The 207,154-nt window shown below is 62.0% G+C and carries 159 protein-coding genes, 6 tRNA genes, 1 rRNA gene and 2 pseudogenes; 51 read left to right on the plus strand and 117 right to left on the minus strand.

Annotated elements, in window-relative coordinates; translation table 11 throughout:
* Nucleotides 1-350 precede the first annotated feature (350 nt).
* The 3 genes and pseudogenes from DSM100688_RS05405 to DSM100688_RS05415 all read right to left on the minus strand — a co-directional run.
* Nucleotides 351-1,844 (minus strand): annotated as a pseudogene (locus tag DSM100688_RS05405) (Y-family DNA polymerase); the annotation flags it as partial.
* Nucleotides 1,845-2,225: 381 nt separating this feature from the next.
* Nucleotides 2,226-3,377 carry a lactaldehyde reductase gene (fucO, locus tag DSM100688_RS05410; protein ID WP_152358134.1) on the minus strand — a complete coding sequence of 384 codons (1,152 nt, stop codon included), beginning with the start codon at nucleotides 3,375-3,377 and terminating at the stop codon, nucleotides 2,226-2,228.
* An 802-nt stretch (nucleotides 3,378-4,179) separates the two neighbouring features.
* Complete coding sequence (locus DSM100688_RS05415; protein WP_275575912.1) at nucleotides 4,180-4,971, minus strand: sulfite exporter TauE/SafE family protein; 792 nt, start codon at nucleotides 4,969-4,971, stop codon at nucleotides 4,180-4,182.
* Nucleotides 4,972-5,128: 157 nt separating this feature from the next.
* Here DSM100688_RS05415 and DSM100688_RS05420 point away from each other — a divergent pair, with 157 nt between their 5' ends.
* Entirely contained in the window at nucleotides 5,129-5,899 is a 771-nt protein-coding gene (locus tag DSM100688_RS05420) for a type III pantothenate kinase (protein WP_152358135.1), read from the plus strand.
* A gap of 181 nt (nucleotides 5,900-6,080) precedes the next feature.
* Here DSM100688_RS05420 and DSM100688_RS05425 read toward each other — a convergent pair whose 3' ends face one another.
* Nucleotides 6,081-7,499: an ABC transporter substrate-binding protein gene (locus DSM100688_RS05425; protein ID WP_163146885.1), complete on the minus strand. Its 1,419-nt coding sequence runs from the start codon at nucleotides 7,497-7,499 to the stop codon at nucleotides 6,081-6,083.
* 140 nt (nucleotides 7,500-7,639) lie between these two features.
* Entirely contained in the window at nucleotides 7,640-9,724 is a 2,085-nt protein-coding gene (locus tag DSM100688_RS05430) for a beta-galactosidase (RefSeq protein ID WP_152358136.1), read from the minus strand.
* Nucleotides 9,725-9,950: 226 nt separating this feature from the next.
* Here DSM100688_RS05430 and DSM100688_RS05435 point away from each other — a divergent pair, with 226 nt between their 5' ends.
* The gene (locus tag DSM100688_RS05435) at nucleotides 9,951-10,940 is read left to right on the plus strand and encodes a LacI family DNA-binding transcriptional regulator (RefSeq protein ID WP_163146886.1); all 990 of its coding nucleotides are present in this window, start codon (nucleotides 9,951-9,953) and stop codon (nucleotides 10,938-10,940) included.
* On the opposite strand, the gene DSM100688_RS05440 is transcribed toward DSM100688_RS05435, so the two are convergent.
* The 4 genes from DSM100688_RS05440 to DSM100688_RS05455 all read right to left on the minus strand — a co-directional run bounded on the left by DSM100688_RS05440 (nucleotide 10,937) and on the right by DSM100688_RS05455 (nucleotide 14,751).
* Nucleotides 10,937-11,671, minus strand: coding sequence for a pseudouridine synthase (locus tag DSM100688_RS05440; RefSeq protein WP_152358138.1), 735 nt, complete (start codon nucleotides 11,669-11,671; stop codon nucleotides 10,937-10,939). The genes DSM100688_RS05435 and DSM100688_RS05440 overlap by 4 nt on opposite strands.
* 405 nt (nucleotides 11,672-12,076) lie before the next feature.
* Nucleotides 12,077-13,969 carry a glutamine--fructose-6-phosphate transaminase (isomerizing) gene (gene glmS, locus DSM100688_RS05445; RefSeq protein WP_152358139.1) on the minus strand — a complete coding sequence of 631 codons (1,893 nt, stop codon included), beginning with the start codon at nucleotides 13,967-13,969 and terminating at the stop codon, nucleotides 12,077-12,079.
* Nucleotides 13,970-14,072: 103 nt separating this feature from the next.
* On the minus strand, nucleotides 14,073-14,477 hold the full coding sequence (locus tag DSM100688_RS05450; RefSeq protein ID WP_152358140.1) for an HI0074 family nucleotidyltransferase substrate-binding subunit: 405 nt from the start codon (nucleotides 14,475-14,477) through the stop codon (nucleotides 14,073-14,075).
* Nucleotides 14,464-14,751: a nucleotidyltransferase family protein gene (locus DSM100688_RS05455; protein ID WP_152358271.1), complete on the minus strand. Its 288-nt coding sequence runs from the start codon at nucleotides 14,749-14,751 to the stop codon at nucleotides 14,464-14,466. Before DSM100688_RS05455 ends, DSM100688_RS05450 begins: the two co-directional genes overlap by 14 nt.
* Nucleotides 14,752-14,836: 85 nt before the next feature.
* Between DSM100688_RS05455 and DSM100688_RS05460 the strand changes: the two genes are divergently transcribed.
* A complete protein-coding gene (locus DSM100688_RS05460) occupies nucleotides 14,837-16,678 on the plus strand; it encodes an ATP-binding cassette domain-containing protein (RefSeq protein ID WP_240811840.1) in 1,842 nt (613 codons plus the stop codon).
* 233 nt (nucleotides 16,679-16,911) lie between these two features.
* On the opposite strand, the gene DSM100688_RS05465 is transcribed toward DSM100688_RS05460, so the two are convergent.
* From DSM100688_RS05465 to DSM100688_RS12215, 10 genes are all read right to left on the minus strand, one after another.
* Complete coding sequence (locus DSM100688_RS05465) at nucleotides 16,912-17,745, minus strand: amino acid ABC transporter ATP-binding protein (protein WP_152358141.1); 834 nt, start codon at nucleotides 17,743-17,745, stop codon at nucleotides 16,912-16,914.
* Between the two features lie 16 nt (nucleotides 17,746-17,761).
* The gene (locus DSM100688_RS05470; protein WP_152358142.1) at nucleotides 17,762-18,745 is read right to left on the minus strand and encodes an amino acid ABC transporter permease; all 984 of its coding nucleotides are present in this window, start codon (nucleotides 18,743-18,745) and stop codon (nucleotides 17,762-17,764) included.
* Nucleotides 18,746-18,829: 84 nt separating this feature from the next.
* On the minus strand, nucleotides 18,830-19,759 hold the full coding sequence (locus tag DSM100688_RS05475) for an ABC transporter substrate-binding protein (RefSeq protein ID WP_152358273.1): 930 nt from the start codon (nucleotides 19,757-19,759) through the stop codon (nucleotides 18,830-18,832).
* A gap of 130 nt (nucleotides 19,760-19,889) precedes the next feature.
* Nucleotides 19,890-20,855, minus strand: coding sequence for an ABC transporter substrate-binding protein (locus DSM100688_RS05480; protein ID WP_152358143.1), 966 nt, complete (start codon nucleotides 20,853-20,855; stop codon nucleotides 19,890-19,892).
* A 523-nt stretch (nucleotides 20,856-21,378) separates the two neighbouring features.
* Nucleotides 21,379-21,858: an SsrA-binding protein SmpB gene (smpB, locus tag DSM100688_RS05485; protein ID WP_152358144.1), complete on the minus strand. Its 480-nt coding sequence runs from the start codon at nucleotides 21,856-21,858 to the stop codon at nucleotides 21,379-21,381.
* 126 nt (nucleotides 21,859-21,984) lie between these two features.
* Nucleotides 21,985-23,448, minus strand: coding sequence for a CHAP domain-containing protein (locus DSM100688_RS05490; protein ID WP_420837482.1), 1,464 nt, complete (start codon nucleotides 23,446-23,448; stop codon nucleotides 21,985-21,987).
* Nucleotides 23,449-23,501: 53 nt separating this feature from the next.
* The gene (gene ftsX, locus DSM100688_RS05495) at nucleotides 23,502-24,425 is read right to left on the minus strand and encodes a permease-like cell division protein FtsX (protein WP_152358145.1); all 924 of its coding nucleotides are present in this window, start codon (nucleotides 24,423-24,425) and stop codon (nucleotides 23,502-23,504) included.
* Nucleotides 24,422-25,864, minus strand: a complete 1,443-nt coding sequence (gene ftsE, locus DSM100688_RS05500) for a cell division ATP-binding protein FtsE (protein ID WP_152358146.1) — start codon at nucleotides 25,862-25,864, stop codon at nucleotides 24,422-24,424. Before ftsE ends, ftsX begins: the two co-directional genes overlap by 4 nt.
* Nucleotides 25,865-25,942: 78 nt before the next feature.
* Nucleotides 25,943-27,070, minus strand: a complete 1,128-nt coding sequence (gene prfB, locus DSM100688_RS05505; protein WP_152358147.1) for a peptide chain release factor 2 — start codon at nucleotides 27,068-27,070, stop codon at nucleotides 25,943-25,945.
* A 111-nt stretch (nucleotides 27,071-27,181) separates the two neighbouring features.
* A complete protein-coding gene (locus tag DSM100688_RS12215; protein ID WP_276607807.1) occupies nucleotides 27,182-27,313 on the minus strand; it encodes a hypothetical protein in 132 nt (43 codons plus the stop codon).
* Nucleotides 27,314-27,852: 539 nt separating this feature from the next.
* Between DSM100688_RS12215 and dapD the strand changes: the two genes are divergently transcribed.
* Nucleotides 27,853-28,872 (plus strand): 2,3,4,5-tetrahydropyridine-2,6-dicarboxylate N-succinyltransferase, encoded by a 1,020-nt coding sequence (gene dapD / locus DSM100688_RS05510; RefSeq protein ID WP_152358148.1) that lies wholly within the window; start codon nucleotides 27,853-27,855, stop codon nucleotides 28,870-28,872.
* Between the two features lie 240 nt (nucleotides 28,873-29,112).
* On the opposite strand, the gene DSM100688_RS05515 is transcribed toward dapD, so the two are convergent.
* The 3 genes from DSM100688_RS05515 to DSM100688_RS05525 form a co-directional block, all read right to left on the minus strand.
* Nucleotides 29,113-30,405 carry a citrate synthase gene (locus tag DSM100688_RS05515; protein WP_152358149.1) on the minus strand — a complete coding sequence of 431 codons (1,293 nt, stop codon included), beginning with the start codon at nucleotides 30,403-30,405 and terminating at the stop codon, nucleotides 29,113-29,115.
* A gap of 495 nt (nucleotides 30,406-30,900) precedes the next feature.
* Entirely contained in the window at nucleotides 30,901-31,683 is a 783-nt protein-coding gene (gene map, locus DSM100688_RS05520; RefSeq protein WP_152358150.1) for a type I methionyl aminopeptidase, read from the minus strand.
* A 45-nt stretch (nucleotides 31,684-31,728) separates the two neighbouring features.
* Entirely contained in the window at nucleotides 31,729-32,628 is a 900-nt protein-coding gene (locus tag DSM100688_RS05525; RefSeq protein WP_420837483.1) for an HdeD family acid-resistance protein, read from the minus strand.
* Between the two features lie 206 nt (nucleotides 32,629-32,834).
* Between DSM100688_RS05525 and DSM100688_RS05530 the strand changes: the two genes are divergently transcribed.
* Nucleotides 32,835-34,916, plus strand: a complete 2,082-nt coding sequence (locus DSM100688_RS05530) for a M13 family metallopeptidase (protein WP_152358151.1) — start codon at nucleotides 32,835-32,837, stop codon at nucleotides 34,914-34,916.
* Nucleotides 34,917-35,167: 251 nt separating this feature from the next.
* Here the strand turns inward: DSM100688_RS05530 and DSM100688_RS05535 are convergent, their stop codons facing one another.
* The 9 genes from DSM100688_RS05535 to DSM100688_RS05575 form a co-directional block, all read right to left on the minus strand.
* Complete coding sequence (locus DSM100688_RS05535) at nucleotides 35,168-35,860, minus strand: single-stranded DNA-binding protein (RefSeq protein WP_152358152.1); 693 nt, start codon at nucleotides 35,858-35,860, stop codon at nucleotides 35,168-35,170.
* Nucleotides 35,861-36,560: 700 nt separating this feature from the next.
* Nucleotides 36,561-38,363 (minus strand): proline--tRNA ligase, encoded by a 1,803-nt coding sequence (locus DSM100688_RS05540; RefSeq protein ID WP_163146887.1) that lies wholly within the window; start codon nucleotides 38,361-38,363, stop codon nucleotides 36,561-36,563.
* 278 nt (nucleotides 38,364-38,641) lie between these two features.
* Nucleotides 38,642-39,106 (minus strand): hypothetical protein, encoded by a 465-nt coding sequence (locus DSM100688_RS05545; protein ID WP_152358154.1) that lies wholly within the window; start codon nucleotides 39,104-39,106, stop codon nucleotides 38,642-38,644.
* Between the two features lie 729 nt (nucleotides 39,107-39,835).
* The gene (locus tag DSM100688_RS05550) at nucleotides 39,836-41,263 is read right to left on the minus strand and encodes a PIF1 family DEAD/DEAH box helicase (protein ID WP_152358155.1); all 1,428 of its coding nucleotides are present in this window, start codon (nucleotides 41,261-41,263) and stop codon (nucleotides 39,836-39,838) included.
* 24 nt (nucleotides 41,264-41,287) lie between these two features.
* Nucleotides 41,288-42,148: a Cof-type HAD-IIB family hydrolase gene (locus tag DSM100688_RS05555; RefSeq protein WP_152358156.1), complete on the minus strand. Its 861-nt coding sequence runs from the start codon at nucleotides 42,146-42,148 to the stop codon at nucleotides 41,288-41,290.
* Nucleotides 42,149-42,214: 66 nt separating this feature from the next.
* A complete protein-coding gene (gene orn / locus DSM100688_RS05560; protein ID WP_152358157.1) occupies nucleotides 42,215-42,865 on the minus strand; it encodes an oligoribonuclease in 651 nt (216 codons plus the stop codon).
* 171 nt (nucleotides 42,866-43,036) lie between these two features.
* Nucleotides 43,037-44,581 carry an IMP dehydrogenase gene (guaB, locus tag DSM100688_RS05565; protein ID WP_152358158.1) on the minus strand — a complete coding sequence of 515 codons (1,545 nt, stop codon included), beginning with the start codon at nucleotides 44,579-44,581 and terminating at the stop codon, nucleotides 43,037-43,039.
* A 63-nt stretch (nucleotides 44,582-44,644) separates the two neighbouring features.
* Nucleotides 44,645-45,793, minus strand: a complete 1,149-nt coding sequence (locus tag DSM100688_RS05570; protein ID WP_152358159.1) for an MraY family glycosyltransferase — start codon at nucleotides 45,791-45,793, stop codon at nucleotides 44,645-44,647.
* Nucleotides 45,790-46,449 carry an L-threonylcarbamoyladenylate synthase gene (locus DSM100688_RS05575; RefSeq protein ID WP_163146889.1) on the minus strand — a complete coding sequence of 220 codons (660 nt, stop codon included), beginning with the start codon at nucleotides 46,447-46,449 and terminating at the stop codon, nucleotides 45,790-45,792. Before DSM100688_RS05575 ends, DSM100688_RS05570 begins: the two co-directional genes overlap by 4 nt.
* 184 nt (nucleotides 46,450-46,633) lie before the next feature.
* Between DSM100688_RS05575 and DSM100688_RS05580 the strand changes: the two genes are divergently transcribed.
* Nucleotides 46,634-47,287: a sugar O-acetyltransferase gene (locus tag DSM100688_RS05580; protein ID WP_239519380.1), complete on the plus strand. Its 654-nt coding sequence runs from the start codon at nucleotides 46,634-46,636 to the stop codon at nucleotides 47,285-47,287.
* Nucleotides 47,288-47,291: 4 nt separating this feature from the next.
* Here DSM100688_RS05580 and prmC read toward each other — a convergent pair whose 3' ends face one another.
* The 13 genes from prmC to DSM100688_RS05645 all read right to left on the minus strand — a co-directional run bounded on the left by prmC (nucleotide 47,292) and on the right by DSM100688_RS05645 (nucleotide 59,825).
* The gene (gene prmC, locus DSM100688_RS05585) at nucleotides 47,292-48,182 is read right to left on the minus strand and encodes a peptide chain release factor N(5)-glutamine methyltransferase (RefSeq protein ID WP_152358161.1); all 891 of its coding nucleotides are present in this window, start codon (nucleotides 48,180-48,182) and stop codon (nucleotides 47,292-47,294) included.
* A 6-nt stretch (nucleotides 48,183-48,188) separates the two neighbouring features.
* Nucleotides 48,189-49,277, minus strand: a complete 1,089-nt coding sequence (gene prfA, locus DSM100688_RS05590) for a peptide chain release factor 1 (protein WP_152358162.1) — start codon at nucleotides 49,275-49,277, stop codon at nucleotides 48,189-48,191.
* 127 nt (nucleotides 49,278-49,404) lie between these two features.
* Nucleotides 49,405-49,617: a 50S ribosomal protein L31 gene (gene rpmE / locus DSM100688_RS05595; RefSeq protein WP_152358163.1), complete on the minus strand. Its 213-nt coding sequence runs from the start codon at nucleotides 49,615-49,617 to the stop codon at nucleotides 49,405-49,407.
* Between the two features lie 127 nt (nucleotides 49,618-49,744).
* Nucleotides 49,745-49,818, minus strand: a tRNA-Ile gene (locus tag DSM100688_RS05600).
* Nucleotides 49,819-49,972: 154 nt separating this feature from the next.
* Nucleotides 49,973-50,569: a hypothetical protein gene (locus DSM100688_RS05605; protein WP_239519381.1), complete on the minus strand. Its 597-nt coding sequence runs from the start codon at nucleotides 50,567-50,569 to the stop codon at nucleotides 49,973-49,975.
* Nucleotides 50,570-50,730: 161 nt separating this feature from the next.
* Nucleotides 50,731-51,630: an HhH-GPD family protein gene (locus tag DSM100688_RS05610; protein WP_152358165.1), complete on the minus strand. Its 900-nt coding sequence runs from the start codon at nucleotides 51,628-51,630 to the stop codon at nucleotides 50,731-50,733.
* A gap of 33 nt (nucleotides 51,631-51,663) precedes the next feature.
* Nucleotides 51,664-52,314, minus strand: a complete 651-nt coding sequence (locus tag DSM100688_RS05615; protein ID WP_152358166.1) for a tRNA (cytidine(34)-2'-O)-methyltransferase — start codon at nucleotides 52,312-52,314, stop codon at nucleotides 51,664-51,666.
* A 476-nt stretch (nucleotides 52,315-52,790) separates the two neighbouring features.
* Nucleotides 52,791-54,155: a PFL family protein gene (locus tag DSM100688_RS05620; RefSeq protein ID WP_152358167.1), complete on the minus strand. Its 1,365-nt coding sequence runs from the start codon at nucleotides 54,153-54,155 to the stop codon at nucleotides 52,791-52,793.
* A gap of 31 nt (nucleotides 54,156-54,186) precedes the next feature.
* Complete coding sequence (locus DSM100688_RS05625; RefSeq protein WP_152358168.1) at nucleotides 54,187-54,459, minus strand: ACT domain-containing protein; 273 nt, start codon at nucleotides 54,457-54,459, stop codon at nucleotides 54,187-54,189.
* 135 nt (nucleotides 54,460-54,594) lie between these two features.
* Complete coding sequence (locus DSM100688_RS05630) at nucleotides 54,595-56,112, minus strand: DHA2 family efflux MFS transporter permease subunit (RefSeq protein WP_152358169.1); 1,518 nt, start codon at nucleotides 56,110-56,112, stop codon at nucleotides 54,595-54,597.
* A 361-nt stretch (nucleotides 56,113-56,473) separates the two neighbouring features.
* Nucleotides 56,474-57,724, minus strand: a complete 1,251-nt coding sequence (gene galK, locus DSM100688_RS05635) for a galactokinase (RefSeq protein ID WP_152358170.1) — start codon at nucleotides 57,722-57,724, stop codon at nucleotides 56,474-56,476.
* Nucleotides 57,725-57,765: 41 nt separating this feature from the next.
* A complete protein-coding gene (gene galT / locus DSM100688_RS05640) occupies nucleotides 57,766-59,016 on the minus strand; it encodes a galactose-1-phosphate uridylyltransferase (protein ID WP_152358171.1) in 1,251 nt (416 codons plus the stop codon).
* 5 nt (nucleotides 59,017-59,021) lie between these two features.
* Nucleotides 59,022-59,825 carry a DeoR/GlpR family DNA-binding transcription regulator gene (locus DSM100688_RS05645; RefSeq protein WP_152358172.1) on the minus strand — a complete coding sequence of 268 codons (804 nt, stop codon included), beginning with the start codon at nucleotides 59,823-59,825 and terminating at the stop codon, nucleotides 59,022-59,024.
* Between the two features lie 228 nt (nucleotides 59,826-60,053).
* Between DSM100688_RS05645 and DSM100688_RS05650 the strand changes: the two genes are divergently transcribed.
* Nucleotides 60,054-61,202, plus strand: a complete 1,149-nt coding sequence (locus DSM100688_RS05650) for a quinone-dependent dihydroorotate dehydrogenase (protein ID WP_152358173.1) — start codon at nucleotides 60,054-60,056, stop codon at nucleotides 61,200-61,202.
* 245 nt (nucleotides 61,203-61,447) lie between these two features.
* On the opposite strand, the gene DSM100688_RS05655 is transcribed toward DSM100688_RS05650, so the two are convergent.
* The 11 genes from DSM100688_RS05655 to DSM100688_RS05705 form a co-directional block, all read right to left on the minus strand.
* Nucleotides 61,448-62,578, minus strand: coding sequence for an NADH:flavin oxidoreductase/NADH oxidase (locus DSM100688_RS05655; RefSeq protein ID WP_152358174.1), 1,131 nt, complete (start codon nucleotides 62,576-62,578; stop codon nucleotides 61,448-61,450).
* Between the two features lie 114 nt (nucleotides 62,579-62,692).
* Nucleotides 62,693-65,071 carry a transglycosylase domain-containing protein gene (locus DSM100688_RS05660; RefSeq protein ID WP_152358175.1) on the minus strand — a complete coding sequence of 793 codons (2,379 nt, stop codon included), beginning with the start codon at nucleotides 65,069-65,071 and terminating at the stop codon, nucleotides 62,693-62,695.
* Between the two features lie 484 nt (nucleotides 65,072-65,555).
* Nucleotides 65,556-66,275: a Crp/Fnr family transcriptional regulator gene (locus tag DSM100688_RS05665; protein WP_152358176.1), complete on the minus strand. Its 720-nt coding sequence runs from the start codon at nucleotides 66,273-66,275 to the stop codon at nucleotides 65,556-65,558.
* A gap of 368 nt (nucleotides 66,276-66,643) precedes the next feature.
* The gene (locus tag DSM100688_RS05670) at nucleotides 66,644-67,885 is read right to left on the minus strand and encodes a lipoate--protein ligase family protein (RefSeq protein ID WP_239519382.1); all 1,242 of its coding nucleotides are present in this window, start codon (nucleotides 67,883-67,885) and stop codon (nucleotides 66,644-66,646) included.
* A gap of 239 nt (nucleotides 67,886-68,124) precedes the next feature.
* The gene (locus DSM100688_RS05675; protein ID WP_152358177.1) at nucleotides 68,125-69,156 is read right to left on the minus strand and encodes a 3-isopropylmalate dehydrogenase; all 1,032 of its coding nucleotides are present in this window, start codon (nucleotides 69,154-69,156) and stop codon (nucleotides 68,125-68,127) included.
* Nucleotides 69,157-69,553: 397 nt separating this feature from the next.
* Nucleotides 69,554-72,181: a S9 family peptidase gene (locus DSM100688_RS05680; RefSeq protein WP_152358178.1), complete on the minus strand. Its 2,628-nt coding sequence runs from the start codon at nucleotides 72,179-72,181 to the stop codon at nucleotides 69,554-69,556.
* Between the two features lie 165 nt (nucleotides 72,182-72,346).
* Nucleotides 72,347-73,519, minus strand: coding sequence for an App1 family protein (locus tag DSM100688_RS05685; RefSeq protein WP_152358278.1), 1,173 nt, complete (start codon nucleotides 73,517-73,519; stop codon nucleotides 72,347-72,349).
* Between the two features lie 182 nt (nucleotides 73,520-73,701).
* A complete protein-coding gene (gcvH, locus tag DSM100688_RS05690) occupies nucleotides 73,702-74,109 on the minus strand; it encodes a glycine cleavage system protein GcvH (RefSeq protein WP_163146890.1) in 408 nt (135 codons plus the stop codon).
* Between the two features lie 94 nt (nucleotides 74,110-74,203).
* Nucleotides 74,204-75,307, minus strand: a complete 1,104-nt coding sequence (gene nudC / locus DSM100688_RS05695) for an NAD(+) diphosphatase (RefSeq protein ID WP_152358180.1) — start codon at nucleotides 75,305-75,307, stop codon at nucleotides 74,204-74,206.
* Between the two features lie 172 nt (nucleotides 75,308-75,479).
* Entirely contained in the window at nucleotides 75,480-76,334 is an 855-nt protein-coding gene (locus DSM100688_RS05700) for an alpha/beta fold hydrolase (protein WP_152358181.1), read from the minus strand.
* A gap of 360 nt (nucleotides 76,335-76,694) precedes the next feature.
* Nucleotides 76,695-77,318 carry an NUDIX hydrolase family protein gene (locus DSM100688_RS05705; RefSeq protein WP_152358182.1) on the minus strand — a complete coding sequence of 208 codons (624 nt, stop codon included), beginning with the start codon at nucleotides 77,316-77,318 and terminating at the stop codon, nucleotides 76,695-76,697.
* Nucleotides 77,319-77,666: 348 nt separating this feature from the next.
* Here DSM100688_RS05705 and trxA point away from each other — a divergent pair, with 348 nt between their 5' ends.
* From trxA to DSM100688_RS05740, 7 genes are all read left to right on the plus strand, one after another.
* Nucleotides 77,667-78,053, plus strand: a complete 387-nt coding sequence (gene trxA / locus DSM100688_RS05710; RefSeq protein ID WP_152358183.1) for a thioredoxin — start codon at nucleotides 77,667-77,669, stop codon at nucleotides 78,051-78,053.
* Nucleotides 78,054-78,216: 163 nt separating this feature from the next.
* Complete coding sequence (locus DSM100688_RS05715) at nucleotides 78,217-79,224, plus strand: aggregation-promoting factor C-terminal-like domain-containing protein (protein ID WP_152358184.1); 1,008 nt, start codon at nucleotides 78,217-78,219, stop codon at nucleotides 79,222-79,224.
* Between the two features lie 167 nt (nucleotides 79,225-79,391).
* On the plus strand, nucleotides 79,392-79,805 hold the full coding sequence (locus tag DSM100688_RS05720; RefSeq protein WP_152358185.1) for a hypothetical protein: 414 nt from the start codon (nucleotides 79,392-79,394) through the stop codon (nucleotides 79,803-79,805).
* Nucleotides 79,795-80,019, plus strand: coding sequence for a helix-turn-helix transcriptional regulator (locus tag DSM100688_RS05725; protein WP_152358186.1), 225 nt, complete (start codon nucleotides 79,795-79,797; stop codon nucleotides 80,017-80,019). The genes DSM100688_RS05720 and DSM100688_RS05725 overlap by 11 nt, the downstream gene beginning before the upstream one ends.
* Before the next feature lie 310 nt (nucleotides 80,020-80,329).
* Nucleotides 80,330-80,851, plus strand: a complete 522-nt coding sequence (locus tag DSM100688_RS05730) for a hypothetical protein (RefSeq protein WP_152358187.1) — start codon at nucleotides 80,330-80,332, stop codon at nucleotides 80,849-80,851.
* Between the two features lie 263 nt (nucleotides 80,852-81,114).
* On the plus strand, nucleotides 81,115-81,549 hold the full coding sequence (locus DSM100688_RS05735; protein ID WP_152358188.1) for a hypothetical protein: 435 nt from the start codon (nucleotides 81,115-81,117) through the stop codon (nucleotides 81,547-81,549).
* Between the two features lie 480 nt (nucleotides 81,550-82,029).
* Nucleotides 82,030-83,343 (plus strand): hypothetical protein, encoded by a 1,314-nt coding sequence (locus DSM100688_RS05740; RefSeq protein WP_152358189.1) that lies wholly within the window; start codon nucleotides 82,030-82,032, stop codon nucleotides 83,341-83,343.
* Between the two features lie 113 nt (nucleotides 83,344-83,456).
* Here the strand turns inward: DSM100688_RS05740 and DSM100688_RS05745 are convergent, their stop codons facing one another.
* On the minus strand, nucleotides 83,457-87,116 hold the full coding sequence (locus DSM100688_RS05745; RefSeq protein ID WP_239519384.1) for a carbohydrate binding domain-containing protein: 3,660 nt from the start codon (nucleotides 87,114-87,116) through the stop codon (nucleotides 83,457-83,459).
* Between the two features lie 620 nt (nucleotides 87,117-87,736).
* Between DSM100688_RS05745 and DSM100688_RS05750 the strand changes: the two genes are divergently transcribed.
* Nucleotides 87,737-89,050, plus strand: coding sequence for an ATP-binding protein (locus DSM100688_RS05750; protein ID WP_152358191.1), 1,314 nt, complete (start codon nucleotides 87,737-87,739; stop codon nucleotides 89,048-89,050).
* Nucleotides 89,051-89,109: 59 nt separating this feature from the next.
* Here the strand turns inward: DSM100688_RS05750 and DSM100688_RS05755 are convergent, their stop codons facing one another.
* The 7 genes from DSM100688_RS05755 to DSM100688_RS05785 all read right to left on the minus strand — a co-directional run bounded on the left by DSM100688_RS05755 (nucleotide 89,110) and on the right by DSM100688_RS05785 (nucleotide 95,956).
* Nucleotides 89,110-89,796: an ATP-binding protein gene (locus DSM100688_RS05755; protein WP_240811841.1), complete on the minus strand. Its 687-nt coding sequence runs from the start codon at nucleotides 89,794-89,796 to the stop codon at nucleotides 89,110-89,112.
* A gap of 255 nt (nucleotides 89,797-90,051) precedes the next feature.
* Complete coding sequence (locus tag DSM100688_RS05760) at nucleotides 90,052-91,314, minus strand: Fic family protein (RefSeq protein WP_152358192.1); 1,263 nt, start codon at nucleotides 91,312-91,314, stop codon at nucleotides 90,052-90,054.
* 173 nt (nucleotides 91,315-91,487) lie between these two features.
* Nucleotides 91,488-92,918 carry an ATP-binding protein gene (locus DSM100688_RS05765; RefSeq protein WP_152358193.1) on the minus strand — a complete coding sequence of 477 codons (1,431 nt, stop codon included), beginning with the start codon at nucleotides 92,916-92,918 and terminating at the stop codon, nucleotides 91,488-91,490.
* Between the two features lie 118 nt (nucleotides 92,919-93,036).
* Nucleotides 93,037-93,522, minus strand: coding sequence for a DUF433 domain-containing protein (locus DSM100688_RS05770; RefSeq protein ID WP_205730649.1), 486 nt, complete (start codon nucleotides 93,520-93,522; stop codon nucleotides 93,037-93,039).
* Complete coding sequence (locus DSM100688_RS12345; protein ID WP_152358195.1) at nucleotides 93,468-93,656, minus strand: MerR family transcriptional regulator; 189 nt, start codon at nucleotides 93,654-93,656, stop codon at nucleotides 93,468-93,470. The genes DSM100688_RS05770 and DSM100688_RS12345 overlap by 55 nt, the downstream gene beginning before the upstream one ends.
* 570 nt (nucleotides 93,657-94,226) lie before the next feature.
* On the minus strand, nucleotides 94,227-94,790 hold the full coding sequence (locus tag DSM100688_RS05780; protein ID WP_152358196.1) for a DUF4411 family protein: 564 nt from the start codon (nucleotides 94,788-94,790) through the stop codon (nucleotides 94,227-94,229).
* Entirely contained in the window at nucleotides 94,787-95,956 is a 1,170-nt protein-coding gene (locus tag DSM100688_RS05785) for an ImmA/IrrE family metallo-endopeptidase (protein ID WP_152358197.1), read from the minus strand. The genes DSM100688_RS05780 and DSM100688_RS05785 overlap by 4 nt, the downstream gene beginning before the upstream one ends.
* Before the next feature lie 747 nt (nucleotides 95,957-96,703).
* On the opposite strand from DSM100688_RS05785, the gene DSM100688_RS05790 reads away from it, so the two are divergent.
* The 5 genes from DSM100688_RS05790 to DSM100688_RS05810 all read left to right on the plus strand — a co-directional run bounded on the left by DSM100688_RS05790 (nucleotide 96,704) and on the right by DSM100688_RS05810 (nucleotide 102,794).
* Nucleotides 96,704-98,137: an AAA family ATPase gene (locus tag DSM100688_RS05790; protein WP_163146892.1), complete on the plus strand. Its 1,434-nt coding sequence runs from the start codon at nucleotides 96,704-96,706 to the stop codon at nucleotides 98,135-98,137.
* Between the two features lie 3 nt (nucleotides 98,138-98,140).
* On the plus strand, nucleotides 98,141-98,806 hold the full coding sequence (locus DSM100688_RS05795) for a hypothetical protein (RefSeq protein ID WP_152358199.1): 666 nt from the start codon (nucleotides 98,141-98,143) through the stop codon (nucleotides 98,804-98,806).
* Nucleotides 98,807-99,060: 254 nt separating this feature from the next.
* On the plus strand, nucleotides 99,061-99,480 hold the full coding sequence (locus DSM100688_RS12350) for a transposase (RefSeq protein ID WP_420837484.1): 420 nt from the start codon (nucleotides 99,061-99,063) through the stop codon (nucleotides 99,478-99,480).
* A complete protein-coding gene (locus tag DSM100688_RS12355) occupies nucleotides 99,378-100,940 on the plus strand; it encodes a glycosyltransferase (protein ID WP_420837485.1) in 1,563 nt (520 codons plus the stop codon). Before DSM100688_RS12350 ends, DSM100688_RS12355 begins: the two co-directional genes overlap by 103 nt.
* 150 nt (nucleotides 100,941-101,090) lie before the next feature.
* Entirely contained in the window at nucleotides 101,091-102,794 is a 1,704-nt protein-coding gene (locus tag DSM100688_RS05810; RefSeq protein ID WP_152358200.1) for a hypothetical protein, read from the plus strand.
* Nucleotides 102,795-103,102: 308 nt separating this feature from the next.
* Here DSM100688_RS05810 and DSM100688_RS05815 read toward each other — a convergent pair whose 3' ends face one another.
* The 16 genes from DSM100688_RS05815 to rfbB all read right to left on the minus strand — a co-directional run bounded on the left by DSM100688_RS05815 (nucleotide 103,103) and on the right by rfbB (nucleotide 123,820).
* On the minus strand, nucleotides 103,103-104,140 hold the full coding sequence (locus tag DSM100688_RS05815; protein ID WP_152358201.1) for a nitroreductase family protein: 1,038 nt from the start codon (nucleotides 104,138-104,140) through the stop codon (nucleotides 103,103-103,105).
* Nucleotides 104,141-104,249: 109 nt separating this feature from the next.
* Nucleotides 104,250-105,491: a Coenzyme F420 hydrogenase/dehydrogenase, beta subunit C-terminal domain gene (locus tag DSM100688_RS05820; protein ID WP_163146893.1), complete on the minus strand. Its 1,242-nt coding sequence runs from the start codon at nucleotides 105,489-105,491 to the stop codon at nucleotides 104,250-104,252.
* Between the two features lie 184 nt (nucleotides 105,492-105,675).
* A complete protein-coding gene (locus DSM100688_RS05825; RefSeq protein WP_152358203.1) occupies nucleotides 105,676-107,199 on the minus strand; it encodes a lipopolysaccharide biosynthesis protein in 1,524 nt (507 codons plus the stop codon).
* A gap of 75 nt (nucleotides 107,200-107,274) precedes the next feature.
* Nucleotides 107,275-108,336, minus strand: coding sequence for a polysaccharide pyruvyl transferase family protein (locus DSM100688_RS05830; protein ID WP_152358204.1), 1,062 nt, complete (start codon nucleotides 108,334-108,336; stop codon nucleotides 107,275-107,277).
* A gap of 13 nt (nucleotides 108,337-108,349) precedes the next feature.
* Entirely contained in the window at nucleotides 108,350-109,615 is a 1,266-nt protein-coding gene (locus DSM100688_RS05835; protein ID WP_152358205.1) for a hypothetical protein, read from the minus strand.
* 18 nt (nucleotides 109,616-109,633) lie between these two features.
* On the minus strand, nucleotides 109,634-110,914 hold the full coding sequence (locus tag DSM100688_RS05840; RefSeq protein WP_152358206.1) for a glycosyltransferase family protein: 1,281 nt from the start codon (nucleotides 110,912-110,914) through the stop codon (nucleotides 109,634-109,636).
* A 48-nt stretch (nucleotides 110,915-110,962) separates the two neighbouring features.
* The gene (locus DSM100688_RS05845; RefSeq protein ID WP_152358207.1) at nucleotides 110,963-111,868 is read right to left on the minus strand and encodes a glycosyltransferase; all 906 of its coding nucleotides are present in this window, start codon (nucleotides 111,866-111,868) and stop codon (nucleotides 110,963-110,965) included.
* 15 nt (nucleotides 111,869-111,883) lie between these two features.
* Complete coding sequence (locus DSM100688_RS05850) at nucleotides 111,884-112,897, minus strand: nitroreductase family protein (protein ID WP_152358208.1); 1,014 nt, start codon at nucleotides 112,895-112,897, stop codon at nucleotides 111,884-111,886.
* 22 nt (nucleotides 112,898-112,919) lie between these two features.
* Entirely contained in the window at nucleotides 112,920-114,008 is a 1,089-nt protein-coding gene (locus tag DSM100688_RS05855; RefSeq protein ID WP_152358209.1) for a polysaccharide pyruvyl transferase family protein, read from the minus strand.
* A 13-nt stretch (nucleotides 114,009-114,021) separates the two neighbouring features.
* Complete coding sequence (locus DSM100688_RS05860) at nucleotides 114,022-115,299, minus strand: glycosyltransferase (RefSeq protein WP_152358210.1); 1,278 nt, start codon at nucleotides 115,297-115,299, stop codon at nucleotides 114,022-114,024.
* 3 nt (nucleotides 115,300-115,302) lie between these two features.
* Nucleotides 115,303-116,484 carry a beta 1-4 rhamnosyltransferase Cps2T gene (gene cps2T / locus DSM100688_RS05865; RefSeq protein ID WP_152358211.1) on the minus strand — a complete coding sequence of 394 codons (1,182 nt, stop codon included), beginning with the start codon at nucleotides 116,482-116,484 and terminating at the stop codon, nucleotides 115,303-115,305.
* Nucleotides 116,481-117,890 (minus strand): tyrosine-protein kinase domain-containing protein, encoded by a 1,410-nt coding sequence (locus DSM100688_RS05870; protein ID WP_240811842.1) that lies wholly within the window; start codon nucleotides 117,888-117,890, stop codon nucleotides 116,481-116,483. Before DSM100688_RS05870 ends, cps2T begins: the two co-directional genes overlap by 4 nt.
* Before the next feature lie 128 nt (nucleotides 117,891-118,018).
* A complete protein-coding gene (locus DSM100688_RS05875; protein WP_239519386.1) occupies nucleotides 118,019-120,109 on the minus strand; it encodes a DUF4012 domain-containing protein in 2,091 nt (696 codons plus the stop codon).
* Between the two features lie 168 nt (nucleotides 120,110-120,277).
* Nucleotides 120,278-121,180: a glucose-1-phosphate thymidylyltransferase RfbA gene (rfbA, locus tag DSM100688_RS05880; RefSeq protein ID WP_152358212.1), complete on the minus strand. Its 903-nt coding sequence runs from the start codon at nucleotides 121,178-121,180 to the stop codon at nucleotides 120,278-120,280.
* Between the two features lie 9 nt (nucleotides 121,181-121,189).
* Complete coding sequence (locus tag DSM100688_RS05885; protein ID WP_152358213.1) at nucleotides 121,190-122,638, minus strand: sugar nucleotide-binding protein; 1,449 nt, start codon at nucleotides 122,636-122,638, stop codon at nucleotides 121,190-121,192.
* 159 nt (nucleotides 122,639-122,797) lie between these two features.
* Entirely contained in the window at nucleotides 122,798-123,820 is a 1,023-nt protein-coding gene (gene rfbB / locus DSM100688_RS05890) for a dTDP-glucose 4,6-dehydratase (RefSeq protein ID WP_152358214.1), read from the minus strand.
* 548 nt (nucleotides 123,821-124,368) lie between these two features.
* Between rfbB and DSM100688_RS05895 the strand changes: the two genes are divergently transcribed.
* The 4 genes from DSM100688_RS05895 to pgl all read left to right on the plus strand — a co-directional run bounded on the left by DSM100688_RS05895 (nucleotide 124,369) and on the right by pgl (nucleotide 129,070).
* Nucleotides 124,369-125,526 carry a DMT family transporter gene (locus DSM100688_RS05895; protein ID WP_239519387.1) on the plus strand — a complete coding sequence of 386 codons (1,158 nt, stop codon included), beginning with the start codon at nucleotides 124,369-124,371 and terminating at the stop codon, nucleotides 125,524-125,526.
* Between the two features lie 147 nt (nucleotides 125,527-125,673).
* Nucleotides 125,674-127,221 carry a glucose-6-phosphate dehydrogenase gene (gene zwf, locus DSM100688_RS05900; RefSeq protein WP_152358215.1) on the plus strand — a complete coding sequence of 516 codons (1,548 nt, stop codon included), beginning with the start codon at nucleotides 125,674-125,676 and terminating at the stop codon, nucleotides 127,219-127,221.
* The gene (locus DSM100688_RS05905) at nucleotides 127,218-128,204 is read left to right on the plus strand and encodes a glucose-6-phosphate dehydrogenase assembly protein OpcA (protein ID WP_152358216.1); all 987 of its coding nucleotides are present in this window, start codon (nucleotides 127,218-127,220) and stop codon (nucleotides 128,202-128,204) included. The genes zwf and DSM100688_RS05905 overlap by 4 nt, the downstream gene beginning before the upstream one ends.
* A gap of 74 nt (nucleotides 128,205-128,278) precedes the next feature.
* Nucleotides 128,279-129,070, plus strand: a complete 792-nt coding sequence (gene pgl / locus DSM100688_RS05910; protein ID WP_152358217.1) for a 6-phosphogluconolactonase — start codon at nucleotides 128,279-128,281, stop codon at nucleotides 129,068-129,070.
* A 267-nt stretch (nucleotides 129,071-129,337) separates the two neighbouring features.
* On the opposite strand, the gene gndA is transcribed toward pgl, so the two are convergent.
* Complete coding sequence (gene gndA, locus DSM100688_RS05915; RefSeq protein WP_152358218.1) at nucleotides 129,338-130,786, minus strand: NADP-dependent phosphogluconate dehydrogenase; 1,449 nt, start codon at nucleotides 130,784-130,786, stop codon at nucleotides 129,338-129,340.
* Between the two features lie 305 nt (nucleotides 130,787-131,091).
* Here gndA and DSM100688_RS05920 point away from each other — a divergent pair, with 305 nt between their 5' ends.
* Nucleotides 131,092-132,156 carry a bile acid:sodium symporter family protein gene (locus DSM100688_RS05920; RefSeq protein ID WP_152358219.1) on the plus strand — a complete coding sequence of 355 codons (1,065 nt, stop codon included), beginning with the start codon at nucleotides 131,092-131,094 and terminating at the stop codon, nucleotides 132,154-132,156.
* Between the two features lie 247 nt (nucleotides 132,157-132,403).
* Here the strand turns inward: DSM100688_RS05920 and DSM100688_RS05925 are convergent, their stop codons facing one another.
* Complete coding sequence (locus DSM100688_RS05925) at nucleotides 132,404-133,570, minus strand: pyridoxal phosphate-dependent aminotransferase (protein WP_163146895.1); 1,167 nt, start codon at nucleotides 133,568-133,570, stop codon at nucleotides 132,404-132,406.
* Nucleotides 133,571-133,737: 167 nt separating this feature from the next.
* Nucleotides 133,738-134,124, minus strand: a pseudogene (locus tag DSM100688_RS12360) (very short patch repair endonuclease); the annotation flags it as partial.
* Between the two features lie 191 nt (nucleotides 134,125-134,315).
* On the opposite strand from DSM100688_RS12360, the gene DSM100688_RS05935 reads away from it, so the two are divergent.
* Nucleotides 134,316-135,368, plus strand: coding sequence for a Gfo/Idh/MocA family protein (locus DSM100688_RS05935; protein WP_152358222.1), 1,053 nt, complete (start codon nucleotides 134,316-134,318; stop codon nucleotides 135,366-135,368).
* A 299-nt stretch (nucleotides 135,369-135,667) separates the two neighbouring features.
* On the opposite strand, the gene DSM100688_RS05940 is transcribed toward DSM100688_RS05935, so the two are convergent.
* The 8 genes from DSM100688_RS05940 to DSM100688_RS05975 all read right to left on the minus strand — a co-directional run bounded on the left by DSM100688_RS05940 (nucleotide 135,668) and on the right by DSM100688_RS05975 (nucleotide 141,159).
* A tRNA-Phe gene (locus tag DSM100688_RS05940) sits at nucleotides 135,668-135,743 on the minus strand.
* Nucleotides 135,744-135,792: 49 nt separating this feature from the next.
* Nucleotides 135,793-135,866 (minus strand) — tRNA-Asp (locus DSM100688_RS05945).
* 103 nt (nucleotides 135,867-135,969) lie between these two features.
* A complete protein-coding gene (locus DSM100688_RS12065) occupies nucleotides 135,970-136,878 on the minus strand; it encodes a DUF4190 domain-containing protein (protein WP_239519388.1) in 909 nt (302 codons plus the stop codon).
* 471 nt (nucleotides 136,879-137,349) lie between these two features.
* Nucleotides 137,350-137,424: transfer RNA gene (locus DSM100688_RS05955), tRNA-Glu, on the minus strand.
* A 518-nt stretch (nucleotides 137,425-137,942) separates the two neighbouring features.
* Complete coding sequence (gene trmB, locus DSM100688_RS05960; RefSeq protein ID WP_152358223.1) at nucleotides 137,943-138,803, minus strand: tRNA (guanosine(46)-N7)-methyltransferase TrmB; 861 nt, start codon at nucleotides 138,801-138,803, stop codon at nucleotides 137,943-137,945.
* A 70-nt stretch (nucleotides 138,804-138,873) separates the two neighbouring features.
* Nucleotides 138,874-139,389 (minus strand): low molecular weight protein-tyrosine-phosphatase, encoded by a 516-nt coding sequence (locus tag DSM100688_RS05965; RefSeq protein ID WP_152358224.1) that lies wholly within the window; start codon nucleotides 139,387-139,389, stop codon nucleotides 138,874-138,876.
* A gap of 186 nt (nucleotides 139,390-139,575) precedes the next feature.
* On the minus strand, nucleotides 139,576-140,229 hold the full coding sequence (locus DSM100688_RS05970) for a dihydrofolate reductase (RefSeq protein WP_152358225.1): 654 nt from the start codon (nucleotides 140,227-140,229) through the stop codon (nucleotides 139,576-139,578).
* A gap of 126 nt (nucleotides 140,230-140,355) precedes the next feature.
* A complete protein-coding gene (locus DSM100688_RS05975) occupies nucleotides 140,356-141,159 on the minus strand; it encodes a thymidylate synthase (RefSeq protein WP_204316699.1) in 804 nt (267 codons plus the stop codon).
* Between the two features lie 368 nt (nucleotides 141,160-141,527).
* Here DSM100688_RS05975 and DSM100688_RS05980 point away from each other — a divergent pair, with 368 nt between their 5' ends.
* A complete protein-coding gene (locus tag DSM100688_RS05980; protein ID WP_152358284.1) occupies nucleotides 141,528-141,941 on the plus strand; it encodes an OsmC family protein in 414 nt (137 codons plus the stop codon).
* 164 nt (nucleotides 141,942-142,105) lie between these two features.
* Here DSM100688_RS05980 and DSM100688_RS05985 read toward each other — a convergent pair whose 3' ends face one another.
* The 4 genes from DSM100688_RS05985 to DSM100688_RS06000 all read right to left on the minus strand — a co-directional run bounded on the left by DSM100688_RS05985 (nucleotide 142,106) and on the right by DSM100688_RS06000 (nucleotide 147,076).
* Nucleotides 142,106-143,143 (minus strand): universal stress protein, encoded by a 1,038-nt coding sequence (locus DSM100688_RS05985; protein ID WP_152358227.1) that lies wholly within the window; start codon nucleotides 143,141-143,143, stop codon nucleotides 142,106-142,108.
* A 312-nt stretch (nucleotides 143,144-143,455) separates the two neighbouring features.
* Nucleotides 143,456-144,268 carry a C40 family peptidase gene (locus DSM100688_RS05990; protein WP_152358228.1) on the minus strand — a complete coding sequence of 271 codons (813 nt, stop codon included), beginning with the start codon at nucleotides 144,266-144,268 and terminating at the stop codon, nucleotides 143,456-143,458.
* Nucleotides 144,269-144,969: 701 nt separating this feature from the next.
* Complete coding sequence (locus DSM100688_RS05995) at nucleotides 144,970-145,809, minus strand: NlpC/P60 family protein (RefSeq protein WP_152358229.1); 840 nt, start codon at nucleotides 145,807-145,809, stop codon at nucleotides 144,970-144,972.
* Nucleotides 145,810-146,101: 292 nt separating this feature from the next.
* Nucleotides 146,102-147,076, minus strand: a complete 975-nt coding sequence (locus tag DSM100688_RS06000) for a CHAP domain-containing protein (protein WP_152358230.1) — start codon at nucleotides 147,074-147,076, stop codon at nucleotides 146,102-146,104.
* A 256-nt stretch (nucleotides 147,077-147,332) separates the two neighbouring features.
* Here DSM100688_RS06000 and serC point away from each other — a divergent pair, with 256 nt between their 5' ends.
* On the plus strand, nucleotides 147,333-148,481 hold the full coding sequence (gene serC, locus DSM100688_RS06005; RefSeq protein WP_152358231.1) for a phosphoserine transaminase: 1,149 nt from the start codon (nucleotides 147,333-147,335) through the stop codon (nucleotides 148,479-148,481).
* 106 nt (nucleotides 148,482-148,587) lie between these two features.
* Nucleotides 148,588-148,842: a hypothetical protein gene (locus DSM100688_RS06010; RefSeq protein WP_152358232.1), complete on the plus strand. Its 255-nt coding sequence runs from the start codon at nucleotides 148,588-148,590 to the stop codon at nucleotides 148,840-148,842.
* 60 nt (nucleotides 148,843-148,902) lie between these two features.
* Here the strand turns inward: DSM100688_RS06010 and DSM100688_RS06015 are convergent, their stop codons facing one another.
* Nucleotides 148,903-150,273 (minus strand): sensor histidine kinase, encoded by a 1,371-nt coding sequence (locus DSM100688_RS06015; protein WP_239519389.1) that lies wholly within the window; start codon nucleotides 150,271-150,273, stop codon nucleotides 148,903-148,905.
* A gap of 183 nt (nucleotides 150,274-150,456) precedes the next feature.
* Between DSM100688_RS06015 and phoU the strand changes: the two genes are divergently transcribed.
* Nucleotides 150,457-151,137, plus strand: coding sequence for a phosphate signaling complex protein PhoU (gene phoU / locus DSM100688_RS06020; RefSeq protein WP_152358233.1), 681 nt, complete (start codon nucleotides 150,457-150,459; stop codon nucleotides 151,135-151,137).
* Nucleotides 151,138-151,487: 350 nt separating this feature from the next.
* Here phoU and DSM100688_RS06025 read toward each other — a convergent pair whose 3' ends face one another.
* The 3 genes from DSM100688_RS06025 to lysS all read right to left on the minus strand — a co-directional run bounded on the left by DSM100688_RS06025 (nucleotide 151,488) and on the right by lysS (nucleotide 155,109).
* Complete coding sequence (locus tag DSM100688_RS06025) at nucleotides 151,488-152,228, minus strand: phosphoglyceromutase (RefSeq protein ID WP_152358234.1); 741 nt, start codon at nucleotides 152,226-152,228, stop codon at nucleotides 151,488-151,490.
* 111 nt (nucleotides 152,229-152,339) lie between these two features.
* Nucleotides 152,340-153,365 carry a 1,4-dihydroxy-2-naphthoate octaprenyltransferase gene (gene menA / locus DSM100688_RS06030; RefSeq protein ID WP_152358235.1) on the minus strand — a complete coding sequence of 342 codons (1,026 nt, stop codon included), beginning with the start codon at nucleotides 153,363-153,365 and terminating at the stop codon, nucleotides 152,340-152,342.
* A 64-nt stretch (nucleotides 153,366-153,429) separates the two neighbouring features.
* Nucleotides 153,430-155,109: a lysine--tRNA ligase gene (gene lysS / locus DSM100688_RS06035; RefSeq protein ID WP_152358236.1), complete on the minus strand. Its 1,680-nt coding sequence runs from the start codon at nucleotides 155,107-155,109 to the stop codon at nucleotides 153,430-153,432.
* A 104-nt stretch (nucleotides 155,110-155,213) separates the two neighbouring features.
* Here lysS and DSM100688_RS06040 point away from each other — a divergent pair.
* The 4 genes from DSM100688_RS06040 to DSM100688_RS06055 all read left to right on the plus strand — a co-directional run bounded on the left by DSM100688_RS06040 (nucleotide 155,214) and on the right by DSM100688_RS06055 (nucleotide 159,636).
* Nucleotides 155,214-155,287 (plus strand) — tRNA-Pro (locus tag DSM100688_RS06040).
* Nucleotides 155,288-155,373: 86 nt separating this feature from the next.
* Nucleotides 155,374-156,561 carry an MFS transporter gene (locus DSM100688_RS06045; RefSeq protein ID WP_152358237.1) on the plus strand — a complete coding sequence of 396 codons (1,188 nt, stop codon included), beginning with the start codon at nucleotides 155,374-155,376 and terminating at the stop codon, nucleotides 156,559-156,561.
* Between the two features lie 180 nt (nucleotides 156,562-156,741).
* Nucleotides 156,742-158,979 carry a DUF4037 domain-containing protein gene (locus DSM100688_RS06050; protein WP_152358238.1) on the plus strand — a complete coding sequence of 746 codons (2,238 nt, stop codon included), beginning with the start codon at nucleotides 156,742-156,744 and terminating at the stop codon, nucleotides 158,977-158,979.
* A 24-nt stretch (nucleotides 158,980-159,003) separates the two neighbouring features.
* Nucleotides 159,004-159,636: a DUF4125 family protein gene (locus DSM100688_RS06055; RefSeq protein WP_152358286.1), complete on the plus strand. Its 633-nt coding sequence runs from the start codon at nucleotides 159,004-159,006 to the stop codon at nucleotides 159,634-159,636.
* Between the two features lie 340 nt (nucleotides 159,637-159,976).
* Here the strand turns inward: DSM100688_RS06055 and DSM100688_RS06060 are convergent, their stop codons facing one another.
* Together DSM100688_RS06060 and DSM100688_RS06065 are read right to left on the minus strand one after the other, a co-directional pair.
* Complete coding sequence (locus DSM100688_RS06060) at nucleotides 159,977-161,107, minus strand: hypothetical protein (protein WP_152358239.1); 1,131 nt, start codon at nucleotides 161,105-161,107, stop codon at nucleotides 159,977-159,979.
* A 143-nt stretch (nucleotides 161,108-161,250) separates the two neighbouring features.
* Nucleotides 161,251-163,143 carry a PspC domain-containing protein gene (locus DSM100688_RS06065; RefSeq protein ID WP_163146894.1) on the minus strand — a complete coding sequence of 631 codons (1,893 nt, stop codon included), beginning with the start codon at nucleotides 163,141-163,143 and terminating at the stop codon, nucleotides 161,251-161,253.
* A gap of 113 nt (nucleotides 163,144-163,256) precedes the next feature.
* On the opposite strand from DSM100688_RS06065, the gene DSM100688_RS12070 reads away from it, so the two are divergent.
* Nucleotides 163,257-164,915, plus strand: coding sequence for an ATP-binding protein (locus tag DSM100688_RS12070; protein WP_152358241.1), 1,659 nt, complete (start codon nucleotides 163,257-163,259; stop codon nucleotides 164,913-164,915).
* Nucleotides 164,912-165,619, plus strand: coding sequence for a LuxR C-terminal-related transcriptional regulator (locus tag DSM100688_RS06075; protein WP_152358242.1), 708 nt, complete (start codon nucleotides 164,912-164,914; stop codon nucleotides 165,617-165,619). The genes DSM100688_RS12070 and DSM100688_RS06075 overlap by 4 nt, the downstream gene beginning before the upstream one ends.
* 231 nt (nucleotides 165,620-165,850) lie before the next feature.
* On the opposite strand, the gene DSM100688_RS06080 is transcribed toward DSM100688_RS06075, so the two are convergent.
* The 4 genes from DSM100688_RS06080 to serS form a co-directional block, all read right to left on the minus strand.
* The gene (locus tag DSM100688_RS06080; RefSeq protein ID WP_152358243.1) at nucleotides 165,851-166,078 is read right to left on the minus strand and encodes a hypothetical protein; all 228 of its coding nucleotides are present in this window, start codon (nucleotides 166,076-166,078) and stop codon (nucleotides 165,851-165,853) included.
* A gap of 198 nt (nucleotides 166,079-166,276) precedes the next feature.
* A complete protein-coding gene (locus tag DSM100688_RS06085; protein WP_204316692.1) occupies nucleotides 166,277-166,894 on the minus strand; it encodes an HAD family hydrolase in 618 nt (205 codons plus the stop codon).
* Between the two features lie 360 nt (nucleotides 166,895-167,254).
* Nucleotides 167,255-167,339, minus strand: a tRNA-Ser gene (locus tag DSM100688_RS06090).
* 98 nt (nucleotides 167,340-167,437) lie between these two features.
* On the minus strand, nucleotides 167,438-168,724 hold the full coding sequence (gene serS, locus DSM100688_RS06095; RefSeq protein ID WP_152358244.1) for a serine--tRNA ligase: 1,287 nt from the start codon (nucleotides 168,722-168,724) through the stop codon (nucleotides 167,438-167,440).
* Nucleotides 168,725-168,898: 174 nt separating this feature from the next.
* Here serS and DSM100688_RS06100 point away from each other — a divergent pair, with 174 nt between their 5' ends.
* Nucleotides 168,899-170,047 (plus strand): diacylglycerol/lipid kinase family protein, encoded by a 1,149-nt coding sequence (locus tag DSM100688_RS06100; RefSeq protein WP_152358245.1) that lies wholly within the window; start codon nucleotides 168,899-168,901, stop codon nucleotides 170,045-170,047.
* 7 nt (nucleotides 170,048-170,054) lie between these two features.
* On the opposite strand, the gene DSM100688_RS06105 is transcribed toward DSM100688_RS06100, so the two are convergent.
* Together DSM100688_RS06105 and DSM100688_RS06110 are read right to left on the minus strand one after the other, a co-directional pair.
* Nucleotides 170,055-170,930, minus strand: a complete 876-nt coding sequence (locus tag DSM100688_RS06105; RefSeq protein ID WP_152358246.1) for a PRD domain-containing protein — start codon at nucleotides 170,928-170,930, stop codon at nucleotides 170,055-170,057.
* 32 nt (nucleotides 170,931-170,962) lie between these two features.
* A complete protein-coding gene (locus DSM100688_RS06110) occupies nucleotides 170,963-173,056 on the minus strand; it encodes a glucose PTS transporter subunit IIA (protein WP_152358247.1) in 2,094 nt (697 codons plus the stop codon).
* 349 nt (nucleotides 173,057-173,405) lie between these two features.
* On the opposite strand from DSM100688_RS06110, the gene pgm reads away from it, so the two are divergent.
* The 3 genes from pgm to rpiA all read left to right on the plus strand — a co-directional run bounded on the left by pgm (nucleotide 173,406) and on the right by rpiA (nucleotide 177,535).
* Nucleotides 173,406-175,082, plus strand: coding sequence for a phosphoglucomutase (alpha-D-glucose-1,6-bisphosphate-dependent) (pgm, locus tag DSM100688_RS06115; protein ID WP_152358248.1), 1,677 nt, complete (start codon nucleotides 173,406-173,408; stop codon nucleotides 175,080-175,082).
* Between the two features lie 423 nt (nucleotides 175,083-175,505).
* On the plus strand, nucleotides 175,506-176,648 hold the full coding sequence (locus DSM100688_RS06120; protein WP_152358249.1) for a ribonuclease H family protein: 1,143 nt from the start codon (nucleotides 175,506-175,508) through the stop codon (nucleotides 176,646-176,648).
* A gap of 188 nt (nucleotides 176,649-176,836) precedes the next feature.
* A complete protein-coding gene (gene rpiA / locus DSM100688_RS06125) occupies nucleotides 176,837-177,535 on the plus strand; it encodes a ribose-5-phosphate isomerase RpiA (protein ID WP_152358250.1) in 699 nt (232 codons plus the stop codon).
* A 411-nt stretch (nucleotides 177,536-177,946) separates the two neighbouring features.
* On the opposite strand, the gene DSM100688_RS06130 is transcribed toward rpiA, so the two are convergent.
* Entirely contained in the window at nucleotides 177,947-178,036 is a 90-nt protein-coding gene (locus tag DSM100688_RS06130) for a 30S ribosomal protein bS22 (RefSeq protein ID WP_004268639.1), read from the minus strand.
* A gap of 134 nt (nucleotides 178,037-178,170) precedes the next feature.
* A complete protein-coding gene (locus DSM100688_RS06135) occupies nucleotides 178,171-178,821 on the minus strand; it encodes a hypothetical protein (protein ID WP_152358251.1) in 651 nt (216 codons plus the stop codon).
* Nucleotides 178,822-179,157: 336 nt separating this feature from the next.
* Here DSM100688_RS06135 and radA point away from each other — a divergent pair, with 336 nt between their 5' ends.
* The 7 genes from radA to DSM100688_RS06170 all read left to right on the plus strand — a co-directional run bounded on the left by radA (nucleotide 179,158) and on the right by DSM100688_RS06170 (nucleotide 187,262).
* Nucleotides 179,158-180,654: a DNA repair protein RadA gene (gene radA / locus DSM100688_RS06140; RefSeq protein WP_152358252.1), complete on the plus strand. Its 1,497-nt coding sequence runs from the start codon at nucleotides 179,158-179,160 to the stop codon at nucleotides 180,652-180,654.
* Between the two features lie 203 nt (nucleotides 180,655-180,857).
* Nucleotides 180,858-182,375 carry an adenosylhomocysteinase gene (locus tag DSM100688_RS06145; RefSeq protein WP_152358253.1) on the plus strand — a complete coding sequence of 506 codons (1,518 nt, stop codon included), beginning with the start codon at nucleotides 180,858-180,860 and terminating at the stop codon, nucleotides 182,373-182,375.
* Nucleotides 182,376-182,462: 87 nt separating this feature from the next.
* Entirely contained in the window at nucleotides 182,463-183,854 is a 1,392-nt protein-coding gene (locus DSM100688_RS06150) for an amidohydrolase family protein (protein WP_152358254.1), read from the plus strand.
* Between the two features lie 71 nt (nucleotides 183,855-183,925).
* Entirely contained in the window at nucleotides 183,926-184,429 is a 504-nt protein-coding gene (locus tag DSM100688_RS06155; protein ID WP_152358255.1) for a cupin domain-containing protein, read from the plus strand.
* A gap of 162 nt (nucleotides 184,430-184,591) precedes the next feature.
* The gene (locus tag DSM100688_RS06160; RefSeq protein WP_152358256.1) at nucleotides 184,592-185,467 is read left to right on the plus strand and encodes an ABC transporter substrate-binding protein; all 876 of its coding nucleotides are present in this window, start codon (nucleotides 184,592-184,594) and stop codon (nucleotides 185,465-185,467) included.
* Between the two features lie 105 nt (nucleotides 185,468-185,572).
* On the plus strand, nucleotides 185,573-186,433 hold the full coding sequence (locus DSM100688_RS06165; protein WP_152358257.1) for an amino acid ABC transporter permease: 861 nt from the start codon (nucleotides 185,573-185,575) through the stop codon (nucleotides 186,431-186,433).
* 37 nt (nucleotides 186,434-186,470) lie between these two features.
* A complete protein-coding gene (locus tag DSM100688_RS06170; protein WP_420837486.1) occupies nucleotides 186,471-187,262 on the plus strand; it encodes an amino acid ABC transporter ATP-binding protein in 792 nt (263 codons plus the stop codon).
* Nucleotides 187,263-187,591: 329 nt separating this feature from the next.
* Here the strand turns inward: DSM100688_RS06170 and ribF are convergent, their stop codons facing one another.
* The 5 genes from ribF to nusA form a co-directional block, all read right to left on the minus strand.
* Nucleotides 187,592-188,818: a bifunctional riboflavin kinase/FMN adenylyltransferase gene (ribF, locus tag DSM100688_RS06175; protein ID WP_152358258.1), complete on the minus strand. Its 1,227-nt coding sequence runs from the start codon at nucleotides 188,816-188,818 to the stop codon at nucleotides 187,592-187,594.
* Between the two features lie 155 nt (nucleotides 188,819-188,973).
* The gene (locus tag DSM100688_RS06180; protein ID WP_152358259.1) at nucleotides 188,974-190,161 is read right to left on the minus strand and encodes a tRNA pseudouridine synthase B; all 1,188 of its coding nucleotides are present in this window, start codon (nucleotides 190,159-190,161) and stop codon (nucleotides 188,974-188,976) included.
* Nucleotides 190,162-190,209: 48 nt separating this feature from the next.
* The gene (gene rbfA, locus DSM100688_RS06185; RefSeq protein ID WP_152358260.1) at nucleotides 190,210-190,788 is read right to left on the minus strand and encodes a 30S ribosome-binding factor RbfA; all 579 of its coding nucleotides are present in this window, start codon (nucleotides 190,786-190,788) and stop codon (nucleotides 190,210-190,212) included.
* A gap of 369 nt (nucleotides 190,789-191,157) precedes the next feature.
* On the minus strand, nucleotides 191,158-194,082 hold the full coding sequence (gene infB, locus DSM100688_RS06190) for a translation initiation factor IF-2 (RefSeq protein WP_152358261.1): 2,925 nt from the start codon (nucleotides 194,080-194,082) through the stop codon (nucleotides 191,158-191,160).
* Between the two features lie 273 nt (nucleotides 194,083-194,355).
* Nucleotides 194,356-195,387: a transcription termination factor NusA gene (gene nusA / locus DSM100688_RS06195; RefSeq protein ID WP_152358262.1), complete on the minus strand. Its 1,032-nt coding sequence runs from the start codon at nucleotides 195,385-195,387 to the stop codon at nucleotides 194,356-194,358.
* A 129-nt stretch (nucleotides 195,388-195,516) separates the two neighbouring features.
* Between nusA and DSM100688_RS06200 the strand changes: the two genes are divergently transcribed.
* Complete coding sequence (locus DSM100688_RS06200) at nucleotides 195,517-196,605, plus strand: hypothetical protein (RefSeq protein ID WP_152358263.1); 1,089 nt, start codon at nucleotides 195,517-195,519, stop codon at nucleotides 196,603-196,605.
* 272 nt (nucleotides 196,606-196,877) lie between these two features.
* On the opposite strand, the gene DSM100688_RS06205 is transcribed toward DSM100688_RS06200, so the two are convergent.
* Nucleotides 196,878-197,879 carry an AEC family transporter gene (locus DSM100688_RS06205; protein WP_152358264.1) on the minus strand — a complete coding sequence of 334 codons (1,002 nt, stop codon included), beginning with the start codon at nucleotides 197,877-197,879 and terminating at the stop codon, nucleotides 196,878-196,880.
* Between the two features lie 207 nt (nucleotides 197,880-198,086).
* Between DSM100688_RS06205 and DSM100688_RS06210 the strand changes: the two genes are divergently transcribed.
* A complete protein-coding gene (locus DSM100688_RS06210) occupies nucleotides 198,087-199,349 on the plus strand; it encodes a LacI family DNA-binding transcriptional regulator (protein ID WP_163146969.1) in 1,263 nt (420 codons plus the stop codon).
* A gap of 210 nt (nucleotides 199,350-199,559) precedes the next feature.
* Here DSM100688_RS06210 and DSM100688_RS06215 read toward each other — a convergent pair whose 3' ends face one another.
* The gene (locus DSM100688_RS06215) at nucleotides 199,560-201,794 is read right to left on the minus strand and encodes a DUF4012 domain-containing protein (protein ID WP_152358266.1); all 2,235 of its coding nucleotides are present in this window, start codon (nucleotides 201,792-201,794) and stop codon (nucleotides 199,560-199,562) included.
* Between the two features lie 448 nt (nucleotides 201,795-202,242).
* Between DSM100688_RS06215 and DSM100688_RS06220 the strand changes: the two genes are divergently transcribed.
* Both DSM100688_RS06220 and DSM100688_RS06225 read left to right on the plus strand, forming a co-directional pair.
* Nucleotides 202,243-203,652, plus strand: a complete 1,410-nt coding sequence (locus tag DSM100688_RS06220) for an FtsX-like permease family protein (protein ID WP_152358267.1) — start codon at nucleotides 202,243-202,245, stop codon at nucleotides 203,650-203,652.
* Nucleotides 203,653-203,654: 2 nt separating this feature from the next.
* Nucleotides 203,655-204,872, plus strand: a complete 1,218-nt coding sequence (locus DSM100688_RS06225; RefSeq protein WP_163146968.1) for an ATP-binding cassette domain-containing protein — start codon at nucleotides 203,655-203,657, stop codon at nucleotides 204,870-204,872.
* A 239-nt stretch (nucleotides 204,873-205,111) separates the two neighbouring features.
* Here DSM100688_RS06225 and DSM100688_RS06230 read toward each other — a convergent pair whose 3' ends face one another.
* On the minus strand, nucleotides 205,112-206,812 hold the full coding sequence (locus DSM100688_RS06230; protein WP_152358268.1) for an FIVAR domain-containing protein: 1,701 nt from the start codon (nucleotides 206,810-206,812) through the stop codon (nucleotides 205,112-205,114).
* Nucleotides 206,813-207,035: 223 nt separating this feature from the next.
* Nucleotides 207,036-207,152, minus strand: a 5S ribosomal RNA gene (gene rrf / locus DSM100688_RS06235).
* Between the last annotated feature and the right edge of the window lie 2 nt (nucleotides 207,153-207,154).

Here is a 207,154-nt window from a genome sequence, read left to right on the forward strand (position 1 = left end):
CCTCCCGCGTTGCCATTCCGATCGCCGCTGCCACCCGTATCAATATGATCACGGGTTGCGTCAGGACGCTTCTTCTTGCGCTCGTCATCATCGTCACATCGATCGGTACCGGCCGCATGGCCGCCGATCTGATTGTTGCGATCGCGGCCAGTGGCGTCCGGTTCGAGGTTCATGGCCTTGAGCACCGCGTTCTTGCCGAACCGCTGTTTGACGGCAAGCAGCGCCTGCTGCACGTCGTGTTCGCGTCGCTGGTCGACCCGCCGCTCGGAACGACGACGATCCTCGGCCGCCACGTCGGTGAACAGATCAAGCTGTTCGGCGTGCCCAACCGGAGTGATCGGCATCGTCGCTCCTCCGCATTCCCGCCGACGTCCACCGGCACCTCGCGCTGACGATGTCTCCGCACCGGTCGCACGGGCACCGTCACGACGCAGCCCCGCCATCGCAGTACCGTTCACAGCATCGTTCGAAGCATCGCCATCACACGCAACGGCAGCGACATCAACGCCGTCGCCCGCACCATCCGTCGCCCTGTCCGCACTACTCGCATCAGCCGCATCCTCCGCATACGGACGCAACCGACCGACCACCACGTTGATGCGTCGCACCATAAGATCACGATCGACGATCCGATCATACAGATTCATCATCGCCGCCGTGATCACCCGCGTCGACGACGTATACTCCCCCAGGTCGATCGATCCGTTGGCCGGCCTCGGCACCTTCTTGCCGTACCGGTTCGTGGACACCGGCGCCGACCCTTCGAATCCCTCACGCCCCTCGTAGCCGATGTACAGCCCGATCTGCCTAGTCACCAGCCCTTTCTCCACCAACTCCAGCGATATCGCGTCGGCCATCTCGCGCGTGACCAGCCGCGCGGACGCGAACGGATACGGCCGGTGCAGCACCTGCCCGGAACTCAGCGAATTCTCCGCCGGACGATACGCCTTGATATCGGCGACCTCGCACGGTTCCCACCCCCACGCGTGGTCGATGAGCAGCTCGGCGTTCACCCCGAACATGCGATACAGCAGATCCTCGTTGTAATAGTCGCTCGCCCGCCCCGTCGAACAGCGCGCAATGTCGCCCATCGTCAGCAGTCCCGCCGATTCGAGCCGCCGCGCATACCCCCGCCCCACGCGCCAGAAATCAGTAAGCGGGCGATGCTCCCACAGCAACCGACGATAGCTCGCTTCGTCCAGTTCGGCCACGCGCACCCCGTCACGATCGGCGGGCATATGTTTGGCGACGATGTCCATCGCGACCTTGGCGAGATACATGTTCGTGCCGATGCCGGCCGTCGCGGTGATGCCGGTCACGTCGACGATGTCCTGCACGATGCGACGCGCCAGTTCGTGCGGCGTCATGCGGTACATGCCGAGGTAGTGCGTGACGTCGATGAACACCTCGTCGATCGAGTAGACGTGGATGTCGTTGGCCGATGCGTATCGCAGATAGATCGTGTAGATCGACGCGCTGGTCTGCAGATAGTACGACATGCGCGGTTTTGCCGCGATATAGCCGGCCTTGAGCCGCGGATTCGCCGCCAGTTCGCGAGCGTCGCACGATTCGCCGACGAACCGGCGGCCGGGTGCGCGCAACCGGCGCTCCTCATTGACCCGGTTCATCGTTTCGATGACCTCGAACAGCCGTGCGCGACCGGGCAGTCCGTATGCCTTCAGCGACGGCGAGACGGCCAGACAGATCGTCTTCTCGGTGCGGCTTACGTCGGCCACCACCAGATTGGTCTGCAACGGATCCAGGCCGAGCGCGGCGCACTCGGCCGACGCATAGAACGATTTCAGGTCTATGGCGAGGTAGGTGCGCTTCGGTCGGTCAGTCATACCTCATATTATCGAACATATGTTCGACATTGTGGCGATGCTCGTGTCGCGTCGTACGTCCGTCCCCATCATTCCCGTCCGTCCTGCGTACGCAAGGTACGTCGCGTGCGCAGGACGCGCCACGCGCCTGCCGTATGCATAACGCGCACAACGGACGCACGGATAAAAAAACGGATAAAAAACGGACATACAGCCGATTCCGATACGGAAATCGGCTGTATGTCCGTTACGGGGAGGGGACGCAGCCGCACGACGACACAACAGCGCCGTGCAGCGGAGCATCAACGCGACATCATGTCACGCAAAGCCGCCGCATGTCACGCGATATCGCAGCACGTCACACGCGACGCCGACTCACGCGGCAGCGTCACCTGACGTTCATCACATCAGCGACTTGTAGATCGCGAGGATGTCCTCCTCGGTGGCCTTGCGCGGGTTGCCCGGCGTGCACACGTCGTTGAACGCGTCGTGCGCGAGCGGTGCCAGATCGGTCTCGGTCGCGCCGACCTCGCTGATCGTGGTCGGGTTCTTGAGGTCGACGGTCAGCTTGTGGACGGCCTGCACGGCCTCCTCGCGCACCTTCTCGAGATCACCCGTGTAGGCGTCCTCAACGCCGAACGCATCGGCGATGTCACGGTACTTCTCGCCGGTGTAGTCCTTGTTGTACTCCATGACCGGGGCCAGCAGGATGCCGTTCGCCACGCCGTGCGCGACGCCGAGGCGGCCGCCCAGTGGGTGGGCCATGCCGTGCACGAGGCCGAGGCCGACGTTCGAGTAGGCCATGCCGGTGATGTAGGACGCGTACGCCATCTGCTCGCCGGCCGGGATGTCGCCGTCGGCGGACTTGGCGAGGTTCTTGGCGATCATGCGAATGGTCTGCATCGACAGGCAGTCCGACAGGCTCCACGCGCCCGGCGTGATGTAGCCCTCGATCGCGTGGGTCAAGGCGTCGAGGCCGGTGGCGACCTTGAGGCCGCGCGGCATGGAGTCCGTGAGGTCAGGGTCGACGAACGCGACGATCGGGATGTCATGCGGGTCGACGGCGACGAACTTGCGCTTGTTCGCGGTGTCGGTGATGACGTAGTTGATGGTCGTCTCGGACGCGGTACCGGCGGTGGTCGGCACGCCGAAGATCGGCACGGACGGGTTCTTCGTGTCGGCGACGCCCTCGAGCGAGAGCACGTCGGCGAACTCAGGGTTGGCGGTGATGATGCCGATGCCCTTGCAGGTGTCCTGCGGCGAGCCGCCGCCCAGACCGATCAGGAAGTCCGCACCGGATTCGGCGAATTTGGCGACGCCGTCCTGGATGCATTCGACCGGCGGGTTCGGCTTGACGTTGGAGAACACCTCATACGGCATGCCGGCCTCATCGAGCACCTTGGTGACCTTCTCGGCGGTGCCGGTCTCCAGCAGCACCGGATCGGTGACGATGAACGCCTTGGTGAAGCCGTGCGACTTCGCGACGGCCGGGATCTCCTTGATCGCGCCGCGGCCGAAATATGCGGTCTGGTTGAAGATCATGCGATAGACCATACTGGTTCTCCTTCGAAACAGCGGTGCGCCGCCGCGCATCCATTGCGCCGTGCCGCACCCTTGTCGGTTACAACGCCTCCCATCCTACTCTCATCGATGTGATTTCGCTGGAAGCCTCCCGGCAACACGCCGGGCGCGCCGGCAGCCGAGCGATTGGACGACACGCGTAATGACGCATGCAATAACTCACAACACAATGCCATTTCAACGGACATACAGCCGATACAGGTGGCCGGATCGGCTGTATGTCCGTCGAGGGCGCAACCGTACTACACGTCCGTCAGGTGCGGAACCGGAAAAACAATACAGCCGTTCCACCACACTCAACACCCCCTCCAACCCATCCACTTCAATACGCTCCCCTTCAACGGACATACAGCCGATCCGGGCAGGCGAACCGGCTGGATGTCCGTCGAAGAGGCCAGCCCAATACGCCGAACATCACGGAACGGGCCACGGCCATCCCACCTCGCGCTCGCGCACAGCCCATCCCCACCCGCCAAGCGCAGGAAATTCGGGAAAACAACCCACTCGCCCCGAAAAAGCCTCACTAAGTCACCGTCAACGCAACTATTTCGGGAAATCAACCCCGATCTCCCGAATTTCCTCCGCTCAGCCATCCTCAACGCAGGAAATTCGGGACGAAGCGGCCGTCCCCCCCCCGAAATTCCCGCGCACAACAGGGAACGGAAGACCATAGGCGATACGGCTTGCCACGGAACACAACCACCCGCCTCCCCTCAACGGACAACCAGCCGATTCCACCACCCGAACCGGCTGGATGTCCGTTGAGGGCATGAAATCACGCCCCGGCACGCGCGGATCGCGTGGCCTTGACCGCAGTCCACGTGCTGCGCACCGCAAGGAACGTGAGCCACGCGGCGAAGAGCAGCGACCCGGCGCGCGGGGTGAGCCATCCAGCCAGCATCGTGCCAAGCGGCGCGGTCACCACAGCGCTGCAGCCGATGATCAACCCGCTGCGCAGATGCACGATCCGCCGCCGCCAATTCGCCACCGTCCCGGAAATCGCGCCCGGGAACATCACCAGCAGCGACGTGCCGCGCGCCATCAGATCGCTTGCACCGAACAGAAACGACAGTGCCGGCATCATGATCGCCCCGCCGCCGATGCCGAGCACGCCGGCGAGCGCCCCCGTCACCACGCCGAGCAGCACCAGAAACGCACCGGACCACACGTGCAGCACGAGATGCCCATCGCGCGCCGGCACGAACACGACCTGCTGCACGATCACGAACACGAGAAACGCCACCCAGATCCACCGCAACACAACCTCCGGCAGCCGGCTGAGCAGCAGCGATCCCAACTGACTGCCGGCGATCACGCCGACCGCCAGCAGCAGCGCGGCCACCCAGTTCACGTTGCCGCCCGTCGCGTACGAGGTCACGCCGGCGATCGATGTGGGCACGATCGCCGCCAACGACGTCGCCGCCGCATGCCGCTGACTCAGGCCCAGCCATACCAGCGCGGGCACGATGATCGTGCCGCCGCCGATGCCGAACAAGCCGGACAGCAGTCCGCACGCCAGCCCCGTGGCCACCAGCACGAGCATGCTGCGCCGATCCAACCGCTCCAACTGCGACGTCTGCGCCGGTCGTTCCCGACGCTCCGTCCCACCTGTCGAACGCCCCACCGTATCTTCCTCACCGATTCCGTCATCATGCACATGCGCCACCCTACCGCACCGACTACACTGAGGAGCCATCGCATTCCAATCGGCAGAAGGGGATCCCATGCTCGTCGCGGTCGACATCGGCAACACCAACATCGTGCTCGGTTTTCTGGAGGGCGGCGAGATCGTCGGCACATACCGCATCACCACGAAGGCGAACCACACGTCCGACGAGTACGGGCTGATGATCACGCAGTTCCTGTCGCTCAGCGGCTACACGTCCGACGACGTGGACGACGTGATCATCTGTTCGGTGGTGCCGAAGGTGATGCATTCGTTCCGCGCGAGCATGATCAAGTTCCTCGGCGTCGATCCGATGGTGGTGGGACCGGGCGTGAAGACCGGCATCAACATCCGCATCGACGATCCGAAGTCGCTCGGCGCGGACATGCTGGCGGATTCGGTCGGCGCGTACGTGACGTACGGCGGGCCGGTGCTGGTGGTCGATTTCGGCACGGCGACGACGTTCGATTATGTGGACGCGAAGGGGACGATCACGGCCGGCATCATCACGACGGGCATCCGCACGGCCGCGGCGGCGCTGTGGGGTGAGACCGCGCAGCTGCCGGAGGTGGAGATCACGCGACCGAAGTCGATTCTCGCGACGAACACGCGTACGGCAATGCAGGCCGGCCTGTACTACAACTTCCTCGGCGGCACGGAGCGTACGATCCGGCAGTTCCATGACGAGATCGGCGAGGATTTCCAGGTCGTGGCGACGGGCGGGCTCGGCCGCGTGCTCGAGAACGACACGGCATTGATCGACGTGTACGATCCGGACCTGATCTTCAAAGGCATGGCCGCGATCTACGCGCGTAATACCGCGCACTAAGCGCAGCCAGAGCTTCCCTCTTCCCTAACGGACATACAGCCGATTCCGCCACGGTTTTCGGCTGTATGTCCGTTAGGGGAAGGGGAGGAAAGACAGGGAGGCACGCATCACGTCAGGTGAAGGGATGCGGCAAAGAAGCCACAGCAAAGAGGACTCGTCGTCAACGGCGCACCCACACCCGTCACTTGATCGTGAAGCCCTGATTGAAGCCGTACTCCTTGAGGTCCTTCTGCCACGCGATGATGCCGTCGGTCAGCGTGATGCGCTTGCCGGGATGCTCGGGCAGCGTGTATTCCTTGCCGTTCGGCTTGGTCTCCCCCGCCTCGATGCGATTCTTGATGTCCTCATACTCGCGTTTGGCCGTCGCCCACGTGTAGGCCGTGCCGACCGTCGCGGTGAAGTCGTTGCGCGCGTACACCTCGAACGGCAGGTACTGGTAACCGGTCGACACATGCCCGGCCGCCTCGGACAGCACCTCGTTGTAGCGCTGCCCGTCGAAGTAGTCGACGTCGATGCCGCGCGAGTCGCGCACCGTGGTCTTGTTGCGGAACTCCTCGCTGTTCAGCGTGGCCTTGTCGGCCGGGAACGCGCCGCCGTCGATGCGTTCGGCGATGCCGGCGGCGTTGTGGCACGCGTATTCGACGAAACGGAACGCCGCGTCGGGTTTGCGTGACGATTGGAGTACGGTGAGCGACGATCCGCCGTTCTCCGCGTTCGTTTCCTTGCCGTCGACGGTCGGCATCTGCGCGACGCGCCACAGTCCGGCGCCGCCCGGCACGTCGGCGAGCAGCAGCGACGGCATCCATGCGCCGGCGAACACGGAGGCGATGGTGCCCGCGCCCAGCTGCCGCTCCCAGTTGTCCGACCAGGTCACGGCCTTGGTGTTCACGAGTCCTTCGTTGATCATCCGCTGCCAGAACTCGGTGAACGTCGTGGTGCCCTCGTCGCCGGTCAGGTTCACGGTGACGGTCTTGCCGTCCGCGCTGGTGCGGAACGGGCGGCCGCCGGCGAGCCAGATCATCGCGTCGTAGAAGCTCGCATCGCCCGCGTCGGCGGCGATGTACACGCCGATCGCCTTGAGTTTCTTCGCGGCCTGGTAGTAGTCGTCCCAAGTACGGATCTTCGTGGCGTCCACGCCGGCCTGGTCGAACACGTCCTTGTTGTAAAAGAACGCCATCGGGCCAGAGTCCATCGGCAGTCCGTACGTACGCCCGCCGAGCTGCACGGACGACCATGTGCCGGGCGTGTAGAAGTCGTCGTAGCCGGCGACGCGGTCGGTGATGTCGAGCAACTGGCCGCTGACCGCATACTGCGGCAGGGCGAAGTATTCGAGTTGCGCGACGTCGGGCAGTCCGTAGCCGTCTTGGATGGCGCTGTTGAGATTCTCGTAGCCGCTCGTGTCCTTGACGACGACGCGGATGTCGGGATTGGCCTGTTCGAAGGACCGTGCGACGGCCTTCATGCTGGGTTCCCATGACCAGACGACGATCTTGGTGCGGGTGTCCGTTTCACCGCACGCGGCGATGGCCAGCAAGCAGACGATGGACAGGAACGCGGCCATGATGCGTTTGGCGTGGTCGATCGTCTGTCGTGCGCTCATGCCTGCCGCTCCCCTGTTCCGTTCGATGCCGATGACTGATGTCCGTATCGAGTCTACACACCGAGGCATAAGAAGCATAAGAAAGCGGCTCCTCTCACGTTGGGATCGCAAGAGGAGCCGCTGATCAGCAGTGTACGGAACTACCGCTTGACGATGGCGACGCCGTTCGGGTCGATCGTCACGGTGCCGTCGCCGTTGCCGCGCGCGAGCGACGCGACGACGACCTCGCCATCGGCCGGCACGCTCACCGCATGGTGCGTGCGGTTGAACAGGAAGTGGAACGTGACGTCGCCGGCCTCGTTCGTGCGCTCGACGCACAGCACGTCGCCCGCACCCTCTTCACCGGAGGACGGCACGTCGACACCCATCGCCTCGAGCAGTTCGGGCAGGCTCTTCGCCAGTCCCTCGCGGCCGAGACGGCAGCCAACGTATGCGGCCTTGCCGTCGCCGTACTCGTTGACGGTGATCGCCGGCACGCCGTTCATGCCGACCCACGGCTCGGACTTGTAGGTCTCGAGCACGCGGGCGGAGTCGGCGGTGGAGGTGATCACGTCGGCGAAGTCGTGCGCGACCGCACCGTTGGTCAGCTCGAGGTGATCGAGCGCACCTTCGAAGTCGGTGCCCATCGGCGCGAACTCTTCGATGCGCACGCCGACCACGTCGCGGATCGAACCGGGGTAGCCGCCGAGCCAGATGTGGTCCTTCTCGTCGGAGATGCCGGTGTAGTAGGTCACGAACAGCTTGCCGCCCTTGGCGACGTAGTCGCGCACACGGCGCGAGTTGGCCTCGTCGAGCAGGTACACGCTCGGCAGCACGGCGGCCTCGTAGGTGTCCCAGTCGGAGCGGATCGGCACCACGTCGGCGGTGACGCCGTTATCGGCAAGCGCGCGGAACCATGCGAGCGGCTCGGTCCAGTGGCGCACCTGCTGGGTCGGGGTGGCGGTGTGCTCGGTGGCCCATTCGGACTCGTAGTCGAACACGACGGCCACGCGCGACTTGGCGAGCGTGGTGTCGAGCACGCCGGCGTCGGCGAGTCGCTGCAGGTCCTCGCCGAGTTCGCACACGTCGCGGAAGTCCTGGCTGTCCTCGCCCGCGTGCGGCACCATCGCGGTGTGGAACTTCTCGGCGCCGGCCTTGGACTGCCGCCACTGGAAGTAGCAGATCGCGTTCGCGCCCATCGACAGGTGCACGAGGGCGTCGCGCACGAGCTGGCCGGGCTCCTTGCGGTAGTTGATCGGACGCCAGTTGACGGCGCCGGTGGAGTTCTCCATGAGGAACCACGGGTTCTTGCGGGCGATGCCGTCGGTGAGGGAGGCCGAGTAGGCCATCTCGTCGAGGTGGGATTCGCCGGGCGTGAAATAGTGGTCGTTGGAGACGAAGTCGACCTCCGCACCCCAGTCGTCGTAGTCGAGGCCGGTGCCGCCGGCGGAAACCATGAAGTTGGTGGTGAGCGGCCGACCCGGGGTGAGTTCCTCGAGCAGGTCGCGCTCGGCGATGTAGAACGCCTTGAGTGCGTCGGAGCTGAAGCGCTTCCAGTCGAGCAGCTTGCCCGGGTTCATGAAGTTGCCGTCGCCGATGAAACGCGGCGGGACGATCTCGGAGAAGTCGTTCATGTGCTGCGCCCAGAAGGCGGTGCCCCACGCGTCGTTGACGGCGTCGATGGTGCCGTAGCGGGCCTTGCACCAGTCCTGGAAGGCGCGCTCGGCGTCTTCGGAGTAGTCGAAGCGGTTGTGGCAACCGTATTCGTTGCTCACGTGCCATGCGACGACGTACGGGTTGTCCTTGTAGTGTTCGGCCATCGCACGGCACAGCTTGAGCGCGTACTCGCGGAAGACCGGGCTGGTCGGGCGCCAGTGCTGGCGGGCGCCCGGCTGGCATACGTCGCCACGGTAGTCCTGCCACAGCACCTCGGGGTGGGCCTGGGTGAGCCACATCGGCGGCGAGGCGGTGGCGGAGGCGAGGTCGACGGCGATGCCGGCCTTGCCGAGCTTGTCGATGATGCGGTCAAGCCAGTCGAAGTCGAACACGCCTTCGCGCGGTTCGATCTTCGCCCAGCTGAAGATACCGACGGAGACGAGGTTCACGCCGGCCTTGGTCATGAGGCGGATGTCGTCGTCCCAGACCTCCTCCGGCCACTGATCGGGGTTGTAGTCACCGCCATACCAGATGCGGGCCGTCTGGCCCTCAAGCGGTTGCGGCCAGCGAAACGCTCTGCGTTGCGTCATTGCCGTCCTTTCGTCATTGTTCGGAACACGAATGTTTGCGTTATCATTCCTCTCGCAGTGCCATCATAGCGCATCAACAGGCACACGCCACGCCGTACGAATCAAATCATCATAAAAATTCCCGTCAATCCGACGCAACGTAGAATCACCGCACAGCATCCCGTATAATGGCAACGAAAACATAGCCGTTCGGAAGTGAATCATGAACCGCCCATCCACGATATCCATGCAAGACGTCGCCAAGGAAGCCGGCGTCTCCCCCCAGACCGTCTCCCGCGTGGCCAACGGCAGCGCCGCCGTCAAGGCCGAGACCCGCGAACGGGTCGAAGCCGCCATGCACAAGCTCGGCTACCGGCCGAACTACGCCGCCCGCGCACTCAAGCACGGCCGGTTCAAGGACATCGGCGTGGTCATGTTCAACATGAGCGCGTACGGCAACGTGCGCATCCTCAACGCGATCTCCGCCGCCGCCAACGAACACGGCTACGCGATCACCATGCTCACCATCGGGCAGGGCCGCGAGCGCACGCTGCGCGCGGCGGTCGAACGCATGAAGCAACTGCCGGTCGACGGCGTGATCGTCGTCATGGAGGAGCAGACGGCCGACTTCCTCAGCTTCGAGCCGCCCGCCGAACTGCCCGTGGTCATCATCTCGGAGCGACCGACCGACCACTGCCCCACCGTGGACGCCGACCAGTACGGTTGCTCCGAAGACGCGGTCCGGTATTTGCTGGGGTGTGGGCATCGCACGGTGTATCACATCGCCGGGCCGGCGACGTCGGTCGCGGCCGAGAACCGTGCGGACGGCTGGCGGCAGGCGTTGGAACGGCGCGGACTGCCGGTACCGCCGGTGTACATCGGCGACTGGGAGGCCGACAGCGGCTACCAGGCGGGGCTTGCGCTGGCGCATGAACCGGACTGCACGGCGGTGTACGCGGCGAACGACCAGATGGCGTACGGCGCGATGCTCGGACTGCGAGCGGCCGGCAAGCGCGTGCCCGAGGACGTGAGCGTGATCGGCGTGGACGATTCGCTGGTCGGCACGGTGCCGCGGCTGGAACTGACGACGATGCGACTGGACTTCGACGGAATCGGCCGCGAGGCGTTCGCGATGGTGACCCGTCAGTGCGAGGGCGAGACGGTGCCGACCGGCGTCAAGCACGTCATCCCCGCCACCCTTGTCGAACGCGCCTCCGTGCGCGATCTCAACGCCTAGCCCAGCGGGATGCGGGAGACGAAGACGCGCGGCTCGTGGGTGACGGGGTCGATGAACGACAGCCGACGCGCGACGAGTTCGAGCGGCTGGCTGAAGTCGTCGTAGGCGCGTTCGACGATGCGCGGATAGAAGTCGTCGCCGACGATCGGCAGACCAAGCGAGTTCATATGGACGCGCAGCTGATGCGTTTTGCCGGTGCGCGGATGCAGCGTATAGGCACGGACACTTCGATTGCCGACGACTTCCCCGGCACCCAGTTCGATCACCGTCTCGGCGTTCACTTCACCCGGTTCCTCGTACGCCTGCAGTATCCCGCGCCGCTTGACGATGCGAGAGCGCCGCAGCAGCGGGAACACGCGCGGCGGCTCGAGCGACGCGACCGTCCCGTACCGCGGTCGACGAACCGGCGAGGCCGCCGCCAGACATTCGTACGCCTTGGTCGTGCGCCGTTCCTGGAACAACATCTGATACGCCCCGCGCAACGCCGGGTCACGTACAAACACGACCACGCCGGCCGTCAGCCGGTCCAAACGATGCGCCGGCACGATCTCCGGCTCGCCATACCGCTCGCGCAGCCGGATCAACGCCGTTTCGCGGTACCACATGCCGCGCGGCGTGGTCGCCAGAAAATGCGGCTTGTCAATGACGATGATCCCCGCATCCTCGTACAGCACGTCGAAGTCAAACGGAATCCGCGGCTCGTTCGTCACGAATCTGTGCCGTTGCGTCATTTCATCTGCGCTTTCTACAGTTCCAGCGGAGTCCGGGAGCGGTCGGGGCATGCATTGTCCGACACGCTCCGGGCTGAGCCGTTAAGAGAACAGTCCAGTGGACTGTTCTTAGGCGAAGTGAGCAGCTTGCTGCGAAGAATGCGCGAAGCGCATTGCCGAGTCATACGGTCGGTCAACGCATGCCCCGACCGCTCCCTCAGTAATACGTAACGTTACGTTTTGTCAGACTCCCCGTACAGACAGATCAAACGTAACGTTCTGAAAAACGAGGTGGCGGCCGGCATGCATGTTGATCGACCGTATGACTCGGCCGAGCGGCCCGGAGCGTGTCGAGCAACATGCATGCCGGCCGCCACCGGTCCACGTCGGAACTACCTCGTCGCCGATGCCGTCATGACGTTTTCGCTACTCCACCGTGACGGACTTGGCGAGGTTGCGCGGCTTATCGACGTCGTAGCCCTTGAGCTTGGCCATGTCCATCGCGAACAGCTGCAGCGGCACCACGTCGACGAGCGGGCTCATCAGCGTCGGACACTGCGGCCGCCAGAACACGACGTCCGCATACCGTTCCACGTCCGGGTCGCCCTCTTCGGCCACGGCGATGATGAATGCGCCACGCGCGCGCACCTCCTCGATACCGGAGATCACCTTGGCGTGCAGCACGTTGCGGCCGCGCTCGGGCGGCACGATGAACACGATCGGCTCGCCTTCGTCCACAAGTGCGATCGGGCCGTGCTTCAATTCGCCGGCCGCGAACCCTTCGGTGAACGTGTACGCGATCTCCTTGAGCTTGAGCGCGCCCTCCATCGCCACCGGGTAGCCGACGTGGCGACCGAGGAACAGGAACGACTTCGCGTTCACCATCTGTTCGGCGGCCTTCTGCACGGCCTTGGCCTGCGTGTCGAGGATCCACTGGATCTTGCGCGGCATGGCCTTGAGCGCATCGAGCGTGGCATGGATCTCGTCGCGGAACATCGCGCCCTTGACCTGTGCGAGGTACAGGCCGAGCACGTAGGCGGCGGTGATCTGCGCGACGAACGCCTTGGTGGAGGCGACGGCGACCTCGGGGCCGGCGTGCGTGTAGAGCACGGCGTCGGATTCGCGTGGGATGGACGCGCCCTGCGTGTTGCAGATCGCGAGCACCTTGGAACCTTGTTCACGGGCGTGGCGCAGGGCCATGAGCGTGTCCATCGTCTCGCCGGACTGCGAGATCGCGACGACGAGCGTACGTGGCGTGAGGATCGGGTCGCGGTAGCGGAACTCGTGCGCGAGCTCGACCTCGACCGGGATACGCACCCAGTGTTCGATCGCGTACTTGGCGACCATGCCGGCGTAGGCGGCGGTGCCGCACGCGATGACGATGATCTTGTCGATCGCCTTGAAGTCATGCTCCTCGATGCGCACCTCGTCGAGGTTCAGATCGCCGTGCTTGTCGAGACGGCCGAGCAGCGTGCGCTGGACGGCGGCCGGATCCTCGTGGATCTCCTTGTCCATGAACGAGTCCCAGCCGCCCTTTTCGGCCGCGGACGCGTCCCAGTCGACGGTGTACGTCTTCGGATCGTCGATCACGTTGCCGAAGAAGTCGGTGACGATCACCGTGTCGGCGGAGACGCATACGGCCTGGTCCTGGTCGACTTCGAGCGCACGCTTGGTGTACGCGACGAACGCGGCCACGTCGGAGCCGAGGAAGTTTTCGCCGTCGCCGAGGCCGACGACGAGCGGCGAGTCATGGCGTGCGCCGACGATGATGTCCGGCTGGCGGCAGTCGGTCGCGAGGATCGTGAACGCGCCTTCGAGCATGCGGGCAAGGCGGCGCACGGCCTTGAACAGATCCGGTTTGCCTTCCTCCGCGATGATCGCGTCGACGATCTTGCCGAGCAGCTTCGCGGCGACCTCGGTGTCGGTGCTCGAGGAGAACCGGTAGCCTTCGGCCTGCAGGTCGAGCCGCAGCTGGGAGGCGTTTTCGATGATGCCGTTGTGGATGATCGCGACCTTGCCGTCCGCGCTGACGTGCGGGTGCGCGTTCATGTCGGACGGCTCGCCGTTGGTGGCCCAGCGCGTATGCCCGATGCCGACCGTGGCGAGCGGCATGGGCTTGCGTTCGATGTCTTCGACGAGGTTGGCGAGGCGGCCGGCCTTCTTGCGCACGGCGACCTGTTCCATGCCGGGGGCGGACAGGGCCACGCCGGCCGAATCATATCCGCGGTATTCGAGGCGCTTCAGACCCTGCAAGCACACTTCCAAGGGCTTGCCGCACGCGGTTTCAACGTTTCCTGCATATCCAACGATTCCACACATAGCCCACTACCCTACCGGACGCATGTTGCAACGCGAAACCGCAACCCGCTGTTTTCACGCGCTCAGCGCATCGGCCGGCCGTGCACTCGATTCACCCGCGGCGTCATTCGGTCAGCATGGCGGTACCGTACCGATCGATCAGTCCCTGGTTCACCCGTTCAAACTCGGGAATGTAGTCGGCAATGATCGCGTCCACCAAGCGCAGCGCCTTATCCGCATCGTAGATATGCGCCGAATCGTTGCGGTCGCGCAGCATGCGCAGCCATGTCGATTCATCCACGAAATCGTAGTACTGGAACGCTGTTTTCAGTACGTCACGGGGCGAACCGGAAGTCGACACCGGATCGCCTTCGTATGCAAGTAATGCCTTGAACAGCTTCCATCCGAGTTCGAACTGCAACTCGAACTTGTCGATCACGCCGCTTTGCACGAACTCATTGCTGAGATCCTGGTCGGGAGCCTGACGCAACGAACGCAGGGCGGAGGCGTAGTTCTCATACTTTTTCATACAACGTCCTTCCGGTCGTCGCGATCTCGTCGCGCAGTTCGTCGGTGATCGGCTCGTCCAGATTGATCACGTCGATCTTGAGCAGCGACCACAGGTCGTCCTGTAGCCGCCGGTACAGACGGTCGAAATCGGGGCATCCGGAGATCGCGATGTCGATGTCGCTTTTCGGCCGCGCGGTGCCCTTGGCCCGCGAACCGAACAGTATGACCTTCGTGGCTCCTGCTGCGACGGAGAACTCGACGATCTGTCGATACACGTCCTCGATCGGAACCATGGTCATCTCCTTGCCGTTGCCGTCGGCTCCATTGTAAAACATCGGAAACAACGGAATCCCCCCCCCGCGGCGTACCATGAGGCACGTGAGTGTTGTAGGTATGCGACATGTGTTGGGGAACGTGGGCGCACAGCTGCGCGATGCCGCGCGGACGGCGTGGTCGGCGACGGTGGATGCGTTGCGGGTGCGGCCGGCGATGACAGTCGCGATGTGGGCGTCGAACCTGCTGGTGATGGCGATGCCGTCGCTGCAGGTATGGCTGATCCGCTGGGTGACGGGACCGGCCGGACTGGCCGGATCGCCGTCGGACGTGCGCATCGGTGCAGTGATCCTGCTGCTGACGTTAGGGGCGGTGGTGATCGCCGTCTCGTACGAAGTCACGTCGCGTATCCGCGAACTGCTCGTGATCCCGCTGGGCGCGGAATACCGCACGCGACTGACCCGCGCACTGGCCGACATCACGCCGGCGCAGACGCTCGACCGCGGGCTGAACGACCGTATCCGTGCCGCACGTGACGCGATCCCGTACAACATCGCCGACCACGCGTCCAATGCGACCGTCGTCGTGGGCGCCGTGTTTTCCATGATCATGCTCGCCGTGTCCCTGTGGACCACCAGCCCGGTCGCCGCCGTGCTGCTCGGCGCGGCGATCATCCCCGAACTCGTCGCGCAGGCCGCCAACGCGCAGCTCGGCAGCGACCTGTGGCCCTTGCAGGGCAAGTATTCGCGCCGCGCCGCCTATCTCGAGCAGGTGCAGGACTATCCGCCGGCCAGCACCGAACTGGCCGCCACGCGCGGCTCGTTCTCCATTCCCGAACAGGCGCACGACAGTTACACGGCCATGAGCGGCCTGTGGCGGCGCATCTCCCTACAGGCGTTACGCGGAGCGGGACTGAGCGCCCTCGCGTTCGCCGTGCTCGCGGGCGGCGCGTTCGCGACGATCATCGTCCACGACCACGCCGCGCTCACCACGGTCGCGGCCGCCGTGGTCGGCGTGATCACCGCGCTGTCGGTCACGCGCAGCACCGGCGACGCGTTCGGCGAGCTCATGAGCTCCACGCCGATGGTCCTCGCCTACCGGCAGCTCATGGACACGTTGCGGGCGAACCCGACGATCCCCGAAACGCATGGGCCGGTCGGCGTACGGGTGGAACATGTCACGTATCGGTATCCGGCCGCGGATGATACGGAAGACGGCGACAGCGACACGACGCTGTGCGGTATGACGGACACGTCCGCCAGCCCCGCGTTGGACGATGTCTCGCTCGACATCGCACCGGGATCGATCGTCGCGTTCGTCGGCGAGAACGGCTCCGGCAAAACGACTCTGGCGAAGATCATCGCCGGCATCCTCGAACCGGAATCCGGCACGGTCACGCTGCCCCGACCCGACGATGCGCCGGTTACGACCGCATTGGGGCGACTCGGCGCGACCAGCATGACGTTCCAGGACTTCACCCGACTCGAAGTCACCGTACGCGAGTTCATCGACCCGACCGGACGGAAAACGGACCGGCAACTCTGGGACGGACTCGCCCGCGCCCACGCCGACACCTATATCACTGGCCAGCCGAACGGGTTGGATACCCAGCTCGGCGCGCAATGGGGCGGCATCGGTCTGTCCGGCGGCCAATGGCAGCGCCTCGCACTGGCCCGCACGTTCCTGTCCGACCAACCGCTGTGGATACTGGACGAACCGACCGCAGCCGTGGACGCGACCGCCGAAGCCGCGATCTACCACGATCTGACCGAGCATCGACCTGCCGGCACCACGGTGATCGTCATCACTCATCGGCCGCACGTGCTCACCCATGTAGACCGCATCATCGTCCTCAATCACGGCAAGATCGCCGAAACCGGCACCTACGACCGACTCATCGCCAGTCACGGCATCTTCAGCCAACTAGCACACGACAGTATGGAGTAACCGCCCCATCCGTACGTTGTTGCAGCATCGGCAGCACAACCGTACATTCACGTATCCTATCCGTACGGTTTTGCCGCAGTCATCAGCAAAAACGTACACTACGACGACGTATCCGTACGTTTGTGCAGCGGCTACGGCAGAAACGTACAAAACAGGCCGCCCAGTGTACGGTTGTGCAGATGACTGCGGCAAAACCGTACACCGGGCGGCCGGCGAGGATGATCAGCGACTTTCTACAGCACGTGCTGCAGAAAGTCCTTGAACCGCGGTTCACTCGGGTGGTCGATGATGTCGGGGCCGCCATGCTCGACGACCACGCCACCGTCCATGAAGACGACCTGATCGGCGACCTCGCGGGCGAAACCGATCTCGTGCGTGACGACGATCATCGTCATGCCCTCCTTGGCGAGCGAGAGCATCACGTTGAGCACCTCGCCCACCAGCTCCGGGTCGAGCGCCGAGGTCGGCTCGTCGAACAGCATGATCTCGGGCTTCATGGCGAGCGCGCGGGCGATCGCGACGCGCTGCTGCTGACCGCCGGACAGTTCGGACGGATAGTAGTCGAGCCGCTCTCCCAATCCGACGCGCTGCAGCTCGGCGACGGCGAGTTCGCGCGCTTCGGCCTTGTTCATGTGCTTGACGTGCACGGGCGCTTCCATCACGTTTTCGATGGCGGTCATGTGCGGGAACAGATTGAACCGCTGGAACACCATGCCGAGTTTGGAACGCTGCGCGGCGATGGCCTTGTCGTCCAGGGTCTGCCAGATCTCGCGGCCGTCGGCATCGGTGCGACCGGTGCGCTTGTAGCCGATCAATTCACCGTCAACCTCGATCTCGCCGCCGGTGAGCGTTTCGAGCTGGTTGATGAGGCGCAGGAACGTGGATTTGCCCGAGCCGGAGGGGCCCAGGATCACGGTGACGGTGCCGGGCATGACGGTCAGGTCGACGCCCTTGAGCACGTGCAGCGAGCCAAACGCCTTGTGCACCTGCGTGGCCTTGACGGCCGGGATCGCACCGGAAGGCACCGGCTCCGAAGCCGAGGTCGAGAACGTGGTCATATCAGTCATCAGTACTCTCCTCGGCTCACGCGGTCATGCCGGTGAATCCGGCCTCGTTGATCTTGTTGATGTCGTCCTTCGGCTCGCCCTCGGTCTTGCCGGGCAGCGGCGGCTGCTTGCCGCGCGTGCCCATCGCGCGCGCGTCGAAGCCCTTGCCGAAGTGCTTTTCGATGCGCGACTGGACGACCATGAGGATCGACGTGATGAGCAGGTACCAGAAGCAGGCCACGAGCAGCAGCGGGATCGGCTTGTAGATGCGGTTGGCGATCGCGCCGGTGGCGAACTGCAGTTCGAGCGTGAACGGCACGGCAGTGACGAGCGACGTGGTCTTGAGCATGCCGATCGTCTCGTTGCCGGTGGGCGGGATGATGATGCGCATGGCCTGCGGCAGGATGATGCGTCGCATGATGAGCGAACGCTTCATACCGAGCGCCTGCGCGGCCTCGGTTTGCCCCGGGTCGACCGCCTCGAGGCCGGCGCGCACGATTTCGGACAGGTACGCGGCCTCGTTGAGCGCCAGGCCGATCCATGCGGCGTTGAACGCGGTGATCACGTCCTGCGAGTTGACGCTCCAGAACGAGATGTCGGTGAACGGGACGCCAAGGCTGATACGCGGGATGAGTACGGCGAACAGGCCCCAGAACACGAGCTGCGTGTACACAGGGGTGCCGCGGAAGAACCAGATGAAGAACCAGCTGACGCCGCGCAGCACCGGGTTGATGGACTTGCGCATGATCGCGAGGATGATCGACAGGACGATCGCGACGACCATCGAGATGACGGTCAGTTCGAGCGTGTACCGGATGCCTTCGAGCACGTTCTCGTTGAACAGGTACTTCCAGACGGTCGGCCAGTCGAGTCGCGGATTGGTGATCATGCCCTGGATGAGCATCGCCGCGAGCAGCGCGACGATCACGGCGGCCACGATCGGACCGGGACGGCGCACGGGCAGCGCGTCGATGCGGTTCGGGATGTTCAGTCCTTCGCCGTCAGCTTGTTTCTTCGCCATAGATTGTCAGTCCTTATGCCATGTCCCGGCTTCCGTTGATCAACTGATCAACCGATCAACGGAAGTCGGGACGAACGAACGGAATCACGCCAGATCGGTGGGGTTGATCTCGGCCTTGTCGAGCGCGCCGGATTCGACGCCCCAGTGCTTGAGGATCTTGCCGTACGTGCCGTCGTCCATGAGCTGCTGCATGGCGGCCTGCACGAACTTGTCCATCGCCTCGTCGCCCTTCTTGATCGCGACGCCCTGCTTGGCGGTGCCTTCGACCTCGCCGAGCATCTCCAGCTCGCCGCCGGTCTGGCTGATCGCGTAACCGCCGACCGGCGAATCCGCGTAGAACACGTCGGCCTTGCCGGTCACCACGCTGGTGGCCGCATCGGTCTGCAGCTTGGTGGAGAGCACCTCGACCGCGTCCTTGCCGTCGGCCTTGCACTGTTCGGCGGCTTTGTTGGCCTCCTCTTCCTGCACGGTGCCGGTCTGCACCGCGATCTTCAGGCCGCACAGCTGCGTGGTGTCGACCTTGTTCGGGTTGCCCTTCTTGACGATCCAGCTGAAGCCGGACTTGTAGTAGCTGACGAAGTCGACGGCCTCGAGGCGTTCGGTCGTGATCGTCATCGCGGTGATGCCGAGATCGTACTTGGAGCCGACGGACGGGACGATCGAGTCGAACGTGGACGAGACAATGTCGGTCTTCACGCCGGCGAGCTTGCCGATCGCGGTGGCAATGTCGACGTCGTAGCCGACCGGGGTCTTGCCGTCTTCGGCGAGGAATTCGGCCGGCGCGTACGACAGTTCCATGCCGACGGTGAGCTTGCCGGCGTCCTTGACGGAGCTCGGCAGCAGCGCGGCGATGTCGTCGTCGGTCTTGACGCCGCTCAGATCGTAGCCTTCGGTGGCGTTGGCCGCATTGCCGTCCGCGTCGGTGGCGGTGTCGGTGGTGCCGCAGGCCGCCGTGGCGAACAGCATCGCGGCGCTCAGTGCGAGCGCGGCGGCGGTTTTGAGGTTCTTGAACATCATGGTTCCTCTCTTGTTCTCTCGGTGCTCGATGTGTTTACCGAGTATACAGAGAGGACAGGTTTTTCCGGTTACGTAGTTCCCGACGTGCGGCTCCCCTCGTCGAGGGGAGCCGCCGTTCCGCGCATCGTCACACGGTTGGGTTGATCTCGGCCTTGTCGATCGCGCCGGATTTGACGCCCCACGTGTCGAGGATCTTGCCGTACGTGCCGTCGTCCATCAGCTTCTGTATCGCCTTCTGTACGGCTTCGGCGGTCGCCGAATCGCCCTTCTTGATGGCCACGGCCTCCGGGGTCACGCCGGTGTCGTCACCGAGCGTCTCCAGCGTGTCGCCGGTCTGCGAGATCGCGTATCCGGCGACCGGCGAGTCGGCGTAGAAGATCGACGCCTTGCCGGACGCCACGGCGGTGGTCACGTCGGTCTGCAGCTTGGACGACTGGATGTCGATCGCGTCCTTGCCGTCGGCCTTGCACTGCTCGTTGGCTTTGTTGACTTCCTCTTCCTGCGTGGTGCCGGTCTGCACCGCGACCTTCACGCCGCACAGGTTCGAGGTGTCGACCTTGTCGGGATTGCCTTTGCGCACGACCCATGTGGAACCGGCTTTGAAGTAAGTGACGAAGTCGACGGCCTCCATGCGTTCCGGCGTGACGGTGAACGACGAGATGCCGATGTCGTATTTGCTGCCGACCGACGGAATGATCGAGTCGAACGTGGACGAGACAGTCTCCTCTTTGAGGCCGAACACGGCGGCCAATGCCTTGGACAGGTCGACGTCGAAGCCGACGGCGGTCTTGCCGTCCTCGGCGAGGAATTCGGCCGGTGCGTACGAGGTGTCGGTGCCGACGGTGAGCGTGCCGTCGCCGGCCACGGAGTCGGGTAGGAGCGCGGCGATCGCGTCGTCCTTCGTGATGGTGCTCGTATCGAAGCCCTGCGTGCTGGACGATCCGGAGTCCTTGGCGTCGCTGCCGGACGCGCTATTGCTCCCGGAATCGGTGGTGCCGCAGGCCGCGGCGGCGAGAATCATGGCCGCGCTCAGCGTGACGGCCGCGATGGTACGGATAGTACGGATCGAACGTATTCCCTTGCTGTAAGACATTGGATTTCCTCTCTCAGACATGTCGACCGGCGGGTATGTTTCCGGCTAATTCGAGAGCGTACGGTTCCGATGCTACGGTATCGTAAATCGAACACGGATTGTCCACTGTATGGACAATACGATCGCCCGGCATCCATCATCGGTATCAGGCCGCCGTCATCCGCCGGACACGACGATCGCTGCCGCCCGTCAACAGGCCATAACCCAACAACATCCCATGTCTCTTGTTGAGTTACGGCCGTTTCGCACCCTCACCGCGACCGTAACTCAACATCGTCACGCCTCTACCATTGAGTTACGGCCGTTTCGCACCCTCACCGCGACCGTAACTCAACAAAAACGTGGCCCTCGTGTTGAGTTACGGTCGTTTTCGGATCTGTAGACGACCGTAACTCAACATCATCACGACGCTACCGTTGAGTTACGGCCGTTGAGAATACGCAAAACGGCCGTAACTCAACAAGAGACACGAGATCCTGTTGAGTTACGGCCGTCATGACGGTGCGCAACGAACCGCGAGCGATCACCGCGCACGCATGTTCTTGTAGCGCATGACGCGCAACGCCTCACGCTTATCCTGCTCCTCGCGCAGGGCCTGACGCTTGTCGTACTCCTTCTTGCCTCGAGCCAGCGCGATCTCCGCCTTGACGCGCCCGTCCTTGAAGTACAGGCTGATCGGGATGATCGTGTAGCCCTTCGCCTCGGATTGACGGCTCAGCTTCACGATCTCGCGCTCGTGCAACAGCAGTTTGCGCTTGCGCTTGGGCGCGTGGTTGTTCCACGTGCCGTTGAGGTATTCGGGAATGTTCGCCCCTTCGAGCCACATCTCGCCGCGACGGTCGATGGAGACGAACGCCTCAGCCAGCGACGCGCGTCCCTCGCGCAGCGACTTCACCTCGGTGCCGGTGAGCACGAGTCCCGCTTCGTAGTGATCCTCGATGGCGTAGTCGTGCCGGGCCTTCTTGTTCTGCACGATGAGCTTCGTGCCGGTTTCCTTGGGCATGATCCCCTCCTTTCGTCATGCAACGCAACAGCTCAGGATATCACACGGCCCGCTCCCCCATCACGGGAAGCGGGCCGGCGAAAAACGTCGCAGTCGGTGCGCGACCAGTGCACTGCCGACACGCGGTCAGTGCACGAACCAGTACTGGCCGAGGTTCGTCAGTGTGCGGTACGACACCACGTACAGACCCTGCACGTTCATTTCGGAGATCTGGAAGGTGCCGTCGCTGTACACGGCCTCGACGACCGCGACATGGCCGTACGTGCCGTCGGCGCCGTCCTGACCGGGGTAGAACGAGAGCGCCGCGCCCACCTGCGGGTTGTGGTCGACGCGCAGTCCGTACGACGGCGCGGTCTGGTACCACTGGCCGCCGTTGCCGAGGAACGACGGCGTGCCGATGCCCATCTGCTTGCGGCGGTTGTAGGCCCACCACGTGCACTGACCGCCGGCGTAGGCGTTGCCGGAGTCGCCGTTGCTAGTGCCCTGACCGGACGATGACGAGCTGCTACTCGAGCTGCCGGAGTTACCGGAGTTGCTGGCGCTGCCGCCGTTCGTCGAGCCGCCAGTGTTCGTGGACGGTGTCGACGGCGTGGTCGGCGTCGTATTGGCGGCGTTGTTGTTCGTCGAACCGCCCGTGTTACCGCCGGTACTGCCCGAATCGGTGGTGCCCTGCGGGCCGACGGTCGGCTTCTGCGCGGCGGCGGCCTGTTCGGCGGCGTACTGACTGTTGAGCGAGTCGACTTCGGAGGCGATGAGCACGGTCTGTGCGGCCTGCTTCGCGGCGTCGCTCTTGAGTTGGCTCTGTGCGCTTTCGAGTTCGGCGCGCTTGGATTCGCCTTCCTTACGCAGGGATTCGAGCGAGTCGCGCTTGGCCTTCGCGTCGGCGGCCGCATCCTGCGCCGCGGCGAGCGCATCGTCGGCCTTGGCCTTGAGCTGTGTGATCTGTTCCTCAATGGCGGCGAGTCGCTCGCCGCGGTTCATCGACGTGTTGAGCGACACGGCAGCGTCGGAGGCGGCGTTCGATTCGGTGCGTGACAGCGCGTCGCGCGTCTGCATGGAGTTCACGAACTGCTTGGTGCTGGTTGATCCGGTGACCACGCTCATCACGTCGGACGCGTTGGAGCCGTGCATCGAATCGCGCGCCATCTGGGCGACGGCGGCGTGCGCGTCGTCGTAGTCCTTGCCGGTCTTCTTGATCTCGGCCTCGAGCGTCTCCTTGTCCTTCTGCGCGGCGGCGAGGCGCGCGGCCAGCGCGTCGGCCTCGTCCTGCGCCTGCGCGGCGGCGTCGTTCGCGGACGTCACGGCCTTCTGCGCGGCCGGGATCGTCGTGTTCGTCAGCGTGTCGAGTTCGACGATCTTGTCGGCCAGATCGGCGCTGACGCCGGCCAGCTTATCGCGCAGCTCCTGTTCGCGCGCGGCGCTGGACTGCTGCCGGGCCTGCGCGTCGAGCAGATCGCTGTACGTGTCCGCATACGCCTGCGGCACGGGCATCGCGACCATCGCGGCCGTGGAGGCGAACCCCATTGTTGCGCACAACGCTGCGGCCGACGCCATCGCGGCCGTGGACCTACCGACTCGTGTGAGCTTCATCAACGCGTCCTTTCGTCAAACAGGCACCACCATAACATACGGATCTGGGAGCATTACGCCTTGAGATAACGCCGCAGCGAGATCGTCGACGCGACGACCGACAGCAGCACCGCGCCGGCCACGAGGAACGGCGAGATCATGAGCACGGTCATCTGGTCGACATACGGAATCCACGTCACCGACTGCGCGAGCCAACCGGAGATGAACGTGCGCACGATCACCGACAGCATCACGCACGAGAGCACCGAGCCGACGAGCGACGCGACCACGCCCTCGAGGATGAACGGCAGGCGGATCGTCCAGTTCGACGCGCCGACCAGCCGCATGATCTCGGTCTCCTTGCTGCGCGACGCGGCGGACATGCGGATCGTCGTGGCGGTGAGCATGATCGCGACGAGCACCATCACCGCGGCGAGCACGGCGGTGATGACCGTGGCGCGGTTGAGCACGGCGAACACCGGTTCGAAGATCTGCCGCTGGTCGGACACCTCCTCGACGCCGTCCTGCCCGGACAGCACCTCGGCGACCACCTGGTATTTCTCGGGGTTCTTGAGCTTGAGCCACAGCGACGCCTGCATGTCGTCAGCGGTGAGCGTGCGGCCCTGGTATTCGCCGTTCGGATACTGCTTGAGGAACGTGTCCTTGTAGAAGTCCTCTTTCGACATGTACGTGATCTTCGAGACGACGTCGGGCAGCTCGTCGCGGATCTTCTGCTGCAGCGCGTCGATTTCGGACGCGCTCGGCGACTTGCCGCTCGCGCAGTTGGCGGACTGGCTGGTGCCGTCCGGGCACAGCCATACGACGACCTCGACCTGGTCGTACCAGCCGCCCTTCGCCTTGGTGATCTGCGCCTGCGTGAGCACGGATGCGCCGATGAACAGGAACGAGATGAACGTGACGAGCATCACGGACAGCAGCATCGGCACGTTGCGTTTGAGACTCGTCCAGGTTTCGGAGAGGATGAACCGTGCTCTCATCGGGTTTCCTCCTTGGGTTCGTCAGTGTCGTCTCGTTGCGATTGCGGCTGTGCGGGCGGGGCCGGGGGTGCTGGAGGCGCGAGGAGCGGTTGGGACGCCGGCTGATCGGCGGATGCGGACGAAGGCGCGGAGGCGGCGGACGATGCTGCATCATCGACGGATGCGTCAGTCGTTGCGTCAGTCGGCTCACCGGCGGACGCGGACGGCGTCTCGCTGGCATCGCCCGCAGTATCGTCGGCACCATCGGACGACACGGACACGACGGACGCATCATCATCGGCCGTGGTATAGGTCGCTGTCGTCGCAACGTCTGCAACCTGTTCCACGGACTGTTTCACATCGTCCTGTCCATGCGGTTCCGTCGATCCCGTACCGTTCGCGTCAGCCGACGTCGCAACCGAATCATCGGCACCATCCGAATCCTTCGCATCATCGGCGGCGTCGGCGTCGGACTTCCCGGCCGCATACTCGTCCAAACGCAGTCCCCTGCCCCACGTCAGCGTCGTCTCGACAGGCGCGAACGCCTCGCCGTACCGGCCGGTGCGGCCCGAATGCACGGAGTTCGCCAGCCGCGCGATGCCTTCATTGGTCTCGTCGCCGTTGATCACCTCGGAGACGTGCTCGACGATGCGTTCGGCCTGCTCGACGCGCGTGCCGGTCGGCTGCGGCGCAGCGAACTGCGGCTGCTCAGACGGCACGCCGAGCGCCTGCTTGGACCGGGACTCGACCTCCGCGTCGGGGAAGTACAGCGCGGAATCGTAGGAGCCCTGCCGTTCGTCGCGTACGATTTTGCCGGCGTGCAGTTCGACGACGCGCTTGCGCATCGAATTGACGATCTCCTCGTTGTGCGTGGCCATGACGATCGTGGTGCCGGTGCGGTTGATCGCGTCGAGCACCTCCATGATGCCGAGCGACGTGGTCGGGTCGAGGTTGCCGGTGGGCTCGTCGGCAAGCAGGATCTGCGGATGGTTGACGTACGCGCGGGCGATGGTGACGCGCTGCTGCTCGCCGCCGGACAGCTCGTGCGGATAGCTGTTCTCCTTGCCGGTGAGTCCCACGGTTTCGAGGACCTTCGGCACGAGCGACTTGATCGTGGATCGGCGTGTGCCGATCACCTCGAGCGCGAACGCGACGTTCTGCCAGACGGTCTTGTTGTTGAGCAGCTTGTAGTCCTGGAAGATGAAGCCGATCGAACGGCGGTACTGCGGCACCTGACGGTTGCTCAGACGGCGCAGGTCGTTGCCGGCGACGTGGATCTCGCCGTCGGTGGCCTCCTCCTCGCGCAGCAGCAGGCTGAGCAGCGTGGTCTTGCCGGAGCCGGACGCGCCGACGAGGAAGACGAAGTCACCTCGGTCGATGTGCAGATTGACGTCGTCCAGCGCGGGTCTCGTGCCGCGCGGGTAGATCTTGCTCACATGATCCAACGAGATGAGTGCCATATCGCCTTCCTTGATCCGTCTGATCCGTGGCGGCTCCCCTGCGCTTGTTCGGAGCGGAGAGGAGCCGTATACGAAGGATTACTCCGCTTCCTGTTCCGCCGCGCGGCGCTGCTCGTGACGCCAGCGGATGCCAGCCTCGATGAACGCATCGATGTCGCCGTCAAACACGGCCTGCGTCTGGCTGGTCTCGTAGCCGGTGCGCAGATCCTTGACCATCTGGTACGGATGCAGCACATAGGAACGCATCTGATCGCCCCAGCTGGCCTTGATGTCGCCGGCGATCTCCTTCTTCTTCTTGGCCTCCTCCTCGTGGCGCAGCACGAGCAGTCGGGACTGGAGCACGGCCATGGCGGCGGCACGGTTCTGGATCTGCGAGCGCTCGTCCTGCATGGTCACGACGATGCCGGTCGGCAAGTGGGTGATGCGCACCGCGGAGTACGTGGTGTTCACGCCCTGGCCACCGGGGCCGGAGGAGCAGTACGTATCGATGCGGATGTCGGTGTCCGGGATGTCGATGTGGTCGGTCGCCTCAACGAGCGGCACGACCTCGACCGCGGCGAAGCTGGTCTGGCGGCGGCCCTGGTTGTCGAACGGGGAGATGCGCACGAGACGGTGCGTGCCGCCTTCGACCGACAGGCGGCCGAACGCGTACGGGGCGTCCACCTGGAAGGTCGCGGACTTGATGCCGGCCTCTTCGGCATACGACGTGTCCATCACCTTGGCCTTGTAGCCGTTGCGCTCAGCCCAGCGCAGGTACATACGCAGCAGCATCTGCGCGAAGTCGGCCGCATCCACGCCGCCCGCGCCGGAGCGGATCGTGACGACAGCGGAACGTTCGTCGTATTCGCCGTCGAGCAGCGTCTGGATCTCCATGTCGTCGAGGTCCTGCTGGATCTTGCCGATCTCGGACTGCGCCTCGGCGAGCGAGTCGGCGTCCTCCATCTCACGGCCGAGCTCGACGAGCGTCTCCACGTCGTCGATGCGCTGGTTCGCGGAAGTGAGACGGCGCAGCTGGGCCTGCGCGGCCGACAGCTTGCTCGTGATCTTCTGCGCGTTCTCCGGATCGTCCCACAGGCCGGGTTCGGCCGCCTGCTGTTCGAGATCCTTGATGTCGGCCTTGAGCCGGTCCATGTCCAGCGCCTTGGCGATGGATTCGTATTTGGCGCGCGCGTCGCCGATCGCCTGATTATAGTCAAATTCTGCCATCGTATACCACCATATGTGTCGTTGCTGATGTATCCGGTCGTGTTGTCCTGGGTGCGCACAATATATGCATGAAACGCATATCCCTCATTGGGCATGCGCGGGCAAGGTGCGTCAAAGACCGGCGTAGATCGCCGGGATGACAAGGCTGAGCAGCATGGCGGCAGCGACGACGATGCACACCGCGCGCACGATGTTGCGGCGGCGACGTTCGCGCTGCTCTCGTTCGGCCTTGTACTCGTTCACAGTGCGCCATTGTAACGACTCGCCCGGATTTTACGCTCCGCGCGTCATGCCGTCGGTCACGCGATGGCATCGTAACCATGCGATCCGTCGTGAGACCTCGTCGTCGGTCACGCGATGGAATTGTACCCATTCAATCCGTCCTGTGGCTTCATTGCCGGTCACACGACGGCAGCCCGGTACCGTACTCACTATTACCGGCACCTACGGGTTCATCGCCAGTCACACGACGGCATCCCACACGATTTAATCCCATCGCGAGACCTTGGCTTGGTCACGGGATGGAAGATACGCGTGATTTTCCATCCCATGACCTGTCCATCCTGCACGAGACGGAATTGAATCGAATCAATCCATCCCGTGACCGCGAAACGAGCGCACGCGATGGAAGAGACTCGATTCAATACCATCGCATGCCAGGACGTCTCCTCACGGGATGGAAAACCGCGCGGATTTTCCATCCCGTGAGGAGCGGCGGCGCATGGGCGACTCCCCAACCTATGCTGGAGTCATTGATCACATGACTCGATAAGGAGCAATCAATGGCAAACGAACGCACCGCGTGGGGCTGGGGTCTGGCCTCGATCGACGCATCCGGCGCCACGCTGGACGTCTGGTATCCGCAGCTGACGCTGGGCGAGGCGCCCGCCGAAGCCGACCGGCCGAACCACGGGTTCGGCGCACTGGTCCACGACACGGCCGACGCGCGCGGCGTGCGTCGCGTCCCCGTGTTCACCATCTCCGATCTCGACGCCCCGATCGCCGACGCGGCCGACGCCTACCTGCGCCTGCACCTGCTCTCACAGCGTCTCGCCAAGCCGAACACGCTGAATCTGGACGGCATCTTCGCCAAACTCACCAACGTCGTGTGGACGAACTACGGCCCGTTCGCCGTCGCGGACTTCGCCCTGCGCAAGATCGACCTCGAATCCGCCGCCATCACCGCGGCCGACGCGTTCGCCGCGCAGGTCGGCCTGCCCACCGCCTCCCCCGCCGCGATGGTCACCGTCCTGTCCGTCGACAAGTTCCCGCGCATGATCGACTACGTCACTCCCACCGGCGTGCGCATCGGCGACGCCGACCGCGTCCGCCTCGGCGCTCACCTCGCCGAAGGCACCACCGTCATGCACGCCGGCTTCGTGAACTTCAACGCCGGCACGCTCGGCGTCTCCATGGTCGAGGGCCGCATCTCGCAGGGTGTCGTCGTCGGCGACGGCTCCGACATCGGCGGCGGTGCGTCCATCATGGGCACCCTGTCGGGCGGTGGCAAGCTGCGCAACTCGATCGGCGAGCACTCCCTGCTCGGCGCGAACGCGGGCATCGGCATCTCACTCGGCGACAACTGCGTCGTCGAAGCCGGCCTGTACATCACCGCCGGCACCAAGATCACCGTCTACGACAAGGCCAAGGTCGCCGCCGGCGAACCGCTCGACGTCGTCAAGGGCGCGGATCTGTCGGGCAAGAACAACATCCTGTTCATCCGCAACTCGGTCTCCGGCCGTATCGAGGCACGCTACCGCAAGACCGGCATCGAGCTCAACGACAAGCTGCACAAGAACTGAGCATGCGATAACGGAGCGTTATCTGCGTTGCTCCTCAGTCGACGTACTGTCGTACGTCTTCCTTCGGTGCGCCTTGATACCGCACACGTTATCGCACGTTCAGCGGCGCGACTGCGACAGCACGACCTGAAACCAGTCATTCCCTCAACGGACATACAGCCGATTCCATCGTTGCAATCGGCTGTATGTCCGTTGAGAAGGAGGGCGGGCGTTCGTCGGGAGAACCGTACTGTCCGTCGCTCAGCGCTCGTCGAGCGGCACGTAGTCGCGCAGCGTCTCGCCGGTGTACACCTGCCGCGGCCGGCCGATCTTCGTGTTCGGATCGGCGAGCATCTCACGGTACTGCGCGATCCAGCCGGGGATGCGGCCGAGCGCGAACAGCGTCGTGAACATCGCCGGGTCGAACCCGATCGCACGGTAGATCAGACCCGTGTAGAAATCGACGTTCGGGTACAGGTGACGCGACACGAAATAGTCGTCGGTCAACGCGATGTCCTCCAGCTCGGTGGCGACGTCGAACAGCGCGCGCTCGTCGGCCGGCAGTTTCGACGTGTCCTCGCGTTCCATGATCTTCTCGAGATACGTCTTGGCGATCGCCGCGCGCGGATCGTACGACTTGTACACGCGATGACCGAGTCCGGAGATGCGGTGCCCCTCGGTCTTCGCCTCCTCGACGAACTCGCGCACGGTCTTGCCGGAGTCGCGGATCGCCTTGAGCTGGCGCAGCACGGCCTCGTTCGCGCCACCATGTAGCGGGCCGGACAGCGCGTTGACGCCGGCCGCGACCGCCGAGTACAGGTTCGCATGAGCACTACCGGCGATGCGGACGACGGACGTGGAGCAGTTCTGCTCATGATCGGCGTGGATGATAAGCAGACGGCCGAGCGCGTGCACGTACAGCGGGTCGGATTCGAACGGCTCGTACGGCACGGCGAAGCACATGCGCAGGAAGTCGTCGACGTAGCCGCGCGCGTAGTCGGGGTACAGCATCGGCTCGTCGCGGCGGCGACGGAAGATGTACGACACGATGGTGCGCACCTTCGCCATGATGATGATCGCGGCCTCGTCGAGTTGGTCTGAGTCGTTGATGTCGGTGGTGTCCGGGTAGAACGTGGCGAGCGCGTTGATCGCGGACGCGAGGACGCTCATCGGGTGCGCGGTGCGCGGGAACGAACCCATGAACGTGCGGAAGTCCTCGCCGACCATCGTGCGGTGGTTGATCGCGGAGACGAACTGGTCATACTGCTCACGGCTGGGCAGTTCGCCGTGGCGCAGCAGCCACGCGACCTCGAGGAAGTCGGACTGGTCGCACAGCTGCTCGATCGGATAGCCGCGGTAGCGCAGGATCGAATGCTGACCGTCGATATACGTGATCTTCGATTCGCACTGCGCGGTGGTGAGAAAGCCCGGATCGAGCGTGACCCAGCCGTCGTTGCGCAGCTTCGACACGACGATGCCGTCCGGGCCGGCGCTGGCTTTGACGACCGGCAGGGTGTACTTGCTGTCATCGACGTTCAGCTGAGCTGTTGCCATACGGATGCTCCCCTCGGATTGCGGGCCGGCCATGGGCGTCGCCTTGCGTAGGATGCGGACGCGTCCGGCCCAAAAGTATGGCTCACTATATGGCATGTGTGTTTCGGCGCAAGTCCGCGTCTCAAAAACGCGGTTCGACGCACGATGACGGTCGACGATTCGTTGCTGCCTCCCGTTCCTTCCTTCTCGGAAGCGCAACAGACGCACGGCGGATTCTTTCTTTCCTCAACGGACATACAGCCGATTTGAGTGCCCGAATCGGCCGTATGTCCGTTGAGAAAGAAGCGATCCGCTATACACGACAGCACGAGCGCAGCAACCTGGGCACCTCTACACAGACGTACAGTCCTCCCCTCAACGGACATACGGCCGATTCGGGTGGCGAAATCGGCCGTATGTCCGTTGAGGAGGATGCGGGATCGTCACGAACGCGGGACCGCACAACGCAACAAGGCTCCCTCATCGGGAGCCTTTCGAGCAGCGATCATAACGACGTCACAGATTCGTGCGATCGGTGAAGATGATCGGGCCGTCGTCGGTGATCGCGATGGTGTGCTCGCTGTGCGCGCCGCGCGAGCCGTCCTCCGAGCGCAGCGTCCAGCCGTCCTTCGGATCCTGATAGATCTCGTCCGTGGTCTTGAGGAACCACGGTTCGATCGCAATGACCAGACCCGGGCGCAGACGGTAGCCGTGGTGCGCCTTGCCGTCGTTCGGCACGTGCGGATCGCCGTGCATGATGTGGCCGACGCCGTGGCCGCCGAACTCGAGATTGATCGGATAGCCGTAGGTGCGCGCGATGTCGCCGATCGTGTTGGAGATGTCGCCAAGACGGTTGCCCGGGCGGGCCACGTCAATGGCGGCGGCGAGCGCCTCCTCGGTGCACTTGATGAGACGCAGGTCCTCGGGGTCCTTGTCCTTGCCGACCACGAAGCTGACGGCGGAGTCGGCCACCCAGCCGTCCACGCTGATCGCGAGGTCAAGGCTGACCAGATCGCCGTCCTTGAGGCTGTAATCGTACGGGATGCCGTGCAGCACGGCGTCGTTCACGGACGTGCAGATGTAGTGGGCGAACGGGCCGGTGCCGAAGTCGGGCGCATAGTCGACGTAGCAGGATTCGGCGCCCTTGCGGTCGACGATCTTCTGATGCACGAACTCGTCGATCTCGAGCAGGTTGGTGCCGACCTTGGTGGTTTCCTGGAGCTCCTTGAGGATGCCGCCGACGAAACGGCCGGCGGGCTTCATCTCTTCGATTTCCTTGGGTGTTTTCAGTTCGATCATGCCGCCCAGCCTACTCAGACCGTACTACTTGCGGTTTCACCCGCGTTACTTGCGCGACTTGCCGAACGTGAACGCGCGCACGATGGCGGAGACACCCATCACGATCAACGCGCAACCGCCAAAGATGATGAGGAACATCATCGAACTGACCGGCGAGACGATCACGACCAGCCCCGCGATGATCGAGATGATCGCGTAGCACACGGCCCATCCGGACTTCGGCAGACGCCACGACTCGACGAGCGCCATCACGCCCTCCATGATCCAGCCGAAGCCAACGATCAGCGTCACGAAGATCGCGAGCGACGTGCCGGACAGCGCCGCGTTCTTGAGCATGATCACGCCGCCGAACGCGAGCAGACCGCCGACGAGGATGTCGAGCGCGCGCCAGCCGCCCGGCAGCCCGATGGTCACGAGGGCGCTGACGATGCGGATCACACCGGAGACGACGAAGTAGATGCCGAACGCCACAGCGAACACGGTGAGCGTCTTGCCCGGCCAGATGAGCAGGGCGAGGCCGAGGATCACGGCCACCGTGCCGACGATGCCGTACAGGCCGCGGATCGCGTTCTTGGCCTGCTGCGGCAGCGTCTCCTCGAACAGCTGGAACAGGTTGACCGGTTGCCAGCCGTTCTGGTTGCCATACTGGTTACCTTGGCCGTTCTGGTCATATGGATTCGGCTGATAGGCGAACGGCTGACCGTACGGCTGTTGCGTACCGTACGGATTGCCGTACTGCGTGTTCTGCTGATACTGGCCGTAGCCGTTGGGGTTGCCGTTCTGTCCGTTCTGGTTCGGCGCGCCGCCGTACGGATAGTACTGACCGTTGGGCTGGCCCTGCGGCGCGTAGGCGCCGTACTCCGGCTGCCCGTTCGGGTTGTTGCCGGACCGTGGATTGCCTGATTGCGGATTCTGATTCTGCCCGTTCATGTTCGGATCGCTCATCGTGACTCCCTGTCGTATGCGGTGCCAACGGCACCTGCCGCGGACGCGTGACCGCCGCGGCAGGTGCCGTATGATCGATACCTTCATCCTAGACATGATGTCTAATTCTTTCCATCAGCATAATGAGACAAACTGTCCGTTTACCGATTTTCTGTATCGGTATCCAACGGTCGCGTTCGTCATTGCACGCGAATAGGCTGGGCCGTATGAGTACAGTTCTGACCTCCGGCCTCGATCCGGCCGCGTTCTCCTCCGTTATCAAACCATCCGACGACTTCTTCCGCTACGTGAACGGCCCGTGGATCGACACGTACCGTCTGCCCGACGACAAGGCCCGGTACGGCGCCTTCGAAAAGCTCGCCGAGGATTCCGAAAACCAGATCCACGAAATCCTCGAAGACGACGCCTGCCCGGCCGTCAAGTCGCGTGCGCTCTATCGCTCCTTCCTCGACACCGACGCGATCGAGCAGGCCGGCATCACGCCGCTCAAGCCGGTGCTTGCCGCGATCGACGACGCCGCCGACAAGACCGCACTGACCCGCGTGCTCGGACAGTACGACCCGTCCGACGCGACCACGACGCCCTTCGGCTTCGGCATTTATGGAGATCCGGCCGATCCGGACACGAACGTCGTGCACATCGAGCAGTCCGGTCTCGGCCTGCCGGACGAAGCGTACTACCGCGAGGACCGCTATGAGCCGATCCGCACGGCCTACGTCGACATGGTCGCCAAGCAGCTACGCAACGCCGGGTACGGCGACGTCGAGACGACCGACGTGCAGGCGAAGCGCTTCCTCGACGTCGAGACGCGCATCGCCGCGCACCACTGGGACAACGTGACCACGCGCGATCCGCAGAAGACCAACAACCCCACCGACTTCGCCACGCTGAGCGGCGAGCTGGCACACTTCGACCTCCCCGCATGGGCCGGCGCCTGGCAGCAGGCGTATGACGCGACCGCCGCCGCGGCCGCGCAGCCGGTGGACCTGCACGCCGCGCTGAGCCACGTCATCGTGCATGAACCGAGCTTCCTGACCGGCTTCGACCAGTTCTGGGACACCGCCGAGCTTGACGATCTCAAGCTGTGGGCGCGCGTGCACGCGATCATCGGCACCGCAGCGTATCTCAGCCGCGACTTCGACGAGACGAACTTCGACTTCTACGGCAAGGTGCTGTCGGGCGCGAAGGTGCAGCGCGACCGCTGGAAGCGCGCTGTGTCGCTGGTCAACGGCATCTGCGGCGAGGACGTCGGCCGCGAATACGTCCGCCGCCACTTCCCCGAAAGCTCCAAGCAACGCATGGAGCAGCTCGTCGCGAACCTGATCGACGCCTACCGCGTGTCGATCAGCGGCAGCACCTGGCTCGGTGAGGCCACGAAGACCAAGGCCCTCGAGAAGCTGTCGAAGTTCACGCCAATGATCGGCTACACCGAGCACTGGCGCGACTACGGCGCGCTTGACGTGCGCGAGGATGCTACGCTCGTCGAGAACATGGCCGCGGCCAGCCTGTACGAGAACGGCTACCAGCTCGCCAAGGCCGGCAAGCCGGTCGACAAGGGCGAGTGGGAGATGAACCCGCAGACCGTGAACGCCTACTACGATCCAAGCAAGAACGTGATCGTGTTCCCGGCCGCGATCCTGCAGCCGCCGTTCTTCAACCCCGAGGCCGACGACGCGGCCAACTACGGCGGCATCGGCGCGGTGATCGGCCACGAGATCGGCCACGGCTTCGACGACCAGGGATCGCAGTTCGACGGTGACGGCAAGCTCAACAACTGGTGGACCACCGAGGATCGCGCGAACTTCGAACAGCGCACCACGGCGCTCATCGAGCAGTACAACGCGTTCGTGCCGACGCAGCTGGCCGAGAAGTATGCCGACGACCCAAGCAAGGCCCCGCACGTCAACGGCGCACTGACCATCGGCGAGAACATCGGCGATCTGGGCGGCGTGAACATCGCGCTCAAAGCGTACGCGTTCGCGTTGGACGAGGCCGCCGGCCGTCCGAAGGACGGCTCACCGGAGGCGATCAAGGCCGCGCTGGACACCGCGCCGGTCATGGACGGCTTCACCGGCCTGCAGCGCTTCTTCCTGAGCTACGCCTCGATCTGGCGCGGCAAGAACCGCGACGAACTGGCCGAGCAGTTCCTGCAGATCGACCCGCACTCCCCCGCCGAATGCCGCACCAACGGCATCGTGCGCAACGTGGACCTGTTCTACACGGCCTTCGGCGTGCACGATGGCGACGGCATGTGGCTCGCCCCGGAGCAGCGCGTCTCCATCTGGTGACGTCACTCGGGGATCCGCTCGGGGGTCTACTCCGAGTGACTACCCCGAGTAGATCCCCGGGTAACTCGGGTAGCACCCAAGCGGCATGGTGTCCGGCGACGAAGCCGGGCACCATCTGCCCGAAGCCTCATATCCTCCTTTCTCCTCAGCCCACCTCTCAGTGGACATGCAGCCGATAGGCACCCTCATATCGGCTGCATGTCCGCTGATGTATGTTCACCGAGAGGTGAGCACTATCGCATGATGTCTGGTTAGAACTCGGGAGCGGAAAATTCTTCTTGGGAGGGTTGTGTGGCGACTGGCGGTGGCGTATCCGTGGGCGGCGAAGCGACGGATACGGCGGCCAGCGGCGGCTGATCGGCACTTCCTGGAACGTCGTTTGCCACGCCTTGCTGTGCGTTGGCGAACGGATCGTTGCCCGGACCAGCCGCGGCGACCTGATCCACTGGCGAGCCAGCAGACGGCACACCAGCTTCACCGGCACCAACACCCGCATTGGCACCAGCCATGCCACCGCCGGCCGACAAGGCATCGGCGGCGCCCCCGTCGGCATTCGCATCCGCCGTCGCACCGGCGCTGCGTGACGGTTGCGCAAGATGCGTGGTGCCGTAATTGAGATCATGTCCCACGTTGCTGGCCTCCAGCACGATCCGTGTCCGTTTCTCACCGGTCTCGGTCGCCCATTCCTCGGTGGCCAGTACGCCGGTAGCGATCACCGGTTGCCCCAATCGCACCGAAGACAGCACGTTGCCAGCCAGCGCACGGTAGGTCTTCACGGTGATCCATGTGGTCGGCGTGGTCTTCCACTGCCGGTTCGCGTCGTAATAACCGCGCGTGCACGCGAGCCTGAACGTACAGATCGTGGGCGGACTGCTGTGCCCGAATCCCTGTGGCGCACTGCCCACGCGGCCGGTGATGGTGACGAGTCCCTGTTGCAAAGCCATGGCGAATCCTTCCGTCGCATCGTCGTCGAGGTGGTCCGCACGGATCGCACTGCTGGGACCCTGTCGAAGCGCCTTGAGGAGAGGTGAGAGAAGGGAAGAAAGGCTCTTCGTCCCGTCAAACCAGCAGTGCGACCCGCGCGGTAGATTCCACTATGCCCCAGTCCGCCCATCCTCCGGCAGGTAAACGACCAATGTGGACGCAAACGGAACCTCCCGGCGTGTTGTGGATAACTCACCGTGGATAACTCGCCGACTTATCCACGGCAAACGTTCCACCCCGGTCACCACCCGCCGCCCATCCACAACCTCATCCACAACCCCACTCAATGACGCCGCCACAAAACCGCATCGGTGCACCATCACCACCACATGTCTGGTCATCGCCAATCCTCCGACGGACATACAGCCGATCACGCCTCGAAAATCGGCTGCATGTCCGTCGATTACATGCATCTTCATTGAGAAAACACACCAACCGAATATCGCACAACAGCAGCCCGTCCATACACGACGAGGGCCTCTCCAAACCGGAGAGGCCCTCGTCATCACTCGTCATTCCGCAACGAACATCACCGCACGCTCGGCGACATTAGACATTACGCCGATGCCGCGGAACCACATATCGTACGCAAGTCGCGTCGCGCACTACACGTACTGCCCTCGCGCCGCGAGCTACGAACGCAACGCACGACACCACGCGTCACAGACGGTCGACGATCGCGGCGACCGCGTCGGCGACCGGCACGGCGACCGAGTTCTCGCCGTTGCGGTCACGCACCTCGATCGTGCCGTTGTTGACCGTGTCGCGGCCGACGACGGCGATCAGCGGCACGCCGATCAGCTCGGCGTCCTTGAACTTGACGCCCGGGGAGACCTTCTTGCGGTCATCGTAGATGACCTCCACGCCACGCGCCTCGAGATCGGCGACGAGCTGCTCGGCGGCGTCGAACGCGGCCGCGTCCTTGCCGGTGGCCACGACGTGCACCTGCGCCGGCGCGATCACGGACGGCCAGGCAAGACCCTTCTCGTCGTGATGCGTCTCGGCGACGCACGCGAGCACACGGGACACGCCGATGCCATAGCAGCCCATCCACACCGGAACCGTCTTGCCGTTCTGGTCAAGCACCTTGAGATCCAGCGCCTTGGAGTACTTGAGACCGAGCTGGAACACCTGGCCGATCTCCACGCCGCGCTCGAAGCTCAACGGGCCGGAACCGTCCGGGCTCATGTCGCCGTGGCGCACCTCGACGGCCTCCACCACGCCGTCGGCCTTGAAATCGCGGCCGTAGACGAGGTTGTAGTAGTCGACCTCATGCTCGTCGGCACCGGTGAACCACGCGGAACCCTTGACGACGTGCGCGTCCACAAGGTAGCGCAGCGGATCCTTGACGCCGGCGGCCTCGGCCTGCGGGCCGAGCACCATCGGGCCGATGTAGCCCGGCACCAGCTCCGGATGTGCCTTGAGATCCTCTTCGGTGGCCTCTTCAAGCTCGGCGGGCGCGAACTGCGCCTCGAGACGCTTCATGTCGACCGTGCGGTCGCCCGGCACGCCGACGACGATGATCTCGCGCCACGGCTCGTCGTGCTCCGCGTCCTCCGGGTGCTTGACCGCGATGACCACGTTCTTGAGGATGTCGGAGGCCTCCCACGAGCGGCCGTCCGCACGCGGATGGTCGGCGTTGGCGCGTTCGATCATCTTGTCGATGGTCTTCGCGTCCGGCGTGGCCTCCTTCGTGGCGGCCGGGGTCTCGGACGCGTCGATCTCCGGCAGTTCGGGCGTGTGCAGCGCCTCGACGTTCCACGCCTTGCCGCTCGGGGCGAGCGCGAACGTATCCTCGCCGATCGGCATCGGCGCGAGGAACTCCTCGGACGCGGAGCCGCCCATCGGGCCGGACATCGCGAACACCGGCACGTACTTCAGGCCGATGCGCTGGAACACGCGCTCGTACGCGCCGCGTTCGTCCATGTACGCCTTGCGCATGCCCTCCTCGTCCATGTTGAACGAGTAGGCGTCCTTCATCACGAATTCGCGGCCACGGATCAGGCCGGCGCGCGGACGGAACTCGTCACGGTACTTGGTCTGGATCTGGTACAGCACGACCGGCAGATCCTTGTACGACGAATACATGTCCTTGACGAGCAGCGTGAACATCTCCTCGTGCGTCGGCGCGAGCAGGTAGTCGGCCTGATGACGATCCTTGAGACGGAAGATGTTGTCGCCGTACTCTTCCCAGCGGTGGGTGGCCTCGTACGGTTCGCGCGGCAGCAGCGCCGGGAAGTGCACCTCCTGCGCGCCGATGCCGTCCATCTCCTCGCGGATGATCGTCTCGATCTTGTTCAGAACACGTAGGCCGAGCGGCAGCCACGTCCAGATGCCGGGCGCGGCTTTGCGGATGTAGCCGGCTCGCTGCAGCAGTTTCGCGGAATCGACGTCCGCGTCGGCGGGGTCCTCGCGCAGGGTGCGCAGGAACAGGGTAGACATACGAAGTGCTTTGGAACTCATGGGTTCCAAACTACTCAATCAAGGGGACGTTGCCGGCCGAGGCCGTATCGTCGCCTTCTTCTTCCCAACGGACATACAGCCGATCGACCGGGCGGAATCGACTGTATGTCCGTTGAGGTTAGGTTGTTAGGCGGATGGGTTGTTAGACGGATGATTCAGCCGACGCAATCAAGTCACCGCACTTCTCTAACGGGCATACAGCCAATTCGGCACCGCGTTTCGGCTGTATGTCCGTTGAGGGTGAGGGGCGACGATCGGTTGAGGTCGGACCGATCGACTTACTTGAGGCTGGCGGTGACGGCGTCGACGGCGGCCTGCAGGGTCTTGGTGTGCTCCTGATACCACGTGGTGTTCCGCTTGATGCCGTCGATTGCGGACTGATATTCGGAATCCGCGTCGACGTTGCAGGAGGCGAGCGCCGGGGTCTCGACGGAGAGCTCCTTATTGAGCGCGTCGAGGGTCTTGGCGTCGTTCACGTCGTCCTTGGTGTAGGCGGAGGCCGTGGCGGCGTCGCCGTTGACGAGTCCGTTGTATTCGTTCTGGGCGACGCGCAGGTCGTCGGAGACCGTCGCGCACTCGGCCTTCAGCGTCGCGACGTCGGGACCGCCGAACATGGTCACGCCGATCACGACGGCGGCCACGATCAGGACGACCGCGACGACCGCCGCGATGATGATCGTCGTACGCTTCTTCTTCGCACCGTCGCCGGCCACGGCAAGCTCCTTCTTGTCTTCAGTTGCCAATGTTCTGCTCCTTTCTGGCAAACATCGGCATACTGTAGCAGCACGGCCTACGCTAGTGGCGTCATCGTCATCGTGCGTCTCACCGTCACCTCATGTTTTTGAAACGATGACGTCGCGTATCGTGGCGCATCCTCGACTCGTCGTTCATCGGACCGGACACGCAACGTGCGAAACGGCAGCTCCCGTCCTTGGGCATATCGTTTGTGCCGCATGCCGGCGCAGGAAATTCGGGAAAACGAGCCTGCCGTCCCGAATTTCTTGCGCTCAGTCAACGTCAGTGCAAGATATTCGGGAAAACAGGCCTTATGTCCCGAATTTCCTACGTTGAGTCATCGTCAGTGCGGGAAATTCGGGACGAAGCCGAACATTCCCCGAATTTCCTGCGCCAGTACACAGTGCATCTCGTCGATACGCGACAGATACACCTACCGCGACAGATCACAGCCAGCGCGACGAATCGCAACAGATCACAACCGACATACCGAAACACGACTGCGGCAACAAATCGCAACGGATCGCTGTCACAACAGACCACGACCGGCATGACAAATCACAACTGCCACAATAGACCGACCGGCACAACAGGCCGCGACTGCGGCAACAAATCGCACTTGCCGTAACAGCCCACAAGCCGCAACGGACCACGACCGGCACAAGGAAACGGGTCGCAAACGCTGCCAGCGGCGTCGCAAACGAAGCCATAATACGACCGGGATCAACACCGATCCGCTAGAACAGCTCACCTTGCCCGAACTCGTCATCGGCGCCACCGACACCATCACCCACATCCCGCCGCGCCGCCGGATCGAACGCCGCCGCACCCCGCTCGGCCAGCACCGCGGCCGCACCCTCCGAACCGCGCCGCAACGCACCGTCCAGCCGCACCGCATCGGGCGACACGAGGAACATCCGCTCGTTCACGCCCTCCAGATACAGCCCATCCATCGACTCCACGCGCGACAGCGCCACATAGCCCATGCCCGGCGCGAATGTCCGCCGCAGATCCATCACCGCCCGGTCCAGCGTCATGCCCTGCGACTTGTGGATCGTGATCGCCCACGCGCAGCGCAGCGGCACCTGGTTGACCGACGCGAGCACGGTCTCGCCGTCCATCATCTCCCACGCGGCCGGCTTCATCGTTACCACGTTGCCGTTTTCGAACTCGACGATCGGCCATCCGTCTTTCGCCTCGGACGCGAATCCGCGCACCGTGCCGATCGACCCGTTGACGTACTGCCGGTCGGCGTCGTTGCGCAGCGCCATCACCGCCGCGCCGGCCTTCAGCACCAGCTTCTCCGGCGCGAGCATGTTCTTCTTCAGCCGGTCCACGAGGTTCGCCGGCCCGGCCGCCTGAGCAACGAACGTGTGCTCCTCGGCACCGATCTGCGCGAGCCGCAGGTCGTTGAGTCCATCGGCCTGACGGTTGACCGGGAACAGGTGCACCGCCACTTCCCCGTCGCCCGGCGCCACACCGAGCCGTGTGACGAGCGCGTCGCGGTCGTCCTGGTCGACGCAGCCATCGCGGATGTCGGTGAGCACGCCGAGCAGCCGCCCGTCGTCCTGACGATGCTGTTCGGTCAGGTAGCACACGACCGGGTCGAGCTCACGCCACACCAGCGATTCGGTGACGAACCCTTCCGGGTTCAGTCCGGCCTTCGCGTATCGTTCGCGCGCGGCGACGAACTCGGGCGTGGGCGTGATCAGATCGTTGTTGCGCCCGCCCACGCTCACCGGCGGCAGCTGGAAGAAGTCGCCGGACAGCACGACCTGGATGCCGCCGAACGGGCGCGGATCGCGGCGGATCGCACGGCACACCTGATCGACCATGTCGAACAGCCACGCGTGCATCATGGAGACTTCATCGATGACGAGGACGTCGGTGGCCTCGATCTTGCGCCGGCGCCGCGTCTTGATGGTCTTGAGCAGGTTCGCGGTGAGCGAGGTCGCCACGCCGACGCCGCTCCACGAGTGGATGGTCTGCCCGTTGATGTGCGTGGACGCGATGCCGGTGGACGCGGTGACGGCCACGGACGCACCGGCCTTGCGCGCGGCGGCGATGAACTCGTTGAGCACGTACGTCTTGCCCGCGCCCGGCGCGCCGGTGAGGAATACGTTTGCACCGGCCTGCAGGATCGCCAGCGCCTCGCTTTGCTGCATATCGGCTCGACTCCGCTCAGCCGTTCAGCCGATCAACCGATCGAGCACCTGCAGTACGCCATGCTCGACGTTCGTGGGCGCAATGTAGTGCGCGGCAGCCTTGAGATCGGGATGCGCGTTGCCCATCGCGAACGAGTACTCGCCGGCCGACAGCATTTCGAGATCGTTGAGATAGTCGCCGAACACCGCGGTCTGCGCGGGCGTGGCGTCGAGGTGCCGCTGCAGCGCCTCGACGCCACGCCGCTTGTCGGTCTCGTGGTTCATGATGTCGACCCAGTGCGCGCCGGAGACGACCACCTGCCAGTCGCGCGCGATACCGCCGAGCAGATCGGCGGCCATCGACTCGGCGTCGCCGAAGTCGAAGATCGCGAGCTTGAGCATCGTCTCGTCGCCGCGCTCGACGCTCGGCAGCACGGCGTGCAGGTCGGGCACGATCTCAAGCGCGTGATAGTACTTGCGGCATTCGTCGACGAACGCCGGATCGGTGCGCTGCACGTACGCCGTGTTCAGTCCGCACAGCACGAGGCCGACGTCGTGCGTGCCGTTCGCGACGGCTGCGTCGACCATGTCGATGACGGTGCGTGAGACGGCGACGTCCACACCGTGGACTTCGATGACCTCGCCGTCCGCGACGACGACATTGCCGTTCTCCGCGATGTACGACAGTTCGCGCGGCGTACGACCGGCGAACATGGACCGCAGCGTGGCGTACTGGCGGCCTGACGCGGGCACGAATTCGACGCCGCGCGACTGCAGGCGCTCGAGTTCCGGCCAGAAGTCGGATGGGATCTCGCTGTGCTCGTCGAGCAGCGTGCCGTCCATGTCGGCGACGACGAGTCTGATGTCTGCAGGACCGGCGATCTCGGTCCAGTCGGCTGCGGTCATGCGGCGGTTCCTTTCGGTATCGGTGTCGCGTGCGGCTTCCTCTTCGAGAGGAGTCACAGCATGCGATTACTTGTTGAGGATGCTGGTAGCGACAACGTCGGCGGCGATGCGCTTGGCGGTCGCCTCGTCCGGGCCGGGGGCGGGCGCCATGAACGCCTCGCGGTAGTAGCGCAGCTCATCGAGCGATTCGATGATGTCGGCGAGCGCGCGGTGGCCGCCGTTCTTCGGCGGGCGGTTCTCGTACACGGCCGGGTACCAGCGGCGGGCAAGCTCCTTGAGGGTGCTCACGTCGACGCTGCGGTAGTGCAGGTGGCTCATGAGGTTCGGCATGTAGTGGTCGAGGAACTTCTTATCGGAGCCGATGGTGTTGCCGGCGAGCAGCGGGCGCACGCCGTCCGGGGTGAAGCGCAGCACGTATTCGGTGACCTTCTGCTCGGCCTCCTCGAGGCTCAGGCCGTGCTCCCACTCGTTGATGAGGCCGGAACGGGTGTGCATGGTGCGCACGAAGTCGTTCATGTGCGCGACGGCCTTGTCGGACGGCTTGATGACGTAGTCCACGCCTTCGTCGAGCACGTTGAGGTCGAAGTCGGTCGGCACGACGGACACTTCGACCAGCTCGTCGCCGCCGAAGATGTCGAGTCCGGTCATCTCGCAATCGATCCAGATCAGTCGCGAATCCTTCGCACTGTATGTTTCCGCATCATGGCTGTCCACCATCGTATGCCGCCTTTCGTGAGCTTTTCGTTAGCCGTACGTCTCGTCCTGTATCGAACAGTACAGGCTACCGCGTCGCCGCTACAAAAACGGCTCCCCTGCCGTGGAACGGGCAGGAGAGCCGTCATCGATCAATCGAACGGCCAATCAGCCGAGACGATCGAGATCGATCGATCAGTTGTGGAAGCCGGAGTAGTTCGGGGCCTCCGCGGTCATCACGATGTCGTGCGGGTGCGATTCGCGCAGGCCGGCGTCGGTGATGCGGATGAAGCGGCCCTTCTCGCTCATCTCCTTGATGTTGTGCGCGCCGATGTAGAACATCGACTGGTGCAGGCCGCCGATCATCTGGTAGAGGACGGCGTTGAGCGGTCCGCGGTACGGCACTTCGCCCTCGACGCCTTCCGGCACGACCTTGTCGTTGGAGGTGACGTCGGCCTGGAAGTAGCGGTCCTTGGAGTAGGACTTCTTGCCACGCGGGGCCATCGCGCCCAGCGAGCCCATGCCGCGGTACAGCTTGTACTGCTTGCCGTGCAGGAGCACCTTCTCGCCCGGGGCCTCCTCGCAGCCGGCGAGCGCGCCGCCGAGCATGACCGAGGACGCGCCGGCCACGAGGGCCTTGGCGATGTCGCCGGAGTAGTGGATGCCACCGTCGGCGATGCACGGCACGCCGGCGGCCTTGCAGGCCTGGGCGGCTTCGTACACGGCGGTGAGCTGCGGGACGCCGACGCCGGCGACCACGCGGGTGGTGCAGATGGAGCCGGGGCCGACGCCCACCTTGACGGCGTCGACGCCCGCATCGATCATGGCCTGGGCGCCGGAGCGGGTGGCGATGTTGCCGCCGATGACCTGCACGTCGCGGAAGGCCGGATCGGACTTGATGCGGCGGATCATGTCGAGCGCGAGGCGGGCCTCGCCGTTCGCGGTGTCGACGACGAGCACGTCCACGCCGGCCTCCATGAGGGCGGAGGCGCGCTGCCACGCGTCGCCGAGGAAGCCGACGCCGGCGGCCACGCGCAGACGGCCCTGGGCGTCCTTGGTGGCGTCCGGGTACTGCTCGGTCTTGACGAAGTCCTTGACGGTGATCAGACCGGTCAGGTGGCCTTCGTTGTCGACGAGCGGCAGCTTCTCGACCTTGTGCTGGGCGAGCAGGCGGTGGGCGTCGTCCTTGGAGATGTCGGACGGGCCGGTGATGAGGTTCTCCTTGGTCATCACGTCGCGCACCTTGAGGTGGTCGTAGTCCTCGGAGGCGATGAAGCGCATGTCGCGGTTGGTGATGATGCCGACGAGCTTGTTGTCCTTGTCGACGACCGGCAGGCCGGAGATGTGGAACTTGCCGCACAGCTTGTCGAGGTCGGCGAGGGTGACGTCCGGGTTGACGGTCAGCGGGTCGGTGATCATGCCGGACTCGGAACGCTTGACGACGTCGACCTGCGCGGCCTGGTCGTCGATGGACAGGTTACGGTGGAGCACGCCGATACCGCCGTTGCGGGCCATGGCGATGGCCATCTCGGATTCGGTGACGGTGTCCATGGCGGCGGAGATCGCCGGGACCTTCATGGTGATCTCACGGGTGAGGTGGGTGGTGGTGTCCACTTCGGACGGGATCACGTCCGTCTCGTTCGGCAGCAGCAGGACGTCGTCATAGGCGAGGCCCAGCTGGGCGAAGATCGGAGGAAGCGGGGCGTAGTTGTTCTCATTCGTGTTAGGAATTAAAGCCATAGATTCACTATATGAGCGTGTGTTGACGAGTGACACGCGCCCGTGGTAAGGCCCGGCGCCTTCCTACTTCCGCTCCCCGCTCGCGTGACGTGCATGCTCAAGTTCGGCGTTCTCCTCACGGATCTCCGGAATGCGATGCTTGAGATACGGGTACAGCGTGACGATGGCGAGGATGACGGACGCGACGGCCATGCCGATCGCCACGTAGCCCGCGCGGAAGAACAGGATGAGAATCGAGCCGAACGAGATCAGCGCCGCCCAGCCCCACAGCGTGAGCACCGCGCCCTGCACGGAGTGGCCGATCCTGAGCATCCGGTGATGCAGGTGCATGCGGTCGGGGTGCATCGGCGACTGGCCTTTCGCGAGTCGCCGCACGATCGCCATGCACATGTCGAGCACCGGCAGGAACAGCACGAGGATCGGCAGCAGGATCGGCATGAACACGGGCACGTACACGCTGGCGTGGATCGACGCGGGGTCGAGTCGGCCGGTCATGATGATGGACGCGCACGTGATGAGATAGCCGAGCAGCATGGATCCGGAGTCGCCCATGAACAGTTTCGCCGGATGCCAGTTGTGCAGGATGAAGCCGATGCAGATGCCGACCATCGCCACGTCGATCAGCGTCGCCATGGACGCGTACGACGGCGAGTTGCGCGCGAGAATATACGAGTAGATCGCGAACGCGATGCCGCCGATCGCGACGATGCCGGACGCGAGGCCGTCCAATCCGTCCACGAAGTTGACCGCGTTGATCGACGCGACGATGAGGAACGCGGTGATCGTGATCGAAATGCTCGGGCTTGCGGTCACGAGCGAGCCGAGCGGCAGCGAGATGATCTGCAGGCCGCCCCACGCCACGAACACGGCGGTCAGCAGCTGGCCGGACATCTTGAGCATCCAGTCGAGGTCCCACAGGTCGTCGGCCATGCCGATCAGGCAGATCGAGATCGCGCCGAGCATCACCACCCACGCCTGATGGCTGGAGCGGAACAGCCCGTCGAGGAACGGCATGCGGCTGGCGAACAGCATCGCGCCGAGGAAGCCGAGCAGCATGCCGAGGCCGCCCATGCGCGGCGTGGGGATGGTGTGCACGTCGCGTGCGCGCACCTTGCCGACCGCGCCGATCTGAATGGCGAGATGACGGATGAGCGGCGTGAGCAGCCAGGTCAGGCCGCCGGCCACCGCCGCGATGAAGAAGTAGACCCTCATGCGCCGAGTCCCCCGCCGTTGAGGTGGATGGCGCGGCGGATGACGGTCTGCGGGATGGTGCCTTCGCGCAGGATGTCGATGCCGTCGCGCGACAGCGGGTTCGCGGCGACCACGGTGCTGGAGACGTGGCCGGGCGTGGGACCGCCGTCAAGGTACAGGTCGACGGCGTCGCCCAGCGCGTCGCGGGCCTCCTCGACGGTCTGTGCGCTTTCCTCGCCGGAACGGTTCGCACTTGACGCGGCGAGCGGGCCGACGGCGTTCAGGATGCGCAGCGCGACGGCGGAGTTCGGGATGCGCACGCCCTGCGTGCGGGCGCCCTGCGGTGTCGGCTTGACGGTTTTGAGATCGCAGTCCTCACGGGCGACGACGATCGGCGAGAACGCGCCGGGCATGAACTGCGCGGCGAGCCGGTTGAGCGGGGCCGGCAGGTCGAGCCCGAGCTGGTCGAGCTGGTCGATGTTGGCGAGCAGCACCTGCAGGGCCTTGAACCGCGGGCGGCGCTTGACGTCGTAGATACGGGCGATGGCGGCCTCATTGCGCGGGTCGCAGGCCACGCCGTACACCGTGTCCGTGGGGATGACGACCAGTCCGCCGTTGCGGATGACTGTCGCCGCCTCGGCGAGGGACTCGTCAGTTACCGTGCATGTCTTGCTCATGCCCACCATTGCACCATTGCGTCGCGACTTGCCCGTGCGGGCCGGCGACACGCCGGCGACCTGATCACGACACGCACGATGCGTTTTTCGTTTCGGCCCGATTCCGACGTTTCCCGGAATGCATCGTGCGTGTCGTGATCACTCGTCCGGCGTGTCGCCCACGCAAATCACCAAGATGGACTACATGACTACACCACCTGTGGAGCTGCGCGTCCCGCGCGCCTCCGAACGCGAGGAGATGCTCGCCGGAAAACTCTATAATCCCGCCGATCCTGAACTGTGCCGTCTGCGCGAGAAGGCCGGCGACCTGTGCACGAAGTTCAACGGCCTCGCGCGCGGCGATTACGCCACCCGCGCTGCGGTGCTCGACGAACTGATTCCGAACCACGGCGAGAACTTCGACGTGATGGGGCCGATCTTCTTCGATTACGGCTGCCATACGACGGTCGGCGACCGCGTGTTCATGAACTTCAACTTCAGCTGTCTCGACTGCGCGCCGGTGACGATCGGCGACGACGTGCTGTTCGGACCGAACGTGTCGCTGCTGCCGCCGATGCATCCGATGCGGTGGCAGGACCGCAACGTGCGCCGTGCGGCGGACGGATCGTTCTACGACTACGAGTACGGCAAGCCGATCGTGATCGGATCAAACTGCTGGTTCGGCGGCAACGTGACGGTGGTCGGCGACGTGACGATCGGCGACGGCTGCGTGATCGGCGCGGGCGCGGTCGTGACGCATGACATCCCGGCCAATTCGGTGGCCGTGGGCGTGCCGGCGCGTGTGATCCGCACGATCACCGACGCCGACGCCTCCGTCTATCAGGAGTACGCGCAGTAGCGGCTCACGCCCGCACCGCGAACAGATACCGCGGCCGGCCGGTCCAGTCGTCGCCGGTGTGCGCGTCGGCGAAACCGTTCGCCCGTGCAAAGGCGACGAGCCGGTCGCCCTGCGAGATGTCGTGCTCCATGACGAGCGCACCGCCCGACCGCAGCAGCGACGCGGCGCGCAGGATGATCCGTTCCGGGATCGCCGCGCCGTCTGCCGATCCCCCGTACAGCGCCATGTCGGGGTCGTGGTCGCGGACCTCGGGCTGTTCCGGAACCTGCGCGAGCGGCACGTACGGCGGGTTCGTGATCACCATGTCGATGGTGCCGTCGAGTTGCGGCAACGTGAGCGGACTGGTCGCGTCGCCGCGTTCGAGATGATAGTTGTATCCGGCCGACGGATCGCGGCGTGCGACCGTTTCGCGGTTGCGTTCGGTCCATGCGTACGCGTCCGGCGACAGTTCGACCGCCCACACTTCGGCGCCGCGCACTTCGGTGACGACGGACAGTCCGATCGCACCGGAACCGGCGCACAGATCGACGACGCGCGGCGTGTACAGCCGGTTGCGCGTGATCCAGTCGAGTCCGGCCTGCACGACGGTTTCGGTCTCCGGTCGCGGGATGAACACGCCGGGACCGACGCTTAGATCGAGATAACGGAACGGCGCATGGCCGACGATGTACTGCAGCGGCTCGCGCGCCGCCCGCCGGTCGATCATCGTGCGGAACCGCTGTTCCGCCGTCTCGTCGAGCGTCCACTCGTCGCCCATCAGCATGGCCTTGTCGACGTCGCGCAACTCGCGCCCGGCCGCCTCGGCGAACAACAGCTTCGCATCATGCTCGGGGGTGTCCGCCCCCGCTTCGCGCAGCGTCGCCGCCGCGTTCCGAATCACATCAGCTACGTTCACCGGCGGCTACTTCTGGTTCGCGAGACGCGCGGCCTCGTCGGCCTGGATGTCGGAGTCGATCACGGCCTGCAGGTCGCCGTTGAGCACCGCGTCGAGGTTGTACGCCTTGTAGTTCGTGCGGTGGTCGACGATGCGGTTCTCCGGGAAGTTGTACGTGCGGATGCGTTCGGAGCGGTCGAGCGAACGCACCTGCGAGTGACGCATGTCGGCGGCCTCGGCGGCCTCCTGCTCGTGCTTCATGGCAAGCAGTCGCGACTTGAGCACGCGCAGCGCGGCCGCACGGTTCTGGATCTGCGACTTCTCGTCCTGCATGCTCACGACGATGCCGGTGGGGATGTGGGTCATGCGCACCGCGGAGTACGTGGTGTTGACCGACTGTCCGCCGGGGCCGGAGCTCATGAAGATGTCGATCTTGAGGTCCTTCGGATCGATTTCGATCTCGTCGTCGTCCTCGTCGGCTTCGGGGAAGACGATCACGCCGGCCGCGGAGGTCTGGATGCGGCCCTGCGATTCGGTGACGGGGATGCGCTGGACGCGGTGCACGCCGCCCTCATACTTGAGCGAGGCCCACACGCCGTCCTCCGGCGCGGGCGTGCCCTTGGCGCGGATGGCGATCTGTACGTCCTTGACGCCGCCGAGCTCGGTGGTGTTCTCGGACTGCACGGTGACGGTCCAGCCGCGCTTCTCCGCATAGCGCGTGTACATGCGCAGCAGGTCGCCGGCGAACAGCGCCGCCTCTTCGCCGCCGGTGCCGGCCTTGATCTCCATGATCGTGTCGCGTGCATCGTCCGGGTCGCGCGGGATGAGCGCGGTGCGCAGCTTCTCCTCGGCGGCCGGCAGTTCGGCTTCGAGCCGCTTGGCCTCCTCGGCGAAGTCCTCGTCCTCGCCGGCCATTTCGCGGGCGGCCTCGAGGTCGTCGCGGATCTGCAGATAGTGCTTGTATGCGGACACGATGCCGCCGAGTTCCGCATGACGACGGCCCAGTTTGCGGATCTTGTCGGGATCAGACACCACGTTGGGGTCCGCCATCTGCGCTTCGAGCGCGTGGTACTCCTCCAGCGCGGTCGCCGCCGCGGGGAACTGTTCGTCTGCCATGGGACTTCCTTACGATGTGGTACGGAACGATGCTGTACGGATGATGGTTCGGGTATAGAAAAACGCCAGTCCTCGCGTCGGGGTCGCCGAAGCGACGCCACGATCACAGGGACTGGCGTTGATGAAGCTACTTGGTCTTCTTGCCGTAGCGACGCTCGAAGCGGGCGACGCGGCCACCGGTGTCCATGATCTTCTGCTTGCCGGTGTAGAACGGGTGGCAGTTCGAGCAGATGTCGACGGTCATGTGATCACCCTTGTAGGTGGAACGGGTGACGAAGGTGTTGCCGCACGAGCACAGGACTTCGACGGCATGGTAATCAGGATGGATACCCTGCTTCATGGTGTGTCTCCTAAGGATTCGGGGGACCCGGGTCGTCGCGCCCCTATGGCCGACGTGAACCGGAACCTATGGGACTATACGCCGACGGCTCGACTTCGATGGCGAACCGGCAACACACGGCGAAAAGTGGGGCCGCAGGGGCTTGAACCCTGGACCGGCGGATTATGAGTCCGATGCTCTAACCGACTGAGCTACAGCCCCACGCCGGCATCGCGCGAACGCGAAAACCAACCTGACCAGTGTAGCAGACCGCCCGGCCGACGCGCGGGGGTATCGTCGCGCCGGCATCCGTCACGTACCGTCGTACGCGGCATCGTACGCGGCATCGCACGCGTCCGTCACACGGCTAGTGCGACTACTGCACGGCGATCGTCACCGGATCGCTCGTCACCTTCGGATGTTCCTTGAGACTCAAACGCGCCGTGTACGTGCCGGCGTTCACGCGTGGCAGCGACCCGTCCTCCGCGCAGGTCGATCCGGTAGCGTCCGCGTTCCATGTGATCTGCTGCTGGTCGACGTCGCCTTTGCTCATCAGCAGCATGCGCGCATCCGACGGGCAGACGTCCGACCGCCAGACGGTGTTGTCGCCCGACGTGATGGTCAGTACGCGGCCGCCATCCGAGGCATCGATCAGGCATCCCGCCTTGCTGGTGCCGGTGTAGGTGATGGTCGCGGTGAAGTCGACCGACCCGCCGACCGGAATACTGGACGAGGCGGACTGCAGCGACAGCGTGATGTCGTCGGACGCGCAATCGGGTACGCCGACGATCTTCGTCGGATCGGGCACCGTGTCGCGGGTCAGCGTATGGCTGACGCCCAGTCCCATCGCCGAACCGACCGCGGCGATGCCCTGCCCGACGCTGTACACGCAGAACACCGTCAACGACAACGCGGCCAACGCCGCGATCAGCACGATGATGCGGCGGCGCCGATACACCGCCTGTTTGCTCATGCTGATCCTGCGCTTGCGCCCGCGCATACTAGACGCACCCGGCCGCACCGGTTTCCGCTGTCCCCGCTGTACCATAATGCCCCAGTCTATCGCGACGGTACCGATGATCGACCCGTACGGCGCTGTCCGTACGTCGTCCGTGTATGTCCATCTGTATGCCGTCACCGCGGCAGCCGCACGCCGCCGTCCGGCAGTATCTCGATCAGCCCGTCCTCATCCAACGACGCAACGCACTGGTCGAGCTGCACTTGATCCGCCCACAGCGCCTCGACGTCCGCGCGCGGCAGCACCGGCGCGTCGGCCGGCAGCCCGCGCAACGCGTTCAGCACCAGCCCGCGCACCTGACGGTCGGTGCCGGCGAACCGTTGCCGCGGCCGTGTGCGCCGCTCCCCCAGCCCGGGCCGACCAGCCGCCAGAAACGCGCAATCCTCGCGCACCGGGCAGTCGTCGCACAGCGGGTTCTTCGCCGTGCATACGGTCGCACCGAGCTCCATGACCGACTGGTTCCACGTCACCGACCGCGTGGCATCCTCAGGTAATACACGATTCGCCAACGCTCGCTCGGACGGCGTCGCTGCGCCGCCCCGCGATTCCACGCCGAGGAACACGCGCGACAGCACACGCCGAATATTCGTATCGATCACCGCTACACGCACGCCGAACGCGAAGCTCAGCACCGCCGACGCCGTATAGTCGCCGATGCCCGGCAGACCAATCAGCTCGTCGTACGTGCGCGGCAGTTCGTCAACGTATCGGTCGCGCACCACACGCGCACACTCCTGCAGCCGCAACGCACGACGCGGATAGCCAAGCCGCCCCCACGCGGTGATCACCTCCGCGGTCGTCGCGTCCGCGAGCGCCGCGGCGTCCGGCCACACGCGCATCCACGTCTCCCAGTACGGCACGACGCGGCTCATCTGCGTCTGCTGGCTCATGACCTCGGAGACGAGCACGCCCCACGGGGTCGTGCGGCCGAACCGCCACGGCAGGTCGCGCGCATTCGCGTCCCACCATGCGGCGAGACTGCGGCGGATGGGTTCGTTGCGTTGGATGTCAGTCATACGATGCGGCACCGCTTGCCTATTACCTGTCGCTTACCTGCCGCCGGCAAAATTGAGCTGACGCCAAGCCTCGTAGATGGCAATGGACGCGCAGTTGGTGAGGTTGAGCGAGCGCAGGCTCGGGCGCATGGGGAGCCTCACCTGTTCGGCGACGTGCGGGCCGGCCATGATGTCCATCGGGTCGGGGATGTCGCCCGGCTCGGGACCGAACAGGAGGATGTCGGTCGGCTTGTACTCGACTTCGGTGTACAGCTTCGTGGCGTGGGCCGTGAACGCGATGATGCGCGAGTTCGGCATCGACTCGACCAGGTTGTCGAAGTTCGGGTGCAACACAACGTGCGCCATGTCGTGATAGTCGAGGCCGGCGCGGCGCAGCTTCGTGTCGCGCAGGTTGAAGCCGAGCGGCTCCACAAGATGCAGGATCGTGCCGGTCACCGCGCACAGGCGGATCGCGGAGCCGGTGTTGCCGGGGATGCGCGGGCTGTAGTAGCACAGGTGCGGGGTGGAGGTCTCGGCCTTGGCGGCGTCTTCGGCCGACAGCATCGCGTCGACCACGGAGATCGGGTTGCCGTGCGCGTCGGTCACAAGCTCGTCCGGCCCGTAGTTCGACTTACGATAGCCGTATTCGAACATCTTCTCGACCTTGGCTTCGGGGTTCTGCTGCGCTTCCGACTGTTCCGTCATATCATCCACCGTCTGTTGTCGTGTACGATTTCCGTCACCCGAGCATAGCCGGACGAACGGATCAGACACGGCCGCCAAAGGACGAGGCCTCTCCACAGCAATCGCAGTCCGCCACTCTCTAACGGACATACCCTCTAACGGACATACAGCCGATTTGCCCATCCAAATCGGCTGTATGTCCGTTAGAGGGTAACGGTACAACTGTCCTACGGCATCAGCATCATCCATCAGCGCAAGAAATTCGGGAAAACAGCCCACTCGTCCCGAAATCCTTGCGCTCACCGACCCTCAGCGCAACTTTTTCGGGAAATCAGTCCATCACTCCCGAAATCCTTGCGCTCAGCCGTCGTCAACGCAAGAAATTCGGGACAAATGGGCTGATTCCCCGAATTTCTTGCGCTACGAAACAGCGTGTGCTACGAAACAGTCACGACACAGCACCGCAACACAGTGTCACGACGCACCACCGCACCGACTCAGTTCTTAAACGAGTGGATCGGCGCCGGGATGCGGCCGCCGCGTGTCACGAACGCCTCACACGAGGTCTGGTTCACCGGCATGATCGGCGCGTAGCCCATCAGTCCGCCGAAATTGGCCATCTCGCCGACGCCCTTGCCGTACACCGGAATGACGCGCACGGCCGTGGTCTTCTGATTCACCATGCCGATGGCCGCCTCGTCGGCGATCAGGCCGGAGATCGTCGCGGCCGACGTGTCGCCCGGAATCGCGATCATGTCGAGGCCGACCGAACACACGCAGGTCATCGCCTCAAGCTTCTCGATGGTCAGGCATCCGGAAGCCGCCGCGTCGATCATGTTCTTATCCTCGGAAACCGGGATGAACGCGCCGGACAGGCCGCCCACATACGAGCTCGCCATGATGCCACCCTTCTTGACCTGATCGTTCAACATGGCCAAAGCCGCGGTGGTGCCGGGCGCGCCGACCTGTTCGAGGCCGATCTTCTCAAGCACCTCGCCGACCGAATCGCCCACGGCCGGGGTCGGGGCGAGCGACAGATCAATGATGCCGAACGGCACGCCGAGCCGCCGCGACGCCTCCTGCGCGACGAGCTGCCCCACGCGCGTGATCTTGAACGCGGTACGCTTGATCGTCTCGCACAGGAACTCGAAATCGCGCCCCTTTGCGGCATCCAAAGCCCGCGAGACGACGCCCGGCCCGGACACGCCCACGTTGATCACCGCGTCGCCTTCGGTCACGCCGTGGAAGCCACCGGCCATGAACGGATTGTCGTCGGGCACGTTGCAGAACGCGACGAATTTGACGCAGCCGTACGAGTCGTTGTCGCGTGTGTTGTAAGCGATGTCCTTGATGACGCGGCCGAGCAGTTCGACGGCGTTCATGTCGATGCCGGTCTTCGTGGAGCCGACGTTGACGGACGAGCACACGATGTCGGTTTCGGTCAGGGCCTGCGGCAACGATTCGATGAGTAGTCGCTCGGCCGGGGTCATGGCCTTGGAGACGAGCGCCGAGTAGCCACCGATGAGGTCGACGCCGACCTCCTTGGCCGCACGATCCAACGCATGGGCGATCTTGACGAAGTCCTCGGAGGTCTTGCACGAGCTGGCGCCGACGAGCGAGATCGGGGTGACGGTGATGCGCTTGTTGACGATCGGGATGCCGTAGTCCTGTTCGATGGCCTGGCCGGTGGCGACGAGGTCCTTGGCGTAGGTGGTGATTTTGCGGTAGATGTTGTCGCAGGTCTCGTCGACGGTGTCGGCCGCGCAGTCGAGCAGCGAGATGCCCATGGTGATGGTGCGCACGTCGAGTTTTTCCTGCTCGATCATTTGGTTGGTCTCGTGGACCTCCATGATATTCAGCATGGTTGCGTTCCTTTCGGTCGGTCCGGCGAGATTAAATACGGTGCATCTTGGTGAAGATCTCCTCGCGCTGGCAGCGGATGCGCACGCCGATGTCGTCGCCGAGATCCTCGAGGTTGCCGACCATCGCGCCGAAGTCCTTGTCGGCGTTCGTGTAGTCGACGATCATCATCATGTTGAAGTAGCCGTCGAGGATGGTCTGGGAGATGTCGAGTACGTTGACGTTGTGCTGGGACAGGTAGGTGCAGACGCGTGCGATGATGCCGACGGTGTCCTTGCCGACGACGGTGATGATTGCCTTGTTCATGAAGCTCCCTGATCGAGACGAAAAAGCGGGTGTCTTCCAGTATATGGAAGACACCCGCATCTCATGTTTCCTATCTCACGCGGTACGGCACGGACGCGGTGCAGCGCGAACGCGACATGTCACGAACGCGACACGTCAGACGGCCAGGGTCTCAACGTCCACGTGCACCGGCACGAGCTTCGGCTCCTCGTGATGTTCCTTGAGCAGGAAGGAGCACGCCAGCACAACCACCACGAGCACCATGCCGAACAGGTAGCCGTAGCGCGAGCCGTCCACGAAGCCCTGGGCGGGGTTCGTGCCACCGGCGGCCGTGTAGTTCGTCTGACCGAGGCCGAGCAGACATGTGGCGACGGCGGTGGCGATCGCGCCGCACACCTGCTGCATGGTGTTCATGATCGTGCTGCCGTCGGCGGCCATGCGCCCGGGCAGCGACTTGAGCGCCGCGGACTGCGCGGATTGCTGGATGAACGGGATGCCGACCATGACGATGATGTGCGCGGCGAGGAACAGAGCGACCGGCGTGGAGACGCCGATCATGAAGAACAGCGCACCGCCGATGACGGTGAGCGCCGAGCCGGCCCAGACGAGTCGCTTCGCGCCGTAACGGTCGAACATGCGGCCGGCGGCGAGCGTGCACAGCGCATTGATCACGCCGCCCGGCAGCATGAGCAGGCCGGCGACGGTGGAGCTCAGGCCCATGCCGCGCTGCAGTTCCTGCGGCACGAGGTACATGAACGCGAGCGTGCAGGAGAACGAGCAGCTGATCATGATGGCCGGTGTACGGAACGCGGCGATACCGAGCGCATGCAGGTCGAGCAGCGGGTCGGCGATGGTGAGCTGGCGGCGGGCGTAGAAGGCGAGTACGATCACGCCGACGACGAGCAGCGCGATGACGACGGCCGAGAAGCCCATGTCGCTGATGAGGCTCACACCGGCGACGAGGCAGCCGAAGCCGATCGCCGAGGCGAGGATGGAGATCACGTCGACCTTCGGACGGGTGCGTTCGATCGGCGTGACGAAGAACAGCGCCGTGCATACGATCGCGGCGACGGCGACAACGGCGAACAGCGCGAAGATCGCGCGCCATGAGAACGCGCCGATGAGCGCGCCGGCGATGGTCGGGCCGATGACCGGCGCGAACATGATGACGAGGCCGGCGACGCCGTTCGCCGCGCCGATCTTATGCGGCGGGAACACACGCATGATCGCCGCGTACATGGTGGGCAGCGCGATGCCGGTGCTCACGCCCTGCATGATACGACCGGCCAGCAGGATCGGGAACGTGGGGGCGACGGTGCATACGATCGCACCGACCAAGAAGCAGACCAGCGCGAACAGCACGAGCGTCTTGGCCTTGACCCACTTGAGCATGAAGCCCACGCACGGCAGCACCACGCCGATGGCGAGCATGTAGCCGACGACCATCCACTGCGCGGTGCCGGACGAGATGCCGAAGTCGGCCATCAGATCGGGCAGGGTGATGTTCATCGACGTTTCCGACAGCATGCCCAGGAACACGCTGATGTACAGGCCGAGCATGACCTTGTGCGGATGATCGAAATGCTGGTGCGCGTCCGGCACGAACGCGTCGTCGGACAATTGGTTCTTACGAATGGTTGTCTGGTTGGCGGACAACGGAATCCTCTTCTTCATATCGATGTCGCTGCCGTCGCGCGGCGCCCGGCCGAGACATGCGATCGCATGCCGCCGTTCCCGTGACGGTTGCCGCGGGATGCGGTGTGCGACTGCATTGGCGAGCGCCGACAACCCCTAACGTCCGGGTCACGATCGGCAACAAAAAATCGCATGCCATGCGGCGGGAAATACACCATATGGCATGCGATTATTCAAGACGAGATGCGATCGTAATACGGTTTTCGATTTTTCGTAAGTACGCCCGGGCGTGTCGCGAGCCGACGACCTCCGCTCCCCTCAGTCTCACTGCGCTCGACGGCTCCCCTCACAGAGGGGAGCCGTCAGCGCAGCTGACTGAGGGGAGCAGCGATTGTTCGTGCTACGCCTCGCGCGACGCGCTCGGTGCCGCAACTGCGGCAAGCGCCCGCGGCGCGTGGAAGCCTTGCTTTTCGAACTCGTCGGCGATGGCCTGGGCGACTTCGTGGCTGCGGCCCTTATCCACCAGCGCGATGATGGAGCCGCCGAAGCCGCCGCCGGTCATGCGCGCACCGTAGGCACCGTTCTTGCGGGCGACGGCCACGGCCACGTCGAGTTCGGGCACGGTCACCTCGTAATCGGCGGCAAGCGAGTCGTGCGAGGCGTTGAACAGGCGGCCCGCGGCCTCGATGTCGCCCTTGGCGAAGGCGTGCACGAAGGAGCGCACGCGTTCGATCTCGGTGACGACGTGGCGCACGCGCTTCTTCATGGTCTCGTCCGGCAGCGCGTCGAGCGTCTCCTTGAGCGCCTGGAACGGGTCGTCGGCCTTGGCGATGCCGTCGGCGGTGACGCGCAGGTTGGCGACGCCGAGGATCTTCGCGGCCTGCTCGCAGGTGGCGCGGCGCTGGGCGTACTGGCCGTCGTTGAGCTGGTGCGGGGCCTGCGTGTCGACCACGAGCAGTTCGAGGCCGTACTTGTCGAGGTCGAACTCCTGCTGGGAGACGTTCTCGAGCGGGGTGAGCTCCGGACGGCAGTCGAGCAGCAGCGCGTGGCCGGCGGTGCAGCGCATGGACGCGTTCTGATCCAGCCCGCCGGTGGACGCACCGGCCATTTCGTTCTCGGACTTGATCGCGGCGTTGATGAGCGTCACGCGGCCCGCGTCGGAGGAACCGTAGCCGAGACCGTACACGTCGTCCAGGGCGAGCGCGGTCGAGCAGGTCATCGCGGCGGACGAGCTCAGGCCCGAGCCGAGCGGCACGCAGGAGACGAACGCGGCGTCGAAGCCCTGCACCTTGTCGAAGCCGGCCTCGCGCAGCGCCCACGCCACGCCGGTCGGATAGGCGGCCCAGCCGTCCACGCCGCGAGCCTGCAGCTCGTACAGGTCGGCTTCGGCGACCTTGTCGTGCGCCACGTCGGACACGAGGCGCACGCGGGTGTCGTCACGCGGCGACAGTGCGATGAACGTGCGGTGCGGCAGCGCGATCGGCAGGCACAGGCCGGCGTTGTAGTCGGTGTGCTCGCCGATCAGGTTGACGCGGCCCGGGGCGGCCCACACGCCCTCCGGCTTGACGCCGTAGGTCTTGGTGAACAGCGCGGTGGCCTGCTCGTCGCCGGCCTCGTGGGAAATCGGTTCGATGAATTCAACAGCGGTCATTGGTGTTTCTTTCTGTATTGGCGATCCGTATATGCGATCGGTCAGTCGGCGATGTCCACGTCGCCGAGCTCGTGGAAGCGCTTGGCGATGAGTTCCGGCGTGGTGTCGGAGATCCAGGCGGCCATGCCGGATTCGGAGCCGGCGAGGTACTTGATCTTGTTGGCGGCGCGGCGGAACGAGAAGAACTGCAGGTTCAGGCGGTAGTTCTCGCGGCGCGGGTCGTGGATCGGGGCCTGGTGCCATGCGGCGATGTACGGCAGGTCCATGCCCTTGCCGTCGCCCTTGTCGAAGAACGCGTTGCCGCGCTTCAGGAGGTGCGAGTACATCGAGGCGAGGTCCCAGCGCTCCTGGTCGTTGAGCTGGTCGATGGTGAGCACGTCGCGCACCGGGGCCACGTGGACCTCGAGGGGCCAGCGGGCCGCGGCCGGCACGTAGGCGACCCAGCTGTGGTTGCGCATGACGATGCGTTCGCCGGCTTCGATCTCGGCGTTCATGATGTCCTTGAGCAGGTTGCCGCCGGTCTTCTCGTGGTAGGCCTCGGTGTGCTTGAGTTCCTGCTCCATCTTCGGCGCGATGAACGGGTAGCAGTAGACCTGGCCGTGCGGGTGGGCGAGCGAGACGCCGATTTCGGCGCCGTGGTTTTCGAACGGGAAGATCTGCTCGATGCCCTCCACCTTCGAGATCTCGGCGGTACGGAACGCCCATGCCTCGACCACGGTGCGCAGACGCGACACCGGCAGGTCGGCCGGCAGGCCGTGCTCGTTCGGATCGAAGCAGATGACCTCGCAGCGGCCGACGGCCATCTTCTTCTCCCACAGCGGGTTGCCGTCCACGTAGGTCACGGCTTCGGAGCGGCCGGGCACGCGCACCATCGACGGGAAGCGGTTCTCGAACACGACGACGTTGTAGTCGGTGTCCGGTACTTCGCCGTCCTGGTACGGGTCGCCGGGCTTGCGCGCGGCGAGCGGGTTGCCCTTGGCGGTGGCGCCGGGGCCGGCGGTGATCGGGCGGTTCATGCGCGCGGTCGCCATCGGGATCCAGTCGCCGGTGAGCGGGTCGCGGCGCATTTCGGGGGCCGCGTACGGCACCTCCTCGCCGGCGGCGTTCAGCTGGTTGGCGAAGCGGTAGGCCAGATGACGCGGATCGTGCAGTTCGCGCGTCTTCTTGCCGGACACGTATTCCGGATCGTCGTCGAGATAGAAGAAGTCACGGCCGTCGGCCAGCGTGGTCGGCGTGATGCGGATGTGCTCCTTCGCGTATGCACCCGGTTCGTAGTTGGCAAAATCTGCCATGGGAATCACTCACTTTCCTCCGTTTGCTCGCTCTGGTGGGCCAGCACGAGCTCTTTTACCAATTCCTTGGTCTTGCTCGCCGAGTCGGGGTCGAGCCCGTCGTCGGTGATCACCGTATCCACCTGGTCGAAGCGTGCGAACAGCGACAGCGAGGTGCAGCTCCACTTGGTGTGATCGGTAAGAATGATGGTGCGATCGGCGATGTCCATCATCGCCATATCGGTGGCGGCCTCCAGCGAGTTGGGCATGAGGAAGCCGCGCGGCAGCGACACGGAGTGCGTGCCGAGGAACACGGTGTTGACGCGCAGCGACGCGACGACCTTGTCGGCGATGGGGCCGACGAGCGAGTTGGATCGCGTGATGACGCCGCCGGTGACGATGACCTCGACGTCCTTGGATTCGAGGGCCTGCACGAGTTCGGCGACGGGGATCGAGTTGGTGAGGATCGTGATGCCGCTGGACTGCTGCGATTCGAGCAGATGCTGCGCGAAGACGTACGCCGTGGTGCCGCCGCCGATGGCGATCACGTCGCCGGGGGCCACGTATCTGACGGCCTCCTGCGCGATGGCGTCCTTCAAGCCGATGTCCATCTGCGACTTTACAGAGAACAACGGTTCGCTGAGCAACGTGCTGGTGGTGACCGCGCCGCCGTGGACGCGCTTCAAGAGTCCCTTGTCGGACAGTTCGGCGATGTCGCGGCGGATGGTCATTGCGGAAACGCCGAGTTCCTTGCTCAGCGCGGTGATGCGCACCGCACCGCGGGTGCGCAGCCTGCTCAGTATCAGATGTTGACGTTGTGAGGATATCATTCGAACATTATCGCACACATAAGCTCACAAACAAAACCGAAATGAGCGTTTCGCGCCGCGACACGCCGAGAATCACACAAATCGCTCATCCGAACCGCACAAAACAGCACGCGCCACCATCACCTAGACTCCCCTCCCCGAGGGGAGCTGTCGGCGCAGCCGACTGAGGGGAGCCCAACGAAACCACCCCATCCTCGCTTCTCCCCCACCGGTGCCACAATGGAACGCATGACCTATGTATCTGAAAGCTTCTGGCACGACGCCGTGAACAAAGCCACCACCGACCTCTTCACCTTCAGCTACAAACACGTCGTCAAGCCGTACTTCGTGTTCAACCACACGCCCGACGTGGCACACGACCAGATGATCGAGTTCTGCCGCATCACCAAAAACATCCCGCCGCTCATGTGGCTGCTACGCGAGATGCTCGACTACACCGATCCGATCCTCGAAACGACCGTGATGGGCGTCGACTTCGCCAACCCGTTCGGTCTGTCCGCGGGCCTCGACAAGAACTGCGACATGCCGGTGCTGCTCGACAACGCCGGATTCGGCTTCGAAACGGTCGGCTCGACCACCGCGCGGTTCTGCCCGGGCAATCCGAAGCCGTGGTTCCACCGCCTGCCCGAATACGATTCGATGATGGTGCACGTCGGCCTCGCGAACGACGGCTCCGACAAGGTAATCGCCCGCGCCGAGCAGGCGTGGACGAAAGCGAAAAGCATGCAGGTCTCCGTGTCGATCGCGCGCACGAACGACGCCCTGTGCGGTGATCTGGACGAAGGCATCGAGGACTACTGCACGTCGATGCGCCGCGCCGCCGGCCGTACCGCGATGGTCGAGGTGAACGTGTCCTGCCCGAACACGCACGCCGGCGAGCCGTTCACCGAAACCCCGGAGGCGCTCGACCGCCTGTTCACCGCACTCGACCAGATCGACCGCCCACAGCCGACGCTCGTCAAGATGCCGCTCAACAAGAGCTGGAGCGAGTTCAAGGCGCTGCTCGACGTGCTCGCCGAGCACAACGTGCAGGGCGTGAGCTTCGCGAACCTGCAGAAGGACCGCACCGGCATGGAGATTCCGCGCGACTGGGAGGGCGGCCTGTCCGGCGGCCCGACGTATCGCGCAAGCAACGCGCTGGTGCGTCAGGTCTATCGCGAGTACGGAGACCGGTTCGCAATCGCCGGCATCGGCGGCGTGTTCACCCCCGAGCAGGCGTATGAGAAGATCCGCTGCGGCGCAAGCCTCGTGATGTTCATCTCCGCGCTCATGTACCGCGGCCCGCAGCAGATCACCGTGCTCAAGCGCGGTCTGGCCGAGCTGTTGCGCCGCGACGGCTACGAGCACGTGTCCGAAGCCGTCGGCGCCGATGCGTGACGCAGCTGGTCGGGCCGCTCCCCTCAGTCTCACTCCGTTCGACAGCTCCCCTCACAGAGGGGAGCCTAGGTGGTGACGATGGAGCTGCGGCTCCTCCTACGAAGATGCATGTCCCTCACCGAGGGGAGCCTAACTGGTAATGGCATGGCTCCCCTCTCCGAGGGGAGCTGTCAGCGCAAGCTGACTGAGGGGAGCCACCCAACCACCCCCAGCACACAACCCGGCCGGTCAGCACCAGCCCCCACTCAGTACGCGCCGCGCACGTACTGCGGCTGGTACGGCGCCTCCGCCACCGGCACGCCGAGCTTGGCGGCCGCACGCAGCGGCCAGAACGGATCGCGCAGCGCCGCGCGTCCGATCTCGACCGCATCGGCCTCGCCCTTGGCCACGATCTTCGCGGCCTGCTTCGGCTTGGTGATCAGGCCCACCGCCGTCACCGGCACGCCCGCACGCTCACGCACCTGCGTCGCAAACGGCACCTGATAGTTCGGCTTGACCGGAATCGTCACGTTCGGCACGATGCCGCCCGTCGACACGTCCACCAGATCGACACCGTGCTCCTTGACCGTACGCGCCACATCGACGGTCTGGTCGAGATCCCATCCACCAGCCGCCCAGTCGGTCGCGGAAATGCGCACGAGCAGCGGCATGTCGTCGGGAATCACGGAACGGATCGCATCGCAGATTTCCACGAGCAGCCGCATCCGGCCGGCCAGATCGCCGCCGTACTCGTCCGTGCGCTCGTTGCTCAGCGGATCCAGGAACTGCGAGATCAGATAGCCATGCGCGGCGTGAATCTCGATCGCCTGGAAACCAGCCGCAACCGCACGCGCCGCCGCATCGCAGAACTGCGCGACGATGCCGTGAATCTCGTCCACGGTCAGCGCACGCGGCATCGCGTAGTGGCCGTACGCGATCGGGCTCGGCGCGACGGTCTGCCAGCCACCGTCCTCGAACGGCACGCTGTCGCCGGAGAAGCCGACGCCGAAGCAGCCGGTCGATCCCTTGCGGCCTGCATGGTTGAGCTGCACGGCCGCGACCGCACCGGTCGCCTTCACGCCGTCGACGATCCAACGCCACGCCTCGACCTGATCGTCGTTCCACAGGCCCACGTCGCACGGCGAGATACGGCCTTCCGGAGCCACGGCCGTCGCCTCGGCGATGATCATGCCGAAGCCGCCCATCGCGCGCGACACGTAGTGCTGGTAGTGGAACGGCGTCGGCTTGCCGTCGCGCGCGGTCGCCGAATACGTGTCCATCGGCGGCATCCAGATGCGGTTGCGCACGGTCAGGCCGCGCAGGTTCATCGGCGAGAACAGGTTCGCCGTGTTCTTGGTCTTCTTCGATTTCTTGGACTTCCCCTCGATATCGCTCATGTCCCGATCCTTTCGTTCGATATCGTCCTTGCGGCCATTGTACGACGAACGCCCGCCGGTTGGGGCGGGCGTTCGTGGGATGGTGCGTCACGCGTCGCGGCGTGCGACGGTCGGTCAGCGGCCGCTGTTGGTCGTGCCGTTGGACTGGCTGTTGGTGCTGTTGTTCTGCGTGGTCGCGTTGTTCGAATTCGAATTGTTCGAATTATTGGAATTCGAGTTGTTCGAGTTGGAATTATTCGAGTTGCTGTTCGAATTCGACTGGCTGTTGTTGTTCGTCGTCGAGCCGATGGTCGCGCCCTGGATCGTCGTGACCGAACTGCTCGTCGTCATGTACTTGCTGGCCGGGTTGCCGTAGTCCTTGCCGGTGTCGGCGGGCATGTTCTTGGCCTTGGCGTAGTTGTCCATGAACATCTTCCACGCCGGCGCGGCGATCGTGCCGCCATCCCAGTAGCTGCTGTACACGCCGTTGATGGCGACGTTGGCGACCGGGTTGCCCTTCGGGGACTGCACGTCGCCGACGAGCACGAAGGTCGCGACCTGGCCGGGGATGAAGCCGCCGGTGGCCATGTACGACGTCTCGTTCGTGCCGGTCTTGGCGAACGTCTTGCTCACGTTGGTGAGTTTGGTGGTCGTACCGGCGCCGTCGGGGCGGATGGTGCCCTGATTCATCGCGTAGGCGACGGTCTGCGCGATGTCCTTGTCGATGGCCTGATGGCAGTTGGCCTTCGGCACGGCGATCTCCTCGCCGTTCTTGCGCGTGACCTTGGTCAGGGCGATCGGCGTGCATTCGACGCCGTTGGCGCCCAGCGTCGCGTACATGTTCGCGATGGTGAGCGGGGAGACGTTGACGGTACCGATCATCATGGACGGGCTGTAGAACTGGTCGGTCTGGTCGATGTTCTGCAGTGTAGTCGCATCGTGGTAGCCGACCGCACGGTACGCGTCGGCCACGCGGCACAGGCCGATGACCGCGCCCATCGACGCCTGCGTGGTGTTGTGCGAGCGCACGAGGCCGAGGAACGGGCTTTCCGGGTTGACGGTGCCCTGACCGAGCGCGTTCGACACCTGCCACATCTCGGTGGTGCCGTAGTACTGCGTGGATTTGCCGGTGTAGTTGTCGCACGCGAATTCGCTGGTCTGGTAGCTGGTCGTGGTCTGCAGGTTCTCGTTGATCGAACGGCCGGCCTGCATCCAGGCGACCATATTGAACGGCTTGATCGACGAACCGACCGGGAAGCCTGCGCCGCCGCCGTCGATCTGGTCGACCATGTAGTTCATCGACGTGTACGTCTCGTCGGACGCACCGCCGCTCGTGTAGTACCGGTTGACACCGAAGCCGAGCACTTCGCCGGTGCCGGGCTTGATCGACGCCATCATGATCTCGAACCCGGTCGGATCGGTCGGCGGGATCGTCTTGCGCGCCGCCTCCATGAGGAGCTTGTTCGCGTCGACGTCAAGCGTCGTGACGATCGTCAGGCCGCCTTCCTTGAGCAGCTGGTCGCGCTCGGCCTGCGTCTTGCCGAATTCGGACGAATTGCGGATCTTGTGCACCACATAGTCGCAGAAGAACGCGTAGTCGCCGGAGTTCTCGCAGCCGTTCGTCATCGGCTGCAGGTTGAGCGTGTCCTTGATCGGCGTGGCCTTGGCCTCGTCGCGTTCCTTCTTGGTGATGTACTGCTGTTCGTACATGAGGTCGAGCACGGTGTTGCGCTGGACCTGCGCCTCGGCCTGGTTCTTTTCGATGGACGGATCGTAGTTCTCCGGGTTCTTCGTGATGGCCGCGATCGTCGCGGACTGCACGATGTTCAGATCCTTTGCGGAGACGCCGAAGTAGCGTTGCGCGGCGGTCTCCACGCCGTACAGACGGTTGGAACCGAACTGCGCGATGTTGAGGTAGCCCTGCAGAATTTCGAGTTTGGAGTACTTCTTCTCCATCTGCACGGAGATGAGCATCTCGCGCAACTTACGGGCGACCGTGTCCTCGGACGCATGGTACTGGGCGATCGGATCGTCGTTCTGTTCGGCGGTGACGAGCAGTACGTTCTTCACGTACTGCTGGGTGAGCGTCGAACCGCCCTGATGTTCGGACGAGAATACGTTCTTGACGAACGCGCGCAGGATACCCTGCACGTCGACGCCGGAATGTTCGAAGAAGCGCTTGTCCTCACGGGCGACCACCGCGTACCGCATGTACTTGGACACGTCCTTGATCGGCACGACGATGCGGTTGTCCTCGTAGAACTGCGCGATCTGGGTCTTCGCGTCGGCCGCGTAGATGGTCGACTTCTGCGGCAGGCTGGTCACATCGAAATCGATGCCCTCCACCTGCAGGGAGGGCACGAGCGCCTGGGCCACCTTGTTGGCGGCGAACACGCTGGGGATCAGCAGCACGCTGGTCACGGCGCCGCCCGCCAGGCAGAGCGTCAGATACGCCAGCACCAGGGAGAGCACGCGCGAAACGGTCATGGATTTCTTCTTCGGCATGGTGCTCATTCTAAAGGGGCGGGTATACCGGTCGGGTAATCGTTTTCACCGCACGTCCGTTTCATCACGAAGTCCCCACGACCCTAACGTCATCCCAATGCGACCCTAACGTCGCCTGAGCGTTCCCTTAACGCAGCCGCTCCCTCAACAGGTATCACCATCCTAACGTTCCGCCATCCGATTGCCCCACCCTTCAACGGACATCATCCATACAGCGTTCCAGCATCCGATTGCCCCACCCCGCAACGGACATACAGCCGATTTTGGAGCGTAATCGGCTGTATGTCCGTCGGAGGAGAAAAGACATAATCCCATTGACATCACAGCATCACAGGCAACCGCCTGATCATCTCCCCTTAACGGACATACAGCCGATTCACCCTCTCAAATCGGCTGTATGTCCGTTAAGGGGAGATGGGAGTCTGCATCCCGGCTCCCCTTTCCAGGGGGGAACTGTCAGCATAGTTGACTGGGGTCGCCTCACCCCGACCATCTACCGCCGCGACCGACGAATCAGCATGCCCGGCTGATAGATGATGATCGACCGTCCACGCCGCGCGATCCACCCGCGGTTCGAAAAATCGGTGAGCGCCTTGTTCACCGTCTCGCGCGACGAACCGACCAGCTGGGCCATCTCCTCCTGCGTCAGGTCGTGCGGCACCAGCAGTCCCTCCTCGACCGGCTCGCCGAAGCGGCTGCCGAGGTTGAGCAGCGTCTTGGCCAGACGCGCCGGCACGTCCATGAACACGAGATCGCTGATGTGCTCGTTGTTGGAGCGCATACGCGCGGCCAGCACCTGCAGCATGTCGACGGCGACGCGCGGATGCTCGTCGAGCCAGGCGAACAGGGCGTCGCGTTCCAGCCCGACCACGCGGGTGCCATCGGTCATCGCCACAGCCGACGCGGTACGCGGACCGCCCTTCGGATCGAATACAGGGATTTCGCCAAGTACCTCACCGCGCGCATGGATCGACAGCAGCTGGACGCGCCGGTCCGCGGCGGTGCGGATCAGCTTGACCTTGCCGGATTCCAGCAGATACATACGATGGTCGGTGTCGCCTTCGCGGAAGATGCATTCGCCTTTGTCGAACGTGGCCTCCTGCAGATACGGCAGCAGTTCCTCGGCCTGATCGGGCGACACTTGGGCGAACAGCGCGGTGTGCAACAGGGTGTTGCTTTCCTCTGGCATCTCGTTCGGCTTGTTCGCGCTCATCGCACCTTCCTTGCTGTCCGTCCCGTGCCCTCCGATCCGGTCGATGATCGGACCCGCGCATGACTTGTTCATATTGTAATCGCTTTTGCCCGGACCGCCTATCCTCCTCCGGCAACGATCACCGGCCTCGCCCGTCTCGCTCTCCGCTCCCCTCAACGGACATCCAGCCGATCACATACCCGAAATCGGCTGGATGTCCGTTAAAGAGAAGTCTGCCTGTCAAGAAACACGGCAGGGACTCTCTCGCTGACATTCCCCATCCCGTTGATCTCGTCCCTCCCTTTAACGGACATACAGCCGATTAACACACTCCAATCGGCTGGATGTCCGTCAAAGGGAGTTGAGGGGGAAGGGAGAAAGAGGAATCGTCAGACGCACGGTCTTACGTAACGGATTGCGTAACGGGCTGCATAATCGATCAGGTATCGCATCAGGTCGTCACGACTCAATCCGGTCTGCGAGCGCAGCGGATCAACGCGCCGCCGCGCCGACCGTACGGCCTTGTCCGACAGTTTCTCCGCTGACGTATTGAGTACGTGCGCCATCTTCTCCGCGTCGATGTCGTACGCCATCGTCACATGATGCAGTACTGATCCCGGCTGACCGGCACGACCGGAGAAACGACGTTGCGCGGCGCCGCCGATCTTGCCATGCGACGAGGCGATGTCGTTGAGTCCGGCGAATCGCGCGTCCACACCGATATCTCGCAGCGCATCGATCAGCCAGCAGTCACACAGCCGATACGATTCCTCGACGGTGATGCCGCGGACGAACGCGAGCGGCATATATAAGGAGTAGGTGATGGTGTTGCCAGGTTCGATGAACATCGCGCCGCCGCCCGTGCATCGGCGCACCACCGTGAATCCTTCGCGCGCCGCCACGTCCTCGTGCACTTCGTCGGGCAACGACTGAAACCGGCCGATGACCACCGCCGGCGCGGACCACTCCCAGAACCGCAATGTCGCCGGTCGTTCCCCCGCGGCCACGTCGCGGGCCCACTGTTCGTCCACCGCCATCTGTTCCGCCGGATCGCGCGGCACGTCATGCACCACTGCCGGCCGCAGCGTCGCCCAACGCGCACGCCACCGCTCGGCCTCGTCGGCCCACGCTCCATCCAGACCGCACGAAACGTCGCCATGGCCGCCATGGTCGCCACGCATCTCGCGCTTGGAAGCACTTGCCGCATCCGATTCGGACGGATCCCGATCCTTCTTCACCGAAGACTCCGTCACGTTCCACCCGCGCGAAACGCGATTGTCATCCTGATTCCCCCTCGCTGGAAGTTCCGTCAGATGGCGTCCAACAGCGGAGATCTCCCCACCCCGTGCACGCCGGAACGCCGTCTCGATAGCGGCTGCATCGACGCCGACCAATCGCACTCCAGCCCGCGCATACCGATCGATCACCGGACGCACCGACGAGCCGTCCATCAACGCGCGTTCGATATCCCCGATCAACGCGCCGGCCGCCGCATCATCGCCCTCGACGAAAAAATCACCATCCATACGGCACGCGGCCACGCTACCGGTTACGGGATCGACCGTCACCGTCACGCCGACCAACTTACCGCCCGGCACCTTACACTCGCCGCGCATGACCCGTCCGCCCATGTCACTCCTTCCGGAAACAACCGCAACGACCGTAACGACCGCAACTCAACAGGAACTCCATCGTACCGTTGAGTTACGGCCGTTTCAGCCCGTACAAACGACCGTAACTCAATATGTGTTCCGTCTTCTTGTTGAGTTACGGCCTTCCCGAGGCATGAAAACGACCGTAACTCAACAGCAGGCTCATGTTGTTGTTGAGTTACGGCCGTTTAGTGCGATGCCGCGCCGGACAGACGCCGTCAGATGCGGGCGAGAATGTCCTCGCCGACCTGATCGGTGGTGCGCTGCGTGGAACCGAGTTCCTCGATGTCCGCTTCGACGGCCGCGTGGATCTTCTTCGCGGCGTCGTCGAAGCCGAGGTGCTCGAGCAGCATCGCGGCGGACAGGATCGCGGCGGTCGGGTTCGCGATGCCCTTGCCGGCGATGTCCGGCGCGGAACCGTGGATCGGCTCGAACATGGACGGGTATTCGTTCGACGCGTTGATGCAGCCGGACGCCGAGTAGCCGACGCCGCCGACGACCGCGCCGGCCTCGTCGGTGAGGATGTCGCCGAAGAGGTTGTCGGTGAGGATCACGTCGAACTTGCTCGGGTTGGAGACGAGGAAGATGGTCGCCGCGTCGATGTGCGAGTAGTCGTGGGTGACCTCGGGGTACTCCTCTCCGACCTTGTCCACGATGCGCTGCCACATGTCGCCGGCGTTGACGAGCACGTTCTTCTTGTGCACGAGCGTGATGTGCTTGCGACGCTTCATGGCCAGTTCGAACGCGTACCGTACGACGCGTTCGACGCCGTACGCGGTGTTGATGGAGACCTCCGTGGCGACTTCCTGCGGAGTGCCGCGACGGACCGCGCCACCGGCGCCGCAGTACAGGCCCTCGGTGCCTTCGCGCACGACGACGAAGTCGATGTCGCCCGGGTTGGCGAGCGGCGAGGTGACGCCCTTGTACAGCTTGGACGGACGCAGGTTGACGTACTGATCGAGCGCGAAGCGGAGCTTCAGCAACAGACCGCGTTCGAGGATGCCGGCCTTGATACGCGGGTCGCCGACCGCGCCGAGGAGGATCGCGTCGGTTTTCTTGATGCGTTCCAGCTCGTCGTCGGGCAGGATCGCACCGTCGCGCAGGTAGCGTTCCGCGCCGAGGTCGAAGGGTTCGTAGGTGAAGTCGGCCACGCCTTCGGCGGCCTTTTCGAGGGCCTTCTGCGCCCACGGGGTGACTTCTTTGCCGATGCCGTCGCCGGGGATCACGGCGATTGTGTATGTCTTGCTCATAGCACGCGAGACTACTCGCGCGGCCACGGGCCGGCCGTCGGCCGCTCAATTTATGGACATCGCGCGCTTCGACGGACATACAGCCGTTTTTTCGGCCGGAATCGGCTGTATGTCCGTTGGATGAAAGGGTAGGGAGGGAATAACGCCTCGGACCGCTCCCAATCACTGCTCACTTCTCTCCCTCGACGGACATGCAGCCGATTTGGGGGCAGAATCGGCTGTATGTCCGTCAGGAGGGAATATGTCCGTCAGAAGGAAAAAGGGAAGACGCTGCTTGGACCGGCCCTGATATCTCGCGCCTCTTTCTTCCAACGGACATACAGCCGATTTCGCCCCACAAATCGGCTGTATGTCCGTTGAGGGGGAGGGAGGAGAGAAAGTAGGGGGAAGGGAGCACTTAGTGCATGATGTTCATGACGCTCAGGCACCAGGCGTTCTCGTAGGAGACCTCCTCCCACTGTTTGTACCGCCCGGAGGTGCCGCCGTGCCCGGCCTCCACCTCGATCTTGATCACCGCATCGACGCCGGCGGCCTGCAGCCGCGCCACCCACTTGAGCGGCTCCACATACAGCACGCGCGTGTCGTTCATCGACGTGGTCACGAACATCTTCGGGAACACCAGCCGTCCGGACGAATCGCGAGTCCATACTGCCGCGCCGGCCACGGAACCATCGTCACCCGCACCATCACCCGAACCCGCCGCAGAGCCATCGTCCGCCATATCCGGCGCGTTCTCATACGGCGTATACGACTTCATATACCGGTACACGTCCGCGTCATGCAGCGGATCGCCCCACTCGTCCCATTCGGTCACGGTCAGCGGCAGCGACGGGTCGAGGATCGACGTCAGCGCGTCCACGAACGGCACGTCCGCTTCGACGCCCGCGAACCGCGACGGCGCGAGGTTCGCCACCGCCCCCATGAGCAGTCCGCCGGCCGATCCGCCGTTCGCCACGGTCCGCCGCGGATCGGCCAGTCCGGCCTCCTGCAGCGCCACGGTCGCGTCCACGAAATCCTCGAACGAGTGCTTCTTGTTGAGCCGCCGCCCCTGCTCGTACCATGCGCGGCCCATCTCGCCGCCGCCGCGGATGTGCGGCACGGCGTACAGCACGCCGCGGTCGAGCATGCTCAGCCGCGCCACCGAGAATCCGGGATCGGAGCTGATCTCGTACGCGCCGTATCCGGTGATGAACATGGCCGACGACGACACCGGAATGTCGCGCCGCCACGCCAGCGACACGGGGATCTGCTCGCCGTCACGCGCGGTGATCCACACGCGTCGTTCCATGTAGTCGCGCGGATCGAAGTCACCGAGCACGATGGCACGTTTGAGCAGCCGGTCCTCGCCGGTCGCCGGGTCGATCTCGTGCAGTTCGCCCGGGCGCGTGTAGCTGGAGAACGAGTAGCGCATGCGCGGCGCGTCGTACGACGGGTTGCCGCCGGTGCCGATCGCGTACAACCGTCGCGTTTCGCCGGGCAGCAGATCGTCGGCCGCGCCGTCCCATGTCGTCACCATCGCCGGCGCGCCAGTGGCGACGTCACCGGCGACCTCATCGCTAACGCCGCCACGGTCACTGTCCGCTGCACCGTGATGCGGATGCGGCCCCGCCGCGTCGTCCTCGCTCATCGACGTCGCGGTCTCCGCCGCGTCCGCCGCGAGATCGGCGTCCCAGTCGTCCTCCAACGCGGGCGGCGTCAGCTCGCGGAACTCCCACGGGCGCCCGGCGAGAAAGTCCGCTGCCGCCTGTCGTTTGGTCATCACGGCTACGTGCGGCAGGCCGTCGGTACGGTACGACAGCGCGACGAAATGCCGGTGGATCGCGATGCCCTCGATCGCAAGCCCGTGCGCACCTTGCAGAATGGTGGGATTGCACGCGTTGACGTATCCCGCGCCGACCGGCTGCGCGCTGGCGCCCGGTTCGACCATGTCGCCGTGTTCGCATCCGTACGGCGAGCCGACGGCGACGCGCGTGCCTTCGCCGAGTCGGTACGGCGGCGTGTGCGACCGCATGTCGATCACGTCGATCTCGAAGTTCGGATTGTTCGCGTTGTGGTAGACGACCGCGAGCGGCACGTCCTCACCGCGCTCCCCCGCTCCCTCGAAGCAGGCGAAGCTGACGTCGTATTCAATGTCGTCGGCGCGCGGGATGAACACCGCGAACTCGCCTTCGGGATCGCTCACCGGCAGCATCCACACTTCGGTCGTGGTTTTGGACCCGGTGCCGATCACGATGCTGCGCTCGTCGAAACTCAGGCCGACGCCCACCCAGAACCGTTCGTCAGCCTCGCGATACACCTCCACGTCCTCCGACACCGGCGTGCCGACGCGATGCCGGCGAATCGCATACGGCCGCCATGCATCGTCCAGCACCGCATAGAACACCCACCGTCCGTCCGGCGTGAAGCACGCCCCGCCGATGCCGGCCAGCACCTCCGGCAGGTCCTCGCCGGTCTCGAGGTCGCGGATGCGGAAATCGTAGCGTTCGTCGCCGCGCACGTCCACGCCGTACAGCATCCACCGGCCGTCACGGCTCAGATCCATGCCACCGAGCCGGAAGAAGTCATGCCCCTCCGCCTCGCGGTTCGCGTCGAAGATCACCTGTTCGCCGGGCATCGTGCCGGGTTCGGCCGCCGCATCCACGGCCGGCGGGTCCCAGTCGTCGTCGGCGCGGATCGGCATGCGGCACTGGATGCCGTACTGCCGCCCCTCCACGGTGCGTGAGAAATACCAGTAGCCGTCCATGCGCGTCGGCACCGACATGTCGGTCTCCTGGATGCGCGACTTCAGCTCGTCGAACAGCGTTGACCGCAGCCCGGCGAGCCCGGCCATGCGCGCGTCGCAGTACCGGTTCTGCGCGGCGACGTACTCGCGCACGTCGGGCGATGCCTTGTCGCGCATCCACTCGTACGGGTCCTCGAACGTATCGCCGTGGAACGTGCGCGCGTGCGGGATGCGTTTCGCCACGGGCGGCTTCGTCGGCGAATGCTGCGCCGCGGCGGTGTTCTGCTGCTCTTCTTCGGTCATGACCGACCATTGTATCGTCCGGTGTGCCGCACGATACGCGATGCGGTGCGTATCGCACGCCCGCGCATGATACGTACGGCCGCGTGTACGGTCACAGCCGTACGGCCGCAACCATGCGGCCGCGCGTATAGTCACAACCGTACAATCACGGCCGCAACCGCACGATCACACCGTGTGCTGTTTGAGATATGGCAGCATCGTCTTCATGAGGTTCGCGCCGGTCGGTCCGGTGAACACGGGCACGTCGGTCACCGGCATCGGCTGCGTCGCGGTGGTGCCGGACGCGACCGACAGCGGCGACAGCTCGCGCGGGCTTAGCTGCCGGATGCCGATCGCGATGATGCGGCCCGGATACCGGCGCGTGATCGTCGCGTACGTGGTCGGGTCCTTCTGCCCGTCGTCGCCGATCAGGATGAACTTCATGTCCGGGAAGTCGGCCATGAGCTGTTCGGCGAATTCGAGCTTGTGCTGCGGTCCGGTCGGTACGAAGGTCTTCGGGCGCGGGTCGAGGTCGCGTAGCAGCAGCGGCCCTTCCGGGAACCCGTGGTCGATGATGAAGTGGCGGATCGAGCTTTCCACGTTCCACGGCGAGGTGGACAGGTAGAAGAACGGCGCGTCCGGGTACAGGTCGGCGAGCTTGGTGAACAGCACGCTCATGCCCGGCACCGACGCCTTCTTCTTCGGGTTGAGGAACAGCAGGTTGTACGCGGCCTTCCACAACGTGGGCGCCTGCGTGATCATAATCGTGTCATCCACGTCGGAGATGATGCCGACCTTGGCCCGCGCGGGGATGGTGAACAGGTTCGCGCTCACCGGGCGGCGGTCGTGCACCTGATACGTCACGCGGTGGATGCCGGGTTCGAGCCGGTGTTCGGCCACCAGATCGAGGTAGCCGCTGGTGTCGGAGATCGCGTATTCGCTGGCGGTGTCGCGCCGATGGTCGAAGCGGTCGTAGCTTTCGGATTTGCCGACCTGCACGGTCTCCAGCGGCATGCCGTCGATGGCGATGCGCACCTGGCGATGCGGCGCGGGCACGGCGAGCATGCCGCGGATGCCGCGCGTCAGTTCGCCGCTGCGCGCGTGCCGCGGCGCGAACACGGTGCGGCAGATCAGTCGCGAGTAGTCTTCGGTGCCGTAGCCGACGTACGGTTCGACGTTCGGATACCAGCCCCAGCCGGTCACCACGGGCGTGGACAGGCGCAGCCATGCGCCGAACGCGCGGGTGACGGTGCGGCGCACCATGCGCACGAGGATCGGCTTGTTTTCGATGCGTTCGTGTTTCGACGCGGCGTCGAACGTGGTGACGACGCGACGTGCGGGGATCGGCACGGTCGCCATCTCGTCGGCGTCCGTGCCGTCGGTTGCGCCGGCCGTACCGTTGACCGGTCGGCCGGTGCCGTGCGGACCATGCGTTGCGTGTTGCGGTACCCTGCTCATACCCCCACTATACGGTCGTCAACTGACCGTCCGGTTACGGTTCATATTGGGCGGCGCGACGCAACGCGCGACGCACGTCGGCGTCAGCGGATGATCTTCGCGTATTCGGCGGCGTCGAGCAGGTCCGGTTCGTCGTCGTCGAGTTCGATCTTGAGCAGCCATCCTTCGCCGTACGGATCGCCGGTGATGACGCTCGGATCGTCGGACGCCTCGTGGTTCACGTACCTGACGGTGCCGGAGACCGGGCTGACGAGCGGCTGCACGGCCTTGGACGATTCGAGTTCGACGATCTCGTCGCCGGCCTCCACGCGCGTGCCCGGTTCGGGCAGGTCCACGAACACGAGTTCGCCCATCTGGTTGGCGGCGTATTCGGTGATGCCGACGATCGCGGGCGACACGGATTCGTCCACCCACGCGTGCTCCTCGGAGTACGACAGATGGTCGGGGATGTCGAGGTTCAGCGGCTGTTCTTCTTCGGTGTTGTCACTCATGGTCACCAGCCTACCGCATGCGGCCGCAGCCGTCACCGACCGGCGACACCGTACAGCACCGTACGACACCCCGTACGGCACCGTGCGGCGCCTGTCACAGCTCGCGCCCGTACCACTCCTCGATCATGTACCGTGCGATCGTCGCCTTGCCGGGCGCGACCATGCGGCCGGACACCAGCTCGGCGGTGTATTCGTCGCGCGTGACCCACCGCGCGGTCATCGTCTCGTTGCCGTCCACGTGGATATCGGTGGTGAGCGCGTGCGCCTTGAACGCCATCATGAGCGACGCGGGGAACGGCCACGGCTGCGAGCCGAGGTATCGCACCTCGCCGAGCGTGAGGCCGACTTCCTCCTTGGCTTCGCGCCGCGCCGCGTGTTCGAGGTTCTCGCCGGCCTCGACGAAGCCGGCCGACACGGAATACAGCCGCGCATCCTTCCATGCGACGTTGTGCTGCAGCAGCAGCCGGTCGTCGCTGTCGACGATTGCGGTGATCACGGCCGGTTCGACGCGTGGGAACAGCAGTCGGTTGCCGTCCGCCGCGTTGGTGCAGCGTTGGGCCCAGCCGGCCATCGCCGTCTCGACCGGCGAACCGCAGGTCGGGCAGAACCGCTGACGGTTGTGCCAGATGCTCAGCGGGATCGCGTTGGTCGCCTGCCCGGCCTCGCGGGCGGACGCGTGCGGCGCGAAGCCGCGCAGGTCGACCCAGTCGAACCGGTCGACGGCCTGTTCGAGCAGACTCGGCTTGGTAGCGGCCGCATTGTGGTCCGTACGGTCGCCGTCGTGTTCGTCGAACGCGTCGTCCGCGCCGTTGCCGGCCGAGTCGGGCACGGGTTGCGCGGGCGTTGCCGGCCGTTCGACGCGGGTGATGTCGACTGCGATCACATGTTCGTCGCGGGCGCCGCCGTAGCTGCCGAGGAACATGGCGACGGCCTGCGGATGCGTGGCGAGTTCGGTGCGCACGTAGGCGCCGGGCAGCGTGGCGAGGCGCATGTGGACGTTCTCGTAGTCGACGATCGCGCCTTGCCCCTTCGGCACGGCGACGCGGCCGCCGCGGGTGAGGATGACCTTCGTGGCCGGTGCGGCGAGCAGGTCGTCGATCAATCCCGGCTCGTCGCGGCGTTCGGTCTGGTAGTCGATGTCGCCCTGCGCAAGCGGCAGGAACGGCAGCGCCTGCGTGAGGGCCAACGGTGAAAACATGATGGATGGTTCCTTTCGATGACGCGCGGATGGCGCACGCGAGTATGCGGTGCGCACGACGACACACGATTCGGTGTGCTCAGTTCGGCGTGCTCAGTGCCGTGCGATTACTGATGTACGGCGGCGTGCGATTGGCGAGGCCGGGCGGCGGATGATCAACGGTTGCGGATGGTCACGATGCGCGACGCATGAGGTCGACAAGTGCGGCCGCGACCGTGGACGGATGTTCGACGGCGCTGAAATGACCGCAGTCGGCGACCAGCGTGTAGGCGGACTGCGTGCCGGTCATCGCGTCGGAGACAGGCCGCATAAGCGACGGCTGCGCGAACGGATCCTTGTCGCCGCAGATGACGGCGGCCGGTGCGGTCACGGCCGGCAGCTGGTCGTTGAGGTCGGGGCGACCGGCGGCCATGCGCTGGCGCCAGGCGATGCCCTCGGGATACTGCTCGTTGATCCACCGAGTGAACAGCGCCTTGCCTTCCGGCGAGCGCTTGAAGCTGGAGTCCGATTCAGTGGCGTCGGCGAAGTGCATGACCGGCTCGACGGTGTGGCCGCGTTCGCATTCGTCGGCGACGCGCACGCGGTTCGCGCGCTGCTGCGGCGTGTCGGCGTCGCCCTTGGTGTCGCACATCGCGAATCCGGCGACCGCGTCCGGGTGCCGCCGCTGGATGTCGAGGATCACGTAGCCGCCCATCGACAGGCCGGCCCACACGGCGCGCCCGTATCCGGCGCGGTGCAGCAGATCGACGTACGCGTCGGCGAGTAGGTCGAGCGCATGCTCATACGCGCCGTCCGCGGCCTCGCCGCCGGACGCCTCCACGCTCGGGATCGGTCCTTCGCCCGCGCCGGGCATGTCGGGGGCCCACACCGCGAACGGCGGCATCCCGGCCGCGTCGGCCTGCCGGATGATCTCGGCCGCGCAGTCGTCCCACATCCGGTGATCCACCGGAAACGCATGCACGAGCACCAGTGGCGTCGCCGTCCCGTCGCCCGCCCGGTACACGGTGTTCTTCAGTTCGATCGTCATTCGTCGCTCCATTCCTCTCGCCGTTTTCCTGCCCGGCTGACTGGCTGTCCCGCCGGATCCCTCGCCCGGCAGCCGGCGGCGGTTCGCTCCTCCGCCCGGGCCTGGGCTTGGACATAGGCCTTCGCGCCCTTCCATCGGTGGTTTCCTTGGGTTGCACACGCTCAGCACCCGTTGTGCGTGGGCAACCTTGGGTTACCGCTCACCAGCCCTCCGGTTATCCACGCTAACGGCCGTCTCAGCGTGTGCAACCCGGGGTTACCCACGCGGCGCACAGGACCCGGCCGACCGGATTGCGGCGCACGCGGTGACAGGGGGCACAGCCAAGCACGGCCATCGGGACCATACGCGGCCATGCGGATGTCAGTTCCCCAGCCAGCTCAGCGCGCGCCGCACGATGTCGCCGTGCCCGTTGACCATCTGCCGGATGAACGTCTCCATCATCTCGCCATGCGGATCGACCCATTCCACGTCGAGCGTCTCGTCCTGCGGCTTGCAGTCGCCGGCGATCGGCACCACGTAGCACAAGGCGATCGCATGCTGGCGCGGATCGTAGTATTCACTCACCCCGGGCGTCGGGAAGAACTCGGCCACGCAGAACGGCTGGAGGCTTTGCGGCAGCACCGGCAGCGCGATGTCGCCGAGGTCCTTGGCGACGTTGCGGGCGATCGCCTCGCGCAGCGTCTCATGGAACAGCACACGACCGGTGATCAGCGTGCGTTCGATCGATCCGTCGTCGGAGACGCGCAGCAGCGAGCCGACCTGCGCGACGCGGCCGAGATCATCAGTGCGCACCGGCACGATCTCAACGTAGGCGATGGGCATCTGCCGGCGGGCGCGGTTGATGTCGGCGGGACCGAGCCATCCCGGCGGATTGCCGTGGGCGCCGTGGATGAAATCCTCGGGCGTGATGTTGTCGAACTCCCCGCGGCGGCGGTGCGCGTCGAAATCGCCCTCGTCGGGCACTTCATCATTCATGACTGGCATACCCTCATTATCACCCCACCCGCGTAACGTCCGCACGCATCGTTCACGCCGCGCATACTCCCACCCGATCTCTCTCACTCTTCATAGCTCTCTCAACTCTTCCACTCCCCCAACGGACATACAGCCGATTCACCCGTTCCAATCGGCTGTATGTCCGTTGGAGAAGAGACCGAGGAGAGAACTGAGAGACTGAGGGAAAGACACACCCCGGCGACACACGACGTTCGGCTCGGGGAGAAGTTGTTGAGTGGTACTGCGATGCTTGGTGACGGAACGGCGTATCCAGCGCACCATGACCGGCGCGCGGCGGACATGCCCATGCAGTCATACAGCAAGAAGGAGAACGATATGGCAACGGTTGCGGTCAACGCACAGGATTTCGAGAAGACGATCACCGACAACGAGCTCGTGTTCGTGGACTTCTGGGCCACGTGGTGCGGCCCGTGTCGCGCGTTCGGCCCGGTGTTCGAGAAGGCCAGCGAGGAGAACCCCGACATCGTGTTCGCGAAGGTCGATATCGACGCGAACCAGGAGCTGGCCACCGCGGCCGGCATCCAGGCGGTGCCGACGCTCATGATCGCCAAGCAGGGCCAGATCGTGTTCAAGCAGGCCGGCGCGCTGCGCGCCTCCGATCTCGACGATCTCATCGCGCAGGCCAAGGCCCTCGACGTCAACGCGGCGGATGCCGACAGCAATGCCAACGCCGACGCAAACACCGCGGAATCCGCACGATAGCAGCGTTTCCCACACACCGGCACCCGCCCGTACGAGTCACGGACGGGTCACGCATAGCCCCCGCGATTTCACGACGTATCATGCCCGAGCTACACTGGTGCGCAGTGTTGCCGCTTCGCCATGATGCGTCGGCACGGGCATTGTCGTCTATTCAAGGAGCATAATGGCTAATCACCGTAAGCAGACGCCCACGCTGAAGTCCCTGAGCGCACGCCAGTGGATGAAGATCGCCTCGGTCATCGCGGCGGTGGGTATGCTGGTGGGTGCCGGTGTGATCTCCCGTAACTTCTACATCGCCGAACATCACGACGCTGCACAGTCGCAGGTCACGTCGTACTCGGCCACCGACCCGGACGCCCTGCAAGTGTCCCGTGGTCAGGCCCGCGATTCCATCAAGGGCGCGGACAAGAACACCACGTACGTAACCGTGAAGATCAACGGCCAGTCGCGCACCGTGCTCGGGTCCGACTTCACCGACGTCAAGTCGGTGCTGGACGCTGGCAACATCACGCTGGAACCGGAGGATTCGGTCAGCCCGTCGCTGACGAGCGAAGTCACCGAGTCCACGGTCATCACGATCGAGCGCGCCGGCACGCAGGTCGAGACGAAGGACGAGCCAATCTCGTTCAACACCGTCAAGAAGGAGACCACCGACCTGCCGAAAGGCCAGCAGAAGGTGCAGACCGAAGGCAAGGAGGGCGTGATGGAGACCACGAGCCTCGTCACGCGCTCCGCCGGCAAGGTCGTCTCGTCGAACGTGTTCACGTCGTATGTCAAGAAGGCCCCGGTCGACAAGGTGATCCTCGTCGGCATCGGCGAAACGAAGGTGACCGACACCGCGGCCGAGACGATCGGCACCACCACGCCGGTCGGCGAGATGCAGCAGTGGGCGCACGACTATCTGCTGAAGAACGGCTATTCGGAGGCCGATTTCACGGCGACCGTGTATATCATCAGCCACGAGTCCGGCTGGCGTGTGAACGCCACGAACGGCAGCTCGGGCGCGTACGGTCTCGCCCAGGCGCTGCCGGGCAGCAAGATGGCGTCCGCGGGCGCCGATTGGGCCACCAACTACCAGACGCAGCTCAAGTGGTTCTGGAACTACTGCGCGAGCCGCTACGGTTCGATTCAGGGCGCGTACAACTTCTGGACGGCGAACCACTGGTACTGATCGATAGCGGATCATACATCGGATGACGGGGACGGAGCGTTGCGGCTTCGTCCCCGTCGTCGTATCGGGGGACGTCGTCACGCGCATCGTGTTGCCCCCTATCGCCGCATCGATGGTACGGTGGTGGGGTACAGAGTGCATACGTCCGCTGCGCAAGGAGATGCCCGATGACGCTGAACCGTTATATCGCCATGAGAATGATCGTCGAGATCGTCGGCGCCGTCGCGTGCGCCGCGCAGATCTTCCGCAACGACACGTTGACGAGTTTGATCATCGCCGGTCTGGTGACGCTGTTGTGGCTGATCGGCGAGATCTGGATCGTCCGAGTGCTGGATCGCGAGCGTCCACGCACGGATGAGCTGTCGGATCAGCATCAGCTCACGGCGTTCCGGTTCGCGTTCTTCATCATGATCGCTGTGCTGGTGGCGATCGGCGTTGTCGGCATGCTGGCGACGCTGGTCTCCCACGTACCGTTCGTCGTGCCGCCCATGTTGCTGCCGGCGGTGGCGATGCTCGCGCTGGCCGTGGCCGACGCGCGCTACCTGTGGCTCGAGCATGACGGGGGTACGGATGAGGACTAGTCTCAAGATCCGTCGGCTGGAGCGTAACATGAAGCAGTCCGATCTGGCCGATCTGGTCAACGTGCGCCGGGAAACCATCGGTCGGCTCGAGCAGGGCCAATATTGTCCGTCGCTGCGGTTGGCGATGGATTTGGCGAAGGTGTTCGATACGACCGTCGAGGATCTGTTCAGTTTCGACGACGAGACGGATGCGAGCGATAGCCAACGTGACTGACGCTGCCGACGCAGCCGATAACGGCCAACGCGCCCGCGATGTCCGCATATCGGTCGTTTCGGGCGTGTCGTATTGATGAATTTTCGGTATCACCCGCGCACCCCAATCGCCGCAACGGTTTTCGCATGATTGCATCACATACGCACCGCTCGTCCATGCGCGATCGTTGTCACATGATGCGACCTCATTGTCACACCCCCGTTCTCACCACCCCCATTCACCCCCTTCCGAGATCAGGAGGGGGTGTAGAGTGTGGGTTGTGCGCAGGCTGGCAGTAGGGTCTGTGCGATACATGCTTAGGAGGCAACTCATGAAGAAGAAGATCATGGCCATCGTGGCCACCATCGCCGCCGTGTTCGGTTTCGGCTTCGCCGCCAACTCCGCCATGGCCGTCGATTACGGTGCGGTCACCGTGTCCGGCAACGTCGCGACCGTGACGATCAACCCGGGTACGTTCCAGCCGAACGAGAAGTTCACCGTGACGTTCGACGACACCTACGTCAGCAACGTTGAGCAGATTGCTCAGAAGACTTGGGGTCCGTTCACCGCCGCCGCCGATGGTTCCGCTAACCTGAAGATCACCCTGACCGACGCCGGCGTGAAGCTGGCTCAGGAAGGCAAGCTCGCCGCTTCCTTCACCGGCGAGAACGGCACCACCTTCGCTCTGCCGGTGAACGCCCCGGCTACCGGCGCTCCGTCCACCAACCCGTCCGGCACGACCGGCACCACCGCCAACACCGGTGCCGCCATCGCTCCGTACGCCATCGCCGTGGCTCTGCTCGCCGCCGCCGGTGTCGCCATCTTCTCCGTGCGCAAGGTCAGCCGTCGCTGAATCATCGCGAACGGTAATCAGTATGCACTGAATATCTGACGATAAAAATAGCTCGGGATCACATGATTCCGAGCTATTTTTATATCTTTTTATGCCCCCGAAAAATCAATATATGACCCCATCAATAACCTCAATTCAATATCAACAAAACAGCCTATATTTCATGCAATAATTATGTATTCATAATGTGCATACATACTGTATTATGCCGTTACAATAGAAATGAAATAAACCGATAATTAATGAATAATAAGGAGCTGAATATGGCGTCTTTGCTGCAGGGATTTGAGGAAGTCCGTCTGGTCAAGCCGGTCGGCAAAACCATGATGACCGTCACCGATTCGCTCGTCCGCTTCAACAAGGCCACCGCCGCCGCACTCGGCTACCCGGCGTACGTCAAGGTGCTCATCAACGACAAGACCCGGCAGATCGCACTCACTCCGGCCACCGCCAAGGGCGAGAACTCCGTGAAGTTCAGCAAGTCCGAGGATAAGCAGACCTCGTCGATCAGCTTGAAGGACGCCGCGCTGGTCGACGCGATCCGCCAGTACTTCACGTTCGGCGAGGCCCCGGAGGGCGAGGTCGCGTTCGAATCCGTCAACGGCACCGCGTATGTCGATGACAAGACCGTCATTTTCGACGCGGACAATGCCAAGTCCGGCACGATGAAGCGTCGCGGCCGCAAGAAGGCCGCCTGACCGATTTGTAGGCCCGTCGCACGGTTCCTCATCTCTCGCACGGCCCCTCCTTCATCTCTCAACGGACATACAGCCGATTTACGGGTTGAAATCGGCTGTATGTCCGTTATTGGTAATGGAGATAGTGTTCTTCACTCTCCATCCCACACCTTCCTAGCCACGTCCGCTCCACCTCAACGGACATACAGCCGATCACACCCCCACTTTCGGCCGTATGTCCGTTGAGGTGATTGACACAAACCGCACTTCACTGTTGCCGCCCTCCTTTCCTCCCCTGTCAGACGGCTCCACCTCAACGGACATCCAGCCGATTTTCACCCTCAAATCGGCTGTATGTCCGTTAAAGAAAACGCAGCAACATCCGGCGAGCGTGGATCTGCGCACACTCTTCACCTCATCGTCGCCCGACGTTATATTCGTGCGCTACCATCGTCAACGATGTCAGATTTCCCCCGTACTTTCCCCGCACCACCCTCACCCGTGCGCACGCATGTCGTCACACTCGCCGACCGCAGCGACCTCGTCCTCTATCTCGCGCTGCTCATGCTGCCGGTCGACGGCACCACGCTCGGCCTGTACGCCCCGTTCTGGACGCCGATCTCACCGTGGCTGTTTCTGCTGTACGCGGCGCTGAATTGGCGCGACGTGCCGAGCGTCTATCGCCGTTTCCGCATGTGGTTCGTCTTCCCGGCGGTGCTGGTGGCGTATTCGACGCTGGGTTGGTCGAGCGTCGCCCTGCATCCGGTGCCGGCCTTGACGAGTCTGTGCGCGGTGATCGGCGCGTTGGCATGTCTGGTTGCGCTGGATATTGCGCTCAGAATCAAGCGGCTGCCGTGGTCGGATATGATCCGCGTGCTGTTGTTCGCGTACTGGTTCGCGTTCGGCGTGGGCGTGGTGCAATGGCTGGGTGTGCGGTTGGATCTGGGATCGGTGCGCTCGTATTTCAGTCATTTGATGTACCGGTCGTATATTTCGGCATCGTCGCCGTGGGGCGGCGGCCGGCCGCAGTTCCTGTTCGCGGAGCCGAGCTATATCGGCATGCATCTGTTCGGCGTGCTGTTGCCGCTGATGTGGCTGATGCGGTCGCGTGACAGTATCTATGCGCGACGCCTGCGTGATCTGATCGTTGCGTTTGCCGCCGGCTCGGTGTTGATGGGTGCCGGTGTGCGCATCATTCTGGATTCGCTGATCGCGTTGATCGTCGTGATTGCGGAGCGTACGCGGTGGCATGCTGCCGATTCCCGCCGCAATGGCGTATTGGCGCTATGCGGCACGGCGGTACTGGGCGTGCTAAGCATCGTGCTCAATAGCCGGTTGAACAGCATCGCCGCGAATGGCATGGATGGCGACGGGTCGTTCTTCGCGCGTATCTGGCAGTCGCTGGGGCCGATCTGCGGCATGCTGACGCATCCGATCTATCTGCTGACCGGTTATGGCGCCGGCAACATCGCCGATGCCACGCATGACGGCGCCGCCGTGGCCGTGCATGTGCTGCGGGCACTGCATCTGCCGGCCGACAGCGCGGCGGGATGGTACGCGCAAATGACGCCGGACACGATCTGGACGATGAGCGCGTACACCAGTTTCGTGACCGAATACGGCGTGTTGGCGCTGGTGCTGCTGTTCGTGCTGCTCGCGCGTCATATCACCGCCGGCTGCGGCTGGCCCAAGACCGTCGTCTGCTGGTTCGCGCTGACGGTGTATCTGTACATCCAGTTTGAAGGCTATGCGTTCTACGCGCTCCCCCTGTTCATCTGGGTCACGGCACCACGACGTACCGTCGCAGACGAGTAACACATCACTATAACAACGGACATGCGGCCGATTACAGAACGCAATCGGCCGCATGTCCGTCAGAGTGGAGCCGCATGACTCACGACGTGTCAGTCACAGCCACCGTACGCCGGCTATTCCTTAGCGACGCAGTTGGGCGTGACGTCGGCGATGACCTGCCCCGCGGCGACGGCGAGCGTGTCGCCGGTGCCCCAGTATCCGTTGCCCTTGCCGTTGGTCCAGCCGTTGGCGTCCCAATCGGATCCGTTGGTGAATGCGGTCTTGACCTTGGCGCCGCCGGTGTCGGGTATGGTGACGCTGTACCAGCCGTCGCAGGCGGCTTTCATCGTCACGCCGTTGGTGGTCTTCGTGCCGATGGTGTACGACATCTTGACCGTCTTCCATGCGGCGGTCGGCTTGTAGTACACCGTCATCGGCGATTTGGACGCGGGTTCGGTCACGGTGAGTTTGATCGACGCCGTCACGCCGCCTGATTCGGCGGTGATGGTCACCGTACCGGCGGACTTGGCGGTGACTTCACCGGTGCCCATCACCGACGCGACGGACGAGTCGGAGGACGACCACGAGACACGGGCGGTGTCCTGCGCGGAGTCGGGCGACACCGTCGCCTGCAGCGTCACGGATTCGCCGGTCTGCAGCGTCAGTTTGCCGTCCTTTACGCCGTCGCCGGAGATCGCGATACTCTCAACGGCCGCCACGCAGGGGCTTACGGAACCGAGCTGTCCGTTCTCGAGCACGATGGTCGCGCCGGAGGCCTGGTAGTTCCGGCCTCCGTTGTTGTCCCAGTTGCCGGAGCCGTTGGTCACGACGAACTCGACGGTCTGCTCCTTCGCCTCCTTGATGGTGTAGGAAACCCAGCCGTCGCAGGCCGCGGTCATCTTCACGCCCGGAACGGTGGTCCATGCGCCGTCGCCCACACGGTAGTGCAGGTATGTGGAGTCCGCGCCGAAACCGGCACTCGGGTAGAACACGGTCGTGTTGTTCGTCACCGGCTTCTCGCCGCCGCTCTCGCCGGATCCGCCTTCGCCGCCGGAGCCACCGCCTTCGCCGGAACCGCCATCGGAATCATCCGAACCGCCGATGCGCGCGAAGTTCACGGTGAAGTTGTCGAGATCGGACTTCTCGAAGCTGTTGTTCTCCTGCGAGCCGGCCGAGTCGTCGAGATCGGCGTTGTCGTTCACCGCGAGATCGTACGGCAGCGCGTCCATGCCGGACTTGCCCATCGTGGCGACGAGCTGCACGCCGATGCCGCTCTTCGCGATCGTCGCCGCGTCGGTGCCGAGTTCGCTCAGCGGAATGGACATCTCATAGTGGAAGTCCATCGTGCTCGAATCGTGGCCCTTCTCGTTGAAGTTGACCCACTTCGCGTTCGTACCGGCCTTCATATCTCCGGGCACGCGACCGTTGTTGGTACCGTACGCGCCGTCGATGCCGTTGACCTCGGAACTCAGAATGCCGGTCCCGTACTTGAACACGATGCCGGACTTTTCGGTCTCGGTCTTCGCGTTGGCCGCCGGGCCGTACTGCGCGTTCGCGTTCAGGCCGTCGTTGTCGCCGCCGTAGATCCACGGTCCGTTCGCGCCGTTCGTGGAGATCGCGAGCACCTTGTTGAGCTTGTTCTGCCACGTGATGCCGCTGTCCCACAACGTGCCGCCGGTGGTGAGCTGTGCGCTCTTGCCGATGCGCGTGGCACTGTCGCCGGTGTCGAACGCGAAGAAGAACGGGACGTTCATGGTGTTGAACAAAGTGCCTTGCGACAGCGGATAGTTGTCGTTGGGCGCGACCACGTCCTGCACGTTGGTCATCTCCCACATGAGGTACAGGTTGTCGTCGTCGTACGTGCCGTACAGCGTGTACAGATCAATCGGGACCTCGTACATCGAGTTCGGACGGTAGACGCGCGGGTCGTCGTTGGCGGCGTCCTGCGCGATGATCATCGAGCTGTCCCAGTCGTTCGTCTTGCCGTCGACCGTGATGGTCTTCTTCGTGGCGTTCGTCTTGGTCTGGTATTGGCTGGCAAGATGCTGCGCCTCGACTGCGGTCTTCGTGTATGTGTACGTGTTCGTGAGCGTCTCGCCGGTTTCCGTGTTGGTGGCGGTGACGGTCACGGTGACCTTCTCGCCGATCTTCAGGGAGCCGCCGACCTCGATGGCGTCGCCGTCCTTGAACGTGCCGGACTTGCCTTCGGACGTGGCGTACTTGGCGTTCTTCACGTTCTTCGCATACAGCGTGACGGTGGTGGAGTCGGTGCTGAACGACGTGGACGCGGTGGCGGAGACGGAGGAGACCTTCGCGGTGCTGCCTTCGGCGTCGTAGTAGACGCTCACAGCGTTGCCTTTGGCGGTGCCGGCCGTGATCTTGCCGCCCGCGACGGTGATGGTGCCGCCGTTGACCTGATCCTTGTACGTACCGTCGTCCAGCGTGGTGGCCGAGCCGACCAGGCTCTGGTCGCCACCCATGTTGGCGATTACGACGCCGTCGTTCGCGTCGTTGCCGTCGGCCACGTAGCGCTCGATCATGAGGCAGGAGTTCTGGCCGTTGCAGTTGCGCAGGTATTCGGCCTCGCCGTCCATCGCGTTGCGGAAGTGGTTGACCGCGACGACGGATGTATCCTTCCACATGTCGTCGCCGGCGTCGCCGAGCTGGCTCTGCTCCGCGAACTGCGGGTTCGAGCCGCCGGATCCGACCGGGCGGTTGAAGTACAGCGGCGCACCGGCCTGTCGGGAGGCGACGAGCGCCCAGCCCATCTTGAGCTGGTAGTCGTTGAGGTATGTGGATTCCTTGTCGCCGTTCGCGTAGTTATCGTGCGACTCGACCCAGGTGACGAGCTGGTCGTTCTTCGCGCCGCCGTTGCTGAGGTTGCTGAGCGTGCCGGCGCTCAGGTTGCCGTTGCGAATGGCCGACCGCACGGTCTGGCCATAGCTGGATGCGGTGTTGCCGCCGCCGTCCGACGAGTACTTGGTGAATAGGTCGGCGTAGCCCTTGTAATTGAGGCTGGAATCGCCCTGCAGCACCTCGCCGTACTGGTATTGTGCGCCGTTCTGCAAAATCGTGTCCCAGTAGACCGAATGCTCGCCGAGCTCGTCCGGCAGTTCGACGTGCTTGGCGGCGTCGAAGCGGAAGCCGTCCACGCCGTCCGCGACGGCCTGCACGAGGAAGTCCTTCATCTTGTCCGCGGCGGCCTGGTTCTGCGTGTTGATGTCCCACAGGCCGAGCAGATGGCATTGGGTGACCTGCCAGCGGTTGGAATAGTTGATATTGTCGCCGTTGGTGCCGGAGCAGTTGGAGCGCGAGTGGAACAGGCTGGTGTCCTTCCAGCTGGAGTCGATGGCGTTCCAGTCGGAGGTGAAGTGGTTGGCGACCACGTCGACGATGATGCGCACGCCGTACTTGTGCGCTTCGGCGGTGAGCGCCTTGAGGTCGTCTTCAGTGCCGACGACGAAGTTGCCGATGCTGGTGCTGATGGGCTGGTAGACGTAGTACCAGTTTTCGGTGAACTTCTTGCCGTTGGCTTCGTTGACCTTGATGTGGCTCATCGGTTCGGTCTGCACGGAGGTGTAGCCGGCTTCGGCGATGGCTGCCATGTTCTTCCTGATGGTGTCGAACGACCACATCCAGGCGTGCAGGATGGCGCCGGAATCCATGGATTCGGTCAGGCCGTACTGTTCGCGCGCGGCCTCGAATGCGGCGTTGCCGCGGGTGTTGGCGTAGCTGTCGGTCACGCCGGTGTCGGCGTTGGCCGACACGGTGGCGATGGACAGGCCGCCGAACAATGTGGCCGCTGCAGCGATCCAGACAACCGCCTTTTTGCTAACCTTTGCAAACGGGGATTTGCGATGGGCACGGCACAGTTCTTGCGAACATGCGTCCCTTTCCGCGTCCGATGGATATCCGGTGTACATGCAGCTCCTTTGCTTGTGCGATGATGTGAGTGCGGTGATTATGGTGAAGTCATGCGTACGTTCTCATCCGATGATCACAGCGAAATCATTGATTTTTCAACAACAATCTTGTTGTCAATTCACGTTTCCGAAGGATTGATAGATAACGTTTGCGATGGTGAGTCAAGTTGAGGGCAATGCCTTAGTGTTCCGGTTTGCTTGTGGCTCCAGTTCATTCCGGCGGTGCGGAGAGGAGCGCTCCCCTCAGCGTCTTCGCTTACCCTTGCGCCTCATGGTACCCCATTTTTGCGATCGTTGTCAATTCGCGGGAGCAGCGGCACGGCCCACACATTCCTTGAACACGTTTTCTATGCAAAAGAAGAACATGCCCCGATTATGTGAGGGCCAACATTAAAAATGCACCAGATTATGCGGATGGACTATACAAAAGTCCACCTGATTATGTAGATTCATATCATAAAACTCCGCCTGATTACGAAAGGAATTAAGCAATGAAGCGTTTCCTCATGGACAGGCTGATCACATGGAAGAACGCCACTCGACACAAGCCGCTGCTGCTTGAGGGCGCACGTCAGGTGGGTAAAACGTGGCTTGCACACGAGTTCGGTCGCACGCAATATGTCAACGTTGCGTATATATCGATGTTCGACAATCCCGTGATGATGGATGTGTTCGCAGGAAATCTGTCCGTGGACAGGCTGATCCCGGCATTGTCGATCGAAGCCGGCACCCGGATCACTCCGAAAGACACGTTGATCATATTCGACGAGGTGCAGGAAATTCCTCGAGCGATGACGGCATTGAAGATGTTCAACGAGACCGCCCCGCAATACGACGTACTCGCCACCGGATCGGCGTTGGGCATCGCCATGCATCCCGGCTCAGCATTCCCCGTGGGTAAAGTGGATCGACTCAAGCTCTATCCGATGACGTTTCTCGAGTTCCTATACGCGTGCGGGCAGGATTCGCTGGCTGAACTGCTGGAATCCCAAGACTTCGCACTGATCGACGTCATGCATGAACGGCTCATGACATGGCTGCGGTATTTCATGTACACGGGCGGCATGCCTGAGGCCGTCTCGACATTCGCCGATGCGTTTCCAAACGTTGACTTCAACGCAATACGCCAAGTACAGGCAGCCTTGGTCGAAGACTACCGCGATGATTTCTCCAAGCACACCGACTCCCAGCCTCGTCCAGTCGTCTCTACGTTACGTCTCAATCAAGTGTGGGACTCACTGCCCACACAACTCGCTCGAGAGAACAGCAAATTCCTTTACGGGGCGGTGCGTGAGGGCGGTCGCGGCAAAGACTTCGAGATCGCCATCCAATGGCTTGTGGATTCATCCCTCGTCCTACGAGTCAAAAGAGTGAGCACTCCGTTGAACCCACTGGCCGCATATGAGGATAGCAACGCGTTCAAACTTTACTGTCTCGATGTCGGCCTGCTCGGAGCCATGAGCGGGTTGGACGCCCGCACATTGCTCGACGGGGACGCCCTGTTCCGCGAATTCAAAGGGGCGTTGACAGAACAATACGTCTGTCAACAGCTCACCGTACAACAAAGGCAAGTCCCCTACTACTGGTCAGCAGCAAACTCCAGCGGTGAACTCGACTTCCTGTACGAGCAGAACGGCCAGGTCATACCGGTCGAGGTAAAGGCCGGACGGCATAAGCAGGCAAAATCCCTCATCTATGCGCAGAAAAAATACGAATACCCACTTGCCTACCGATATTCCGCGACCCATCACTCAGATAACGGCGCGATCAAAGATATGCCACTCTACATGGCCGGTATTGTGTGAGGGGATGCGGATGTTTTTGACGGCCAAGCGGCCAGCCCAAAATCCACACACCCCTCATCTCAGTACAAGTCATCAGCTGAGAGCAACGTCATGTGATCGTCGTTTGCGTACCGGCTCCGAGTGCCCTCACCCACCGAATTCTTGGAGAACAGCATGAACCAGGTACCATCCGCCGCGTATCCATGGACCAGTCCGGCGCGCCTGCGCAGGCGTTCGACGGCCTCCGTTTCGTTGAACTCGTTCCGCCACTTGCATTCGCCCAGCACTATCTGCTTGCCCAACGGATCAGCGGCGATCACATCGATGTCGGTCTGCTCACGCGCGATCGGATCATTGCCCCACCATTTGCCGAACTGCGTCGCGATGAACGGCAGCTGCCCCGCAACGTTCCTCCGCATCAGCCATTGCCGGCAAACGGTTTCGAACTGCTGACCGACATATGTGTCAAACGCGGGTCCGAATGCGAGTCTGCGCGCCACCTGTTCGCTGATATTGGATTCAAGCAGCCCCATGTTGCGTCCGACGAAACGGAACCAGTAGGCGAAAAACGGATCCATGATCGCATACAATCCCTTACGAGACTTGTTCAGATCGTCTCCGAACGGAACGCTGCGTTCGATAAGTCTCAATCCGGTCAGCGTTTTCAGATAATTGCCGATCGCATCGGGTTTCACTCCAGCTTGCTCAGCGATCAGTTTCGGTGTTGTATTGCCTGATGCGATGGATTGCAGAACGGAATAGTACACGGCGGGCTCTTCCGCCCCAATACTTCGTTTTCCATGAAGCCTTCGTTGCTGCCAGACAGTATCATCGTTACATTGGTATTCAGAAAGCCATGATCTATAGCGATCTGCAATATGGACGGCAATGCAGGCTCACCGGCCGCAGCATACGGAAACTCGTCGAATGAGACTACTTAACAGTTCCGTATTTATGAGTGTCAAGAATAAGATAAGCGTAACACAGTTATTTTCATACGACGTGTCTCGCCGTCAGCCCTATTATTCGGCGTTTTCCGTCGTACCTGAAACGAGGATATTGCGCAACGATACCGATGCCCGTATCTTCAAGGGACGTTTTCCGCTTTGCTCGACAAGGTCTGCGTCCAGCAGTTCACCCACGTATTTTCTCGCGCTTTGCTTGGATAGTCTGAGGTGGTACGCGGCATCAGCCAGCGACATGGATTTGAACGAGTCGAACAGCTCCTCCTGAACCACGGCATACAGCAGCGAAAGTGCGTTCCTGGACAAGTCATGCTGTTCCGCAAGCCGCTCACAGACCGCACCGCCTTTGTTGAGCTGATCGACCTTGACGCCAAGCTCATCGATCAGTTCATTCTGGGCCTGCTGAATGAATCCCAGAATGGTGTTCACGAAGAACGTAAGCTCACCGCAATTCAGCTTGTCCTCTGCCTCAGTAAACGCCTTATAGTAGGCGACCTTGTGCTCCGCGATGGTACGGGACAGCGACAGTACGGTGGGCATGGTCAGATCGCGATTCAGATACAAAGCCAGCAGATACCGGCCCGTTCTGCCGTTGCCGTCGTAGAATGGGTGAACGTATTCGAACAAGAAATGCGATATGATGGCAGCCTGCAGACGCGGAATCTCATCGGATGAGGCAAGGTGGATCATGTCGGCGAGCAGCGCGCTGATGGCGTTTTCACCACTGACACCATTGTGGATCGCGACGCCGTGAGGACCCTGTATCTCCACGTCATGCCGCCTGAACAGATCACCGTCAGGCTTGTCGTTCTCATCGATCTCATCAAGCACGACCTTGTCGTAGATGTCGCGAATGTCCACAATACTCATCGGCAATGAGGAGTCCTCATCCGCAAGATTCAGATAGAGTTTGGCAAATTCACTGAATTTTGCTCTGGAGGCATCGCCTTCTTTCCTCGCTTGTTCAGCCACCGCCACCGCATTCTGCGTTTCCTTGCGAGTGCTGCGCACTCCTTCCATCTCATTGGTGGCGAACAGTTCCTCACTGATGGAATGCCGTATGTAGTCCCAGCGCATGACGCCGGGAATCTGGTTCCATAGCCGGGATACCCGCCGTTCAGCAAGCAGCACCCGTTCCGTCAACGTTGCCGTTTCCCGCGGAGTGGCCGCGAACAGCTCCCCCAACGGCGTCATGATCCCGGTCCGGAATGTGGAGTCCGCCTCAAGACGTTGCAATGCCCGTTGGTTGTGGTTATTGAAAGCATCATTCGATCTATCGGCGTGAAACAGCCTCGCCAAACTTCTATATTTCATATCCATAAGCAAGACCTGCTTCTACAATGCCAATCTTAGTTATAGAAACTATAAAATAGAAGCCGAAACAAGTCAAACAGAGATTCTATACATAGAACGATAACAATAACACAACAGCATATTCAACGAACTTCCTCATAACCTGCCACGCCTCGGTACAAATCTGTTACGAGATTCATTCATCGCGTATGTACGGCATCGAACATTTCGCGAATGGAGTATGCAGCCGTATCGGATTCATTGCGGTTTCGCGCGATCTCGGCCAACTCATCGGTTTTCAGGAACAGCGCAAACGCGCGATGGTCGTATCCGGGGATAAGATTAGCCCTCGATCGCAACGTCTCAATGGTTTGGGCGACGTTCAGAGATTCCTTCCATTTGCATTCCCCAAGTAGCACGGTTCGGGACTCTGGATTCGCCGCCACCACATCGATGTCGGTCTGCTGACGCATCTTGGGGTCGTTGCCCCACCATTTGCCGAACCGCGAGGCCATAAACGGCAACAGACCCCGACGATTGGCTCTGATCAGCCATTGACGGCACACGTCCTCGAAAATCTGCCCGACATACGTATCCAGTGCAGGACCGAACACCTCAGCCTGTGCGGCAAGATCGCCGTCCCCGTTTTCCACCTCGGGTGAATGAGGACTGACGAACCGGTACCAGAACGCGAAGAACGGGTCACGAATAGTCCATAGACCTTTGCGGGAACGAGCGGAATCGTCTCCGAACGGCACACGCCGTTCCACTAATCCCAAATCGGCGAGTACCGTAAGATATTTGCTCACGCTACTTGCCGCAGACAGGCCGGCACGACTTGCGATGTCGTTCTGCCGATTCGCACCGGCACCGATGGCGTTCATGACGGAATTGTATGCCGCGGGATCACGTAGCTCCTGCCGCATCAGCATCAACGGTTCCTCATAGAGCAGGCCGCTGATGTCGAAGAGCAGTTCGGTGACGTTCTGCTCATAGGACAGTTCCGGACGAATCTGCTTGAGATAGTATGGGGTGCCGCCAAACGTCGCGTAATACCGCACGACATCCACAGGCGACGCATTAGGCAGCATCAGCGCCGTATCGAACGCGTCGAATGCAGTTATACGCATCTGCCCAGTTCTTCTGCCGTATAAGGGGCTTTTCCGGCCGAGGACCTCGCTTTCCATGAATCCCTCGTTGCTGCCGCACAACACCATCATCATGTTCGTGCCGGCGAGCTGATGATCGATGGCAATCTGCAGCGTCGACGCCAAGGATGGTTCGGATGCTGCCGCGTACGGGAATTCGTCGAAGACGAACAGGACGCGTCCTCCCGAAGTCTTAGCCAAACGTTCCTTGATGAAGTCAAAGGCGTCCTGCCACAGCGAGAAGGAAGGCAACGACGCCGGCATGCCGAAGAATGCGTAGATGACGCGAGAGAAGTCTCGCAGATTGGCAAGCGAGGTCTGCTGCCTTGCAGTGAAGTACAGCGTGCGTTTGTCTTCCGAAAACGCGTCGAGCAGTGCCGTCTTGCCGATACGACGACGGCCGTACATGACCATCATCTGGAAGTCTTCGTGCTTCCACATCCGACCCAATGCCGTCAGTTCACGCTCGCGACCAACGAACATCCTCACCCCCTATGGTTCTTGTGGGTATCATACTCTTAAGTATGATACCCACAAGAACCTAAAAGGTATAATCACTACGGGTGCCAGATCCACATCGGCCCATCTTGGGTATACTGACTCACGCGGCAAGCCTTTGCATCGTTCGGCTAAAATCGACGGAATCTTCCACGGCTTGAATCGTTATGGACGGATAGTAATAACGGATATCATCCATGCTCATGTCATCATCCAACCGCAGAACCGCAATCGTATCAAAAGGAATCCGCGTACCCCGCACTGTAGGCCAGCCGCCAAGACGATCCGGATCGATTTCCAGATGTTGTCTCGGATGCAGCAGATTCGGCACTCGCTCTCCACGCCAATTAACGAATTCCTCGATCATCTCATCGAAGGTAAACACAGCACCCTGACCGGGACGCTTGACTAGATCCACAGCCGAATCGGCCGCATCAACGAAGATTGACTCACCGTCTGTGCCGAACCGGTGTGCGCCCAATGTATCTTGGCCTTCAGAACTGACTAGCTTTTGAAAACTAGCAAATGCCTTATCTATTTTTTGAGCTGAAATATATGGGCGTAATTTCGCAAAAATACGCAATACCAAAGATCATCGAACGAGTACAGATACTCGCCATCCCGGCCTCGAGAAGGCGCGATGACACCTTTACACCGCAACCGGCGCAACTGATGAGCCGAGACACCCGTCAAGGCTGACACCATCTTCGTAGGATATGGCATGATTCCTCCTTGAACTGGTTCATCCAGAGTAAGTCATACTGATGACAGTTGGCACATCAACGTGTTGAATAGGGACAATCCAGCCTTATCAGTGATTATTCGGAGGCTTGAGCACCCGATGCTATTCCGAGGGTGGGTGCAGTGGTTATTCCGGTTCTGCACCGTTACTGTATTGCAGGGTTATCGGTGTTCGACGCCGCTACCCCGGCATGTTCCGACCTGGTGAGACCGTCCCTGTAACGAACTAATCATCGCCACCGGGACTGGCGAAGATCGAAGCACGCACGATTTCGGATACTACCGATAACCATAACCACTACCGTCGTGCTCTGTCCACCACGAGCCGCCGGGCGATCTTGTAGGAATTGCCCAGCACGTATCCCAATTCAACTCGGACTCGTACTTGCCTCGGACGTTGCGGGAGTATTGCTCCAACCGCCCCGCATGCGATCTGAGAATTGTGAGGCTGTTCGCATCACGACATGCACAATGAAAACGCTTGGATCAGCGCGTCAACATATCTACGTATATCGCTATTTCCATATAGGAATAGCATCAGCAACGCAGCCCTCAGAATGTTGACTGGATAGGGTAAGGCAACGAAACGAGTTCTCCACTGGCGTCGTAGAACTCACGTAAGTTCATGGTGCGTACGCCCATCGCGTCGGCCACGTCGGGAATCTTGGGTTCTTTTTTCAACGGGCTGCTGGGCATGGGATGCACGGCCTGCTCGTTGGTGACGACGATCGCGTCCTCGACCATTGCAGCGGCGATCAGCCACGTGTCGGCCTTGGTTTCCGGCTCCCATTGACGGTACGAGACCGGCCGGTAGAGTCCGCAGGTGACCAGGTAATCCTGAACTTGCGTATAGGCCGCGCCGATTTCATCGGTCTTGTGCGAAAGCTGCTTGTCCTCGAATAGGTTGAATATCCATTCAGCCAGCTCGTCACGGTTTCCGCTGCTGTCCCTTTGGACGATCTCCTTGAACACGGTGTCAAGCAGCTGTATCTTGCCGTTGCGCGCCATACGTTCCAGCCACCGCCAGAATGGATGGAACTCCTTGTAGGCGAACGGGTGATGGGTGCGGTAGGACTCGATGAAAATGTTCGAGTCCAGCAAAAACAGATCGCTCACTGATCCAAGCCTTTCGCCTTGAGCAGGCCGTCATAGGCGTGCATGGACCTGACGCCCAGCAGGGATAGGCCATCGGAATAGGACAGGCTCCCCCGGTCGACACCATCCCGGATCATGCGTACGAACCTCGTGTCCAGATGGGAAGCGTTCGTCAGGTTCTGATTGCCACCGGAACCGGCGGCCTCCATATCCGTCACACGCCGTTCGCTCAGGGCGCGGACCAACCTCACGTCCTCGTCACTGGCCAGACCAAGCTTATGGGCGTGAATCGTCAATGCCAAAGCACTCAGACCGTACCTTTTTGCGCAGCTGTCCGCAATATCCTGTACGCGAACATCATCCGCAATCATCTTCCTCCAGTACGCACGGAACTCCTGCTCGTCGTCCACGACCGTCAAAATGACCGCCTGGTTGATCTTGCGTTCGATGCCGCTGCTGCCGTCCACGGAAGAGTCGTTGTATACCTCATCGGAGCCAAGCAGCACATGGCCGATCTCGTGCAAGAGGGAGAACAGCATAGCCGCATAGGAATCATTGCGATTGACGAAAATCAGAGGCACCACGTCGTCCAGCAGCACGAACGCGCGAAACTCGCGTACATCCAAACGGCGCGCGTTGGACGTTCCCACCCGGGAGTCGACCATCACCATCAGACCCGCATCAGAAGCCTTGCCACGCAAGAAACGGAAACGATCGTCACTGCTCTTATGCCGACACCAACCGGCATCCAAGGACAGTCCCTCACGAATACGCTCAGCCAGTTCACCCGCGGTCGCGTGGGACGGCACACTACCAACCAACAGATTCTCGCCGAATCCCTGCGCGATCATCTCATCGCGCGCCCAATCCTGACGGTTGCGCATGATTGTGATCATATCCCGAAGGTTCCGGCTCGCCTCGACCCCGCGGTTGTCGATCGTGCGATACCGGATCAACTCGTCTTCACGGGATTCGGGAACCACGGAACGCACCAGCGCGCCGAACGGCACCTGCAACGCGGAACCGATCGCGGACAACCTGGTAAAAGACAGATTCAACGGGCCCGTCTCGTTCAACCACTGCGGAAATTCGGCCAGACCATCCTTATGCGCCACAGCCGCAGGATCAGCACCACTCTGCTTAACGGCCCACCGGAGCGTGGCCGGATGCACGATGATAGACGCCATCGCCACACCCCCTTCCGATATCACATCACGAACAAAAGACCCACCACATGATCAGAGCGGCGATACACACCCTCAGGTGGATCCAGTAGCTGTCATGATATCTGATTGATTGGATTTCGATGACGGTCTACGAAATCAACAGACAGCTCGTAGTACTTCAGTATCATCACTCTTGTTGTACGTCCCCACGCCTATTGCCGACCGGGACGCTGGGCTGTGCCTCCGCGATGGGAGTACAGCTGCGATAGCCGCACGCGCCCGGAACAGAACCAACTACATATCATCGCTGCAAATGGGGTCAAGGAGCCTGCCCTACCGACACTGTTGACGGTTGACTGAGACCGCTGCGGAACTGACACCTGTGTCTGATCCTATGATTCCTACTGAGCCTAAACCTGCTGAGCTTGATTTTGCTGCTGTGTCTACGCCTATACCGCAGCCAACTCATCTGCTTCCCCCTGCTGTTGTTTCCCCCTCCTCAGCGCGATGTTCTTCTCTCGTTCATCCGGTTTGAGGCGGTGCCGTCCGTCCCGTTCGTCCTGTTCTTCCTGTTTTCTCGTTCAGTTTCTTTGAGGATGGGGGGCTCTATTTAGAACTCAGGACCCATAAGTCCTGAGACGAAGAAGGTAAAATCGGACTAGTTGTTCACTTATCAGATGCCCCAGAATAAACCAATCCGTCCAAAGCGCTCCACGCTAATTTTGTTGAGCACGGTTTATGCCTTTAGACTTGATCACGTTGGTAACAATGAAGATGGAGCTGATTCGTATGCGTTTGATAGTTGACCAAGTTGGAAGAATCAATCACGCTTCTGTTGCGCTTGACGGTATTACCGTGTTAGTAGGGGCAAATAATACCGGCAAAAGTTCCTTGGGAAAATCTCTGTTCGCGCTCATTGATTCGTTCCGTGATTTCCCGGCTGAAAAACATCGGCAAATGCATCGTTCGATTCGTAATAGATTGCGTCTTTTTCTTACCGCCGATGTTTCATATCGGGACAATTTATATCGACTCTCCTCGCGTGTTGCTGACGATTTGACTGATGTTCTTTTCACCATCTATCATGATAATAATGATAATTTGTCTTTAGAACAGATTTCTGAGGTTTTTTCTAGATACCGGATTGACACTAATCAGCCTCGTTTTTCGCGTGAGAAGTGGTCTGAAGAAGATTTAAGTAATTTAACACGGAAAATACATGACATTCAACAAACTGCAGAAATACGAGAACGAATAGCGCGTTTATTGGCGTTAAAGGATGATGATTTTGCTTCCGAGTTCATTTCTTCAACTTTTCGCGGTATGTTTGACGGACAAGTCACAAATCTTATTACTGGTGCCGAGAACGCGCATGTCAAACTCTTAAATCATGACAGATCGATAGCAGAAGCCATTATTCCTCGTAATGGGCAGGCGAAGGCGGTGGTTCGTCTCGACAGGCAGTTACGCGCGATTATATTAGATGATCCACGCATCGCGGACGATGTATTTGGACACGGCGCTATGGGATCCGGCATTCGTGGACGGAATGTTTTTGGTTCGTATGAATATGAGCGTCTATCATGGCAACATCTGGCGGATGAACATATGAAGGATCCCTTCCCCGAAGAGCAGGAAGCTGATTCTGATTCGACTGTGGCTGATATGATTCTCACGCAGCAGGATGTCAACGTGGCATTGCAAAGACTCAATCAAGCGTATCCAGGAAAAATCATTCGCGGGGAAATGAACAGCACAGTGTTATCCGATGATGCTCCAGTCAAGGAACCCGTACATTTAGCAAATGCCTCGATGGGAAGTAAAGCCATGATGCTTATTCGATACCTCTTTGAGGAGGGTAAACTACATGAGGGAGATTTTTTAATTCTTGATGAGCCAGAGATTCATCTTCATCCACATTGGCAAATCTCCTATGCCCGTTTTATTGTGACGGTGGCGCAACGGCTTGGTGTGCGCATTCTCATTGCTACGCACAGTCCTTACTTTTTACAAGCCTTGGTGGATTACTCTCGTTTGCATGAATTTACCAAACAAACAGTCGTATATTCATCGGTTATGCAGCAAGATGAGACTATCTCATTTAAACAGGAGGATGAAAGCGGTATCGCACGAATATTCACGGATATGGCTGCACCCTTTATTCAAATTGAACAGGATATTGCCAATAGTCTGGTAGGATGAATAATGTTGACTCTTGATGAGTGTATTCCATATGTACTCATAAGTGCGCAAACTCTTGGAAAATCTGGAGTAGGTACTGTGAGTGAGTTATCTATAGATAATTCAATTCATGAAGATGAACAAAGAGGCGGTTCCGTCGTCTCAGATTCAATCTCACAAGTTGATTTTGATGAGTATGCAAGATGCTTTGCTAATCGACATGGTATTGCCGTTCCTTCATCTTGTGACGCGTTAAGCCGAAGTTCGGTTAACCATCATCGTTTTTTCTTTGTCGAATATAAAGGGGGAAATATTGTTGGTCGCGATCAAAAAACAAATGTTTTGTCAATTAAGTCAAAAGAAGCTAAAAAAATAGAAAAGAAGCTATATGATTCCGCATTAATGCTTGTTAAGGAAAAAGTAGTTGATTTGGAGACATTACGACGAACATTCGCGGTACTTGTCGTTGTAAGAAATGATCATATTCCCGGAATGATAGGTAGTCGCACTTTATCCCCATCAGCGAATCCGGTATTCGCTCATATGCAGCGATCCATTATAGAATTCACACTACGGAGTGAAATTGGACTTGCGGAAACATTGTACTTGGCTGTGAAAATCGTATCCGCGGATACATTCCAAAAATTTTATCTCCCTCACTTCCAATCCGTTATAAGGAAAAACTCATAGGATTTAAAAAGGTCAATGAAGTTTGGTATATCTTAGATGTTTGATGATAACGTCCGAATTTTTGCGCACTTTGGTCGGGTCTTAATGTGATAGGCATGGCCCGTGTCCTGTGTACGATTTTCTATCGCCAAACATAGGGAAACCGCGATTGGAAAGCAGGACACGAACCGTGTCACGGCAGATTCCACAGGTCGACCGGCCCATGTTGGAGACGACCGGATGGTCGGAAAAGCGTCGGGGAGACGTTGAACGCGATGTCCGACACTTCAGACCGACGAAATCAGCCGGTTGCTGTGGGGCGACCGCATGCCCTCGCAGATCCTCTCCGACAAGCTCAGGAAGGTGTACGCCGACATCGATGCGTGGCGGGAGCGGCCGCTCCCGCACCCGTACGTGTTTCATGGACGGCGTGTGGCACAGGTGCTGCCGGGGGCGGCAGTGTGGAGAACGCGGGCGTGCTGGTCGCGATCGGCGTCGGCGCCGACGGCCGCAGGAGGAGGCTTGTCGTCGCCGAGGGCATGAAGGAGGACGCGGAAAGCTGGCGCGGGTTCGTCACCGGCATAATCGAACGATGCCTCAGGGGCGTGAGATTGGTGACGGGCGGCCGGTGCGCGGGCCTGGTGGCCGCGGTGGGCGAACTGCCGCCCGGGGCGCGCGCTACCGGCGGTGCATAGTGCATTTCGAATACAACGTGCTCGCCGGGGTCATCTCCGGGAACCGGGACTGGACAACGGACGCGCTGAAGGCCGTGTTTCTCCGTGGGATCGAGGGACAACACTTTGGAGAAGGCGGAGTCCGTGGCCATGAGATGGACGTCAAGGGGATTGTCGGGTGTCTCAGGGAGGGCATCGGCGAGACCATGATCTGCCTGCTCGACGACTATCCCAGAGAGCACCGCCGTCGCATCCGCACGGACAGCATGATCGAACGGTCGGACCGCGAGATCCGGCATCGCACGCGCGTGGTCGGCTCGTTCCCGGACGGCAGGAGCGCGTTGATGTCCGCCTGCGCACGCGTGCGTTACGTCACTTCCAGCGAGTGGTCGATGCGCCGCTACTTGGACATGTCCCGACTCGGTGAGACCGTAACAGTAGCGAACCGGTCATCGCCACAAAGACAGACGGGCGAAGACCAAAGTGCGCAAAATCTCGGGCGATACAAGGAAGAAGCAAAAATGACGAATACCCCCCCCCGATTATTCATAGTCATCCCCTGCTTTAACGAAGAGCAGGTGCTCCCACGCACGGCGCCGCTCTTCCTTGCCAAGCTCGGACAGCTCGCCGCGCGCGGGGCCATCAGTGACGACTCGTGTATCCTGTTCGTGGACGACGGCAGCAGCGACTCCACATGGCAGATCATCAACGAGCTCAACGCTCGAGACCCCCACTACCAAGGCATCCGCCAGTCACGCAACCGTGGACACCAGAACGCCGTCTTCGCCGGCCTCATGGAGGCAAAGGACAAGGCTGACATCACCATTAGCATCGACTGCGACGGACAAGATGACATCGATGCCATGGATCGTATGGTTAACAAACATGCCGAGGGATACGACGTGGTCTACGGCGTACGCTCTAGCAGGAAGACCGACACGTTCTTCAAACGATTCACCGCCGAATCGTTCTACAAGCTTCTCAACGCGCTCGGAGCTGAGGTCGTCTACAACCATGCCGACTACCGGCTCACCTCCAAACGTGTGCTCAACGCGTTCTCCGACTACCACGAGGTCAACCTGTTCCTGCGCGGTCTGTTCCCCATGGTCGGATTTCCCTCCACGACAGTCGAATATGAACGCCACGAACGGATCGCGGGCAAATCCCACTACCCGTTGAGGAAGATGTTCGCCCTCGCGTTCAACGGCATCACCAGCTTGAGCGTCAAACCCATCCGGCTCATCACCGGATTCGGCGCCCTCGTCAGTGGTATCAGCTTCATCGCCGTGATCTGGGCAATCGTCATGGCTCTGACCGGCAACACCGTATCCGGGTGGGCCTCCACTACTAGCATCATCTGTTTTCTCGCAGGTGTGCAATTGCTCAGTCTCGGCGTCATCGGCGAATACATCGGCAAAATCTACCTTGAGACAAAACACCGACCACGTTACATCATCCAGGATCGTACAACGAATCAATAAATCGTTTGTATCAGGACGTCCATTGCATTTGTATGCCTTCCTTAGGCTCTCGAATCACTTGTATATCCAACTCCACATTGAACGGTCGATAATATGACCCAAATATCCTCATCTGCATCCATATCCGTTTTTTCACGAAACATCGCTTTCATGAGCAAACATCCAAAGCTTACAGCCGCAGTTTCCGCTTTGATTCCGATCTTGCTGATTTGCATCCTATCTAAGCCACATTTTGCAACGTCGGATGATTACAGTCACTCGTATTTTGCTATCGGCAGCCTCTATAATACTCGCTCATATCTTGACGTATATTCATTGATTTTAATAAGCGCACCGCTAGCCCTGCTTTATTCAATTGTTGATTCGATTCCATGGTATTCATTACTTCTATTTGCCGGAATATGGGGATTCACGGCCATTGCATATTGGCACATCCGACATACCCTTATTCCGTCATACATTAGATTTCTGAGCTTTGCCAGTATACTCACTATTGAGATATCTTCAACACTGTACCTTACCTACTCTATTGTGGCCTTTCTGTTCTGCGCAGCGGGATTCATGCTGATAATTCCAGTTGCAGCTTTCAGGAATGTGCCCAAGATCCGCTTTGCGGATGTTATCGGCATCCTACTGCTGGCGTTAGGGTTTTCTTTACGACCGGAATCCGGCGCCGGAACATTCCTCATGTTCCTCCCATTTGCGTTATGGGTTCTTTGCATAAATAGACATATTAGCTCCATTTTACGAATGGTAGCATCAATTCTTGCCGTTGTTTTTGCATGGATTTCAGGCCAGTTCGCCTATACCCATACTGAGGGATGGAAGGATTTCACCGCATATCTCAATCCCGGTAGAACGGTTACCGATTCACCCCATGTGGATGCTTCCGTTATCCAACAAGTTGTTCCGGAATTCAGCGAAAATGATGTCTCAATGATGTATCACTGGCTGTTTGCCGATCAGGACGTTTTTAGCATTGATCGATTTAATCGAGCAGCCTCCGCTATTCCCGCATATTCGCTTCATAATATCTTCTTATCCGGGAAAGCAGGTATTATATTCTCATTCATTTGCATTTTACTGGTTCTTCTTTGGGCCGTTATGATTGTGCGTTCACAATCAATTGTGCAGAACAATTATTCATGGCTACTGCCAACTGGCATTGCAATAATAACCATTGTTGAGTATGCGATTTTACTATTGCATGCCAGGCCTCGTACCTATGTTGTACTTCCAATACTGTTTACCGCAATTACAGCGATGATCTGCACCGAAAGACTCATCTCCACCTCGGAGTTACAGAATTCTATTTCGAAACCGACGAAGCGGGTTGGGAAGCACGCTATGACCAGAATGAGAACCAAACAAATCCTAATTATGTTATTAACCACTGTAATATGCCTGATGTTTTGTTCATACGTTGAACTAACCTCAGTACGTACCACGAAGAGCTATGTAGGCTTGAAAACTCCAATATCACGATATTTCGAGTACGCAAAGAATCATACTAATATGATTGTGATTCCTAGTTCGGATTTGGTGAACTATGCATATGAAAATGTTTTCACATATTCCGACATCGACATACCTTCTAACGTTGCCCTTCCCGGCGGATGGCGCGTTGCAACAAGCGTAGGAGATAATTTCTACAGTATCAATGGATTGGAAAAGGGGAATCTATTCATTCAATCATTCAAACACAAACGATTGGTATTCGCCGGCAGTAAGGATACAGCCGAAATAGTTCGCACATACCTCATCGAGCATACCGGAAAGTCCGTGAAACTGATGAAAATCGAAAATCTGGGCACCGCTTGGGGTACTGATAATTACCTCTACCGACTGGCGTGAGTTACGCTTTATTACGCTTTATCTTTGTGAGCCGAGCCACGTCAAAACCACCCTACTAGATTCCAGAAATACAAATGTGCGTCACAGGGAGAGAAGCCCTGTTAAGAATCGATGCCGATGGACAAGAAGTGCTGTCTTGTTAGGCGCGTAGTTGGGAGGCGCGGATGTTCTCCTGGACGGTTAGGCGACTAGTCCAGGAAAACATCCGCATCCCTTATTAGAACGAAACCACTAACAAAGACCGGTTACACACTTAGAGACAGGCCCATCCACATTTCTTTCTTAGCCCAGAATCGGACCACTTCAAGCTATTTGATGATTGTGGTGATGTGTCTGGCCGGATATCGCGCGGATCGGCATACGTTTACGTGTTTGGGATAGTGACCGACGACGATGTACATAACTGGTAGCTCGTAATCAGGAATGTCAAGGATCTTTCTGGTCTGTTTGTCCTGTTTCCGACTGAACATGGCGTTAAGTGGACACGCGGCCAATCCGCTATATTCGAGTGCATATAGCAGGGACATGGCGTACAAGCCACCGTCCACGAACGGTTCGTTACGCTCCGTGTGATTCATGAATGCTCTGATATCAGATGTGACGAGTATAAGTACCGGCGGAGTCGGATACCCCCTATAACCGCCTTGAATGTCCAGCAATGTTCGAATGGTTTCGGAATCAAAGATCTCATACACACGCGAAGCTTGACGATTGCATACCGATGGAGTCTTCATCGCGATGTCAACCGCCTCATTGAGCTCGTCGATGGTGACGGGGAGATCCGAATACTCACGAATCGCATACCGATGTTCAGACAATGTCTTGAAATCAAGGTGACGATTGTTCATTTTGGCGTCTCGCTCAATCATCAGTACACCCGACATGTCTGGATTCGCGTTCTGAATTGCCTGCCACAAACTGTCAGAGAACAAGCTGCGCATGTATGACAGATCATATCCGACGGTCTTGTGCCGACCGGCATATGCATGTAACGCAGATAATGCCTGTTGGTAAACAAACCCCTGAATCGCATCATCACCGAATCGTTGCAGATACGGTAATAATACGCTCATACCCTTAAGTACGCTCTTACCAAACCCTGGGCGAAAATTGTCGTGGCTCAGTCCTTTCTCGATCTGATGTGTGTGAAACAAGATTTGTGTTTCGAGCTGTCCACGCTGAGTGGATGTGGGACGAGAGCGATATTTTGCGAAACGCTGGCATTGAATGGCCGTATCCTTCACCAGTCGGAATGGCTCTTTCAGCGAGCCAAGCCTATTTAAGACGATCCTTCTTACTCCAAGAACAGACTTGGGCATGTAATTCTTAATAGTTTGCTTAAACATTTGGTCTTTCTCCGTGTTCGCCAAACGCAGGAAAGACCGATCAGTGTTAGCCGATCCTTCCTGAACGAATGAGTTATCCGTCAAGCAGAGGACCGGCCAATTGCTGTCATCATTTTTCTCTCATGATGGTGTTGATGATGTGTTTGGCTTTGCGTCCGATCCGCCGCCACAACGGGTTGTCCGCACGCTTGTACGCGCGCACGATGGGGGTCATGTACTCAACAAAGAATGGCATCCCCCCCCCGTTACGTCTTGCCTCGCGGAACGCCTTGAAGCTCTCGTCCATCAGACGGATGCGCCCCTCGTACACGCGCCTGCGATGCCGGGGCAGCGCGTTCGACGGCTGGACGCGCTTCACGGGCCGCCACTGGCCGGCCCTGTCCTTGAGCCACAGACGGTACGCGAGCCCCTCCCTGCGGTGACGCAGGCCGGACCGCTGGGACCTGGCCACGACCTCGACCGGCACCGGCTCGAGATGCACCTCGCCCGCGTACTCGTCGAACAGGTCGCGGATCTCGGGACTGCGGACCACGACCACGTTGGTGCCCTTGCCGTCCCTGACGTAGTCGGGCAGCCACGCGTCGCCGCACGTCATGTCCGCGGTCTCGGCGAGCACGTCGTCGCAGTACTCGCACGCGTTGTACTTGAAGTACCCGTACCCCCAGTTCGTGACCGACAGCTCGCGAGTCGGGCGGACCACCTCCACCGGACGTCCCTCCGCGTCCGTGCCGGTCGCCCGGATGCCGTAGTCGCTCGACGCGCGCCCGGGGATCTTGTACCGGAAGTCCACACTGTCCACACGGTCGGGGTCGATGCCGCTCTCCCACGCCTCGGCCAGCGCGAAGAACGACGACTTGAGATGCCCGCACACCAGGCCCAGATGGTACCTGACCCGCCCCGCGACCACCGGGTCCTCGCGCTCCAGCAGGCGCATGGCCTTGATGAAGCACGGGATCCCCACGACCGCGTACCGCTCGTCATGGGCGCGCACGTACTCGAGCACCCGCGACAACTCGACCGGATAGTACTTCGACTTCGCGCCCGACGCGAGCTCGTCCACCGTGTGCGACACCTGGTACGAGTACATCACGCCCGGCTCGTCGCACGCGCGCGCGTGGATCACCGCGTCCACCCGCCCCGTCTCCAGCAACTTCGCCGCCGTCCAGTTCACCAGGCCGCCCGAACTGCCCCTCTCGCGCCAGTCGCCGGCCACCGCGTACCCCGCGTACGTGTCCAGGTACCAGCCGACCGCGTCGTCGTGCCGGACGCCCTCGACGCCCCCGTACAGCTCGCGGCCGAGCACGTCCTCGTTTAGCCGCCCGTTCGCGAACGGGCACACGCGCGACGCCACCGGAGCGTGATCCCCCGAAAGCTCGACGGCCTGGTAACGACCGTCCCCATCCATCCGGACCGACAACGACGAATCCACAAACGGACACACCCCACAACCAACACAATACCCACCACGAATAACCTTACTCACATTGTCCATGATGGTTCTCCTTCCTTAATTCTGTGACTGAGATGCTTCAAATTCACCGCGCATGCGCAGGATGTTTGCCTACGCTAAGTTTACCGGTTAACACCCTACGTTCGTCCGATGTGGTGATAAATAGCCATATCGCCAACACATATAGTGCGCAATACAATGCCCCGTATAGAAGAAAACCAACGAGACCATGAATTTGTGTCAGATATGAGATAAGGCCGCTCACCGCGAGTACACCCGCACAAACCGCGATAATGGGAAGCATATGCGTCCAGAAATAAGTCATGTCCAAACCAATTCGATAGTGGTAATACCAATTCATAAATAAACCGGTTCCCAGTACGATACTGGCCACGTATCCCCATGTCGTGGCCCAGTAGCCGAATGACGGAATGAATACGATGCTGATAATAATATCAATCACAGATGTGAGAATATAAATCAAACTACGCATCTTATGTCGATTCTTCGCTCGCTGAATTTCAATACCCGTGTTTTGAGTTAAAGGGATCGCAACTGGTAAAGTCATGATCAGAATCATCCAATATGCGTCTCCGAATGACTCACCGGCCCATATCCGGATAAAATATTGTCCCACTAGTGCAAATCCACCATAGACAAAGCAGAACAGAATCATCTGATAACGACCTACACGTGTCATCAGTTCAGTCAATTTGCGATTATTGTTCTCCGTCGCGACCATCCTGTTGATCTTCGGAATGAACACATTCGACATCGTGGTTGACAGCATGAAGAAAATATTACGAATCTGTACTGCGATTGCGAATACAGCTACCGCACCGGATCCGGTCATAGCTCCCAATAGAAAATTAGGTACATTATTATTCACTAGATCAAAGATTTGATTCAAAAAAATCCAGAAGCTGAAGATTCCGATTGCCTTAAATAAAGCCCAGTCAAATCGACCAAACGAAAAACGCATATGTAATGATTGAATAGCATAACGAATATTGAGCAACAACAGAACCGTAGACACAATCAACCATGCGAAGGCGACACCTGCAGCACCGAAACCACATATCAACAACGTAATTGCTACACATGGAATAGCAAGAGTGGAAAACAGCTGACGAGATTGCTGAAATACGAATCTCTCATGCACCATGATATAGGAATCAAATACGCTTGCCGGAAACGACAAGGAAAGATTCAACACCATAATCAAAATTAAGGTCTTTGCTAATTCAATCTCGCCAGAGGTCAGCCCCTTGCTGAACAATGTCTCCGTATTGGCCCACAAAAAAACTCCACACAACAGACATATCAACATAATCGTCAAGAACACTATCAAGTACATACCATTCAAACGACGGATCCCGGCCTCATCATTCCGAGCTTTTCTCCGCGAATAGAATCGTACATATGCTGAGGTAAACCCCATGCTTAATAGAGAGAGTGACACTACCGTTGAATTGGTCATCTGGAATACGCCATAATCGCCTTTCCCGATAAAATGTAACAATAATGGCGTATATAATAGATTCACCAAATTCTTAGCTATCACATTTACATAGCCAAGAATAGCTCCCACTTTACGCTGAGAAACCATAACTATCCTACTCTTTCGAGCGCTATTCAATCATGGAATAAATAAAATTATTCATATGATATTAGCAATAAAAAATTATATATTCTCCCCATTAAGTTCCCTTTGCAAAATACTCCGACAACGATTCCTCTCAATTTGCAAAGACTTATTTATTTCCGTATAGTCCATACTTAATAATCCAGATAAGGAATCATTCATCTCCGTCCAAGTCCTACCCTGAATATGAAGAAGACGATACAATGTCTCAAATCTGCTATTCATTGATTTTCCATTACCGCTTCTTGGAAAATTAACGAATGCCTTTTGATACAGAATTGAAAAAATAGTTATATGGTAAGAATCAGTAAGAACGAGCGAAGCATGGTCAACAAGATCAAGAAACTCATCGGGGCCAATCACTGCATCACTATCCAAGCGGAGGATGCTCATCCCGGTTTCTCGAGCAATACCATCAATCTTGTTCTTTGGATAGTCACCAAGGAACATGGAAAGTATGTATCGTGTCCGAGGTCGACGCGAACAGGGAGATTTAATCTTGTCATAAATCTCCCGAGATAGAAGAAGCGTGGGATCAAGTACGACATCAGCCTTCAGTCCGAGCTGAGTCCGTACGATTTCGACGCCCTTATCCTCACGAACAGTAATCGTCGGGAAACCATCCAGATACCGTCGGTATTGTTCTACCTTTGCAGCCGGAAGTACGTCAACGGAAAAACTTGGAGCATACGTAAGACGTTGATCTCTCCTAGCAAACGTTAAAAAGAAGTTATCTCCCACAAATGGAGAGTCGGGATTCCATATCTGGTCACTCCCCACGACAAAATAGTCAAAGGAATCGGAAAAATTGGAATTATCACCACGGAAAGGCATTACCTGATTATAAAAATGAATATTCTTACTATTGAAAGAATCAAACTTTCCCTGTCTACGAAGTAAGGAAAAACCCTTAACCGGATTCTTCATAAACAGTAAGCAATCTTTTAATTGCTTTTTTATCGGGTTAAAAGGGTATGATTGTTTGATTGTGCACACTTTACATTGCGGGTATAAATCATTTATAAGATATTGTAAAGCGAAATTCTGAAGCCGCTGACCGATATTCGTTCCATCAGTAAAGGTTAAAATTGCAACTTTCATGAAAACTCACAATCTAAATTGTATGATCAGTAAAACGAACCCTAAAGGCAAGCATGATTAATACTAAAGAAAAAATTGTATTTGTTCTAGTGAAACATTGTGTATAAACAGCTACACAAATTAGGATCAAAATAATACCTATAAACAAATCAAATGTATGATTAGCGAACCTGTATCCGGAAATCTCGGCAAAAGATATTGCATAATAACATATGATAATTAATAAATACCATATTCCGCCAAGAACAAGTAACGATCCAAAATCCGCTTGTCCAAAGTGATGAAAAGCTAGATACCCACTTCTATAAATATAGGTACTTCCAAAACCTTTACCAAATAACCAAGTACTGGCTTCTCCAAAAGCATATGGAATTATGGATATGCGTTCCCCGCTTCCATTTGCGGCAGACCCCAAATCGCTTGAATTCAAAATAAGTTCAAATATATTTACAAAATTTTTATTTAAAAAGATCTGGAAATTGACATTTATGCTATAAAGCATATATATAACAACAAATATAGCATATGCACACGCAATGAAATATTGAATCTTAGTTAGCGATCCAGTATTCCCAGATATCCAATAAGCAAACAAGGAAATAGGTAGCAAAAGGAAAAGAGCCTTATTATCACTTTCAATTGCAATAAATAACGAAATAACAATCAAAGCGAGTATCAAAAAAACAATAAGAACTCTTAGATAATATTTGGATATCCTTTTTATATAGGAAATATCATATATTACAATAAAAATCGTAAAAAGACATACTATATGAGTAGATGCATATTGGAATAATCCAGAAATTGTATCAGGATAAAAGTCAATAACCGCGTCTGGATCCACAACCGCATTGATGGAAAATGGAACAAATATCTGCATGAGTAGAACTACGATATTTATCAGCATGGTTCCATTGAATAGCCAAAAACCCTTATCCAAGCATGTACTTATAACATTTGATCTACATTTACAAAGAAGGACAATGTAATAGACGTAAATAATTGGATAAAACTGCATTAAAAAGTTACTAAGCACATTCCCTATATCAAAGGATTCACCAAAAATGCAGCTCAATAGATAAAAACAAGGTATTATTACAATAAAAATAATACCAGTTTTCCAATATTTCTTAAAGGAAAAAACCATATATACCACAAGGGCAAATGTTATAATTTTATTTAATATTTGTCCAAGGCCAAAAAACTCCAAAATTGCTAGTTGGAGATATATCAGCAATAAAAAACAGTAATCTAAAAAATTTTTTGTACCAAATCTCATCGAAACCCCATCATTACCCTATTTGTTTACGAGTGACTTCCTATTATATAGATAATTCAAAATCCAAAGTAAGGGATAATCAACAAGACGATGGGAATCTTTTATTGTTGATTTCTTGCTAAACCGGAGTGATAATCTCACTATTTCATCATTTTCATATAACTGCTTTGGCCCACCAACTTCTGTTTTACGGAAATTATTGATTCTATCTAATAAACCATCTCGATCCTGGAAAAGATCAAGAAGCTGTTTTTCATTTTCTAAAACTATTCCATTATTATTCGCACGAACAACATCCGCAATATTACCACTATTCTTATTAGTGATAATAAAAGCATTTGCGGAAAAAGCTTCAAAACATGTATATGAATAAGTCTCCGGCCAAATAGACCAAAGCAGTGCAACATGAATCTGCGATTTACGCAATGCATCAGTCATCGCGTTCAAGTTAGAGCCACTAAAGCCTACCTTTACCTTCGACATGTTAGCATAAGAGTCATTTGAACTGTTAAATACAATAAACTGATATCCATCACCAGAGCAATTCGATACCAAACGAGACCAGGTCTCCCAACCTTTGTGCCGTCTTGGCATTCCAAGAAATCCTATTCTCACAGTTTGATTACTGGCCAACTGTTCGGCATTTCCATCATAATGATCGAAATATATTTGATGCGGTAAGACGATTATTCTCTCACCAAATTCTGGATGAAAATTCAAAAAAATATTTTTAGTGGTTTGTGATGGAGAAATAAATGTAATTCTACCAAGATTTCTTCTTAAAAGTGCCTGTATTTGAGGCTCGATCACATTACTTTGCTTATAAAATCGGCATCCGGAACAAACCTGCTCAGAGAAACCACGACCACCACAATAATCCAAATTATTCTTTAAGAGTGTATAGCCGGTACACGCATTATAATAATCATGCAAATAAACCTTGACGGGAACATCATTAGATGACATCAATAGATCTTCAATAAGATTGATATTCATATACATCAAATGATGTATATGAATATCAATTAACGAATATCCTCTTATCTCCCACTTCTTGAACAAATGAATCAGCTGGCTCATTTGATAAATGCCCTTGAATTCCCCATCAACTATAAGGCCGAATTTGCAAAAGAGCATATACCTATCGGAAAAAAAAGTTTTCTTTACCGAGAATAAACTGACATAACTAATTCCATGATTATTATATAATTGCTGATGTGCCATCATCACCTTAGGCATACCAGACTTGGATTCCAAATAATTAGCAAAAGATATAGCTATAACATATTTATTATTCACTATTTCTCCCAATAATTTATTTCGCAATACCGCCGCCTCATAAGGATTTCATTTGTTTCCCAATAAAATAGCAAGTCTATTACCGAAATTATTAACGGCACCCAAATAATGTGTCTTACAAGAAAAAGCAAGGGAACACCTTGAAATAAGTGTTTTCCGATAGTCCTTTACCTTCCTAAGCCAAGAAAGATAATCACCTGTTTGCTCTAACCAATCTCTAAATAGTAGAATCTCTTTTGCTTGATCGGCAATACTAATTTCCAATTTTTTTGTAGCAATATCAATAATACGATGAACTGGTGAATTAAACTTTACCCCAATAGCATTTGAGCCATGCTGACGGTATTTTAAAAATACGGCATCTTTATCATAAATAATCACACCACCGAGAAGAAGAGCTAGCATCGATACATAACGGTCATGCATCACAACGTCTCTTGGCTGTTCATACCGTTTTATATCGGATGCTATAACATCATTAAATACCATTGTGCAGCCTAATAAACCACCGCCACAGGTTATGGTGTAAAAATCCGTGGCCGGTTGCGTTTTATAGACATTTCTTCCACAATATACCAAATCCTGGTTAACTACCTGAGCATTAGAACAATACATCGCCGCACAGGTATACCCTCTCAGCATGCTAATAGCGCGTTGGAGCTTATGCTTATCCCACAAGTCGTCCTGATCCGAAAAAGCATAAAAATCACTGGATGGTGAATTATAAACAAGATCCATGAAGCTACGAGCAGGTTTCAGGTTTTCGCCACTATACCAAGATAGTGACCCACGTTTTTGGTAGTCATCAAGAATTGCCCGAGTGGAATCTGTTGACCCATCATCTCGAACAAGTAAATGAAGATCAAAGTCACCTTTTTGATTTAATATAGAATCTATTTGTTCGCGAATATATCTTTCACCATTGAAAGAAGACATCAAAACAGTGATCTTCATAACAAATCCTTACAATCAGGCATGAACAGTCATGATTCTTGAAATATCAAAACGCGTAGAACGGCAAGTAAGCGCTCTTTGTGCAAAATGACCTACCTCGATGTACATGATCAGAATCTCATTATCAGGTATATTCAGAAGTTTTCTTGTTGCCGAATCCTTCTTTCTTGTGAACATTGTGTTTAGAGGGCAAGTTGCGAATCCATAGGATTCAAGAGAATATAAAAGCGTCATTCCGAACAATCCACCATCGGTATAGCCCTCATTGTGTTCGTAGGAAGTCATGAATGCCGAAAGATCCGAAGTTATCAAAATAAGCATCGGAGGATTTTTATAGCCGTTAATTCCTCCCTGAATACTCAGTGCCTTCGCAATAGTGGATGGGTTTGTAATAATGTGAAGTCTAGTTGGCTGACGATTACAAACAGAAGGGGTTCTCATAGAAAGGGATAAGGCCGGTAAGACTTCTTCCACGGAAACCTGCTGGGGAGAAAACTCCCTTACCGAATGACGGTGCAAGCATAACTCTCTAAAAGAGAGAATATCATTACTCTCTTTCTCTTTAGAAGTTATAACAACACTCTTCCCGATCTCGCCATCGTAGGAGATAATATCAGCCCACTGCTCCTTGGAAAACTGGTTAGAATACCAGGAAAGATCAAATCCAATTGCCTGATGCCTATTTACATATTCGTGTAAGGCAGCCAAAGCATTACAATATACACTATTATTAGTGTACAAGGAATCATATGACTCCAAATCAGCTAAACGACTAGGCAATTCTAAAAAGATTTTTTTCCCAAAGCCATATTTAAAATCAGCGTGAGAAAGGCCTTTCTCTATTTGATGTGTAAAAAAAATAACCCTTGCTTCAGCCTGAGTTTTTGTCCTAGTCTTCAATCTGGAATAATTACGATCAAAACGAATATTCTGCAGAATACTATCTTTATATAAAACTATTGTCTGCCAAAACTCTCTCAAAGAGATCAACAAAAAGGATGGTACAATAGAAATAATTTTTTCTTTCATATTATGCCTCTCATAAACAAATTCATTTAATAACTTCTCGTCGTAGGAAATCAAGAGATCTTGCTCTTAATTTATTCAAACAGACATTAGCTTCGCTGTAACTCATCGAATTACTTAATAACGTATTTTCGTCTTTTATCCATCGGTCTGAAAGCTCTAATTCTTTCAATAGATCAATCATACGCGAATTTGCCGTTGTCCCGACTTTGAAAAAATGAAGAGGAACATTATAAACAATAGAAAAAACAGTGCCATGGAACGAATTCGTTACAACAGCATCGGCATTCTTAATTAATTTAACAAAAGTGTTCGGAGTAGCATTCCAGAAAAAACGATCAACATCCAACAAGTAGTCCTCGATGGACACTCCCACAGCATACACTTTAATTCCGAGTTTCTTTGCGAGTCTTCTGGCATAATGATATACATTCTTTTGCTTGTTATATCCATATACCAAAATATACCGCTCATGCGGAATAAAGGAGCTTGCAGATGCAACTTCATCCCACTCCTTCGCGGTCAAAAGAAAAACCGGATCCATAACCACTTGAACATTGTTTATACCTATATCTTCAAGTAGTTTAGCACCAGAGGTTTCTCTGACTGATACAGCGTTGAAGGCCCCAACTAAATTTCTATAACGGTCAACCTGATTGGATGGTATTTCAGGCATTGCCAAACTAGCCGCATATGAAATCTTCTTTGCTCCCTTCGGAACAAAGGTTAAAAAGAAGGTATCATCCAACCCATTAGGTAAATTTTTACAATTCCAAATCTGGTCGCTACCTGCAATGTATACATCAGCAACAGGTACATCTACCTTAATTTCCTGTACTGAATGATACATTTTTTTTGTCATTGGCACATAATTAGTCAAGAAATCGCCAAAGACCTTTTTCCCTTTAATCTTATCAGGGATCCTCAAAAAAAGATGAACGATTCTCTTTATCAAAGAATTACTTGTTTTTTTATAGTATTCCGGGTAATAATCCAATACCTTAGCATCCACACCCATTTGTGTGAGCGCTTTATTCAGTCCATAGGTTTGTAAAACTGCCCCATAGTTAAGCGGCCTATTACAGGTAACCGTTATGGAAGAAACTTTAGACATGTTATTCCTATCTTTACTTAGAGATTAGCTGATTATACTGTTTCTCAAGGTCTGCTATGTATGTTTCCGCCGATCTATTGGCCGCGTACCGCATACATGCCTTCTGCATATCCACATAAGCTGCTGACCCAATATTACTTGCGTCGACGATAACGCTTGCCAATGATGCCACGTTTCTCACCTCATAGGAGAAACCCGTCTCGCCTTCTTTAACAAGTTCAGGAATCCCACCCATCTGAGATCCTATAATGGGGGTACCTGCCGCAAGCGATTCAAGACCAGAATAAGGCATATTCTCATTCCATTCGGAACATAGCACCGAAAAACGGGCATTCCCCACTTCCCGTTGCAGATCTTCTCCACTCTTGTATCCGAGAAGTTGAATTCGCTGTGCTGCCATAGAGCCCGACATGCGAACAACCGATTCGATCGCTTCTCGTTCCGGACCATCGCCCACTATATGAAGAGTCCAATTTTCGGGCAACCGTCTAATGGCTTCCAAAAAGGCGCTAACTAAGGTAAGGACTCCTTTTTCCTTTGATAATCGACCGAAGAAAAGAAAATAAGGTTCAGAGGAATCGAACTTCCGATGATTTGCGACTTTTCTGCCTATTTCTAACTGTTTCTTTGTCAAAAAATTCTGTATCATGACGGTGCGTTCCGCATAGCCGCCCTGACAGAATTTACGTTTCATAAACTCTGATGGGGCAATAATTTTATCTATTCTGTCATAATAATGACGATACTTAATGAATTCGGCTTCTACAAAAGATAACGCACTTTTTACTTTCGAACCCTTGGTACAAGTATTCCTTAATACACCAAAATAATGTCCATTGATACAATCATCACATACTTCTCCACGCCCATTGATCATGGTATACACGGGACACAAAAAACTATAATCATGCGCGGTATATACAACTGGAACATGATGCGTCTTCAAATAAGGTGCATCTAGAATCGAAAAGGTGATCTGACGATGCACGAGATTCAAGTGAATTATATCAGGACAAAACTCTTCCAGCAAAGACTCGAACTTACGCTTAGCCTCTGGAGAGTACGCAAGCGTGGCAGCCTCTTCAACCTTTCGAATCACGGAGATATTGCCGGTATAGTCTTTCTCCGAAACGAAATATTTATCCCAATATGTTTTTTCATTTTGCGGATGTTGCATCGCGAAAAACGCAACTTCATGCCCCATCGCGCGAAGTCCCTCCGCAAGGGCAAACAGGTAAGTTTCTGATCCACCTTTATGGTAGAAAAACTTATTGACCAATAAAACCCTCATGAATCAGCCTCTCGCTTCACCGAAAAATAGCCGCTCATACTCGTCCGCAATGAACTGCCAGCTGTAGGCGTCGGCGATACGCTGCTTGGCCTTCTGCCCCAGAGCATGAATCTCATCGGCGGTCATGGCGTCGGCACGCTCGATCAAGGCCGCCAGATCACCCGGTTCCTTCGACCAATACAGAGCTGCGTCCTCAGCCACTTCGCGGTTGAAACCCACGCCCAGCAACAGATTCAGATCGGTCGATCCCAGAGCCTCCAACAGACTCGGATTCGTGCCGCCCACTTCATGTCCGTGGAAATACCCGTACGCGTTTTCGCGAATCTTCATGAGCAGTTCCTTGTCATAGACTGTGCCCACGAATTTAATGCGCGGATCCTTGTCGAAACCGGTTTTGGCTTTAAGCTCCTCAAGGAATTTGTCGCTCACGTTCGTGATCAATGCGAAATCGCGCTTCGAACCGCTTTTCATGAACTCACGGATCATCGTCTCATAGTTGTTTTCCGGTACGAACCGGCCAACCACCAGATAATACGACTTCGGAGACAGCCCCTTCTCCCGGTACCAGTCCAACAGCTTCGGATCATCGTCCGCAAGCTTGCTGGCTCGGGTCTCAGCACCGTACGAAATGAACAACGTCTGCGGATCATACTGCGGGTATTCCTCATGGATGTATGTCTCCATGTTCTTGGAGTCGCACACCAGCAGATCGCAGTGCTTGGTCATCATCTGTTCTGAAATCTTCCAGTACTTGCGCACAGGAGCACTCCACTTGGCGCGCATCCATTCGTGGCCGTCAGGATTGATGTACAGCTTGCCACCCAGCCTGTGGATCACCCGCTCGAAATGCGCGGCGAACGGTCCGATACGGCATGCCAGCACGTACACTATCGGATGAGGGATATGATTCGCCCGAATGTACTTCACGCACTCGTTCAGCGCGGCGACATCATAGTAGATTGCCTGTGCCGGGCCGATGTTCGGCACGTTCACCTTGAAGCAATCGGCGTTATGGTAGGAGAAGCGGCCTCGCTCGGTGGCCTTGCACGCCACATGATATTTCAGCGCCGCATTACCCGCGTGGTATTCGGTCAGTCGATCCACGAACGTCTCATAGCCACCATAATTGCCGGGAATGCCCTTCGACCCGACGATGAACACATGCTGCACGTTCTTTCCGATCATTTTGCGGCACCGTCCTTCTTGTGCTTGCTCTTCTTCTCGCCGTCAACGCCGTAATAGTAGTAATAGTTGTCCTTCTGCTTCTCCTGCTCAGCAAAACTAAGCACCACGCCCACCGGCTCGATGCCGAGCGTCTCGAGCTCCTCGTCGGTTTCGCGCAGGCGGCGCTTCTCGGCCACGCCCAGACCGGTCACCAACAGCAGTTCCGGGCCTTCCTTGGCGAACACGGCCGCATCGTTCGACACCTGCATCGGTGCGGTGTCGATGATCACGTAGTCATACGTCTCCGCGACCTTACGAATCAGCGACTTCATGGCGCGCGAGTTCAGCAGGATGCTCGGGTTCATGGTCTGCCGGCCGGCGGGCAGCACGTGGAAGTTCGGCTTCCAATACCGCTGCACGGCCTCCTGCGAGGTCACCTGGCCGGTCACCAGATGGGTCAGGCCGACAGTACCTTCGATTTTCAATTTCTTAGCCACTGAAGGATTGCGCACGTCCGTATCGATAAGCAACACCTTGCTGCCGGACTCCGCGAACGCGGTCGCCAGATTGGTAGCCACGGTCGTCTTGCCCTCCGACGGGCTGCTGGACGTCACGACGATCACGTTCGGCATGCGGTCGTCACCGGTATCGGAGAACGTCAGATTCGTACGCAGACGACGAACGTCCTCGGCCTCACGCGACGCCGGGCGGGAAATGATCACCGGTACGTCAGCAAACACATCCGAACGCGTGAACGTCCCCAGCACCTGCGCATCGACGATGGCCTGCACATCAGACGACTGCCGCACGCGACGATCCAGCAGATCGCGCACCACAGCGGCGACCACACCCAGCACGATGCCACCGACCACGCCGATGGCCAGATTCATCGCCACGTTCGGCGAACTCGGCGACGCCGGCACATACGCCTGCTGCACGACGCTCAGGTTCACCGGCGAAACGATCTTGTCGCCGTCGTCGCTGTACAGCGTGCTCGTCACCTGTTTACGCAAGCTTTCCGCCACGCTGTTCGCGATGTTCGAGGACGTCTTCGGATCGGTGTCCTCCACACTCACCTCGACCAGCATCGTGTCGGTCGGGTTGGATGCCGTCACCTGCTTGGCCAGATCGCTGACCGTCGTGTTCAGACCAAGATTGTCGATCACCGGCTGCAACACGGATTCGGTCTTCACCAGTTGCGGATACGTCTGAATCTGCGACTGGATGTACGAGGAGCCGGCGTTGTACGAATTCGCGTTCGTATCCTGCGTGGTGCCGCGGTAGGTGGCCATGAGCTGCGCGGTCGCCGTGTACTGCGGCGTGCGGGTGAACGTGTACCCGCATACCCCCGCGATCACCACGATGGCAGTGATGATCGCCGTGACGACATGTTTCTTCACCGCTCCGACGACATCAATCGTGATCACATCATTTTCCGCGATATCACTACCGGCCAAGACTCACTCCGTTCTCCATATCGACGGCATGCACGCCACCTGCGGATGTTCCAATCTTCTGTGACCAGACTACACGTAGGGGGTACCCTATCGTCGCCCTATTCTCGAGAATCGGGTGTAGTGCGCAGGATCATCGCGGTATCTCCACCAACCGGGCTGGTCGCGACGTGCACGGTCAGCTCGATGCTCTCGCCGGGCTGGAGCACGATGCTTTTCGCACCCAACGTAAGTCCGTCATGCACGCCGATCGAGTCGAACTGGCCGTTCCCCGCGCCGGAGCCGGTGAACTTCCAATCCACCAAGCGTCCGCCCGCCGGCGCGTACACGTACGCTATGGTCGAGATTTCGCCGCTTCTGGTCACGTCGTGCTGGTCATGGCCGAGAATGGCGTCAGGATACGTGCCCACCTTGGCCGGGTCCGCGGTGTTGGTCAGCTTCACATGAATTGTGTACTGTTTCGCACCGGTCGGATAGGTTTTGTCGTACTTGCTGGTGATCTCGCGCGTAAGATACCAGTCCATCTTGCCCATCGTGTTGTCGTTGAAGTACACGCCCGCGACCGGCTTGCTCGGATTGCTTTGCAACGCGCCGGCGATCGTCGTGTCCTGAATGCGCTTCTGCTCATCATCGTGAGCGCTCCACAGGTATACGTGACGATCCAGTACCGACTGCTTGACCGCGCCCACCAAGCCGGTGCCGTTGTTGCCCGCGGACGTAAGTACGTAATTGAACACGTTGCTGGCCGTCGCCGAGAAGAACTCGTCCTGTTCGTCGCCGGACGGCTTGTCGATATAGGTCTGGTTCAGCAGGATCTGCGCCGTATTGTCGCCGTTGAGCACCGTGCCGTCCGGCAACGTCATCGATCCCGTCGCCTTGATCAGATTCTGCAGAAACACCGGATCGATGCTGATCACGCCATCCACGTCCTGGTTATGCAGGTGCTTCCACATCGCGGACGCAAGCTGCGCGGTTCGCGGAAAGTCGGGAGTGAAATTGATGTCCTGCTGGAACGTGCCGAGCTTCTCGGAAAACAGGCTTTTCTCGTCGGCGGTGAGCGTGATGATCGGCTGGCTGACAATCGCGTTGGGATCGGCCGGTTCGAACTCGCCAATGCTGAGCTTGCCCTCGTTCACCGTCAACGTGCCCCACGATCCCGGAATGCCGCCGGTCGTACGCAGTTCCGCATTGTTCTGCACGAGGACCAGGTACGTGCGGGCCTTGCCGTTGCCCTGATCGGTCAGGTCGAACATGGACGGCGCCAGATTCGCCACACGCGTGCCAAGATCGACCAGTCCGGACAGCTGACCGAACTTGGTTTTCGCCGTCGCCAGCGCGTCGGTGAGCTGCTGGACGTGCGTGCCGTCGATCTTGCCAAGGTTCACATTCGCGTCGGCAATCACCGAATTCGCCGCGGTCAGATCGTCGGCGATCGACGCCATGTCGCCGAGGTCGATGGTGCCGTTCTTGATGCCGATGGTGCGCAGGTTCAGACCGCTTACGGAATTGGCGAGCTTGGGCAGCGCATTGTTCGATACGTCCTCGAGAATCGCCACCGTGTCGCGTACGGCGCGGATATCGGAACCATAGTACGGGGTGATCGAGGCGACCGTCCATGCGAGGTTGCTGGTTTCGTGGTACGTGGCGTCGATATGGTCGGCGAAGTCGTTGATGCTGGCCTTCGCCGCGTCGGTCTCGCCGGCCATGACCTGCGTCTGGATCTGCGACGCCGACGACACCGCCGCCTCGACCTCGCTGAACGCCTTCAATGCGGAGACGGCGAACCACCCGGCGATGCCGATCAGTGCGACGATGAGCGCCACAATGGCGAGGAGGATGTTGCGAATGCGCTTCTTGCGCTTGATCCTGCGGATATGCTCGCGGCTCATGCGGCGGCGATGCTTGCGTCGTTCGGCGTCGGCGGCGTCGCTGGCGAGAACGTCCGGATCGATGTCGGGTCGGATGACCGCGGCCCAGGAGAGGTCGGCGGATGAGTCGGCGGCGGTGCCATCGCCGTGATCATTATCGTCCTGCCGATCCGATGACGAATCCGATGATGGGAACGCGGATGGATCCGACGACGGGAACGACGATCCTTCCGACAACGATGGTGCGGATTGCGACGACGCCGGCGGCTGCGGCGGCTCGGATGGCGCAAACGACATTGGCTCGGTTCCCATGGGATCACTCATGGAATTCGATAGTAACGCAATGGGGGTATGTCAGATACCCCCGAAACCACATGTGGCTGGTTCCCGTTAAGCAATGGGAACCAGCCACACCTGCACGCGATCGCCGGTACATGGCGATCATCAGGTCACGATGACCGCCGGCACGTCGCGCGGAATACCAGTACTGTATCAGTATTGGTTGGGGATGAGGACGAGTTTGCCCTCGGCCACATCCTTGAGATGCTTGCCGTACGGGCTCTTGCCATAACGCTCGGCCGACTCGAGCAGCTCGGCCTTGCTGATCCAACCATTCTCATAGGCGATCTCCTCGACCACCGCGATCGGCAGCCCCTGCGCACGCTGCACCGTACGCACGAACTCGCCCGCCTCGTACAGCGAGTCCATCGTGCCCGTGTCCAGCCACGCATAGCCGCGCCCCAGCGTACGCACGTTCAACGCGCCGGCCTCGAGATATATCTTGTTCAGATCGGTGATCTCCAGTTCGCCACGGGCCGACGGCCTGACCCGCTTCGCATAATCCACCACGCGCTCGTCGTAGAAATACAGGCCGGTCACCGCGTAGTTCGACTTCGGCACCGTCGGCTTCTCCTCGATCGACACGGCCTTCTTGTGCTCGTCGAACTCGACCACGCCATACCGCTCCGGATCGTCGACATAATAGCCGAACACGCTCGCGCCCTCGCCGTTCTCGGCCTTCGCGACCGCCTTGCGCAGCGTGGCGCCCAGACCGTTGCCGTAGAAGATGTTGTCGCCCAGCACGAGCGCGCACGGCTCGCCGCCGATGAACTCCTCACCCAGCAGGAACGCCTGCGCCAGGCCGTCCGGTGACGGCTGCACCTTATACGAGAACCGCACGCCGTAATGGCTGCCGTCGCCCAGCAGACGCTCGAAGTTCGGCAGGTCCTTCGGCGTGGAGATGATCAGGATGTCACGGATGCCCGCGAGCATGAGCACGCTCAATGGATAGTAGATCATCGGCTTGTCGTATACCGGCAGCAGCTGCTTCGACGTGACCGTCGTCAACGGATACAGACGCGTGCCCGAACCACCGGCGAGAATGATGCCCTTCATGTCGGCTCCTTACTTCTTGAGTTCCTTGGCGACGTACGCGGCGAGGGATTCCTCCCAATCCGCCGGCGTGTAGCCCGCCGCCTCGATCTTCGTCAGGTCGAGCGCGGAATGCACCGGACGCGGGGACACCGGGCCCTTCGCGTTCGCGAAGTACTCGGCCGTCGAGATCGGCTTGACCCTGTCGCCATTGCCGTTCGTCCGCTCGAACACCGCCGCCGCGATCTGAGCCCAGTTCCTGACGGCGCCGGAACCGGTCAGGTTGTACGTGCCGTACGGCGCATGGCTGTCGAGCAGGTGGAAGATCGCCTCGGCCATGTCCTTGGTGAACGTCAGACGGCCGTACTGGTCGTCGACCACGGTCACCTGGTCCAGCCGGTCGTCCGGGTCGGCGACGCGGTTGGAGAGCATCATCATGGTCTTGACGAAGTTGTGGCCCTCGCCGATCACCCAGCTCGAACGCAGAATGTAGTGCTCCGGCGCGTTCGCCACGGCGATGTCGCCGGCGGCCTTGGTCTGCCCGTACACGCCCAGCGGCGCGAAGTTTTCGGTCTCCGCATGCTGTTCGCGCGTGCCGTCGAACACGTAGTCGGAGCTCACGTGCACGAGCGTGATGTGATGGTCCTTGGCGACCTTGGCGAGCAGCGCCGGGCCCTGCGCGTTCGCCTTCCACGCGATCGGACGGCCCTCCGCGGTCTCGGCCCTGTCCACGGCCGTGTACGCGCCCGCGTTGATGATCGTGCTGTACAGCGACCAGTCGTACTTGTCGTAGGCGGCCGGATCGGAGAAATCGAACTCGTCGATGTCGGTGTACTCGAAGCCCTGCAGATGATGCGCCTCGGCGTAGGCGCGGATCGCGTGGCCGAGCTGGCCGTTGCAGCCCGTCACCAGCGTGCGCTTCGGAGCCATCGGCTTGGCGTCCCTGAGCATCGGATGATGCAGGTCCGCCTCGGAACGTTCGGATTCGGACAGCGGGATCGGCCACTGGATGTTCAGCTCGGGATCCGCGAGGTTCACGAACGTGTACGTCCTCTTCTGCTCGAGCGACCAGTGCGCGTTCACCAGATACGTGTACACCGTGCCGTCCTCGAGCGCCTGGAAGCTGTTGCCCACGCCACGCGGCACGTAGATCGCCTTCGACGGGTCCAAGCGCGTCGTGTACACCTGGCCGAAGCTCTCCCCCGGGCGAAGATCCACCCACGCACCGAAGATCGAACCGGCCGCGATCGAAATGTACTTGTCCCACGGCTCCGCGTGGATGCCGCGAGTCACGCCCTTCGTCGCATTGAACGAGATGTTGTTCTGCACCGGACCGAAATCCGGCAGACCCAGCGCGGTCATCTTCGCACGCTGCCAGTTCTCCTTGAACCAGCCACGATTATCGCCATGCACCGGCAGATCGAACACCAGCAGTCCCGGAATATTCGTCTCCGTGACTTTCAGTTCCTTCTCAAAATCCATGTTTTCCGTCCTTATCGTTCATCACCGTACAGTTCGGCACACGTTTCACCGCCGCAGACACCGTCCCGGCCCATGGCCCGAACGTTGCGGCACACGGCATGAATGAGGGAGAAAGCCTTCGAAAGACCACTCTCGAACGCTCTCTCCCTCAGACGAAGATCACTGGCCCTGCGCCTTGTACTTGGCTTCGGTCGCGGCCTTGGCCGGCTCCCACCACGCACGGTTCTCCGTGTACCAGGCGATCGTCTGCTCGAGACCCTTCTGGAAGTCCGTGTGCACCGGCCTCCAGCCGAGTTCGGTCTGCAGCTTGGTCGAGTCGATCGCGTAGCGGCGGTCGTGGCCCGGACGGTCCTTGACCCAGTCGAAGTCGTCGGGATCCCTGCCCATCACGGTCAGGATGTCGCGCAGCACGGTCAGGTTGTTCCGCTCGCCGTTCGCGCCGATCAGATACGTCTCGCCCAGACGGCCCTTGGTCAGGATCGTCCACACGGCCGAACTGTGGTCCTCGGTGTGGATCCAGTCGCGCACGTTCAAACCGTTGCCGTACAGCTTCGGCTTGAGACCGTCGAGGATGTTCGTGATCTGACGCGGGATGAACTTCTCCACATGCTGGTACGGGCCGTAGTTGTTCGAGCAGTTCGAGATCGTCATGCGGATGCCGAACGTGCGATGCCACGCGCGCACCAGCAGGTCCGAGCTCGCCTTCGTGGAGCTGTACGGGCTCGACGGATGATACGGGGTCTCCTCGGTGAACTTCGCCGGATCGTCGAGCGCGAGGTCGCCGTACACCTCGTCCGTGCTCACATGATGGTAGCGCACGTCGTACTTGCGGCACGCCTCCAAGAGGCGGAACGTGCCCTCGACGTTGGTCTTGAGGAACGGCTCCGGATTCGCGATCGAGTTGTCGTTGTGAGACTCGGCCGCGTAGTGCACGATCGCGTCGTGGCCCGGCACGATTTTGTCGAGCAGCTCGGCGTCGCAGATGTTGCCGTGCACGAACTCGACACGGTCGCCGAGGATCGCCTTGATGTTCTCGAGATTGCCCGCGTAAGTCAGAGCGTCGAGCACCGTGACGTGCACGTCGGGATGGTTGTTGTACACGTAGTGGACGAAATTCGAGCCGATGAAACCACAGCCACCGGTCACGATGATGTTATGAGGAGTAAACACTTCTTCAGCCATACACACCAGCCTAACCCAAACCACCCCCGAACCAGACTCCACATCTCATACCCCCGTTAGCCCCCTCCATCTTTCTTCGTCATCCGGCTTTTCCCAACGGACATCCAGCCGATTCCACCCCCTTAATCGGCTGTATGTCCGTTAAGGGAAAACAAGCAATGTCGATCCTGATCATCATCCCTCTCTTCCTCAACGGACATACAGCCGAAACACGCCGTCCGATCGGCTGTATGTCCGTTAGAGGTAAAGGACTGGCATCAGCTGAACGAGCGATCCTTCGACTCTTCCTTCAACGTACATGCAGCCGATTTCACCCCTTTAATCGGCTGTATGTACGTCAAGGGAAAACGAACATATGACAATTCGGACCACAAATCCATCCCTTTCTAACGGACATCCAGCCGATTACACGCCCCTAATCGGCTGCATGTCCGTTAGGGGGATGCGGGACGACAGGGACAGGAGGGAACGCCGCCGCGCGCCGGCAACGGATCGCGCCGCGACACGGTACGATATATCGCGGCGAATGGCGAGAAGGAGCTCCAATCATGGTCGATCAGGCACCCGAACAGACACGTACACAGACGTCCGAACCGGCATCACACGCATCCTCAACACAACGCAACTCGATCGCATCCAATCAGCGAGACTCACACACACCCGACCCACGCGCACCGCGCAACCCGCGCACATCCGACGCACACAGTCTGCGCGAACCCACCCCGCGTACCCCGCGCGACCCGCATACACCACGCACGCCACGCACGCCACGCACCACGCGCAACCCGCACCAACTTCGCAGGCCAACGCTCTCCCCCACCGTCGGCAAACTCATGCTGCTGGCGTGCGCGATGCTGTGGGGCGGCAGCTATCCGACCGCGAAGGTCGCGATGACCGCCGTCACACCGCAGTGGCTCATGGCCATCCGTCTGCTGGCCGCATCGCTCATCATGTTCATCCTGTTCCGCAAGCAGATCACGCCGTATCTCAACCGCCGCATCATCGTGCCCGGTCTGCTGGTCGGCGTGACGTACTGGGGCACGATGTGCAGCCAGACGGTCGGTCTGACCATGATCGAACCGGGCCGCAGCGCGTTCCTGACCGCCGCGTACTGCGTGATCGTGCCGTTCACGTCATGGCTGCTCATGAAGCAGCGCCCCACGATCCGCAACCTCGTGGCCGCCGTGCTGTGCCTGACCGGCGTGGGATGCGTGTCGCTCAGTTCCGGACTGGGCACCCTGTCGATCGGACTGGGCGATCTGCTCACGCTGCTGTGCGCGCTCGTGTTTTCGTTCAATCTGGTATGGCTGGGCAAGTTCGGCCGCGTGATTCATCCGGTGGCGCTCACGTTCGCGCAGTTCATGACGGCCGGCACGCTGTTTCTGGTCGGTGCGATCGCGACCGAACCGGCGCCGTCCGCGACCTGGCTGCGGCCAAGCATCCTGCTGTGCCTGGTCTATCTGTTCTTCGGCGCGACGATGACCGCGCAGATCATGCAGAACGTCGGTCTCAAGGTGACGCCGCCTTCGCAGGCGTCGCTCATCATGTGTCTGGAGACGGTGTTCAGTCTGCTGTTTTCGGTGCTGTTCTACGGCGAGCGCGTCGAGGCGGCGGCCGGTGCGGGCTTTGTGCTGATCTTCTCCGCGATCCTGTGCTCACAGATCCATCTCAACGGTCGTATGCTCGAGCGGCTTTCGCATAAGTGACAGCCTGCGGTGGCTTGACCTCGAAGTGGGCCGGCGATGCGTCGCCGGTCCAGAGCCGCACCACACACCGTCGCGTTGCGTGAATCACGATACGCTGCGCTCGAAATCCCCCGGCGTGCCGCACGCCAGCCCACTAGGATAGGTCGTATGAACGATTCAATAACCTCAGCCGAGTGGGTCAACCCGCTGCGCGACCCGCGCGATCTGCGTCTGCCACGCATCGCCGGCCCATGCAGCATCGTGATCTTCGGCGTGACCGGCGACCTGTCACGCAAGAAACTGCTGCCCGCCATCTACGACCTGGCCAACCGCGGCCTCCTGCCGCCGAGCTTCGGCCTGACCGGCTTCGCCCGGCGCGACTGGACCGAGGACCATTTCAAGGATTTCGTGCGCGAGAACGTGATCGCGCACTGCCGCACCCCGTTCAAGGAGTCCACGTGGACCCAGCTGGCGGCCGGCATCCGCTTCGTGCAGGGCACGTTCGAGGACAAGAAGGCGTTCGAGCGACTGTCGAACACGGTGGCCGAACTCGACCGCGACCGCGGCACGCGCGGCAACCACGCGTTCTACATGTCCGTGCCGCCGCGCGACTTCCCGATCGTGGCGCGCCAGCTCGCCGACTGCGGCCTGTCGCGCTCTTCCGAGGGCGCGTGGCGTCGCGTGATCATCGAGAAGCCGTTCGGCCATGATCTGGCGAGCGCGAAGGCCCTCGACCACGTCGTCTCCGAGGTGTTCGACCCGTCGAGCGTGTTCCGCATCGACCACTACCTCGGCAAGGAGACCGTGCAGAACATCCTCGCGCTGCGTTTCGCGAACGCGATGTACGAGCCGATCTGGAACGCGAACTACGTCGACCATGTGCAGATCACGATGGCCGAGGACATCGGCGTCGCCGGTCGTGCCGGATACTACGACGGCATCGGCGCGGCGCGCGACATCATCCAGAACCATCTGCTGCAGCTGCTTGCGCTGACGGCCATGGAGGAGCCGGTCTCGTTCGCCGCGTCCGATCTGATCGCCGAGAAGACGAAGATCCTGTCCGCGGTCCGTCTGCCGCGCGATCTGGCCGCGCACACCGCCCGCGGACAGTATGCGGCCGGCTGGCAGGGTTCGCACGAGGTCGTCGGCTACCTCGAGGAGAAGGGCATCGACCCGTCGTCCACAACCGAAACGTACGCGGCGATCCGTCTCGATCTCGACACGCGCCGCTGGGCTGGTGTGCCGTTCTACCTGCGCACCGGCAAGCGACTCGGCAAGCGCGTCACCGAAATCGCGGTCGTGTTCAAACGTGCGCCGCACCTGCCGTTCGAGTCGACGGCGACGCGCGAGCTCGGCAAGAACGCGATCGTGATCCGTGTGCAACCCGATGAGGGCGTGACGATGCGGTTCGGCGCGAAGGTGCCGGGCGGCACGTCGATGGAGGTGCGCGACGTGTCGATGGACTTCAGTTACGGCCGTTCGTTCACCGAATCGTCGCCGGAAGCGTACGAACGGTTGATTCTGGACGTGCTGCTCGGCGATCCGCCGCTGTTCCCGACGACCAAGGAGGTCGATCTGAGCTGGGAGATCCTCGACCCGATCGAGGACTTCTGGTCGACGCTCGGCCAGCCGCAGCCGTACCGCGCCGGCACATGGGGACCGGAAGAAGCCGATGAGATGCTCGCCCGCGATGGACGCCATTGGAGGATGCCATGATTATCGATATGCCGAACACGCGGACCCGTGAGATCTCGCGCAAGATCGACGAACTGCACGAGGAACGCGGCGAGTCCGCGACCGGCCGCGTGCTCACGCTGCTCATTTCGACCAACGAGGATGAGCTGGAGCATGCGCTGGAACTGGCGAATGCGGCGAGCCGCGAGCATCCGTGCCGCGTGATCGCGATCAGCCCGAAGCGCGGGGCGGCCGCGGCCGGCGGTCAGAAGGCCGCGGTGGCCGAGAACGATGCGGACGCGCAGGACGAGGAGTCGAACCTCGACGCGCAGGTGCGCTTCGGCGCGGACGCCGGCGCGGGCGAGATCATCGTGCTGCATCCGCGCGGCGGGCTCGTGCACCATCAGGACACGCTCGTGATTCCACTGCTCGTGCCGGACGCGCCCGTGGTGGCGTGGTGGCCGACCGAGGCGCCGGCGAATCCGTCGAAGGACCTGCTCGGCGCGATGGCCCGCACGCGCATCACCGACGCGATGCGCTCGTCGAACCCGTACCGCACAATCGCCGACCTGCGCCGCAACCAGTCGTCGAAGAACGTGGACCTGTCGTGGACGCGACTGACCGTGTGGCGTGCGATGCTGGCGACGATGCTCGACCAGCCGCCGCACCTGCCGATCAGCACCGTGCGCGTGACCGGACCGAAGGGCTTCCTGCCGATGGACATGCTGGCCGCGTGGCTGCGTCTGCGGCTCAACGTGCCGGTTACGGTGGAGGATGTGCCGGGTGCGACCGCCGTGACCGGCGTGTATCTGACCCGCTCGGACGGCGTGCTCAGTTTGGAGCGGCCGGATGCGGATGGCGGCGTGGCCGTGATCAGCATGCCGGGCGCCTCGCCGCAGACGATCAGCGTGCCCGCGCGTACACTCGAGGAATGCCTGAGCGAGGAGCTGCGCCGGCTTAATCCCGACGAGGTCTACGCCGAGGTCATCACCGAAGGCTGGGACCTCATCCATCCCACCGACTGATCATTTCGACCATATTGGCTCCCCTCAGGGAGGGGAGCTGTCGGCGAAGCCGACTGAGGGGAGCAATCAATCACATGACCACCCGTACAACCATCATTTATCGCGATCCAACCATCCTCGCGCAGGCAGTGGCCGCGCGTACGCTGCTGACGATCGGTGATCTGCTGGCCGAGCCGGGCCGCACGCGCGTCGACATCGCCGTGACCGGCGGTACCGACGGCAACCGCGTCTTCCACGAACTGTTGGCCAGCCCGCTCACCGAAGCGGTCGACTGGTCGCGCGTGCATATCTGGTGGGGCGACGAACGGTTCGTCGCCGCCGACAGCGACGACCGCAACGTCAAACAGGCCCGCGGCGAGTTCCTCGACGCGATGACCGGCGCCGGACTGCTGCCGGAGTCGAACATCCACCCGATGCCCGCCGACACACGTTCGGACGAGGAAATCGCGGCCGCGTCACCCGAACAGACCGATGCCGTGCTTGCGGCGGCAGCGGCCGAATATCAGGCCGAACTGGTCGCGGAACTCGGCCCGGAGCCGGCGCTGGACATCGCGATGTTCGGCATGGGACCGGACGCGCATTTCGCATCGCTGTTCCCCGGACTGCCGCAGGTGCTCATCGATGACCCGCATGTGTTGGTCGCCGGCGTGCGCGACTCGCCCAAGCCGCCGCCGCTGCGATTGACGCTCACCGTGCCGATGATCGCCCGGTCGCGCCACACATGGGTGTTCACCTCCGAGGAGCGCAAAGCCCCGGCCGTGGCGGCGGCGTTCGCCCGCCCGCGCAACCCTCAGGCCCCCAGCTCCTTCGCCGACGGGCAGGAGCTGCTGTGGCTCATCGACAAGGGCGCGGCGAGCAAGCTCTGACGGACGGCATACACGCATAACACTAACGCTGGGACGACGAGTGGCGGTTTTCTCTCGCTGAGCGCATGCTCAGCGAGAGAAAACCGCCACTCGTATTAGTACGGCTCAGGAGCGATCAGGCTTCGATCTCTTCACGATCCTTGGTGCCTCCGGCCCTGCAATTACGGACTCGCCTACGGCGAGACTCAATGCCGCCTCGCGGCTGTCGCCGCTCAGCCGAAGGCTGCGCGCAGTCCACCGGGCTGCGCTCTCGTCCTACGATCTCCGCTACGCTTCGATCTCCGGACGACCGTCTTCGGCCCAAAGAGTGTGGAACGCACCCGGCATGTCGACGCGCTGGTAGGTGTGGGCGCCGAAGTAGTCGCGCTGGCCCTGGATCAGGGCGGCGGGCAGACGCTTCGAGCGCAGACCGTCGAAGTACTCGAGCGAGGAGGCGAACACCGGGACCGGCACGCCGAAGGAGATCGCGCGGGTCACGACGCGACGCCACGAGGTCTGCGCGGTCTCGATCGCATCCTTGAAGTACGGCGCGAACAGCAGGGAGACGTTGGCCTCGCCGGACTCGAACGCGTCGGAGATGCGGTTGAGGAACTTCGCACGGATGATGCAGCCGCCGCGCCAGATGCGTGCCACCGCGGCCAGATCGATCTTCCAGTCGTACACCTTCGCGGCTTCGGTAATCTCGTTGAAGCCCTGCGCGTACGCGACGATCTTGGACGCATACAGCGCCTCGCGGATGTCGTTGATGAACGCGGCCTTCTCGGCGGAATCCATCGGCACCACGCCGTGCGGGCCTTCGAACGCCTGCTTCTGGGCCTCGGCGCGCAGCTCGGTCTGGCCGGACAGGCCACGGGCGAACACGGCCTCGGCGATGCCGGTCACCGGCACGGCCAGATCAAGCGCGGACTGCACGGTCCACGTGCCGGTGCCCTTCATGCCGGCGTGGTCAACGATCACGTCGACGAGCGGCTTGCCGGTCTTCTTGTCGACCTGATGCAGCACATCCGCGGTGATCTCGATCAGGTACGAGTTCAGCTCGGTCTTGTTCCATTCCTCGAACACGTCGCCGATCTCGGCCGGAGTCATGCCCAGCGCGCGACGCATCAGATCGTAGCTTTCGGAGATGAGCTGCATGTCGGAGTACTCGATGCCGTTATGCACCATCTTGACGAAGTGGCCGGCGCCGTTCTCGCCGATGTGCGTAACGCACGGCTCTCCCTCGGCCTTGGCCGCGATCGACTCGAAGATCGGCTTGAGGGTCTGCCAGGACTCCTCGGAACCGCCGGGCATCATGGACGGTCCGAGCAGCGCGCCTTCCTCGCCGCCGGAGACGCCGCAGCCGACGAAGTGCATGCCGCGGGCGGAGATGGCCTTCTCGCGGCGGATCGTGTCCGGGAAGTGGGCGTTGCCCGCGTCCACGATGATGTCGCCCGGCTCCATGAGATCGGCGAGCTGATTGATCATGTCGTCGGTCGGCTGACCGGCCTTGACCATGATGATCGCGGTGCGCGGCTTCTTCAGCGAGTCCACGAACTCGGCCATCGTCTTGGCCGGGAAGAACTGGCCCTCGTCACCGTGCTCGGCGATGAGCTTCTCGGTGCGCGAGTAGTGGCGGTTGAACACGGCCACCTTGTTGCCGTGGCGCGCGAGGTTGCGGGCGAGGCTGGCGCCCATCGCAGCAAGACCGACAACGCCGACGTTTGCTTCAGCGGACATGGTTATCCTTTCGAATATTTGGCATACATATTCCGCATATCAGTTTATAACCCGGCCGCCACAATCGGCCATGCCCACGGCAAAAGTCGGCAACAAATCAGCTCCCGACCATCTCATCCGCGACATTCCCGCACGTCATCCGTAACGTCATCCGCGACATCATCCCGTAACACGATCCTTAACACAACGTTCACAACGTGAGACACACAAGAACAATCACACGCAGACTCTTACGATGGCGAGGTACATCCGCAAAACGGAACGCATTCATTCACGTACATGTAGTAATAAGAGAGAGAATTTCGATGGAAAACGTGAAGAAATTCGCCGATTGGCTGACCAAGTGGTTCACGGCGATCGTGATCGTCTGGGCCGTGTTCAACTACTTCGTGCCGCAGACCTCGCTGTGGGGCAAGGCGTACACCGGCTACCTGCTCGGCATCGTGCTGTTCGGCATGGGCCTGACGCTGACGCTGGACGACTTCAAGCGCATCCTCACCCAGCCGCTCATGGTGGTCGTCGGCACCATCGCGCACTTCGTGATCATGCCGCTTATCGCCGTGCTGCTGTGCTGGATCTTCCGCCTCGATGGCCCGCTGGCCGTCGGCGTGATCCTCGTCGGCTGCTGCCCGTCCGGCACCTCGTCCAACGTGATGAGCTACCTGTCGCGCGGCGACGTGGCGCTCGACGTGTCGATCGGCATCCTGTCGACCCTGTGCGCGCCGTTCATGATCCCGCTGCTCATGCAGTGGCTGGCTTCCCAGTATGTGGCCGTGCCGGTCGAGTCCCTGTTCCTCAACGCCGTCAAGGTCGTGCTCTTCCCGATCGCGCTCGGCGTGATCTGCCACATGATCTTCGGCAAGAAGATCGAAACCGTCACCGTAGCCCTGCCGATCGTCTCGCAGGTCGCCATCCTGCTCATCATCGGCGTGGTCGTCGCGGCCAACGGCCCGAAGCTGTTCGTCGCATCCTCGCTCATGGCCATCCCGGTCGTCATCCTGCACAACCTCTCCGGTTACGCGCTGGGTTTCGGCTTCTCCAAGCTTATGTACAAGATCTACCCGAAGGGCTTCCGTTACGCACAGCAGAAGGCTATCACCTTCGAGGTGGGCATGCAGGACTCCGCGCTGGGCGCGACGCTGGCGCTGACCTCGTTCGCCTCCAACCCGATCGCGGCCGTGCCGTCCACGTTCTTCTCCGTGTGGCACAACATCTCCGGCTCCATCCTGTCGAGCTGGTGGCGCAACCACGATGACCGTCATGAGATCCACTGGGATTCCGACAACGGCGAGAAGGGTTCCGCGAAGGACGCCGATGCGACCAGCGAGCACGCGTTCGACGCCGACAAGAAGGCCACCGCGGCTAAGTGATCTGATTGGCCGTCTCTGATCGGCTGATCTGATCCGATCCCATCGCCGCCGTAGTGCACATAAGGCCGTAACTCAACACGATCTACGTTCTCCTGTTGAGTTACGGTCTTTCCTATACCCAAAGACGGCCGTAACTCAACAGTAACCGTTCGATAGTGTTGAGTTACGGCCGTTTACGGTAACGACAACGACCGTAACTCAATGACAGACGCGACATAATGTTGAGTTACGGCCGCCGCGCGATCCGCTACAGCGTCTTGACGAACTCGCCCAGCCGACGCAGACCCTCGGCGAGCGCCTCGCGCGAGGCGGCGTACGACAGGCGCACGTGCGTATCGGCCGTCGCCGGTCCGAAGTCACGCCCCGGGGTGAGCGCCACGTGCGCTTCGTTCAGCGCACGTTCGCAGAATGTCCACGCGTCCAGACCAGTCGAAGTGATGTTGAAGTACGCGTAGAACGCGCCGTTCGGCTCCACCTCAAGCGGCAGCCCGATCGCGCGCAGCCCGTCGACCACGATGCGCCGGCGCGCCAGCAGCTCCTGCCGCCGCTCCTCGCATACCGCAAGGCTTTCGGGCGTGAAGCACGCCACGGCCGCATGCTGGGTGGGCGTGTGCGCGCACAGATAGAAGTTCGTGGCGAGGTCGTCCACCGCCTCGATGGTGTTCTCGGGCACGACGGCCCAGCCGAGTCGCCAGCCGGTCATGCCGAAGAACTTCGAGAAGCTGTTGCATACGATCGCATCCGGGTCGGCGAGCAGCACCGACCGCACTTCGCTGCCGTCCGGTTCGCGATCGGCCAGGTCAAGGTACGTTTCATCGACGATGCGCCACGCGCCGCGTTCCCGCGTCAGATCACACACGGCCTTGAACGTGTCGAACTCGATAGTCGTGCCGGTCGGGTTCGACGGCGACGTGATCATCACGGCCTTGGTGCGCGCGCTCCACGCGGCGTCGACCAATTCGGGGGTCAGGTGGAACCGGGTCGCGGCGCTGGTCGGCACGTCCACGACCGTGCCTTCGAACGAACGCACCAGCTCGCGGTTGCATGGGTACGACGGATCGGCGATGATCACCTCGTCGCCCGGATCGACGGTCAGCGCGGTGGCCAACAATAGCGCCGCCGAGCCGCCTGACGTGATCACGATGCGGCGGGGGTCGATGTCGACGCCATGCTTGGTGCGGTAGAAATCCGCGACCGCACGCCGCAATTCCGGCAGTCCGAGCGCGGCGGTGTACGGCAGCGGGCGGCCGTCGTACTGCTCGCGCATCGCCTCGCGCACGGCCGGCGGCGCGCCGAAATCAGGCTCACCCAGACTCAGTTTGACCACATCGACGCCATTGGCGATCATCGTGTCGGCACGCTCGCCGAACACCATGGCGCGGAACGGCTGCGCCTCGCGTGCGCGGCGCGACATCACCGGTGATTGATTGTTCATTGTGCATCCTTACCTTGGTTGCTCACGATTGTAGGCGTGGAGGCGGAGCTCATCATGGGATTGTCCGCCGGATCGGCTGTGGGTTCGGCCGTCACGGCATCGGCCGTGGGTTCAGTCCCCTTCCCCGGTTCATCCGTCGCGTCATCGTCCGCCACGGTCCCCGTGATCTCGTCGATCAGCCGCTCCAACCGCGCCTCACGCGTCGCCTTCGTCAACTCGCATTCCCACACCACGATCACCTTCCATCCGGCCGCCCGCAACTCGGCGTGTTGCCGCACGTCGCGATCATGGTTACGCAGCAGCTTCGCACTCCAGAACTCGACGTTGGACTTCGGCATGGTATGTTTCGCGCAACCCTCGTGCATATGCCAGAAGCAGCCGTTGACGAACACGATCGTACGGTATTTCGGCAGCACCACGTCCGGGTGACCGGGATAGCGGCGATCGTTTTTGCGGAAGCGCAGCCCGTGCCGGAACAGATAGCTGCGCACGAGCACTTCGATCGCCGTATCTTTGCCGCGGATGTGCGACATGGTGTAGCTGCGCGTGCCGCGTGCGTACTTTTCCGGCGGGGTGACGGACCGGACGGACTTGGCGGTACGTCGGGTGGACTTGGCGGTACGTCGGGTGGATTGTCTGGATTGGCTGCTCACAAGATTCCATTATCGCCCGCGCGGACTCTAGAATGGTGTCGTCATATATCGACACGATTCAAGGAGGAACGATGAGCCGACTGAACGGACGCCGAGCCGAGGCCGAGGCGCAGGGACTGCGAGTGAACGTCGCGATTCTCGGCGCGGGACGCATCGCGCATCACATGGCCGAGACGCTGGTGAAGATGGCCACGGACCCGCGGTACGCCGATCTGATCGCACCGTACGCGGTCGCCGCACGTGACGGCGAGCGCGCGGCGGCGTTCGCGGCGCAGTACGGATTCCCGGTGTCGTACGGTTCGTACGACGAGCTGCTGGCCGATCCGGACGTGGATCTGGTGTACATCGCGACGCCGCACAGTCTGCACGCGGAGCAGGGCATCGCGTGTCTGCGCGCGGGCAAGAACATTCTGGTCGAGAAGTCGTTCACGGCGAACGCCGCGCAGGCGCGGGCGCTGCTGGACGTGGCCGAGGAGAGCGGGCTGCTGTGCACGGAGGCGATCTGGACGCGGTACATGCCGTCGCGTGCGATCATCGACGAGGTGCTGGCGTCCGGCGCGATCGGCGAGGTCAAGGCGATTGCGGCAAATCTGTGCTATCCGGTGTCCGACAAGGTGCGTATGACCGATCCGGCGTTGGCGGGCGGCGCGCTGTTGGATGTCGGCGTGTATCCGCTGAATTTCATCGATATGGTGATGGGCGGGCACGGCGAGGTGCCGGTGGAGCGGATCGACACGACGATGGTGCCGTATGCGACCGGCGTGGATGCGCAGAACACGATGACGCTGGTGTATGCGAACGGCGTGGTCGCGTCGGCCGCGTCGTCGATGCTGTGCGCGTCAGATCGCGGCGGGTATGTCTGGGGTACCGATGGGTACGTCGTGTGCCGGAACATCAATAACGTGGAGTCGGTCGATGTGTACGGTCTGGACCATGCGTTGGTGGAGCATCACGACGTGCCGGCACAGTTGACCGGGTACGAGTATCAGGTGGCCGCGGCGGCGAACGCGATTCTGGACGGGCGTCGTGAATGCGCGGAGATGCCGCACGCTGATACGTTGCGCATCATGGAGTTGATGGACGCGGTGCGTGATCGCTGGGGACTGCGGTACCCGTTCGAGTGAATAGCGACGCGCCCTCGACGTGAGTGACGCCCCTCGGCAGCGCCGCGAGTATCGTACTTCCTTTTATTAACGGGCATACAGCCGATTCGGACATGAAAAACGGCTGTATGTCCGTTGCCGTGAAGCGTATACCGTCTAGGGACACAGCCGAGCAGCATCAAGACTCTTCTCCCCTCGACGGACAACCAGCCGTTTTCGTCGTCCGAATCGGCTGCATGTCCGTTGCCGAGGAAGTTGTCCGTTCCCGAGGAAGGAAGCAAATACAAGAAACCCCGCAGACCGAACGATCTGCGGGGTTGTGGTGGCTCCGAGCGGCATCGATCCGCTGACCTAACGATTTTCAGTCGTTCGCTCTACCAACTGAGCTACAGAGCCAGAGAACAGTTGAAAAAACCCGGCGAACCGGGTCATTCTACCATTCCAGCGACCCCGGCCGGACTTGAACCGGTGACCTCCGCCGTGACAGGGCGGCGCTCTAACCAACTGAGCTACGGGGCCGTGTTGTCTTGTTGTTTTCAAGCAACGAGTAGATATACTACCTACATCTCGCCGTTATGCAAACTCCGGCGTGTCGCGCTGAAAATCAAGCGTTTCCAAGACATCATCGCACGTCGATCACCGTACTGTAATCGACGTTCCCGTCAGCCGCATCGAGCCAACCGGAAAGATCGCCCGGCAACTCGCCGTTCAGCCGGTAATAATCCTCCGCGTAATCGTCGAGATCATCGAAACCGTAGCACTGACCGTTCACCTCGAACGCACAGTCCGCCGGCGTACTGTCGTCGCCGAAATACGCACCGTTGCGTTCCATGTAACCGGCCGCGGCGCCCATGAACGCCACCAGCGCGACGATGGCGACCAGCAGCATCAGCGTGTTGACTGCGCCGATGATGATGCCCGCGATCGACATACCCTTACTTTTCTCGCCGGACTTGTTGATCTGGATCAGCGCCACGATCGACAGCACCAAGCCGACCGGCGCGAAGACGAACGACAGCACGAATCCGACGATGCACATCACGTTCCAGCGTTCGTTCGCCGGCATCGGATACGCGCCATACGGGTAGTACGGGCCCTGCGGATACGGCTGGCCCGGCATGGGCGGCTGAGTGCCGGTCTGGGAGTATTGGGCGGACTGTGCGGGCTGACCGAACTGGCCTGACTGTGCGGAGTCGCCGGCCTGGTATGGCGTCTGCGTGTAGTACTGCGGCGACGTATACGGCGATTGGGACGGTTGCTGTGCGTACGGGAACGGGTTGGATGACGACTGGTCCGACGCCGTCGGCTGCTGTGCGTATGCGGCGGCATCGTAGTGCGGCGTGGCGGACGCGGACGGATCGAGCGGCGGCTGCGATGCGTTCTGCGGCTGCAACACCGGCGATTGCGACGCCTGCGAGGCTTGCGATGTCTGCGATGCGGACGAGGACTGCGGTTCCGTGAAGGACTGTGACGGCGATGAGGTGGGATTGTTGTCGAATGGGGTCTGCGGCATTGCGTTGTTATCACTCATACGTTCAGTGTAGTCACGGTCACGTAACGTACGTGCGCGATGTTCTCCGACAGAGTGATCCGCATCGCACGGCGCGCGTGGCAGACCACATCCGGCCGTCTCCCTCAACGGACATACAGCCGATTACGGTACCAAAATCGGCTGTATGTCCGTTCTAAAGAGGTGAGGAGATAAAAAGACCTGGGGACATTGGAAGATTCCCAACTAGATACCAGCTACTCCGTAGACACCAACCACTCCGACCACATTCCTCTCCCCCGTACACCCGCTCCTCCTCCAACGGACATACAGCCGATTTCAGGGTACATATCGGCTGTATGTCCGTTGCGGGGATGGACGTGACGCAGGCAGGGATCATGCGGCAGCAGAAACCGTCCAAAAACAGTACCAAAACCGTACCAAACGGCATCGCGCACACGTGTCGGAATGCGAAGGGCCTTGAAATTCCGCGGAATTTCAAGGCCCTTGACGTGGTACCCCCAGAGAGAGTCGAACTCTCGTTGTCAGATTGAAAGTCTGGTGTCCTAACCGTTAGACGATGGGGGCGAACAACTCGATAGAATATACGCGAGTTAGCCCCATCGCGCAACATCGGCGTGTCGCCTTGCGGTCCAAGGAAACCACATCACCGATATGCACGCGCCATCATCTCGCGCATCCGCCCGTAATCGCGCCGCCCGGTCTCCACTCGCGCCCGACGCATCAGCCATCGCCATGACGTCTCCCCACGCTCCGTCACATACCGTTTCGTCATCCACTCGTCTTCCCCTCAACGGACATACAGCCGATAAGAACACGCAATCGGCTGTATGTCCGTTGAGGGGAAGACCGCACGGACCGACGACGGCACATAGCAGCCACACCATCGCAACGCTCCGCCACAACGAAACACCGTCACGAAGCATCACAACAACATCCCATCACATCCCAACCACACATCATCACGAAAGCAACGCCATGACCAGCACATCACATCCCGCGCCCACGCATCCGTCCTGCACGCGTCCCCGGCCTACGCATCCGACGCCCAGCCGACCGCAGCAACGCCGCCGCAAGCCACGCCGTCACACGGCGCGGTAAGTGAAGTCGTGGATCACACGACCTGCCGCCAGTCCCTTTTTCTCGAAATTGGTGAGCACGCGACCGTCGAACCGCGTGGACTCCGTGAAATCGGCGTGCGGCAGGTCGACGGCAGTCTCGGCGTTGCCCTTGCCGACGTGTGCGGTCGGCAAGCTCACGGTCAGTGTGCCAACGTTCGCAAACCCGTCAGCGTCGTCCATCACCTCGTGCACGTGCAGCGCGTAGTCCTCGATGTCGGTGGCGATGCGCCACACGCCCCCATCAGCCAACGCGCGCCGCACGTCACATGCCAGTTCCAGCTGCACGATGCGCCGCTTGTGATGCTTCATCTTCGGCCACGGATCCGGAAAGAACGTCCACACCTCGGCTGCAACGCCCGGATCGCACGCCTTGAACAGCTCGGGGGCGTTCACCTGCGCGATGCGAAGGTTCGCAAGCCCCTGCTTGCCGGCGAGCAGCAATGTATGCGCCACGCCCGGATCGTAGACCTCGAGCGCGAGGAAGTTCACGTCGGGGCGCGCCGCGGCGGCCGCGACGACGTTCTCGCCCTGTCCACTGCCGATCTCGATGATCAACGGGTGATCATTGCCCCACGTGTCGCGCACGAATCCCGCATCGAAACGGAAGTCGTCGCGCACGTCCAGCGATCCCTCGCCCGCGGTGATGTCCAGCAGATACCGGTCGGCGTACGTGTCCCACGCACGTTGCAGCCGATCGTCAAGACGCGCGGATCGACGGACGAACGAGAGCACCTTGCGACCGTACAGCGGCGGACGATCGGCGTTGACCTCGACGGACGACGCGGCTGCGGGGGCGGCGGATGGTTGATTCGTGACTTCAGACATACGTCATACGATAGCGGAACACGCGGAACGCGACAGCGAGCGGCGGCACACAACAACAGTCGGACGCGCGTCAGCCGAGCCGGGCCTCCACCCAGTCGACGATGTACGGCGCGACCTCCTTGATCTGGTCGATCGCAACCTGGAACTCATGCGGGCCGCCGTACCACGGGTCGACGAGGTCGATCTCGTCCTCGTGACCGGCCGACGGCGTCGGCAGATTCGGGTCGAAACTGCGGTACATGTGCACTTCCGGACGCTTCTCGGCTGGCAGCTGACGCAGCAGCGCGCGCATATGCGACGCGGTCATCGGCAGGAACAGATCGCTTTCGTTGATCTCCTCGCGCGTGATGCGGTGCGCGAAATGGTGCGCGGGGATCTCGTAGCCGTCCGCGCGCAGCACCCGCACGGCGCGGCGGTCGATCGGGTTGCCGTATTCCTCGTCGGACACGCCGCTGGACATGACGCGCACGCGGTCGGCGAGGCCGCGCGACTCGAATTCGGCGCGCAGGATGATCTCGGCCATCGGAGAGCGGCAGATGTTGCCGGTGCATACGGTCATGACGGTGTACAGGTGGTCTGCGGTCATCGGTTCTGCTTTCGTTGCGGTGGTACGGATGTGCGATGCGAAGGTATGGATGAGTTACGGTTGCGACGGGTCGCGACGCGTACCGTCGCGTCGGCCACGCGGGCTCACGGTCTCGCAGGTGGTCTCGCAGACTCGCGGTCTCGCGGCCGACGCCAATGGTCTCGCGGCCGACGCCGGCGCAGGTGATCAGCGCTTTTCGAAGGTGACGAAACGGTATGCCTTGATGCCCTCGGACTTGGCCGGCTTGAGCCAGTGGCTTTCGTCGGTGATGGTCCACAGCCCGGCGTCGACCAGATCGCGAATGTCCGGCGCGTACGTGTCGGCGTCGACCTGCGTCTTGAGCAGCGTAACGTACGCCTTCGACGCGAGCGGCAACGCCTCACGGAACAGCTGCGCGCCGCCGATCACCCAGATTTCGCTGCGATCCATGCCATCGTCGGGAATCGCCTCTTGACGCGCATAGTCGAGCGCATCGTCAAGGCTCTCCGCGACCGTAGCGCCGAGCGCACGATACTGCGGATCGTGCGAGACGACGATGTTGTCGCGGTTCGGCAGCGGACGGTACTTCGGATCCAGCGACTCCCAGGTCTTGCGACCCATGATCACCGGATGCGAGACGGTCAGCTCCTTGAAATGCTTCATATCCTCGGCCAGATGCCACGGCATGCCGCCTTGGAAGCCGATGGCGCCCTCACGACCTTCCTTGTCGCGCGCCTCGGCCCAGATCAGATTCACCGAGAAGGTCTTGGGGAAATCGTCACCCCAATCCTCCTCGCTCTCAAGCCCGGCGATTCCGGGCTCGAGTTCGTGATAGCCACTGCGGCTACTGTCATGCTCCATTTCACTCACTCCTTGGGTTAGGACTGGGGACAAGTGTACGGTCACACCGCGACGCGACGGCGACGACGACCGTACTACGTTGGTTGTACGACGTGATCGCGTGACGTCAGCCGGTCCCGACTGACGTCACACCGCGACCGGTGCCTTGATCGTCGGATGATGCTGGTATCCGACGATCTCGAAGTCACTGTAGTCGTAGTCGAACAGTGAGTCGGCCTTGCGAATCCTGATCTGCGGGTACGGATACGGCTCGCGGCCGAGCTGTTCGAGCACCTGGTCGATGTGGTTGTCGTAGACATGGCAGTCGCCGCCCGTCCACACAAATTCACCCGGCTGCAGACCGGCCTGCTGCGCCATCATGAGTGTGAGCAGCGAGTACGAGGCGATGTTGAACGGCACGCCGAGGAACATGTCGCACGAACGCTGGTACAGCTGGCAGCTGAGCTTGCCGTCAGCCACATAGAACTGGAACAGCGCGTGGCACGGCGGCAGCGCCATCTGGTCGACCTCGGCCGGATTCCAAGCGGTGACGATCATGCGACGCGAGTCGGGATGATGCTTGATGAGATCGAGCACGTTGCTGATCTGGTCGATGGTGCGGTTCGGATCCTCGGGCGTGGGCGCGGGCCAGCTGCGCCACTGGACGCCGTAGACCGGGCCGAGATCGCCGTTCTCGTCGGCCCACTCGTCCCAGATGTGCACGTTATGCTCCTGCAGCCAGCGCACGTTGCTGGAGCCCTTGAGGAACCACAGCAGCTCGTACGCGAGCCCTTTGAAGAACACGGTTTTGGTGGTGAGCAGCGGGAAGGTGCCATCGGACAGGTCGAAACGGATCTGCCGGCCGAACAGGGAGATCGTGCCGGTGCCGGTACGGTCGGACTTGAGCGTGCCTTCGGTCAGGATCGTGCGCACGAGATCCTCATACGGCATGGGGATGTCGGTGTCCGGGCGGGCCGGGATGCGGGTGCGGATGTCTGCAAGCTGTTCAGGTGTCAAAGCCATGCGTTCCAGCATAGCGGAGCGCGTCCCCTCACTTCCGGTGGTAACCGCAGGTTACCCACGCTTACGGGCCGTTCAGCGTGTGCTTCCTACGGATGCAGCGGGTGATTTCCTACGGAAAGACACGTGAGATTCACCAAATGCGTACATGCTCCCGCCGCCTCCCGCCGTCGACGCAAAGTCATGACCATTTGCATATGGGCGTACAGCGGAACGCGCGCGAGTGGGCTAGATTGGGAGGTGACGGACGCGACGCGATCGGCGCGGCGCGCGGACAGATGGACTCCAAGGAGGACACTATGGGCAAGCGACTGTGGGTCGAGCGCAACAAGGATGGTTCGTGGGACGCGTTCAGCGACGACGGCGCGCATATCAAGTTCGGCAAGGGCAAGGGCGTGTTCACGCCGGGCGATCTGGTGAAGATCGCGCTGGCCGGCTGCGCCGCGCTGTCCAGCCAGTTCGCGATCGAGCACACGCTCGGCGAAGGCAAGGGCGCGAAGATCGTGGTTGACGGCCAGTATGATCCGGAAGGCGACGCGTTCACCAGCTTCGACGAGCAGGTGGTCGTGGACGCGACGGACGCGAACCTGACCGATGAGGACGCCGAGAAGCTCAAGGAGCGCGTGACGCGCCACATCGACAAGGGTTGCACGGTCAAGCACACCTATGTGCAGGAGACGCCCGTGCGCATGAACGTGACGGTTCGCCGGTAAATCGCATACATAATACGCAAGTGTCTCCCCTCTGTGAGGGGAGCTGTCAGCGAAGCTGACTGAGGGGAGCAAGCGGCCATCGCCTCCTGCTCCCCTCAGTCTCACTGCGTTCGACAGCTCCCCTCGGAGAGGGGAGCCACTTTCGTTAGAACCTGTCTGCCGTCTTACTGACGATCGGGATCGATCTTCGCATCGATCTTCGCGGCGACCTCCGGCTCGGCGGTCGGCACGGCGATCTCCTCGACGCCGCTGATCTCATCCAGCGACTTGGTCGGCACTTCGGCCGGCGAGCTCGGCACCGTGTCGAGACGGCTTTCCGCAGCCTCCACGTACTTGCGCGGCACCACGTACACCGGCGTCACGGCGTGCTGCAGCAGTCCCTGGCTGGTCGAGCCGAGCAGCAGACCGGTGAAACCGCCGCGGCCGCGCGAGCCGACGACCACAACGTCATGGTTCCAACTGGCCTTGGTCAGCGCGTTCACCGCGGAACCGGGCACGACCTGCTTGTTGACCTTGAGTCCCGGATGCGCTTCGATGATCGGCTTGAGTCGCACGTCGAGATCCTCCTGATAGGACTCGATCACACCCTCCTCGCCGTCGATGCCCTGAATCTTCGGCACAGCCGAGATCACGTCGAGTTCGGCGCCCCACGTATCCGCGAACGCGGCGGCGATCTCGAGCGCCTTGAGTCCCCACTTGGATTCGTCGGAGCCGACCGCGACCTTGGTGATCGTGTTATTGAGGTGCATGAGGTTGCCGTCGTCGTCGGTGTACGGTACGACGACGATCGGGCAGTACGCGTACGCCGGCAGCGACGACGACGTGGTGCCGAGCAGGCGTTCGGCGAGGCCGCCCTTGCCACGGTTGCCGATGACGATGAGGTTGTAGTTGCGCGACAGTTCGACGAATACGGACGCCGGATCGCCGGTGACGATCAGCGTGGCTGCCTCCACGCCCTGTTCGTCGGCGATGGCTTTGGCTTTGGACAGGATCTCCTGTGCGTCGGAGTGCGCGGCGTTGTCGTCGCCCATCGCGGTGTATGTGGCGTCGAACGACACCGCGGCGTAGCTCGGCAGGGAGTACGCGCAGACGATCTGCAGCGTGAGTCCGGCATGCTTGGCGTAGTTCGCGGCCCACCATGTGGCCTTGTAGCTGGCGTGCGAACCATCGACGCCGACGAGAATGGCCTTGTCGTTGATCATGACGACCTCCTTAAGTTATTCGGCGCAACTGTGCGCCGCCCTCACCAGACAAGAATACCCGCCCGTTGCGTAAAACGCGTGTTACCCCACGCGCAAAATGTGACATAGATCGTGTAACTTCCTCCTCGCCCTTCCCCCTCAACGGACATACAGCCGTTTTCATCGTTGGAATCGGCTGTATGTCCGTTGAGGGGGAAGGTGTGAGGAAAGGTGAGAGAGCGCAGAGGTAAGGGCGAAGAGGTATCGACGCACAAACAAAAAGCAGCACCCCGGGTGAGGGTGCTGCTTTTATCAGTCAAGCGTTCGACATGCTCAGAGAACGCGACGGATGGAGTATCCGCTGGCGAACGTGGTGACGTTCACCGTGGTGATCTGCGTGCCGTCGGCGGGGTTCAGCGCATTGATGATCAGACCGCCGCCGAGATAGATGGCCGCGTGGCTGCCGTTGGCGAGGATGTCACCCGGCTTGGCGTCGGCGAGACTGGCGACCGCGGTGCCGACCGTCGCCTGCGCGCCGGACGTACGCGGCAGGCTGATGCCGAAGTGCGCGAACACATACTGCACGAAACCTGAGCAATCCCAGCCACTCGGCGTATTGCCGCCGGCGGCGTACGGATAACCGACGAACTGCGACGCGTACGCCGCCAGCGCGCTGGCGGCGGCACTGGCCGCAGAGGACGAAGACGACGAGGAATCGGCGGTCGAAGACGACGCATCCGAAGACGAGGACGACGTCGAATCGATCGACTCACGGGCCTGCGAACGGCTCGCCGCAGCAGCCTCGGCCTGAGCCTGGGCGGCGGCCGCAGCCTCCTTCTCGGCCTTCGCCTGAGCTTCCGCTTCGGCCTTCGCCTGGGCCTCGGCATCCTTCTCAGCCTGAGACTTGGTCTTCGGAACATCAAGGTTGCCGATGTCACCCCAGTCGTCGCCCTTGGCAACGGAGGTGGACGTGGATTCGGCGAGCAGATCACGCTTCACCGTCTGAACCTTGGGGAACGAGCGGGACGAGGTGACCACGGCGTTAGAGGCAGCGTCGGCTGCCTGCGCGGACGGCACCACCGCGAACAACATGCAGCCGGAAGCAATGACGGCTGTAATCACTGAACTGATACGCTTAACACTCATCGAGACACTACCGTAATACATGGTGCGGTCATGGCGCTGATTTCTTACTCAGCGCGCACATTTTCCTTCCGCTCTCTCCACCTCTCCCCAACGGACATACAGCCGATTCAGACACCGGAATCGGCTGTATGTCCGTTAGGGATGGGAGCGGCACAGGAGGGAAGATAGAGGATACCGACATCACCACCGGCCCCATCATCTCCAGCACGTACTCTTCCTACGGACATACAGCCGATTCGAGTAGGCAAATCGGCTGTATGTCCGTTGAGGGGTGGGGACGATATGACGAGTGAGCACAGTGGCAAGGAGCAGCCCGATCTCACCCGCACGCCCGACCTCACCCGCACATACCCCTTAACGGACATACAGCCGATTCGGGTAGGCAAAACGGCTGTATGTCCGTTAAGAGGTGAGCACGATATGACAAGTGAGAGCCGGCAAAGAACCGCCCTGCTTCACCCGCATATACTTCAACGGACATACAGCCGATTTGGATGGGCGAATCGGCTGTATGTCCGTTGGGCGAGGGAACTCCAGAAGAGCCGGAAACACCGGAGGGGGGAGGAAGCCGGAAGAACGTGGGCGTCAGAAGAAGGGCGATGCCGGAAGAGGGAAGAAGAAGAAAGAAGAAGAAAGAAAGACAAGAAGAGAAGGAAGGAAGACAAGAAGACGGACGAGGGAAGAACGGAAGGACCAACGCGTCAGAAGACGCGGATGATAAGGTCGGGGTTCAGGGTGCCGGCCAGCGCGACGGTGGAGCCGTTCCAGCCGCCGTGGATGGCTTGTCCGTCGCCGACGTATAGCGCGATGTGATCCCAGTGTGCACCGCCGTTCCAGCCGCCGGTGTAGCGGTAGATCAGCAAATCACCCGGCTTGGCCTCGGCAAGGCTGGAGACCTGCGTGCCGAGCGCGGCATACTGCTCGGGATAACCGTGGAAGTTGATGCCGCCGGCCGCGAGCGCCGCGCTGACGAGTGCGGTGCAGTCCATGCTCTGGCCGAGCAGCGAGTACGCCTTGGCGATGGCCGCGCCCGCGGAGCCGGATACGGTCGCCGATGATGTTCCGGCGGCGGTGCCGCTCGTTCCGGCAGATGACGAGGACGACGAGGACGTGGACGACGAAGTCGTATCGTCACCGGACATCGTGGTGCGCTGGTTGCTGCGGCTTGCGGCCTGCGACTGTGCCTCGAGCGCCGCCGCGGCTTCCGCTTCGGCCTTGGCGCGCGCCTCTTCCTCGGCTTTTGCCTTGGCCTTGGCGCGTTCGGCCTCCTGCTGCGCCTGTGATTTGGTTTTCGGCACGTCCAACGCGTCGATGTCGCCCCATTCGGCTTCATCCTCGACGTCGGTGGAGGTGTGTTCGGTGGTCAGATCCTGACGCGCCGCGGTGGAGAATGACGGGAACGAGCGCGACGACGTGACCGCCGTGGCCGTGCTCTCGGTGCCGTTGATGTCCGCATGGGCGGACGGCACGGCGAAGGTGCAGACGACTGTCATCGCAGCGACGGTCGTGATCATGGACGCGATCGTACTCTTCGAGCTCATAGTGCCGGACTGTAGCATGACGCGATCATCAGAAAACGACCATCATACGTCGTCGGACACTGCGATACAGTGCGACACGCCGAACGACACGCCGGATCAATCGCACGCAATCGAACATCACCGATCACGACCGTTCATCAGCCACATCGGGAACGTAGTAACGTAGTACAGGATACGATACGCAGCTACACGCAACGCAACACGATCACGATCAGACGCATCCCACAACGATCAGTAGTCAGCATCGATCACCGACGATCGTCACGACTCGCGACTCGCGGCAAACAGTCGATCAGTAGTGAATGAACGACAGATCGGCGGCGTCCGTAGCGCTGATCGTGCGCGTCGAGATCACGCCGAGCCCCTTGACGTTGGACTCGGAGATCTCGATGGAACCGTCCTTGTTGATCTTCTCGACGACCGCGACGTGGCCATAGTACGCGTCCGCGCCCATCTGGCCGGGCAGGAACGAAACGAGGTCACCGACGTGGCGCGGCGTCGAATCCACCCAGTAGCCCATCGTGCTGGCGGACGAGGCCCACGAGCCGCCGTTGCCGAAGTACGAGCCGACCGGCAGGCCGAGCTCGGTGCGGCGCTCGTACGCGTACCACGTGCACTGGCCCCACGGATAGGTGTTGCCGCTGTCGCCGCTCGCGTGGTTCGGGTCGAAGCCGGCAGGCAGCTGGTCGACGTCGCGTTCCAGCAGCACGGCGACCACGGAATTGTTGGCAAGCGAGCGCGACATGCTCTTCACATCGAGCGCGGAGCTGTCGCTGGATGCCTGCCAGTCGCCTTCATTGGAGGTCTGCTGGCTCTTGCCGTCGGACGACACGGTGGTGTTGGCGATCTCATCGAGCGGCGTACGGCTGTCGGAACGGGATGCGGTGACGGAGGTGACGCGCTTGAGCTGCGTCGTGGTGGTGGCCTCGTCGGCCAGCAGCGACGCGGTGTCGTCGGGATTGGCGAACGCGATGGCGCTGGCGGTGGCACCCACGAGCGCGGCCAGCGAGGCGGAAGTCATAAAAGTGGAGCGGCGTTCCGCGGCGCGGGCGGCCTCGCGCAGGGCGCGACGGGTCTGCGGGGCGACTTCGTTGAGCTTGGCGGCCAACGCGTCGTCGATGCCGAGAATGGCGCCGTTGTTGCTGACGAGCTGGGCCACGCGCACGCTACGCGCGGTGTGCGATCCTCGGCCGGAGGAGAACAGCATCTTCGACAGCTGGATACGCTGCGCCGATGCCTTGGCTGCCTTGTGGGCTCCATGCCTCATACATTCACTCCTTGCCGATTTCAAACCGTGACTGGTTCCATGACCGATGATATGAACACCACGCCATTGTCACAAAACCGCACCTTACAACGTGGCACGGTCATTCGTTCGCGCATACCGTTATATAGCGCACGCATCGCGCGCAGTATCGCGCGGCGTACACGGTTGCGCACGGCGTGTTTCTCAAAGCGGTACGATATTCCGCACACCGGACACCGCCGCACACGCCATCCGAACATGCCGTTACGCTGGGGCCATGGCCAATACTATTGTTATCCCCTCGTCCATGCTGCCCGAAGACGGTCGTTTCGGCTCCGGCCCAAGCAAGATCCGCATCGAACAGGTGCATGCGCTCGACGCCGGCGCGAAGACGCTGCTGGGCACCTCGCACCGCCAGGCGCCGGTACGCCAGCTGGTCGCATCGATCCGCGAGGGCCTGTCCGACTTCTTTCATGCCCCCGAAGGCTATGAGATCGCACTCGGCAACGGCGGCGCCAGCGCGTTCTGGGACATGGCCTGCGCCTCGCTGATCGCCCGCCGCGCCGCGTTCGGCACGTATGGTTCGTTCAGCGCGAAATTCGCCAAGTCGGCGGCTTCGGCGCCGTTCCTCGAGGCCCCGGTGCGTTACGACGGCGAGCCGGGCACCTATCGACTGCCCGAATACACCGAGGACGTGGACGCCTACTGCTGGGCGCACAACGAGACCTCCACCGGCGTGGCCGCCCCCGTGCGTCGCGTCGCCGGCAGCGTCGAACAGGACGCGATCACGCTGATCGACGGCACGTCGGCGGCCGGCGCACTGCCCGTGGATGTCAGCCAGACCGACGCCTACTACTTCTCGCCGCAGAAGGCGTTCGGCTCGGACGGCGGCCTGTGGATCGCCGTGCTCTCCCCCGCCGCGATCGAGCGTGCCGCCAGCGTCGAGCACAGCGCCACGCTCGACGGCGCACGCCGTTGGGTGCCGCCGTTCCTGTCGCTGACCACCGCGATCGAAAACTCGCGTAAGGACCAGACGCTGAACACGCCGTCCGTGGCGACGCTGATCATGCTCGAGAATCAGGTGCGTTGGCTGAACGACAACGGCGGCATGGACTGGGCGACCGCACGCTGCGCCAAGTCGGCGTCGATCATTTACGACTGGGCCGAACGTTCCGAGTACGCGCGACCGTTCGTCGCCGACCCGGACGCGCGGTCGCATGCGGTCGTCACCATCGACCTCGACGATGCGGTGAGCGCGAACCAGGTGGTCGCCGTGCTGCGCGACAACGGCATCGTGGATACGTCCGGATATCGCAAGCTCGGCCGCAACCAGCTGCGCATCGGCGTGTTCCCGTCCGTCGAACCGTCCGACGTGGCCGCGCTGACCGCGTGCGTCGACTACGTTGTCGAGCGTCTGGCCGACTGACTGGATGCCGATCACACGTCGGCCACACATCGGCCTGCAATCGCCCGATCGTCGCGTCCGAACGTCGACCGGGCGGAGGTAACGCCCTCGCGGTAAGGTGCTCACTATGAAATTCGCCCCGATCATCAACCCGGACGCCTGCCGCCCGGGACCCAAGCCCGTGCGTGTCGATCTGCGGAAAACGTTCCTGATCGGCACGTCGATATGGTGCGTGGCATTGATCGCCAGCGCGATCCTGCTGTTTCTGGATTTCCCGGTGCTGCGGCTGCTGATCGTGTGCGCGGCGGGCACGGTGATCGGCGTGATGATGCTGATCTGGGAGCATTTCGACCGTTGGGACTACCGCCGGCTGGGCGTATAGCGGACCGCCGCGGATGCACCGCGGATCAACGTTTGCGTTTGCGTTCGCCGGGAGGGCGGATCACCGCGCCAGCGGCAGTTCCAGCGTGAACGTGCTGCCACTGCCGGGGCGGCTCCACACCGTCACGTTGCCGTGATGGGCAAGCGCCACATGCTTGACGATCGCCAAACCCAACCCCACGCCCTCGCGTGACCGTGCGGTCTGGTTGGCACCGCGGTAGAACCGTTCGAAGATATGCGTCTGCTCGTCCTTGGGAATGCCGCCGCCCTGATCGATCACACGGATCAGCGTATGGTCGCCATCGTCGGACGGCGACGCGGCGACACGTACCGTACCGGACGCCGGGGAATACACGATCGCGTTGTCGATCAGCTTGGCCACAGCCGCCGTCAACTGTTCGCGATCACCATTGACGACCAGCGGCCGATCGCAGTCGGTCACGACGCTCACGCCGAACTTGCACGCACGATCGCACGTCGCATCGCACGCGTCATGCAGTAGATCGGCGACGGACAGCCGGTTCGCCGACGACGGCGCGACCGGCTCCTGCGCCTTGATCAGCAGCAGCAGATCGGACACCATACGATCCAGCCGGTCGCACGACGAGCGCACCTGATGCGCGTTCCACGCGACCTGCTCGGCGTCCAGCGCATCGTTCGCCAGAGAATCGGACAGCTGCTCCAACGCCTTCGTCGGCTCAAGCAGCTGCTCGGACACGTTGGTAATGAACGCGTCGCGCATGCCGGCGAACCGGATCGGCTCGCTCACGTCGTCGATGAGCACGACGACGAACTCGCCGACGCGGCCGACCGTCACCTTCAGCCAGTTCGGCCGTTCCACGCCCTGCACCTTGACCGAGCCGCGCGTCGCCTCCGATACACCGCCGACCAGCAGTGCATCGGGATTGTCGACCACCACCTCCGGCGCGGCCGTATGCGTGGTCAGATCGAACCGACGGCGGCCGCCGGACTCGCGCACCAGCTGGATCGCGGCGCGCACCTCGGCGTTCGCGATCGTCTCGTCGTTGACGATGCCCAGCGTATAGGCCGACGGATGCGCGCGCACCACCTCGTCATGCCGGTTGACCACCACCGTGGCATCCGGCAGCATCGCCAGCAGGGAGGACGTCGTCTCGTCAAGGTCCTCGTCCGGCTCGTCGTCGTCATCGTCGTTCCGATCGCGCAGCGTACGCCACCAGTCGGCCAGCCGCCGCATCGGCGACCGGCGTACGTCACGCATCGGATGCGAAGCGTCGCCGCGCGCGCCGTCATGCGCGTCATCCTGCGTCTTCTTCGCGTCACTTGACACAAAACGGTTGTCAAACAGCGGACGGATCAGGTCGTATATTCCAGACACCACCAACGCGACCACAGCCGCCCCCATGATGACGAACGGCACGAACACGATAATCGTCTGCATCTGTTGGGGCATGACGTCCATTCTTCCATATCCGGGCGCAGGACGGCCGCGACATGCCGTGCAGATGAATAGACGGTGAACGATTTCATGAACAGTGACTAAACGAACAGTGGCTTTTAGCTACGTTGTTGTGAAACGCCGGCACTGAATAATACACTGGTAAAGGTTGCAGAATACACCATGAAAGGGTAGACAATGCGCGTTATTTTTAATGAGGAGATGAAGGCGGTTGCCGACGATCTCGACCACATGGCGCAGGATGTGCGCAACGCGATCCGCAAGGCCGGCGACGCCCTGCTCAAGTCCGATGTCGAAGCCGCACAGGCGGTCATCGATGGCGATGCCGAAATCGACGCCCTCGAAGCCAGCGTCATCGATCAGTGCGTGAAGCTGCTGGCCAAGCAGACCCCGGTCGCCACCGATCTGCGCGTGGTCGTCTCCACGCTGCGTCTGGCCGCGACGTTCGAGCGCATGGGCGATCTCGCCCGTCACATCGCCGAAACGGCACGCCGCTCTTACCCGGAGTCGCCGCTGCCGGACAACGCCAAGGAGCTGTTCTGCGAGATGCAGGCCTTCCTTGACGAGACTTCCGACAACGTGGTGGCGATGCTCGCCGACCGCGACGCGAAGATCGCCGACCGCATCATCCGCAACGACGACAAGCTCGACGCGTTGCATCACAAGACCTTTGAGCTGGCGCTGTCGGAGAACTGGAACGGCAACAACCAGCAGCTCATCGACGTGGTGCTGCTCGGCCGCTTCATGGAGCGCATCGGTGACCACGCCGTGTCCGCCGCGCGCCGCGTGGTGTTCATCGTCTCCGGCTTCGATCCGAGCAAGGAGCCGACGCTCGACGAGGACGGCGCCGTCGACTGATCCGACTGCCGACTGTGCATGCCGGTAAGGGGGACTTCCTAGGGAAGTTCCCCTTTTTGTTGCCTTGACTGCCGTTCTGGCTGTATGAATCGTCACTCTGTGCGCGCAATCATGACGTCGGCGCGCACGGAGTGATGATTCGGGTACGTAAATCGTCACTGAGTGCGCGCACGCTTGGTGATTGCGCGCACTGGGTGATGGTTCCGCACGATTCATGATGATTCATGATGATTCATGACGATTGCGTGGTGTCAGCGCCGCGCTCGGCGGATCGGATGATCGATACCTACCTACGAAAAAAGCCTCCCTTGCGGGAGGCTTTGCTATCGATGAACCGATATCGGATCAGATCACTTCTGGCCCTGGGCGGCGACGGCGGCGGCACCGGCGGCGGCGGCCTCCGGGTCGAGGTACTCGCCACGCGGCTTGACCGGCTTGAAGTCGTCGTCAAGCTCGTACAGCAGCGGGATGGCGGTCGGGATGTTGACCTTGGCGATCTCTTCCTCGGTCAGGTTGTCGAGCATCTTGACAATGGCACGCAGCGAGTTGCCGTGGGCGGCGATCAGGACAGTCTTGCCGGCCTTGAGCTGCGGCTCGATGTCGGACTTGAAGTACGGCTCGACGCGCTTGACGACGTCCGCCAGGCACTCGGCTTCCGGAACCGGATCGCCGGTGTAGCGCGGATCGTGGTTCTGCGCATACTGGTCGTTCGGGTCGATCTCGGGCGGCGGGGTCGCGTAGGAACGACGCCACAGCATGAACTTCTCGTCGCCGTACTCCTCGCGGATCTCGGTCTTGTTCTTGCCCTGCAGGGCGCCATAGTGGCGCTCGTTGAGACGCCAGCTGCGCTCGACCGGGATCCACAGACGATCCGCGGCGTCCAGCGCGATGTTGGCGGTGTTGATCGCACGACGCAGCAGCGAGGTGAAGACGATGTCCGGCAGGACGTTCTTCTCCTTGAGCAGCTCGCCGCCGCGCTTGGCTTCGGCCTCACCCTGCTCGGTCAGCGGGACGTCGACCCAGCCGGTGAACTGATTGGTTTTGTTCCATGCGCTCTGTCCATGACGGAGCAGTACTAGTTTGTAAGTCATACGGCCCAGTCTACCGCCCCGAGCGGCCAGACACGAGCGTTTGTCTGAAAAACGGGCGATCCGTGCCGGGCAGAACGGTCATCGGTGCGGTCAGCGCGATCACAAGGTAGGTCAGATGCCGGACGCGATCGTGCTGACCACGATCAGCGCCGCGAAGAACAGCGTCTGGTAGCCGGCATCCGCAAGCGCCCAGCGATAATCATGCCGTTCGATACTGCGCAGGATCCGCAGCGGCACGACGATGCCGGAGATCGCCAAGATCACGCCCCACGGCCACCACAGCACGGCGACGATCGCGAGCGACAACAGCAGCTCGACCACCACGCACACGGTCAGCGCGATGCGCGCGCCCCGCTCCCCCAGCCGTACGGCCAGCGTGCGTTTGCCGTGTCGTTCATCCTCGTTGATATCGCGCAGATTGTTGACCATGAGCAGCAACATCGCGTTGAGGCCGCAACATACGGCCGCAAGCACGCCCATCAGGTCGATCGTGCCGGCGAGCGCGTATTCGGTGCCGAGCACGGCCGCCAATCCGAAGAACAGGAACACGCCAAGCTCGCCGAATCCCGCGTAACCATAGGGATGATTGCCGCCGGTGTAGAACCAGCCGGCGAGGAGGCTGAGTACGCCGACCGCGAACAGCCACCATGCGTGCGCGATGAGGATCGCGATAAGTCCGGCGACGCATGCGATCCCGGCGGCGATGCCGGCGGCGGCGAGGACCTGCTTCGGCGGCACGCCGGAAGCGACGAGTCGCTGCGGTTTGGCGGTCGATTGACGATGCGGTTCGGTTGACGATGACGAGATGGACTGCGGTGCGGACGATTCGGGGACCGACCGGCCGTCGTCGGTGCCACGGATGCCGTCGGAGTAGTCGTTGGCGAAGTTGACGGCGATCTGCAAGCACAGCGCAACGACCGCGCACAGGATGGAGACCGGCCAGAAGCGGCCCGTCAGCTCGCCCAGCAGCGCACGGTTCGCCACACATTTCGCTGGCACCGGGTAGATCAGGATGCAGATGTTGAGCGTCTGGATATGGTTCCACGCGCAGGCCGCACCCACCATCACCGGCGCGATGCTCGCCGGCAGTGTGCGCGGCCGTGTGCCCGCCAGCCACAGTTTCCGATCGACGGCCATACTTGACCCCCTCTATGACAGTGGCTCCCCTGCGAGGGGAGCCACGGATGATGCTACGTCAGCCTTAGTTCAGCGCGATCGGCTTGACGAGCGGGAACGTGATCGTCTCACGGATCGTCGCGCCGGTCAGGGCGATGAGCAGTCGGTCGATGCCCATGCCCATGCCACCGGCCGGCGGCATGCCCACGCCGAGCGCCTCGAGGAAGTCCTCATCGATGTCACAGGCCTCCTCGTCGCCCGCCATCGCGTCCTTGGCCTGCGCGACGAAACGCTCGCGCTGCACGACCGGGTCGTTGAGCTCGGAGTAGCCGGTGGCCAGCTCGAAGCCGCGCACGTAGAGGTCCCACTTCTCGACCACGCCCGGCTTGGAGCGGTGGCCCTTGACGAGCGGGCTGGTCTCGACCGGGAAGTCACGCACGAAGGTCGGCTCGTACAGCTTGTCCTCGTAGAAGTGCTCCCACAGGTGCTCAACGAGCTTGCCATGGTTCTCCACATCGTCGCGTTCCACGCCGAGCTTATCGGCGATCGCGCCGAGGTGCTCGACGGACGTGCCCGGGTGGTCCGGGCCGCCGTTCGGCACGATCTCCTCGCCGAGCGCCTCAGACAGGGAGTCGTACATGCTGATCTGCTTCCATTCGCCGCCGAAGTCATATTCGGTGCCGTCGAGCAGCGTGACCTTGTGCGAACCGAACACGTCCATCGCGGTCTTCTGCACGAGCTCCTTGACGAGACGGCCGATGGTGTCGTACGTGCCGTACGCCTGGTACGCCTCGACCATGGTGAACTCGGGCGCATGCGTCGCGTCGACGCCCTCGTTGCGGAAGTCACGGTTGATCTCGAACACGCGGTCGATGCCGCCGACGAGGCAGCGCTTGAGGAACAGTTCCGGAGCGATGCGCAGGTACAGATCAAGGTCGAACGCGTTCATGTGCGTGGTGAACGGGCGGGCCGCGGCACCGCCGTGCACGGTCTGCAGCATCGGCGTCTCGACCTCGATGAAGTCGTGGTCGTCGAACGTGCGGCGCAGCGAGGCGACGGCCTTGGAACGGTTGCGCACCATGTTGCGGATCTTCTCGTCCGCGATCATGCCGATGTACGGCTTGCGGGTGCGGGTGTCCTCGTTGAGGTCCTTGTGCAGCGCCGGCAACGGCTGCAGGGCCTTCGCGGCGATCGCCCATTCGGTCGCGAACACCGACAGCTCACCGGTCTTCGACACGATCACACGGCCGCGGAGGTACAGGTGGTCGCCGAGATCGACAAGCTGCTTGAACTGCTTGAGCGAGTCCGCGCCGATCTCCTTCTTCGAGATCATGCCCTGGATCTTCGTGCCGTCGCCGGCCGACAGCTGCACGAAGCACAGGCCGCCCGCATTGCGCAGGAACAGCACACGGCCGGCGATGCCGACCATGTCCTCGGTCTCCTGACCGGGCTCGAGCTTGCCGTCGTACTGGGCACGGACCTCCTCGATGGTGTGGTCCACGTCGAGATGCACCGGGTACGGCGCAATGCCGGCGTCAAGCATCATCGCACGCTTGGCGACACGCATCTGCACCTGCTCGGGGTGCGCAAGCGGACCGAACTCCTTGTTCGACGGATCGACCGCCTCATCCAGCGTCGCACCGGACTTGATCTTCGCGGCGATCGTCTCATCCTGCTTGAGCAGCATCTCGGCGCGCTCGACCGTGGTCATCGCGGGCGCGACGGTTTCTTCCTCGTTTGCTTGGGATTCTTGGGTTTCACACATAACGTCTCAGTGTAGCGGCCGGGTTATACTGCACGGCCACGGAACGCGACACGCCGAAGTTTGACTCCCGACCGTCAGCATGTAATATAGCGGACGTTGCCAAACGGGCTGTAGCGCAGCTTGGTAGCGCGCTTCGTTCGGGACGAAGAGGCCGCGGGTTCAAATCCCGCCAGCCCGACTGCAATAAGGGAATCATCGAGTATTCGGTGGTTCCCTTTTTTCGTTGCATGCACGAGAAGGAACCGAAGGAAGATCAGAGGCGACATGAAGAAGAGTCTACTTGCGTTGGCGTCAGGTGCGTTCATCCTGGGCGCGGCCGAGTTCGTGATGATGGGCATCCTGCCCCAGGCCGCCGCCGCGATGCGCGTCGACATCCCGACCGCCGGCCATTTCATCTCCGCGTACGCGATCGGCGTGTGCGTCGGCACGCTCATCCTCGTGTTCGGCCGCAAGACGCCGCCCAGGAACCTCATCATCCTGTTCATGCTCATCGCGCTCGCCGGCAACCTGCTGAGCGCGTGCTCCATAAGCGCGCCGATGCTGATCGCGGCCCGGTTCATCTCCGGCCTGCCGCACGGCGCGTTCTTCGGCACCGCCACGCTCATCGCCAAGACCCTGGCCGACAAGGGCAGGGAGGCGCAGTCCGTCTCGATGATGGTGACCGGGCAGACCGTCGCCAACATGCTCGGCGTGCCGGCCGGCACCCTGATGGCCGAGTTCCTCTCCTGGCGTCTCGCGTTCGCCGTCCTCGCCGCATGGGCCCTGATGACGATCCTGCTGGTCGCCGCGTGGGTCCCGTTCGTCGCGCCGATCAGGGACGCAGGCATCAAGGGACAGTTCCGCTTCCTGTCCAAGCCCGGCCCGTGGGTGATTCTCGCGGCCGTGTTCACCGGCAACGCGGGCGTGTTCTGCTGGTGGAGCTACGTCTCGCCGTGGCTGCAGAAGACCGGCGGCTGGCCTGCTTCGCTGGTGCCGGTGCTCATGATGCTCGCCGGATTCGGCATGGTCGTCGGCGGCCTGATCGGCGGGCGGGTCACCGACCGGTGGCGCCACGCCGGCACCGCGGCGCTCGGCCAGGCAATCTCGTGCGCCGGCCTGGTCATGGTGCTGCTGCTGCCGGGCGACCGGTTCACGACCGGACTGCTCACGTTCTGGATCGCGTTCGGCCTGTTCTTCATCTCCGCGCCCCAGCAGCTGCTCATGACCGAGGCCGGCCAGGGCGGCGGCGAGCTGATCGCGGGCGCGGCCGTGCAGGTCGCGTTCAACTTCGGCAACGCGGTCGGTTCGATGGTCGGCGGCGCGATGCTCACCACGTTCGCGATGGACTACCGGTTCACCGGCCTCGGCGGCATTCCGCTGGCGTTGCTCGCCGTGGGGTTGCTCGCGTTCTATTCCATCCGTTGCGAGACGCACACCGACGCCGCGGCCCGCATGCGCGAGATCCACGTCTGAACCACCCACCCCTAACGGACATACAGCCGATACAAGCACACAAAACGGCAGTATGTCCGTAAGGGAGCAAGGCGCGAAACGGGCAACAGGGACGCTGTCGGCGATATCACGGCTGCGCCGGCCGCATTCCGCCGCACCGGCCCGTACACTGGATGACAGTGAACCGGCAAGGAGGCGCACATGGACGACGACGAACTGCTCAAACGACTGGAGGCGTTCGGCGCAGCGATCGACAACGCGAAGGGATACGCGAACGCTGACGACGAGATCAACGAGTCAAACGCGCCCGGCGACCAGTCCGTCATCAGTACAGCCGGCACAGTCACCAGCCAATCAGCCGCCAATCCGTCAGCCACCGGCCAAGTAGTCACTGATCCGTCAGCCACCGACCAATCGTCCGAGTCCGACACCGACCAACCCGCCACCTTCGACGTCAACGCGTTCCTCGCCGGACTCGACGCGATCTTCGACGCGCATGAGGCCGCAACGAAAGCCGGCCCGTACCTCGAACAGGCGGCCGTAGACGCGGAGAACGCCGACGACGACGCCGGTCTGCTCACCGTACTCAACGAAACGATGGGCTTCTATCGGTCGCAGGGCAAGCACCAGGAGAACCAGTGGGTCATTCAGCGCGCGCTCGAGCTCGCCGCGAAAATGCGCATCGAAGGCACCGACGCGTGGACGACCACGCTCATCAACGCGGCGACCGGCCAACGCGCGGCCGGCAACTACGATCAGGCCGAGGATCTGTATCATATGGCGCTCGACTCGGCCGCCCGCACCCTCTCCCCCACCGACCGTCGTCTCGCCGCGCTCCACAACAACCTGTCGATGGTCTACAGCGAAACGCATCGCAACGATCAGGCCGAAACCGAACTGCGCACGGCCCTGCGCATCCTCGAGGAATCCAGTCCGAACGCGGACGCCGATCTCGACGTCGCGTCCACGCATACGAATCTTGCGCTGGTACTGCTGTCCGAACACAAACTCGACGACGCCGACCGTCATGCGGCCCGCGCGCTGGAGATCTATCGCACCGGTCATCTCGAGCACAGCGCGCATTACGCGTCCGCGCTGGCCGGCTATGCGCAGGTGCGGTTCGCGGCGGGCGATTACGCGCGGGCCGTGCGGCTGTACCGACAGTCGCTCGCCGTGATCGAGGAATGCTACGGACGCGACACCGATTACTACCGCATCACCGAGGAGAATCTCACGCAGGCCGAGGATGCGGCGCGGCAGGCCGGGATCGATCTCGGCACGGAAGCCGCCGACGGCAACAGCAACGCCAACGACGCCGATCATCACACCCCCGCGTCGCAACTACAGCCACACGAACAACCGCAATCGTCGCCGCAATCGTCGCCCGCCGCCCCACGTTCCGACCGTCCGCGCATGTCCGGCCTCAAGCTGGCGCGCGCGTACTGGGAAACGTACGGCAAGCCGATGATTGCCGAGCGATACCCGCAGTATCAGGGCCGTATCGCGACGGGACTCGTCGGCCACGGCTCGGAATGTTACGGGTTCGACGACGCGATTTCGCAGGATCATGATTTCGGCCCGCGGTTTTGCCTGTGGCTCACCGCCGAGGATTACGCGGCGATCGGCGCGCAGCTGCAGGCCGATTACGACGCGTTGCCGCGCGAATTCATGGGCTATGTGCGGGCCGATGCGGCGAACGGTTCGGCAACGCCGCGTGCGCAGGGTGCCGGTCGGCGCGACGGCGTGTTCGCGATCGGTGATTTCTTTGCGTCGATCACCGGGTATCGTGAGGCGCCGGGCGACGATCGTCCGCACGAATGGCTGATGTTGGACGAGTCGACGCTGGCCGCGGCGACGAACGGCACGGTGTTTGCCGATCCGTTGGGCAAGTTTTCGGCCGCCCGGCAGGCGTTTACGTTCATGCCGGACGACGTGCGGCTGTCGTTGATTTCACGGCGACTCGGCATGATGGCGCAGGCCGGGCAATACAATGTGCCGCGCATGCTGGAGCGCGGCGACGGCGCGGCCGCGTGGCTGTCGATCGGCGAGTTCGTGGATGCGGCCGCGTCGCTGGTGTTTCTGTTGAACGGCCCGGTGACGGTGGGATACCTGCCGTATTACAAGTGGCGGTTCGCGGCGTTGCGGCGGCTGAGCGCGCGCGTGGCGACGCGATTGGCGGATGTGGGCGACCAGCTGGAGACGCTGCTGCGGCTGAGTTCAGCGGCGTGTTACGGCGGCGCCGGATTCGGCGAGGGCGGACGCGGCGCGGCTCCCGCGGCGGCGCAGATCACGCAGACGATCGACCATATCTGCGCCGAGGTCGTGACCGAACTGCGGCGGGAGGGATTGACCCGCAGCGACGAGACGTTCCTCGAATGGCAGCGTCCGTATGTCGAGGAGCATATCCGCGGCGATGCAGCCTGCCTGCGTTCACTGTAAGGATCGGAGATCGACATGACCGATATGACCGACAATGGCAACGACGCAAGCAACACCGCGCTGATCGAACGCATCGTCCGCCGCGAATGGGACCAGTTCCAGCGCACCAACAACGAGGGCGGCCGCGCTGCATGCCAAGGCAACTGGCCGGTGTTCAACCAGATGCGCACGAGCCAGTTCCTCACATGGCCCGAACCGCTGCTGACCAGTTATCTCGATGATCTGACCGAGGCCGATCGGGTCGGGCGCAATCTCGTCACCGAGAAATACGGGCGCATGATGGCGTCCACGGCACCGGCCGAATACCGGACGAACATCGAACCGTACATTCCGCGGCTGTCCGGTGACCGGATCGCCGAGCAGGAGCGGATCATCGCCACGCAGGTCGCGTGGGCGGCGGATTTTCGCGCGCGGTATCCGAAACTCGGCATGGCGATGCGCGTACTCACCACCGCCGAGGATACGGCGGAGGCCACGTCGTTCGAAACGTATCTGCGCGGCGAGCTCGGTACGTATTCCGATGCGACGCTGATGTTGTATGGACGGATGATCGACGATTATACGACCGCCGGCCGTAATCTCACCGAGGATACGATTCGCGCGACCGTACGACTCGGCGGCTTCGCCGACCTCGCCGAAGCCGAGGCCGCACAGTAGCGTAACGATGTCACGGCGTCCCGTCCTTGTGGCGGCCCACCCCGCCCAACGGACATACAGCCGATTACAAGGCAAAATCGGCTGTATGTCCGTTGAAGGGAAGAGCGCATAACCGGTGGAACGGTCTGGCGGCGAGACGTTCCAGTGTGCAGACGTTCCTAATACGTCACTCTCCTTCCCTTCAACGGACATACAGACGATTCGGGGACGAAAACGGCTGTATGTCCGTTGAAGGGAAGGGGCTGCAAGTGTCAGGAACGCTTCTGACACCATGCGCCGCCACCCTTCACGGACATACAGCCGTTTTCAGGCCCCGAATCGGCTGTATGTCCGTCAGGAGTCACGGCTTGCGGGAACGGACCATGGAGGCGAGCGCCCAGATCACGGCGACCAGCACCATCAATCCGCCGAACACCGCGAATCCGACGGCCGCGAACACGCGCGGATCGGTCGTCCACGTCCACGACGCCATCCACGAGATCGGGAAGTACCAACCGAAGACCACGCCCGCGACGCCCAGCACCAGCACACACACGCCCAATACGATCGTAGCGACGCTCGGCCCGGTTTTCCGTATGACCGTCGGCGCGACCGGCTGCGGATCAGATTGCGGCGGCGCCGTATACAACGGGATCTGCGACGGCGGCACGGCAGTGTCAGCGTCTGCGCCCACACCGGCATCAGCGGCACGATCGTCGGCCATGCCTGAGTCATCACCGATGCCGGCATGCGCATACGCATGATCCGCACTATCACCGGCACGCACTGCAGCATCACCGTTCGCCTCGGCAGAATCATCCGCACCGGCATCGTCGTGCATCTCCGCCACATCGGCGTCACCGGTGGTGCCGGTGTCGTCCGTCGCGGACGGCAACACCGCCGAATCATCCACATCGTCACCCGCATGGGTCTCGCCATCCACACCAGCCGCCGGAGACAGGATCACGGTGTCCGCCGCGCCACGGTCGGGCACGGACGGCAGCATCGCCGTTTCGGCCGTGCCCCGATCCTCAACAGCCGGCAGCATAGTCGTCGTGCCGTCATCCACGGCATGCAACGCCGCCGTCTCGCCACTCATCGCAACCGTCGCCACGGTATCGTCCGCAACCGGCAGCGCCGTTGTCGGCGCAGCTGGCAACGCAGTCGTATCGCCGACGGTCAACGTTGTGGTCGCTGCCGTGTTGTCCGCGACCGGCAACGCCGTCGTGGTCGCGGCGTCATGCGCGACCGGCAGCGCAATCGTCGGCGCGGTCGGCAACACGGTCGTCACCGGTACATCAACCGCGTGATCGCTCACCGGCGCACTGGACGCATCCGCCGGTCCGTCGGCCGCCGCTGCGCCCGTGTCCGAACTCATCGGCACATCAGCCGCTACGGTCATCGGTACGGTCTGACCGATGTGATCAGCCGGAGCCATCTGATCGGCCTGATCGCCCTGCTCAATCCGTCCGTCACGCTGTTCGTTCGTCATCGTCACTCCTTTAGTACGTCATATATCATCGTCACCGCAGCCATCACGCAAGCCGCACAGCCCGAGCCGGCCGCCGCACAGCCCGCGCAAGTCACGCAACTCACGCAGGCCGCCGCGCGAACCGTCAGCAACAACCGCGGTCGTTAGCCGTTTTTCTGGTCCTTGGCAGCCGCGTTCGCGCCGAACAGGTCCGCGTTGTCGCCGACCGTGTTCGCCGGATAGCGCACGAACACCTGCGCGCTGAGCAGGTATTGTGTGTCGATGAACAGCTCCGAGTTGTCGGACGGATAGTAGTCGTAGTCGCGCAGCCATGCCGGCGCGTCCGCACCGTTCGCGTCGTTCAGCGCGGCGATCGCAGACGAGCCGCCGCTGTTCCGCGCGGCGCCGTCCATATACGACCGTTGCGAGAACGTAGAACTGCCGAAATCGATGCCGTCGCCCTGCGTGCCGATCGTCACCGCGTACCGTCCGCCGTACGTGTTGCCGCCGAACATGGACAGGTCGTCGGTGCCGAACGCGAACGGGCAGCCGGTGGGCAGCGTGATGACCACCCGCGTCTGTGAGGCGGAAAGGCGGATGGTGCCGCTCGGGCAGTTCGTGCGCACGGTGGTGCCGTTGTGCAGGGTGGCGACGTGCTTCGGCCGTCGTGCGTAGTCGGTGAGGTCGATGTGCACGAGATCGTTGTCGTAGTTGGTGCCGTCGAAGACGACGCCGTCGCTCAGATGCGCGAACTGTGCGCTGTCGTGGTCGAGATTGTCGTTGGCGGAGTACGTGATCGTGCCGTCGTAGTCGGTGTATCCGTGGACGTCGACGACTTCGTGCGACCGGTAGGCGTCGGCGTACCGTGCGGCGACGTACGTGTAGGTGACGTTAACGGCGAGGATGCACACGGCGGTGATGCCGGCGATCCATGCGACCGGCACGAGTCCACCCGCGCGGTGGCCGCGGATGCCGAGCACGAGGATCGTCAGGCCGATGAGCACGCAGGTCGCGCCGATCCACAGGGTTGCGGATCGGGTCAGCGAGGTGAGCGTGTAACTGTCCGTCAGGTACAGGGCGACGGCCGCGAAGATGGACGCCAGGCCAATGGTCATGGCGACGACGAACGGTCCGGCCGGCTTGCGGCGGGCGATGACCGGGGCCGGCTTGGGTTGCGGTGCGCGGTAGGGGGAGGCCATCGGGGGCATGGTCGCGGCGGCGGGCTGCGGTGCGCCGGCGGTGCCGGTATTGCTGGTATTGCCGTACGGTGACGGCTGCTGCGGCATCGACGAGGCCGACGGTGACGGTACCGCGTACGGATGCCCGGCGTCGCTATGGTCGTTGTGCGCGGTCGTGGACGACGTACCGTCTGCCGTCTGCTGTGTGAACCGGTCGGCGGATCGATCGTATCCTCGCGCGGGATTGACGTACGCACCATCGGTCGGTCCGGCCGGCGGCTGCATCGGATACGACTGCGGACCGGGCCATGCCGATCGATTGGCCTGTCCGGCAGGTCCGCGAGCGCCGCCGTACTGCGGACCGTTGTACTGCGGGCCGCCGTAGCCGGGCTTGCCGTATCCCGGCCCACCGTAACCGCGCTGGCGACGCAGCTCGCGTTCGATGATCAGCCACAGGACGAACGCCGCGGCCATCGCCGCGAACAATCCCGCGCCGGGGAACCCGATGCCGATCAACGCGCACAGAATCACACCGAGGCATGCCCAATCCCAGTCGCCGGCGATCAGGCGCTCCCCCAGAATGCCGCCGTCGCGACCGTCCGGCAGCAGCAGCCACGCGAACGCATACAGCGCGGCGCCGAATCCGCCGAACAGCAGCGCGGCGATCATGATCGCGCGCATCAATACCGGACTGATGGCGAAATACCGGGCCAGACCGCCGCAGACGCCGCCGATCCAACGGTCGTCGGACCGCACGATGCCGCTGCGGCGGATCCATGCAAACAGCTTCGCGGCCGGATCGAACCGCCGTGGCGGCTGCGGTTGCGGGCCCGGCGAAGGCTGCGGGGGTTGCTGACAGGAACCATACGAATTGCTCATGGTTCCATTACAGCAGTCCGCACGAGCCGGGGCGGTCGGGGAACACCCTGATTCTCCCCTGAACCTTGCGTTTCCGCACCCGGTCATTCCCTGTCAGGCGGCACAATGGAAACATGACCCGACCTGAATCCCCGCAGACGCCACCGAGTATGCCGTATCCGCCGCAGATGCCGCCGCGTGCACCGCGCCTGCCGCTGATGCGACCGAAGCGTGGGCGCATCCTGTGCGGCGTGTGCCGTGGCGTCGCGCTGCATCTCGGCGTGTCCGTGCATCTGGTGCGGCTGGTGTTCATTGCGGCGACGTGCTGTTTCGGCGCGGGAGCCGCAGCGTACCTGTTCCTGTGGCTGTTCATGCCGGTCGGTGATCCGGTTGCGGCGGCGCAGGCGGCGGCATCGGTCGCCCGATCGCCGCTGTCGCGCGGCAATATGTCGCCGGTGTCGTCGCCGTTCGGTCCATCCGAACCAGGGACTTCGATTGCCGCAACTGTGTCGCCGTTCCCCGCGGCATCGTCTGCAGCATCATCCGCGGTACCGTTCGCCGTATCGCCAGTCGCATCGCCTGCCGTACCGTCCACTACACCGCCGGTCGCGCAACGTTTCACAGGAAGTTTCACAGATCACGCAACCACCGATCCGCGACCGTCAGCCAGCACCGATCACATCGCAACCGACCCAGCCGACGCATCCGGCACAGTCAATACGGACAGCACAGCCAACACAGCGTATGCGGACAACATGGCCGCCGATCGCGACGCCCTCTACGGAACCTCCGAAAGCCCCGCCGAAGCGCTGCGACGCGCCCCCAAACCAGCACTGGTCGCACTGGTCGGCATGGCCAGCATCGCCGTCGCGGTGCTGCTGTCGCTCGGCGGCGTCGAATCGGGTCTGATCCTGCCGATTCTGCTCGCGCTGGCCGGCATCGGCGTGGCATGGCTGCAATACAACGCGACCGGCGGGCAGCTGTGGTCGATGCTGGGCAGCGTGGCGCTGCTGTTCGTGGCGTACGCGGTGTTCGTGATGAACTCGGCGATTCCCGGCTGGGGCACGTCGCCGCGGCGAATCATCCTCGCCGGGTTCATGCTGCTGGCCGGCGTGGGGTTCGCGATCGTGCCGTGGATCAGTTCGCTGATTCGCGAGCTCGGCACCGAACGCGCGTTGAAGGAACGCGAGGAGGAGCGCGCCGACATGACCGCGCATCTGCACGACGGCGTGCTGCAAACGTTGGCGTTGATCCAACTGCACAGCGACGATCCGACGACCGTGTTCACGCTCGCACGCCAGCAGGAGCGCGAACTGCGCGAATGGCTGTATCAGGAGCGCACCACGACCGACCGGTCGGTGAGCGCCGGCATCAAGGATATCGCCGCGCACGTCGAGGACGAGCACGGCAAGCCGATCGAAGTGGTGACGGTGGGCGATGCGCGGCCGAGCGCGCAGACCGACGCGCTGCTCGACGCGACCGGGCAGGCGCTCATCAACGCGGTGACACACGGCGGCGAGCCGGTGTCCGTGTACTGCGAGGCCGGGCCGTCACAGGTCGAGGTGTTCGTACGCGACCACGGCGACGGGTTCGACGTGAACGCGATTCCCGAGGGGCGGCTCGGCATCCGCGAGTCGATCATCGGACGCATTCGGCGGCGCGGTGGTACGGTGGAGATCGTATCGAGGCCGGGGTGGGGCACCGAAGTGCGCATGCACATGCCGATCGCGGCGGACGATGCGGCACAGCATACGGGCGATGGCGCGTCCGCACACGAGGAGAGGAAATCATGACCGAACAGGAAGCACCGCACAGGATCGCCGCGCCGATCCGTGTGGCCGTGGTCGACGATCACGAAATGTTCCGCGCGGGCGTGATCGCGACGTTGCGACCGTATTTCACGATCGTCGGGCAGGCGCCGGATGTGGAGGGATCGGTGGCGATGATCGCCGCGACCAAGCCGGACGTGGTACTGCTCGACGTGCACGTGCCGGGCGGCGAGGGCGGCGGCGGGGCGGAGATTCTTACGAAATCGCTCGCCTATTCGCCGCATTCCGCGTTTCTCGCGCTGTCGGTGTCGGATTCGCCGCAGGACGTCGGATCGGTGATCCGTGCGGGGGCGCGCGGCTATGTGACCAAGACGATCACCGGCGAGGATCTCATCAATTCGATCCGGCAGGTGCATGAGGGCTATGCAGTGTTTTCGCCGAAGCTGGCGGGATTCGTGCTGTCCGCGTTCCAAGGCGTGCCGGTGGGCGGCGCGGCAGGTGCGGACGGCGCGGCCGGAGCACACGACGAGGAGCTTGACCGGCTGTCGGCCCGTGAACAGGAGGTGATGCGGCTCATCGCGCGCGGCTACACCTACAAGGAGGTCGCCGCGGAGCTGTTCATTTCGATCAAGACCGTCGAGACGCACGTCAGTTCGGTGCTGCGCAAGCTTCAGCTGTCGAACCGCACCGAACTCACCCGCTGGGCCGCCGACCGCCGTATCGTATAACCGGTTTTGTTTTCACCGTCAACCAGAAACGGCCGCAGCCGGGCCTTCACCACATCATGAGCACCCGGCTACGACCGTTTCACGCCAGACAAAACCGCAACCGGCTCCATCTTCAATCATCGGCACTCGGTTACGGCTGTTTCGCACGCCGGACCTTCCCCGTGCCACACTCCCCATTTCGAGGTCACGCGATGGCATACGCGACAGTTTTTCCATCGCGTGACCGTCGCATCAGTCACGCGATGGCATGTACTCGATACACAACCATCCCGTGGCCGCTTTTCCGCACGATATCCGGTCATGCGACGGCAAATACACGCCATTTTCCATCGCGTGAGCACAACGCTGGTCATGCGATGGAAAATCCGGCTGTTTTGCCATCCCGTGACCAATCATGACCGCATCATTGACCGATACCGCGATCACGCGACGGATTGAACCGATTGAATTCCGTCCCATGACCAAACACTCCCCCACGGGATGGAAAAGCGACCCGATTTGCCATCCCGTGACCAGGCAAACCAGATACGATTCCTCACGCGATGGAACAAGAACCGTATCCGCCATCCCGTGACCTGGGATCGTTCCGCACGCGATAGACAACACGTACATACCATCGCATGCCCATGCGTGACGAATGCGGGCATGCAGCAACGGCTACAGGCCGAGCGCCGCGCGCACCTGCGCGGCGTTGAGGAACTGGATGCCGTTGAGGCCGACGGCGGTGGCGGCATCCGCGTTGCGCGCTTTGTCATCCACGAACGCGGTGGTCGCCGGATCGAGGGCGAACCGCGCGATCGCACGACGGTAGATTTCGGGATCGGGTTTGTGGATGCGTTCCTCGGACGACACGACGGTATCGCGTAGCAGTCCCAGCCACGGGAACTTGCGATGCGCGGCGTGCACGAATTTCGCGGTGAAGTTCGTGAGTCCCCACAGTCGCACACCGGCCGCGTCGAGATCGTGCAGCAGCGTCGGCATGCCGTCGATCATGTCGTACAGGGCGAGCTGCTGACGGTCGAAGTAGTCGCGGAACAGCTGCACCGGATAGCCGGCGTCCATCGTGTCGGCGTGATGGTGCGCCGCGTAGTCGGCGATGATCCGATCCTCGCTCCAACCGAGATCGGACAGCTCGTCATAATGCCAGAATCCGTACTCGGCGGACCGATCGAAGAACGCGTCGAGTTCGGCGTTCGGATATTTGCCGTCGAGCGCGAGTCGCGGCCGCCAGTCCAGCAGCACGTCGCAATAGTCGAAAATCACATCGGTCATCATGATTCGCCCACCTCCACCATCATGGTCGTTCCGCGGTAGTCCACGGTAACGATACCGCGCCGGCACGGCAACGATACCGCACCACCGACGATCATCGATCGTCACGTTCCATGAGACTCATCTTCCCTGCCTCCCCCTCCCCGCCCCCTCCGCACCCCGTGCCCCATCTTCCGTTCCCTTACTAACGGACATACAGCCGATTACATCGTTGAAATCGGCTGTATGTCCGTTAGAGGGTGCAGGTACGGGAGGAAAGGGACAGCCGGAAAACAAACAGCCAGAAAACAAACGACCGGGAACGAGCAGCCGGAAACGAACGACAAAGGGCTCCGACGCGACGCGCCGGAGCCCTTCACCATGCGGACAGGGCGAGATTCGAACTCGCGGTGGGTTGCCCCACAACGGTTTTCAAGACCGTCTCTTTAGGCCGCTCAGACACCTGTCCTTGCGTGCGCCGGCACGGTCGACATAGCAGACCACGCAGACGCACGATGTTCAATTATACAGCGGGGGTGGAAATCACGCCTTCCGCGGCGGCAAACGTCACGCCTCCCACTTCGTCGGCTCGATGACTTCCTTGCCGCCCATGTACGGACGCATGGCCTTCGGGATCTCGATGGAGCCGTCCTTCTGCTGGTGGTTCTCGAGGATCGCGACGAGCCAGCGGGTGGTGGCCAACGTGCCGTTCAGCGTGGACACCGGGCGGGTCGAACCGTCGGCCGTACGCTCGCGGATGTTGAGGCGGCGGGCCTGGTACTCGGTGCAGTTCGAGGTGGAGGTGAGCTCGCGGTAGCGGCCCTGGGTCGGCACCCACGCCTCGCAGTCGAACTTGCGGGCGGCCGAAGAGCCGAGGTCGCCGGCGGCGGTGTCGATGATGCGGTACGGCACCTCGACCTTGGCGAGCATCTCCTGCTCCATTTCGAGCAGGTGCTGGTGCTCGGCGTAGGAGTCCTCCTGCTTCGCGTAGACGAACATCTCGACCTTGTCGAACTGGTGCACGCGGATGATGCCGGAGGTGTCCTTGCCGGCGGCGCCGGCCTCGCGGCGGTAGCAGGACGACCAGCCGCAGTAGCGCAGCGGGCCGTTGCCGAGGTCGAGGATCTCGTTCTCGTGCATGCCGGCGAGCGCCACTTCGGAGGTGCCAACGAGGTACTGGTCGTCGGGCTCGCGCAGACGGTAGATCTCGTCGGCGTGGGAGTTGAGGAAGCCGGTGCCGCGCATGACTTCGGGGCGCACGAGCGTCGGGGTGATGGCGAGCACGAAGCCGTGCTGCTCGGCCTGGTCGACGGCCATGGTGAGCATGGCGATCTGCATGCGGGCGACCGCGCCGCGCAGGAAGTAGAAGCGGGAGCCGCCGACCTTGACGCCGCGGCGCATGTCGATGCCGGCGACCTCGGTGCCGAGGGTCAGGTGATCCTTCGGTTCGAAGCCTTCAGCCGCGAAGTCGCGGATCTGGCCGACCTTCTTGACGACCACGTAGTCGTCCTCGCCGCCTTCCGGAGCCTCCGGTTCGACGATGTTAGACAGCTTCCACATGGCGGTGGTGTATTCCTCGGCGGCGGCGTCCGCGGTGGCCTTGTATTCGGCGACCTTGGCGGCGAGGTCCTTGGTCTGCGCGATGAGCGCGGCCTTCTCGTCGGCCGGGGCGGCGGCGACCTTCTTGCCGATTTCCTTCTGCTGGGCGCGGGCGGCTTCGAATTCCTTGAGGGCGGTGCGGCGGGTCTCGTCGGACTTGAGCACTTCGTCGACGAGTTCGACGGATTCGCCGCGCTTGCGCTGCGATTCCTTGACGACGTCGGCATGTTCACGAATGAATTGAATATCAAGCATGCGTCCCAGCCTACCGCCGCAAGCCGACACGCGGCTGGGCCGGGCCTCGCCCGCTCCAGCGACCACGATGTGTCCGTAACCGCAACCGCACCCACACCCACACCGCTCTCGAACGTGCAGGAATCGTCGAGCTTCGCGCGTCGCTGACGAGATTCGCGCCGGCTTGTGGTCACAATGGGTACCATGCCCAGTACCGTGCCCGCAGCCGTCATCGTCATCGCAGTCATCATCGGCGTGCTCGCCATCGCCGCCGTTGCGGCCCTCGCCGTGCGCGCCTACCGCAAACGGCGTCTGGCCGAACGCATCGACCGGCGCGACGACGATCAGGTGCATTACGCGTTCATCGTGAACCCGTCGAAACCGCAGGCGAAGGAGCGCAAGGCGCATATCAAACAGTTCTGCAAGGCGAAGGGGCTCACCGAAGTCGAGTTCATCGAGACGAGGCTCGACAAGGACGGCCGCGCGTGCGCGCTCGAGGCGTTGCGTCACGGCGCGGACGTGGTCGTCGCGGTGGGCGGCGACGGCACGGTGCGCACAGTGGCGAGCGCCGTATCGGGCACCGGCCACGCGCTCGGCATCATCCCGATCGGCACGGGCAACCTGTTCGCCCGCAACATGGGCATTCCGGTCGACGACATCGACGCGGCGTTGTCGGTGGCCACGTCGCACGGCTCCCGGCACGTCGACATGGGCCGCCTCACGCTGCTCGACGACCCAACGTCCGACCACGGCCACGCGTTCCTCATCATCGCGGGCATCGGCTTCGACGCGCTGATGATCGGCGACACCGATCCCGAACTCAAGAAGAACATCAGCTGGCTCGCGTACTTCGTGTCGGGCGTCAAGAACCTGTTCGCGCCGAAGTACCGCGGCAGCGTGACGATCACGAGCGCGAACGGCAGCACGCACACGATCAACGGACTCGTGTTCCGCACGTTCATGGCCGGCAACTGCGGCGAGATCCCGTTCTTCTCGCTCATGCCGGACGCCTCGTACGACGACGGCATCCTCGACTTCGAGATCATCGACACGTCGGGCGGCGTGCTCGGCTGGGCGAATCTGTTCGGCGACGTGGTGCATCAGACGATCACCGGCAAGTCCGGGTCGAGCCCCCTGTCGGTCAGTTCGTCGATCGACAACATTCAGGGCGTGAGCGCGGAGATCATGCTGGAGAAGCCGGCGTTGGCGCAGGTCGACGGCGACATGCTGCCGGAAACGCGCCACATCCGCTTCGACGTGGAGCGGCAGGCGCTGTGTGTGCGTGTGCCGGAGGTCGAGCCGGACATGTCGGCGACGGGCGTAATTCCGCCGATCCGCGTCTGATCGTCGGCTACCGCTGCCCCGCCGCGGAGCGCGAGGCCTTGCGTTCCGCTTTCGCGTCGGCCGTGACGCGCGCGATGTGCAGCGCGAGATAGGCGATTTCGTCGCTGGTGAGCGGCGCGTCGAGACGGATGCGCACGATGTCGGCGACGGCGTTCGCGCAGCTCATCGCCTCGGGATACGACTGTGCGATGGATGCGATGATCGGTTCGGGTTCGCGGTCGAGCTGCTGATGCTGCCGGATGCGTACGAACAGGTAACGCAGATGTGTGATGAACCGGCCGACGTTGATGCTGTGCTGGTCGAGTTCCATGCCGTAGCAGCGTTCGATGACGGCGATCATCTGCTGGATGATGCCGGTCATCTGATACGTGTAGGACAGATCGCCGTTCGAGAATCCCGCATTGACGAGGTGCAGCGTGAGCGATACGGCCTCGCTGTCCGGCAGGATGTTGTTCAGCTCGGCGTTGAGCTGGGTGATGAGCCGTTCGGCCTGTTCGTATTCGGCCGGATACAGCGACCGGACTTCCGCGGTGAGCGGATAGGAAACGTGTTCGCCGCGCCGGAGACGCTGTACGGCTCCGGTGACGTGATCGGCGAGCGCCATGACGAGCGCGGGCTTGGACTCGGCTTGCGGGCCCAGCCCGACGCGCGTCATGGCGTCGGCGACGAGTCGGATCATTTCGGGAGGGATTCCGGCCAACAGTTCGGCCAGATGATCGGGATCCCGCCCGTCGGAGGGGACGAACACTCGAACGACCTTCGCGTTGTCGATCGGCTGCCCCGGTTTCGCTTTGAAGCCCAGTCCCCTGCCGGTGACGATGACTTCCCGCGCGCCGTCCGAAGCGAGCACGACGTTGTTGTTGAACACGCGAAGCACTTTCAAGTGCGTCCCCTTTGTCTCTACGGCCTCCAGACTCAGTGCTGGATGTCGAGCACCGGGTCGCCCGCGGCGACGTCGATACCCGTCTTCGGGGTGACGCCGGCAAGGGCCGCGGTGTTGAGCACCGTCATCAGGGTGGTGGTGCTGTATCCCGCTTCCTTGACCTTATCAAAGTCGACGGTCACGAGCGTGTCGCCGGCGTTGACGCGCTGGCCGGCGGCGACGGCGACGGCGAAGCCCTCGCCGTTCATCTTGACCGTGTCGATGCCGACATGCACGAGCACTTCGACACCGTCATCGGACTTGATGCCGAACGCGTGGCCGGTTTCGGCGACGGTCTGCAGCACACCGGAGATCGGGGCAACGACGGTCGAGTCGGTCGGCTGGATGCCGACGCCCTCGCCGAGCGCACGGGAGGCGAACACCGGATCGCCGGTGTCGTCGAGGGAGATCACGTGGCCGGCGACCGGAGCGTTGACCGTATCGGTCGCAACGGCGGTGGCGGTGGCAGTCGCAGTCGGAGCGGCGGCAGCCGGCTCGGTGACCGGAGCGGCGGCGGCCTGGGCCTCGAGCTCGCGGTCGGCCTTCTCCTGGGCGAGGCGCTCCTGCAGTTCAGCCTTCTGCTCCGGGGTGCGGTAGTCGAGGGTGACGATCAGGAACATGGACACGGCGAACGCGACGGCGATGGACACGCCGTACACCCACATCTGGTTGAACACCGGGATGGTGAGCAGCGAGGTGAATGCAAACGCGGTGGTGGTCACACCGCGCACGGTCTCACCGGAGGCGACGACGGACGGGAACAGCCAGCCGAGGACGGCGATCACGACACCGCCGGTGCCACAGCCGATGAGCATGCGCTTGTAGACCAGCTTGTAGCGCAGGTGGATGCCGTAGAGGGACGGCTCGGAGACGCCACCGAGCAGACCGGCGGCAAGGGCGCCGATGGAGGTCTGGCGCATTTCCTTGTCATGGTCGCGGATGGAGAGGAACAGCACGCCGGCGGTGGCGCCGAAGCAGGCGAAGTTCCACACGCCCATCGGGCCCTGGATGAAGTCGTAGCCGAGGGACTGGATGTTCATGAGCATGAGGGCGTTGAGCGGCCAGTGCAGACCCAGCGGCACGAGGAACGGGTAGAGCAGCGGGATCGCGATGGCGAACACGAACGGCGCGTGGCCGTTCATCCAGGCGAGGACGACGCCGAGGCCGTTGCCGACCCACACGCCCAGCGGGCCGATGATGAAGGCGGTGAGCACACCGACGATGATCATGGCGAAGAACGGCACGAACACCAGCTGGACGCTGTCCGGGATGATCTTCTTGAGGCCGTGGTAGACGAGGCCGAGCACGGCGGCCATCATCAGCGGCACGAACACGTTGCCGGAGTAGTCGGACAACTGCATCGGCAGACCGAACACGGTGGCGGTGCAGTCGGTGGTGCCCAGCGTGGCGTTCTCAACGCAGGAGACCGCGTCGCCCCAGGTCTTGGCGTCGGACAGCGCCGCGAACTGCGGGGTCATGAGCATGGCCATGATGGAGCCGCCGAGCCACGGGTCGACCTTCAGCTTCTTGGAGGCGTTGTAGGCGACCATGATCGGCAGGAAGTAGAACACGCCCTTCCAGATGGCCTTGATGAACATCAGGGAGGTGTTGTCCTCGTCACCGACGATGACGCCGAGCGAGATGAACAGGTTGACGAGCGCGATGATGATGGATGCGCCGAGCAGGACGCCCAGGATCGGGCGGAACGAGTCGGCCAGATACTCGAAGAACGAGTCGAGCCAGGCGACCTTGCCGCGCGCCTTCGCGCGTTCGGCGGCCTTGACCTCGGCGTCGGTCATCTTGCCGTTGTTCGCGGCCTTGGCCGCACCGCCGGCGTTCGCCATCTCGGGCAGGTGCATGATCTCCTCGTACATGGAGGCGACGGCGCCGCCGATGACGACCTGGTAGCGGTCGCCGGACTGCGGGACCGCGCCGAGCACGCCCTTCATGGTCTCGAGACGGTGCTGGTCCACCTTGCCGGCGTCGACGAGCTCGAAGCGCAGTCGCGTCGCGCAGTGGGTCAGGCTCTTGACGTTGCCCGCGCCACCAATGGCGTCGATGATCTGCGAGGCAGTTGATTCGGCCATCTTCTTTCCTTCCTTGGATCTTCTGTTGTTCCTTGGTATGCTCTCCGCCCTCGCAGAGCCGCCAGCAACAAAAAAAGACCCGAGCCGTCCGGCATACGATACACGTATGCCAACGTCTCAGGTCTTGCGTCTTGTCTGACTTGCAACCCTGCAAAAGTAGAAGTTCATAAGTTAATATATATCCGAGGTTAATCGAATCGCAAACCCCGGTGTGTCTTGACATGCGACCCACGCAATGTCAACGTCGCGGTCATCGTCACCGAACGATACGACATCATTCGCACAAAATATGACAAAAATTAACAGAACACGTCATTATTTCTCGCGCGAACGTGGCACAATAGGAACCATGGTAGCAACTAATGCGGGCAAGCCCGCCACCCCAGCTGATCTGATCAACGTCGATGAGGTTATCGGCAAGTACTATGACCTCGTCCCCGATCCGTCCGTCCCCGAGCAGCGTGTCATCTTCGGCACCTCCGGCCACCGCGGATCGTCCCTGAAGACCTCGTTCAACGAGGCCCACATCGTCGCCATCACGCAGGCCATCGCCGAATACCGCAAGAAGGCCGGCGTCACCGGCCCGCTGTACCTCGGCTCCGACACGCACGCGCTGTCCGCGCCGGCCAAGAAGACCGCCATCGAGGTCCTCGTCGCCAACGGCGTGCACGTGCGCATCGACTCGCGCGACGACTTCGTGCCCACCCCGGTCGTCTCTCAGGCGATCCTCACGCACAACCGCGCGGCCGACGGCACCCAGCGCTTCGAAGGCGAAGGCCTCGCCGACGGCATCGTCGTCACCCCGTCGCACAACCCGCCCACCGATGGCGGCTTCAAGTACGACCCCGTCACCGGCGGCCCGGCCCCGGCCGACGTCACCAACGCCATCGCCGCGCGCGCCAACGAGCTGCTCGGCGGCTACAAGAACGTCAAGCGCGTGCCGTACGAGGAAGCCATCAAGTCCGAGTACGTCGAAGGCTTCGACTTCCGCGAGCACTACGTCTCCGACCTGGAGAACGTCATCGACTTCGACGCGATCCGCAACTCCGGCGTGCGCCTCGGCATCGATCCGCTCGGCGGCGCGTCCGTCAACTACTGGCCGCTCATCAATGAGAAGTACGGTCTGAACATCGGCGTCGTGCGCCCCGAAGTCGACCCGACCTGGCGCTTCATGACCATCGACCACGACGGCAAGATCCGCATGGATCCGAGCTCGCCGTACGCGATGAAGGGCCTCGTCGACGAGCTCAACGCCGGCGCGTGGGACAAGTACGACCTCGTCGGCGGCACCGACCCGGATGCCGACCGCCACGGCATCGTCTGCCCGAACTGGGGCGTGATGAACCCGAACCACTACATCGCCGTGTGCGTGGAATACCTGTTCGGCGGCAACCGCCCGGGTTGGCCGAAGGGCGCGGCCGTCGGCAAGACGCTCGTCTCCTCCTCCCTGATCGACCGCGTGGCCGCGTCGATCAACGCGAAGGTCATCGAGGTGCCGGTCGGCTTCAAGTGGTTCGTCGACCCGCTGTTCAGCGGCGAGGTCGCGTTCGGCGGCGAGGAGAGCTCCGGCATGAGCTTCCTGCGCCGCGACGGCCGCGTGTGGACCACCGACAAGGATGGTCTGATCCCCGACCTGCTGGCCGCCGAGATCACCGCCAAGACCGGCAAGAACCCGGCCCAGCTGCATCAGGAGCAGGTGGCGCGCTTCGGCGAGAGCTGGTACAAGCGCGTCGACACGCCGACCACGCTCGAGCAGAAGCAGAAGTTCGCCAAGCTCAGCGGCGATGACGTGACCGCCACGCAGCTCGCGGGCGAGGACATCACCGCCAAGCTCACCGAGGCGCCGGGCAACCACGCCAAGATCGGCGGCCTGAAGGTCACCACCAAGGACAACTGGTTCGCGGCCCGCCCGTCCGGCACCGAGAACATCTACAAGGTGTACGCCGAGTCGTTCGAGAGCCCGGAGGCGCTCGACAAGGTGCTCGCCGAAGCGACCGAGGTCGTCGACAAGGCGCTGGCCGAGTAGTTCGCACCGCGGCGGCTCATTGCTTCAATGAACCGTCCATCCTCACCTTATCTATAACGGACATGCAGCCGATTTCCCCTATGGAATCGGCTGCATGTCCGTTTTTAGTTGCGGTCCTTGGTCGTATAGTTGCGGGGCGGGACACACTGACTTCGTCACACATTCCGTCTGTCGACCACTCGTCTAGTCACGCGATGGAAAATCACACGGTTTTGCCATCGCGTGACCGTCCCATTGCTCACGCGATGGCATATGGGCCCCTACGACCGTCGCGTGACCGCGATCCGAGGTCACGCGACGGCATTCCAACGTTTGACTTCCATCGCGATCCCAATCGACCGCACACGGGATGGCATATCCGGCGGTTTTGCCATCGCGTGAGCCGCTCTGTCCGAAACGACCCCTTGCGTTAGGGTGGGGCGTATGACGATTACGGTATCAACAGACGGGTCGGCGCTGGGCAACCCGAACGGCCCGATGGGTTGGGCGTGGGCGGACCACACACCGCACGCGGGCGGGCGGCCCGGCCATGAGCACGGCGGCGACTGCGACGCGGGCGGCGCGACGAACGGCACGAACCAGATCGGCGAACTGTGCGCGGTGCTCGAGGCGCTGCGCACGCATCCGGGCGCCGAGCCGCTGGTGATCGAGACGGATTCCCAGTACGCGATCAACTGCTCGACCAAGTGGGTGCACGGCTGGAAGAAGAACGGCTGGAAGAACTCGCAGAGGAAGCCGGTGAAGAACGCGGCGCTCATCAAGGCGATCGACGCGGAGCTGTCCAGGCGCGCCGGATCGGTGAAGTTCGTGTGGGTCAAGGGCCACGCGGGCAACGCCGGCAACGAGAAGGTCGACGAGCTGGCGCGCACGTACGCGGGCGACTGCCGGTCGGGCGTACGGGACGGCTACCTGCCGAAGGAAGGCTGGGAGTCACTGCTCGCGTCCGAATACGCGAAGGGCACGGACGTGCCGGCCGACGCGCGGATGCTCATGGACGGGCTGATTTCGGCGAAGGACTATCACCTGGGACGCGGCGAGGATTCCGGCGATGCGGATGCCGCGGACGTTACGGAGACGCGCGACGGTCGTCCGTCGTCCGTCGCGGATGCGTTGGCCGAACCGGAAGGCGTACCGGAGTACCCCGACTATCGTACGGCTTCCGATCATGCCAACGATGATCACGCGGAAGCCGATCATACGGACGACAACGAGTCCGCGGCGACGACCACGACGTCGGGTACCGACACGATCGTCAATCACGACGATACGACTGACAATACGACGGTCGCGTCGATCGACGTGACGACTGACGCGCCATCCGAAACGACAGCACCGCGCTCGACCGCGGCTGCGAACGCATCGCAGCCATCGGCCATCCGACTGACGCCCCAACCGTCCGGGCTCACCGTATCCGGCACGCTGCGGTTCGCTCCCCCGCCGTCGTCCAGTCCCACGTACGACGGTCGCCCACGCATGATCCGCGGCTACGTCATGGTCGAAGGCTACGTGAACGGCGACGGCAGCATCACGCTGGACCACGCGCCGTTCGCCATCCGTCAGTCATAGGTCGGCAACGGATCCCCGTATCACAGGCAACACGAACGCGACGTGACCCGCCGGTCAACAATCGACCATGAATCACACCAAAAACGGGACACAACGTCACAACAAGGAACACATCGGATACACTAAGGGAGGTGGGCCAAACGCCGCCGCACGCGACGCGAGGCAGGTTTCCCGTCGAAGGAGAGAACATGGACAAGGCACAACAGGATGCGCTGAAGAAGGCGGCCGGCATCGAGGCCGCCAAGCTGATCACGGACGGCATGATCGCTGGTCTCGGCACCGGTTCGACCGTGCGATTCCTCGTGGACGAGCTGGGCCGCCGCGTCAAGGAGGAGGGCCTGCAGTTCACGGGCGTCACCACCTCCCGCCGCACGCAGGAGCAGGCCGAAGGCTACGGCATCAAGATCGTCGACATCGACGACGTGGACCACATCGACATCACCATCGACGGCGCGGACGAGGTCGACAAGAACTTCAACGGCATCAAGGGCGGCGGCGCTGCCCTGTTGTGGGAGAAGATCGTGGCGACCAACTCCGACAAGATCGTGTGGATCGTGGACGAGTCCAAGGTCGTGGACACCATCGGCAAGTTCCCGCTGCCGGTCGAGGTGATCCCGTTCGGCGCCGGCCACGTCATCAAGAAGTTCGAGGCGAAGGGCTACAAGCCGACGCTGCGTCTCGATGCCGAGGGCAAGCCGGTGCGCACCGACGAGAACAACTACGTGGTCGACCTGCACCTCGGCCGCATCGATCACCCGCAGGATCTGGCCGAGGACCTCATCACCACGGTCGGTGTGGTGGAGCACGGCCTGTTCCTCAACATGGTCGACAAGGTCATCGTCGGCGATCCGAACGGCCCGCGCGTCATGACCAACTCCAACAAGTGAGTCTGGGGCGCACGCACGCGCTCTGACCAACCATGCCTCAACGGACATACAGCCGATTGCGTACTGCGAATCGGCTGTATGTCCGTTTTTGTATATGTGCCGCTGCGAGGGCACCAGGACACTGCCGCACATCCAAACACACGCATGGATCCCCCTTATTTGTTCCTGACTTTCCCTCCCCTCCACCTCAACGGACATACAGCCGATTCCGGTATCCAAATCGGCTGTATGTCCGTTGAGGTGGAGGAACGCACGGGAAACGCGTGCGAGGAACGAACAGGCGGAACGAATGACGAAAACGAACGAGAAGAACGCACAGCACGCGAAAACGGCACGCGAAATGCAGAAGACCCCTCGGGACGTTGCGGTCCACGAGGGGTCTTCGCGTTGCTCACCGAGTGAGCGAGAAGACTACTTGCGCTGGTGGCGAGTCTTACGCAGCAGTTTGCGGTGCTTCTTCTTGCTCATCCGCTTGCGGCGCTTCTTGATGACCGAACCCATCTCAGCCTCCGTTCCTAACTAATCGAAAAGTTTGCAACTTGCCCAATAGTACACGCATTCGGGGACGAATGGTACCGGCGTTCCGCAACGGACCGCCGCGGCAGGTTCCGTGCACCGTACGTCCGCGCGAACCGTCACAACGGGAAGCTCTGGTAGAACCGCTCCACCGCGGCCTTCGCGCCCGTGACCTGGAACACCGCCGTGTCGTTCTGCCACACCGCGATCGCCTTGGCGTCGTCGTTCGCGTCGACCTTGGCGGTGTAGCTGCCGGTCGCCTTGCCGGACACCTTGACCGTGCCCGCACCCAGTTCCTCACCGGTGAGCGCGCCGGACAGCGCGGCGTACTGCTTCTTGGCCGAATCGGCGGTTGACCACTGCGCGACGATCAACGTCACGTCCTTCGCGGAATCGCCGGTGGAATACGTGACCGTGTACTCCTCGAGCGGCGACGCGGTGGTCCACGACGTGCTCGCCTCGGCCTTGGTGCGCGCATAGTTGAGCACGCTGTCAGGCATCGCCTTGAGCAGCTCGGTGGCGTCGCTGGGCAGCGCGGTCGCCTTGATGCTCGGCGTGGTCGGCTCCTCCTCTTCCTTCGACGTCGAGTTCTGGGACGACGTGGTGCCGTTCGTCTGCTGCGTGGACGATCCCGCGCTCTTGTTCAGCGCCCAGCCGGGCCAGATGAATGCGGACAGCAGCGCCAGAACGATCACCAACGCGGCGGCGACCACGACGGCGATCAGTTTGCCGTGGGACGGTGAAGTGGAAGACGATTGAGTATTCGACATAGCTGTGATTCTCTCACAGCCGCATGACGCGCGCCGGTCGGACGCGACCGCGACGAACGATCCCGCTTCATGTTGAGTTACGGTCGTTTTTCGCGGTCGGAACGACCGTAACTCAACATGAAGCATGCGCTGTCATTGAGTTACGGTCGTTTCGGACGTGAAAAACGACCGTAACTCAACAACAGCGACCGTAACTCAATGACAACGCAACAATGGGCGTCGCGTTGATCCACGCGACGGACGCGCGGATGGCGACTTCGCGCGCGGCGACCGCACGCACCGGACGCACCGGACGCGCCGGACGAGATGTCGTAAAACCCCGATACCGTCGGCATCATGGCTAAGACGTCGACGCAATACCTGTGCTCAGAATGCGGCTGGAGCGGCCCGAAATGGTACGGCCGCTGCCCCGAGTGCGGCCAGTGGGGCACCATCGAGGAATTCCGCGAATCCCGCCCATCCGCAGCATCCGCAACCGCCGGCGGCTCGTCGCGCACCGCAGCGCCCGGCCGCACGTCGCGCACCACGGCCGCCGCGCCCGGCACGATCGCCGACCGCAACGCGGCGCGTCCGATCACGCAGATCGGCACTGACACGGTCACCCGCATCCCCACCGGATTCGGCGAGTTCGACCGTGTGCTCGGCGGCGGCATCGTCCCCGGTTCGGTCACGTTGATCGCCGGCGAGCCGGGCGTGGGCAAGTCGACGCTGCTACTGGAGACGGCAGGCAACATCGCGCGCACGGTCGCGGACCACACAGCCACGGCAGGAAACGATCGCAACACCACGGCAAGCGGCCGCCCCGGCCACAACACCGTCCTCTACATCTCCGGCGAGGAGTCGCTCGCGCAGGTCAAGCTGCGCGCCTCGCGCATCGACGCGGTCGAACCGAATCTGCTGCTCGCCTCGACCACCGATCTGGCGACCGTGCTGGGACTCATCGAGCAGGAACGGCCGGCGCTGGCGATCGTCGATTCCGCGCAGACGATCGTGTCGCAGGACGTCGACGGCATCTCGGGCGGCTCCACGCAGGTGCGCGAGGTGGCGAGCGCGCTCATCGACACGGCGAAAAGCCTGGATGTGCCGGTGCTGCTGGTGGGCCATGTGACGAAGGACGGGTCAATCGCCGGCCCGCGCACGTTGGAGCATTTGGTGGACGTGGTCTGCCAGTTCGAGGGCGACGCGCAGACCGCGCTACGCATGTTGCGCGTGGTGAAGAACCGGTTCGGGCCGACCGACGAGGTGGGCTGTTTCGACATGAGCGGCGAGGGCATCGAGGAGGTGGCCGATCCGTCCGGTCTGTTTCTGTCGTCGACGGGCGCGGCGGACGCGCGACCGGTGGAGGGCACGTGCGTGACGTTCACGTTGGACGGCCACCGCAGCCTGCCGATCGAGATCCAGTCGCTGGTGACGAGTTCCGTGCTGCCGACACCGCGCCGCGCGGTCAACGGCGTGGACGCGAACCGCATCGCGATGCTCACGGCGGTGCTGTATCGGCATGGCAAGGTGAATCTGCTGGCGAACGATCTGTATGTGTCGACGATCGCGGGCGGGCTGGCGAAGGAGCCGGGCTGCGATCTGGCGATCGTGGCCGCGTTGGCGAGCGCCGCGAAGGAACGGCCGATCGCGCGGACGACGTGTGCGATCGGCGAGATTTCGCTGACGGGCCAGGTGCGGCCGGTGCCGCGGCTGGAGTATCGGCTGCGCGAGGCGGCGCGTCTGGGGTTCACCGAGGCCGTGGTGCCGCCGTTGCGCAGGCCCGGGTCGATTCGCGGGCTGCGGGTGGTCGAGGCGGCGACGCTGCGGGACGCGTTGGATGCATTGGTGAAATGACGTACCGGTGCGGTGACGCGCTGACGGAGCGACGGGATGGCGCGGCTCACGGCCGGTGCGGCGGCGGATGCGCCCATGCCAGGCTTTAGGATGGACGGATACAGTTAAGACGATCGACTCTCCCTGTGTAACGGACATACAGCCGATCGGACGGGCAGAATCGACTGTATGTCCGTTACAGGAATGATGCGAAAGGAGCGACGATGACCGGCGGCGAGTTAACAGACGACGATTTCATTCCTTGGGCGGCGGCGTATTCGCAGCGCACGAACCGGTCGCTGGCCGGGGCCCGGCTGGCGATCGCCGCGCCGGACACGCGCCCGGACGCCGTGGCCGCGGCGCAACAGTGGGGCATGACCGTGGAGGATGCGGCCACGACGGCGGCCGACGGTGACGGCAACGCGGCGACCGACGGCCCAGCCGACCCGTTCCGCTGCGACGGCACGGTGTCGATCGACGCGATTCCCGACATGCGGCAGGCCACAGGTTTCGAGGCGATGGCCTATGCCGAGGAGCATATGCCGGTGCTGCGCGACGTGCTGGACGAGCTGCGCGCCGACGGCGTGGACTTCACCGGTGTGCGCATCGCCGCCTGCCTGATCCTGGAGCCGAAGACCGCGATCCTGCTGCGCAAGCTCAAGGCGGCCGGCGCGATCGTGGGCGTGTACTGCGGCCCTGATTCGACCGATCCGCGCGTGGCTGAACAGTTGCGCCGCGAGGGCGTCGTCGTGGAGTCGAGCCGCGACTGGACGCCGGAGCAGGCGCATGAGGCGGCGTTGCGACTGCTGGACACGGTGCAGCCGGACATCATCATCGACGACGGCGCCAGCTTCGCGCGTCTCGCGTCGCTGGAACGGCCGGAGCTGGCCGCACGGCTGATCGGCGTGGCCGAGGAGACGACGAGCGGCGTGCGCGCGTTCGCCGGCATGGAGGCCGCCGGCGCGCTCACGTATCCGGTGGTCGCGGTGAACGACAGCGTATTGAAGACCGGTTTCGACAACGCGCACGGCACCGGCGAGACCTGCGTAACGACGATGCAGCGGATCCTTGGCGCGGATGCGTTCGCCGGCACCGCGGTCACGGTGATCGGCTACGGTCCGGTCGGTCGCGGTTTCGCGCGGCGCGTGCGTGCGCTCGGCGCGCAGGTGACGGTCTGCGACATCGATCCGGTGGCGTCGCTCAAGGCGGTGTTCGACGGTTTCGCCGCGCGCGACATCGACGACGCGCTGCCGACGGCCGACATCGTGATTTCGGCGACCGGCGTGCGGCACACGGTCACCGTCGACCATATGCGGCTGATGCGCGCCGGCACGGTGCTGGCCGTGATCGGCGGCATCGCGAACGAAATCGCGCTGGACGACGTGCCCGACTTCACACCGGAGGTCAACCGCGATCTGGTCGAACTGCATGTGCCGGACGGTCCGACGATCACGCTGATCGCGGACGGCGACGGCGTGAACTATACGGTCGGCGGCGGCAATCCGATCGAGATCATGGACCTGAGCTTCGCCGTGCAGGCGAGCGCGGTCGCGTATCTGCTGCGGTCGCGCGGCACGCTGCCGCACCGCCTGATCCGGCTCGACGCCGAGACCGACCGTCGCATCGCCGCAGCCGCGCTGCGGGCGCGCGGCTATCGGGCCAGTCATGCCGTGGCCGACAACGGCTACGACTGGACGCTGACACGATTCGCGGAGCACGCGCGCGCCGCGGAACGGCAGTAGCGTCACCCGAACATCCAAACGTCATCCGCCGGCCGACTGCCGGCGCACCGCGCATCGAACCCGTACGACACCCCGTAAGGAGACCCCATGAACACACCGAACACACACGACTGGGACACCGTCGTCGGCGATCCCGAACTCGTCGACGAGGTGACGCTGTATTCCGCACGGCTCGTGATCCCCGTGACCGGGCCGGTGATCATCGACGGCGCGGTGGCCGTGCACGGCGACCGCGTCATGCACGTCGGCAAACGCCGGTGGGTGCTGGACGCGCTCAAGCAGGAGACGACAGCGCATGCGACGATCACCGAACGGCACTGGGACGGCGTCCTCACGCCGGGCCTCATCAACGCGCACACGCATTTGCAGTACACCGGTATGGCCGAGGTCGGCCGCGGCACGTACGACCGCTTCCGCGCGTGGGAGCTCGCATTCAACAAGGTGTACGCGGTGGCCAAGGAGGAGCAGCCGTGGAAGCGTTGGGCCGAGGACGGCGCGCGGCAGATGGTCGAGTCGGGCACCACGGCGGCGGCCGACATCGTGACCGATCTGGACGCGGCCGGCGCGCTCGCCTCGCAGGGCATGCACGGCATCGCGTACTGGGAGGTCATGGGCTGGCACAACGACGAATGGCTGGAGAAGGGCCGCACCGAACTGAGCCGCCAGCTGCGCACGATGAGCGAGGAGCGGCTGCCGAACCTCGGCATCAGCCCGCACGCGCCGTACACGCTGGAGTCCGAGCCATTCGTGGACCTGCCGGACATCGCGCGGCGGCTCAACATGCGACTGCACATCCATCTGGCGGAGACGCCGCTCGAAGCCGGCACGTATCCGCCGGTGCTCACCACGTATTCGGCGGCCGACTGGCGCGACCGCGACTGGGTGAGCTACAAGCAGCTCAAGGAGGTCGGCAAGGGCGCGTCGGCGATCCAGTTCGTCGACCAGCTCGGCTCGCTCGGCCCGGACGTGCACATCGCGCACGGCGTGTGGGCCGACAAGGAGGACCGTCGCATCCTGCGCCAGCGCGGCGTCGGCGTGGCGCTGTGCCCGAGGTCGAACCGCATCACGAACACCGGCAAGGACGCGCCGATCCGCGAATATCTCGAGGAAGGCAACCTCGTGGCCGTCGGTACGGATTCGCTGTCGAGCACGCCGAGCCTCGACCTGCTCGACGACGTGTCGATGCTCTACGATCTGGCGCGCGAACAGGGCTACGCGAACGACGACCTGACGCACCGTCTGATCCGCATGATGACGCTGGGCGGCGCGGAGTCGATGGGCATGCACGTCGGCGTGAACCGCATCGGCCAGATCAACGCGGGCGCGTTGGCCGACCTCGCGTTCTTCGACATCCCGGTGGACACGACCTCGCCGGCCGGCATCGAGACCACGCTGGAGACGCTCGTTCGCCACGGCGCCGGCACCAACCGCGCCACGGTGATCGCCGGCCGTGTGGCCTACAACGACGGCGCGTTCTAGGCCGCATCATCCCGTCACGTGCGATCGTCACGCGGCATCGCACAGCACACTCCACGCAGAAAGGCACCGACATGAGCATCGCATTGGACGACATGAGCCCCTACGCCCGGTCCGTCGTGGACCGACTGGGCCTGGAGGCCCATCCCGAGGGCGGCTGGTACACGCGCGACTGGCAGAGCCCGCGCGACGACGCCGCGAGCGGCCGGCCGCTGGCGTCGCTGATCTACTTCCTGCTGCCGCAGGGCGACGCAAGCGCCTGGCACAAGGTCGACGCGGACGAGCTGTGGCTGTGGCACGGCCCGGCGACCGTCACGCTGGAGCTCGGCGGCAGCGGCGACGCGCCGGCGGCCGACGACGGCAAGCGCACGCGGATCGTGCTGGGCGCCGGCGTCGCGGACGCCGCGCAGACCGCAACCGTCGCCGCCGCATCAGACAACGACGATGACGCGCCGATCTGTGGCCATGCGGTCGTGCCGGCCGGCGTCTGGCAGCGCACGGTGCCGGGGACCGGCGACGCGCTGGTGTCCTGCGTCGTCAGCCCGGGATTCGTGTTCGAGGGGTTCACGCTCGAATAACGCGTTATAACCAACCGCGATAGCGAATCGCAGACGGACGGCACCGTCCGTAACGCGGTTCGTCTAGAATTGGCGCGCATGCGCCAAACACGACGTTCCGTCCAACGGACGTCCATCGTGCATCAGTGCGCAGCATCCAAAGGAAAAGAGAGGCAATCCATCATGTTCAACATCAAGCAAGGCTTCGTCCGCGCGGCCGTCGCGACCGTCAGCGTCGTCGCCCTGGCCTTCTCCGCGGCCTGCGGCACCACCCAGTCCGCCAACAACGCGTCCGACGACAAGTCCGCCGACTCGAGCGACATCACGCAGCAGACCGTCACCCCGGGCAAGCTCACCATCGCGACCGGCGAACCGGCCTATGAGCCGTGGGTCATGAACGACAAGCCGGAGTCCGGCGAGGGCTACGAGGCCGCCGTGGCCTACGACGTGGCCGAGAAGCTCGGCTTCAAGAAGAGCGACGTCGTGTGGGTGCGCACCACCTTCGACTCGGCCATCGCGCCGGGCGCCAAGGACTGGGATATGAACATCCAGCAGTTCGGCATCACCGACACCCGTAAGAAGGCCGTCGACTTCTCGTCGAGCTACTACAACGACAGCCAGGCCGTCATCGTCAAGAAGGACGGCAAGTTTGCGAACGCCAAGTCCCTGGCCGATCTCAAGGACGCCACCATCGGCGTGATGGTCGGCACGCTGGCCTACGACTACGTCAAGAAGTCCATCAAGGAGGACATCCAGACGTTCAACGACGACGCCGCCCTCGCGCAGGCGCTCGACGCCGGCCAGATCGACGCGCTCGTCACCAGCACCGTCGAATGCGTGTACATGGTCCAGTCCGAGCAGGTCAAGAACGGCGTCGTGCTCGGCCGCATCGCCGGTTCCGAAGACAAGAACGGCATGGGCATCGTGCTGCCGAAGGACTCCAAGCTCACCGCCGCGACCACCAAGGCCGTGGACGCGCTGAAGGCCGACGGCACGCTCAAGCAGCTGCAGGACAAGTGGCTGGCCGAGTACACCACCGACCTGACCGAGCTCAAGTAACCCATCCCAGTGGCCTGTCTCGCCGCCGACCGCGGCAGGGCAGGCCACTGTCCGTATCAGCAATCCCATCCATTCCAAGCAGTTCCCAGGAAGCGAGCGCCGCAGATGCAACCACAGACGCCAGCGCATGAGGTCAGTCAAGTCGAACTCGACCGTCGCCAATACCGTCGTCAGCAACAGATCAAATCGGTGATCACCAGTCTCGTGAGCACGGTGGTGTTCGTGGCCGTCATCATGGTCGGCCTGCATTTGTCGCCCGGCTGGCCGCGCGTCAAGGAGACGTTCTTCTCCGCCGAATACTTCGTCCAGTCGTTCCCCGACGTACTCAAGGGCCTGTGGCTGAACGTACGCGTGCTGCTCGTCGCGCTCGTCGGCGTGGCGATCCTCAGCACGCTTATCGCGCTCGTGCGCACGAGCCGCTCCCCCATCCTGTTCCCGCTGCGCGTGCTGGCGCTGCTGTACACGACCGTCATGCGCGGCGTGCCGATCATCGTCGTGCTGTACCTGATCGGCTTCGGCATCCCCGGCCTCGGCCTGTTCGGCCGCATCGACCCGTCGATCCTCGGCACGATCGCCGTGGTCATGGGCTACAGCGCGTACGTGTCCGAAGTGCTGCGCGCCGGCTTCGACGACGTGCACCCGTCCCAGCGCGCCTCCGCGCGGTCGCTGGGTCTGACCGCCGGGCAGACGACCCGACTGGTCGTGATTCCTCAGGCGCTGCGCAAGGTCGCACCGGCGCTGATGAACGACTTCATCTCCATGCAGAAGGACGTCGGCCTGATCTCCGTGCTGGGCGCCGTCGACGCGGTGCGTGCGGCGCAGATCGACGTGGCCAGCACCTACAACTTCACGCCGTACGTCGTGGCCAGCCTGCTGTTCATCCTGATGAGCGTGCCGTTCATCCTGCTCAACGACTGGTATACGGCACGGCTGCGCAAGCGCGAGCTGAGCGCCGGCACGGTGTGAGAAGGACGGTGACACGATGACGAAAGCGACGGAAACCATGACGAATACGACTGTGGATACGGCCGCGCACGACGCGACCGGCGCGCGTGACATGACGAAACCGGTGCTGCGACTGGACGACATCCGCAAGTCGTTCGGTTCAACGCAGGTGCTGCGCGGCATCTCCTTCGAGATCCGACCGCACGAGGTCGTGGCGCTGCTCGGCCCGTCCGGTTCGGGCAAGTCGACGCTGATGAAGTGCGTGAACCTGCTCGAGCAGGTCGACGACGGGCAGATCTGGCTGGGCGACACCGACATCACCGACCCTCGCGCGAACCAGGACCAGATCCGGTCGCGCATCGGCGTGGTGTTTCAGCAGTTCAACCTGTTCCCGCACATGTCGGTGATGAAGAACGTGACGCTCGCCGCGATCAAGGTGCACCACTGGGATCGCGACCGTGCGGAGGCGCGTGCGCTGGAGCTGCTCGACCGCATCGGCATGCGCGACAAGGCCGGTGCCTACCCGGACCAGCTGTCCGGCGGCCAGCAGCAGCGCGTGGCGATCGCGCGTGCACTGATGACCGATCCCGAACTGCTGCTGCTGGACGAGATCACGTCGGCGTTGGACCCGATGCTCGTGGGCGAGGTGCTCAACATGGTCGCCGAGCTGAAGTCGCAGGGCACGACGATTCTCATGGCGACGCACGAGATGAGCTTCGCGCACGACGCGGCGGACCGCATCGTGCTGCTGCGTCACGGCGTCATCGCCGAGAACGGCACCCCGCGCGAGGTGATGGACGAGTCGCAGAACCCTGAGACCCAGGAGTTCTTCGCCCACTTCCGGCACTAGGTGTGGTCTCTCCGCGTCGGCTGGGCCGCAGCCGACGTCCCCACCCCCTCAACGGACATACAGCCGATTTGCATGGCAGAAACGGCTGTATGTCCGTTTCGTTATGCGGAGGCATAACAACGTATAACGTATCCAGAACGCCGCACCCGTGACCTCTTCCAACGGACATACGGCCGATTTCGCCCCAAAATCGGCTGTATGTCCGTAAGGATTATGGCTCTAATGACGCAATGGACGCGTCGCACTCCCCTCCAGCTCTTCCCTCCAACGGACATACAGCCGTTTTTCACCCCAAAATCGACTGTATGTCCGTCAAGGTGGGCAAGGATTCACGCGGTCAGACGCTTGGTCTCCTCGACGTTGCGGCCCAACTCGGCGACGAGGTCGTCGGCCGAATCGAACTTGACTTGCGGCCGCAGGAATCCCACGAATTCAACGCGCACGCGGTGACCGTACAGTTCCAGCCAATCGTCGGCGATCGCATACGCCTCGACCACACGCTCGTGCAGTCCGGTCGTCTCACTGAACGTCGGCTTGGTGCCGATCGAAATCGCCGCCGGCCAACGCCACGGCGATCCGGCCGCGATCCGAGCCTTGTCGTCCGACGCCACGCGGTCGTCGGCACGAGCGTCGCCGGCACCGGCCGCACCGTCACCGTCCCCAGCCGGTCCCATATCAACCAGCCACCCGGCATATACACCGTCCACCGGCAGATACCCAACGATCGACGCCTCGTCCAGATTCGCGGTCGGGAACCCGATCGTGCGCCCACGTTCCTCGCCATGCACCACCGTGCCCTCGACGGCGTGCGCATGGCCGAGAATCGCATCCGCGTCGGCGATGCGCCCCTGCCCCAGCAGATACCGCACGTTCGTGGAACTCCACGTGCGATGCAGCCGCGCCTGATGCTTCTTGCTCCACGCACGCAGCTCGGCTTTGCCCATGCCGGCGGTCGGATCCTTCGGCTCGCCCCACTCGGTCGGCATGTGCGGCTCGGCATCGAGCGGAATACGCACCTGCCCCGGCCCGCGATCGTCCACAACGTCCAGTTCGAACACGCCGGTGGCGGCGGCCAGCGTAGCGATCGCCTTCACATCGCCCGCGCGGCCCTTGCCCATTGCGGCGTCCTGGCCGAGCACAAGCGTGCGCATGCCGAGTTTGCCGACCATCTGGCCAAGGAAGAACCGATACGATTTCGCGGCGAACGCCATCGTGTACCGCACGATGAGCACCTGATCGACGCCGAGATCGCGCATCATGCGCACGCGGTCGTCCACGCCGCTGAGTGCCTGCGGGTCGGGCGTGCCGGCCGGCAGATCCATGCCGTTATGCTCGGCGGCGTACCGGTGCGCGGCGTCCGGGCGCGGATCGAACAGCACGACCACGGAGAACGCGTCGTACTGCTTGGCGAGCTCCACCACGCGCGCGATCACCGCCTGATGTCCGCGATGCATGCCGTCGAACACGCCGACCGTCACCACGGATTTCTTGTCGTTGCTCAAGGTGGGCCAGTCGACCAGTCCGGTCGGATCGGGGGTGAGTCGGGTGATGTTCATAGACGTTCCTCTTGTTGCTGATGCGTTACGGTGTCATGCGCACGGACATGCCGTGGCACGGACATGCCGTTGACGGGTTCCACTGACAGTGTACTCGGCTTGGTCCGGGACGGTCAGACCGATATGGACGTGTGGCGGCCGGGCGAGCGGGGCGATCACTGCGCGGGGTCGGCGGCGAACACGACGAGCGGCTTGGCCTCGCCGCGTTTGGCGCGGTCGATGATGGCGGCCACGTCGCCCGCGTTCGGATCGATGGCATCGCGGTCAGCGTCACCGGAGTCGACGTCGGCGGTACGGGCCGGCACGTACGCCGCGGTCGGTTCGTGGATGTCATACGGAATACGACGGCCGAACCGCAGGTTGACGGCATCTTCGGCGGTGATCTCGACCGTCGGCATCGCGGCGCGCACTGACGCGACCATGGTCATGGCATGCGCGAGCAGTTCATCGCCGGTTGCGTCGAGCACGGCGCGGTTGCGCGTCACCGTCTCTCCCGCACGATTCGTGAACGTACGCGACTCGACATGCGCGGTAACCACGTTCGTGTCGGTCACGGCGAACCGGCCGACGCGCGTGCGGCGCAGCCGGGTCAGGTAGCCGCCGCAGCCGAGCATCGCACCGAGGTCGCGGCCGAGCGCGCGGATGTACGTGCCGGCTGAGCAGCTGACGCGCACGTCAAGGTCGATCACCGGCACCATGTCCGTCGCCGTGGCCGCGGTCAGTGGGTCGGACGACGGCTCACGCGTGGTGACCAACGGACCGTTGGTTCGTACGGCGTCGGTAAAACCGGTGCGCATGTCGAGTACGTCGAACGTATGAATGGTGACCGGGCGGGCCTTGAGTTCGACGTCCTTGCCGTCGCGGGCGAGATCATAGGCGCGCTGACCGTTGATCTTGATCGCGGAGAACGTGTTCGGCACCTGTTCGATCGGCCCGGTAAGCCGATCGGCGATCGTGCGTTCGATCATGTCGCACGTGATGCCATCGAGGATCGACGGTGCGACCTTATCGCCGTCGGCAGAGCCGGAGATCGCATCGTCAGCGACCGGCCCATCGATCAGTTCGCCGTCCGCGTCGTCGGTGGTGGTGCGCCGGCCGAGCCGGATCGTCGCCTCGTAGGTCTTGTCATGGTCGACGATGTAGTTGAGCAGCCGCGTGGCGTTGCCGAAACCGACGACGAGTGCACCGGTGGCCATCGGGTCGAGTGTGCCGGCGTGGCCGACCTTTTTCGTGTGCAGTCCGGCGCGCACGGCCGCGACCAGATCATGGCTGGTCACGCCCTGCGGCTTGTCGATGACGAGCAGTCCGGACGGCTGGGACTGGCGTTGCGGTTGCGCGGCCATGGTTCACCTCGCTGATGGGTCGTGTCGTGGTACGGAGCGATGCCGCGGTCAGGCGTCGGCTTCGGTATCGTCGTGCTCGTCGGTCACGTCATGCTCATCGTCATGCTCGTCGGTCACGTCGTCCGCGAAATCGTCATCGTCGTAATCCTCGACTTCGACCTCGTCGTCATCGAAATCGTCGTCATCGTCACGCTCTTCGGGATGCTTGTACGGATCGGCATCGCCGGCGTACTGCGCGGTCTCGCGCGCACGGGCCAGTTCCTCGTCGCGCTTGCGGGCGATGGCGAGGATATCCTCGATCTCGGTGGCTTCGCCGGGCACCTCGTCGAAGATGAACTGGAGCTGCGGAGTGAGGCGCAGGCCGGCCTTCGCGCCGACGAGCGTGCGCAGACGGCCCTTGGCCTGGTCGAGCGCCTGCTTGGCACGCTTGCGTTCGCCATCTTCCTTACCGACGTGGCCGAGCTGCGTCCAGTAGACCTTGGCGATCTGCAGGTCGTTGGTGACGCGCACTTCGGTGATGGTGACGTTCGCGAGCCGCTTGTCGTGCAGCTGCGCCTCCATCGACGACGCGATGACGCGCTGGATGAGCGCGGCGATGCGGGCCGCGCGCGGGTTCGTTCCGGGCATGATGATTCCTTTTCTATCTCACGGGGATCAGTCGATACGTATGCTCGTACTATATTCGCATATCCCCTACTCGAATCACGAGCGACACATGATGTACGTTTCCCCAGACGCTTCAGCGAAAACGTACACGGAGCAGTACTACGTGTACGTTTTCGCTGCAGCCGCTGCATAAACGTACACTGGAAGCCGCTCAACGTACGTTTATGCAGAAGGCATCTGCAATATCGTACGGAAAGGGCCGCCTAGCGTACGGTTTTGCAGGAACGTCTGCAACAACGTACGCGGAACAGCATCCGCAGATATACGGATATGACGAAGCGCCCGTGTCGTACGTACGGCACGGGCGCTTCGGATGATTACGCCGAGACGTTACTTGCGTTCGATCTCGCGCATCTCGAAGGTCTCGATGATGTCGCCGATCTCGATGTCGTTGAAGGTGCCGAGGTTGATACCGGCCTCGTAGCCTTCCGCGACCGACTGCACGTCGTCCTTGAAACGACGCAGCGAGGAGATCTCGAGGTCGTTGACCGTGGCGACGCCGTTGCGCAGGATACGGCACTTCGTACCGCGCTTGACCTCGCCGTCCTGCACCATGACGCCAGCGATGTTGCCAAACTTGGAGGAGCGGAAGATCTCGCGGATCTCGGAGTGGGAGGTGACGACCTCCTCGTATTCCGGCTTGAGCATGCCCTTGAGTGCGGCCTCGATGTCTTCGATCGCCTTGTAGATGACCGAGTAGTACTTGATCTCCACGCCCTCGCGCTCGGCGAGGTCCGCGACCTGACGGTTCGGACGCACGTTGAAGCCGATGATGACGGCCTTGTCGACCGTGGCGAGGTTGACGTCGTTCTGCGTGATCGCGCCGACGCCGCGGTGGATGACCTGGATGCCGACCTCGTCGGACACCTCGATCTTCATCAGGGAGTCTTCCAGCGCCTCGACGGAGCCGGACGAATCGCCCTTGATGACGATGTTGAGCATGTCGACCTCGGACTTGGCGAACTGCTCCTTGAGGGACTCGAGCGAGACGACCTTGCGGCGCTTGGCGAGCTGCGCGGCGCGTTCGGTGGCCTGACGCTTCTCGGCGATCTGGCGCGCGGTGCGGTCGTCCGGGGCGACGAGGAACAGGTCGCCTGCGGTCGGCACGGAGGTGAGGCCGAGGACCTGCACCGGCGTGGACGGGCCGGCTTCCTGCATGTGGTTGCCGTTCTCGTCGAGCATCGCGCGGACGCGGCCGTACGAGGTGCCGGCAACGATCGCGTCGCCGATGTGCAGGGTGCCCTGCTGGACGAGCACGGTCGCCACGGCGCCGCGGCCCTTGTCGAGTCGCGCTTCGATGGTGGCGCCGCGGGCGTCCATATCCGGGTTCGCACGCAGGTCGAGATCGGCGTCGGCGGTGAGCAGGACGGCTTCGAGGAGCTTGTCCACGTTGATGTTCTGCTTCGCGGAGATGTCGACGAACATGGTGTCGCCGCCGTACTCCTCGGCCACGAGACCGAACTCGGTGAGCTGGCCGCGCACCTTCTCGGGGTTCGCGCCCGGCTTATCGATCTTATTGACGGCCACGACGATCGGCACGTGGGCCGCCTGCGCGTGGTTGATGGCCTCGACGGTCTGCGGCATGACGCCGTCGTCCGCGGCCACGACGATGATCGCGACGTCGGTGATCTCGGCACCGCGGGCACGCATGGCGGTGAACGCCTCGTGACCCGGGGTATCAAGGAACGTGATCTTGCGCTTCTCGCCGTCGAGGTCGACGGTCACCTGGTACGCACCGATACGCTGCGTGATGCCGCCGGCCTCACGTGCGACGACGTTGGTCTGACGGATGGTGTCGAGCAGCTTGGTCTTACCGTGATCGACATGGCCCATGACGGTGACGACCGGCGGACGCGGCTTGAGGTTCTCGTCCTCCTGCAGCTCCTCCTCGTCCAAGTCGATGTCGAACTGCTGGAGCAGCTCCTTGTCTTCCTCTTCGGCGGAGACGATCTTGATGTTCCAGCCGATCTCCTCGCCGAGGATCTGGAAGGTGGACTCGTCGAGCGACTGCGTGGCCGTGGCCATTTCGCCGAGGTGGAACAGCACGGTGACGAGGGCCGCCGGATTGACGTTGATCTTCTCGGCCAGATCGGCGAGGGATGCGCCCTGACGCAGGCGGACGGTCTGCCCGTTGCCGGTCGGGATGCGCACGCCGCCGATGACCGGGGCCTTCATCTCCTGGAATTCCTGACGCTTCGCAAGACGGTTCTTACGCGCCTTCGAGGACTTGCCGCCCTGACGGCCGAACGCACCGGCCGCACCGCCGCGACCGCCACGGCCGCCGCGCGCGGGACCGTTGTTCGGCGCGCTGTTCTGACCGGCGCCGGCACCGAAGCGGTTGCCGCCGCCCTGGCCCGGACGAGCGCCCTGCGCACCGCCCTGACCCGGACGGTTGTGGCCCCACTGGCCCGGACGCGGCGCGCCCTGGCCGCCCTGACCCGGACGACCGTTGCGGAAGCCACCGCGGCCGCCGCCCTGACCCGGACGACCGCCACGGCCACGGCCGCCTTCGGAATTGTTCGCGGTCGGACGCGCCATCGGATGCGGACGCGGGATGTCGCCCGGCGTCGGGGTGCGCATGCCCTGCTTGCGGCTGAACGGATTGTTGCCCGGACGCGGGCCCGGGGTCGGCGCGGCGCCGGCCTGCGGCTGGCCCTGCGGACGCGGCGCGTGCGGGGTCGGCGCGGACGGACGGACGCCGCCGTTGTTGCGCGGCTGCTGGCCGTGGTTGCGTTCGTTGCGCGGCTGTTCGTTGCGTTCGCCGCGCTCGTTGCGGAAACGACCGCCGTCACGACGCTGCTCGCGATTATCGCGACCGTCACGGCCGTCACGGGACGGACGGCCGTCATGCTGCGGACGCTGGCCGTGCTGTGCGTGCTGGGACTGGCCGGGCTTCGGTGCGGCCGGACGCGGCGCGGACGGTACCGGGGCCGGAGCGGCGGGATGCGCGGCCGGAGTGTGACCGGACGCGGTTGCCGGGGTCGGCACGGCCACCGGCTTGGTGGCCTGCGGCGCGTGATTGGCATGGGCCGCAGGAGCATTCTGGGCGTGGCCGCCCTTGGCGGCGTTGCCGGTATTGGTATTGCCGGCATTGTCCTTCTGGAACGATGCCTTGAGCCGGCGGACGACCGGCGGTTCCACGGTGGAGGAGGCGGACTTGACGAACTCCCCCATGTCCTTCAGTTTCGCAAGGACATCCTTGCTTTCCACGCCAAATTCCTTGGCCAGATCATACACGCGCTGTTTCGCTGCCAATATATCTCCTATTCAAACCGCGCGTATCCCGGCGCGGTCACTGTTTGGTTGTCGAGAGCCTACCTTGTGTCATCGTGCGACGTCTCATCGTGCGACCATGATTGTGCTACCTCGTCATTCAAAATCAAGGCATGACCGTATGGCGCGACCATGCTCGGATTCCGTGACAAGCATACTCGTGCCGCTGGATGTGCGGGCGCGGCGCAACACGCCCGAATTGCACACATCCCGAAAACACCGTGGCTCCCCAATCGGGGAGCCACGTACCTGCGTCTATTCCGCCGCTTCGGCGGCCTTCTTCTTCGCGTGGGCCTCGGCCGACTCGATGCCGATCTTCCAACCGGTGAGCTTGGCCGCCAGACGCGCGTTCTGGCCTTCCTTGCCGATGGCAAGCGACAGCTGGTCGTCATGGATGAACGCGATCGCCGTCTTGTTCTTCTCGCTGATCACCTGCACGCCGGTGCACACGGCCGGCGACAGCGCGGACGCGACGAACTTCGCCGGATCGGCGGACCAGTCGACGATGTCGATCTTCTCCGGGCCGAGGTTCTCCATCACCGCACGCACGCGCGCGCCGCCAGGGCCGATCAGCGCGCCCTTCGGGTTGACGCCTTCGGTGTTGGCGCGCACCGCGATCTTGGTGCGGGCGCCGGCCTCGCGGGCGATGGCCATGATCGACACGGCGCCGGACACGAGCTCCGGCACCTCGCGTTCGAACAGCTGGCGCACGAGCTCCGGGTGCGAGCGGGACACGACGATCTCCGGACCCTTGAGGCCGCGGGCCACGTTCACGACGTACACGCGCAGACGCTCGCCGTGGTGGTAACGTTCGCCCGGCACCTGCTCGCGGCGGGGCAGGATCGCCTCGACGTCGCCGATGGCGATGTGCACGTTGGTCGGATCCTTGGCGTCCTGCTGGACGATGCCGGTGACGAGCTTGCCCTTCTGCCCGGAGAACGCGCCGAACACGCGATCGTCCTCGGCCTTGCGGAACAGCTGGGTGAACACCTGACGTGCGGTGGCTGCGGCCAGTCGGCCGAAGTCGCGCGGGGTGTCGTCGTATTCCTCGCCGAGCGTCGGCGCGGGGTGCGGGTTGTCCTCGGTGGGTTCGCCCGGGATTTCGTCCTGCGCCCACACGGTGAAGGTGCCAGCGCGGTTGTCGAGCTCGACGCGCGCGTGCTTGGCGGCATGCGGGGTCTTGAGGTAAGCGAGCCGCAGCGCTTCGGACAGCGCTGCATCCAGCGTCTCGGGATCAATGCCCTGCTCGGCGGCGAGTTGATGCATTCCTGACAGGTCAAGTTCCATGGTCAAGACCTCCTATGTGAAGTTATGTTCCGAGCGCTAGGGCCCTATGGTCACAGTCAGATATTAGTGTAAGGGCTTATGCAGACACGTCATCGGGTTTCCTTGCGCAGCCGTACGGCGCTCCGCCGCATGTTCGCCGCGGTTTGCACGGTGACGGCGCTCACCTCGCTGACGGCGTGTTCCGCGCCTCGGTACGCCGGTCGGGCCGAGTCCGAGCAGCGGCTCAGCGCATGCGAGACCGCGTATTACGGCGCAGCCGACGCACGCGATGCGTTGGCCGACCAGCCCGACGTCGTGCGGTATCTGACGGCCGTGTCCGCACGGTCGCGGTGGATCGACGTCGCCGCGCAGTGCGCCGATCGGTTCACGGAGGGCGTGATCCGTGCCGCCCAGTCGCGGCATATGGCCGTTGCGCTGGCCGGCAAGTACGGTATCGGCGACATTGTCGACATGTCCGTTGACGACGCGTCCGATGACGGTACCGATTACGGTACCGATTACGGTACCGATTACGGCACCGTCGATCCGGCGGGACTGGCGTTGGACGATCTTGCGTCGGCATCGATCGCCGCGTCGGCGTTGCGTACGATGGCCTCGGCCGAGGACCGTGCCGGATTCTCCGTGGAGATCCTGACCGCACGCAGTACGACGGACGACGCGACGCTGTCCGTCGCCGACGCGCACAAGGCGGCCGGCGAACGACTGATCGCACTGGCGAACGATGCCGACGGCGCGTCGGACACGACGACCGACAGTACCGACGATACGGATTCGCGGCAGACGGACGGCGACTCCGACGGCACCGCCGACTCGTCGTCAACAAACGACGGCGCTGCTGCAGCATCCAATGACCCCCGTCGCAAGGTGTACAACGCCGACACGCTGCTCGCCCACCCCGACGACATCGTCGATCCGGCCACCGGCCTGCTCGCATCCACGTACGCCGTCGTCGAAGTCACCTGCGCCCGCGAGGAGCTCACCGCCATGGCCGCCGAGACCAGTGCGACGAACGCCGGCTCCTCCGCCGGTACCACCGCATCATCCGCCTCGACCGACGCATCCGACGCGACGCACGACGACGCCACGGCAGCCGACGCCGACGATGCGGCCGACACCCACGCGGCATCCCTGCGCGCCGTCGCCCGCCTAGTCGAGTCCCGTCTCGTCCGAGCCTTCGCCGCCGGCTACCCCACCACCGACCACGCCCTCTTCGACTAGCCCACCCGCATAACCCCACCTCCCCCAACGGACATACAGCCGATCAACACCCCCAAATCGGCTGTATGTCCGTTAAGGATGTCCGTTAAGGGAATACGGCAGGGAACTCGAGACACCCCATTCCTCAGAGCATCCCGCTCCAACGCGCCGCCCCCCCTCCTAACGGACATACAGCCGATTTCACCCCGCTAATCGGCTGTATGTCCGTTAAGACAAAGGAGCCGGGGAACAGCGGCCACGTATTGGACGTCGTTAGCAGGCGACCAGTCCCCTCACGCCATGAGCATGTGCAACCCGGTCATCACGAACATCGCGATGAAGCTCGTGGTCGCCAGCGTGAACCCGGCGAGCTTCGCATTGCCGATCACGCGATCGGTGAACAGCGTGCAGAACACGGCCGTCGGCGCAAAGCACATCAGCGCCACCGCCTGCCGCGTCGTCGCGTCGAGCGGCAGCAGGAACCACGCCGCCAGCGCGAACAGCACGCCGAACGGCAGCCGCCATCCGACCACCTGCAGCAAATCACGCACGTCATCCCGCGTCGCCGGCAGTTCCATGAGCATCCCGACCATAAGCATCGAGCAGAACGGATTCGCGTTGGCGACCGGCGTCAGCACGTCGGACAGCAGCGTCGGGATCGGCAGGTCGAGCAGCACCACGATGGTCATGACCATGTACATGTCGAACGGTCCGGACTTGAGGAATCCCAACGCGACGGCCCGCAGCCGCGCGAGCGTCGCGGCCCGGCGCGCCGACGCCGTGGCGGGACGCGGCGGCGCCGGCAGCGTGGGAGCGTCGCCGGCGTGCTGTTCGGTCAGCGGGCGGTTCGGATCGACGTGCAGCAGCGACGTGGTCATGACGTTGCTGCCGGCGGTGGTCATGATCGCGTTGCCGATGTCGAACATCGCGCCGATCACGATCGCCCCGCCACCGTAGAACGCCTGCAGCAGCGGGAAGCAGAAGTTGCCGATGTTGTATCCGGACGAGTTGAGCATGAGAAACGCGCGGTCCGCGACCGGCCGGCGCCGCGTCGCCCAGTACACGAACGGCACCGGCACGAATGCCGCGAGGAAGCCGAACAGCGTGACCCACAGCAGGTCGACGCTGTGCGGATTCGTGGCGAACGATACGAGGATCGCCGCCGGCAGCGTGCAGTCGAACACGACGACCTGCATGATGCGGTAGTCGCGCGGTTTGAACATCCCGCAGCGTTTGAGCAGGTATCCGAACAGGATGATGAGGAGGAATGTGGTTGGTTTCAACAGTTGCGACATCCTCGTTCGCCTCGCTTTATGTCGTGTGGTCGTCGTTGCGGTCGATGCGCGATCCGCGGCGACCGGCCGGGCCGCATGTCAGAGCGCGTGTCGTTTGACGTGACGACGGTACGGTTTCTATGATTGTTTAACGCTAAGCCTACCCGTTGCAGCCGAACTGTCAAGCCGCGCGTCCCATCGCCGAACCGAACACTTATCATGAACACTATGAACGATCAGCCGCAACACGCCTCACCGTCCGTCACGCACGATGCAACCGTCGCCCACAACACCGCCAACGGGCCGGCGACCTTGGCCGACATCGCCCGCGCCACCGGATTCTCGCTGATGACCGTCTCGAACGCGCTGCGTGGCAAACCCAAGGTCAGCGCGGCGAACCGCGAGCGCATCCGGCAGGTCGCCCGCGAGATGGGCTATCAGGCCAACGTGGCCGCCACCACGCTGCGCAGCCGCCGCAGCGGCATCATCCAAGTCGTGGTCGACGACTTCGAGGTCCCGTTCCACGCGCGCATCGCGAAATACCTGACCCTGGCGGCGGCCGAACGCGGCTATCAGGTCGTCGTGCGGCAGTCGCAGTCCGCACGGGAGGAGGTCAAGGCGCTCAACCCCGGCCCCGGCCTGATCTACGACGGCATCATTCTCGACGCGCCGAACATCACCGAACGGCAGGTGATCGAACACGGCACCGGACGCCCGGCGATCGTGATCGGCGACTGCGGATCGTTCGTCAACGTCGATTCGATGGACACCGCGTGCGCGCAGGGCGCGGCGGCCGCGGCCGAACACCTGATACAGGCCGGATGCCGACGGCTATTCGTATTGGGCGCCGCGCACCCGGACGATCAGGAGGCCGGGCACGGCGGCGGCAACGGATTCGGCCCGAGTCGACTTGCCGGCGTCATGGATGCGCTGGCGGCGCATGGACTGACGTTGACGCGCGATCAGTGCATCAACTGTCCGTGGTCGTCGGATGGCGGCGAACAGACGGCGGACATGCTGTGCGACCGATTCGCGACTGCGTCGGCCACGTCCGTTGCGGCGGCTACGGTGCGCGTACCGGACGACGGAACGACTTATGCAGCGTCGGACGACGCGTATGCACACGGCTGGGGTGCGGACGTCGGCATGCTCTGCATGACCGATATGATCGCGATCGGCGCGTTGCGACGGTTCGGCGAACGTGGCGTCCGCGTGCCGCAGGATGCGAAACTGATCGGCTTCGATGGCATCCCGTTCTCCGCCTACACGAGCCCGTCGATCAGCACCGTGGAAATGGACGTGCCGGCCATGGCCGCCACGGTCGTCGACCGCATGATCGCCCTGATCGACCGCAACCGCAACAGCAGCAACCACGACGGCAGCACAGACAACGATGGCAACGACGCGGACATCAACGGTACAGGCACCGACGGCATCATGCACGCACACATCCCGTTCCGTCTCATCCCCCGCGAATCCACCGCCGACTGACGCATACACACCTCCATACCCCCACCTCCGCGCCGCACCTCCGCGCAAATGCCCCTCCTCCAACACGCTTCCTCAATCTCCCAGCTCCCCCTCCCCTTAACGGACATACAGCCGATTTCACCCATGAAATCGGCTGTATGTCCGTTAAGAGGCTAAGCGGGCTGAGAGCTGCGAAGAGTTCAGACCCCAAAGATGCAACAGCAACGAACCCTAGAAGAACGAGAACTGCTTGCGGCTCACGGGGCATTCGATCTGCCCGGTGAGCTGGCTAAGCGAGTCAAGCCCGCCGCCCGGCGACTTGCCCGTCGAGCTCGACGAACCCTTGCCCGACGAGGACGACGAATCCGACGAACCGGAGTTCTTATCGGCAGTATCGGACTTGCCCGACGTACCGTCAGCGGCTCCGGAGCCGTTCGCCGTCGTGCCGGAACCATCCGTACCGTCGCTCGATCCATCCGAAGTCGTATCGGACGTCGCCGCGCCACCACGCTTCTCGGCCGGGCATTCGTCGGTCACCTTGCCATTCGAACCGATCTCGATGCCGTCGGCGTTCACGATCGGCGTGGTCACCACGTCAAGCGCCTGCGCGGCCTTCGCGCTCACACGCACGGTGTACGACAACGTCAGCGTCTCCCCCGGGGCGATCCACTGCTGGTCGTACACGACATACTGGCGATCGTACAGGCTGGCGGCGTTGATGCGCCACGTGTCCGCATCCGCCTGCACCGTCGTGATCTCGCCGCCGTACGGCGCGGTGATCACCACACGGTATTTCATGCCGCCGCGGGGGTCCTCGTCGCTCTGCTGGCCGCCGGTGACGAAGTCGGGCAGTTCCGCGGCCTGCTTCGCGGTCAACGTGTTCTTCATGGTGAACGTGACCGTGTATTCATCGCCGAGCTGGTCTTCGGTGTACTGCCCGAGCTGCGTGCCCTGCACCGGTTGCGTGATCGCGTCGTTGAGCGATCCGGTGGCCGCAGCCTTGTCGGCGGCGAGCTCGTCGCCGCAGGTCTTCGTCACGGTGGTCGTGGTGCGCAGATACCAGTCCTGCTTGCCCATCTGCAGTTCGGACAGATAAATGCCGCTTTGCGGTATGGTCTCGTCGGCCGACAGCTGGCCGCTGGCCTTGTCGTCGATGAGGCCGGTGTCGATGAGCGCCTCCTGCTCGGCGTCATCCTTCATCCACAGCTTGAGGTGACCGTTGGCACTGGTGTCGCGGATGGCCTTGAGCAGCGCGGACGCCGACGACGGGCCGACGTTGCCGAGCACGTGCGTCATGATCTCCTGCGCGGCTTCGGACACGTACTTGTTCTGTTCGGCGAAGTCGGAGTGTTCGCGGTACAGTTTGTCGAGCAGGAACGAGACGGTGCTGGTGCCGTCGAGCGTGGTGCCGTCGGACAGGCTCACCGATCCGGTCGCGCCGAGCAGGGACTGCAGGAACACCGGATCGAGTGCGATGACGCCGGCCACGTTCTTCTTTTCGTTGCCCTTTTGGTGTTTCCACAGGTAGACGTTGAGTTTGGCCACACGTTCGAATTCCGGATCGATCGTGGTGGTGGCCGGGTACTGGTCGAACGTCGTGCCGAACACGTCGCGTTCCTTGAGGACGAGATCGTCCATCGGCTCATCGGGGATGTCCCAGTCACCGCTGGTGGCGAAGTCGCCGATGGTGACCTTGCCATTGTCGGCCGTGATCGGCGCGACGGTACCGACCATGCCGCCCGAGGACCGCAGTTCGGCCGGGTTCTGCACGAGCACGAGGTACGTGCGTTCGCCGTCCGCGCCGAGCAGCTGCGGCATGAGATTGACGAGCTGATCGTATTCGCCGAGCGTCGAGTCGGCGGTGGCGAGTGCGTCCTGTTCGATCTGCAGCAGCTGCGCGATCTTACTGATACGCGGCGTATCGATGGCCTTGAGTTGCGTCAGCTGGTCGGCGATATCCGTATGCGCCTGCTTGACGATGTCCGGCATCTTCATGAGCGGGCTGACGTCGACGGTGCCGTCCTTCATCAAGAAGCCCTGCAGCTGCTTGGCGAGATTGAGCAGATCGGTGAACGGCCCGTCCACCAGCGTGCCGATCGAGTCGGTCATCTCGCGTGCCGCGGCGAGATCGGATTCGTATCCCGTGCGTTCGGCGAGCCACGTCCATTTCGCGGAGCTCATTTCGTCACGCAGCGAACGCGATGCGGACACCAGTTCCGTCGCGGATTTGGCAACGTCACCGCCGCCGCAGCCGAGCGCGCTGTTGGCCAGGTCCTCGCCTGCGTCGAGCATACGATTCGCGTCACGCACCATCGCGAACGCCGACGATCCGTAGAACACCACGAACGACAGAATCAGGCCGCCGATCAGCGCCACGACGGACAGTACGATATGCCGGGGATTCAGCCATTGCGCCAGCTGCTCGCGCCCTTCTCGCTGAGCGTGTCGTGGACTTTTGGATCGCATGGGCACCTCGTCTCCGCATCGCCGGGTTGTTACTATGGCCGTTGCCGTGACCCTACCAGAGTACGGTCAGAGCCCGATATTAGCGCGAATCGGCTGTCTTGCCCATCGTCGGAGCCATGCAACGGCCCATTTTCACGAAACCCGCCGTCCGCCCCGTCCGTCTGCCATCCGCCTGTCCGCCCGCCCGCCGATTACCCGTCGTCACGGCCACGCGCACCGCTTTCAGTCTGCTTTCAGGTTCCTCGTAGCGGTATAACAGTATTACGCAAGAAAACATCCACATAGTACGGTCATAGTGTTGCCACGGGATGCCTTCGCCGTTCGGCGGCCTGTTTGGCGGCATCCCGGCCAACGCTAACCGGTGGTCGCGCCGTTCGCCGAGCCGTTTCCTCCAATGACGGAACAGTTCCGCGGGCCAGTGCGGCCGCAAGAGAACTGGAGAAGTCGCATGTTCGTTCTCAAGAACGCCTGGGCTCAGCTCATGCGCCACAAGTGGCGCACGCTGCTGACCACGCTGATCGCCCTGCTTGTCGCTTTCGGAGCGCTGTTCGGGCTGGCATTGCAACAGGCGAATGACACGGCCGCCACCGATTACGATGCGCTCGCCCCCGCCTCCGTCGTCCGCATGACCGCAAAGCAAAGCGCACAGTATAACGGCGCGGACGTCTCATGGGTGAAGCACTATCTGACCACGTCGAATTACAACGATTACTACAGCATCGTCACCGGTCAGAGCATCACACTGTCCAACGTGAACGCCTCCATGTCCGTGCCGGTGCGGCAGACCAAGGATTCCATCCAAGCCATCGCCGGTACGGATGACCAGGATGCGGACAAGACCGGCGGCGAATTCACGCTCAAGGCGTTCACCTCGGTGCAGACCGCGCGCGACAATGAACTCGGCCGCTACACCGTGGTCAAGGGCAAGCACCTGAGCTACTCAGGCAAGGCCCCGAAGGGCGCGCTCATCTCGCAGGCGCTGGCCGACAAGAACAACCTCAAGGTCGGCGACGAGATCACCGTCGCCAGCCCGTCCGACGCGTCGAAGACCGTCAAGCTCACCGTGCGCGGCATCTACATCTACAACGATGCCACCGCCCCGGCCGGCAAAGGCTCGGACGCGAAGCTCGCCAAGGACAACCGCGACAACGCGATCTACGTCGCCTACGCCACGCTGTACGAATCCGGCATCACCAACGAGGAGGCCACCGACTGGTCCAAGCCGAACCTGAGCTACGTGTTCGAGTTCTCGAGCATGTCCGACTACAACAAGTACAAGGCCAAGGCCGCCAAGAAGGTAGCCGACGGCTACGAGATCGCCTCGCCGACCATCGACGCCTACGAGGCCAAGGTCGCGCCGCTCAAGGCGCTGGTGTCGCGTGTGGGCGTCGCCACGACGATCGTGCTGCCCATCGTCGGCGGCGTGCTGCTGCTCGCGTTGGTGTTGCTCGGCGTGACACGCCGGTCGAACGAGATCGGCATGGCGCTGGTGTCCGGCGTGACGCGCGGCCGTATGGGCTGGCAGTTCATGGTCGAGGTGTTCCTGCCGACGCTGGTCGGTCTCGCGATCGGTCTGCTGGCCGGCGGGTTCGGCGCGAAGCCGCTGGGCGCGGCGCTGACCGGCGGCTACAGCACGCCGATGACGGCGGCGATCATGTGGCGTGTGGTCGGACTCGGCGTGGCGGCCGCGATCGTGCTGGCGATCATCGCCGCGATCCGCGTGGCGTGCTTCGGCAACGCGGCGCTGTTCCGGTCGCGTGACACGACCGCTACGCCGTCCGTTGACACGCAGAACTCGGCCGATACGACCGACGACACTTCCGATACGGTATCCGACAACGCGCAGCAGGAGGCGTGACGATGAGCGACAAAACCACCGATCAGGACATCACCAACGACGTTGCCGACGTTTCCGGCGACGAGCAGGACACGACCGTGACCGACGCGAGCACCGACACGACCGTTGAGACGACCGCGGACGCGACCACCGATGCGGGCGACACGAACGACGCGAACGCCGTGCAGTTCAGCGTCGTCTTCGATGATGATGACGCGACCGATATCACGGTCGATACTGACGTCGACGACGTCGCGTCGGTCGCGCTCGGCGATGCTGCGGACGCTGACGATACTGACGACGCTGACGTTCCATCGGCTGAGGCACCGTCCGACGACGACACCGACGACGATGCATCAGTCGAGCCAGCCGCATCCGACGATCAGGCCGATGCATCATCCGACGACGTGGCCGCGGCGAACGCGGCGCGCGTCAACGAAACACTGGCGCTGGGACGCACTGACGAGAGCGCCAAGGTCACGGCGACCGCCGCCGCTCCCGAAACCGTCGCCGAGCACACGTCCCTGCGCCTGTCCGAGCGACTCGACAAGGAGCTGCGCGGCAATCACGCCGACAAGGTGCTCAAGTCCTACCCATCGCTCGCTCTCAACAAGGTGACGGTCACCGACGGCAAGACCGGCCACAACACGCTGGATCGCGTGTCCGCGGACTTCTACGCGCGCCACATCTACGCGATCGAGGTCGACAGCGACGACGAGCGCGTCGCGCTGCTCAGCGTGATGACCGGCCTGATGCGGCCGACCGACGGCGCGGTGATGAACAAGAGCCTCAACGTGCTCGAGATCGAGCCGGGCGAGCTGCGCGGCCACCGTCTTGGCGTGATGCCGCAGCGCTATGCGGTGCGCGAGGATCTCAGCGCCGAACAGAACGTGCGGTACGCGATGGACGCCTCCGGACGCACGTTCCTCAAGCCGAAGCCGGTGATCGCCCGCGAGCTGCTCGCGAAGGTCGGGTTCGACGTCGATACGCCGAACATGCCAGTCGGCAAGCTGCCGCTCGTGCAGCAGCGTCTCGTCGCGATCGCGCGTGCCATCTCCTGCGACGCCGAGGTGATCATCGCCGACGAACCGACCGGCGGCCTGAACGCCGACGACAGCGTCACCGTGCTCAAGGCCCTGATCGCGCTCACCCGTGACAAGGATCCGAAGCGCTGTGTGATCGTGCTCACCGACGATCTCGAGGTCGCCGAAGTCACCGAGCGCACCACTCACCTCGACTAGGCGCCGGTTGGTCGGCTGCACGCGGCCGGGCAAGGCCGTGCGCAGCCGACCAACCGATGGCATACGGTCACACAGCCGTATGCCATCACGATCGTGTCACCCACGACTACATATAGAAAACGGACTTACAGCCGATTCCCTCCCAGTTATCGGCTGTAAGTCCGTTTTCTTATTCCGTCCTCACTCAGACTTCTGCGCCCGTTCCGGTTGCGGTCAACCGGAACGCATCATGTAACGAATCAGTTTTGCACATTTGTTTCAGCATCGCTGCCTCCGGTCGTACCCGCTACCGAATCATCACCGGTAGTGCCGCCTGTGTCATTGTTATTGCCGGAATTGTTCGAGTTGCTGTTGTTATTCGAGTTGTTCGAATTATTGTCATTGGTGTTATTACTGCTGTTGTTCGAATTGCCGTTATTACTCGAATTATTATTGCTCTGATTTCCGGTATTGCTATTGCCGTTATTCTGGGTATTATTTGGAGCAACCGGCGTAGTGGTGTTGGTCTGAGGCGTAGTCGTCGTACCCTGCTGCGTCGTATCGGTTGTCGTATCCTGCTGTTGCTGGGCTGCGGCATTCTGATCGGCCAGTGCCTGTACGGACGCGTTTACATCGTCGCTGGCGGTTTGCAACGACTGCATGGCTTCCTGAAGAGCCTTAGTATCAGGATCATCCTGCTTCAGCAGTGCGGTCGCCGTGTCGATGGCGGTTTGTAGTGCGGAACGAGTGGAATCGTCAGCGACGTTATACAGGCTGCTATCAAGCAATACCTGTGCGTCATCGATTGCGGACTGCAGCTGCTTCTTGGCTGCAGCCTTGTCGCTTTCGATCTTCTTGGCCTGACTGTCGGTCACTGCGGTGGCAGCATCCGACACGGTCTTGGCCGATGCTTTGAGTGTTTCAGCGGTTGTCGCGGCTATCTTTGCGCGGCTCTTCAACACGGCAGTGCTCAGATCACTGGAGCATTCCTGCACAGCATCTACGGATTTCGCCGCGGTAATCGCGTCTTTCAGCGCTTCAACGGTAGATTTATCGGCAACCTGAGACGCCGTGATCTTCTGTGCAGACTGCACGTTCTTTATGGCCGTCTGCAGGGCGTTCTCAGCATCAGTATAGCTGCCATAAGCTTTCTGGCATGCGGCAAGCGCCGATGACTTATTACCGGCGTCTTCCTGATTCCTCCATATCAGTACGCCGCCAATCACAAGGGCCGCGACGATAATTACCGCAACGACTGCGATGATGATTCGGGCAGTATCGCTGATCCCTTTGTTCTTGTTAGGATGAGCCTTTTTCGGAGCGGACTCAGCACTATCGGTAGTTGCAGGCTGGATGACGGGAATGTCGTCGATTTCCTGAATGTCATCGGCTGGAGCAAAACCGCCGACGTCTTCCAAGTGAAGCGTCTTGGTCGCACTGGCGTCATGTGTGCCCGGAGTGGACGGGAACAGCGGCATGCCCTCATATGCAGGACCAGCGTTCGTTGTCGCGGCCTGTTCCGCATTGGGAAACACAGTGGTTGCTGCAGCGCCATCGGTCGCAGCGGTCTGGTTCCCATTGGATACAGATGCGAAGTCCAGCGGGGGAATATCCCAGAACGTATCGACGATGTCCCGGGCTCCCGACTGCTCCTCGGGGGTGACGGATGCTGCGTTGATTGCGGGGACATCCGTGGGCTGAGTAGACGTCTGGACCGGTGGTTTCGGTATGTCGCGAGAAGTCGTTACCAACGTCGACGGATCATTCATGGTTGACGGAGTAACCGTCGTGTGGGGGGTATCGGTTGCGGCTGCCGACTGAGTATTGTTTGCAGCTGCCGCGTTGATGACGGCATTGTCGAGGTGCAGGGTATCGTGAGCCTGCTTGGACGGCGCTATCGGGAATCTGAGATCCAGATCTTCCTCGTTGCCGCCAGTACCGCTTTCATGCTCATCGGTCATCCGTATGCCACCTCTTCATCGCTGATTCATTACGTCAATACTGTATGCATCTTAGCGGTGGCACTAGGCATTCTGGGGATTCCCTTGGTCTTCTCCAAGGAATGTTTACGGGGGTGTTGTGTCTCGTGTGCGTGCGGACCCTGAAGATCTGTTGTTCGGTTGTTGTCCGGATGTAAAAGGACCCCGGGAGCGTTACCGCTCGACCGGGGTCCAAACAAGTTGAATGCGGCGGCGTGCTACTCTCCCACACCCTATCGAGTGCAGTACCATCGCCGTGCCAGGCCTTAGCTTCCGGGTTCGGAATGGGACCGGGCGTCTCACCTGGGCCATGACCGCCGCAAA

It is taken from the genome of Bifidobacterium ramosum, from assembly GCF_009299505.1.
Taxonomy (GTDB): Bacteria; Actinomycetota; Actinomycetes; order Actinomycetales; family Bifidobacteriaceae; genus Bifidobacterium; species Bifidobacterium ramosum.

Coding starts and splice junctions, on each gene's coding strand:
- fucO (WP_152358134.1), bottom strand. CDS start 3,377: ATGGTCTATCGCATGATCTTCAACCAGACCGCATATTTCGGCCGCGGC.
- DSM100688_RS05420 (WP_152358135.1), top strand. CDS start 5,129: ATGCTCGTCGCGGTCGACATCGGCAACACCAACATCGTGCTCGGTTTT.
- DSM100688_RS05425 (WP_163146885.1), bottom strand. CDS start 7,499: ATGAGCGCACGACAGACGATCGACCACGCCAAACGCATCATGGCCGCG.
- DSM100688_RS05430 (WP_152358136.1), bottom strand. CDS start 9,724: ATGACGCAACGCAGAGCGTTTCGCTGGCCGCAACCGCTTGAGGGCCAG.
- DSM100688_RS05435 (WP_163146886.1), top strand. CDS start 9,951: ATGCAAGACGTCGCCAAGGAAGCCGGCGTCTCCCCCCAGACCGTCTCC.
- DSM100688_RS05440 (WP_152358138.1), bottom strand. CDS start 11,671: ATGACGCAACGGCACAGATTCGTGACGAACGAGCCGCGGATTCCGTTT.
- glmS (WP_152358139.1), bottom strand. CDS start 13,969: ATGTGTGGAATCGTTGGATATGCAGGAAACGTTGAAACCGCGTGCGGC.
- DSM100688_RS05450 (WP_152358140.1), bottom strand. CDS start 14,477: ATGAAAAAGTATGAGAACTACGCCTCCGCCCTGCGTTCGTTGCGTCAG.
- DSM100688_RS05455 (WP_152358271.1), bottom strand. CDS start 14,751: ATGGTTCCGATCGAGGACGTGTATCGACAGATCGTCGAGTTCTCCGTC.
- DSM100688_RS05465 (WP_152358141.1), bottom strand. CDS start 17,745: ATGACTGATATGACCACGTTCTCGACCTCGGCTTCGGAGCCGGTGCCT.
- DSM100688_RS05470 (WP_152358142.1), bottom strand. CDS start 18,745: ATGGCGAAGAAACAAGCTGACGGCGAAGGACTGAACATCCCGAACCGC.
- DSM100688_RS05475 (WP_152358273.1), bottom strand. CDS start 19,759: ATGTTCAAGAACCTCAAAACCGCCGCCGCGCTCGCACTGAGCGCCGCG.
- DSM100688_RS05480 (WP_152358143.1), bottom strand. CDS start 20,855: ATGTCTTACAGCAAGGGAATACGTTCGATCCGTACTATCCGTACCATC.
- smpB (WP_152358144.1), bottom strand. CDS start 21,858: ATGCCCAAGGAAACCGGCACGAAGCTCATCGTGCAGAACAAGAAGGCC.
- DSM100688_RS05490 (WP_420837482.1), bottom strand. CDS start 23,448: ATGAAGCTCACACGAGTCGGTAGGTCCACGGCCGCGATGGCGTCGGCC.
- ftsX (WP_152358145.1), bottom strand. CDS start 24,425: ATGAGAGCACGGTTCATCCTCTCCGAAACCTGGACGAGTCTCAAACGC.
- ftsE (WP_152358146.1), bottom strand. CDS start 25,864: ATGGCACTCATCTCGTTGGATCATGTGAGCAAGATCTACCCGCGCGGC.
- prfB (WP_152358147.1), bottom strand. CDS start 27,070: ATGGCAGAATTTGACTATAATCAGGCGATCGGCGACGCGCGCGCCAAA.
- dapD (WP_152358148.1), top strand. CDS start 27,853: ATGGCAAACGAACGCACCGCGTGGGGCTGGGGTCTGGCCTCGATCGAC.
- DSM100688_RS05515 (WP_152358149.1), bottom strand. CDS start 30,405: ATGGCAACAGCTCAGCTGAACGTCGATGACAGCAAGTACACCCTGCCG.
- map (WP_152358150.1), bottom strand. CDS start 31,683: ATGATCGAACTGAAAACACCCAAGGAAATCGAAGAGATGAAGCCCGCC.
- DSM100688_RS05525 (WP_420837483.1), bottom strand. CDS start 32,628: ATGAGCGATCCGAACATGAACGGGCAGAATCAGAATCCGCAATCAGGC.
- DSM100688_RS05530 (WP_152358151.1), top strand. CDS start 32,835: ATGAGTACAGTTCTGACCTCCGGCCTCGATCCGGCCGCGTTCTCCTCC.
- DSM100688_RS05535 (WP_152358152.1), bottom strand. CDS start 35,860: ATGGCTTTGCAACAGGGACTCGTCACCATCACCGGCCGCGTGGGCAGT.
- DSM100688_RS05540 (WP_163146887.1), bottom strand. CDS start 38,363: ATGAGTTCCAAAGCACTTCGTATGTCTACCCTGTTCCTGCGCACCCTG.
- DSM100688_RS05550 (WP_152358155.1), bottom strand. CDS start 41,263: ATGCAGCAAAGCGAGGCGCTGGCGATCCTGCAGGCCGGTGCAAACGTA.
- DSM100688_RS05555 (WP_152358156.1), bottom strand. CDS start 42,148: ATGACCGCAGCCGACTGGACCGAGATCGCCGGTCCTGCAGACATCAGA.
- orn (WP_152358157.1), bottom strand. CDS start 42,865: ATGGTGGACAGCCATGATGCGGAAACATACAGTGCGAAGGATTCGCGA.
- guaB (WP_152358158.1), bottom strand. CDS start 44,581: ATGGCTTTAATTCCTAACACGAATGAGAACAACTACGCCCCGCTTCCT.
- DSM100688_RS05570 (WP_152358159.1), bottom strand. CDS start 45,793: ATGAGGGTCTACTTCTTCATCGCGGCGGTGGCCGGCGGCCTGACCTGG.
- DSM100688_RS05575 (WP_163146889.1), bottom strand. CDS start 46,449: ATGAGCAAGACATGCACGGTAACTGACGAGTCCCTCGCCGAGGCGGCG.
- DSM100688_RS05580 (WP_239519380.1), top strand. CDS start 46,634: ATGACTACACCACCTGTGGAGCTGCGCGTCCCGCGCGCCTCCGAACGC.
- prfA (WP_152358162.1), bottom strand. CDS start 49,277: ATGGCAGACGAACAGTTCCCCGCGGCGGCGACCGCGCTGGAGGAGTAC.
- rpmE (WP_152358163.1), bottom strand. CDS start 49,617: ATGAAGCAGGGTATCCATCCTGATTACCATGCCGTCGAAGTCCTGTGC.
- DSM100688_RS05605 (WP_239519381.1), bottom strand. CDS start 50,569: ATGAGCAAACAGGCGGTGTATCGGCGCCGCCGCATCATCGTGCTGATC.
- DSM100688_RS05610 (WP_152358165.1), bottom strand. CDS start 51,630: ATGACTGACATCCAACGCAACGAACCCATCCGCCGCAGTCTCGCCGCA.
- DSM100688_RS05615 (WP_152358166.1), bottom strand. CDS start 52,314: ATGACGGAACAGTCGGAAGCGCAGCAGAACCCCGAAGCCAAGGTCGAG.
- DSM100688_RS05620 (WP_152358167.1), bottom strand. CDS start 54,155: ATGCTGAATATCATGGAGGTCCACGAGACCAACCAAATGATCGAGCAG.
- DSM100688_RS05625 (WP_152358168.1), bottom strand. CDS start 54,459: ATGAACAAGGCAATCATCACCGTCGTCGGCAAGGACACCGTCGGCATC.
- DSM100688_RS05630 (WP_152358169.1), bottom strand. CDS start 56,112: ATGAAGAAGAGGATTCCGTTGTCCGCCAACCAGACAACCATTCGTAAG.
- galK (WP_152358170.1), bottom strand. CDS start 57,724: ATGACCGCTGTTGAATTCATCGAACCGATTTCCCACGAGGCCGGCGAC.
- galT (WP_152358171.1), bottom strand. CDS start 59,016: ATGGCAGATTTTGCCAACTACGAACCGGGTGCATACGCGAAGGAGCAC.
- DSM100688_RS05645 (WP_152358172.1), bottom strand. CDS start 59,825: ATGATATCCTCACAACGTCAACATCTGATACTGAGCAGGCTGCGCACC.
- DSM100688_RS05650 (WP_152358173.1), top strand. CDS start 60,054: ATGACCTATGTATCTGAAAGCTTCTGGCACGACGCCGTGAACAAAGCC.
- DSM100688_RS05655 (WP_152358174.1), bottom strand. CDS start 62,578: ATGAGCGATATCGAGGGGAAGTCCAAGAAATCGAAGAAGACCAAGAAC.
- DSM100688_RS05660 (WP_152358175.1), bottom strand. CDS start 65,071: ATGAGCACCATGCCGAAGAAGAAATCCATGACCGTTTCGCGCGTGCTC.
- DSM100688_RS05665 (WP_152358176.1), bottom strand. CDS start 66,275: ATGAGCGCGAACAAGCCGAACGAGATGCCAGAGGAAAGCAACACCCTG.
- DSM100688_RS05670 (WP_239519382.1), bottom strand. CDS start 67,885: ATGGGCGGACGGGTCATGCGCGGCGAGTGTAAGGTGCCGGGCGGTAAG.
- DSM100688_RS05675 (WP_152358177.1), bottom strand. CDS start 69,156: ATGAGCAAGACATACACAATCGCCGTGATCCCCGGCGACGGCATCGGC.
- DSM100688_RS05680 (WP_152358178.1), bottom strand. CDS start 72,181: ATGACCGAAGAAGAGCAGCAGAACACCGCCGCGGCGCAGCATTCGCCG.
- DSM100688_RS05685 (WP_152358278.1), bottom strand. CDS start 73,519: ATGGCGACCGTGCCGATCCCCGCACGTCGCGTCGTCACCACGTTCGAC.
- gcvH (WP_163146890.1), bottom strand. CDS start 74,109: ATGAGTGACAACACCGAAGAAGAACAGCCGCTGAACCTCGACATCCCC.
- nudC (WP_152358180.1), bottom strand. CDS start 75,307: ATGTTTTCACCGTTGGCCCTCACGCAGGCGCTGCCGTTCCTGCCGCTT.
- DSM100688_RS05700 (WP_152358181.1), bottom strand. CDS start 76,334: ATGACGATCGAACTGAAGAACACCGTGTACCGGGCGGGCGACGGGACG.
- DSM100688_RS05705 (WP_152358182.1), bottom strand. CDS start 77,318: ATGCCAGTCATGAATGATGAAGTGCCCGACGAGGGCGATTTCGACGCG.
- trxA (WP_152358183.1), top strand. CDS start 77,667: ATGGCAACGGTTGCGGTCAACGCACAGGATTTCGAGAAGACGATCACC.
- DSM100688_RS05715 (WP_152358184.1), top strand. CDS start 78,217: ATGGCTAATCACCGTAAGCAGACGCCCACGCTGAAGTCCCTGAGCGCA.
- DSM100688_RS05720 (WP_152358185.1), top strand. CDS start 79,392: ATGACGCTGAACCGTTATATCGCCATGAGAATGATCGTCGAGATCGTC.
- DSM100688_RS05725 (WP_152358186.1), top strand. CDS start 79,795: ATGAGGACTAGTCTCAAGATCCGTCGGCTGGAGCGTAACATGAAGCAG.
- DSM100688_RS05730 (WP_152358187.1), top strand. CDS start 80,330: ATGAAGAAGAAGATCATGGCCATCGTGGCCACCATCGCCGCCGTGTTC.
- DSM100688_RS05735 (WP_152358188.1), top strand. CDS start 81,115: ATGGCGTCTTTGCTGCAGGGATTTGAGGAAGTCCGTCTGGTCAAGCCG.
- DSM100688_RS05750 (WP_152358191.1), top strand. CDS start 87,737: ATGAAGCGTTTCCTCATGGACAGGCTGATCACATGGAAGAACGCCACT.
- DSM100688_RS05760 (WP_152358192.1), bottom strand. CDS start 91,314: ATGGATATGAAATATAGAAGTTTGGCGAGGCTGTTTCACGCCGATAGA.
- DSM100688_RS05765 (WP_152358193.1), bottom strand. CDS start 92,918: ATGTTCGTTGGTCGCGAGCGTGAACTGACGGCATTGGGTCGGATGTGG.
- DSM100688_RS12345 (WP_152358195.1), bottom strand. CDS start 93,656: ATGCCATATCCTACGAAGATGGTGTCAGCCTTGACGGGTGTCTCGGCT.
- DSM100688_RS05785 (WP_152358197.1), bottom strand. CDS start 95,956: ATGGCGTCTATCATCGTGCATCCGGCCACGCTCCGGTGGGCCGTTAAG.
- DSM100688_RS05790 (WP_163146892.1), top strand. CDS start 96,704: ATGAAGATGGAGCTGATTCGTATGCGTTTGATAGTTGACCAAGTTGGA.
- DSM100688_RS05795 (WP_152358199.1), top strand. CDS start 98,141: ATGTTGACTCTTGATGAGTGTATTCCATATGTACTCATAAGTGCGCAA.
- DSM100688_RS12350 (WP_420837484.1), top strand. CDS start 99,061: ATGTCCGACACTTCAGACCGACGAAATCAGCCGGTTGCTGTGGGGCGA.
- DSM100688_RS12355 (WP_420837485.1), top strand. CDS start 99,378: ATGCCTCAGGGGCGTGAGATTGGTGACGGGCGGCCGGTGCGCGGGCCT.
- DSM100688_RS05810 (WP_152358200.1), top strand. CDS start 101,091: ATGAGCAAACATCCAAAGCTTACAGCCGCAGTTTCCGCTTTGATTCCG.
- DSM100688_RS05815 (WP_152358201.1), bottom strand. CDS start 104,140: ATGTTTAAGCAAACTATTAAGAATTACATGCCCAAGTCTGTTCTTGGA.
- DSM100688_RS05825 (WP_152358203.1), bottom strand. CDS start 107,199: ATGGTTTCTCAGCGTAAAGTGGGAGCTATTCTTGGCTATGTAAATGTG.
- DSM100688_RS05830 (WP_152358204.1), bottom strand. CDS start 108,336: ATGAAAGTTGCAATTTTAACCTTTACTGATGGAACGAATATCGGTCAG.
- DSM100688_RS05835 (WP_152358205.1), bottom strand. CDS start 109,615: ATGAGATTTGGTACAAAAAATTTTTTAGATTACTGTTTTTTATTGCTG.
- DSM100688_RS05845 (WP_152358207.1), bottom strand. CDS start 111,868: ATGAAGATCACTGTTTTGATGTCTTCTTTCAATGGTGAAAGATATATT.
- DSM100688_RS05850 (WP_152358208.1), bottom strand. CDS start 112,897: ATGAAAGAAAAAATTATTTCTATTGTACCATCCTTTTTGTTGATCTCT.
- DSM100688_RS05855 (WP_152358209.1), bottom strand. CDS start 114,008: ATGTCTAAAGTTTCTTCCATAACGGTTACCTGTAATAGGCCGCTTAAC.
- DSM100688_RS05860 (WP_152358210.1), bottom strand. CDS start 115,299: ATGAGGGTTTTATTGGTCAATAAGTTTTTCTACCATAAAGGTGGATCA.
- cps2T (WP_152358211.1), bottom strand. CDS start 116,484: ATGATCGGAAAGAACGTGCAGCATGTGTTCATCGTCGGGTCGAAGGGC.
- DSM100688_RS05875 (WP_239519386.1), bottom strand. CDS start 120,109: ATGAGTGATCCCATGGGAACCGAGCCAATGTCGTTTGCGCCATCCGAG.
- rfbA (WP_152358212.1), bottom strand. CDS start 121,180: ATGAAGGGCATCATTCTCGCCGGTGGTTCGGGCACGCGTCTGTATCCG.
- DSM100688_RS05885 (WP_152358213.1), bottom strand. CDS start 122,638: ATGGATTTTGAGAAGGAACTGAAAGTCACGGAGACGAATATTCCGGGA.
- rfbB (WP_152358214.1), bottom strand. CDS start 123,820: ATGGCTGAAGAAGTGTTTACTCCTCATAACATCATCGTGACCGGTGGC.
- DSM100688_RS05895 (WP_239519387.1), top strand. CDS start 124,369: ATGGTCGATCAGGCACCCGAACAGACACGTACACAGACGTCCGAACCG.
- zwf (WP_152358215.1), top strand. CDS start 125,674: ATGAACGATTCAATAACCTCAGCCGAGTGGGTCAACCCGCTGCGCGAC.
- DSM100688_RS05905 (WP_152358216.1), top strand. CDS start 127,218: ATGATTATCGATATGCCGAACACGCGGACCCGTGAGATCTCGCGCAAG.
- pgl (WP_152358217.1), top strand. CDS start 128,279: ATGACCACCCGTACAACCATCATTTATCGCGATCCAACCATCCTCGCG.
- gndA (WP_152358218.1), bottom strand. CDS start 130,786: ATGTCCGCTGAAGCAAACGTCGGCGTTGTCGGTCTTGCTGCGATGGGC.
- DSM100688_RS05920 (WP_152358219.1), top strand. CDS start 131,092: ATGGAAAACGTGAAGAAATTCGCCGATTGGCTGACCAAGTGGTTCACG.
- DSM100688_RS05925 (WP_163146895.1), bottom strand. CDS start 133,570: ATGTCGCGCCGCGCACGCGAGGCGCAGCCGTTCCGCGCCATGGTGTTC.
- DSM100688_RS05935 (WP_152358222.1), top strand. CDS start 134,316: ATGAGCCGACTGAACGGACGCCGAGCCGAGGCCGAGGCGCAGGGACTG.
- DSM100688_RS12065 (WP_239519388.1), bottom strand. CDS start 136,878: ATGAGTGATAACAACGCAATGCCGCAGACCCCATTCGACAACAATCCC.
- trmB (WP_152358223.1), bottom strand. CDS start 138,803: ATGTCTGAAGTCACGAATCAACCATCCGCCGCCCCCGCAGCCGCGTCG.
- DSM100688_RS05965 (WP_152358224.1), bottom strand. CDS start 139,389: ATGACCGCAGACCACCTGTACACCGTCATGACCGTATGCACCGGCAAC.
- DSM100688_RS05970 (WP_152358225.1), bottom strand. CDS start 140,229: ATGGAGCATGACAGTAGCCGCAGTGGCTATCACGAACTCGAGCCCGGA.
- DSM100688_RS05975 (WP_204316699.1), bottom strand. CDS start 141,159: ATGCCGTATGAGGATCTCGTGCGCACGATCCTGACCGAAGGCACGCTC.
- DSM100688_RS05980 (WP_152358284.1), top strand. CDS start 141,528: ATGGGCAAGCGACTGTGGGTCGAGCGCAACAAGGATGGTTCGTGGGAC.
- DSM100688_RS05985 (WP_152358227.1), bottom strand. CDS start 143,143: ATGATCAACGACAAGGCCATTCTCGTCGGCGTCGATGGTTCGCACGCC.
- DSM100688_RS05990 (WP_152358228.1), bottom strand. CDS start 144,268: ATGAGTGTTAAGCGTATCAGTTCAGTGATTACAGCCGTCATTGCTTCC.
- DSM100688_RS05995 (WP_152358229.1), bottom strand. CDS start 145,809: ATGAGCTCGAAGAGTACGATCGCGTCCATGATCACGACCGTCGCTGCG.
- DSM100688_RS06000 (WP_152358230.1), bottom strand. CDS start 147,076: ATGAGGCATGGAGCCCACAAGGCAGCCAAGGCATCGGCGCAGCGTATC.
- serC (WP_152358231.1), top strand. CDS start 147,333: ATGGCCAATACTATTGTTATCCCCTCGTCCATGCTGCCCGAAGACGGT.
- DSM100688_RS06010 (WP_152358232.1), top strand. CDS start 148,588: ATGAAATTCGCCCCGATCATCAACCCGGACGCCTGCCGCCCGGGACCC.
- DSM100688_RS06015 (WP_239519389.1), bottom strand. CDS start 150,273: ATGCCCCAACAGATGCAGACGATTATCGTGTTCGTGCCGTTCGTCATC.
- phoU (WP_152358233.1), top strand. CDS start 150,457: ATGCGCGTTATTTTTAATGAGGAGATGAAGGCGGTTGCCGACGATCTC.
- DSM100688_RS06025 (WP_152358234.1), bottom strand. CDS start 152,228: ATGACTTACAAACTAGTACTGCTCCGTCATGGACAGAGCGCATGGAAC.
- menA (WP_152358235.1), bottom strand. CDS start 153,365: ATGGCCGTCGATCGGAAACTGTGGCTGGCGGGCACACGGCCGCGCACA.
- lysS (WP_152358236.1), bottom strand. CDS start 155,109: ATGTGTGAAACCCAAGAATCCCAAGCAAACGAGGAAGAAACCGTCGCG.
- DSM100688_RS06045 (WP_152358237.1), top strand. CDS start 155,374: ATGAAGAAGAGTCTACTTGCGTTGGCGTCAGGTGCGTTCATCCTGGGC.
- DSM100688_RS06050 (WP_152358238.1), top strand. CDS start 156,742: ATGGACGACGACGAACTGCTCAAACGACTGGAGGCGTTCGGCGCAGCG.
- DSM100688_RS06055 (WP_152358286.1), top strand. CDS start 159,004: ATGACCGACAATGGCAACGACGCAAGCAACACCGCGCTGATCGAACGC.
- DSM100688_RS06060 (WP_152358239.1), bottom strand. CDS start 161,107: ATGACGAACGAACAGCGTGACGGACGGATTGAGCAGGGCGATCAGGCC.
- DSM100688_RS06065 (WP_163146894.1), bottom strand. CDS start 163,143: ATGAGCAATTCGTATGGTTCCTGTCAGCAACCCCCGCAGCCTTCGCCG.
- DSM100688_RS12070 (WP_152358241.1), top strand. CDS start 163,257: ATGACCCGACCTGAATCCCCGCAGACGCCACCGAGTATGCCGTATCCG.
- DSM100688_RS06075 (WP_152358242.1), top strand. CDS start 164,912: ATGACCGAACAGGAAGCACCGCACAGGATCGCCGCGCCGATCCGTGTG.
- DSM100688_RS06080 (WP_152358243.1), bottom strand. CDS start 166,078: ATGGGACGGAATTCAATCGGTTCAATCCGTCGCGTGATCGCGGTATCG.
- DSM100688_RS06085 (WP_204316692.1), bottom strand. CDS start 166,894: ATGATGACCGATGTGATTTTCGACTATTGCGACGTGCTGCTGGACTGG.
- serS (WP_152358244.1), bottom strand. CDS start 168,724: ATGCTTGATATTCAATTCATTCGTGAACATGCCGACGTCGTCAAGGAA.
- DSM100688_RS06100 (WP_152358245.1), top strand. CDS start 168,899: ATGGGTACCATGCCCAGTACCGTGCCCGCAGCCGTCATCGTCATCGCA.
- DSM100688_RS06110 (WP_152358247.1), bottom strand. CDS start 173,056: ATGGCCGAATCAACTGCCTCGCAGATCATCGACGCCATTGGTGGCGCG.
- pgm (WP_152358248.1), top strand. CDS start 173,406: ATGGTAGCAACTAATGCGGGCAAGCCCGCCACCCCAGCTGATCTGATC.
- DSM100688_RS06120 (WP_152358249.1), top strand. CDS start 175,506: ATGACGATTACGGTATCAACAGACGGGTCGGCGCTGGGCAACCCGAAC.
- rpiA (WP_152358250.1), top strand. CDS start 176,837: ATGGACAAGGCACAACAGGATGCGCTGAAGAAGGCGGCCGGCATCGAG.
- DSM100688_RS06130 (WP_004268639.1), bottom strand. CDS start 178,036: ATGGGTTCGGTCATCAAGAAGCGCCGCAAGCGGATGAGCAAGAAGAAG.
- DSM100688_RS06135 (WP_152358251.1), bottom strand. CDS start 178,821: ATGTCGAATACTCAATCGTCTTCCACTTCACCGTCCCACGGCAAACTG.
- radA (WP_152358252.1), top strand. CDS start 179,158: ATGGCTAAGACGTCGACGCAATACCTGTGCTCAGAATGCGGCTGGAGC.
- DSM100688_RS06145 (WP_152358253.1), top strand. CDS start 180,858: ATGACCGGCGGCGAGTTAACAGACGACGATTTCATTCCTTGGGCGGCG.
- DSM100688_RS06150 (WP_152358254.1), top strand. CDS start 182,463: ATGAACACACCGAACACACACGACTGGGACACCGTCGTCGGCGATCCC.
- DSM100688_RS06155 (WP_152358255.1), top strand. CDS start 183,926: ATGAGCATCGCATTGGACGACATGAGCCCCTACGCCCGGTCCGTCGTG.
- DSM100688_RS06160 (WP_152358256.1), top strand. CDS start 184,592: ATGTTCAACATCAAGCAAGGCTTCGTCCGCGCGGCCGTCGCGACCGTC.
- DSM100688_RS06165 (WP_152358257.1), top strand. CDS start 185,573: ATGCAACCACAGACGCCAGCGCATGAGGTCAGTCAAGTCGAACTCGAC.
- DSM100688_RS06170 (WP_420837486.1), top strand. CDS start 186,471: ATGACGAATACGACTGTGGATACGGCCGCGCACGACGCGACCGGCGCG.
- ribF (WP_152358258.1), bottom strand. CDS start 188,818: ATGAACATCACCCGACTCACCCCCGATCCGACCGGACTGGTCGACTGG.
- DSM100688_RS06180 (WP_152358259.1), bottom strand. CDS start 190,161: ATGGCCGCGCAACCGCAACGCCAGTCCCAGCCGTCCGGACTGCTCGTC.
- rbfA (WP_152358260.1), bottom strand. CDS start 190,788: ATGCCCGGAACGAACCCGCGCGCGGCCCGCATCGCCGCGCTCATCCAG.
- nusA (WP_152358262.1), bottom strand. CDS start 195,387: ATGGAACTTGACCTGTCAGGAATGCATCAACTCGCCGCCGAGCAGGGC.
- DSM100688_RS06200 (WP_152358263.1), top strand. CDS start 195,517: ATGTTCGCCGCGGTTTGCACGGTGACGGCGCTCACCTCGCTGACGGCG.
- DSM100688_RS06205 (WP_152358264.1), bottom strand. CDS start 197,879: ATGTCGCAACTGTTGAAACCAACCACATTCCTCCTCATCATCCTGTTC.
- DSM100688_RS06210 (WP_163146969.1), top strand. CDS start 198,087: ATGAACGATCAGCCGCAACACGCCTCACCGTCCGTCACGCACGATGCA.
- DSM100688_RS06215 (WP_152358266.1), bottom strand. CDS start 201,794: ATGCGATCCAAAAGTCCACGACACGCTCAGCGAGAAGGGCGCGAGCAG.
- DSM100688_RS06220 (WP_152358267.1), top strand. CDS start 202,243: ATGTTCGTTCTCAAGAACGCCTGGGCTCAGCTCATGCGCCACAAGTGG.
- DSM100688_RS06225 (WP_163146968.1), top strand. CDS start 203,655: ATGAGCGACAAAACCACCGATCAGGACATCACCAACGACGTTGCCGAC.
- DSM100688_RS06230 (WP_152358268.1), bottom strand. CDS start 206,812: ATGACCGATGAGCATGAAAGCGGTACTGGCGGCAACGAGGAAGATCTG.